We start from the raw sequence: 230686 nt of genomic DNA, 5'->3' as shown, positions 1-230686 counted from the left end.
GCTGGAAAATGCTGTTTATACCATGGAACACATGCCAACCTTTGCTGAAGGCAGCTTGAAAGAAGAAGATTATATTGATATTCGCAAAAATGTGACTTAAAGGAGGAAAAATATGCAACTCTATACAAAAACAGGTGACAAGGGCTTGACCAAGCTAGTTGGCGGCCAAAGTGTCGCTAAGGATGCGGAACGAGTTAATGCTTACGGAACCATTGATGAGCTGAACTCTTGGATTGGTTATACGATTACCAAGTTGGACAAGGATGATAAGCTGAGAGATGAGCTGCTCCAGCTGCAGCATTATCTCTTTGACTGTGGTTCAGACCTCTCTACTCCTCAGGGAGTTTACCCTTATAAGGTCGATCAGCAGCTGATTGACTGGATTGAGGAGAGGATTGATACTTACGCAGAAATTCCACCAGCTTTGGAAAGGTTTATCCTGCCGGGCGGTGACGAGATTGCTTCCATGATTCATGTAGCTCGAACCATTGCAAGACGGGCAGAGCGTCACATCGTAGGAACGATGTGGACTACAGAAATTAACAATAATGTCCTGATTTTTGTCAACCGTTTGTCAGATTACTTCTTTGCCTTAGCTCGAGTAATCAACTTTACCAAACATCAAGAAGACGTGGCCTATGAAAGAGGTGCCAAGGTCTTCCACAATATCACCAAGGCGGATGTTGAGCGTTGGGCTAGCAAGCGCCAGTGATAAAAGAATAGAAAAAGTTCTGTCTTTCCAAATTGACTTTTACCAAGTCTTGGAAGGACAGAACTTATTTTGATCTTCTAAAAAAAGAAAGCCGCCTATACATCATTGTATCTTTATGCTAAGCGTCGTTGATTAGCACTAGCTTTCCAATTATTGACTCTGCTCCTTTGCAGAAAGACAAGTGAAACCTCATCTTTAGAAAATTAACGTACTTAAACGTAGAGTCAATAATGGAAACTAAGCTAAAACGTTTGTTCCAAACTGACATCACTACCTTACATCGAGGCATGAAATCTACTAAAATTTAAGAATAAAGACCTGACTTAAAGCTGAAAAGCTTATCACAGTGGCGGGACCGCGCTGGATTTACACCAGACTTCCATATCCTTAAAAGTACTAAAATCAATTTCCTAGTAACTAGATTGTAACACCTTTCACAGGTAATTACAAGGAAAACGAATCAAATTTTAATAAAAATTTAATCCTTCAAACAAGCTTGTTTTTGAAAAGAGAAGCGGCACTAAAAATTTCTTATATTAATGACTTTTTCATTGCCATGAAAGCGCTTTTGTGTTATAATTCAATATAGTACAAAGGGGTACTGATGATAAATAAGCAATGAAGCTATATGAAAATGCTGTGACGTGTGTAGGGGAGCAGTCTTATTTTCATATAGTTTCTTTTTGTTTAAAAATAGATACAACAGAAAGGAGAAAAGATGTATAAGATTTCCTATAAGACTGAATTGCATGTGGGCAAGGGCGCTCTGCAGCAATTAAGCCATTATAAAAACGAGCATATTTTAGTCGTTGCGGATCCTTTTTTGAAGACATCTGGCACGCTGGATACTATTTTAGCCAACTTTGATGACAGCAATGATATTGTTGTTTTCACAGATATTGTGCCTGATCCGCCAATCGAAACAGTTGTGGCTGGTATCAAGAGTGCAGGAGACAAGCCAATCAGCATTGTGCTTTCTATTGGCGGAGGCTCTGCCATTGATGCTTCCAAGGCTATGTATTATTTTGCCAAGAAGCAGGGTGCCTTCTCAGAGGCTATTCTCATCGCCATTCCTACAACAAGCGGAACTGGATCTGAAGTGACTGACTTTTCTGTTATCACAGATGCAGACAAAGGCACCAAGTATCCGTTGGTGACCAGTGAAATTCTGCCAGATGTTGCTATCTTGGATGCGGATTTGGTTATGTCTCTTCCTAGCAACATCACAGCAGATACAGGAATGGATGTGCTGACTCATGCTATTGAAGCCTATGTATCCACTGAGGCGACCGACTTCTCCGATGCCTTGGCTGAAAAGGCAATTAAGCTAGTCTTTGAATATCTGCCTAAAGCCTACAAAAATGGTCAGGATGTAGAAGCGCGTGAAAAGATGCACGCAGCATCCACTCTGGCAGGTATGGCCTTCAATACTGCTTACTTGGGTATTAACCACAGTCTGGCTCATGCGGCAGGTGCTAAGTTCCATGTTCCCCATGGTCGTTTAAACAGTATTTTAATGCCCCATGTCATTCAGTATAATGCTGGTATCGATCTCAATAATAGAAGCCGGCAGGCAGTAGACAAGACTGTAGCCAGCCGCTATCAGGATATTGCTAAACTACTGGGATGCAGTGCTTCAAGCCCTGTGTCAGGAGTAAGACAGCTAGTTGAAGCTATCAAGAAGCTCCAGAGAAAGCTGGAGATGCCAACTTCTCTGAGAGAATACGGTGTGAAAGCAGATGTCTTTGCTCAGTACAAGGTAGAAATTTCAGAAGCTGCCCTGCATGATGGCTGTACTCCGACTAATCCTCGTGTCCCTACGGCAGAAGAACTGCTTAAAGTATTAGAGAAAGCGTTTTAATCCTCTGAATTGCTGTTATGCCAAAATTATTGTATAATGATTAAGAGCATGCAGTACACTTCTGAACGTTTAAAATCATGAAGAAGGTTTACTAAATTGGAAGAAAAACAAAGAATGATACAGGAATACGTTCCTGGGAAACAAGTGACCTTGGCGCACCTTATCGCTAATCCTGATGAAGTCATTTTTGAAAAATTAGGATTGCAGGCAGAAATCAAGGATGCGATTGGAATCTTGACGATCACTCCGAGTGAAGCGGCTATCATTGCAGTTGATATTGCGACCAAGGCTGCAGATGTTCAAGTTGGTTTTGTGGATCGTTTCAGCGGCTCTGTCGTGATGACAGGTGACGTTTCTTCTGTTGAGGCAGCTCTCATTGCCGTTTTACAAGGTCTGGAAGAGATTTTGGGCTTCTCCAGTACTGTCGTAACACGGACATAAAAAATCAAACTGTCGAGGGGAAGTATGAAGGGCAGAATACTAATTGTTGATGATGATCCAATTGTAAGATTAGATATCCGAAATATATTAGAAGCAGCTGATTATGAAGTGGTGGCTGAGGCATCCGATGGCTTTGAGGCTATTGATTTGTGTCAGAAATATCGTTGTGACTTGGTCATGATGGACATCAAACTTCCGCTTCTGGATGGCCTGACAGCGGGTAAGAAGATACTCGAAGATGCTTTAGCTTACAGTGTGATTCTACTGTCAGCCTACAGTGATGAACACTATGTTCAAAAAGCTAAAACCAATGGGATTAGTGCTTACTTGGTTAAACCTTTGGATGCCAAGTCCTTGATTCCAATGGTAGAGGTCTGCATTGAGAAGGGCCGCCAGCTTCAGCAGATGTCCAATGAAATGGTCAAGCTGTCGAAAAAGATAGACGATCGGATTGTGATTGAAAAGGCCAAAGGCTTGTTGATGGCTCGTGATCATTTGTCAGAGCCAGAAGCTTTCAAACGCATTCGGACAATTAGTATGCAAAAGAGAGTGCCGATGATTGAGATTGCTAAATTGCTGGTGCTCCAAGATGATGTGTAATGATGTATAAAGATAAGATAAAGCAGCTTTGTCAGGAACAGACAAATTTGGATGAGGCTGATATCGAGCATCTTGTCCAACAGGCTGACGAATTATTGAAAAACTCAGCTTATGCCAATGAAGATGTCTTCATTGACGTAAAGAACATCTTTTCGGAACATGCCATTGTCATCTTTCACAAAAAACCGGAAAGCAAGCTCAGCTTGTACGAAAACTCGGTCGTAGGTGCTATGGCCTATCTGGAAAATGAGCCAGGTGTTATCCGGACCTTGGAGACGGGCGCTCCCTCGATTGGGCTTTCGGCCAGATCGCAGGAGGGCTTAGCCATCCATCAGACGGTCTTTCCGATAGTGAGAGAAGAGCGCGTCATTGGAACGCTGATTATCGAAAGAAATGCTCCACAGACTTTGCCGGACCACTTGTCTTTAGATAAAGAGGACGACGATTTTGAGTTACGGAGCAATCCTGAGATTACAGCTCAAGAGCAGTTTGTTTTATTTGATCATATTGACGAAGCTTGTCTGGTTTTTAATCGGCAAGGCTATCTCAAGTATTTCAATCAAGCAGCTGCCGACTCTTATCGCCATAAGCTAGGCTATATGGACCCGATTGAGGGAATGCACTATAGCAATCTGGTCTTAGACAGTCTGCCTTTTGAAGAAATACAGCAGCTGGGACCGCAAGCCCCTCAAGAAAAACCTCACCAAGTTGAGGTACATTATGGCACTTATTGCTTTTTGGTCAAGCGCTACCTGCTGGCTGAGAGTGAAAATATGGTCATGATCTGTAAGGATATTACAGACATCAAGGAAAAGGAAGCGCAGCTCTTAACCCATACAACTACCATTCGTGAAATGAACCATCGGGTAAAGAATCACTTGCAAACCGTTGTTTCCTTATTGCGACTACAAGCTCAGCAAAGTCCAGGAGCAGACACCAAAAAAGCTCTTAATGACAGTATGAATCGTGTGCTCTCCATAGCGGCAACTCACGAGCTCCTGTCTTCTCAGCAGGATGACAGCATTCAGATTGAGCATCTGCTGAAGAAAGTTATCGAAAATGTTCAGCGCTGTTTTTCCGGGCATAGGGAAATAGCCCTGACCTACAGCTTGGAACCGGAACTCTGTCTTGACAGCAGCCGGGCTACTTCACTGGCGCTAATCGTCAATGAATTATTGCAAAACAGCTATGAACATGCTTTTAAGGACAAAAAATATCCAGAAAAGCCGCAAATCCATTTGCAGGTTGGACTTAAAAATGATATAATAACTTTAAAAGCACTGGATAATGGTAGCGGTTACAATCAAGAGCATGCCTTTGAGAATCATCTGGGTTTACTCTTGGTGGAGCGCTTTGTCCAAGGAAAATTGTTTGGAACCTTGTCTATCCACTCAGACCATGAGGGGACGACAACGACTATTCGTTTTAAAAAATAAATACTACCAGACTAACAATGATGTCAGTCGAAAAAAGCAATGACGCTTGAAGAATGTAAATGAACTCTGTTTGTTTGCATTGCTTTGAGCGTCTTTTTTTGGAGGTTTTTAGTATGTCAGATAAAATTTTGAGTGTGGGGCTTGATATCGGGACAGCCACTACACAGCTGATCCTTTCAGAGCTTACCATCGAGAATATTGCTTCTGTGTTTACTATTCCTCGTGTCTATATTACAGATAAAAAAGTTCTTTATAAAAGTGAAATTATCTTCACACCAATTTCGGATCAACTTTTGATCGAGGTGGATAAGATCAAAAACTTTGTTCTGAATGAGTATGCGAAGGCAGGCATTCAGAAAAAAGATATTCAGATGGGAGCAGTCATCATTACTGGTGAGACGGCTCGCAAGGAAAATGCCAGTCAGGTGCTCCAAGCACTGAGTGGCTACGCTGGTGACTTTGTCGTTGCGACGGCTGGGCCAGACCTTGAGAGTATCATCGCTGGTAAAGGGGCCTGCAGCCATCAGTATTCTCAAGAGCATCATACATCAGTCGTCAATATTGATATTGGTGGGGGGACTTCCAATCTGGCGGTCTTCCGAGAAGGAGATGTGATTGATACAGGGTGTTTTGATATCGGAGGTCGGCTGATAAAGATGGATCCGCAGACCCAGCGGATTAGCTATATTGCTCCAAAACTGCAGACTATCATTGCAGAGCAGGGGCTTCAGCTGGCAGTTGGTGAAACGGTCCATCGGGCTGATTTGGATCGGCTGATTCAAGAAATGGTCTCCGTATTAGAACAGTCTGTAGGAATTGACAATCACAGTCCTTACTATGAGCTCCTACAGACCAACCACGGTCTCAAGTTGAACTATGATCTCCACTGCGTATCCTTTTCTGGTGGTGTAGCTGATGGAATATATTTGGAAACGACCTCGGCGGATGATTTCCGCTATGGGGATATCGGTATCCTGCTTGGCAGGGCGCTGAGAAAATCCAAGATTTTTGATCAAAAGAAAGTCATCCAGTCAGCTGAGACTATTCGGGCAACCGTTGTTGGAGCCGGCAGCCATACGACCGATGTCAGTGGCAGTACCATTACCTACATCTCTGATATCCTCCCTATTAAGAACATTCCAGTTCTCAAACTGGCAGCTTCTGATGAGCATGAGGATAAGGAGGGACTGCAGCAGATTATCAGGGACAAGGTAGCCTGGTTCACACTGGAAAATGAAGTCCAGCAGGTGGCTTTGGCAATCAATGGAGAAAAAAGCCCAAGCTTCGCCCGAGTTTTGGAATACGCAGAGGCTATTGTCAGCGGAATGAGCGAAAGTATTGAAAAGAAAATTCCGCTGCTAGTGGTAGTCAGAGAAGATATGGCCAAGGTTTTAGGTCAATGTCTCTTTGCTCAGTTGCCAAAGGATTATCCATTTGTCTGCATTGACTCAGTGGATGTTCAAAATGGCGACTATATCGATATTGGTAATCCAGTCATTGAAGGCTCGGTCTTACCGATTGTTGTGAAAACATTGGTGTTTAATTAAACTTTTATTTACACAAAGGAGGAAGTAATCCATGATTTTGAAAACAAAATTGTTTGGTCGGCTTTACGAATTTAAATCCGTAAAAGAAGTGCTGGCCAAAGCCAATGAGTACAAATCCGGAGATCAGCTAGCCGGAGTAGCAGCAGAATCTGCTGAAGAGCGTGTCGCTGCTAAGGTTGTACTAGCTCAGCTGAAACTGTCTGATTTGTTCAATAATCCAGTAGTGCCTTATGAAGAAGATGAGGTAACACGGATTATCATTGACGACGTCAATCTTCGTACTTACGAAAAGATTAAGAATTGGACAGTAGAAGAGCTGCGTGAATGGATCTTGGATAACAAGACTAAGAACGTGGACATTCAATGGCTGTCTCGTGGGTTGACTTCGGAAATGGTAGCGGCTGTTGCTAAGTTGATGACCAACTTGGACTTGATTGTGGCTGCTAATAAGATTGTCATTACCAAACATGCGAATACAACGATTGGTATGCCGGGAACATTCTCTTCTCGTCTTCAACCAAACCATACCACAGACGATCCAGACGGTATCATGGCTTCTACTATGGAAGGTTTTGCTTATGGATGTGGGGATGCTCTCTTAGGACTGAACCCAGTTGACGACTCAGTAGAAAGTGTTAAACGGGTCTTGCATAAGTTTAACGACTTCATCGAAGAGTACAAGATTCCAACTCAGCACTGTGTACTGGCTCACGTTACTACTCAGATTGAAGCCATGAATCAAGGTGCTCCGACAGGATTGGTCTTCCAGTCTATCGCTGGTTCTGAAAAAGGAAATGAAGCCTTTGGTTTTGATGCTAAAATCATTCAAGAAGCTTGGGATACAGCCCTGAAAGTAGGAACAGCTGCTGGACCGAATGTCATGTACTTTGAAACAGGTCAAGGTTCTGAACTTTCATCTGACGCTCACCATGGAGCAGACCAAGTGACTATGGAAGCTCGTTGTTATGGTTTCGCTAAACGCTTTGATCCATTCTTGGTAAATACCGTTGTTGGATTCATTGGACCTGAGTATCTCTACGATTCTAAGCAGGTTATCCGTGCTGGTTTGGAAGACCACTTCATGGGCAAACTGACTGGTATCTCAATGGGTTGTGATATCTGCTACACTAACCACATGAAGGCTGACCAAAACGATGCTGAAAATCTCTTGGTTCTTCTCGGAGCAGCTAATGTTAACTACATCATGGCGATTCCTCATGGTGACGATATCATGCTTAACTATCAAACAACTGGTTACCATGAAACAGCAACCATGCGTTCACTTCTCAACAAACGTCCAATCAAGGAATTTGAAGAGTGGATGGAAAAGATGGGCTTGATGGAAGATGGCCACCTGACAGAAATCGGCGGAGACGGCTCCATCTTTATGAGACAAAATTAGCAAGGAGGAAATCATTGTGGATGAATTGCAATTAAAAGAAATGATTCGCTCATTGTTAAATGAGATGGGCGGCGACTCAGCTGCTAAAGAAACAGCAGCGACTGACCAGAATAAAGTTGAAAAATCTGCAGTTTCTCTGCAGGAAGAAGTCAAACAAGACACTTCAGTGATAGAAGATGGCGTCATTCCAGATATAACGGAAGTAGATATCCAGGAACAGTTCTTGATTCCGAATGCCATCAATGAAGAAGCCTACCGGAAGATTAAGAAATTTACTCCGGCACGTCTGGGCTTGTGGCGGGCAGGTGATCGCTACAAGACACAAACTGTTCTGCGTTTCCGAGCAGACCATGCGGCAGCTCAGGATGCGGTCTTCTCCTATGTTTCAGATGACTTTATCAAGGAAATGGGCTTCATTCCTGTACAGACCAAGGCAGCAACTAAGGATGAGTACTTGACACGTCCAGATTTTGGCCGCATCTTCCCTGAAGATCAGCAGGCGATTATCAAAGAAAAATGCAAACCTAATGCCAAGGTTCAGATTGTCGTTGGCGATGGTCTTAGCTCATCAGCTATTGAGGCTAACGTCAAAGACTTTCTGCCAGCTCTGAAGCAAGGTCTGAAAATGTTCGGACTGGACTTTGGTGAAGTACTCTTTATCAAGCATGCTCGGGTTGCAGCTATGGACCAAATCGCAGAATTGACTGGAGCAGAAGTTATCTGTATGCTGGTCGGTGAGCGTCCAGGTCTAGTAACAGCTGAGTCCATGAGTGCTTACTTGGCCTACAAGCCAACAGTTGGTATGCCAGAAGCGAAACGGACCGTTGTTTCCAATATTCATAAAGGCGGAACACCAGCCGTTGAAGCTGGGGCCTATGTAGCAGAAATCATTAAGAAGATTCTTGATAATAAGAAATCAGGAATTGATTTGAAATAATAGGAGGTAGTGGCTTTGAAAAATGATCGATTAGGTGCAAGTGTATTAAGTGCCCTTCTGATTTCGAACGTGGATGCAGGTTTGGCAGCTTCTTTGGAGCTTAAACCACATCACAGAAGCCTGGGAATTATCACTTCTGACTGTGATGATGTCACTTATGTAGCCTTGGATGAAGCAACCAAGGCAGCAGATGTCGAAGTAGTCTATGCTCGCAGTATGTACGCTGGTGCAGGCAACGCTTCAACTAAGCTGGCTGGTGAAGTCATCGGTATCTTGGCTGGTCCAAACCCAGAAGAAGTTCGCAGCGGTCTGGATGTAGCAGTCTATGAAATCGAAAATGGGGCTAGCTTCTACAGTGCCAATGATGATGACAGCATTCCTTATTTTGCTCATTGTATCTCTCGTGCAGGTTCTTACCTGTCAGAGGGAGCTAATGCAGAAGAAGGAACAGCGATTGCTTACTTGATTGCTCCACCGGGTGAAGCTATGGTGGCACTGGATGCGGCTTTGAAAGCGGCAGATGTGCAAGTTGGAGCCTTCTATGGACCACCGAGCGAAACCAACTTTGCCGGCGGCCTTCTGGTCGGATCACAGTCAGCATGCCGAGCTGCCTGCGACGCATTTGCGAATGCAGTCATCGCAGTAGCAAATGATCCTAAAAGTTATTGATTAGGAGTTGATTAAATGGCAGATAGAGCACTAGGTTTAATTGAAGTAAAAGGTTATCTAGGTGCTGTAGTTGCGGCAGATGCGGCTTTGAAGGCTGCCAATGTATCATTGCTTAATATTGAAACGGTCAAAGCTGGTTTGAACACAGTTCAATTAATAGGCGATGTCAGTGCAGTCCGCTCAGCGGTTGATGCGGCAGTTGAGTTGGTACAGGATAAACCTTACTATCTGGCCAGCCATGTAATTTCTAGGTTGGATAACCAGACAGACATTCTCTTTGTACCAAAGAGAAATAGTAAAACAGCTAAAAAAGAGATTGCTTCTACGGCGGAAACAATCCCTTCAGAAAAAATCGAAGAAAAGCCTCAGCCTGTAAAGGAAACTAAGGCTGAACCAGCAAAGAAGCTTGAAGGAGAGACAAGGAGCTACACCAGAGAAGAACTGGAAAAACTAAAAGTCGTCGAACTACGCAGCCTTGCCTATCATCAAGAAGGTATCCGTCTCAGCAAGAAAGAAATAAAATTTGCCAACAAGAAACTTCTCGTTGAGACTTTGATGGAAACAATAGGAGAGGAGTAATTGCGGATGTTTTTAGAAGATAAAGATTTGGTATCGATTCAGGAAGTAAGGAATTTGATTCGGGATGCAAAGAAAGCCCAACAAGAACTTGCTAAAATGAGCCAAGAGCAAATTGATACCATTGTAAAAGTAGTAGCGAAAGCTTGTTATGATGAGCGTGAACGCCTAGCAAAAATGGCGGCTCAGGAAACTGGCTTTGGCCGCTGGGAAGACAAGGTATTGAAAAATGCTCTTGCTTCCAAAGGTATTCTTGAAGAAATTAAGGATATGAAAACTGTTGGGGTTCTCCGCGAAGACAAGGAAAAGAAAGTCTTGGAAGTTGGGGTTCCAGTCGGCGTCATCGCTGGCTTGATTCCATCAACCAACCCGACATCAACAGTTATGTATAAGGCTTTGATCGCTTTGAAGGCAGGAAACAGTATCGTCTTCTCTCCTCACCCAAATGCTCTTAAGAGTATTGAGGAAACAGTGGAAATCATCAAGAAAGCTGCTAAATCAGCTGGCTGTCCGGATGGAGCCATCAGTGCGATTCATCGGGTATCCATCGCAGCTACCAATGAGTTGATGCGACACAAGGATACAAATCTCATTTTGGCGACTGGCGGAAATGCCATGGTCAAAGCAGCATACTCATCTGGTACACCAGCAATCGGTGTAGGTCCTGGTAATGGTCCAGCCTTCATCGAAAGAACAGCAGATGTGCCAAAAGCAGTTCGTCAGATTTTGGATTCTAAAACCTTTGACAATGGTGTGATTTGTGCATCTGAGCAATCTATCATCGTCGAAGAAGATATGAAGGAAAAGGTTGTAGCAGAGTTCAAGAAACAAGGTGCTTACTTTGTTCCAGCAGAAGACGCTAAGAAACTGGGTGCCTTCATTATCCAGCCGAGTGGTGCGATGAATCCGAAGATGGTTGGTAAAACACCGCAAGTGATTGCGGAGTTAGCTGGTATTTCAGTTCCAGCAGATGCTCGGGTCTTGATTGCAGAAGAAACAGGCGTCGGCAAGCAGTATCCATATTCTATGGAAAAACTGGCTCCAGTCTTAGGCTTCTACACTGTCAAGGACTGGTTGGAAGCTTGTGAGCTGAGCATTAAGATTTTGCATCACGAAGGTGCAGGCCACACTCTTGCTATTCACAGTCAAAACGAAGAAATTATTCGTGAATTTGCACTGAAAAAACCAGTATCTCGTCTGCTGATCAATACGCCAGCAGCTCTGGGTGGTGTCGGTGCAACGACTGGTCTCTTCCCAGCCTTTACTTTGGGTTGTGGAGCTGTGGGTGGCAGCGCGACATCTGATAATGTCAGCCCGCTCAATCTCTTCAATATCCGTCGTGTAGCTTACGGAACAGCTGAACTGTCAGACCTGCGACAAGCAGAAAATATGGCAGTGGAAGAACCAAAAGCAGTAGCAGTTGACGGATCAAACGAAGAAGAACTGGTAACCTTGTTGGTTCAACGCGTATTGGAAAAACTAAAATAGTCAATATTAAACATTAAAATTGGAGGATACAATCATGGCAATCACAAATGCATTAGGAATGGTAGAAACAAAAGGACTCGTCGGCGCAATCGAAGCAGCTGATGCAATGGTTAAAGCTGCTAACGTAACTTTGATTGGTAAAGAACAAGTCGGTGCTGGATTGGTAACTGTAATGGTTCGTGGTGATGTCGGCGCAGTCAAAGCAGCGACAGATGCTGGAGCAGCTGCAGCTGAAAACGTTGGTGAATTGATTTCAGTTCACGTAATCCCACGTCCACACGCAGAAGTAGAAGTAATCTTGCCTCATCAAGAATAAGATTACAGACTTTCATATAAATCTAAAAACAAGAAAATAATCGGAGGAAATAAACATGGCAAACGCAAATGCATTAGGAATGGTAGAAACAAAAGGACTCGTCGGCGCAATCGAAGCAGCTGATGCAATGGTCAAAGCCGCTAACGTAACTTTGATTGGTAAAGAACAAGTCGGCGCTGGATTGGTAACAGTTTTAGTTCGTGGTGATGTAGGCGCAGTCAAAGCAGCGACAGATGCTGGAGCAGCTGCAGCTGAAAACGTTGGTGAATTGATTTCAGTTCACGTAATTCCACGTCCACATGCTGAAGTGGAAGTTATTCTGCCCAAATAATCTGGGACAGATAAATATTTGCTGAAAGAGCCTGTATTGTAGCGTTTAGGCCTGATACAGGCCCCTGAGGCAAATAGAATACTCAGTGAAAATGAAGCTTATGGGCAGTAGCTCTATACTTAAAAGGAAATATTGGTTTTCGAAGAGTATCAGATTGATTTTCACAGAGTATCAACGGAGTAGAAGGATGTGAATACATGTCAGTTTTTACAGAAGCTAAGATTAGAAAGCTTTATAGAGAATCCGTTCTCGCTGATAACGGTGTCTTTGAATTAAACAAAGATGAAAAACTGACGCCAGCAGCCAGAGGTTTTCTCAATGATCACCATATTCGAATCATTTCTTCAGGTCAGACCAAAGGGAAAACAGACTCAGCTGCTGATGCTATCAGGGTGCCGATTACAAACCTTGAGGACTCTGCTGTGTATCCACGACTATTTAGACTGACTAAACTTTATACTTGCTTTTTGAAGAACCAGAGAGATTTGCATCAGGCTTTTCAGGATGAAAAGTGTGAGCAAGTTGGCCAACTATTGAATATAGTAGAACAAATCGTTGGCCAGCATATTCTGGATGATATTTCTGATTACCAGACAGACATGCCTAGCAATGCAGAATTGCAGGCCATTCGGGTCAGTCGACAGCTCGATCAAGAAACGGTTATGATGAGTTATCAGGAGCCGACTTGGCAGCTGAATTGCTATGAAACATATATCGAAACGACCCTCCTGCGCAAAGAATTGGAGCAGGCTGCTGATGGTGACAGAGATCAATTTGCTTGTAAGGTTTCTCAATTATTAAAATCAATTGAAGTCTTGCTCTGGTTGATAGCAAGCTAATAACAAGAGAAAGAAGAACAGCAATGACTTTAGAAAATTTGGTAAATAAAGTAATTGATAAAGTTCAGGAAGAATTGCAGGGGTCATTTGAGGTAGAGGCGAGCGGACGTCATGTCCATTTGAGTCAGGAAGATTTGGAAGCCTTGTTTGGTCCCAACTATCAATTAACAAAAGCAAAAGACCTATCACAGCCAGGCCAGTTCGCTAGTCAAGAAAGGCTGACAGTTGTCGGTCCAAAAGGCGCTTTTCACAATGTGGTTATTCTGGGACCTGTTCGCAAACATTCTCAGGTAGAAGTTTCCCTGACCGATTGTTTGCAGCTGGGCACCAAGGCTCCCATTCGCGAAAGTGGTGATATCGAAGGAACACCGGGTGTCATCTTGGCTCATGGGGACAAGGCAGTTTGTCTGGATAAGGGCCTGATTGTAGCTAAGCGTCATGTTCATATGACACCGGAAGATGCCGAACGTCTGAATGTAAAAAATCACGAGATTGTACAAGTCAGAGTAGAAGGTGCTCGTCCGCTGATTTTTGATGATGTGGTCATCCGTGTTAGTCCCAAGTTTGCGACCTATATGCATATTGACTACGATGAAGCCAATGCTTGTGGTTTCAAAAAAGGAACACGCGGACGGATTATTAAAAAATAAGTCCTATGAGCAAATAAAAGGTAGGTAAAGAATGGAAAATCTAGATCATTTAGTAGATTTGATTACAGACCGCCTGATGGAAAAGTTGAAGAAAAAGCCTCAGGAACCCTCAGTATATGTCATTGGAGGCGATAAGATTCCTGACTTATTAGAAGGGGAAGGCTTTCAAGTCGTAAAAGATTCTTGCACAGCAGAGATTGTTGTTGTTGAGACACTTGGCTTTGATGCTTTTCTGAGACTCTCATCCCTTTGCCCTTTAGCGGTAGAGGAAGCAGTCATTTTAAAGAGTCTTTTGAAAGGCAAAAAAGTCCTAGTGTCAGACAGCGCCTTTGCTATTCAGCAGTACAAGCAATCTTCTAAAGTGCACTTGTATCAGGAACTGCAGGGACAGCGCGAAAAGCTGATCCGCTACGGTCTGCAATTTTATAAAGAAGGCCAACTCTTAGCACTCCTAGAAAGCAATCATGCTGAAGAGCCTCGTCCGGCTGAAAAGCGGGCGGTGACAGAAGAAGTCAGCCAGAAGGCTAAGGCTCCGATTAAGACGGTTTTGCTGACAGAGAAAAAGCTGAGAGAAATGGGCTTACCTGAAAATGGAAGCTTTAAAATAGAAAAAGGAATGATTGTGACAGCCTTGGCGAGAGATTATCTAAAACGTCAAAAAATAGAAATCATAGAATAAAGGAGTGGGTAGAGATGTTTGTTGGTAAAGTAAAAGGAAGCCTTTGGGCGACTAGAAAAGACGAAAATTTAAATGGTTTGAAATTTTTAGTGGTCGAACGGCAGCTAAATGAACATCAAAGTGACCCAGCTCTGCTTATTGTGGCCGACTGCATCGGTGCAGGCGAAGGAGACCAAGTAATGGTAACCACTGGCAGTTCTGCCCGTATGAGCCTGAATAAGGTAAATATACCTGTGGATATGGTTGTTGTGGCTATCATTGACAAGGTTGACTATCACAGTGATGAAGAATATTAGAAACTAAGGTAATGTTATGAGTATCAATGAAATTATCATTTATATCATGGTTCTATTCATGCTGATCGGTGCAGTGGATAAATGTATCGGTGGCAAACTAGGACTAAGTGAAAAATTTGAAGAAGGTATCATGGCTATGGGAGCTTTGGCTCTGTCTATGGCTGGGATTATGGTAATCGCTCCCCTCTTGGCGGATGTCTTGAAACCGATTGTCGTGCCTTTGTATGGCTTGGTGGGTGCTGACCCGTCTATCTTTGCGACAACCTTCATTGCCAATGATATGGGAGGAGCTCCTCTGGCTCTCAGTCTGGCTCAGGATCCAGCGGTAGGAAATTTTGCTGCCTTTGTACTGGGCTCTATGATGGGGCCAACCATCGTCTTTACAATTCCAGTTGCCTTGGGTATTATCGAAAAAGATGACCGTCCGCTTTTGGCTCGCGGAATCTTATACGGTTTGGTAACTGTTCCGATTGGCTGTCTCCTCGGAGGACTTTTCGTACCAGGTCTGCCTTTTGGAACCTTGATTGTCAATCTTATTCCGATTATCATTGTATCTGCTCTGATTTTCGTAGGATTGCTTTTGGCACCTAATGCCATGATCAAAGGTTTTGAAGTGTTTGGTCAGATTATTGTTATCTTGGCAACGCTTGGTTTGGCCTTTGGTGCAGCTCAGCTCCTGACTGGTAATGAGTGGCTCATCAGCATCTATCCAAAAGGTGCTGATACACTGAAGGAAGCCTTTGAAGTTGTCGGAACGATTGCCGTAACCCTGGCTGGAGCCTTTGGTCTGGTAGCTGTCTTTACCAAGGTAGCCAACAAACCGCTTTCTGCTATCGGAAAATCCCTAGGAATGAACGAAGTTGGTGCAGCTGGTTTGGTAGCTTCTCTGGCTAATAACATTGCCATGTTCCAGATGATGAAGGATATGGACAAACGCGGTAAGATTATCAACGTAGCCTTTGCTGTATCTGCTTCCTTTGTTATCGGAGATCACCTAGGCTTCACAGCCGGTCAAAAACCGGAAATGATTGTGCCGATGATGATTGGTAAATTTGTCGGCGGTATCACAGCGGTATTACTGGCTTTCTTCTTAACGAAGAAGGAAGCTTAGACTTGGAGGTATGAAGTATGGCAGATATTAATCGTTCTGACCTAGAAACATTGGTTCGTAAGATTTTATTGGAAGAATTAGCCACTAAAGATGGTGGGAAAAAAGTCAGCAAGGCAGGCGTAGCTTCTATCGCCCTGCCTGGTCTGGATGTTCGTCCAGAAGATCGCTTGGATACAGGTGATGCGAGCCATCAAGTTTATACACGAGACTTGCTGACCTTAGACGAAAGCCCAAGATTGGGCTTGGGTCTGATGACCATGGAAAAGACAACTTTCCCATGGCATCTGGACTATGATGAAGTGGACTATGTTATTGAAGGGCGTCTTGATATTATCGTTGGTGACGAAGTCATGACAGCTGGCCCGGGCGAAGTACTCTTTATCCCTAAAGGCAGCGACATTCAGTTCTCTGTCAGAGATAAGGCCCGCTTTATCTATGTGACCTATCCGGCTGACTGGCAAGGCTAGTTTGTCGGAGATTTGAATTATCGGATTTACTAGAATGGCAGGACAGCGGCCTGCTGTCCTGCCATTTTGTAATGATGGAAAATAAAAAAACAGATAAAAGATGAGCAACCCTGCGAAAAGTTTATCATCTGCTATCTGTCTCTGCGATTGTTATTTCTGAAGGGAAAGGCCTGTCAAGTATATTTCTTGTAGGCTTAGCTTGGCATTCCTAAAAAAGTTGGTTAGGCTCTTTTTGAGAATGCGGAAAAATCTTCCTTTTTAAAAAACAACCATATTCATTCTAACAGAAAACCTTAGAATAATCTATTCTTTTGACCCAAAAAAAGTAAAAAAAAGAATCAGAAAGAGACATATAGCTATGGTGCTCCTCTTATCTGATTTCCTTATTCCCTAAAATTGTAAGCGCTTCAAAATATATGTCAGCGAAAGGAGCTGTCTTATGGAAAACAAATGCAATATTACAGAATTTGTCGGTGTTAATCCGATAGGCGATACAATTGGACTTGTCATTGCCAATGTGGACCAGCAGGTGCTGGATGCTATGAAGCTAGAAAAGAGCTATCGCTCAATTGGTGTAGTCGGTGCTCGTACCGGTGCAGGTCCTCATATCATGGCCGCAGATGAAGCGGTCAAAGCAACCAATACAGAAATAGTTAAAATCGAACTGCCTCGTGATACTAAGGGTGGTGCTGGGCACGGAAGTTTGATTATCTTCGGTGGTGAAGATGTATCAGATGTCAGACGAGCTGTGGAAGTAACCTTGAAGGAAGTGGATCGAACCTTCGGTGATGTTTATGCTAATGATGCAGGGCATATTGAACTCCAGTATACTGCGCGTGCTAGCTATGCTTGTCAGACTGCCTTTGGTGCTGAATACGGTCGTGCCTTTGGCTTGATTGTCGGAGCACCTGCAGCCATTGGTGTTGTTATGGCGGATACAGCTGTTAAGGCTGCAAACGTTACTGTTGTCGGCTATGCTTCTCCAGGAAATGGTGGCACCAGCCACTCAAACGAAGCTATCCTCTTTATCAGTGGGGATTCTGGAGCAGTTAGACAATCAGTTATCTCAGCGCGTGAAGTTGGACTGGCACTTTTAGGCAGTATGGGTGACGAGCCAACCAACTCACAGCCATCTTACATTTAAGAGTGAGAGGGAGGAAACGGTATGAGATCCAAACGTTTTGAAGTATTGAGCGAACGCCCTATCAACCAAGATGGATTTGTAAAAGAATGGGTTGAAGAAGGTTTGATAGCTATGGAAAGCCCCAATGACCCTAAACCCAGTATCAAAATTCAAAATGGGAAAGTGGTTGAGTTAGACGGCAAACCAAAAGAAGAATTTGACCTGATTGACCAGTTCATTGCCAACTACGGTATTGACTTGAGCCGGGCTGAAGAAGTTATTCAGATGGACTCACGAGAGATTGCCAATAAAATATTGACACCGAATGTGCCTCGGACAGAAATCATCAAGCTGACCAAGGCCATGACTCCGGCTAAAATCATTGAAGTGGTCAATCAGATGAATGTCGTGGAAATCATGATGTGTCTGCAAAAGATGCGGACCCGTAAGCAAACAGCTACTCAAGCCCACGTTACCAATGTCAATGATAATCCAGTTCAGATTGCAGCAGATGCAGCTGAAGGGGCTCTGCGTGGTTTTGCAGAGCAGGAAACAACGGTTGCCGTAGTGCGTTATGCTCCTTTTAATGCCCTATCTCTGATGATTGGCTCACAAGTGGGCCGTCCTGGGGTACTGACTCAGTGCTCCTTGGAAGAAGCGACAGAACTAGAATTTGGTATGCGTGGTTTTACAGCCTATGCTGAGACCATCTCTGTTTATGGTACAGAAGATGTCTTTACCGATGGAGATGATACACCTTGGTCCAAGGCCTTTCTGGCTTCCGCCTATGCCTCTCGTGGACTCAAGATGCGCTTCACTTCCGGTACAGGGTCTGAAGTGCAGATGGGACAAGCCGAAGGCAAGTCCATGCTTTATCTGGAAGCTCGCTGTCTCTATGTCACGAAAGCGGCTGGAGTTCAAGGAACTCAGAATGGATCAGTTAGCTGTATTGGTATTCCTGCAGCTGTTCCAAGTGGTATTCGGGCAGTCGTTGCTGAAAACTTGATTGCCAGCATGCTGGACTTGGAATGTGCTTCATCAAACGACCAAACCTTTACTCACTCAGACTTACGTCGCTCTGTTCGGACTTTGATGCAGTTTGCGCCAGGTACAGACTTTATCAACTCTGGCTACTCTGCTACGCCAAACTATGACAATATGTTTGCTGGATCTAATTGGGATGCGGAAGACTTTGACGACTACAATGTCCTGCAACGTGACCTGCGGGTAGACGGCGGTCTTCGTCCTGTTCGTGAAGAGGAAGTTGTCAAGGTTCGGAACAAGGCAGCACGCGTTATGCAAGCTCTTTTCAAAGGCTTGGGCCTGCCGCCGATTACCGACGAAGAAGTCGAAGCAGCGACATATGCTCATGGCTCTAAAGATATGCCAGAGCGGGATAAGGTTGAAGATATCAAGGCCGCTCAGGGTATTCTGGAACGCGGAGTTCAAGGGGCTGATTTGATTAAAGCCTTGGCTAATAATGGTTTCCCAGAAGTTGCCAATGAGCTGCTCAATTTGTTCAAGCAACGTGTAGCAGGGGATTTCCTGCAAACATCTGCTATCTTTGATCGGGATTGGAATGTTATTTCAGCGGTGAATTCACCGAATGACTATGTTGGTGTCGGTACAGGCCATCGTCTGGTCGGCGAAGAATGGGAAAAAGTCAAAGACATTCCTAAAGCCATTGACCCGCGTGATGTATAGGAGGAGCTAAGATGACAGAGATAAATGAAACTTTACTGCGCTCCATTATTGCAGAAGTGATGAAAGAGATGAGCGCCAATACCAACGAAACAGCTGCTGAAACAAGCGAAAAACCTGTCACAAAGCCTGTGTCCAATGAAAAAGCTGTCATCCGTACAGTTGGTGTGGCTAAGCCTAGCCAGTCAACGGATGAAGTCGTTATTGCAGTTGGGCCTGCCTTTGGGGAACAGCAGGTGAAGACGATGGTGGACATTCCTCATACGGAAGTACTGCGTCAGCTGGTGGCTGGTATCGAAGAAGAAGGGCTCAAGGCTCGCATTGTCAAGGTCTATCGTTCTTCTGACGTTGCCTTTGTAGCAGTAGAAGGAGACCACTTGTCTGGTTCTGGCATTTCTATCGGTGTTCAGTCTAAGGGAACAACGGTTATTCACCAACGTGATTTGCCACCGCTCAGTAATCTGGAACTCTTCCCGCAGGCACCTTTGTTAACTCCTGAAACCTATCGTTTGATTGGTAAAAATGCTGCTAAGTATGCCAAGGGTGAAACACCAAATCCAGTGCCAACCCTTAACGACCAAATGGCTCGTCCTAAGTATCAGGCTTACTCAGCCTTGCTGCATATCAAGGAAACGAAACTGGTTAAAAGAGGAAAACCAGCTGATGAATGTCAGGTGATTTAATGCATATGATGTCTACAAGGAGAAATCAGAATGAGTGAATCAGTAGAAACATTAGTAAAACAAATATTAGCCGAGCTAAGCGATAGCGGCTCAGCTAGTCAAGGAGCAGCCAGTCGTCCGGTCAGTTCTGATGAAGCGACAGCGGCTGATTATCCTATTTCTAAAAAACACCCAGACTGGATAAAGGTTGGTCAGGATAAGAAATTCGAAGATATTACTCTGGAAAATATCTTGTCTGGCTATGTAAAAGCAGAGGATTTGCGGATTAAGCCGGAGATTTTGATCAAGCAAGGTGAAATTGCTAAGAATGCCGGCCGCGAAGCAATCCAGTATAACTTTTCTCGGGCTGCGGAACTGACCAAGGTTCCGGATGCGCGTGTGCTGGAAATCTACAATGCCCTGCGCCCTTACCGGTCTTCCAAACAGGAATTATTGGACATTGCCAATGAATTGGAAAACCAATATGGAGCTGTTATCTGTGCGGGCTTTGTCAGAGAAGCCGCTGAAAATTATGAGCGCCGCAAGAAGTTGAAAGGCGACAACTAATCCGGTTTTATCAAGGCTATTTTGGGTTGAAAAAAGATTGTTATCACTGCTTTTATAAATGCTACTCAAAATAGCCTAATCTTGGTGGAGGTGAAAATGTGAAACGAATCATTGGAGTAGACATAGGAAATTCTTCGACCGAGTCTGCCTTAGCTGAAGTGCAAGATGATGGAAGCATTCACTTTCTTGCCTCAGCCATTGCGGATACAACAGGTATCAAGGGGACCAAGGAAAATGTCCACGGGATTTATCAATCTCTGAGAAAATTGATGGAGCAAACACCGCTTGAGTTGAGACAAGTTGATTTGATTCGGATCAATGAAGCGACGCCTGTTATCGGCGATGTTGCCATGGAAACCATCACAGAGACGGTCATTACTGAGTCTACCATGATTGGTCATAATCCCCGTACTCCAGGCGGTCTGGGTCTGGGGATTGGACTGACAGTGGATATTCTTGATTTGGTTCATCATCCGATTGATGGGAAATACATTGTAGTAGTGCCGAAGGTCATTGATTTTGACTTGGTTGCCCAGCTGATCAATGCCTATCTAGCCAAGGGCTATCAGATTACCGCTGCCATTCTGCAGGCGGATGATGGGGTCCTGATCAACAACCGCATTAGCCAAAAGATTCCAATCGTGGATGAGATTCTCTTTATTGACAAGGTTCCTTTGGGCATGCAAGCTGCTGTTGAAGTGGTAGAGCAGGGGAAGGTGATTTCCCAATTATCCAATCCCTATGGCATTGCGACGGTCTTCGGCTTGAGCGCAGAAGAGACGAAAAGCATCGTTCCCATTGCCCGTGCCCTCATTGGCAACCGCTCGGCTGTCGTAATTAAGACACCAGCAGGTGATGTTCAGGCTAGGACGATTCCAGCAGGCAGTATCCAAATTATCGGTAAGGAGCATACCTTAAAGGTGGATATTTCCAAGGGTGCCGATGAGATTATGGAGAAAATCGTCTATGCTGGTGAGATTAGCAATGTTGTCGGAGAAGCGGGAACCAATGTTGGAGGCATGCTGGAGAAGGTGCGCCAAACCATGGCTGACTTGACCGAGAAAGAGCCTTCCGACATTTATATCCGTGACTTACTGGCCGTCAATACTTTTGCTCCGATTTCTGTGCGCGGTGGTGTGGCTGGAGAATTTTCTATGGAGCAGGCTGTCGGCATTGCCTCTATGGTAAATTCTGACAAGCTGCAAATGTCCATCATTGCCCAAGAAGTCGAACGAGAGCTGGGTATTACCGTAGAAATCGGTGGAGCAGAAGCTGAATCAGCTATCCTCGGGGCTCTGACTACACCAGGGACGGATCGCCCCTTAGCTATTTTGGACTTGGGAGCAGGCTCGACAGATGCTTCCATTATTGATAGCAGGGGTCAAATCTTAGCTGTCCATCTAGCCGGTGCCGGTGATATGGTAACCATGCTGATCAATTCGGAGTTAGGACTGGAAAATCATCATCTGGCAGAGGACATCAAACGATATCCTCTGGCTAAGGTAGAAAGTCTTTTCCATATCCGGCATGAAGACGGCACTGTTCAATTTTTTGATAAGCCGCTGTCTGGAGAGTTATTTGCCAGAGTTGTCATCGTTAAGGAAAATGATGAATTTGTTCCTATTGATGACGGAGACTATTCTATCGAGAAAATCAAACTTGTTCGGCAGTCTGCCAAGGAAAGAGTCTTTGTTACCAATGCAGTTCGGGCTCTCAAGCGTGTCAGTCCTACTCAGAATATTCGAGACATTCCTTTCGTTGTCATCGTAGGCGGCTCAGCTTTGGACTTTGAAATACCTCAGCTAGTGACCGAAGCTCTCTCTCAGCATGCCATTGTGGCTGGTCGAGGCAATGTGCGTGGCTTGGTGGGACCTCGAAATGCAGTAGCAACCGGACTGATTTTGACCTATGTCAGAGAGAAATGGGGGGCCGGCTATGGAATTAGCTTATACTAGAAAGCCTACCATTAGGCTGATAGCTACGGACAATGCTCCCGCGGATAAGGTGGCACAAATCGGCTACGGTATCGAAGAGGAAGGTATTCCTTTTAGTCTGGTCAGCCCAGATGAACTTAGTGATTCTGTATCACTAGCACATGTGGCTGCAACTCAATCCCAGCTGTTAGTAGGGATTGCCTGTGACGGGCGAGATGCAGTCCTCCATTATCGTAACCTGCCGCTTGAAAAATTTATCTATCGCATCAAAGATTATTCCGCTATACCGGACCACGTCTTGCGCCTATTTGGCTCAAATGCAGCGCGTTTGGTCAAGGGAGTCCCGTTTAAAAAATCTGACCTGTTAGAAGCATCTTTTTGACTTGTTCCGATCGATTCAAAAAGATGGCTGAGCTAACTACTGAAAAGAGGTGAAATGGATGGCTAGAGATAGAGAGAAAGACGAGCTCAGCAGTCCAGAACTATCAAGCTGGGAAGGAAACTCAGAATTGCAGGACAGCATTATTCAAAGAGTCCTTGCCAGATGCCAAACCTTACTGGATAAAGAGCCTGTTCTTTTCACAAATATCTATCAGGATGCCTGGGAATTGGTAACAAGGGCCAGACGCAAGGCTGAAGAGCTGGGACTAGCCGTCGTGATAACGGTGGTTGATCCAGCAGCACAAGTCGTGATGACCTATCGTATGGAAAACGCCTTGTTAGTGAGTAACGATATGGCTTATAAGAAAGCTTATACAGCTGTTGGCATGAGAATGCAGTCCAAGGATTTAGCACCTTTAACTCAGCCTGGCCAGTGGCTCTACCAGCTGGAAACGATGACTGACAATAAGGTCGTTAGTTTAGCAGGTGGTATTCCTATTTATTGCCAGTCAGAGATGATTGGCGGTATCGGCGTCAGCGGAGGAAGTTCTGAAGAAGACCAGTCCATCGCTGAGTACGCTGTAGGGCTGTAGAGAAGCAAGCTAATTAAATAATATCAGAGGAGAGAATACCGCTTGCAATCCATGCTTTGGAGCTAGGGATTTTCTCCTATTTTACGAGCATATTTCTCTTATGCTTTCTGAGAATCTATGTTGCGCTGTAGAAGCAATATAGAGGAGAGAGTATAAAGTATTTCGAAATGAAGGAGTATGGAGTATGGAAAAATATCTAGGTGAATTTTTAGGCACCATGGTTCTGATGGTTTTTGGGAATGGAATCGGAGCGTCTATCAGTCTTAATAAGAGTCTCGCAAAAGGTTTCTCTCCCAATTGGTTTACCGTTGTATTTGGCTGGGGCTTGGCAGTGACCTTGGGTGTCTATACGGCAGGATTTTACAATACTGGCGGTCACCTTAACCCAGCTGTCACTATTGCCTTTGCGGTGGGTGGCATCTTCCCTTGGGAGCAAGTGGTGGGCTATATCATCGCTCAGATTCTAGGGGCCTTTGTCGGAGCCGCTATTGTAGTGTTCTTCTATTATCCCCATTTCAAAGAAACCAAGGCAGAAGAAGGCAACTCAGTTGGCGTATTTGCTACTGGACCAGCCATCCAGAATCCAGCATTTAATCTGCTCAGCGAAATCGTTGCGACTTTCTTCTTCATCTTTGCACTTTTGATGATAACGCACGGCGAAATCACGCCTGGACTCACTCCACTCTTAGTTGGCTTCCTCATTATGGCGGTCGGCTTGTCTTTGGGTTCGACGACAGGTTTTGCCCTCAACCCAGCCCGGGACTTCGGTCCGCGCCTTGCTTATGCTCTTTTGCCAGTTCCGAATAAAGGAGATGCAAACTGGGCTTATGCTTGGGTGCCAATTGTAGGACCGACTATCGGTGCTGTCTTGGCTGTCTTAGCAGTCAATGCTATGTAATATATAAAATAGTAAATAAGCTAGCCGACCATTTGAAGCTAGCTTATTTATCTAACAAGCAGCAATGGAAAGTTTCAGTTTTCAAAAAAACGTTATTTAAAAAAATCACTGTTTTCATTGCTCAGGAGAAAAATATGTCTAAAAAAATTTTTGCGATTAATGCGGGCAGTTCGTCATTAAAATTTCAACTGCTCAGTATGCCTGATGAAAGTCTTTTGGTGAAAGGGATTTTTGAAAAAATTGGCTTAAAGGAAGGTATTTTTAAGATTGAATTTGAAGGTCAAAAAGAAAAGGAACTGCTGGCTATTCCTTCGCATCAATTTGCTGTGGATTACCTGCTGAACTTTCTTTTGGAGCGGAAGCTGATTGCTTCTCTGGACGAGATAGATGGAGTCGGTCATCGCGTAGCCCATGGCGGAGAATCCTTTGATGATTCTGCTTTGATAGACGAGCAAGTGCTATCCATCATTGAGAAACTGTCCTTCCTAGCTCCTAGCCATAACCCTGTCAACTTGGTAGGGATTCGAGCTTTCCAAAAGGCGCTGCCGGAGACAGGACAAGTGGTTGTGTTTGATACAGCCTTCCATCAAAGCCTTTCAGAAGCCTATTATCTCTATCCTCTTTCTTGGGATTACTATCATAAATACGGTTTGAGAAAGTATGGTTTCCATGGAACGAGTCACAAGTATATTGCTCAAAAGGTAAAGGAGATTTGGGAGCGGCAAGGAGAAGCTGCGGAGCATTTGAAGATTATCAACTGCCATTTGGGCAATGGTGCTAGTATTTGCGCCATTAAAAATGGTCAGTCTGTCAATACTTCGATGGGATTCACCCCCTTGGCTGGCCTGATGATGGGCTCCCGCTCCGGTGACATAGATCCCATGATTCTTCCTTTTCTGCTAGAACAGGAAAAATTATCAGCTCAGCAATTAAGCGATGTCCTCAATAAAGAATCAGGTCTGCTGGCTATCTCTCAGCTCAGCAATGATTTAAGAGATGTTCTGGAAGCTTGTGACAGAGGCGATGAAAAAGCTAGTCTAGCAGTCAATATGTTTGTCAACCGCATCGCTCAGACCATTGCAAGCTACATCACAGATTTAGATGGTCTGGATGCCTTGGTTTTTACTGCTGGAATCGGCGAGAATTCAGCAGTGATCCGCAGCTTGGTCGTTCAAAAGCTCAATTGTTTAGGACTTTCTTTAAATCAGGCAGCTAACGAGCAAGGACAGCTCTTTATCCAAAATTCTCAGTCGCAAGCTAAAATTCTCATTCTTCCAACCAACGAAGAATTGATGATTGCCCAAGATACCATGCGTTTGCTGGAATTTAAGTAGCCAAAAGAGTAGTAGAATGTTCAAGGAGTGCAGGAATAACTTTCTATATTAATAAGAAAAAACCAGTTTATCCTTGTGTTGTTTAGACTCGAAAAGACAGAGCAAGACCTCTGCCTTTTCTTTTTTAGCTTAGATATCTTGCCATCTTACAGTTCTGTAAGCACAGTCTGATGGAGCTTTTTTGCTTTTTTCATTCTTGAAAGATATAGGAAAACATGCTATAATGAAAAGAACATTCTAAAAATCAGAAAGATTATTATATAGTAAGGAAAAAAATGGCGAATATTTTAAAGACTATCATTGAAAATGATAAAGGTGAATTAAGAAAATTAGAAAAAATGGCTGACAAAGTCTTGGCTTATGAAGACGAAATGGCAGCTTTGTCTGATGAAGAACTTCAGGCAAAAACAGAAGAATTCAAGAAACGCTATGCTGATGGCGAAACTTTAGATCAGCTCTTATTTGAAGCTTTTGCGGTTGTCCGTGAAGGAGCTAAGCGAGTGTTGGGCCTTTTCCCTTATAAGGTTCAGGTTATGGGAGGAATCGTTCTCCATCATGGTGACGTTCCAGAGATGCGTACCGGTGAAGGAAAAACCTTGACTGCGACGATGCCAGTTTACTTAAATGCCCTTGCAGGCAAAGGAGTACACGTTGTCACAGTCAACGAATACCTGACTGAGCGTGACGCGACCGAAATGGGAGAACTCTACTCTTGGCTGGGCCTTTCTGTCGGTATCAATCTGGCTGCTAAGTCTCCATCTGAAAAGAAAGAAGCATATGCTTGCGACATTACCTATTCAACCAATGCTGAGATCGGCTTTGACTACCTGCGTGATAACATGGTAGTCCGCGCTGAAAACATGGTACAGCGCCCACTCAACTATGCCTTGGTCGATGAGGTGGACTCAATCCTGATTGACGAAGCTCGGACACCATTGATTGTATCCGGACCGGTTTCTTCAGATACCAACCAGCTTTATCATATGGCTGACCACTATGTCAAATCTCTGGATAAGGACGACTACATCATCGATGTTCAGTCTAAGACGATTGGTCTGTCTGACTCAGGGATTGATAAGGCAGAAAGCTACTTCAAGCTGGACAATCTCTACGATATTGAAAATGTTGCCCTGACTCATTTTATCGACAATGCTCTGCGAGCTAACTACATCATGCTCCTTGACATTGACTATGTGGTCAGTGAAGATCAGGAAATTCTGATTGTCGATCAGTTTACTGGTCGGACAATGGAAGGACGTCGTTACTCTGACGGTCTCCACCAAGCGATTGAAGCCAAAGAAGGTGTGCCGATTCAGGAAGAAACAAAGACTTCTGCTTCTATTACTTATCAGAACCTCTTCCGTATGTATAAGAAGCTGTCCGGCATGACAGGTACAGCTAAGACGGAGGAAGAAGAGTTCCGCGAAACATACAACATTCGTGTTATTCCGATTCCAACTAACCGTCCGGTAGCACGTATTGACCATTCTGACCTGCTCTACCCAAGTATTGATTCTAAGTTTAAGGCAGTTGTTCAGGATGTTAAAGAGCGTCATGAAAAAGGCCAGCCAGTTCTGGTCGGTACCGTTGCGGTTGAAACCAGTGATTATATTTCTAAGAAATTGGTGGAAGCTGGGGTTCCTCATGAAGTTCTTAATGCGAAAAACCACTATAAAGAAGCACAAATTATCATGAACGCCGGCCAACGTGGTGCGGTTACTATTGCGACCAATATGGCCGGACGGGGAACCGACATCAAGTTGGGTGAAGGTGTTCGCGAACTGGGCGGTCTCTGTGTTATTGGTACAGAGCGCCATGAAAGCCGCCGGATTGATAATCAGCTGCGCGGACGTTCAGGTCGTCAGGGTGACCCAGGTGAGTCACAGTTCTACCTGTCACTGGAAGATGAGCTTATGCGCCGCTTTGGATCAGAGCGCATTAAAGCCCTCTTGGATCGAATGAACCTTAGTGACGAAGATTCTGTTATCAAGTCTGGCATGCTGACCCGTCAGGTAGAGGCAGCTCAGAAGCGTGTCGAAGGAAATAACTACGATACGCGGAAACAAGTCTTGCAGTATGATGACGTGATGCGTGAGCAACGGGAAATTATCTATGCCGAGCGCCACGATGTCATTACTGCTGACCGTGACCTCAGTCCTGAAATCCAGGCTATGATTAAGCGGACTATCAACCGTATCGTTGATGGCAGCAGCCACTCTGATCAGGATGAAAAGATTGAAGCGATTTTAAACTTTGCTAAGTATAACTTGGTTTCAGAAGATTCTATTTCAGATAGCGATTTGGAAGGCAAATCTGACCAAGAAATCAAAGATTATCTGTTTGAACGTGCACTTGAAGTCTATGATAGTCAGATTGCTAAGCTGCGAGACGAAGAAGCAGTGCGTGAATTCCAGAAGGTCTTGATCCTGCGCGTGGTGGACAGCAAGTGGACTGACCATATCGACGCCCTTGACCAGCTGCGCAATGCTGTTGGACTGCGCGGTTATGCACAAAATAACCCAGTTGTCGAATATCAAGCAGAAAGCTTCCGTATGTTCAACGACATGATTGGCTCCATCGAGTTTGACGTGACTCGTTTGATGATGAAAGCGCAGATTCATGAGCAAGAGCGCCCTCGGACAGAGCGTGCTATCAGTACGACAGCTACCCGCAATATCTCTGCTAAGGCGCCAAATATGCCTGAGAATACAGACCTGTCTAACGTAAAGAGAAACGACCCTTGTCCATGTGGCTCTGGCAAGAAGTTCAAGAACTGTCACGGCCGTAAAAAGTAAGCATAAAAGAAGGAGAATAGATGACCTTTAAAGCAACCAGTCAACCCATTGATGTGGCAGAAGTTCGCCAACTTGCTAAGCTAGAAGGCGACATGCTAGCTCGCAAGGAAAAACGTGACCGAGAGTTAGAAGCAATTCTGCGTGGTCAGGATGACCGCATTCTCTTGGTCATTGGTCCCTGCTCTTCAGATAATGAAGAAGCGGTGCTGGAGTATGCCAAGCGTTTATCTGCTCTCCAAGAAGAAGTGAAAGACCGTATTTTCATGGTCATGCGTGTTTATACTGCCAAGCCTCGGACGAACGGAGATGGCTACAAAGGGCTTATTCATCAGCCTAATGCGACCGCCGCTCCAAGTCTGATTAACGGCATCAAGGCAGTCCGCAATCTGCACTATCGGGTTATTTCCGAGACAGGCATGACCACGGCTGATGAGATGCTCTATCCAGAAAATCTGCCTCTGGTAGATGATTTAATTTCTTACATGGCTGTAGGAGCTCGCTCGGTCGAAGACCAGCAGCACCGCTTTGTAGCTAGTGGAGCGGATCTTCCGACTGGCTTGAAAAATCCGACTTCTGGCAATCTCAATGTCATGTTTAACGGCATCTATGCAGCCCAGAACAAGCAGAGTTTCCTATTCGCGGGTAAGGAAGTCGAAACGTCTGGCAATCCTTTGGCGCATGCCATCTTGCGCGGTGCCCTCAATGAATACGGTAAGAATATTCCAAACTACTATTATGATAACTTGCTGGATACCATCGCCCAGTATGAGAAAATGGGCTTAGAAAATCCCTTTATCATCATTGACACCAATCATGATAACTCTGGTAAGCAGTATCTGGAGCAGGTTCGTATCGTTCGCCAGACTCTGATTAACCGGGACTGGAATGAAAAGATTAAGGCTACAGTACGTGGCTTTATGATCGAGTCTTATCTGGAAGACGGTCGTCAGGACGAACCAGAAGTCTTTGGCAAGTCCATTACTGATCCTTGTCTGGGCTGGGCAAATACAGAACAGCTGGTTCGTGAAATTTATGATACATTAGGAAAATAGTATGGCATTTATCGAAAAAGGTCAGAAGATTGACATTGAGCAGATTAAGTCCAGAACCAGACTGACTGGTCAGGCCTTGACTCATAAAAACAAGCGAGACCAAGAACTAGCTGAGATTCTTAGAGGAGAAGACGAGCGTATTCTCTTGGTGATTGGCCCTTGCTCATCGGACAATGAAGAGGCTGTGCTGGAGTATGCCCGCCGCTTGTCAGAGCTGCAGAAGAAGGTCGCAGATAAGATTTTTATCGTCATGCGGGTCTATACTGCTAAGCCGCGGACCAATGGGGATGGCTATAAGGGCTTGGTTCATCAACCGGATACTTCTAAAGCACCTAGCCTTATCAATGGTTTGCAGGCTGTTCGTCAGCTGCACTACCGTGTCATTACAGAGACTGGTCTGACGACGGCTGATGAGATGCTCTATCCGTCCAATCTTGTGCTGGTAGATGACTTGGTTAGCTATCATGCTGTGGGTGCCCGTTCAGTTGAAGATCAGGAGCACCGTTTTGTGGCGTCAGGTATTGACGCTCCAGTCGGCATGAAAAATCCAACTTCTGGCAATCTGGGTGTTATGTTTAACGCTGTCTATGCGGCACAAAATAAGCAGACTTTCCTTTTTCATGGCCAGGAAGTAGAAACATTTGGGAATCCTTTGGCTCACGTTATTCTGCGTGGGGCTACCAATGAATATGGTAAAAATATCCCAAATTTCTACTATGAGAATATGCTGGATGCCATTTCCTACTATGAAAAGATGGGCTTGGAGAATCCTTTCATCGTCATTGATACCAATCATGATAACTCTGGCAAGCAATATCTGGATCAGATTAGGATTGTGCGTCAGACCTTGCTTAATCGGGACTGGAATGAAAAAATCAAGCGGACAGTTCGTGGCTTCATGATTGAGTCTTATCTGGAAGACGGACGGCAAAATGAACCGGAAGTCTTTGGTAAATCCATTACTGACCCTTGCCTAGGCTGGGACAACACTGTTCAGCTCATTGAAGAAATTTATGACACTTTAGATAAATAAGGAAAATTGAAAGGGACAGTCTTGACCTGTAAAGAGGACTAACTGTCGGGTGAAGACGAACTCAGCTGGCGGCCCAGCTGAGTTTTGTCGCCTTTCCAGAGAATGATATGATAAAAGGACACGGAATTGACATAGAAGAGTTGGCTGCCATTGAGCGAGCCTATCTGAAAAATGCCCGCTTTGCAAAGAAGGTGCTGACCAAGGCGGAGCTTACTCGTTTTGAGGAGTTATCTGGCAAACGGAAAATCGAATTTCTGGCTGGCCGTTGGGCTGCCAAGGAGGCTTTTTCTAAAGCTTGGGGAACCGGTATCGGTAAGCTCAAGTTTCAAGACTTGGAGATTTTAAACGACCGTCAGGGAGCGCCTTATTTCAGCCGGTCACCTTTTACTGGCAAGGTTTGGATTTCGCTCAGCCACGCTGCTGGCCTGGTTACAGCCAGCGTTATTTTGGAGGAAGATGATGAAAGCTAGTCTGCATAGACCTAGCAAGGCAGTGATTGATTTAGCTGCTATTGCTTTTAATATTAGACAACTGAGTGCCCATCTGCCTCAGACGACAGAGAAGTGGGCTGTCGTTAAAGCCAATGCTTATGGCCACGGATCTATTGAGGTTTCTAGACACATTGAGCCGCTCGTAGATGGTTTTTGTGTGTCTAATATTGATGAAGCCTTGGAGCTGCGCTCAGCTGGCATTGGCAAAAAAATTCTGGTGCTAGGAGTATCAGATTTGGCTGTGCTTCCGCTGGCTAGAAATGAAAAGGTGTCTCTGACCGTAGCCAGTCTGGAGTGGCTGGATCTAGCTTTAGCTGAGGAAAAAGACTTAACAGGATTGAATTTTCATATTAAGATTGACTCTGGTATGGGGCGGATTGGATTTCGAGATAGTCAGGAAGCTCAGGAGGCAATCCATCGCTTGCAGGCTGCTGGGGCTGTCGCGGAGGGAATTTTTACCCACTTTGCAACGGCAGATGAAGCGGAGCACCATAAGTTTGAAGCCCAGCTGGCTCGTTTTCATCAGATCTTATCTGAGCTGGACAGTGTTCCCCCTCTCGTTCACGCTAGTAATTCCGCTACCTCTCTCTGGCACAGCGAGACCGTTCTAAATGCAGTTCGGCTGGGGGATATCATCTATGGTCTCAACCCTAGCGGAAGAGTCTTGGAACTTCCTTATGAATTCAAGCCTGCCTTGACTCTGGTCTCAGAATTGGTGCATGTCAAGGAAGTTGAGGCTGGAGCAGATGTTGGCTATGGAGCCACCTACACGAGCAAGTCTCAAGAGTGGATTGGTACCATTCCTTTGGGTTATGCGGATGGCTGGACACGGGATATGCAGGGCTTTGATGTCTTGATTGATGGTCAGCGTTGCCCAATTGTTGGCCGCGTTTCCATGGACCAAATTACAGTGCGCCTGCCTCAAGCTTATCCTCTTGGCACTCCGGTTGTGTTGATTGGAAATAGCGGAGCAGAGACCATTACTGCGACAGATGTAGCCGAAAAGCGCGGTACCATTAACTATGAAGTGGTTTGCTTGATTAGCGACCGTGTACCGAGGGTCTATAAAAACTAAGAAGATTAATGCAGGGAACCGCTTGTAGTATTTGATAATGTTCTAGCTTTGCCCCCCTGTCTGTGATTTTAGAACTGCAGCAGTATCAGAACTGAAAGAGGAATTATGAATTTACACCAACCTTTGACGGTTCTGCCTGGTGTAGGACCGAAATCAGCAGAAAAATTTGCCAAGCTGGGTTTAGAGACCTTGCAGGATTTGCTGCTTTATTTTCCTTTTCGTTATGAGGATTTTAAGAGTAAGAATGTCCTAGACTTGGAGGATGGAGAAAAGGCGGTTATTTCTGGTCAGGTCGTGACCCCAGCCAATGTCCAGTATTATGGCTACAAACGCAATCGCCTGCGCTTCACTATCAAGCAGGGAGAAGTCGCTCTGGCAGTTAATTTCTTTAACCAGCCTTATCTGGCGGACAAGATTGAAGTGGGAGCTAATATAGCCGTCTTTGGAAAGTGGGACAAAGCCAAGGCTAGTCTGACTGGAATGAAACTACTGGCTCAGATAGAGGACGACTTGCAACCTGTCTATCGGCTGGCTCAGGGAATTAGTCAGGCCAGTCTGGTCAAGCTGATTAAGACTGCCTTTGACCAAGGATTAGACTTGCTCTTAGAGGAAAATGTGCCCCAGTCCCTGCTGGAACGCTACCAGCTAGTGAGCAGAGTTGAGGCTGTGCGGGCTATGCATTTTCCAAAGGATTTGGCGGACTACAAGCAGGCTATTCGGCGGGTTAAATTTGAAGAACTCTTTTATTTCCAGATGCAGCTGCAGGTCTTAAAGAGAGAAACCAAGGCTGTCAGCAATGGATTAAAAATTGATTGGCAGTCGGATGCTGTGGCCGAGAAAAAGCAGAGCTTACCTTTTGAGCTGACTTCGGCTCAGGAGCGCAGTCTGACAGAGATTTTGCATGATTTGCGGTCGCCTGGGCACATGAATCGTCTGCTGCAGGGCGATGTAGGAAGCGGAAAAACAGTAGTCGCTGGTCTGGCTATGTATGCTGTTTATACAGCAGGCTTTCAGTCAGCTCTGATGGTTCCAACAGAAATTTTAGCTGAGCAGCATTTTGACAGCCTAGCTCAGCTATTTCCAGAATTGAAGCTGGCCCTGCTTACTGGGGGAATGAAAGCAGCTGAACGCCGGGAGACCTTGGCAGCGATTGAAAAGGGGCAGGTGGACATGATTGTCGGAACCCATGCCCTGATTCAGGAAGGAGTCCGTTACCATGCATTGGGCTTGGTCATTATTGACGAGCAGCATCGCTTTGGTGTGGAACAACGCCGGATTTTACGGGAAAAGGGAGACAATCCTGATGTCCTCATGATGACGGCGACGCCTATTCCCAGAACCCTTGCTATTACAGCATTTGGTGATATGGATGTGTCCATCATTGACCAGATGCCGGCGGGACGAAAGCCAATCATCACCCGCTGGGTCAAGCATGAGCAGTTGGAAGTCGTCCTTGGCTGGCTGAAAAAAGAGCTCCATAAGGGAGCTCAGGTCTATTTTATTTCTCCTTTGATTGAGGAGTCAGAAGCTTTGGATCTTAAGAATGCCATTGCCTTAGAAGAAGAACTGACAGCCTATTTTGGTCAGCAGGCACAAGTGGCTCTGCTTCATGGCAAGATGAAGAGCGAGGAAAAAGAGGCGATTATGCAGGACTTTAAGGAAGGGCGGACTGATATTCTGGTCTCTACCACAGTCATTGAGGTCGGAGTCAATGTCCCAAATGCTACGGTGATGCTCATCATGGATGCGGATCGATTCGGACTCAGCCAGCTTCATCAGCTGCGAGGCCGTGTCGGCCGAGGCAGCAAGCAGTCTTATGCCGTCCTTGTTGCCAATCCTAAGACGGAGTCGGGCAAGCGCCGCATGAAAATCATGACTGAGACGACTGATGGTTTCCTGCTGGCTGAGGAGGATCTGAAAATGCGAGGCTCTGGAGAAATCTTTGGCACTCGACAGTCTGGTATTCCTGAGTTTCAAGTGGCAGACATCGTAGAAGATTATCCGATTTTAGAAGAAGCCAGAAAGGTTGCCAGCCAGATTACAGCTGATCCGAACTGGCGGACAGATCCTAGTTGGCACTTGATTGCTCTTCATTTGGACAAGCGAGATTACCTAGATTAAGAGTTCTTTGGATTAAGTTTCCTGCAAGTTATTTATAAGTAGGCTTTAAGTTTGAGGGATTATACTATTGTCAAATCAAAGAAAGAGGTAGGACCAATGACAATGTAAACTTCCCTTAACATCCTGTAACCAAAGCTTGAAGACTAGAAGACTTGCGAGGTATGAGGCACTCAAAGAAGCAGAATAAATTAGAATTTTTTCATCAACAATCTCCTAATAAATCACAAGCTTCACCCGATTGGTGAAGTTTTTTTGTATTTGATTGAAAAGACTTGTTCATTTCAAATAGTAGATAGAGATTGCTGGACTTCTTTGACTATAAGCTTTCCCTAAGAAATCTATAAGAGATTCTTAAGCTTAGAGCTGTATCCTTATATCCAAGTAAGAACAAAAAGATTAGGGACCAAACTTGAAGCTAAACACTCCAAGAGTTTCGTTTTTGTTCTTAAAGAATTAATGATAAGCGAGGTAAAAGCTATGAAAGTTGCAATCAAAGTCTGCTATCCGAATACATTTAAGCAAGCTCAGAAAATGGAGGTGACCTATGGTAAGTGATTATATTTTTGAAATTCTAGAGTCTCTGTTTGAGGTTATCTTCTAAGACCAGCGATTCAATGAAGTTTTCCCAGTGTTAGAATATGAAAGAGTCAAAAAAGAGGCTGGGACAAAAGTCCTAGCCTCTCAATTGTCTTAGGATTGTCGAGCAAGACGCAGTGGTTGAGTGGGCTCTACTACGCTGATTTCATCAGCTTTTACAGCCCTACTCAACTGTGCGGAGGTGGACGACGAAATCGAATTCTAACGAATTCCCGATTTCTGTCCCACTCTCTTTTTGATTTAAAGAAAATAAATAGGGACTTTTTCTCTCAACCTTCCATATAATCCCGGAGTTCTTGGCCTTTTAGTCCAGCATTCAGGGCGATGAGCAGTTTGATTCTGGCTTTTTGGGCATTGAGCTCTTTGACGAAGAAAATACCAGCCTGGTGCAGTTGGACACCGCCTCCTTCATAAGCATAGACTGGCTCAGCGATTCCGTTAAAGCAGCGAGAGACCAGAGCAATTGGCAGTCCGGCTGCTATCATATCAGCCAGCTTGTCAGCTACTTCCTTGGGGAGGTTGCCAGCACCGAATGCTTCTATGATGAGGCCATCTATCTTGTCTAAATCCAGCATATCCAGCAGTTCAGTCTTCATGCCAGCATAAGCTGGAATGATGGGCACCAGACCAGAAATGCTGTTCAAGTCAAAGCGGACCCGAGGTTCCGCTGTCTTAAAATAGAGAATTTCCTGCTTCATAATCAAGCCAAGCGGTCCGTGAGTCGGTGTCTGGAAGGTGCTGACATTGGTCGTGTGGGTCTTAGTTACATACTTGGCAGCATGTGCCTCGTCATTCATAACGACAAGCACGCCTTTATCACTGGCTTTTTCATCACTAGCCACCCGCAGGGCTGTCAGGTAGTTATAGACTCCATCGCTCCCTAGCTCATTGGAACTGCGCATAGCTCCGGTCAGAACGACTGGAATCTTCGGCAGCTGCATAGTATCCAGAAAGTAAGCCGTCTCTTCTAAAGTGTCCGTCCCATGAGTAATAACTACTCCGTCAAATTGGTCAGCACTGGCTTTGATTTTCTGGTAAAGCTTGAGCATGTGCTGGGGCGTGATATGAGGACTGGGAATATTAAAAAAGTCAATGACTTCCGTCTCAATCCCTTCAAGCGGAACTGTCACATGGTTCATAGGGTTATCAGCATTGGTAACGACAGCCCCAGAGCCGTCAGCCTGCATGGAAAGAGTTCCTCCTGTGTGCAGGACCAAGATTTTCTTTGTCATAAATCCTTTTTCTCCTTGTAGTCATAATGCAGAGATGAAAACTCACATTATATTTTCATAGAGTTTTCAATCCTGTTGCATAGATATTACTCCAGCTTTTCTTTTCTGCAATTCATGTGATTGTATGTCATTTTTGTGTTATAATTTATTGTATCATAAAAGGAAAGAATGAGAAAATCAATGGAAGTAAAGGCCGTCTTTTTTGATATTGATGGGACACTGGTCAATGACAGTCGAACGGTTTTGAAATCTACAGAAAAGGCTATTCAGAGTTTAAAGGAACAAGGAATATTGGTCGGTTTGGCAACCGGCCGCGGTCCTTTCTTTGTCAAACCTTTTATGGAGCAATTGGACTTAGACTTTGCTGTGACCTACAATGGCCAGTATATTTTTTCAAGAGACAGGGTAATTTCTGCCAGTCCCATTGACAAGCAGAGTCTGCGGGATTTAATCGCCTATGCTAAGAAGCATCGGAAAGAAATTTCCTTGGGAACGGCTGAAGCTATGCTGGGATCAAAGATTATGTCCTTTGGCATGAGCCCGTTCTCCCAGTGGACTAGCCGCTTCATCCCTAAGCGAATGGCGCGAACGGTCAGTCACGGTTTTAATAAAGTCATCAGCAAGGCCCTGCCCCAGCATGAAAAGGATCTCCTGCAGCTGATTCAGGAGCCGATTTATCAAGCTTTGATTTTGGCCAGTCCAGAAGAAAGCCGTAAGATTGAAGCAGACTTTCCTGATTTGAAATTTACCCGCAGCAGCCCCTATGCGGTCGATATTATCAATAAAGATACATCTAAGCTAGAGGGAATTCGCCGAGTCGGCAAGGAATATGGTTTTGACATTCATCAGGTCATGGCCTTCGGTGACTCTGACAATGACTTGGAAATGCTATCGGGCGTTGGCCTGTCCATTGCTATGGGAAATGGAACCAGCTCGGTCAAGGAAGTGGCCAAGCACACAACCACCAGCAATAGTCAGGATGGGATTCACAAGGCTCTGGAGCATTTTGGTATCCTAGCGAGGGAAAAGGTCTTTACTAGCAGCGACCATCACTTTAATAAGGTTAAAGAGTTCCATAGTGTCATTGATGAAAGTACTCAGGAAGAGCCGATTGCTTGGTCGTCTCAGGACGCTCGCTATCGAGCAGGCTTCAAACTGGAAGAGCTGGTCGAGTTTCTGCGAGCAGCTAGTAAGTCAGAGGAAGACTTTGACAGTTCTGTAGCCTATCTCCATCAGGCGCTTGACAAGGCTGCCGACAAGGTTCGCTCTAAGAGTCAAGCTGAGGTTTCTCTGGTCGGTCAGGTAGATGCCTTGATTGATACTCTTTATTTTACTTATGGCAGTTTTGTCCTGATGGGAGTAGATCCAGAGCAGCTGTTCGATATTGTCCATCGGGCTAATATGGGCAAAATTTTCCCAGATGGGAAGGCTCACTTTGACCCTGTCACCCATAAAATCCTCAAACCAGATGATTGGGAAGAAAAATACGCTCCCGAAGGAGCTATCAAAGAAGAACTGGAACGACAAATTCAGGCTTACCAGCGTAGCATAGAGCAGAAAGAAGAAAACTAGAGCAGTCAGTGAACTGCTCTAGTTTTTACAAAGTTTTTTCTGGGTCTCTGACCACCAGCAAGTCAACCTTGGCGTGGCGCAGGATATATTCGGAGGACGATCCGACTAGCAGGCGCTCAAAGGCATTGAGACCGGTAGCACCGACCATGATCAAATCCACTTTGTGCTCTTCAGGGATATCTGTCGCCAAGAGAGTCTTGGGATTGCCCATCTCAATGACAATGTCAACATACTTGATACCGGATTTCTGAGCCTTTTCTTTCAGCTCTGCTGTCAGCTTTTTGGCATCTTCCTGTAAGTCCTCGTAGACATCTGCATCAAAGGTTGAGACACTTTGCAAAGCCCGGGTATCAATGACATGGGCGATGGTGAGACGAGAGCCGTTTCGGAGAGCTACGTTAACGCCCTTTTCAAAGGCTAGTTCGGATTCGTGAGAACCATCCACAGCAACCATAATGTTTTCATATTTCTGAGTCATAGAGCTACCTCCTCTAAAATGGTCGGCAAAGGACGTCGCATCATTCACAGAATGATTGGGCTGACCAAAAATCAATCAGTCCATAACGTCCGAGTGATTTGCAACTATTTTCTTGTTTCTATTGTAACCCTTTTCAGAAAAAAAGTAAAGATAAAATGGAAATGCTGTCAGGAAATTGCAAGCTGAGAAAAAGTCCTTTACTTTGAGGAATTAGAAGAAGAATGGCGCTTTGTATCCTATGATTCTCTTTTTAATTACATGAAAAGCGAGCTTATTTTTTTGTTGTCAATCGCTTTTTCTGGTGGTATAATGATAACATTCTGATGAATAGAGGAAAAATAAGAATGAAAGAATTTGACAAGTCCAGCAAGCTGGAACATGTTGCCTATGATATTCGCGGCCCGGTTTTGGATGAAGCTATGCGCATGCGGGCCAATGGTGAAAAGATTCTCCGCCTCAATACTGGGAATCCGGCTGAATTTGGTTTTACCGCTCCGGATGAGGTCATTCATGATTTGATTATGAATGCGCGTGACAGTGAAGGTTACTCTGACTCCAAGGGAATTTTTTCAGCCCGCAAGGCTATCATGCAGTACTGCCAGCTTAAGAATTTTCCTAATGTAGATATTGATGATATTTATCTGGGAAATGGCGTCAGCGAGCTGATTGTTATGTCTATGCAGGGATTGCTGGATGACGGAGATGAGGTGCTGGTGCCAATGCCAGACTACCCACTCTGGACGGCAGCAGTCAGTCTGGCTGGTGGGAATGCTGTTCACTATGTCTGTGATGAGCAGGCAGAATGGTATCCAGATATTGACGATATCAAGTCAAAAATCACATCTAATACCAAGGCTATCATTATCATCAACCCTAACAATCCAACGGGAGCACTTTATCCTAAGGAACTTCTGCTGGAAATTGTGGAAATTGCTCGCCAAAATAATCTCATTATCTTTGCGGATGAAATCTACGACCGCATGGTGATGGACGGCAATGTCCACACCTCTGTGGCAAGTTTGGCTCCGGATCTCTTCTGTGTCAGCATGAACGGTCTTTCTAAGTCGCACCGTATTGCAGGCTTTCGGGTTGGCTGGATGGTGCTATCTGGGCCTAAGCATCATGTTAAGGGCTATATTGAAGGGTTGAACATGCTCTCCAACATGCGCTTGTGCTCTAATGTCTTAGCTCAACAAGTCGTCCAAACCTCACTTGGCGGTCACCAATCTGTGGATGAACTGCTTTTGCCAGGTGGCCGTATCTACGAGCAGCGTAATTTCATCTATCAGGCTATTCAGGATATCCCGGGGCTATCAGCTGTAAAACCTAAAGCCGGTCTCTATATTTTCCCGAAAATTGACCGGAACATGTATCGCATCGACGATGATGAGCAGTTTGTGCTCAATTTCCTCAAGCAGGAAAAAGTCCTTCTCGTCCATGGACGAGGCTTTAACTGGCAGGAACCAGATCATTTCCGAATTGTTTATCTGCCTAGAGTAGATGAGCTAGCTCAAATCCAAGAAAAAATGACGCGCTTCTTGCGTCAATATCGCCGTTAATAAGCGGGTGTTGCAAAAAGGCTGGAAAATATTCCGGTCTTTTTCTTATCTATCCTACATATTTTTTAGTTTAATGGCTGTCTTTGAATTGCAAAAATAAAAAATTAAGATGCTCTGGAAATCGAATTTGAGGTAGATTGGTAAAAATTATAGGCGGATTTACCGACATTTTTTAGGAGTTTGTCCAACATTTTTTATGTATCTGTCCAAAAATGCTTAAAAAAATGTGTTAGCGTCTTCCTTCTAGAAGACAAACATGGTAGAATGTGTTTGTCAATGTTTTTAACAATGATGAAAAAGTGGAGGAGATTATATTGACAATGAAAAAGACACTTAGTGCTTTTTCTGTCAGTGCAGCGGCATTGTCTTTGGTGCTCGCAGAAGGAGTTCAGGCTGATCAATTAGTTGATAATCAGTCTTATTCTGATGCGCCCGTTAGTCAAAGCCAACCACAGGCAGAAAACACACAGAAGGATGAATCTGTTTCGAAAGAACAGGTAGACGCTGCTCAGGCTCTTGTACAAGAAGCCGACAGCAATGTTGCACAAGGGAAAGCTGATTTGGCTCAAGCTCAGGCAAATACTGCTGCGGCTCAAAGTCAGGTCGAGCAAGCACAAGCTGAAGCTAACCGGGCACAGGAGGCAGCTGATAAAGCTGGTCCGGAAGCTATTGAAACAGCTAAGCAAGAAGAGAGCAATCAAAAAGCTCAAGTGGACAGCAACAAGTCAGAACTGGCTAAAGCTGACCAAGCAACCAAGACGGCTCAAGCTGAGCGTGATGCTCAGGCAGCCAAGACTAAAGAGGCTCAAGAGCAAGCGAAAACTCAAGAAGGACGCCTTGCTAAAGCTCAAAATGACGTGAAAGAAGCTCAGGCTAACCTAAGCGGTGAAGCTACAGCTAAGGCAGAAAAGAATGTGAAAGCAGCCCAAGATAAGGTGGCAGCTGATCAGTCTGCTGTTGAAACAGCTCAAGCAAAAGTAGCTACAGCTCGTCAGACTGACAGTCAGAAGCAGGCTGAGGTTGCAAAAGCTCAGACTAACCAGACTCAGGCTAAGACGGCTTCTGATGCTTCTCAGAAGAACTTGCAGGACAAAACTGCTGCAGCTGAGAAGACTCAGTCAGACTTGAATCAAGCTCAACAAGCTTTGCAAAAGGCTCAAGCTGGAACGATTACTACTGAAGCTTCTAGCAATAAAAACCGTGTGTCTATGACTCCGGAATACATTGCAGCCTTGAGAGAGCTAATTGCACCAAATTTATCAGAACAAAAAGCTAAAGAGATTCAAAATAGACTAGCTGCACTTAATGCTAGCGCTAAGGCTCTCAACCGTTATGTAGCTGATCCTACAGATAGCAAAGCTTTGATTGATACCAACAATATTCCACAGAATGTTCGTCAGGAACTTTCACAGTTTGCTTCAGAACTCGTCAACCAGTTGCGTGCTCAGATGGGAACAGGTGAAGTAGTTGTGACACCATCTTCAATTGATTTCGCTGATAAAGTGGCAACAGAATACCGCAAAGACAACTGGAACTGGGATTTGATGAATGAATACCATCACGATGCTCGAGGAATTAACCGAGTAGCGCGTGAATATGGTTTAATGACCACAAGTGCTGAGCAAGAGAGCAAAGGTCTCCAGTACTATGAAAACGCCTACATCTGGAGAGAAAATGCTAATCAGATGAGTGTGGCTGAAATGAAGCGACGGGTCTATGATTCTGTTGTTGAATTCATGTTCAATGGTTACGAATGGCTGCATGCTACATCTATCTCTGGTCTCAATACTGGTCGCCAGAAAAACTATCTGGGAGTTGATTTCTCAATGGAAGGCGACATCACTATGGCTCATTTCACCATGGTGTCCGAAGATCAAGTCAAATATGCTAGCAAAAAGAACTTCAATGCCAGCCCTATTACAGGCAAAGCTGCAACAGCAAAAGTCGATCCGCAAGAAGTAGCCAAGGCTCAAACAGCCTATGATGCTGCCTTCAAGGCCAACCAACTGGCTCTGGCATCTAAGGGAGTTGCCCAGTCTACTTATAATCGGAGAGCTGCAGCTTTAGAGCAAGCCAACCAGCAACTTGCTCAGGCGCAAGCTCAAGCAGGTGAGTCAGCAACTGCTCAGGCTCAAGCAGCTCTTGCCGCAGCTCAAGAGAAGTTGGCAGCTGATCAAGCAGCTTTGGCAGCAGCACAAGCGGCCCTGCAAAACTCAAACTTGGATGACAAGACTAAAGCGGACAAATTAAATCAGGCTCAAGCAGCTCTGACTGCTGTTCAAGCAACAGTTGCCGCAGCTCAAGAAGCTCTAAAGACTGAATCAGATAAGTTGGCTCAGCTAGAAGCAGCTTTGAATGCAGCAAAAGAAAGAAAGACTAACCTTGAAAATGCTCTTACAGCAGCTGAAGCAGCATTGCAAATGGCTAAAGAGTCATTGTCAAATCTTGAAAATGCAGAAGAAAACTTGGAACAAGCTAAAAGCAAGTTAGCCGTAGCTCAGGCAGCTTACCAAGTGGCTCTTACAGCTCAAACAGATCAAGAAGCAAAAGTAGCAGTTTTAACTGCAGTTCAAGCACAAGCTAAGGCGACATACGACTTGCTAGCTCAAACTTATGCAGAACAAAATAAGGAAGAAGATATTCGCTATTATCAGTCTGTTTTGGCTCATACAGAGGAGCGCTTCGCTCGCTCTCCACTTACTGGACAAGCAGGAGCTACTCAGCATACGACTGTTTCAACTACTGGAACTGTTGGAACTGGAACTGCTGGAAATACTAGTCCTATCAGCCATAAACAGGCGGCTAGCTCAGGTCATGTCTTACCTAAGACAGGAGAAAACTCTTCTTGGCTTCTTCTAGCAGGCCAAATGCTTCTGCTCATGGCTATGAAATTGTTCTACAAGAAACGTTCTCTTGATTAGAAAGAACAAAAACAATCAAAAACAGTCAAAAAATTGACTGTTTTTTGTTTAATATGGCTTGATATATCAAGTCATATACTTGAAAAATTCTTTATTTTATCGAATTGTATGTAATTGTTTTTCAATAAAAAATTTTCAGATAATTATTGAAATTTCACTGCTTTTATGTTACAATGAAGCTAATAAATATGAGGTAAAAACATGGCCAATTTACTAGAAAAAACACGAAAAATTACGTCAATTTTGAAGCGCTCAGAGGAGCAGATGCAGGAAGAGCTACCCTACAATGCTATTACGCGTCAGTTGGCTGATATTATCCACTGCAATGCCTGCATTATCAATAGCAAGGGCCGTCTTTTAGGCTATTTCATGCGCTATAAGACCAATAATGACCGTGTGGAAGCTTTTTTCCAGGATAAGAATTTCCCAGAGGAATACGTTCACGAAGCCAATCTGGTCTATGAAACAGAGGCTAATCTGCCAGTTTCACATGATTTGACGATTTTCCCAGTGGAGACCAAGGATGAGTTTCCAGACGGGCTGACAACCATTGCCCCTATCCATGTTTCAGGGATTCGTCTGGGTTCATTGATTATCTGGCGCAATGACAAGGAATTTGCGGACGATGATCTGATTTTGATTGAGATTGCCAGCACAGTGGTAGGTATCCAGCTGCTTAACTTCCAGCGGGAAGAGGATGAGAAAAATATCCGCCGCCGGACAGCTGTTACAATGGCAGTCAATACTCTGTCTTACTCAGAACTGAGAGCTGTTTCAGCTATTCTGGGTGAGCTCAATGGCAATGAAGGCCAGCTGACAGCGTCTGTCATTGCTGATCGTATTGGGATTACCCGCTCAGTGATTGTCAATGCCTTGCGTAAGCTGGAAAGTGCTGGGATTATTGAAAGCCGTTCGCTGGGGATGAAAGGAACTTATCTAAAAGTCCTGATTCCGGATGTCTTTGATGAAATTAAAAAGAGGGACTACTAATGCCAAAAGCACTGATTTCCATTGATTACACAGTTGATTTTGTCGCAGATGAGGGCAAGTTGACAGCTGGAGCGCCAGCTCAGGCGATTTCTGAAACCATTGCTCAAGTGACGGAGGCAGCTTTTGACCGAGGAGATTATATCTTCTTTGCTATTGATGCCCATGATGAGAATGATGCCTTTCACCCTGAAAGCAAGCTGTTCCCGCCTCATAATATCAAAGGGACTAGCGGTCGCAATCTTTATGGCCCTTTGGCTGATTTTTATGAGAATCATCAAGCAGACTCGCGGGTATTTTGGATGGATAAGCGTCATTATTCTGCTTTTTCCGGCACGGATTTAGATATCCGCCTGCGGGAAAGAAAGGTAGATACGGTCATTTTGACTGGAGTCTTGACGGATATTTGTGTCTTGCATACAGCGATTGATGCCTATAATCTTGGTTATCAGATTCAGGTGGTAGAGTCGGCAGTGGCTTCTCTGTCAGAGGAAAATCACAAATTTGCCTTAAATCACTTGCAAAATGTCCTGGGTTCGACTATAATAGATACAATTTAAGAGTAAAAGAGAAGCAGAGTAGGCTTGCTGACTTGCACAGAGAGTGCTGATAGCTGAGAGCAGCATCAAGAAAGCAAAAACCGAAGAACATGTTTCATAATCTTTTGTGTGATCAAGCACAAACGTCGCTCACGTTACGAGTTCAGAGGCTGCCTTTTAGGGCAGCGAATAACAGTGGTACCACGGCTTTCGTCTGTTTTAGAGACGAAAGCTTTTTATTTTGCAGTAGGTCAGGTGAAGACACTGGGGAAATGTTGCTAATATCCTGGACAACAGGGCGGAGCTACTAATTGATTTGAGAGGGAAAGAACATGAAAGAAATTTTTATCGGAAACTATGGTTTAGAGCAGGTCGGACAGACCATGACCGCAACTGGCTGGGTGGCCAATATCCGCAATCACGGCAAACTAGCCTTTATTGAATTGCGGGATCGCGAAGGCTTGCTTCAGGTCTTCGTCGGCGGTGAGATTGAAGATTTTGCTAAACTGGAAGACATTGGCAAAGAGGATGTCATTGCAGTGACAGGGCAAGTGGTTCAGCGTGAAGAGCGCTTTATCAACAAGGCTATTAAGTCCGGTCAAGTTGAGTTGAGGGCTGAAAAGATTGAGGTCATTGCTAGCAGCAAGGCCCTGCCTTTTGAGCTGGACCAGCATGCCCATACAGGGGAAGACCTGCGTCAGAAATACCGCTACCTGGACTTGCGCCGTGAGAAGATGACCCATAACCTCAAACTGCATCACCAGGTCGCCTCAACCATTCGGGAATATTTGAATGGTTTGGACTTTTTGGAAGTGGAGACGCCTTATCTGACCAAGTCAACACCCGAAGGGGCTAGAGATTTTCTGGTGCCTAGTCGGGTCTTTAAAAATCAGTTCTACGCCTTGCCGCAGAGCCCGCAGATGCTCAAGCAGTTACTGATGGGAGCTGGCATCGAGCGCTATTATCAGATTGTTCGTTGTTTCCGTGACGAAGACTTGCGAGGCGATCGTCAGCCAGAGTTTACCCAGGTGGACTTAGAGCTGAGTTTTGCCAGCGAGGAAGAAATCCGAGATCTGGTTGAAGCTATGCTCAAGGCTGTTGTCAAGAAAACTCATGGTTTAGAGCTGACGGAAGCTTTTCCGACTATCAGCTATGAAGAGGCTATAAGCCGCTTCGGCTCTGATAAACCAGATACGCGATTTGGTTTAGAGCTAAAGAGTTTGACAGATTTGTGTCAGTCCAATGATTCGCTTCTCATCAAGAAAGCCTTGGACAACCAAGAGGAAGTGATGGGAATCTGTGTGCCAGATGCGGCTAGTGCTTTTAGCAAGAAACAGCTGAGTCACTACTATCAGGAAATGAAGGAATTTGGCTGCAGTCGTTTCGCCAGTCTAAAGGTTGAAAATGGCCAGTTTGTTGGTGATTTGGCTAGCACCTTTGAAGATGAAAGTCAGGATTTGCAGGTACGTTTTGAAGCCAAGGATGGAGACCTCATCCTGCTAGTCATGGCCAAGAAGCGTCGGGCTCAGGAAGCTTTGGGACATTTGCGCATAGAAGTCGCAAAAGCTTTGGATTTGATTGACCCGAGTTTGCTTCATTTCCTTTGGGTTGTGGATTGGCCGCTGCTGGAGTGGAATGAAGACCAAAGCCGCTATCAAGCTATGCACCATCCTTTCACACAGGGAATCTTTGAAGATGGACAGGAGCCAGACCAATTCCGCAGCCACGCTTACGATATCGTCTTAAACGGCTATGAGATTGGCGGAGGGAGTCTGCGGATTCATAATCGGAAGGCTCAGGAAGCGATGTTTGAGCTGTTGGGCATGAGCCGAGAAGACTATGAGCGGGACTTTGGTTTCTTCCTAGAGGCCTTAGAGTACGGCTTCCCACCGCACGGCGGCTTGGCTCTGGGCTTAGATCGCTTGGTTATGATTTTGGCTGGGGAAGAAAATATCCGCCAAGTCATCGCTTTTCCGAAAAATGGTACTGGCTTTGATCCTATGCTGGAGAGTCCAAGTTTAGTGGACCAAAGACAGCTCAAAGAACTGCATTTGGAATTGAAGAATTAGCCTGAAATATGGTAAAATGAAATGATGCGAATTCCTGAAGAATAGCAGGAAGAAGCTGAAGAAAAGAGCTAGTGGATGGCAAATAAATCAGCGTCCCTAGCTTGTCAAAGTAAAGGTGAGCTGAAGCTTGGAAATAAAGATGTCATCTAGAAATTGTTATTTTCAGTCGCTAAAGCTCACCTATCTTATGAAAGGAATCAGAGATGAAGATTACTCAAGAAGAAGTAAGCCACGTAGCTAAGCTGTCAAAACTGGCTTTTTCACCAGAAGAAACTGCTGAGTTTGCGACGACCCTAACCAAGATTGTTGACATGGTCGAATTGCTCAATGAAGTGGATACGGAGGGTGTGCCTTTCACTTCTAATGTAGCTGCAAATATTAACTATATGCGAGAAGATGTGGCTCAGCCAGGCTGGAACCGGGAAGAGCTTTTCCAAAATGTACCTGAAAAAGAGCGGGGCTACATCAAAGTGCCTGCCATCCTAGATGACGGAGGAGATGCCTAATGACTTTTAATCACAAGACCATTGAAGAACTGCACGACTTGCTGGTCAAAAAAGAAATTTCTGCGGTAGAGTTAACTCAGGCAACTTTGGCAGACATCAAAGAACGTGAAGCAGCTGTGGACAGCTTTATTACTGTCAGCGAAGAGGAAGCTTTGGCCCAGGCTGCGGCTCTGGATGCTAAGGGCATTGATGCTGACAATCTTATGAGCGGAATTCCGCTGGCGGTTAAGGACAATATCTCAACCAAGGGAATCTTGACGACGGCAGCCTCCAAGATACTCTACAATTACAAGCCAATTTTCGATGCGACCAGCGTGGAGAAGCTTTACGGTAAGGACATGATTATCGTCGGGAAGACCAACATGGACGAGTTTGCCATGGGGGGCTCCAGCGAAAACTCTTACTTTAAGACAACCAAGAATGCTTGGGACAGCAGCAAGGTTCCTGGTGGCTCATCTGGTGGTTCAGCGACAGCTGTTGCCTCTGGTCAGGTTCGTCTGTCACTGGGGTCAGATACGGGTGGCTCCATTCGTCAGCCCGCTTCCTTTAACGGTGTAGTCGGCCTCAAGCCAACCTACGGACGGGTTTCTCGTTTTGGTCTCATTGCTTTTGGTTCTTCTTTGGACCAGATTGGGCCTTTCTCTCAGACGGTTAAGGAAAATGCTCAGCTTCTGAATGTTATTTCTGGTAATGATCCTAAGGACTCTACATCATCACAAGAGGCAGTGCCAGACTTTACCAGCAAGATTGGCCAAGACATTAAGGGCATGAAGATTGCCCTGCCTAAGGAATACATGGGTGAGGGAATTGACAGCAAGGTCAAGGAAACGATTCTGGCAGCGGCGAAGCACTTGGAAAGCCTAGGAGCTATCGTTGAGGAAGTTAGTCTGCCTCACAGCAAGTACGGCGTGGCTGTTTACTATATCATTGCTTCTTCTGAAGCTAGCTCTAACCTGCAGCGTTTTGATGGTATTCGCTATGGCTACCGTGCGGAAGGAATTGAAAATCTAGAAGATGTCTATGTCAAATCTCGCAGCGAAGGCTTTGGTGAAGAGGTGAAACGCCGCATCATGTTGGGAACTTTCAGCCTGTCATCTGGTTACTACGATGCCTACTTCAAGAAAGCTGGTCAGGTTCGGACCTTGATTATGCAGGATTTTGCTAAGGTTTTTGAAAAATATGATTTGATCTTAGGTCCAACTGCACCAACGGTTGCTTATGACTTGGGCAGTCAAAACCAGGATCCAGTGGCCATGTATCTGGCTGACCTTTTGACCATTCCAGTCAATCTGGCTGGTCTGCCGGGCATTTCAATCCCAGCTGGCTTTGCAGATGGTCTTCCTGTCGGCTTGCAACTGATTGGGAACCACTTTGATGAAGAGACCATCTATCAGGCAGCCACAGCATTTGAAGCAACGACTGACTACCACAAACAGCAGCCAGTTATCTTTGGAGGTGAAAAATAATGAACTTTGAAACAGTTATCGGACTGGAAGTCCATGTTGAATTGAAGACCAATTCAAAAATTTTCTCTCCGGCTCCAGCTCACTTCGGTGAAGATCCAAATGCCAACACCAATATCATTGACTGGTCCTTCCCAGGTGTTTTGCCTGTTATGAACAAGGGTGTTATTGACTATGGTATCAAGGCTGCTCTGGCTTTGAACATGGATATTCACCAGAAGATGCACTTTGACCGCAAGAATTACTTCTATCCGGACAATCCAAAAGCCTATCAAATTTCTCAGTTTGATGAGCCGATTGGCTACAATGGCTGGATTGAGATTGAGCTAGAAGATGGCACGACCAAGAAAATCCGTATCGAGCGGGCCCACTTGGAAGAAGATGCTGGAAAGAATACCCACGGCAGCGATGGCTACTCTTATGTGGACCTCAACCGTCAAGGGGTGCCTCTGATTGAGATTGTATCGGAAGCAGATATGCGCAGTCCAGAAGAAGCTTATGCCTATCTGACTGCCCTCAAGGAAATCATCCAGTACACGGGTATTTCGGATGTCAAGATGGAAGAGGGCTCCATGCGGGTCGACGCCAATATTTCTATCCGTCCTTACGGCCAGGAAGAGTTTGGTACTAAGACTGAGCTGAAAAACCTTAACTCCTTCAACTTTGTCCGCAAGGGTCTAGCATTTGAGGAAAAACGCCAAGCAGAAATCCTACGCAGCGGTGGTCAAATCCGTCAGGAAACCCGTCGTTATGACGAAGCGACTGGCGAAACTCTGCTTATGCGGGTTAAGGAAGGTTCAGCGGACTACCGTTACTTCCCAGAGCCTGATCTGCCTATCTTTGAGATTGAGGATGCTTGGATTGAGCAAGTACGTAGCAGTCTGCCAGCCTTTCCAAAAGAACGCCGAGCCAAGTACGTGGGCGACTACGGTCTGTCTGACTACGATGCCAAGCAGCTGACAGCGACGAAGGCTGTGTCAGACTTCTTTGAAGCAGCTCTTGCGGCAGGCGGTGACGCCAAGGCTGTCTCTAACTGGCTCCAAGGAGATGTAGCCCAATATCTCAATGCCGAAGGCAAGACCATCTCTGAGATTGAGCTGACACCTGAGAATCTGACTGAGATGATTGCTCTGATTGCAGACGGAACGATTTCCTCTAAGATTGCTAAGAAGGTCTTTGTCCATCTAGCCAAAAATGGCGGCTCTGCTAAAGAGTATGTGCAGAAAGCAGGCCTGATTCAAATCTCAGACCCTAGCCAGCTTCTTCCAATCATCCAAGAAGTATTTGCAAACAATGAAAAAGCTATCAATGACTATAAAGGCGGCAACAAGAATGCTGCTAAATCCCTGATCGGTCAATTGATGAAGGCCACCAAGGGCCAAGCCAACCCACAAGTAGCACAAAAACTACTCAATGAAGAATTGGAGAAATTATAGAAATAAGTGAAAACCAGTCGTGAGGCTGGTTTTCTTTTGTGGAGAATAAATATGATAAAATAGAAAAAAACATAGGAGCTATAGATATGAAACAAGTCTCAAAAATAATTATTCTCCTACTAGCTGGAATATTGATAATGATAGGATTAAGTGCATGTGGAGAGAAAATACCAGAAAATCGCACAAAAGAACAGTACGAATTAGAGAAGGAGTTTCAGCCACTTTTTGACTTTTTAGCGGAAGAAAAGAAGGATTTGTCAAATGTAAAAATTTATTATAGTTCAATTTACATAACTGATAGAAAAACAAAAGTGAAACGAGTAGATAGAGCAATCATTCTTGAACAGTTTAAGACAATTTATCGTGCTGAAAATTTAGAAATGGTAGTACAAGCTTTAGAGGACTTTGTCGCTGAATGGAAACCAAAGTATAGGAAAGTAATGGAGAGTCTAGAGAATACGGATAATCTTTTAACTTTTTATCAGTCTCCCTACCAGATTTGGCACGGCATTTATTCGACAAATCTTATTGAATCTCTCAACAAAGAAATAAAACGTCAAACGAAAAAGAAGGTTCTTTTCCCTAACGAGGAGGCTCTGGAACGTTATTTAGTTACTTTGCTTGAAGATTATAATTTCAGGCATAGTCAACGAACTCATAAAGGGTTTGGCCAATGTTCTGATACCCTTGAAAGCTTATTTGATTAACAATCCGTAACTCTGCTTGAGTGTTTACACAAAATTGTTGACAGTATCATAAAATAGAGAGATTTACTTAAAAAATATATTATTAATTAATGATATAATTATTAATTAAGAAGTTAATGGTTTAGAATGGAAATTGATATCTATGAAACAAAAAAATATTACAACTAGAGAGATATTAGAATTTTTTAAAAAAAAGAGCCTAGAATAGAATTTAAATATATTCCTGAGGGGAAGTATTATGAATTACTGAATAGAACTGATAAGAAAGTATACAAAGTTTCTAAATATAAAGATAGGAAGATCCCATTTTTTTCAGAAAATCCAATAGTTTGGAAATTTCATCTCACTAATAACCCATCTCAAGACTATTTTAAAAACGCGCTTGACAATTATGAATTACAGAATGATAAAAGAGTTGAAGGCAAAGATAGAGGACATTTTGTTCCGAATTGTTTTAAAGAATATCTGATACCATCAGTAAAAAAAATTAATAATCAAGAAAAACTGAAAATTAATAATTTTTTTAGTAAAGGAAACAAGAAAAATATAACACCTCAAGACCCAAAGGCCAATCGAAATTCAAAAGATTATGTTGGACAATTAAAATTCGAACAGAGAGTGCAGAATTTCTTAAATGATAAGAAAAATTCTAAAGGAGAAGTTTACTATGAAATTGAAGAATATAGAAAAGGGGCATTGATTTTAGGACGTAGAATTTATATTAGTTTAAAAAGTGATAGCAATTCAGATGAAGAGACAATTCATGTGTTTATTCCTGAGGATCGTCAAAATTTAAATTAAAGTAATAAATGAGACAGTACCGTATAGTTTTCAAAGCGCTGTAGTTCAATCTGGAATGATGTGAATAAAAACATTTACTAAAATAACAATATTTTTATTGTTAATTATTAATTAATCATTATAAAAAGGAGATAATATTTTGAGAAATACGACGAATAAACAGGATGATTTTAAGCTCACCACTTGGCCAGTTAGATTATTTACTGCTTTTATATTCTTTTTCCCGATTATAGTGAAGATGTTTAGATACTTCGCTTATTATGGTCTTATAATTCCTTCAGAGCCTTGGAAGTTAGCACTGAATGTTGTGGTTGAGAACTTTTCGTTTTATTCAACTGCACTAACTATTAGTTTCACAGTATTTGTGTTTGTCAGTAATGAAAGGAATAGATACCGTGATGATAGAAAAGAACGTGAAAAAGAACGTGAAAGAAATGTAAAAGAAAAGGAAAAAGAATTAGAGCAATATAAAGATCATTATAGACCTAGTTTTGTGGTTGATGCTACTAAAGGTATAATCTTGATAATGCGAGAAGATACTTTATATATAGAGAATGTAAAGTATTATGATTCTAGCGATAATACGAAAAATTGTATTAGTAAAGTATCTTTAAAGTCGGGAGATGTTGTTTCTAAGAAGATACCACGTTCATTTTATATTACTGCTACAACAATAATTGGTGAGGAAATTCTTTTTGGGTATCTAAATGGAGGCATAAAGATTTATAAATATTTAAAATCGAAGGGGAATGCATTATATCCTGGTATTGGAAATTATAGTGATATATCATCTTCTAAAGATTGGGGAGACTACAATAATATTAGTGTGCCGACTGATTCAACGTTATCTGAAATTTTCTTTTATAACACATACGAAATTAGAGAAAAGATTTTTCTGAACACAAATAAAATGAAAGGCATTATTGATTCAAGGAATTTTAATGAACTCTTAAACTCCTTATTTGAGTTGCTTTCTTATGAAATTGAAGCAAATACAGTGGAACTTTCCAGTGTGTATTCAGTATTGCAAGATGTGTTAGATATTGTAAAATACAACACAGATTGTTTTGATGAAATTAAAAAATTTGATTTTAGATTAGAGTACATATTGAATAAAGAATCTTATATTATCAATAATTCACCTACAGAAATTGGTTATTTTGATTCATTAGATGATATTAATAATTTTTTTATGATGGACTTTATTGACCATATACAACGTAATCTTTGTTTATTAAAAACTGAAGAGAAGATTGACAAGTCTACTGAAAAATTTGTTTTGAGGGATATTTTAGCGATATTACTGGAGGTTTTCGATAATACAGATATACCTAGTTTAGGTAATATTCTTTTAATTAATTTAAAGGCAGTAATCTTTAATAATATTCACTTGAAGAAATAGTGCAGCCGTTGAGTGCCTGCGGAGAGAAAATACCAGAAAATCGCACAAAAGAACAGTATGAGTTGGAGAAAGAGTTTCAGCCACTGTTTGACTTTTTAGCGGAAGATAAGAAAGATTTGTCAAATGTAAAATTATATAGCAGTAAAATTTTTATGATGGATGAAAATGCTGATAGTAAAATATCAAGGAGTGTTTATTTAAAACCTGATAATACAGGAGAGTATATGCTTCTCATGTTGCTGACGATGAATATCTTAGTATTTTTAAATATCACAGCCTTTTATTTCGTCTTTTCTTTAGCCATCAGTTGTGTTAAAATAATAGAAAAAACAAAGGAGTCTTTATGTCAGAAATTAAGATCAAACGCGAGACAGGTTTTGTAGGGATTATTGGGAAGTTTCCAATCTTTATCAATGGTCAGAAAGTTGGCGCAATCAAAAACGGAGAAGAGGCTGTTTTTCCAATCGCAGCTAATGAAGCAGAAGTTCGTGCTGGATTTGCTCCTATGAAAACTAAGCCAGTGACAGTTAAAGCAGGGCAAACCTTGCTGATTGAAACAAATTTTACTAATTTTTCTATTTGTTTGGGAACTTTAGTAGTTGCTTTTCTATTTGGTGGATTGCTTCGTGCGATTCTCTTGATTCTTTATATTGTTTTAATGTTCCTTCTTCCTTTCTACTCTGCTAGAATTGCAGAATAACCTTGATACCAGCAGATGCTGGTTTTTTGTATGTTATTTTTTGAAAATGTAGCTAATCTTTTGACAAGATTTCTGAAAGGGTTTACAATAAAACTAACAAATTATAAAGCGAGGTATGTTTATGGCAAAAATGAATGCTGCGCGTTGGTATGGCGCTAAAGATGTTCGTATTGAAGAAGTGGATGTACCGGAAGTCAAACCGCATCAGGTTAAAATTGCGGTCAAGTTCACAGGAATCTGTGGAACTGACTTGCATGAATACTTAGACGGACCGATTTTTATTCCGACAGAAACAGAGCATGTCTATTCTGGCCAGAAAGCGCCTGTAACTTTAGGACATGAGTTTGCTGGGGAAATTGTTGAGGTCGGCAGTGCCGTGACACGGGTCAAAGTTGGCGACCGGGTGACAGTTGAGCCCATTTTGGCTAAGCATAATCTTGTCGGTGATTATAATCTGGACCCTAATCTAAACTTTGTCGGTCTGGCGGCAGACGGTGGTTTTGCCAAATACTGTGTTTTGGACGGAGACATTGTTCACAAAGTTCCAGACAGCCTTAGCTATGAGCAGGCAGCTTTGACAGAACCTGCTGCTGTAGCTGTTTACGCAGTCCGTCAGTCAGCTCTTAAGACGGGCGATACAGCGGTTGTCTTCGGTTTGGGGCCAATCGGGCTCTTGATAGTTGAGGCTTTGCGAGCAGTCGGTGCCTCTAAGATTTATGGTGTCGAGTTATCTCCAGAACGCCAAGCCAAGGCTGAGGAGCTTGGGGCCATCATTGTGCATCCAGAAGAAGGCGAAGACGTGGTAGCTGCTATTCAGCGTTTAACTGGTGGCGGGGCAGATGTGTCTTATGAAGTGACCGGGGTGCCGGTTGTGCTGGGACAGGCTTTGGCTGCTGTTCACAAGGCTGGGGAATGTATGGTTGTTTCTATCTGGGAGCGAGAAGCCAGCGTCAATCCTAATGAATTTGCCATTCAAGAAAAAACGCTCAAGGGTATTATCGCTTATCGGCATATTTTCCCTAAGGTGCTGGAACTGATGGAGCAGGGCTATTTCTCTGCTGACAAGCTTGTGACCAAGAAGATTAAGCTGGAGGATATTGTGCAAGAAGGTTTTATCGAGCTGACTCAGGACAAGGCGCAGATCAAGATTTTGGTATCGCCAGAATAAATCTTTGCTTAATCATGAGATGAAAATCAGTCAAAACTGGCTGATTTTTCTTTATGGATTGTGCTATAATAAGCAAAGATATAGAAAGAGGTTTAGGATGTCAAAAGTTTTGAAAGGGACCATTTACACAATAGCTGCTGGAATTGCTTGGGGGCTGTCTGGCACGAGCGGCCAATATCTGCTAGGGCATGGTTTTTCTGCGCTAGCGCTGACCAATCTCCGCTTGCTGCTTTCAGGCCTTGCCTTGATGGGTGTGGCCTATTTGGCAAATCGGGACCATTTTCGGAAGCTTTTAAAAGATAAGTCTTCCTTGTTTTCTATTTTTATTTTTGCCCTCTTTGCTTTGTTTCTCAACCAATTTGCCTACTTGGAGGCCATTCGAGAAACCAATGCAGGGACAGCGACGGTCTTGCAATACCTCTGCCCAATAGGCATCTTAGCCTATGTCTGTATCAAGGATCGGGTTGCGCCTACAATATCGGAGCTTTGTTCTATGCTGTTAGCGATTGTCGGAACCTTTTTGATTTGCGACCCACTGTCAGCTGAATCAGTTAGCCATTACTCCTAAAGGTTTATTGGTTGGTCTTTTTTCAGCTTTTACACATGGGCTTTACATCTTGCTCTCTATTGACTTGATTAAGAAATGGGGCAGTATACTGGTGATTGGCATTGGAATGACCATGGCAGGGCTTTTCTTGCTTCCCATTAGCGGTCTAGCTCAGCACCAGTGGGATCTCAGTCCTAATATTCTATTAGCCTTGGTGGGAATCGTGGTAGTTGGGACCATCTTTTCCTACACGGTCTTTTTAAAGGGTACTTCCCTGATAGGACCTGTCAAATCCAGTCTTCTAGCTTCCACTGAGCCTATTTCAGCGGTCTTCTTTGCCTTTTTTCTGATGAATGAGCGTTTTTATGTCCTTGATCTGGTAGGGATTGCTATGATTTTAATAGTTGTTTCGCTCATTTCCCTTAAAGACTTATGGTTGCAAAAGAAGAAAAAGTCCTGCAGCCTCTCCTAGTTGAACCATTATATATGGTAGACAAAAAGGATAAATAAAAAAGGAGTTGACTTCATTCAACTTCTTTTTATTTGGAGACCATTTTCCAGAAAAAATCAATGACATAAGTCAGTCCGTAGGTATAGATGACGAGAGTGATGGGCTTGCAGACAAGGATAATCAGCATGTACTTTTTGAAAGTCATCTTGGTCAGGGCCGCCAGCATGCAGAGAAAGTCGGCTGGACTGATGGGCCAAATCATCATGAAAATGAAGAAGCGCTCAAAGCGATTCCCCTTATCCAGCCAGCCGATGTATTTATCATAAGTTCGCTTGCTGACGACAGACTGGACAAAAGCCGGACCATAGGTGCGCGCCAGATAAAATATCAGGGCGCAGCCAATGACAATACCGATATAGTTATAAATGGTGCCAACGATATGGCCGTAGATGAAAACACCAGCGACAGAGGTTAGGGCGCCAGGGATAATGGGCACGACCGTCTGTAGAATCTGCAGGAAGATAAAGAGAGGAGGCCCCCAGATGCCAGCCTGCTGGATAAAGGCTGAGAGAGTTTCCTTGGACTGGAGAATGCCTGCGAAATAGGCCCAAAGACAAAAGGCCACCGTTCCTAGAGCGCCAATGGCGGACGACCAGTTGATAATCTTTTGCAAAAAGGGAGAAACAGTTTTCATTTCTCGATCCTTGCTTGCCATAGGCACCTCCAAGAGAATTATTCTTATATCTACTATAGCATCTTTTGCCATTTTTGTAAGCTTTGAAGCTATAGGTGCTAAAAAGTATGAAAGATGATATAATGATATGACTGGTAAGCAATAATCTATAAGCATTCAAAAATTAGAGAGAGTGCTTGTGCTCGAACTAAAAATTCTAGGAGTTAGGAGAGTTATAGTGGAAGAATTTCTAAACTTATATCATCAAAAATTGTGGGAGATTGCATATGAGAATCTCATAAGAACATTTTTCCACCCTCATACAATTATTTTCTTTGTATTATTTTTAATTATTTCTTTCTTAATCTGTTACGTATATTTCGAAAAAAAATGTACTTTACTATTTATAGTTAGTTATTTCTCCTTGTTCCTTTTGGGAGGAGTCGCAGAGTTTGTGAATAGCTATGACAAAATTATGAGTCCAGATTCAAGTTATAACCAATCCTTTTGGTTATTTCCAGTAGTAGAAATGCGCTTACAGATTGAGTATGTAGATGAGCAACTCTTATCTAGTGTTGATGGAGAGCTTAAGAAAGCAGATGTTATACTGTTTGCAGAAGCTAATCCTCAATATCACGATGGTCTTTTTAGTGATACAGCGGATTTCTTTACACGTAGCCATATAGAGGGGAAACAGTTTTTAGTTGCTTTAGTAGGCTACGAAGAGAAAGATGGTGAATGGCAATCTGTTGACATTCGCATTGCCCCTGGTGATGAAGAAAAGGATCTTCAGAAATTTTCTAAGGTTCTTCACATAAAAAAAGATGAAGCAGAGGGTGCTACCGGTATTATTTATAAACTTCAAAAATTTTATGAAAAAAGTTAGAGAGCGAAAAAAATAGATAGTGGTCTTATGGCATGATTTTTGTTCCATTTTAAATGAAGCTTCCCACTTAGGAAGCTGTTTTCATTTGCTTGAAAAATAGAAAAGTGAACATTACCTATTCGCTCTAGAAGAAATAGGAGCATGAGTGCCAAAAAGCCTATTTTATGCTATAATAATGAGAATACGAATTTTTGGAGAGAGATGTGGCGATTGAAGATTATATGCCGGACTTTGCGGTCGAGGCAGTTTACGATTTGACAGTAGAGAGTTTGAAAAGACAGGGTATCAAAGCGGTTTTGGTGGATTTGGATAACACCTTGATTGCTTGGAATAATCCTGATGGGACTCCAGAGATGAAGAAGTGGCTCCATGATTTGCGGGACGCGGGCATTCGGATAATCGTGGTGTCCAATAATAACCAAAAACGGGTCAAGCGGGCTGTTGAAAAGTTTGAAATTGACTATGTCTACTGGGCCATGAAACCCTTCACTTGGGGAATTGACCGAGCGCTCAAGCTTTTTCATTTTGAAAAAAAGGAAGTGGTCATGGTGGGCGATCAGCTTATGACGGATATTCGGGCAGCTCATCGGGCCGGGATTCGTTCGATTTTGGTTAAGCCACTGGTTGAGCACGACTCTATCAAGACTCAAATCAATCGGGCACGTGAACGCCGTGTGCTCAAGAAAATCACTGAAAAATACGGCCCAATTCAATACAAAAAAGGAATTTAAGCATGGAAGAACTTCTCTGTATCGGCTGCGGAGCCACTATTCAGACAGAAGATAAGAGCAAGCTAGGCTACACGCCCCAGTCGGCTCTAGAAAAAGGCTTGGAGACAGGCGAACTCTATTGCCAGCGCTGTTTCCGCTTGCGCCATTATAATGAAATCAGCGATGTCCAGCTGACGGATGATGACTTTCTGCGGCTTCTGCATGAGGTTGGAGATAGCGATGCCTTGGTCGTCAATGTTGTCGATATTTTTGACTTTAATGGATCGGTCATTCCTGGCCTGCCTCGCTTTGTCGCAGGAAATGATGTTCTCTTGGTCGGGAATAAAAAGGACATTTTGCCTAAGTCGGTCAAGGATAGCAAGGTGACCCAATGGCTGACGGAACGAGCTCACGAAGAAGGTCTGCGTCCGGTCGATGTGGTTCTGACCTCTGCTCAGAACAAGCAGGCGATCAAGGACTTGATTGACAAAATTGAGCATTGCCGCAAGGGACGTGACGTTTATGTGGTTGGCGTGACCAATGTGGGCAAGTCTACTTTGATTAACGCGATTATTCAGGAAATCACGGGCAATAAGGATATTATTACGACTTCGCGCTTCCCGGGAACAACTTTGGACAAAATCGAGATACCTTTAGCAGACGGCAGTCATATCTACGATACACCGGGTATTATCCATCGTCACCAGATGGCTCACTATCTTTCTGCTAAGAATCTCAAATACATCAGTCCCAAAAAGGAAATCAAACCCAAAACCTACCAGCTTAATCCTGAGCAAACCCTCTTTTTGGGTGGCCTAGGCCGCTTTGACTTTGTGGCAGGTGACAAGCAGGGCTTCACGGCTTATTTTGACAATGAGCTCAAGCTCCACCGGACCAAGTTGGAAGGTGCCAGTGGCTTTTATGACAAGCATGTTGGCAGTCTCTTAGTACCGCCGGTTGGCAAGGAAAAGGAAGAGTTTCCAGCCTTGGTCAAGCATGAATTTACCATCAAGGACAAGACGGATATCGTCTTCTCTGGTCTGGGTTGGATTCGCGTCAGTGGTCCTGCCAGAGTAGCCGGATGGGCACCAGAAGGCGTGGCAGTTGTCACTCGGAAAGCTATTATATAATACTCAAGACACCAAGGGGAAGAAATTCCCTTAAAATAAGGAAGGAAAAGGCTATGAACAGTGGGGAGTAAAGCGAATCCTAGCTGTATCAAGCCTTATAGAAGAACATGACACTAACATCAAAACAAAGAGCCTTTCTCAACAGTCAGGCGCATAGTCTCAAACCTATCATTCAGATAGGGAAAAATGGACTCAACGACCAAATCAAAACCAGTGTCCGTCAGGCGCTGGATGCGCGAGAGCTGATCAAGGTTACCCTCTTGCAAAATACGGATGAGAATATCCATGAAGTTGCGGAGATTCTGGAAGAGGAAATCGGAGTGGATACGGTGCAGAAGATTGGCCGGATCTTGATTCTCTACAAGCAGTCCAGCAAGAAGGAAAATCGCAAACTCTCGGTCAAAGTTAAACAAGTGTAAGGAAAAATTTCTGTGGAGATGTCAGCCTATGGCTATTGAATTACTGACCCCCTTTACCAAGGTGGATTTAGAACCAGAAGTTAAAGATAAAAAACGCAAGCAGATTGGCATTTTAGGTGGCAATTTCAACCCTGTCCACAATGCTCATTTGGTCGTGGCGGATCAGGTCCGGCAACAGTTGGGCTTGGATCAGGTCCTGCTCATGCCAGAGTACGAGCCGCCGCATGTGGACAAGAAAGAGACCATTGATGAAAAGCATCGGCTGAAAATGCTGGAACTGGCTATCGAGGGCATTGAAGGTCTAGGGATTGAGCCCATTGAGCTGGAACGGAAGGGAATTTCTTATAGCTACGATACCATGAAGCTCCTGACAGAGCAGCATCCAGATACGGACTATTACTTTATCATCGGTGCGGATATGGTGGATTATCTGCCTAAGTGGTACCGGATTGATGAGCTGGTTGAGCTAGTTCAGTTTGTCGGTGTTCAGCGGCCGCGCTACAAGGCGGGGACTTCTTACCCTGTCATCTGGGTGGATGTCCCTCTTATGGATATTTCCTCCAGCATGGTGCGGGATTTTCTGGCTCAGGGACGGACTCCTAATTTCCTGCTGCCTCAGCCAGTCTTAGACTATATCGAGAAAGAGGGGCTTTACCTATGACCTATGAAAGCTATATCAGCATGAGCCGTGATGACTTGCTGGCTAAGATGGAAACAGTCATGTCTGAGAAGCGCCTGCGGCATTGTCTAGGTGTGGAAAAGGCTGCCCGTGAATTAGCGGAGCGCTTCGGTTTTGACGTCGAAAAAGCGGGTCTGGCAGGACTCCTACATGACTATGCTAAAAAGGTCTCGGATGAGCAATTTCTGGCCTTGATTGACAAATACCAGCTGGATCCTGACCTGAAAAACTGGGGCAACAATGTCTGGCATGGCATGGTGGGAATTTACAAGATTCAGGAAGACTTAGGCATCGAAGATGCCGAGATTCTGCGAGCCATTGAGATTCATACAGTGGGCAGTGGCACCATGTCTGAGCTGGACAAGATCGTCTATGTCGCCGACTATATTGAGCACAACCGGGATTTTCCGGGAGTAGACAAGGCTAGAGACTTGGCTCAGCAGTCGCTCAATCTAGCTGTGGCATACGAAACAGCAAGGACTGTAGAGCATTTGGCTCACAAAGGAATGCCCATCTATCCGCAGACCTTGGAGACCTACAATGCCTTTGTAGGATATTTGAAGGAAATAGAAGAAAATTAAAGAGGAACTATGAAAGAACAAGAATTATTGGAACTGGTCGTGAAGGCGGCCGATGAAAAGCGTGCAGAAGATATTGTGGCTTTGGACTTGCAAGGTCTGACTACGGTGACAGATTACTTTGTTATCGTCAGCTCGATGAACAGCCGTCAGCTGGATGCAGTAGCTGAAAATATCCGTGAGAAAGCTGCTGCGGCTGGTATTTCTGCTGGTCATATCGAAGGAGATGCAGCTGGTGGCTGGGTTCTCTTAGACTTGGGTGGCGTGGTTGTCCATGTCTTTTCTGAGGAAATGCGGGCGCATTACAATCTGGAAAAGTTGTGGCACGAAGCAACTGGTGTGGATGTTGCAGCCTTATTGGAAGAAAAAAACAAGTAATTTTTTGCCCTTAGACAGAAAGTAGAATTCGGCTCAGTCAGCCTGCTGGCTGGGCTATTTTTGAAAGGAAAAGTATGGCAACTTATGAAACCTTCGCGTCGGTTTACGATGCGATTATGGATGATTCTTTGTATGAGAAGTGGACGGATTTCAGCCTGCGTTATTTTCCCAAGGATAAGAAAAAACTGCTGGAGCTAGCCTGCGGTACGGGCATCCAGTCCATTTATTTTAAGCAAGCGGGTCTTGAGGTGACAGGGCTGGACCTGAGTCAGGAAATGCTGGATTTGGCAGAGAAGCGTAGCATAGAGGCCGGTTTGGATATTCCCTTTATCCAGGGCAATATGCTGGATTTGAGTGGCGTCGGTCAGTTTGATTTGGTGACTTGCTATTCAGACTCGATTTGCTATATGGAGGACGAAGTCGATGTTGGTCAGGTCTTCACTCAAGTCTACCAGCATCTAAATGAGGGCGGCCGCTTTATCTTTGACGTACACTCGATTTACCAGATTGACGAGGTTTTTCCTGGCTATTCCTATCACGAAAATGCTGAAACCTTTGCTATGGTATGGGATTCCTATGCGGACGAACCGCCTCATTCTATCGTGCATGAGCTGACCTTCTTTGTCCAAGACGAGGATGGGCGCTTCACGCGCCATGATGAGGTGCATGAGGAGCGGACCTATGAGATTCTGACCTATGATATCTTGCTGGAGCAGGCAGGCTTTAAGAACGTCAAGGTTTATGCGGACTTTGAGGACAAGGAGCCAACTGACAAGAGCGCTCGTTGGTTCTTTGTGGCGGAGAAATGAGATGACAGTTACGGGTATTATCGCAGAGTTTAATCCTTTTCATAATGGGCACAAATATCTGCTGGAGCAGGCTTCTAGTCTGAAAATCATTGCTATGAGTGGCAATTTTGTTCAGCGCGGAGAGCCGGCTATCGTGGACAAGTGGACTCGGGCACAGATGGCTTTGGAAGCTGGAGCGGATTTGGTCCTTGAGTTGCCTTTCTTGGTCAGCGTTCAGGCGGCAGACTTTTTCGCTAAGGGGGCAGTAGACATCTTAGAGAGACTGGGCATTGAGCATCTGACTTTTGGAACTGAGGAAGTGTTGGACTATGGGAGTATTTCGAGGGTCTATGGCGAGAAGGCAGAGCAGATGGAGGCTTATCTGGCTGGCTTGCCTGATTCCCTATCATATCCCCAGAAGACTCAGGCCATGTGGCAGGAGTTTGCAGGGCTCAATTTCTCAGGCTCTACCCCCAATCATATCTTAGGCTTGGCCTATGCCAAGGCTGTGGCAGGAAAGGCTATCAAGCTGTGCCCGATTCAGCGCCAGGGGGCTGGCTATCATTCCTTGTCAGCTAATCAGGAATTTGCTTCCGCAACTGCCCTTCGTCAGAATCTGGATCAGCCTGATTTTCTGAAAAAATTCACTCCGGCCTATCACTTGATTGAAACGGCTCCCAAGGTGACCTGGTCGGACCTCTTTCCTTACCTTCGTTACCAGATAGTGACAAGTCCGGATTTGACAGATTTTTATCAGGTCAATCAGGAGTTGGCCGTCAGGATTAGAGAGGCCTTGAAAAGCAGTGAGACCATAGAAGAGCTAGTTAAGCAGGTGGCGACCAAGCGCTATACCAAGGCTCGGGTTCGACGTCTGCTGACCTATATCCTGACCGGAGCTAGACAAGAAGAGATTCCGTCAGGTGTTCACATTTTAGGCTTTTCCGAGCAGGGGCGCCAGCATTTGTCCAGCCTTAAAGGTAAGGTCGAATTGGTCAGCCGTATCGGCAAGGAGCCATGGGATAGTCTAACCCAGCAGGCTGATAAGGTCTATCAACTAGGCAATCCCGCACTTAGGGAGCAGAATTTTGGACGGGTTCCGATTATGAAAGACAAGCAAGGTTGAATCTTCAACCTTTTTACTTTATTTGTGATGGTACAGAAAAAATGGTATAATAAATGAATGAACTTGTTTTAACTAAAGAGCATGATTTGCTTTTTAGCGGTTTGACTGTAGGTATGAAAGGTAGTATTCGGTCAATAAAACATTGCTAGGCTTGATTGAATGATTATATTTCATATCCATGTCTCAAAGGAGGAAGACTCATGAAATTCAAAAAGATTACTTTTATGGCCCTTACAGCTTTACTGACGCTTAGTTTAGGGGCTTGTAGCTTGATTGGGCAGAAGCATTCTCAAAAGAATCAGGGTGTGACTGAGAATAGTTCCCGTGAGAGCCAAAAGAATACTTCTTCTGACGATATTGAAGAACTCTTGGAGAAAGCAGAAACTGCGAATGAAGATCTAACTTCAATGAAAATGAAGGTAAAACTATCTATCACTGTAGATGGTTCCAATAAAACTCAAACGATGAGCGGAGACCTTCTCTATGATAAAAGCACTGATGAATTGGCCAAGGGACATTTAGTAATAGATGGAAAAGAGAGCGGTCAGGAGAGTTATCAAGAAGCGATTATGCCAGGCGGACAGGATAAACTTTTGTATACTCGTTCTTCTAAAAATGGAACATGGTCTAAGCAAGAAATGGGAAGCGGGGCAGATTATTATGTTCAGCCCGATTATTTCAAACTCATGGATGGCTTTTATCAAATGGCTGATGATGTCACTGTAAAGGAAAGCGGTGATGAATATGTCTTTAAATTAAGCAGTAAAAATGCTGATTTGCTAGGGCTTTTTGGTGAAGAATTCAAACTAGAGCTGTCAGGTGTTACTCAGGCAGATATGGATAAGAAGTTAGAAGTACGCTTGGATAAAAAGACCTTATTCTTAAAAGACTTTAAGCTAGGTTTATCTTATAAAGGTGAAAAAGGTAGTATGGATGTTCAAACAGATACTCATTATTCTGACTGGAATACTATAGATGAAGATGAGATAAAAGCACCTCAGTAAAGCATTGACAGAATAGCTTCTAAACTATTAGCTGAGAAAGAAAGGAAAAGTCATGCCTTTATTGTTTGCTTTTCGCTACCGTAGAGGACTCTATTTGACCATAGTAATCTTAGCCTCTGTCTTTTTAGTCTCAGGCATCATTTTCGGTGCTTTAGCTTGCTTGCTCTTGTTTTCAATTGATAAAGCCATGCCTGGATCAGGAATTAGTTCATTCGGTTTGCCTTCTTTCCTTACCTTTCTGTTAGCCAGTCTACTTGAAATTTTTATAATAATCCATGCAGGACGTAAGTTGAGTAAAAAGTGCTTTGTTCTCGCGGGAACAGAATGGGGCTTGACCGTGCGAGGAGCTTTGTTGAAAGAGCATAGCTTTGCTTGGAATCAGCTGGAAAGTGTCTTTTACCGGCCGGCTTGGGGAAGAACTTCTGATGGGCAGGCTTCTTTTCGACTGGGAGTCAGGTACTATAGGAGAGACTACCTATATGTCAAGCCTTATCATGGCAAGTCCGTTCGAGTAGATGTCACTTTTTTAGATGGCAGAATAGAGGATGTTTTTGCATGTTTAAGCAGATGCAAACCGGATTTACCTATTGTGAAAAATTATCAGTGATATTTTTGATGGATTTCGGTAAAGGTCCGCTATGACAGACCTGCCGGTTTCGGAAAATAGAATTTATCGTCCAGTTGCTCTTTTAGCGGCTGGATTTTTTATGGAAGGAAAACAGAAATCAAATTTGTCTCGATTTCAGGCTAACAAGAGTTGAAGAATGCAAGCTGAATCTTCTAGAAGCTATCATTTTTTCTTAGTGATTTTTCTGATTCCCTGTGTTATAATAAGAAAGATTAAAAATGTAATTTATCAAAAGGAGAATCTCCAATGGGACGTAAATGGGCCAATATTGTGGCAAAGAAAACGGCCAAAGACGGCGCAAACTCAAAAGTATATGCTAAGTTTGGTGTGGAAATCTATGTAGCAGCTAAAAAAGGTGATCCAGATCCAGAGTCTAACACAGCTTTGAAATTCGTTATTGACCGAGCTAAGCAGGCTCAGGTGCCAAAGCATGTCATTGACAAGGCCATCGATAAGGCAAAAGGAAACACCGACGAAACCTTTACTGAAGGCCGCTATGAAGGATTTGGGCCAAACGGTTCTATGCTGATTGTCGATACACTGACTTCAAATGTCAATCGGACTGCAGCCAATGTCCGTGCTGCTTTTGGTAAAAATGGCGGCAATATGGGAGCTAGCGGCTCTGTATCTTATCTTTTTGATAATAAAGGTGTGATTGTCTTTGCGGGTGACGACGCTGACAGCGTCTTTGAACAGCTGCTGGAAGCGGATGTGGATGTTGATGATGTTGAAGCAGAAGAAGGAAGCATCACTGTTTATACAGCTCCAACTGACCTTCACAAGGCCATCGTGGCTCTGCGTGAATCTGGCATTCAAGAATTCCAAGTAACTGAGCTTGAAATGATTCCTCAGTCTGAAGTAGAGTTGACCGGTGAAGACCTCGAAACCTTTGAAAAGCTTTATAGCGTTTTAGAAGACGACGAAGATGTCCAAAAAATCTATACGAATGTAGATGGATTCTAAAGAAACTTGACCTGTAGTTGGAGCTACAGGTTTTCTGTTATGAGAAGTCTCAAACTGTATTTACCAGTCAAGATAAGTATAGCAAAATAGAAAAGTCATAGGATTAACTTATTAAAGAGAAGAACTTAGCTTCCTGTGCCTTGCTTCCAAACCAGAACGAGATTATCAGTTGAAATTTGTAAAAACTGATGGCAAGTGGGTCTTGGAGCGTGATTTTTCTTATGAATCCATTGTCATTTCTTTCGAAGGCGATATATCATAATAGCAAAATTAGAGGGCTGATTATTGATTATTTGCTCTCTATTTTTGTGTCCTCGTCCAGCTTTGTGCTATACTGGATGGTAGCTAGGTGTATTCGAATAAAGGAGTCTGCCATGAAAAAATTTTATGATAAACTGATGCAAACGCGGCATTATCTTCATCAGCATCCAGAGCTGTCTGGGCAGGAATTTGAAACGACGGCTTTTCTAAAAGGCTATCTGGAAGATTTGGAGATTAGGATTTTAGAATCCGGTCTGAAAACGGGCTTGGTTGCCGAGATTGGCTCTGGCAAGCCGGTTATTGCCCTGAGGGCTGATATCGATGCTCTGCCCATTTTGGAGCGGACAGGTCTACCTTATGCCAGTCAGAATGTAGGCGTCATGCACGCTTGCGGCCATGATTTTCACCAGACCAGCCTCTTGGGGGCAGCTGAGCTGCTCAAGGCTATGGAAGGAGATTTGAGAGGGACAGTTCGTTTGATTTTCCAGCCGGCTGAGGAAACTTCTCTGGGAGCCAGTCAGGTGCTTGCGACTGGTTTGCTGGACGATGTGTCTGCTATTATTGGCTTTCACAATATGCCCCAGCTTAAGGCGGGACAGCTGGCGCTTAAAGCTGGAGCCATGATGGCTGGGGTTGAGAAGTTCAAGGTTGAGGTAGAAGGAGTCAGCAGCCATGCGGCTAGGCCAGATCTGGGTGTTGATACAGTATTGACCTTAACCAGTATGATTCAAAATCTGCAGGCTCTAGTGGCCCGCATAGTGTCTCCTTTTGAAGCAGCTGTCTTATCTGTAACCCATATAGAAGCTGGAGCGACTTGGAATGTACTACCGCAGTCAGGCTTTTTTGAAGGAACCATTCGCAGCTTCAATCCATCCTTGCAGCAGCGTCTCAAGGAAGACTTTATCCGAATTGTAGAGAATACAGCGGAGAATTTTGGAGCTCAAGTCAGGATTTCTTGGGGCCATACACCGCCAGTGACCTATAATGATTCCGAATTGGCCGAGCTGCTCTATGAGCATTCACAGAATCTGGCTGAGGTCCTACCTGCCAGTCCTTCCTCGGCTGGTGAAGATTTTGCCTTTTATCAAGAGAAGATTCCAGGCGTCTTTGCCTTTATCGGCTCAAATGGGGCAGAAAATGCTCCTGACCTCCATCACGATAGCATGGTCATTGACGACGAAGCCTTCAAAGTTTCCGTTCCTTACTATGTCGAAAGTGCTCTCTTTCTCCTGCAGTACTATAAGCAGAAGGTCTAGAGATAGTTGCCTCAAAGCTGATAAAGAAAAGCTATCACCTCCATAAAAAATATATAATGGTCAAGCTTCTCCTTATTTGATATGATAAAGAAAGACTTTTTAGGAGGAATTCGAAATATGAACCTGAAGAAAACCTTGAAATACTTCTCTCTGGCGGCTGTCAGTGCCTTGGCCATTGGTGCCCTAGTGGCCTGCTCATCATCAAGTGAGAAGAAAACAGAGAAAATAAAGGTAGAAGTCGGAACAGTAGGAACGACCAAACCATTTTCATACGAGGATAAAGACGGTAAACTGACTGGCTACGATATCGAAGTCCTTCGTGCTATCTTTAAGGACTCAGACAAGTATGAAGTCAATTTCAATAAGACCAAGTGGGCTTCTATTTTCTCAGGTCTGGACAGCGACCGCTACCAGATCGGTGCCAATAATATCAGCTATTCCGAAGAACGGGCTAACAAATATCTCTATGCTAGTCCATATGCGAAAAATCCAACAGTTTTAGTTGTCCGGAAGGGTGAGGGCATCAAATCGCTGGATGACATTGGCGGCAAGTCTACTGAGGTTGTTCAGGGGACTTCAACAGCTCAGCAACTAGAGGACTATAACAAGGAACATAGCGATAATCCGACAAAAATCAATTATACGGACGGAACCATTCAGCAAATCTTGGCCAATCTGAATGACGGCCGTACGGACTATAAAGTTTTTGAGCGCATAACTGTAGAGTCTATTATCAAAGACCAAGGCTTGAAAAATCTGGAAGTGATTGAACTTCCAAGCGACCAGCAGCCTTATGTCTATCCGATTATTGCAAGCGGTCAGGAAGACCTGCAAAAATTTGTCAACAAGCGAATCAAGGAACTCTATGAGGACGGTACGCTTGAAAAACTATCACAAGAATTCTTTGGCGGCTCTTACCTGCCAGATGCAAAAGACATCAAGTAAGAAATCCCATCAAGTCCAGTCTGCAATTTGGCTGACTAGACTTTGATACAAGAAATACGATAAGGGCGGGGAAGCTTATTTCCCCAGCCCTTTATCTGCTGTTAATAGGAGTAACGCATGCCTTTCTCAACTGAGACTGAACAAATCAAGAAATTTGAAAACGACGAGGTAGCCCAGCACTATTTTGAAGTGCTGCGGACCTTGATCTCTAAAAAATCAATCTTTGCCCAGCAGGTTGGCTTGCAGGAAGTAGCCAACTATTTGGGAGAGATTTTTACAGCTGCAGGTGCCAAGGTCATGATTGACGATAGCTATACTGCTCCATTTGTTTTGGCGGAGTTTCTTTCTTCAAATCCTGCTGCTAAGACCATTATTTTCTACAACCACTACGATACAGTGCCGGCAGATGATGACCAGCCTTGGACCAATGATCCCTTTACACTGTCAGTTCATTACGGGATTATGTATGGGCGAGGAGTGGATGATGACAAGGGGCACATTACCGCTCGTTTGACGGCCGTTCGTAAGTATATTCGAGAGCACGGTGATTTGCCGGTCAATATTATTTTTATGATGGAAGGGGCAGAAGAGTCTGCTTCGACAGACTTGGATAAATATTTGGCCAAGCATCGCAAACGCCTGCGAGGAGCAGATTTGCTGGTCTGGGAGCAAGGCAGCCGCAATAATCTGGGACAGCTGGAAATCTCGGGTGGTAACAAGGGAATTGTTACCTTTGATATGACGGTCAAAAGTGCAGATGTAGACATTCATTCTAGCTTCGGCGGGGTTATCAATTCAGCTTCTTGGTATTTGGTCAATGCTCTATCCAGCTTGCGCAGTCCAGACGGCCGCATCTTAGTTGAAGGCATCTATGAGCAGGTTCAAGAGCCAAATGAACGGGAGCTGGCTCTGATTGAGGAATATGCCCTGCGGACTCCTGAAGAGTTGAGTCAGGTCTATGGCTTGAAATTGCCGGTTTTGTTGGACGAACGGAAGGAATTCCTTCGTCGCTTTTACTTTGAGCCTTCTCTGAATATTGAAGGCTTCGGATCAGGCTATCAAGGCCAAGGGGTTAAAACTATTTTGCCTTCAGAGGCCCAGGCTAAGATGGAGGTTCGTCTGGTGCCTGGTCTGGAGCCAGAGAATGTATTGGACAAGATTCGTCAGCAACTGGATAAAAATGGCTATTCGGCAGTTGAGCTGACTTATACCTTGGGAGAAATGAGCTATCGCAGCGACATGAGCGCACCTTCCATTCTCAATCTTATCGAACTAGCAAAAGATTTCTACTGCGAAGGCGTCTCTGTACTGCCGACCTCAGCCGGAACTGGCCCGATGCACACGGTTTATGAAGCCTTGGAGGTTCCTATGGCGGCTTTTGGACTTGGCAATGCCAACAGCCGGGACCACGGTGGAGATGAGAATGTGAAAATTGCTGATTATTATACACATATAGAGCTCATTCAAGACTTGATTGGCAGTTACCATCAAACTGACTAGACTAGTGGGAAAGGAAGGCTTATGCTATACTCTATAAGAAAAGACAAACTGAAGCAGGCTGGCTTCTTTTACCTCTTTTATTTTTTAGCCATGCTCTTAGGCGTCTTGGTTGGGCTTCTATTTGACCGCTCGGGCAATATGTTTTACGCTCCGGCTTTTACAGCTTTCTTTGGCGGAGTTCTGTTCATCTTCTACACTGAGAAAATAAAGACCTTCGGTCTAATCAGCGGCCTAGGTTGTCTGCTAGGTCTCTTCTTTCTGCTCAGTCGACATGGCTTTGGAGCCTTTCTACCAGGTTTGATTTGCGGTATTTTAGCGGATCTTATAGCTCGGTCAGGCAGCTATCAAAAGACTGTTAGAAGCTTGCTGGCTTTTATGGTTTTCAGCTTTAGCACAGCGGGTCCTATTTTCCTAATGTGGCTGGCACCCAAGCAGTACGAAGCTAGTCTTCTTGCCAGAGGAAAGACTCAGGCTTATATTGAGCAGGTCATGCTTAAGCCGGAACCCAGCTTAGTCCTCTGGTTTGTAGCTAGCATTTTACTGGGCGCTTTACTTGGAGCCCTGTTAGGTAGGAAAATCCTTAAAGCGAGACATTCCAAGTCAGCTTCAGTCTAACTATCATTGTAAATATAACTAAGGAGAAAACATGAACAATTTACTCGTACTCCAGTCGGACTTTGGTCTGGTAGATGGAGCTGTGTCAGCCATGATCGGAGTGGCGCTAGAAGAGTCGCCCACTCTGAAAATTCATCATCTGACTCACGATATCACCCCTTACAATATCTTTGAGGGAAGTTATCGTCTCTTCCAGACGGTTAATTACTGGCCAGCAGGAACGACCTTTGTGTCAGTAGTGGATCCGGGCGTTGGCTCCAAGCGTAAGAGTGTGGTAGCTAAGACTAAAAAGGGCCAGTACATCGTCACGCCTGACAATGGCACCCTGTCTTTCATCAAGAAGCATGTCGGCATTGAGGCTATTCGGGAAATTTCTGAAGTGGAAAATCGTCGCAAGGATACGGAGCATTCCTACACTTTCCACGGCCGTGATGTCTATGCCTATACAGGTGCCAAGCTAGCCAGCGGCCATATCAGCTTTGAAGAAGTTGGACCAGAGCTAAAAGTTGAAGACATTGTCGAAATTCAGGTAGTAGAGACCACGCTTGCTGAGAATTATGTCAGCGGAGCTATTGATATCCTGGATGTCCGCTTTGGTTCTCTCTGGACCTCTATCACCCGCGAGGAATTCTACACCTTAAAACCAGAATTTGGTGACCGGTTTGAGGTTACCATCTACAACAATGACATGCTGGTTTATCAAAACCAAGTAACCTATGGCAAGTCCTTTGCGGATGTCCGCATCGGCCAGCCTATCCTCTATATCAACTCCCTCTATCGGGTTGGCTTAGCGATTAACCAAGGTTCCTTTGCTAAGGCCTACAATGTTGGCGTCGGTGCCCAGTGGCATATTGAAATCAAGAGAATTGAAAATTAAGGAAGAAGAAAATGAAAAATAATACAATCAGAAACGTAGTCGCAACAGGAATTGGAGCTGCCCTATTCGTGGTCATCGGAATGATCAATATCCCAACGCCTGTACCCAATACCAGCATTCAGCTCCAATACCCTCTGCAAGCTCTTTTTAGCGTCATCTTTGGACCAATCGTCGGTTTCCTGATGGGCTTCATTGGCCACGCCATTAAAGACGCTATGAGCGGTGGCGGACTTTGGTGGTTTTGGATTGCCGGCAGCGGAGTCTTCGGTCTATTGGTTGGCTTCTTTAGAAAATTCTTCCAAGTGGAAGAAGGAAAATTTGAAGTCAAGGATATTATCCGCTTTAACTTGATTCAGTTTGGAGCCAATGCAATCGCTTGGCTTATCGGCCCAATTGGTGACGTGATTGTGTCTGGTGAGCCGGTCAATAAGGTCATTGCTCAAAGTATTGTAGCAATTCTGGTGAATTCTGCGACAGTAGCAGTCATCGGTACAGTCTTGCTGACTGCTTACGCTCGCACCCGCACCCGCGCAGGAAGTCTCAAAAAAGATTAATCATAGTAGTTTCTATCAAAGAATAGCTGCCTATACGACTGGGCGGCTTTTTTTGCTAGTGGTGAATCATACAGTTGTCCACTAGGAACTGGAAAATTTAAGAAATTTATGACTTCCTAAAAGTACTTACAATATAAGACGATATATTTAGATGAGATAAAAGACAAGAGTAAATTTTAGAACAGCTCTTGCGAATCAGAAATTTGTAGATTTTCCTAGTCTTTTTTTGAAAACGCTTTAAATTTGTACTATAATGGGGAATAGGAGTCGGTAAGTTCGTTGCCAACGAATCAAGAACAACCAAAGATTTGAATAGTTTAAAGTCTCTTTGGTTCTTATGTGACTCAGCTAGTTCCAACGTGTTATTGATGTTTGTGCCTACATAGTTTTAGCAGCAGAATCAGGTGCTCTGACGGCTGGATGTCTGGACCTCTGGACCTCTAAGATATAGATATGGTGTGGGTAGAAAATGTTTCAGCTGAGTTGGTTGTAACTTGCAATTTCCCGCTTCTTGATTCGTAAAAGAGAGCCCTTTTAATTTTTAGGCTCAGGGATTATCGATTCCAATGTGTATTTTAGGTAAAATTGGTCAGTTTGGCTGGATGGCCTTCATGATGACCATTGTTGTTTTTGTTCTACTTGTTGTGATGATAAGTGCTATTTTTAATAAAGGCTTAAATTAAGAAGCCTAGGAGGACATGTGGTATGAAATTTTTCTTAGATACAGCTGATGTGGCGGCTATCAAAGCGATTAATGAATTAGGTGTTGTGGATGGCGTAACAACTAACCCAACAATTATTTCACGTGAAGGCCGCGATTTTAAAACGGTTATTCAAGAAATCTGTGAGATTGTAAGTGGTCCTGTTAGTGCAGAGGTTACTGGCTTGACAGCGCCTGAAATGATTGCAGAAGCACGGGATATTGCTAAATGGGCTGATAACGTTGTTGTCAAAATTCCAATGACAACGGAAGGTTTAAAAGCTGTCTCTGTCCTTTCAAAAGAGGGAATTAAAACGAATGTTACCTTGATTTTTACAGTTTCTCAAGGACTCATGGCTATGAAAGCTGGAGCTACCTTCATCAGTCCTTTTGTTGGACGTTTGGAAGATATCGGAACAGATGCCTATCAACTGATTACAGATTTGCGCACGATTATTGATATTTATGATTTTGAAGCTGAAATCATCGCAGCTAGTATTCGTAATTCAGCGCATGTTGAAGCTGTTGCAAAACTTGGTGCTCACATTGCGACCATTCCGGATAATTTATTTGAAAAAATGACGCAGCACCCACTGACTACCAACGGAATAGCCCAATTTATGAAGGATTGGGAAGCATTTAAAAAATAAGTTTTGGGGTAGGTATGGGAAATATAAGTCTCTGCCTCTGACTAAATGTTAAGCAGACTATAGCGACTGAGAAGACTTTGGCTCTTTGTCACCAGAGCTAGGTTGCTGATAAGCTAAGATTTGGAGAAGACCAAACTGGTCTTCTCTTTTTGATGTTTAGATTTGTGGAAATTGCTTCTGAAATAATGTAAAAAATAAAAGATAAAATGCAAATTATATATTGCATTATTTAAAATATATTGTATAATAGACTTATAATTATGAAAGGAGCGATAGCATGAATAAGAAAATAACTCATCTGCTTATTCCCCTTACTTGGTTTCTAATAGCTGTTGTATTTCTAAGTCTTGGGATAGTTCAGAGAAATCAAATGTGGCTTATTTTTGGTTTTGCTGATATCACTTTTGCTTGTTCTTTCTATGTTATATTCGGGCAAAGGAAAGACGATAAGGACGATGGACATGGCAAAAAATCTTAGACTAAAAATGGCACGAGCTGAGCATGATATGACCCAGGGGGACTTGGCAGATGCTATCGGAGTGACCCGCCAGACCATTGGCCTGATTGAGGCAGGTAAGTACAATCCTAGTCTCAGTTTATGCTTAGCGATTTGCAAATGTCTTAACAAGACACTAGATCAGTTGTTTTGGGAAGGCTAAAATAAGAAAGTGAGTAAGAAGATGAAGAAGCAACCTATTATAAAAGACGAACGGATAGAGAAATTGGACGGTAAAGTTGCAGGAGAACTAGTACTAGGAATATTCCTTTTCTTAGCTACCTCTGTATGTTTCAAAGCCTATATTCTCCGTCTAACCTTACTGGCCTATCTGCCAGAGACTATTCTGATTATTCTAGTTGGTCTATATGCCTTGATGCGTCGCTTGAGTTTGGGAATTGATGTCCGTGACATGGTGATGGAGGAAAACTGGCCAGAGCGTTTTATGGGTGGAGTTGTTTTTGCTCTAATCGTTGCAGGTATTGATTTCTTTGGTCAGCGAGAAAGCTTGGCTAGTATCTTAAGCATTTGGTACCTGCTCAAGTTGGCTCTTTCAATGCTGCTCTTTATATTGGGAAGCTTGACCTTGGATAAGGTCAGCCTAACTCTCAACCGCAAACGTCAGAAAAAGCTAGATCAGGAATTGGAGGTTGAAGAATGACTTGGTGGAAACGATTGCTGTGGGTTGGGTGCGTTTGCTTAGCATTGCTGCTGTATGTATTACCCATGCTGGTTCAGCACGTCGTAAGAATTTATGAATTTCCAAGACTATGGACCATTCTTCTTGGTATTTTCCTAATTTTTATCACTTCGATGGTCTTTATCGTATTGGCAAAGAAGTCAGGTATTTTATCTCAGTCTGGCAAAGCTTTTCAAAAAGCAGACGGGAAGCGAATTATTTTAGGTTTTCTAGGTATGATTCTCGTATCTTTTCTTGGAACGTTTCTTTTGAATCTATTTCACGGTGAGGAAACAACGGTGAATCAAGCATCTATAATAGAAGAGTTCCAAAGAGGGGATATGATTTTGTTGCCCATCACACTTGGGGTTTTAGCACCTATTGCAGAGGAAATAATTTTCCGCGGAATCATTCCTCTAAAAATCTTTAAAGGCTATGAGGCTTGGGGTTATATCATAGGCGGGTTGATCTTTACTCTTTTTCATGGTCCAACCAATATCATGTCTTTTGTTCTTTATGCTGGTTCCTCAGTGATTTTGACCTGGCTGGCTTATCGAACTCGGCGCTTGGAAGTCAGTATTGCAGTTCACATGCTGAATAATGGACTTCCTGCCATTATCATGTTTTTGATAGGTATTTTGGGAATACCTAGATAGGAGATTGAAATGAAAATCAAGTTTATCAAACGTCAGATCTTGGACGAGCGGGAAGAGCAACTTGTCAATATTTTCTTGAAGGCTGGCTAAACAAGCGCTTTGAGAAGTATTTGGATCAATTGGAAGAAGAGCGATAACTTGTCATTCTCATTTAAACTTTCCAGCTCAGCTATTTTTCAAACAAATATTTTGCCCAGCTTTTCTTCTCGCGTTATAATAAATAGATGAATTAAAAAATTCAGAAAATTTTATAGAGAAAAGAGAGTTGAAATCTTATGGCAAAAGATATTCGCGTCCTACTTTACTACAAATATGTTCCGATTGAGAATGCTGAGAAATTTGCAGCTGATCATCTGGCCTTCTGTAAATCTATCGGTCTGAAAGGCCGTATCCTGGTAGCAGATGAGGGAATCAACGGAACGGTTTCTGGTGATTATGAAACCACTCAAAAATACATGGATTATGTCCACAGCCTTCCGGGCATGGAAGACCTTTGGTTCAAGATTGACGAAGAAAACGAGCAAGCTTTCAAGAAAATGTTTGTTCGCTACAAGAAAGAAATTGTGCACTTGGGCTTGGAAGACAATGATTTTGACAATGACATCAACCCACTAGAGACGACAGGAGCTTACCTATCGCCTAAGGAATTTAAGGAAGCCCTCTTGGATGAAGATACTGTTGTCCTAGATACCCGTAACGACTACGAGTACGATCTGGGTCACTTCCGTGGAGCCATCCGTCCAGACATCCGCAACTTCCGTGAGTTGCCACAATGGGTTCGTGATAACAAAGAGAAGTTCATGGACAAGCGCGTGGTTGTTTACTGTACCGGTGGTGTTCGCTGTGAGAAATTCTCAGGCTGGATGGTCCGTGAAGGATACAAGGATGTCGGTCAGCTTCATGGCGGTATCGCGACTTACGGCAAGGATCCAGAAGTTCAAGGTGAGCTTTGGGATGGTAAGATGTATGTCTTTGATGAGCGTATCTCGGTTGATATCAACCATGTCAATCCAGTCGTGATTGGGAAAGACTGGTTTGACGGGACTCCTTGCGAGCGCTATGTCAACTGTGGTAATCCAGAGTGTAACCGCCGCATCCTGACTTCAGAAGAAAACGAAGACAAGTACCTCCGTGGCTGTTCTCACGAATGCCGTGTTCACCCTCGCAATCGCTATGTGGCTGAAAACGGCTTGAGCAAAGCAGAAGTGATGGAGCGTTTGGCTGCGATTGGAGAAAGCTTGGAAACATTGGTAGCTCAGTAATAAGGAGAGATCCTAATGGAAAAATTTTGTGTTTATGGGAAATTAATGGCCCAAGAAGGAAAGGTGCAGGAACTTACTGCTTACATGCAAGAAGTTGTCAAAGAAATGCAAAATCTTGACACTTGTTTCTGCTATATCTTAGGTGAGAAGGCAGATGAACCCAACAGCATCTATATTTACGAAGTTTGGGAGAGCGAGCAAGCTCACAATGACAGTCTGACCTTGGAAGTTTTTCAAAATCTCATTGCAAAAGCTAGACCCATTATTGCAGGCATGGAAAATTTGCATAAGCTGACTATTTTGGATGGTAAGGCAAGTTTCTAAATTCCTAAGAAAAACTAAAAACTTTAGACGATTCAAACGTCTAAAGTTTTTTTATCATTTATCTACAGGTAAAAGTCTTGTTGGACAGAGATTTGGGAAAGCAGACTATTTCCGCCGATTCTTGGGGCATCTCGCGGATTATCACTTGATTTCTGGTTTTCTTTCCACAGTTCTGATTTTTTGTCCTTTCTTTTTGATGTGATATAATGAGCTTAAATAAATGGGAAAGGAGCAAGTCTATGTCTAAAGCCATCATGGAAGAAGTGGCTGCCTATCTGCGTCAGCATGCAGATGAAGAGCTGAGTCTGACAGATTTGGCTCAGCATTTCCATTATAGTCCTTCCCATCTATCCAGAACTTTCAAGAAAAAGATGGGCTTTTCTATCAAGCAATATATGGAAGCTCTTAAGATGGAAAAAGGGATCCAGGAGATTGTAGAAAGCCGGCAAAATGTGACCGAGACCTCTATGGAAGCTGGTTATGATAGTCTAGGCAGTTTTTCCAATACTTTTAAGCGGCATACTGGACTTTCGCCTAAAAAATACTACCAAGAATCAACCAAGGCTTATGATTTTATGGTAAAACAGCTGGATGAGAAGGGAGCTTTGTTACATCAGGATCCCGACTGTAAAAGTGGCAATAGGCTGACTGTGGCGCTATCTTATCCTGAGGGGTATGAACCACGCCTTAGCTGTGTCGGGCTGTTTAAAACCCGAATACCCAAAGAAGAGCCGGTTATCGGAGTAGCACTGAGTCAGGAGAGACAGTTTACTTTTGAAAATGTACCGGATGGCCACTACTATCTTTTGGCCTGTGAATTGCTGGAGGATTTACGCCTAACTAAAAACTATGTCTTGAAGCATAACTTTCGCTGGGGCAGCGATGAGCCTCTCACTTTTTCAGGCGATAGCATCTATCAGGAGGAAATCAGCATGCGCAGGCCCTTGCCCAGTGATCCACCTATTACAGTTAATCTTCCAGTTTTAATCATGCGTTCCCTAGCCAAACAAGCGCAATTGAGAATAAGAAAATTTTTATCCTAATTGATAAACTGATGATAGAGATTTATTCTCAGCTATAAAAAATTGGAGGAACAATAATGAAATTAGACGTGTTTTTAAGTTTTAATGGTCAGGCCGAAGAAGCTTTTCGTTTTTATGCTGACCTTTTTCAGACAGAGATTAAGGGACTTGTCCGAGCCAGTGAGATGATGGATCCAGCTGACCTTCCTGCAGAAAAACGGGATAAGCTTGCCTGGATTGCTTTAGATACGGAAAACTTAACCCTGCATGGTGAAGATGTAGGCATTTTTAACGACCTATCTATTCCTAGCAATCATCAGCCCAATCAATGGTTAGTTCTGAGCCCAGACAGTAGAGAAGAAGCCGATGAGCTCTTTGCCAAGCTTGCTGAAGGTGGGCAAATTCTCTATCCTTTAGAGGAACAAGCTTTCGCAGAGTTTTATGGCCGCTTGATTGACCGTTTTGGTATCGGCTGGGATGTGATGAAATGAGGTAGAAGGATGGCTTATAGTGAATCCTTAGCCCAGCAAGTCCGTGCCATTTTAGCTACTGATCTTCCTCCTCATGTTTTTGAAGAAGAGCTAGAAGAGAAGAAGATGTTTGGTGGCTTGGCTTTTATGGTTCGAGGTAAGATGACCGTTACTGTGAGTTCGAGAAGTCAAGAGCTTGTCATGGTACGCATCGGTAAGGAACTGGAAAAGCAGGTCCTGCCTAAAAATGGTGCCAGTGTCACAGTGATGAAGGGTAGGCTTTATCATGGCTATATTGATTTAGATGGCGAAGGACAAAAGGAACTGCCTTACTGGATCAAGCTAGCCTTGTCCTACAATCAGGAGCTGACGCAGCAGGATAAAAAGTAAGAAGTGCTCAGAATGAGTTTTGCTTTCTTAGAAGTTTATTCATTGCCTTTTTACGAAGTTCAAATATATTCTTAGAATCTGTATTGATGAAGCTTTCAGTCAGAAAGTCTCTTCATGAATACAGGTTTTTCGTCTTTTTATTCCAAAAATGTTATACTAATACCAGAGTCCGTTTTAAGAATGGAGTTTATCCTTAAAAGTCTTTGAGAAAAGCTAGTTTGTACCAGTATTGAGTTTTGTTTTTGCATTTTCTCGCTTTCTGAAAGGCTTTTGTAGTTAGAAAGGAGCATGGTATGAGTATTTCTTTTTACATTCAGAATCGAAAGGGTTTGTTTAGCTATAAGGCCGTGGAAACACCCTTGTCCCTGGTTTCCTTAGTAGAAGGTCTTGAGGTCGTAGGTCTCGAGGGAGATAAGGCTTATCAATCCTTGGATCAGGTCGGAACTTTTCTGGCTGTCTACTGGGAAGGGGCAGGCCGCGGGTTTGAAGTTTATTATCTGCCAGACCGGGAAACCTACCAGGTTCGTGTCTTGACACCATCAACGGTGGGCGATTGGAAAGGGGCTATTCTCTTCATGAGTCGTTTGGCTCAGAAGATGAAGCAGGATATTGTCGATGAATACGGCACCACTTATACCGCTGACGGGATTTTTAATATTGATTTTGAAGCGGATATTCTCTACGGCCTGAACGATGCCAGAGTTGCAGCTGCGCCTATGCATGTTTTCGAAGGCTATGCTCATGATTTGTACATGTCGCAGGAAAAACTTCTGGAACTTTTCAAGGCTGAAGATCCTGTGGAGGAGTTTGGCAGGCAGATGGCTGAGATGCAGCAGGTCCAGAGTCAATTTTCTACTCCGAAGTACTATAAGGATCGGGGTGGGAAATACCTGGGCTCTTATGTCTTGGCAGAAGGAGTGGACACAGTTCTTCCAACTCAGCCCATGCCCAAGGGCTACCTGATTAAAGAGATGATTGAGAGCGGTGCTAGTCAAGACATGGAATGGCATCTTCATATCCTGATAGAGGATGCCAGCAGTCCGCAGGGCTATAAATACTTGACAACAAAGGATTTAAAAGCTTTTTTGGAGAAGATTCCAGACACTCACCGCACCTATCTGGATTCCAGTCAGATTCGGATTCAGCCACTTAGTCGACTGGAACTGGAAGCCATTTTGAATCAGCTTCCCGATGGAGAACCGAAGTTTTAGCGTTAGGAAAATCTACTTTGTGAATCTTAACAGAGCTGCCAAAAGGCGGCTTTTTTAGGTCTGTCAGCAGTTCTCACAATTTTGTGACTCTTTTCTTTTTGATAACATTATTGAAAATATCTTGAAAATTTCAAAAAGAAGCTATAGAATAGAGGTCAGTTTTATAAAAAGGAGAACGAAATGAAAGAAAAACACATGCTAATCTTGGGCTGGGTGGCTACTTTTATGTCTGTTATGATGTATGTTTCCTATATCCCACAGATTATGAATAATCTAGCTGGCAACAAGGGCGATTTTATCCAGCCTTCAGTAGCTGCTCTAAACTGTACTCTCTGGGTCATTTATGGCCTATTTAAAGAGAAAAGAGACATTCCTTTGGCAGCAGCTAATATGCCGGGCATCGTATTTGGCTTGATTACTGCTGCTACAGCCCTTATGTAAGATGAGATTGGGAGTTGTTCCCAGTCTTTTTTGTTGGAAAAACATTGGACAAAGCATTCACTTCACGTGTAGCTATAGAGCTTGCCTATGGCTTTTGCTATGTAGAAAATATGCAGGCAGCGTTCAGCAGACCGCCTTTTTATGATACAATGGTAAGATGAAGTCAGTAGACATCTGCTGGCTGTTTCATCAGGAAGAGAGGGATAAGAGAGCAAGCCTATGATACTTGAAGAATTTGACCAAAGTCGCAAGGCCATCATCAACCCAGAAGACTTGAATGAATCCATAGAAGGCTTTCCGGAGACGGCTGTTTCCTGCTTTGCCAGAGAGACTTTTGCGCGGATGTTGGCGGATTTTGAACATGAGCTGATTACGACGACTAGCATGGCAAATATTGAAATTCCTATCTATCGTGTTTTCGTGGATGGACGGGAACTGGCTCTCTTCAATGCACCTGTTGGAGCTTCGGCTTGTGTAGCCATTCTGGAAGACTTGATTGCGTTTGGCATGAAGAAGCTGGTTCTTTTCGGTACTTGCGGCATCTTGGATGAGGAGATTAAGGAAACGTCCATCATTATCCCGACGGAGGCCCTGCGTGATGAGGGGACTAGCTATCACTACCAGCCAGCTAGCCGTGAGCAGGAAGTCAATCTTGACTTGAAAGACTTTTTGACGGCTTTTCTGGATGAGCGCGGTATTTCCCATAGCAAGGGCAAGGTCTGGACGACAGACGGCATTTACCGTGAGACGCCAGCTAAGCTTCGCCAGAGAAAGGCTGAGGGAGCTATCTGTGTGGATATGGAATGCTCAGCTGTAGCAGCTTTAGCAGCTTTTCGAGAGATAACCGTCTGCCAGTTCTTTTATGCAGCAGACCACTTGTCTGAGGAAGCTTGGGATATGCGCAACCTTGCCAATCATGCAGACTTAGACGAAAAAGATAAGATTGCCAATCTAGCGATTCAAATCGCTCTGGCACTATAGAGAAATAAGATGAAAAAACCAATTATCCAATTTGAAGACTTTAGCTTTCAATATCAAGCCCAGTCTGAGCCGACCCTGAAGCAGATCAATCTGACTATTTACGAGGAGGAAAAGGTTCTGATTGTTGGTCCGTCTGGCTCTGGTAAATCAACGCTGGGCCAGTGTCTCAATGGAATTATACCTAACATTTATAAAGGAGAGGCCAGCGGTCAGCTCTTGATTAAGGGGCAGTCAGCCTTTGAATCCAGTATTTATGATAAGTCCAATCTAGTCAGCACGGTCTTGCAGGATACGGATGGCCAGTTTATCGGGCTTAGCGTAGCAGAAGATTTGGCCTTTGCGCTGGAAAATGACGTGATGGAGCTGTCGCTTATGCGAGAAAAAGTCCAAACCTGGTCAGAGAAGCTGGATTTATCAGAGCTTTTGCAGCATCGGCCCCAGGATTTATCAGGCGGTCAAAAGCAGCGCGTCAGTTTGGCTGGGGTTTTGATTGACGAGAGTCCTATTCTGCTTTTTGACGAGCCCTTGGCCAATCTGGATCCCAAGTCAGGGCAGGATACCATTGATTTGATTGACCAGCTTCATCGGGAGACAGCAACGACGACTCTGATTATCGAGCACCGCTTGGAAGATGTTCTTTACAGACCGGTAGACAGAATTGTGCTTATCAATGACGGACGCATTCTCTTTAATGGACAGCCAGATGACCTGCTCAGAACACAACTGCTAGCTGAAAATGGCATTCGCGAGCCGCTCTACATTACGACTCTACGCCAGCTGGGTGTTGATGTGGAAAAGACTGAGGGATTGTCCCGTTTGGATCAGTTGCAGCTGGCAGATGTGACCTTTGAGGGAAGAAACTGGTCTGACTCTGACAAAGAGCCTCAGGAGCCTTTACTGGAATTGGAGCACGTTTCCTTTGCTTACCAGAGCGTCGGCAAGCCTATATTGCAGGATATCAGCCTGAAGATTTTCAAGGGTGAGCGGATAGCTATCGTTGGTAAAAATGGAGCTGGTAAGTCAACCCTGGCCAAGGCCCTCTGTCAGTTTATCGAGACTGATGGGAGCTATAGGTGGAAAGGTCAGGACATCAAAGGAGACTCCATCAAGGAGCGAGCTGAGCGGATTGGCTATGTCCTGCAGAATCCCAATCAGATGATTTCGGCAGCCATGATTTTTGATGAAGTGGCCCTAGGCTTGCGCTTGCGCGGACTGGCAGAAGCGGAAATCGAAGAGCGAGTCCATGCAGCTCTCAAGACCTGCGGACTCTATGAATTTCGTAGTTGGCCGATTTCAGCCCTGTCTTTCGGCCAGAAGAAGCGGGTGACCATTGCGTCTATCTTGGTGCTGAATCCAGAGATTATCCTCTTGGATGAGCCGACAGCTGGTCAAGACCAGTGCCATTATACAGAGATGATGGACTTTCTAGACGAGCTCAACCAGCAGGGACATACGATTATCATGATTACGCACGATATGCAGCTGATGCTGGATTACTCAGATCGGGCAGTGGTTGTGGTGGATGGTCAGATGTTAGCCGATAAGGCGCCTGCTCAGGTGCTGACAGATCAAGAGTTGATTGCAGCGGCTCATCTAAAAGAAACGTCAATCTTTGCTCTGGCTGAGAAGATTGATTCCGACCCTCTGGCTTTGACCGAGTTTTATATGCAAAAAAAGGAGGGCAAGCATGCTTAATCAGCGAAAATTAATCGGCTACCATGCAGGCGAGACGTTTCTTCATAGTCTGTCCGGTGCCAGCAAGATGCTGTTCTTCGTTCTGGTATCAGTGGCGGCCATGATTAGTTACGATACTCGCTTTTTGCTGGGGCTAGCCCTGCTGTCCCTCTGTCTCTTTCGGCTGTCCCGTATCCGCATCCGAGACATTTCATTTGTTTTAGTCTTTGCGGCATCCTTTGCTGCTCTTAACTTAGTGATGGTCTATCTTTTTGCGCCTCAGTATGGTGTTGATATCTATGGAGCCAAAGATGTCCTCTGGACCGGATGGGGAGCTTATAATCTAACAGCTCAGGAGCTGTTCTACCTCTTTAATCTCCTGCTCAAGTATGTTTCTACTATACCTCTGGCAGTGATTTTCCTCATGACAACCCATCCCAGTCAGTTTGCTTCCAGCCTTCATCAGCTTGGTATTTCCTATAAAATTGCTTACGCAGTCAGTCTGACGCTCCGCTATATTCCAGATTTGCAGGAAGAATTTTTCCTGATTCGGATGTCTCAGGAAGCGCGTGGTCAGGAATTATCCAAGAAAGCCAAACTGTCTCAGCGCGTGAAGGGAAATTTGCAGATTATCATTCCGCTGATTTTCAGCTCACTAGAGCGCATCAATACCATTGCCACGGCCATGGAGCTGCGCCGTTTCGGAAAAAATAAAAAACGCACCTGGTATACCTATCAGGCTCTAAGCAGACGAGATATGCTGGTGCTGACACTGGCAGTCACCTTTCTATTGCTCTGCTTTGCCCTCTTCGCAGTCAATCACGGTCGCTTTTACAATCCGTGGAGATAGGATAAAGTGTGTGAACTTCGTTTAATATATATTAGGAGGATAACTACTAGGTGGAAGAAAGAATAAAGAGTAGATTCCGTAAGGACTTATTATTTCCTATTTTATATGGTTTAGGAGGTATAATTTTTCTCTTCTATATGCCACATGCAGACGAATTTGGCTTTTGGGCATCCTTGATTTTTGCTGCTTTGCTACTACTGATGAGTGCACTCTTTACCTGGCTTGCTTGGATTACTAAGCAAAAGAGCTTGCAGAGCTATCAGAAGCTTTATTCTCATTATCCGGAGCTGGAGAAGAAGTTTTACAAGATTTATAGCCAGTCTCGCTATTCACGTGAAAAACTATCTCTTTATCTTTATAAGGATGCAATCATACGAGATGATACCTATTTTCAGTTTCTTATGCTTTCTGATTTAACTGATTTGACTATTAAGATTGAGAAAGTTCAAGAGAACAAGTACGTCAAGTATCCTCATCTATATTTGTATTATAGTCCCATGAGTGCCAATAAAGATATTCGTCTGCATCTGGGACGATATACTAATCAAAATTATGTTGAACTATTACAGTTTTTAGATGTGGTGAATCAAGTCGCCTCTCAGATTAGAATCTATAATGAAGCAAAAAAATAATATTCTTTAATAGCGAAGAAAAATCAGACAATCCTTGACTGATTTTTCTTTTTATAATGGTCTTTTATTTGGCATACCGGCCTTGCGGGGGTATTTGTTGGGCGTTTCTTTCTTCTTTTCAACCACTGTGATAAAGCGGGGGTCACCGTTTGGCAGGGCATAGCTGAGGTTGTCTTGAACCTTGCTAAAGAGTAAGTTGAGGGCATTTTTTGCTTCTTCCAGTTCCTCTGGAGCATTAGAAGCTTTGAGAGCCAAGAGCTTCCCGTCAACTTTTAGATAGGGAATGGTCAGTTCAGACAGAACCTGCATCCGAGCGACTGCACGGGCGGTGACGAGGTCAAATTGGGCCCGAAAAGCCTTGTCCTGAGCAAAGTCTTCTGCGCGGCCGTGGTAGAAATGAACCTTGTCCAGCTCCAGCTCCTCTGCCAGCAGTTTGAGGAAGTTGATGCGTTTGTTGAGCGAGTCAATGATAGTCACATCCAGCTGGGGGCAGATGATTTTCATAGGAAGGCTGGGAAAGCCAGCACCGGCTCCGATGTCCAGCAGCTTAAGCTCTTGATTACCAATCAGGCCTTGCAAAACGGGCGCTATTGAATCATAGAAATGCTTGAGATAGACTTCATTCTTCTCGGTGATAGCTGTCAGATTGATTTTTTCATTCCATTCGACCAAGAGTTCAAAATAACGCTCAAACTGGTCTTTCTGGCGGTCGGTCAGCTCGATTCCCTGCTGGCTCAATAGCTGGTAAAATTCTTGCGGTGTCATAGTTTCATCCTTATCTGTCAGTATTCAACCTATTATATCATAAAAAGGAGACCCCGGCATTCTGCCAAAGGGCCTCTTTTCTTATATGCCAATCTGATTGAGCTCCGCCAAGAGCAGCTGACGTCGCTCATCCTGATTAGCAGCTGGGTCAAATAGAACTTCTTTTTTTATCTTGCCATCTAAAATGAGCAGGACCTTGTCTGCATAGGTAGCCACGCTGGCATCATGCGTCACCAGGAGAATACTTGCGCCCTGCTGGTGGAAGTGCTGCATGAGCTCCATAGCTTGACGGCCAGCCTGAGAGTTGAGCGCTCCTGTCGGCTCGTCAGCAAAAATGATTCGAGGCTGGTTCATGAGAGCCCGGCAGATGCCGGCTCGCTGGAGCTGGCCGCCCGATACCTGATGGATAGAGCGGTGAGCAATGTCCTTAATGCCAGTCAGAGCCATTAACTCCTTGGCTCGCTCATAGGCTGCCTTTCGCTCACTGCCTTTCTTACCAATGATACTTGGTAGGCAGATATTGTCTAGGATATTGAGATTTTTCAGGAAGGTTGCCTGCTGGAAGACAAAGCCGAAAGCCTCTCTGCGAAGGCGGTCTAAGTCCTTGTCTTTCATAGCTAGCAAGTCCTGTCCCTGGTAAAGAATCTGGCCTTGGTCAGGTTTGTCAATGGTGGACAGAAGATTGAGAAGAGTGGATTTCCCGCAGCCGGACGGCCCCATGATGGCGATGAATTGGCCGCTTTCAATCTCTAGCGACAAATCACGGAGAATGGGCTCCTGATTTTCCTGATAGCTTTTGCTGAGGTTATGTGCTTCTAATAACATAGGCTTCTCCTCGGATGTAGAATTAATGCTAAGCGCTCGGAAACTATCTGCTTAAGGTCAATGTTCCTTGAGATAGCGTCCAATTTCCAGCTTGTTCAGCGCTCGGAGGCTGATGTGTGCTGCTGTGAGTCCACTAAGAAGCAGAGCCAGCGGTGTCCATAGAAAAGTAAAGGACTTATTGGTGATGAGCTGGAGCTTGCTGATACCGAAGCTGCTGAGCAGCAGACTGCAGACTTCTTGCCCCAGACTAAGGAGCAGCAGGTCGGCTATTGCCAAAGCCAGCATCAAGATGAAGCAGACGGCGAGCAGGTAGTGGCTCCTGAGTCGTTCACTGCCAAATCCCAGCATCCGATAAAGTGCCAAGTCAGCTTGGTCCTTGGTGAAAATCATATAGACAAAGAGAGTCATAAGGATGAAGACAATGCTGAGTCCTGTCCAGAAAACGCTGGTCTGAATCAGGCGGAGCATGGCCAGAGTGTCATCAAAAGTTTGATGGAAAAAGTCTTCTACGTCGGTTAATTTATAGTTGGAATAGCGTTTTTTCCATTCGTTGATTTTTTGAGCTTTGTTGCTAGTATCTTTAAGACGGATGGTCGTCAGACTATTGAGTGTTTGAGCTTGCTTTGCCACAAAGACAGCCTTGGCGGTCTTGCCGCCGTAAGTCAGGTCCGAGTATATACCGACTACTTTTAGTTTTCGTGCTTGACCATCCACCGTCAAGGTCAAGCTGTCTCCTACTTTTAGCTTGAGCTCTTCTGCCTTAAGCTTGGAGAGGGCAATTTCATGCTCGTTTTTAGGATAGCGGCCTTGGCTGTATTTGACTGGAAATCCTGCATGGTTTCCCAGAGTTACCCGCAACTGCTGTGTTTGACCTTGCTGGTCTTGATAGGAGAAATTCTGGCTCTGGTACTGATTAATCTCTGCGATATCCTTGTCTGCCTGCAGTTCTTTCAGAAGCTGGGCAGCCTTGGTATCGATATCATCAGTCTGAGAAATATCAACCAGCACATCTGACTGACCAGCTCCCATATACTGAATGAAATTTTTGTCCATCACAGTACTGTAGAGACTGGCTGGCAGCAGGATAAGCAGGCTAATCAGACTGACAATGAGCAAGATAGTCAAATAGAGTTTTTTATGATTCAGAATCGTTTTTAGGGCGAAATAGGATCTGTCTAAGAGGGGGATAGTTGGTAATCCCATTTTCGGAGTAGAACGCGTCTCGGTCAGACTGTTGGAAGAAGCTAATCTTAGAGCTTGGCCGGGTGTCATTTTCTTAAAGGAGCTGAGAGGACGGGCAGTCAGCCAGAAGACCAAGAGACAGAGCAACAGAGCTACTAGCATTTCCAAAAGATAGCTATAGAAGGGCGTCGGACTTTGCCCCATAGACAGTGCCATCTGCTTTTTAAAAGGAGAACTCAGGAGAAAGGACAGTCCCCAGCCTGCGATGGTTGCTAGAGCTAGGCAGAAATAATACTTGGTCAGATAGACCCTGCCGATAAAGCTTTGGGGTAACCCCATCACCTTCATAACGGCAATCTGCTGCAGTTCTTCTTGAATCTTGGTCAAGAGGGCAAAGCGCATGCAGAGAAAGGTGATGCCAATGATGGCCATAACCAGCAGCCCCATGACTAGGATGACTAGAGCATCATTGAAGCCGTTAATCATCTTGATGGTCGGATAGGTAATCATAGGCGGTCCATTGGACTCAAGCTCGGCATTTTTATAGGCTTGCTCGATAGCTGAGATTTGGCTAAGCTTATGCACTCGAAAGGCAATCAGGTTCTCATTAGATGCAAATGCTTCTTTTTTCAGAGTCTGCAAATCAGTTTGCGAGATGAGGAAGCGCTTGGAGGAGACTAGACCAGCATTCATCTGGGCATCTCGGATAAAGCCCTGGACAGTTAGCTCTAGCTTGCCGACTCTTATTTTGTCGCCAATTTTGATTTTTCCGCTATTGTAATAATAAAGGGGGATATAAACTTGCCCCGGCCGAGGCTGGGCTGGCTGGTTATTCTGATCCAGCAGAAAGTCAAAGTTTTGGTTCTGACTGGAAAAGCCATTATCCTGAGAGCTGTCCTGAAGCGAGTCTTGCCCATTGATGCGGATGGCTGACCCTTCCACGTTGACAAAGTCTGTCAGCTGCCAGGAGGCAATTTCCGGATGCTGCTGGACGAAGTTTTGCAGGCGTTCTCGGTTGACGTTTCCGCTGTGCATCTGTAGTAGGTGAGGACTTTTAGCTGTTTCCACAAAGCGCTCAATCGAGCTAGTGAGACTAACGGTCAGGCGAGTGGCTGCAAAGCTCAGAGTCAGAGTCAGAAGCAGGAAAAGTCCAATGACTAGCATGCTGACTTTGTTTTCTTTTAAATCATTTTTTATCAAGCGTTGAAACATATTCCAGCTCCTTTACTGAACGTGCTCGGGAGAGCAGATAAGCACCGATGCTGATAGAGATACCGGATAGGATAAAGAGCAGACCGTAGCCTCTGCCTCCTCCAACACCGATGATTTTTCCGACAGAATTTGCCAGCCAGCCAAAGTAAGTCAGCGAGGGCTTGAAAAGAGTATCCGCGACCCAACCCATGCCAGCATAAGCTAGCACATAGCCCAGCTGAGAAATAATCCCAATGGTTCCCCAGACCTTGCCTTGATCTGCTTTGTTAATATTGATGCGGACCAGATAGTCAATGGCTGTATTTGCGAAAGGTAGGGCAGCAAAGAGGAGAAAGCCAAAGCTGCAAATCCAGATGAAGTTTTCCTTCATTCCCAGCCCAACCATGAAGAGTCCCAGTAGAAATAGAGAGAGACAGAGCATACGGTGGAAGTGTTTTTTGATAGCAAATATCCCCAGAACCAAGCCTCCTATCAGCATTCCGCTGCTGGAGATGGTCATGACCCAGCCGGCTGTTTCGGCGTCTGCGAAAGCCAGCACCAAGGGAGAAAGCAGGATTTGGACAGTTCCCAGAAAGAAGGAAAAGCCTGTTCCGGCTAGGACTAAAATCCAGATGCCTTTTTTTCCATAGACGATTTGAAAACCTTTAAGGAAATCAGCCCAGAAACGACTATCACTGCTATAAACTTGTGTGTGAATGGCCCTACGAGCCAGCAAGGTGCAGGCTACTGTCACGAAAATGGTTGAAAAGTCCAGCAACAGAATCGTACTGATATGTCCACTTGCCAAAATCATTCCAGCCAAGGCTGGTGAAATCAGATAGCGAGCAATGCCATTAATCTGGGACAAACCAGTTGCTTTTGATAACTGATCCTCCGGTAGCAAGTCGGAAATTGTAGCTCGAAAGGCTGGATTGACCAAGGCTGAAAAGAGCGAGCTAATAGCAGCTCCGATACAGATAAAAATCAAAGCAGGATTCTTAAGACTAAAGTAAATCCAGAGAACTCCTAAGCCTGACAGGCCATCTCCCAGGGCCATCAGCGATCTTCGGTCATAGCGATCTGCCAGAATTCCAGCCAGAGGAGTAACCAAAAGACCGGGTAGGAAAGCACAAAGGGTAACAAAAGAAGAAACAGAAACCAAACCGGTCAGCTGGAAGATATAAACACCTAAAGCGAAAGAAGTCATACCAGAGCCGATTTCTGAAATGAGGCTTCCAATCCAAATCAATAAAAAGAGTCTAAAACCTGATTGTTTCATAGTTGCCTCCTTATGCTTGTAATGGCAAGTAAGTGTAAATAGTAAATCTAGTGCTTAGCTTTCTAGCTGCTTTGTGTCTGAATCAAAGATAGAAAGGGATTGAAGTAGCCTTGCCGGCTGTGAAAAATAGTTTCTAAAAGATAGAGAAAAGCTTGTAGTTTTTGCTGCTGTTTTTCTGGAGGTAGAGCCTGAAAGCTGCTGCCAAAAACTTGAAGCGAATAAGTAAGAATCATTTCCAAGCTTTCGTAGGGATAGTCGGTCTTCATGTCTCCAGCGGCGATGCCGTCTTGGATGATGGGAAGTAAAATCTGGGGTGCTCGTTCAAGAAGAATTTGATTGGTCTTTTCGTGCAGGAGCGCATTTTGTGGCTGATTGAGATGCAGTAGCACTTCCTCTCCCTCTTGGTGATTGAGATTCAGTGCAGATATGCTGCCAAACAAGCGCTCTAGGACAGTTAGTTCACGATTATTGGCAAAGGCTTGAGAAGCCGTAAATGCTCTTTCAATAGTTCGCTCAATGATGGCATCCATTATCTCTTCCTTAGAAGAAAAGTAATAGTAGAGAGTACCACGGGCAATTTGAGTTGCTTCTAAAATCTGGGAGATAGAGGTCTGGTCAAAGCCTTGCTCCATAAAAAGCTTTTGTGCGGTATCTAAGATAAAGTCTTTTTTATTAGCCATGCTTGCATCCTTTTTATTAGTAAAATTTTATTAGACCGACAGTCGGTTTATTCTTTCCTTTATCGTACATCTTTTCTAAATCAATGTCAAGAATAAAGACAGTTCCTCTATTTTTTGATATAATAAGTCTAATCAAAATTGAAGGAGTATATCATGACTTTTATTATTATTCTTATTATTGTCGCGGTTTTAGCATTCTTCGTTGTTGGTGCTTACAATACCTTGGTTAAAAGCCGCATGCAGACTCAGGAAGCTTGGAGTCAGATCGATGTGCAGCTCAAACGCCGTAATGACTTGATTCCTAACCTCTTGGAAACGGTCAAAGGCTATGGCAAGTACGAGCAGGCAACCTTGGAAAAGGTAACCCAACTGCGCAACCAGGTAGCTTCAGCTGCTTCACCAGCCGAAGCCATGCAAGCCAGCGACGCCCTTTCTCGTCAGATTTCTGGAATCTTTGCAGTAGCTGAAAGCTATCCAGATCTGAAAGCTAACACCAACTATTTGAAGTTGCAGGAAGAACTGACCAATACTGAAAATAAAATCGCTTATTCTCGTCAGCTTTATAATTCAGTAACTAGCAACTACAATGTCAAGTTAGAAACTTTCCCAAGCAATATTGTTGCAGGTTTGTTTGGCTTTAAAGCTGCGGACTTCCTCAAGACACCAGAAGAAGAAAAGGCTGTGCCAAAAGTTGACTTTGGCAGCACTGGACTAGGTGACTAAGATGCTATTTGATCAAATTGCCAGCAATAAAAGGAGGACTTGGCTCCTCCTTATCGCTTTTTTCGGACTCTTGGCTCTCCTTGGAGCAGCTATTGGCTATCTCTGGCTGCGGTCTACTGTTGGTGGTGTCTTGCTAGCCTTGATCATAGGAGCGATTTATGCCGGAGTGATGATTTTTCAGTCTACAGAAGTGGTTATGGCTATGAACGGGGCTCGCGAGGTCTCTGAGCAGGAAGCACCCGAACTTTATCATATTGTTCAGGATATGGCCATGGTCGCTCAGATTCCTATGCCACGTGTCTATATCGTAGAGGATCCCTCTCCCAATGCTTTTGCGACCGGATCTAAGCCTGAAAATGCAGCTGTCGCAGCAACGACAGGTATCTTGCAAATCATGAATCGTGAGGAGCTTGAGGGAGTGATTGGCCATGAAGTCAGTCATATTCGCAATTATGATATCAGAATTTCAACGATTGCTGTAGCTTTGGCCAGTGCTATTACTATGTTGTCTAGCCTAGCCGGCCGGATGATGTGGTTTGGTGGCGGACGGCGCAGCAGTAATGATCGAGATAACGATAGTGGTTTGGGAATTATTCTCCTTATCGTATCACTGATTGCCATCATTCTGGCACCTTTGGCAGCTACCTTGGTGCAGTTGGCCATTTCTCGTCAGCGGGAGTTTCTGGCTGATGCTTCCAGTGTAGAGCTGACCCGCAATCCGCAAGGGATGATCAATGCCCTACTCAAGCTGGAACGTAGCGAGCCTATGGAGCATCATGTTGATGATGCCAGTGCAGCTCTCTATATCAGCGATCCCAAAAAAGAAGGCGGACTGAAGAAACTTTTCTATACGCACCCTCCTATTTCAGAGCGGGTGGAGCGCTTGAGACATATGTAAAAGCTGGGAGAAATCTCAGTTTTTTTATTGTTTATGCTATAATGATAGACGAATAATATAGTAAGTAGGAAATGTAATGAAAAAACTAAAAACCTCTAAAGATTTATTTGCAATTTTTTATATTGTTAATTGGATTCTGTCTATAATAATAGCTCCTTTGGGTGGCTATGCAGTTATAGTTCTAATGCTATCTACTATAGAATTTCTGAGTTCAGGCAAGACAAGCATATTAATGCATTTTATGATATTTAGTATGATTTTTAAGTGTGTTGTTCTAATCTATCTGTTTATTTATCTGATTTTGAGCCTTCGTTCGCTGATTCAGAGTATAAAGACAAGCAAGGACTCGCTTCATCTGACTCCAATCAGTTTAATTCTGACTCTGTTGCTTCAGCTATTTCCATTCATCTCTGCTTTGAAAGATACGCGAACCATAGAACCTTATCGCTGGTTGATAGGGGTTGTGCCACTATGCTCGATTTTGTCTTTCCTCAGCTATCTTTACGCTCGGTATGGACTCAAAGGACAAAGAAAGAAGGCACTGCTCTGGGCAGGGCATGTGGTTAATGGCATGCTAACTTTGCTCATGATTGTAGCTTTTTTTCAGCCTATCATTCCTCAACTAACACGAACCAGCCGAGTTCTCAGCAGCTTGGAGCAGGAGTACAAAAAGCGGGGTATGGATGCTAAGGTAGAGACTGTACCAAGTGGATACGGGGAAGAAGATTCGAATAATCCAGACTTTAATGATATATACCCAATTGGGAAATTTAAAGTAACTATTGGTAAGCATTCTTTTTATGAAGAAGTTCGAGTCAATAAGGCAGGAGGCATTGAAGAAGCTGCGTTTATTGATCCGAAAACAACACCTTCTCCCATCCTGCGAGTTATTCTCCAAAAGGAAAACAGTCAAGAAAATCTAATCAAAACGAAAGAAAATGTAGAAAAAAGTCTAGATAATATAGATGAGAGTGTTAATATCATTCCTCATTATGGGAATACAGAGGTTTCTGTAGAGTACATAACTAATCCTAAGCGCTCAAAACCCAAGAGCTTTGAGGAAAAAGATTTCAAGTTAAATTCTATCTTTGATCTTACTGATGAGAAATTGCTAGAAAAAGAAGATGTTTGGATCAGTATTAGAATTGAGCTGAATCTGAAGCAAAGACTCTTTGCTTCAGATTCAGGAGAAAAATTCTTACATGATATGGACTATTCCCTCTTTCAGACAGGAAACTATGTCTTTGAGATAGAGGAGACAGACAAGGATAATGTTACTAGCAAAAAGCAGTTTTTTGCTAAAATTAAGGACGGAAAGTTAGTCCAGTTAAACAAGAACGACAGTGACCAAGACTTGACTGAAGGGTCAGTATCATTGCTAGAATACTCTTATCGTGGTAGTATAGGCTATTCCATAGACGAAGGGTATGACCACATGGTTGATTGGCCTGATTGATACAGAAAGGAATAGAAGAGGGGGATTTTATGATTCTATTCCCTCTTTTTTTAGTCAAATCTATTTTAGTTCATTAGGCAGATTTATTTTTCTTCCTTTCATTCATGTCTAAAAAATATTCGTTTAGATTTTGTTACAGTTTTATTTCAGTCATCTATAAACCTTAGATTATCCAAGTTTATTTTTGTATAAGTAAGGAAGCTACCTTTAGAAAATTCAGTGTTTTCAAGTTGTCAGGTTGAACCCTTCTGAGAATCTTATAAAATCAATATTTTCTTGAAAACTATAAAACTTTCAGAAAAAATCACTATATTGAGTATTCCTGTCTTTCAAATTAATCTATTTGTATTATTTGGAAATATAAAGTAATTTTTTTGTAACATATTCGAAATATATTACTAGTATATTAAATTTAGTAAAAAATTTTATTGCATATATGAAACCGAGGGCTCAATATGTTGAAAACATTTGGAAAAATTTTCAAAGTCATTAGAGAATCAAAAAATATGTCTCTTAAAGAGGCGGCAGCCGGAGATATTTCAGTGGCTCAGCTGTCTCGTTTTGAGCGGGGAGTCAGTGGTATTACGCTTGATTCTTTCTATTGCTGCTTAAAGAATATGGCTGTTTCTCTAGACGAATTTCAGTATGTTTACCATAACTACATTGAGGCAGATGATGCGCTTTTCTCAAAAAAAGTAGCTGATGCTTATCAGGAAAACAATGTCGTCAAGCTCCAAAGTATATTAGCTAGCTCAGAAGCTTTGGCTAAAAAGTTCCCTGAGAAGAAGAATTATAGGCTTAATACAATTGTTGTTAGAGCAGTATTGTCTTCCTGCAGTCCAGATTTTCAGATTAGCAAGAAAGATGTAGAATTTCTGACCGATTATCTCTTTTCCGTTGAGGAGTGGGGGCGTTATGAGCTCTGGCTCTTTACTAATAGTGTGGATCTATTGACCTTGGAAACACTGGAGACCTTTGCTAGTGAGATGATTAACCGCACCCAGTTTTATAATAATCTACCGGAGAATCGCCGGCGTATTATCAAGATGCTGCTTAATGTTATCAGCGTCTGCATAGAGAGTAATCATTTGCTGGTTGCTATGAGATTCCTCAATTATCTTGACCATTCTAAAATCCCTGAGACAGATCTTTATGATCGGATGCTGATTAAGTATCATAGGGCTCTTTATTCCTACAAGGTTGGGAATAGCTATGCTCTGAGCGATATTGAGGAGTGCTTATCTTTCTTGGAATTTTTAGATTCTTTCGGTGTTGCCCAGAAGCTCAAAGCTCAGTTTGAAAGGATTTGCCTTTCCCAGTTGCAGATGTGCAAATAAAATAGACTCATTTCTAAAAATATACTAGAATAAGAGTATAACTTTATACCAAATTCAGAAGGAGGCTTTATGATGGAGAAAAAAATTCATTATAAGATGCATAAAGTTAAGAAGAACTGGGTAGCCATCGGTGTGACTACCTTAGCACTTATCGTAGCACCAAAAGTACTTGGTCTCGAAGCAGGTCTTGTCCACGCTGATGATGTTAAGCAGGTGGCAGTTCAAGAACCAACTGCAGCTCAGGATAGTGGCTCAGGGCAGCCAGTTCAAGTACAAGCTAACTCAGCTTCTCAGTTGGAAGCAGAAAAAGCAACTTCTGCAGACAAGGTGACTGATGCTGCTGTAGCCAGTGAAAAAACTGTTGAAACTGCAGCAAATACGGAAGCAGCTGCTACTCAAGAGCCAGCTAAGCCGGCAGTAGCAGAAGCAGCAACTACAGAAAAAGCGGCCGTTGCTGAAGAAGCAAAAGCAGCTAATGCAACATCAGAAACTGCTAAAACTGCAGCAATTGCTCAAGATAGACAAGCAAGTCCAGCAACTGCTGACAAACAAGCAAAGAAGACTGTTACAGACAAGATTGTTGCAAATCCAAAGGTTGCAAAGAAAGACCGTTTGCCAGAACCGGCTCAAAGACAGGGAGCGATAGCTGAAAGAATGCTTGCTGCTCAAGCCCAAGCGGCACCTGTTAATACTGAGCATGATGATGATGTCTTATCTCACATTAAGACGATTGATGGCAAGAAATATTATGTTCAGGACGACGGTACAGTTAAAAAGAATTTCGCTGTTGAGCTCAATGGAAAAGTTCTTTATTTCGATGCAGAGACCGGAGCTTTGGTTGATTCAGCTGAGTATCAATTCCAGCAAGGTACTAGCAGCCTCAACAATGAATTTACCAGAATGAATGCCTTCCATGGTACAACGGATAAGGACATCGAAACAGTAGATGGCTATTTGACAGCAGATAGCTGGTACCGTCCAAAAGCTATCCTCAAGGATGGAAAAACATGGACAGCATCAACAGAAACAGACCTACGTCCCCTTTTAATGGCTTGGTGGCCTGATAAGCAAACGCAGATTAGCTATCTCAACTATATGAACCAGCAAGGTTTGGGAGCAGGAGCTTTTGAAAACAAAGTGGAACAAGCTATCCTGACAGGTGCTTCTCAGCAGGTTCAGCGCAAAATTGAAGAAAGAATCGGTAAAGAAGGCGATACTAAATGGCTGAGAACACTGATGGGCGCATTTGTCAAAACTCAGCCAAACTGGAACATTAAGACAGAGTCTGAAACAACCGGTACTAATAAGGACCACTTGCAAGGTGGAGCTCTGCTTTATACCAATAATGAGAAGACCTCTCATGCTAATTCTAAGTACCGCATCCTGAACCGCACACCAACCAACCAAACTGGTACACCTAAGTACTTCATTGACAAGTCAACCGGTGGTTATGAGTTCCTGCTAGCTAACGACTTTGACAACTCTAATCCAGCTGTTCAGGCTGAGCAACTCAACTGGCTGCACTTTATGATGAACTTTGGTAGCATAGTAGCCAATGATTCGACTGCTAACTTTGACGGAGTCCGTGTCGATGCGGTAGATAATGTTAATGCAGACTTGCTTCAGATTGCCTCTGACTACTTCAAGTCTCGCTACAAGGTTGGAGAAAGTGAAGAGCAGGCTATCAAGCACCTGTCTATCTTGGAAGCTTGGTCTGACAATGACCCTGACTACAACAAGGACACCAAGGGTGCTCAATTGCCGATTGATAACAAACTTCGTCTGTCCTTGCTTTATTCGTTCATGCGGAAGCTTTCTGTCCGTAGCGGAGTAGAGCCAACGATTACGAATAGTCTGAATGACCGCTCTGCTGAAAAGAAAAATGGCGAACGGATGGCCAACTATATCTTTGTTCGGGCACATGACAGTGAAGTACAAACCGTTATTGCAGACATCATACGGGAAAATATCAATCCAAATACTGATGGTTTGACCTTTACCATGGATGAGCTCAAGCAAGCCTTCAAGATTTACAACGAAGATATGCGTAAGGCGGACAAGAAGTATACGCAGTTCAATATCCCAACTGCTCATGCTCTCATGCTCTCCAACAAAGACTCTATCACTCGGGTCTACTATGGCGATCTCTACACAGATGACGGCCAATACATGGAGAAAAAATCTCCTTACCACGACGCTATCGATGCACTTTTGCGTGCTCGGATTAAGTATGTAGCTGGTGGACAGGACATGAAAGTCACCTATATGGGTGTACCTCGTGAGGCTGATAAATGGTCTTACAATGGAATTTTGACTTCTGTTCGTTATGGTACTGGTGCCAACGAAGCAACGGATGAAGGAACAGAAGAGACCCGCACCCAAGGGATGGCAGTTATTGCTTCTAACAACCCGAATCTCAAGCTGAACGAGTGGGATAAACTGCAAGTCAATATGGGAGCAGCCCATAAGAATCAATACTACCGTCCTGTGCTCTTGACGACCAAAGATGGTATTTCCCGCTATCTAACTGATGAAGAAGTGCCGCAATCCCTCTGGAAGAAGACAGATGCCAATGGTGTTTTGACCTTTGATATGAATGATATCGCAGGCTACAGCAATGTCCAAGTTTCTGGTTATCTGGCTGTTTGGGTACCAGTTGGTGCTAAGGCAGATCAGGATGCTCGTGTAGCAGCCAGCAAGAAGAAAAATGGCAGCGGTCAGGTTTACGAGTCTAGCGCAGCTCTTGATTCTCAGCTGATTTATGAAGGTTTCTCTAACTTCCAAGACTTTGCAACTCGAGATGACCAATATACCAATAAAGTCATTGCTAAAAATGTCAACCTCTTCAAGGAATGGGGAGTGACTTCATTTGAGCTGCCGCCGCAGTATGTATCTAGCCAGGACGGGACTTTCCTAGATTCTATCATCCAGAATGGTTATGCCTTTGAAGACCGCTATGATATGGCAATGAGTAAAAATAATAAATATGGTTCTTTAAATGACCTGCTCAATGCTCTCCGTGCTCTTCATAGTGTCAATATCCAAGCCATTGCGGACTGGGTGCCAGACCAAATCTACAATCTGCCAGGCAAAGAAGTAGTAACAGCAACTCGTGTAAACAACTACGGAACCTACCGTGAAGGTGCAGAAATCAAGGAAAAACTTTACGTTGCCAATACTAGAACGAATGGTACAGACTATCAAGGCAAGTATGGTGGAGCCTTCTTGGATGAACTCAAAGCTAAATACCCAGAAATCTTTGAACGAGTACAGATTTCCAACGGTCAAAAGATGACGACTGATGAGAAGATTACCAAGTGGTCAGCTAAATACTTCAACGGTACCAATATCTTAGGTCGTGGTGCTTACTATGTTCTTAAAGATTGGGCTAGCAACGAATATCTCAACAACAAGAATGGTGAGATGGTACTGCCTAAGCAACTGGTCAATAAGAAAGCTTCCACTGGATTTGTTAGTGATGCTAATGGTACTAAGTACTATTCAACTAGTGGATATGAGGCTAAGAATGCCTTTATCCAAGATGAAAATGGAAATTGGTATTACTTCAACAACCGCGGCTATCTGGTAACAGGCGCACAAGAAATTGACGGCAAGCAAGTTTATTTCCTCAAGAATGGTATTCAGCTGCGAGACTCTCTCCGTGAAGATGAAAACGGCAACCAGTATTACTACGATAAGACTGGTGCCCAAGTTCTCAACCGTTACTACACTACTGATGGCCAAAACTGGCGTTACTTTGATGCCAAGGGTGTCATGGCTAGAGGTTTGGTAACTCTGGGTGGCAATCAGCAATTCTTCGACCAAAACGGCTACCAAGTCAAGGGCAAGATTGCGCGTGCCAAGGATGGTAAACTTCGTTACTTTGACAAGGATTCAGGTAACGCTGCTACTAATCGCTTTGCCCAAGGAGATAATCCAAGTGACTGGTACTATTTCGGAGCAGATGGAGTTGCTGTAACAGGTCTTCAAAAACTTGGCCAGCAAACACTTTACTTCGACCAAGATGGCAAGCAAGTCAAAGGTAAAATCGTGACACTTGCAGACAAGAGTATCCGTTACTTCGATGCTAATTCCGGAGAAATGGCAGTCGGCAAGTTTGCAGAAGGTGCCAAGAACGAATGGTATTACTTTGATCAGGCTGGTAAAGCAGTGACAGGTCTTCAGAAGATTGGTCAACAAACCCTTTACTTCGACCAAGATGGTAAGCAAGTCAAAGGTAAAGTAGTAACTCTGGCTGATAAATCTATTAGTTACTTCGATGCCAACTCAGGAGAAATGGCAGCTAATAAGTTTGTTGAAGGTGCCAAGAACGAATGGTATTACTTCGATCAGGCTGGTAAAGCAGTGACAGGTCTTCAGAAGATTGGTCAACAAACCCTTTACTTCGACCAAAATGGTAAGCAAGTCAAAGGACAGCTAGTAACTCTGGCTGATAAATCTATCCGTTACTTCGATGCCAACTCAGGAGAAATGGCATCCAACAAGTTTGTTGAAGGTGCTAAGAACGAATGGTACTACTTCGATCAGGCTGGTAAAGCAGTGACCGGTTTGCAGCAGATTGGTCAACAAACCCTTTACTTCGACCAAAATGGCAAGCAAGTCAAAGGTAAGATTGTCTATGTCAATGATGCTAATCGTTACTTTGATGCCAATTCAGGAGAAATGGCGCGCAATAAATGGATTCAGCTAGAAGATGGAAGTTGGATGTACTTTGACCGCAATGGTAGAGGCAGACGCTTCGGCTGGAACTAATAGCAATAAAAATAGCTGAAACTTAATCTTTAGCTTTCTAATAGACAAAAACGATAACTTCTTATTTTGAAGTTATCGTTTTTTGCTGTCTTCTGGGAGAACAAACATAAAAACAAAATTAAATCTATCAAATTTCTTTAATATCTTTCTTTTTTTCAATAGATAGGAGCAGAGCAATCACACCGATAATGCTGAAGATTAGCCAGCTAGCGTTCATATTCCAGAGGGCCAGGCTGCTGAAGACCATAGTACCAAAGGGAACAGAGAAAGAAAAGAGCAGACTCAGAAAGCTGGAAGTCTGAGCGAGAACATCAGAAGGCAATTTGCTCAGTAAGAGGGTGTTGATTTTGGGATTGATCTTGCCAGAGATATAAGCTAGTAAAAAACCAAAAGCAATGCCGACGAAAACAGGCAGATGCAAGAAATTGCTGACGGCAAGCAGAATCATGGTAAGAGCAGCCCAGAGGGTTAGTTGATTTAGAGAGAGACGGCTAAAGTAATCGTTGGGAGTCAGGCTGGCGATGACCATGGCTAGGACAAGAGCCGTCTGAAGAACCAAGAGCGACTGGCTAAAGGATAGCTGGAAGATGGGATTGTCCAGCAAGTAGAGGTTATAAAGAGCTATAAGAGAACCTGCCATAGCGTTGACGACTAGGATTTGAGCCAGCAGTTTGAGAAAATTGTTAGAACCTTCCTGTTCGAAGATGAGTTTGGACGATGTGTACATTTTCTTCAATTCTTCTTTCAGAGGAGCTTTTTTCTCAGAAATTACGACGGGGTCATGGGTCAATCGGCGGCGGACTAGGTAGAGGATGGTGGAGGATAGGAGAAAGGTCAGGGCGTTAACCAACGCCACTAGGAAAAAGTCTTGCTGGCTGACGGTTAAGAGCCAAACTCCCAAAGCTTGTCCGGCCAGGCTACAAAGAAAGCTGATAAGCTGGGTAAAAGAGAAGGCTTCCATAAGGTCTTTCTCTGGAACATTCTTTTTTAAAATCGGCATTTGCAGGCCGCTACGGTAATCGCTGATAATATCTGAAAGAATATTCATCAAGCAGACGGCTGAAAAGGCTAGATAAGAGCTGGAGCGAGTCATGGAGGCAACAAGGACAAAGAGCAGGGCTTGAAGATAACCAAAATGAATCAGCCAACGAGTTTTATGGATAGTCTTGTCAGCTTTGATGCCGGCAAAGATAGTAAAGAATGTCGGAACCAGGACGATAAAATTAGCCACAGCAATAGCAAACTTGGGATTGGGCATGCTGGAAGCAAATACCACAAAAACAATATTGAAAATAGAAGCTCCCAAGGTGTTGAAGATTCTGGAAAGGCTGAGTGAGGCATAGACCCCATTTTTAAAGAATAATTTCATCGTAGACTCCTTTTCTAAACTGCAAGATTGTATAAAAGCTGATTGGGTGCATCTGTAATCTAGCTTTTTTCTCTTTCTGATGACCATTATAGACCGTTTAAAGCCAAAAACAAGGGCTTTTCGGCAACTGGTCAGGTCTCATAAGCAAGTGGTAAAATTCTGAAAGTGACTTGCGCTAGCTCTTTCTGTTTTTAGTATAAAATAGAAAATCTAAGCCACAGGAAATGTTGCATATGTTCAACGTTTTTTGAGTATAATTGTTAAAATGAGTAAGTTGGAGTGTATTTTGCATCAAAAAAACCACTTCCCAACTCAACATCGCTGAGTTTAAAAGTGGAGATTTGCATTATTTGCTATATTTTTGAAAAGCAGTATCAAGAGCTTCTTGATAATAGTCAGCGCTATGCTGACAGTTCAAGATTCGGAAAATGTCGACAGATTGCTTCATTTGAGTGAGTCCCTCTTCTTTTTGCCCTTTCAAACAAGCTAACTCTCCCTGAGCAAAGAGATAGACAATTCGGAAGTAAGTCTCATTTTCTTCGTAAAAGTGTCGCTCAATGACTTGTTGGAAATAGTCTGCCTGGGTGATATTTTCCTGACTGATGGCCAGAAGATAGCCATTAAGAAAAGTAGTGTGCAGGGTGTTGCGATTGTTGGCAAACAAGGCTGCGAAATCCTTTCTTGAGAGGATTTCCTTGGTGTATTGAGAAAACAAATCTAGAGATAAAACCGGAGTGCAGACAGAGAAGAGATTGAGCTCGTAGCGCCCCCAAATATCAACTGAAAAGAGGTAATCATGCAGGAAATCAAGCTCGCCTGGTCGGGCCTTTTCAGACTCTTTGAGGGCACAGAGATAGGCCTTTACAATTAGGCGCTCAACCCAATCGCTAGCGCGCTTGCTTTTTTGAGTAATTTTTTCTTTTTCCAGATAAAGTTCTTCTAAGAGCTTAAGCTGATTGGCTTGCAGCAGGTCGTGGATTTGGCTTAAGAGTTCCTTGTGAGAATGATGGCTCTGGATGCCGGCTGCAAGGGTAAATTCTTCCGTTTCCGTGTGGATAGCGCTGAGCGCGCTAAAAAGTTTCTGTGCCGAAAGTTCGCTCTGCCCATTTTCAAAGCGAGAGAGCATAGATTTTGAAAATTCTCCACCAGTGGCCTCGGATAAAGAGATGTGCCTAGCCTCTCGAAAAAATCTAAAAACCTGTCCTAGATGTTCCATTGTCTTCCCTCCTTGCAATTTATTATAACAAAATAATTTTCAATAACAGCGGAGCGCCCAAACATGATATAATAAAAGAAAAAAACAAAGAGGAACTTATGTTGCATATTCAAGAAATTCGGAAGAATCCAGATGGACTAGCCTTTGAGAAAAAGCTGGACTTGGCAGAGGAGTTAAAAGAGCGCAATCCTGAGATTTTAGATGTTCAGGATATTGTAGCCAGTGGAAAGGTTCAATATGAAGACGGCCTTTATTTTCTAGATTATGACCTGTCTTATACCATTACCTTGACGTCCAGTCGCAGCATGGAGCCGGTGGAGCTCAAGGAGTCTTATCTAGTCAACGAAATTTTCATGGAAGAAGGACAGGCCGCATCGCAGGATATGATTGATCAGGACTTGGTGCTGCCGATTGAAAATGGCGAGATTAATGTAGCCGAGAGTGTAGCTGATAATATCTTGCTGAATATTCCACTGAAAATCCTAACAGCTGAGGAAGAAGCTGGTCAAGGTTTTCTGTCTGGTCAGGACTGGCAGGTTATGACGGAAGAGGAATTCGCCGCTGCTCAAGAAGCTCAAAAAGAGAAGAACAATCCTTTCGCCGGTTTGCAAGGGCTTTTTGATGAATAATTCTTGTAAAAATCTTGAAAATAATTTGAGAATTTGAAATAATTTGTTATACTAAGTATAAAAAGAAAATAGACAATGAAAATTGTCTTATAGAAGGAGATTTAATGGATACATTTTTCTTTCCAACCTGGTTGATTCCAGTAATTATTGGTTTGGTTGTCCTTGTCGTACTTTTAGTGAAAGGCTATGTTAACGCACGCCCTAACGAAGTAGTTGTAATTACAGGACTTCGTAAACAGCGTCACCTTCGTGGTAAAGCTGGATTTATGATTCCTTTTGTAGAGCAGCGCTCTTATTTGGATATTGAACAGTTCTCAACAGATGTTCGCACATCTGAAGCGGTACCGACTCTGGACTTTATCAATGTACGTGCTGATGCAGCTGTTAAGCTAAAAATCGGAACGACCGATGAAATGATTGCTCGTGCAGCGGAAAACTTTCTTAATTGGAATACAATTGATATTTCCAACTCTGTTCAAGATGTCTTGGAAGGAAATCTCCGGGAAGTAATTGGTCAGATGGAATTGCGTAAGATGGTCAATGACCGTCAGGAATTTGCCTCAAAAGTTCAGGACAACGTAGCTCCTGATCTGGCTAAGATGGGATTAGAAGTCATTGCCTTCACCGTTCAGTCTTTCTCTGATGAAGGTGGTGTGATTGATAATCTCGGTATTGAAAATGTCGAAACCATCAAAAAAGATGCCCTAATTGCAAAGGCTAAAGCTGAACGTGAGCGCAAGGAAGTAGAAGCGGAGCAGGACAAGTTGGCAAACGACAAGCGAGTAGCTGCTGACTTAGAAATTGCTCAAAAGCAAAATGAACTGAAACTGAAACAAGCTGCCCTCAAGCAGGAAGCAGATATAGCGCAAGCTAAGGCTGATGCGGCTAAAGGGATTGAGGCTGAAGTACAGCGTCGCGAACAAGAACGTGTGGCTGCCGAAGCTAATATCATGAAGCAAGAGAAAGAAGCCGAAGTCAAGGAACGCGAAGTTAAGGTTCGGGAGCAAGAACTGGATGCTAACATCCGCAAACAGGCTGAAGCGGAGAAATACTCTCGTCAACAAGCAGCGGAAGCACAATTGATTGAGCGTCAACGTCAAGCCGAGGCGGAACTCTTTGAAACACAAAAAGAAGCCGAAGCTCGCAAGGCCCAAGCCGAGGCTGAGAAATTTGCGCAACTACAAGAAGCTGAAGCCATTGAAGCAAAGGGACGTGCTGAAGCCGAAGCTATTCGTCTTAAGCTAGAAGCTGAAGCAGAAGGTTTGGATAAAAAAGCAGAAGCCATGAAGAAGATGCAGGAAGCTGCGATTACTGAGATGATTGTAGATAAACTGCCAGAAATTGCCCGTGCTGTAGCAGAGCCGCTTACTAAAGTGGACAAAATCACTATGTATGGTGAAGGCAATGCTTCTAAGATGGTTGGTGATATCATGCAGAGTATTGACCAAGTATCGCAAGGTGCAGGCTTCGATATCCGTCAACTCCTAGCAGGAGCTCTTGGTGTTAATATGACGGTTAACAAGCTAAAACAAGATGAGCAACCTGTCATTGAAGCTGCAAATCTTGACACCGACAAAAAATAAAAGAAAAGGTAAATTGCTATGACCCGCACCCCAAAAGTTAGACAGAAAATCTAACTTTTGGGGTGTTTTTAATCTGAAATTAAGTCATACAAATAAACTAGGTGTATAACCTAAAAAGAATGGTGCTTCTCGGGTTCAGATTGACCTCAAATATAATATAGCTGTCTCAAATCTTTAGTGTTATTTGCCTGACTTAAAGCAATAAATAATTGAGAAAATTCTAGTAGATGACCAACTCCATATAATAAGCTCCCAGACTGAGTTTGGGAGCTTATTGATTTATATCTTCTGTTTGCCCTTGATAGTGGTAAATGCAGAGTCGGTTTGCTTGGTCTGGGCGGCTGACAGTAAAGTGGAAGTAATGGTCTTTCTTATCCAAGCTTTTGGTCTTGGAGAGTTTGAAATAAGTGGCTTGGCGGCTGGCCATGTGGAGTAGGATGTCATCTTCCATGACCATCAGAGGCTGGAGAAGATTGGAAAATTGATAAAAATCCTCTTGAAATTGATAGTAATTCTGAGAAAAATAGTCAAATTGAAGTTCCTCATGTTCATTCTGAATGGTCATATGCGCCTCCTGAAGCTTGTATGGAAAGAATCTGATGGATAGCAAGACCTTTGTAATGGTCACCTTCCTGCAGGAGGACCTGCTTGCAGTTCAGCTGGAAGACGGTAGCAGTAACGTCGGTCAGCTTTCCCTGATTAAGAAATGTTATTCGGATGGGAACTTGCTGGCTGTAGGCCTGACTGAGTAAGTGGAATTTTTCCTGTCTGTCAAGCTGGGTCAGGCGACTGATATCTAGTTCTTTTTTGGCCAGAGCAGTGCTGTGTTCAGAGAGGAAAAAGCCTGCCCATTTAGACATGCCCCGATCCTGAAAGTCACGAGCCGACTGATAGGGGAGATAAGAGCGGTCGGTCATGATAAGCCCTCCAACCCTCCAGCAGAATGGCCACCGGTTAGCTTGCTTCGAGCGATGGAACGAGAGGAGTCCAGTAAGGCCGAGCCCTTAAGCAAAGAGGTAAAGCCGAAGCAATCTCTAATGCGGTCAATCGTCAGCTGGAGTTCCTCTTCTTTTTGAACTTGCAGGGGATCGTCAAAGAGAGAAATCAGACCATAGCCTTGATCGACGAAGTCACTGTAAAAAACGCCAATCTGTCGGATAGCCCCGCCCTGATATTTAGAACGAAAAAGCTGAACCACGATTTGAGCCAGTCGCTCGCTGTTATTAGTGGGCTCAATTTTTCTCTGTGTATGAATGGAAGGAAGGCGCTCCTGCTTTGAATAGCGGGCATGGATAGAAACACGCTGGCATTTCTTGTCGGTCCGTCTGAGTCGGATGGCGACCTGCTCCGCCATTTCTCGGAAAACAAGCTCAATCTCTGCCTGCTGTCTATAATCTCGGGGGAGAATTTGCGAATTTCCCAGGCCGTGTGACTTAACCTGATAAGGCTTATGAACATTGCTTTCATCAATGCCATGAGCGTGAAACCAAAGCTGGAGGCCCATGACCCCCATTTCTTTTTTGAGAATATCGGGGTTAAAGTGAGCCAAATCATAAATGGAGTAGATTCCCAGCTTTTTCAGACGGGTGGCTGTTCGGTGGCCGATGCCCCAAAAATCTGTCATTGTCGGAATGGTCCAAACCTTGCTGGGAACATCCTCATAGGACCAGTTGACCCGCATCTTTTTTGTGTGTTTTGCTTCAATATCCAAGGCTAGCTTAGCTAGAAGAGGATTGGCGTTGCTCAGGCCGATAGAGGCATAAATCCCAGTCTTCTTCCATATAGCCTGTTGAATGCGGGCAGCCAGCAGATCTAGTTTGGTCCTGCGGTCTAGCGTCTGATCGGGAATGAAGTAGTTGATAGAGCTTGTCAAATCTAAGAAGCCCTCATCGATTGAGTAGGGGAAAATATCATCGGGAGCCGCAAAATCCTGGAAAATCTTTTGGATTTCCATGTTTTTCTGGATATAGTAGTTCATCCGAGGTGGGACCAATAGGGTCTTTTGAGCAGCGTCTTCAATAAAGCGTACATAATCTGCTGTAATGGGTAGTCCCTGCTTGTGGGCAGCAGCAAAGTTGAACTTACGGGTGTGGACATCAAAAGGAAGATTATAGCTTCGGCTGACATTTTGGCTGCCGAAATTCTTTTTAAAGAGTGGGGTGGCAGCTAGGATTAGTCCGGCAGAATTTTCAATTCGGCTCATGACACAGAGCGAGGTTTTTAAAGGGTCAAGACCAAGAGCGATGCATTCACAAGAGGCGTAAAAACTTTTCATATCCACAAAAGCAATGTCTGAATGGGGCTCGCGTGAATAATCAAATAGGACCATAACTTACACCTCAATCGGCAGAAAATGTCCGACTACGATACCAACAATGCTAGGCTGATCTTCATAGGGAGCAAAGAGATCCTCGTAGTCAGGATTGATAGACTCTAGGCGTAGACCTTCAGCTTCACGGTAGATTTTTTTGATATAGGTCTTGCCATTCCACATAAGAGCATAGACTGCCCCATCGTAGTCAAATCCTGTCTGTTTCATAAGTGCAACAGAACCATTGGGATACTTGGGCTCCATAGAATCCCCAGAGACCCAGGATGCAAAGTCGTGCTGGATATCTTGATCAAAGTAGACAGTTTCGTAGTCTGTTTCATTGTCATAGTAACTGTGACCGCGACCTGCAGCCAGCTCAACGGATAGAACTTTATAGGCTGTAAGGGAGCTAACCTTGCGCTGTCTCTCTAAGAGCCGACTAGCGAGCTTGTCTACTTCTTTTTTATGTGGTGGAGTTAGTAAAGGGTAGGTGTAGAGCGCGCTGGTCTCATCCACAAAGTAGTTCTCTTGGACCTTGAGACAGGTGGCCAACCTCCTGAGATTTTTTGCGTGGGGTTCTGCTAGACCATTTTCCCAAGCAGAGTAAGTCTTTCGAGAGACGCCCAGCTCTTGGTAAATGGAAGCCTGAGTCAAATTAAGCTCCAGCCGGCGTTTTTTTAATTTTTCATGAGAAAACATACTACACCTCCTATGTAACGTTTTGAAAGTTACATATAGTATACCAGATGAAATTGAGAAAAGCAAGTTCTTTATTGAGTATTGTTATTTCCAGCAAGAATGTGGTAAACTGTAGAAAGAATCTAGCTTGGAGGTAGAGAGATGTTTCCTATGACAGCAAAGACGATCATGACAGAAGAAGCTTACCGCCGTTTCGCTTGGGCCAACTTTTGGTATAAAAAGAATGGCATCTTCTCACTGATTCTCCCTGAGATAGTGGTGCTGATATGCGGTGCAATCTGTTTTTTTATCGGAGAACCTTTGGCAGGCGTAGCTTTTCTTGTTATTGTGGCTGTCCTTCCTTTTCTTTACTACCTGTCTATGAATCGACATATTAAAAAGTTTTATAGAGGCAACCCCCTCTGGCATGATATAGAGCAGGAATTTAACTTTTATGAGACGGATTTTCAGGTCTTTAATCGTAATCATACCTCTCGATATGACTATCAAGATATTGTGGCGATTATAGACAAGCCAGAAACTTTTGATATCATGGTTGGCCGGTCAATGGGACTGATCTTGGATAAGGCAGACTGTCAGCCTGAATTAATTGATTTTTTACTAAAACTAAAAGAAAGCAGAAGTCTCTAATCTTGAGCCACTTCTGTTTTTTGTCTGTCCAGTTTTCAAAAAATTGGCCTCTTGTGCGATGTGTGTTATAATGTTTTTTATGAGAGTTGTGGCAGGTAAATACGGGGGCAGGCCCCTCAAGACTTTGGACGGCAAGACGACTAGGCCTACGACCGATAAGGTCAAGGGGGCAATTTTTAATATGATTGGTCCCTATTTTGACGGCGGTCGGGTGCTGGATCTTTATGCTGGGAGCGGGAGTTTGGCTATTGAAGCTATTTCGCGAGGTATGGAAACAGCTGTCTTAGTCGAAAAGGATCGCAGAGCTCAGGCTATTATTTCAGAAAATATTCAGATGACAAAGGAGCCGGAACGTTTTGACTTGCTCAAGATGGAGTCTGGCCGAGCCTTGGAAATGTTGACGGGGGCTTTTGACTTAGTTCTCTTGGATCCGCCTTATGCCAAGGAGCAGATTGTGGAGGACCTTGAGAAGCTGGAGGAGCGTCGGCTCTTGAGTCAAGATGTTCTGGTAGTCTGTGAGACAGACAAGGAAGTAGAGCTGCCGGAGGAAATTGCAGGGCTGGGCATTTGGAAGCAGAAGATATATGGAATTTCAAAGGTGACGGTGTATGTCAGATAAGATAGGATTATTCACAGGGTCTTTTGATCCGATGACCACAGGGCATGTCGACCTGATTGAGCGGGCCAGTAGGCTCTTTGACAAGCTCTATGTAGGAATTTTCTATAACCGAGAAAAGGCTGGTTTTTTCACAATAGAAGCCAGAGAGCGCATGGTCAAAGAAGCTCTACAGCATTTGGATAATGTCGAGGTCATCACTTCTCAGAATGAGCTAGCAGTGACAGTGGCCAGAAGACTGGGAGCCAAGGCTTTTGTACGCGGTCTCCGAAATAGTCAAGATCTAGACTATGAAGCCAATATGAACTTTTTCAATCAGGAATTGGCAGGAGAGCTGGAGACGATTTTCTTGCTCAGCAAGCCAGTCTATCAGCATATCAGTTCATCACGTATGCGTGAGCTGATTGCTTTTCAGCAGGATATCGCAGCCTATGTGCCCCAAAGTGTAATCAAAGAATTAGAAAGAATCAACAATGAAAAGAATTAAGAAGTTTATATTGCCGACGGTCATTGGCGTCACTATTGCCTTTTTTATAGCAGCTCTTTGGGTTCGTCTGCCTTATTATATAGAAGTTCCTGGTGGTGCCGAGGATGTTCGTCAGGTCTTGCTGGTTGATAATCAGGCTGACAAGGAAGCGGGTTCCTACAACTTTGTGACGGTCGGAGTAGAGCAGGCAACCTTTGCTCATCTGGTCTATGCTTGGCTGACCCCTTTTACAGATATTTATTCTGCCAAGGATATGACGGGTGGCTCCACGGACGATGAGTTTAATCGGATCAACCAGTTTTACATGGAAACATCGCAAAATATGGCCAAATATCAAGGGTTGACGACGGCTGGTAAAGAGATCAAAATGGACTATTTGGGGGTTTATGTCCTGCAGGTAGCTGATAACTCAACCTTCAAAGGAGTTCTCAATATTGCTGATACAGTAACTGGTGTCAATGACAAGACATTTGAAAGCTCTGAAGAGCTGGTCAAGTATGTCAACTCGCAGAAGCTTGGGGATAAGGTCAAGGTGACTTTCCAAGAGGATGGTCAGGAGAAATCAGCAACCGGAAAGATTATCAAGCTAGAGAACGGTAAGAACGGGATTGGGATTAGTCTGATAGACCGGACGGAAGTCAGCAGTAATATTCCAATTACATTTTCAACTGAGGGTATCGGCGGTCCTAGTGCTGGTCTCATGTTTAGCTTAGCCATTTATACTCAGTTGGCTGATCCGACTCTTCGTGATGGCCGCGATATTGCAGGGACTGGCAGCATCAGCCGTGAAGGTGAAGTTGGCGAAATCGGCGGAATCGATAAGAAAGTCGTTTCAGCAGCCCAAAGCGGAGCAGATGTTTTCTTTGCACCCAACAATGAACTTACAGAGGAAGAGAAGAAGCTTTCTCTCAATGGGAAAAACAACTACCAAACGGCTCTGGAGACAGCCAAGAAGATTAAAACGGATATGAAAATTGTTCCGGTTAAAACGCTGCAGGATGCCATTGACTATCTGAAAAAGAACAAGTAAGATCTTAGCTTTTGCTAAGATTTTTCTTGTGAAATAGACAAAATCAGCTGGTCTTCTCTGCTTTAAATCGTCTGACTTTTTTCAGAAAGATATTTTTGATGAAAAGTCCGCGAAATACTGGCTGATTTATGATAAAATAAAGTGTTGTAGATAAACTATCCAAGATTGTTAAAGGAAGAGTATGCGTAAAGATATTTCACCTGAATTGTATAATTATAATAAATTCCCAGGACCAGAGTTTAAACAGATTGACAGCAAGATTGTTGCAGAAAAATTCGAGTTTGAATTGATTGAGAACTATAAGGAAGGCTTTGACTTGACGGCCTTTCATCAGCGCTTTTCAGAAATTCTCACCAAGTTTGACTATATTGTCGGTGACTGGGGCAATGAGCAGCTGCGCCTGCGTGGTTTTTACAAGGACGAGCGGGCTAATGAAAGCGATGAGAAGATTAGCCGCTTAGAAGACTATTTGCTGGAGTACTGCAGCTACGGCTGTGCTTATTTTGTCTTGGAAAATCCAAATCCCCAGCGCGCTTCCTTTGATAAGAAATCGCATGGCAAGAAAGAGACAGAAAGTCGTTCGAAACGTTCTCGCAACAGCCGTTCTGGGAGCAACCGTAATCGCAGAAGCGAGCGAGACCGAGACAGTCGTTCTAAAAGGGACAATAAGCGCTCTCGCAACAATTCCCAGCAAGATAGGCAGAAAAAGCAAAAAGACAGCAATCGTCACTTTGTCATCCGTCAAAAATAAAGGAGAAACATGAAACCATCTATTTATAGTTTAACACGTCAGGAAATGATTGAATGGGCGGAAGCTCAGGGAGAAAAGAAATTCCGTGCTGCCCAGATTTGGGAGTGGCTTTATCGCAAGCGGGTCCAGTCTTTTGAAGAGATGACCAATCTGTCCAAGGACTTGATTGCCAAGCTAAATGATCAGTTTGTCGTCAATCCGCTTAAACAGCGTATCGTCCAAGAGTCTGCTGACGGTACGGTCAAGTACCTTTTTGAGCTGCCGGACGGTATGCTGATTGAGACGGTACTCATGCGTCAGCACTATGGACTTTCTGTCTGTGTGACCACCCAAGTTGGCTGTAATATCGGTTGTACCTTCTGCGCTTCCGGCTTAATTAAAAAGCAACGTGACCTCAATAACGGTGAAATTGTTGCTCAGATTATGCTGGTTCAGAAGTATTTTGATGAGCGTGGTCAGGATGAGCGGGTCAGCCACATCGTGGTTATGGGAATCGGCGAGCCTTTTGATAACTATGACAATGTGCTCAAGTTTGTCCGGACGGTCAATGATGATAAAGGTTTGGCTATCGGTGCCCGCCATATCACGGTTTCGACCTCAGGGCTGGCGCATAAGATTCGCGACTTTGCCAATGAAGGTGTGCAGGTTAATCTAGCTGTATCCCTCCATGCCCCGAATAATGATTTGCGGACCAGCATCATGCGGATTAACCGGTCCTTCCCTATCGAAAAGCTTTTTGCGGCTATCGAATACTATATTGAGACGACCAACCGCAGGGTGACCTTTGAGTACATCATGCTCAATGAAGTCAATGACGGTGTAGAGCAAGCCAAGGAACTGGCTGAGCTGCTCAAGAACATTAAGAAGCTATCTTATGTCAATCTCATTCCTTATAACCCCGTTAGCGAGCACGACCAATACAGCCGCAGTCCCAAAGAGCGCGTGATGGCTTTCTATGATACCCTCAAGAAAAACGGAGTTAACTGCGTGGTTCGTCAGGAACATGGAACGGATATTGATGCAGCCTGTGGCCAGCTACGTTCTAATACCATGAAGCGTGATCGCGAGAAAGCATTGGTAGAAAATGTTCAGCCTTAAGAACTATCTGACTTCAGACGGTGAGCTGACAGCTAAGGGGCGGAAATTGCTGGTAGGGGGAAGCTGGCTCTATTTCTTGATGCTTTGCATTCTGTGTTTTATTCCTCAGGTTCCAGAGCCGGGAATGGAGACGCCGGGAGTCCAGTATTTTGGCCGAATAGTGGTTTTGTTAATCCCTTTTAATTCCTTTGTTAATATTGGCGAGATTACTTCTTGGATCCAGCTGGTCAAGGTCTTTATCCAAAATCTAGCCAATATCTTCTTACTGTCGCCATTAATCTTTCAATTGCTTTGGCTCTTTCCAAAATTGCGGAAGACCAAGAAGGTTGTATGGTTGAGCTTTGGGATGAGTCTGTCTATTGAAGTGACTCAGATTCTGCTGGACCTTCTAATCAACGCCAATCGAGTCTTTGAGATTGATGATCTCTGGACCAATACTTTGGGTGGTTATCTGGCTTGGCGGGCATTTCAGCTTGGTCAGAAAATCTGGAAAAATCGTCAAGATGACGCTTTCAAAAGAGATTAGCGAGAGAAAGGTTCGGATTTAGGTTGAAAAATTAAATTTTTTCTTGACAAGAAAAAGGGAAAGGCCTATAATAAAATAAATCATCAGAAAAGTAATAATTTTTTCTACTTTCAGGGAGCCTGTGGTTGGTGGAAACAGGTAGTGGAGGATTATGAAGTGGGCTGATGTAAAAAATGAATTTGAAGCAATAAAAATTCGGTGAGCACACCTTACAGTGCAACTTGTTGTTAGACAAGACAGAGATATGGTGGCAATCTATACTTTGCTCCATAATTGAGGTGGCACCGCGATTTTACGCCCTCACACAGAGTTTTTTTCTGTGTGTGGGCTTTTGTTTTGTTTGAAAATAAAGAAAAGAGGCAATTAAGATGACAGAAACTAAAGGATATTTTGGACAATTCGGTGGCTCCTTTGTACCGGAGCCTATCCAGGCCTTGCTGGATGAATTGGAAGCGACTTTTGAGAAGTATAAGGATGACCCAGAATTTTTAAATGAATACCGACATTATTTGTCAGATTATTCAGGCCGGGAAACTCCGCTCTACTATGCAGAAAGTCTGACCCAGCATCTGGGCGGAGCTAAGATTTATATGAAGCGGGAAGATCTCAATCATCTGGGCTCGCATAAGCTCAATAATGTTTTGGGGCAGATTCTTCTAGCTAAGCGCATGGGCAAGACCCGAGTTATTGCTGAAACTGGAGCTGGTCAGCATGGTGTGGCAACTGCGGCAGCCGCAGCTAAGTTTGGTATGAAGTGCGATGTCTACATGGGTGCAGAGGATGTAGAGCGCCAGCGCCTTAATGTCTTCCGCATGGAAATGATGGGTGCGACTGTTCACGCTGTGGAAACAGGCACCAAAACCCTCAAGGATGCTGTGGATGCAGCTTTTGGAGCTTGGATGAGCGATTTGGAAGCCTTCTATGTTTTGGGTTCTGCTGTCGGACCTCACCCTTATCCGACCATTGTCCATGAGTTCCAAAAGGTGATCAGTGAAGAATCTCGCCGTCAGATTTTGGACAAGGAAGGCCGCTTGCCGGACTATGTCATTGCCTGCGTAGGCGGTGGCTCCAATGCTATCGGTGCCTTCTCCCAGTATGTTGCGGATGAAGAAGTCAAGTTAGTGGGGGTTGAAGCGGCTGGACGGGGTCTTGATACAGACCAGCATGCGGCGACCATGACCAAGGGAAGTGTCGGAGTAGTGGACGGTATGAAGACTTACGCTGTCTTTGCTGAAGATGGTCAGGTCGCACCAGTTTACTCCATTTCAGCAGGCTTGGACTATCCTGGAGTTGGTCCCGAACATGCTTTCTTTAAAGATTCTGGCCGAGTAGAATACGTAGCCGCGACAGATGATGAAGCTGTGGATGCCTTGCTCCTCTTGACACAAAAGGAAGGAATTTTGCCGGCAATCGAAAGCTCCCATGCCATTGCTGAAGCTATCAACCGAGCTCCGCAACTGTCATCTGATCAAATCATCATTATCAATGTATCTGGTCGCGGAGACAAGGATGTGGCAGCCATTGCCGACTATCTAGAAAAACGAAAATAATATACCCAGCAGAAGAGTAGTAATGTCCCTCCTTTCAGAGAGTCTGTGGTTGCTGTAAACAGGCAGGAGAAGTTATGAAATGGGCTGCTGGAGTCAAAATCTTGTCCTTTAGTTGAACTTTTATTACTTTGTTAGCTTACTTTGCTGTAAACCAGTATGCTGCCTTCTACTAAAAGGGATCTAAATGACTGTAAATAGGTAAATGAGATGTGGAGCCTGAAAACTCCATAACTGAGGTGGCACCGCGATGACACGCCCTCACAGAATGAACTGTGCGGGCGTTTTTCTGTAGTTCTGGAGCAAGTTATGACAGTGAACAGGTGCTATCTGTTCTTGTGAAATGCGGTCATGGCTAGCAGATTGCTCCTCCTTAAACGCGTCCGATTTAAATAGAAAGAAAAAATATGCAAAAGATTTTACCAGCTGATATTTTATCGCCGATTCTAGCTTACATGCGGATTCAGGGCGACCACAAGGTGATTTTGGAAAGTATTCCGAGAGATAGCGAAACAGCTCGCTTTTCTATCCTAGCTTATAACCCAGTCTTTGAAGTTCGCTATGAAAATGGCCGGTTAACAAAGAACGGGCAAGCAATCGAGGCGGATCCATTGGACTATCTGCATGAGTTGGCAGTGAAAAAAGATCATCATTCAGACCTGCCTTTTGGTGGTGGAGCCATCGGCTTTGTAGGTTACGATATGATTTCCCTCTATGAGGAGATTGGCCAGATTCCAGCTGATGTGATTGGAACGCCGGATATGCACTTTTTCGTCTATGAGAGTTACATGGTTTTTGACCATAAAAAAGACAAGGTCTATATCGTTGAGGAGGCGCTCTACAGTGATAGAAGCGAAGCTGATTTGGCTACTAGTCTGGAGCGTATCATGACTGAGCTGGCGCAGCCTGCGGCAGATGAATTTTCATCGCTGGAACTGTCCAGTTTGAACTTCCAGAGCCATATCGAGCAGACAGCTTTTGAAAAAATGGTGGAAGAAGCGCGGAGCTTGATTCGGCAGGGCGACATGTTCCAATGTGTGCTCAGTCAGCGGTTTTCAGCAGAGTATTCTGGTAAACCACTGGATTACTATCGCAATCTGCGCGTGACCAACCCTTCCAACTATCTCTACTTTTATGACTTCGGGGATTATCAGATTATCGGAGCCAGTCCAGAAAGTCTGGTCTCTGTCAAGCAGGGTCAGGTTACGACCAATCCTATCGCTGGAACCAGACCGCGTGGGAAGGATGAAAGAGAAGATAAGGCCTTGGCAGAGGAGTTGCTGGCTGACGAGAAGGAAGTGGCTGAACACCGTATGTTAGTTGATTTGGGGCGTAATGATATCGGTAAAATTGTCCAGAATAAGAGCGTGGAGATCACGAAGTACATGGAAGTAGAGTATTTCCGCTATGTCATGCATCTGACTAGTGTGGTCCGTGGTCAGCTTCTGCCTCAACTGACAGCCATGGATGCGCTCAAGTCAACCCTGCCAGCTGGTACCGTCTCGGGCGCGCCTAAGATTCGAGCTATGAAGCGAATTTATGAGCTGGAGCAGGAAAAGCGTGGTATTTATGCGGGTGCTATTGGCTATCTGTCTGCGACAGGCGATATGGATGTTGCTATTGCTATCCGAACCATGATTTTGAAAAATGGCAGAGCTTACGTTCAAGCTGGAGCGGGTATTGTTTATGACTCAATCCCTACTAATGAATACCAAGAAACCATCAACAAGGCCAAATCAATGACCAAGATAGGAGAGATGCAATGATTTTATTGATTGATAATTATGATTCTTTTACTTACAATCTAGCCCAGTATATCGGCAATTTTGCAGAAGTTAAGGTCTTGCGAAATGATGATGTAGGTCTTTATCAAGCAGCAGAAGAAGCTGATGCTTTGGTTCTGTCTCCGGGTCCAGGCTGGCCAGCGGATGCAGGACGGATGGAAGAACTTATCCGCGATTTTGCTGGCAAAAAGCCGATTTTAGGGATTTGCTTGGGGCATCAAGCCATTGCAGAAGTATTTGGCGGAAAGCTAGGTTTGGCTCCCAAAGTCATGCATGGCAAGCAAAGTATTCTGCGCTTTGAGGGGGAATCTCCTATCTATCAGGGAATAGAGGATGGGCAGCCGGTCATGCGCTATCATTCGATTTTGATTGAGGAGATGCCGGAGGATTTTGAAGTGACAGCTCGAGCGGCTGATGATAACTCAATCATGGCTATCCAGCACAAGAGTCTGCCCATTTATGGTTTTCAGTATCATCCTGAAAGTATTGGCACGCCGGACGGCTTGTCGTCTATCAAGAACTTCATCGACTTAGTAAAGTAAAGGAGCGTGTATGAAAGAGATTATTGCAAAACTAGCTGATTTTAAGGATTTAAGCAGCGCTGAGATGACAGATGTGATTGAGCGTATTGTCACCGGACGGGTGACAGAGTCTCAAATTGTAGCCTTCTTACTGGGGCTCAAGATGAAGGGGGAGACGATTGAGGAACGAACGGCTTTGGCTCAGGTAATGCGAGGCCATGCTAAGCAGATTCCGACCACTATCCGCACTGCCATGGACAATTGCGGTACGGGCGGGGACAAGTCTTTCAGCTTCAATGTTTCAACTACAGCAGCTTTTGTACTGGCAGGTGGCGGGATTAAGATGGCCAAGCACGGCAATCGCTCCATTTCTTCTAAGTCAGGATCAGCTGATGTGTTAGAAGCTCTGGGTATCAATCTAGACTTGGACGCTGCTAGCTTGGGCAAGGTTTTTGAGCAGACAGGTATCGTCTTTCTCTTCGCAAAGAATATGCACCCAGCCATGAAATACATCATGCCAGCCCGTCTTAGCCTAGGTATTCCCACTATCATGAACCTAACTGGTCCGCTTATCCATCCCATGAGTCTAGAAACTCAGCTTTTGGGGAGCAGCCGGCCGGATATGCTAGAGAGTACGGCAGAGGTCTTGAAAAATATGGGTCGCAAACGTGCAGTAGTCGTGTCAGGTCCAGATGGTCTGGATGAGGCGGGTCTTCATGGCCGAACCCAGTATGCTCTGCTGGAAAATGGACAAATCAGCCTGCACAGCTTTCTGCCGTCAGATGTTTACATGGAAGAAATACCTCTTGAAGCGATTCGTGGGGGTAATGCCAAGGAAAATGCAGAAATTCTGCTATCTGTCCTGCAAAATCAAGCCAGTCCCTATCTAGAAACGGCAGTTCTGAATGCGGGATTGGGATTTTATGCTAATGGGAAATCAGACAGCACAGAAGAAGGAATAGTTCTAGCCCGCCAAGTGATTGCTAGCGGCGCAGCCTATGAAAAACTCAAGCAACTACAGGAGTATCAGAAATGAGCAAAGAATTTCTCCCGACCATTCTAAAGCAAAAAGAGCAGGAAGTGGCGGCCATGTCCTACGAAGAGCTGCAACCTATGCGTTCGACCTATTCCCTCTATGAGTATCTTAAAAGCCATCCTCAAGAGCTGCAGCTGATTGCTGAGGTCAAAAAAGCCAGCCCCAGTCTGGGAGATATTAATCTCGGTGTGGATATTGTGGAGCAGGCTTGCACCTATGAACGATGCGGTGCAGCTATGATTTCGGTCCTGACAGATGAGATTTTCTTCAAAGGACATCTGGATTACCTGAGAGAGATTTCCAGTCAAGTGACCATTCCAACCCTCAATAAGGACTTTATCATTGATGAAAAGCAGATTATTCGTGCCCGAAATGCAGGAGCGACGGTTATTCTTCTGATCGTGGCTGCCTTGTCTGAAAAGCGGCTGCAAGAACTCTACGATTTTGCGACAGGTCTAGGCTTGGAAGTTCTGGTCGAAACCCATAATCTGGCGGAGCTGGAAATTGCCCATAGAATAGGTGCACAGATAATCGGTGTTAATAACCGCAATCTAGTTACTTTTGAGACAGATATAAATACCAGTATCCAGCTGTCTGCCCATTTCAAAGATGGCAGGGTTTACGTATCAGAATCCGCTATTTTCAGCAAGGAAGATGCTGAGCTAGTAGCTCCTTATTTCCATGCGGTTTTAGTTGGAACAGCCCTGATGCAGGCTGAGGATGTGGCAGAAAAAATCAAGGAGCTAAAAATTGACAAAGATTAAGATTTGCGGCTTATCAACGGCCAGTGCTGTGGAAACTGCATGTCAGGCTGGTGCAGATTACATTGGATTTGTCTTTGCTGAGAGCCGTCGAAGAGTTAGTTTGGAGCAAGCTCAGAAGTTAGCTACCTTGGTGCCGCCTGCTGTCCGAAAGGTAGGAGTTTTCGTCTCTCCGAGCTTGGCAGAGCTGCTTGAAGCTATTTCAGTGGCAAATCTAGATTTGGTGCAGATTCATGGCGATTTTGATGAAGAGCTCCTGACTCAGGTTGGCCGGCCGGTTATTCGAGCTTATCAGGTCAGTGGAGCGTTAAAAGATGTCAGCCAACAGTCGGACTATCTGCTATTTGATGCACCAGTTGCTGGTAGTGGTCAGACCTTTGACTGGCAAGCTTTTGACAAGAATCAAATCCAACAGCCCTTCTTTATCGCCGGTGGTTTGAATTCAGGAAATGTCCGAGAAGCGATTCAGCACTTCGCCCCTTATGCAGTTGATGTCTCAAGCGGGGTTGAGACTGACGGCCAGAAGGACTTAGAAAAGATAACAGAATTTATAGAAAGAGTGAAAGATGGCATATAATCAACCCAATCAAGAAGGATTTTATGGTGAGTTTGGCGGACGCTTTGTTCCCGAAACGCTGATGACAGCAGTTTTGGAGCTGGATAAAGCCTACCGTGAGAGTAAAAAAGACCCAGCCTTTCAGGCTGAGCTGGAAGAGTTGCTGAAGCAGTATGTAGGGCGAGAAAATCCTCTCTATTTTGCAAAAAATCTGACAGCTTATGCTGGCGGTGCTAAGATTTATCTGAAGCGGGAAGACCTCAACCATACCGGGGCACATAAAATCAATAATGCCCTAGGGCAGGTCCTATTGGCCAAGCGGATGGGCAAGAAGAAAATCATTGCAGAGACTGGTGCGGGTCAGCACGGAGTGGCCACCGCCACAGCTGCAGCACTTTTCAACATGGACTGTACTATCTATATGGGTGAAGAAGATGTCAAGCGCCAAGCCCTCAATGTCTTTCGGATGGAACTTTTAGGAGCCAAGGTGGAGTCTGTGACTGATGGTTCTCGAGTCCTCAAGGATGCAGTCAATGCTGCCTTGCGAGCTTGGGTAGCTCAGGTCGATGATACTCACTATATTATGGGCTCAGCTTTAGGACCTCATCCTTTCCCAGAGATTGTCCGCGACTATCAGAGCGTGATTGGGCGTGAGGCCAAGCGCCAGTTTGCTGAGCAAAATGCAGGTGCCCTGCCAGATGCTTTAGTAGCCTGCGTTGGCGGTGGTTCCAATGCTATTGGACTCTTTTATCCCTTTGTAGACGATAGTACAGTGGCTATGTATGGAACAGAAGCAGCTGGGCGAGGCGTGGATACTGATGAACATGCTGCGACCTTAACCAAGGGCCGCCCAGGGGTTTTGCACGGTGCCTTGATGGATGTCTTGCAGGATGAGCAAGGACAGATTCTGGAAGCTTTCTCTATCTCTGCCGGGCTGGACTATCCGGGCATCGGTCCCGAACATTCTCATTTTAATGCTATTCAGCGCGCCACTTATGTCCCAGTCACAGATGAAGAAGCCTTGGAAGCCTTCCAGCTCCTGTCTCGTATCGAAGGGATTATCCCTGCTCTAGAGTCTAGCCACGCTATTGCTTACGCAGTTAAGCTGGCTAAGGAGTTGGGACCAGATAAGTCAATGATTGTCTGCCTATCCGGCCGTGGTGATAAGGATGTCGTTCAGGTAAAGGAACGCTTGGAAAGTGAAACGGCTCAAAAAGGAGGTGCCCATGACTAAAACACTCACTCAGCATTTAGAAACCATCCAAAAAGCAGGCAAGGGAATTTTCCTTCCTTATATCATGGCTGGTGATCACGAGAAAGGTTTAGCAGGATTAGCAGAAACTATCTCATTTTTGGAAAACTTGGGTGTGTCAGCCATTGAAATCGGTCTGCCATTTTCAGATCCTGTTGCAGATGGGCCAGTTATTGAAGAAGCCGGTCTGAGAAGTCTGGGGCACCATACTTCGGCCAAGTCTTTAGTTGCAAGCTTGCAGAATTTGGACACTCAGCTGCCTCTCATTATCATGACCTACTTCAATCCTATTTTCCAATACGGTCTCAAAGATTTTGTCAAGGATTTGGCTATGACACCGGTTAAAGGATTGATTATTCCAGATCTGCCTTATGAGCACAGGAATTTTATCTTGCCTTTACTGGAAGATTCAGATATTGCTCTAATTCCTTTAGTGAGCCTGACGACTGGCCTAGAACGTCAGCAGGAGCTGATCAAGGAAGCTGAAGGTTTTATCTACGCTGTAGCCATCAATGGTGTGACAGGTAAGAGCGGAAGCTACCGCAATGATTTGGACCAGCACTTGAGCAAGCTTCGTGATATTGCAGAGATTCCAGTACTGACGGGCTTTGGCGTTTCGACTTTAGAGGATGTTGACCGCTTCAATCAAGTCTCAGATGGAGTCATTGTTGGATCCAAGATTGTCAAAGCTCTTCATGAAAAGGATGCCGGTATAGCAACCTTTATCCAAGAAGCAGCAGCTTATAAGAAATAATCACCACCACACCAAACAAAAGACAAGGTACAAATGCTAGCCTGTCTTTTTTCTTTTTAAAGCAAAAACAGGCGAGACCGGAGAAGCTAGCGATTTGGATAAGAATGAGAATCTCTGTCAGGCTGAAAATAGCTGAGCAGGAAGCGAGAAATAGAAAGTCGCCAGCTCCAATACGAAGATTATAAAAGAAGGCTAGAAGTCCTAGGGCTAAAAAGAAGAGCATGAGAGGATTGACACTTGCTGTCATCATCAGTGAAAGCTGAAAAAACAGCCAGACCATCAGGGGATATTGCTGCTCTCTTTGATCGTAGATGGCTAGGGTCAAGCCCATGGTGAGTAGTAGGAGTTGACTGATGGAAATCGTGCCAAGTGAGGTTGCCAGAAAAAGACCGCCCAAGATGCATTCAAAAAATAAATAGCGTAAGGGAATCTTGTCTCCACAGAAGCGGCAACGAAGAAGATTTAAGATTTGAGAAAAAATAGGAATCAAATCACGCGGTGCCAATCTTTTCCCGCAGGCATTGCAATGGCTAGCAGGAGTGATGATAGAATGCTCTGGAAAACGGTCGATGACCAAGCCTAGGAAGGAGGCGAAAATAGTGCCAAGGAGAAAAAAGTATAGATGAATCATACTTATTTATTCGTAATGTCAAACAGAAAAATTCTGAAATTTTGCAACTTTTCTAATAAAGTCTTTTTTTGAATCTTTTGTCTTGACTTTCTTATTTAGAAGCATTATAATTAAATCATAATCTAAAAAGATTAGAATCATTATAAATAAAAACGAGGTAAATAAAATGACACAAGTAAAAAATGGTGCAGCAACTGACGTAGCAACTTTCAGCAATCAAAAGGCTTTGCCAAAGACTAAGGCTATTCTTAATCAAGTAGTGGCAGACCTTTATACGGCTCATATCGCTCTTCACCAAGTTCACTGGTATATGCGTGGCGCAGGCTTCATGGTTTGGCATCCAAAAATGGATGAATACATGGAAACTTTGGATACGACTTTGGATGAAGTCAGCGAGCGCTTGATTACATTGGGAGGCAAGCCTTATTCTACCTTGACTGAGTTTATCCAACACAGCAAGATTGAAGAAAAAGCTGGTGAATTCAGCAAGGATGTAGAAGAAAGTCTGGCGCGTGTGATTGAGATTTTCCGTTATCTGACAGGTCTTTACCAAGAAGCTTTGGATGTAACAGACGAAGAAGGGGACGATGTAACCAATGATATCTTTGTCGGTGCCAAGGCAGACCTTGAAAAGACTATCTGGATGCTGACAGCTGAAATTGGTCAAGCACCAGGTTTATAAAAAATGCTCCATGCCAAGCAGAAAGGAAATAGGCTTTCCTTTCTGCTTTTTTCATCTTGAAAAGCGTTGGAAAATCTGATAAAATATAGCTCATGAAAACCCTGTATGATGTTCAGCAATTTCTTAAAAGTTTCGGAATCATTATCTATATGGGCAAACGTCTTTATGATATTGAAATGATGAAAATCGAGCTGAAGAGAATTTACGATGCCGGTCTAATGGATAAGCTAGCTTATTTTGAGGCAGAGGCTGTCTTGCGCCGAGAACATCGCTTAGAGTTAGAATATTTAGAAAAGAAAAAGGAGACTTGAGATGACAATTTGGATTTTGTGGGCGGTGCTTTTGGGAATACTTGGCTGGATGGGCTTTAATTATCTGCGCCTTCGTCAGGCAGCAAAAATCTTGGATAACGGGGAATTTGAAGACTTGATTCGCCAAGGGCAGTTGGTTGATCTGCGGGATCCATCTGATTTTCACCGGAAGCATATCTTAGGTGCTCGCAATATTCCATCTCAGCAGCTCAAGGATAGTGTTGGTGCACTTCGCAAGGACAAGGCTGTTCTCCTCTATGAAAATAGTCGTGGGCAGCGCGTAACCAATGCGGCTCTGTATCTGAAAAAACAAGGATTTAAAGAAATCTATATTCTTTCTTATGGGTTGGATTCTTGGAATGGCAAGGTGAAGACTAGTTAACATAAATCAAAAATTTATCGCATTATATATACAAAGTCAGTTTCTTATGTTACAATAAATTAATATTAATTTTAAGGAGTTTTTAGAACATGCAAGAAAAGAAAAAATCCTCACTCGTTTTAGGTATCCTATCTATCATCTTTGGTTTTTTCATTCCATTGGCAGGTCTTATTTTAGGTATCATTGGTTTGGTGTTAGCTAATTCACATCAAAAAGAGTCTAAATTAGACTATAAAACAGAAAAAATTCTGGGTATCGTAGGGATTGTAATTTCCGTAATTGTTTGGATTCTAAATGTCATGGTACTTATGAATGGAGTAGGATAGTAACAAAAAAAGCTTTATTTTTTAAAGCTTTTTTTGTTTTACCAACTTTTCTCTAAATATTTTTTAATAATACCTAATTCTTCTTGGTTTAAAGGACGGTAATCTCCTGTTGCTAGGTCTGGGTCTAATGTAAAATCCCCAAACTGAATCCGCTTGAGATAAACGACCTTGACACCAACTGCCAGAAACATCTTTTTGATCTGGTGGAATTTTCCCTCGGAAATCTTGACGGTAGCACAGCTCAGATTAGAGCTGCTAGAGAGGATAGAGAGTTGGGCAGGTTGGCAGGTGGTGCCGTCTAAAAAGCGAATGCCTTCTTGAAAGGCAATTTTTTCCTGCGAGGTTAAAGGTTCATTGACTTCTACATAGTAAGTTTTTTCGACATGATATTGAGGGTGCAGCAGCTGAAATCCCAAAGGACCATTGTCGGTAATTAGAAGAAGCCCTTCGGTATCTCTATCCAGCCGTCCGATAGAGTAAAGATTTCCTTTCTCTACTACCTTATCCAGCAAATCCAGAACAGTCAATTTTTCAGCATCGCGATTAGCTGTGACTACGCCGGCTGGTTTATTCAGCATGTAGTAACGGTGGGCAGGGCCGCTGACCTGCTTTCCTTGAAAAGTAATCTGCTGCAGGCCGGTATCAACGTTTTGGCTGAGTTTGCAGGCGGGCTTACCATCCACAAAAATCTGTTTTTGTAAAAGGCTTTGTTTCATCTTTTTTCGGCTGATATGATTGGCAGCCAGCATTTGGTCGAGGCGCATCTGTTTTCCTTCTTTTTTCTAAATCATATCATAAATTTTCAGGATGAGAAATGCAAATCCTCATGGCGCTCCCATATTTTTTAATGAAAACATTTACACTTATCAAAGCTGTGTTTTTTGCCTGCGTCTGTGGTATAATTGTTCAGTTAGAAATAAAATTTAAAAATTCAGAGGAAATCATGACAAAATTAAGAGAAGATATTCGCAATATCGCCATTATCGCTCACGTTGACCACGGGAAAACAACCTTAGTTGATGAGTTGCTGAAACAATCTCATACACTAGATGAGCGTAAAGAGCTGCAAGAGCGGGCAATGGACTCAAACGATATTGAAAAGGAGCGCGGTATTACCATCTTGGCTAAAAATACAGCCGTGGCTTACGAAGGTACTCGTATCAATATCATGGATACACCAGGGCACGCGGACTTCGGTGGTGAAGTAGAGCGGATTATGAAGATGGTAGACGGGGTTGTTCTGGTTGTGGACGCCTACGAAGGAACTATGCCTCAGACCCGCTTTGTATTGAAAAAAGCCTTGGAGCAAGACCTTGTTCCTATCGTAGTTGTGAACAAAATCGATAAGCCGTCTGCTCGTCCATCAGAAGTAGTGGATGAAGTATTGGAACTCTTTATTGAGCTTGGAGCGGATGATGACCAGCTGGACTTCCCAGTGGTTTATGCTTCCGCTATCAATGGAACCTCATCTATGTCTGACGATCCAGCTGATCAAGAGCACACCATGGCACCGATTTTTGATACCATCATTGACCATATCCCAGCACCAGTGGATAATTCTGACGAACCTTTCCAATTCCAAGTGTCACTCTTGGACTACAATGACTTCGTCGGCCGTATTGGTATCGGCCGTGTCTTCCGTGGTACTGTTAAGGTTGGTGACCAAGTAACCCTTTCTAAACTAGACGGCACTACCAAGAACTTCCGTGTGACCAAGCTCTTTGGTTTCTTTGGTTTGGAGCGTCGTGAAATCAACGAAGCCAAAGCGGGTGACTTGATTGCTGTTTCAGGTATGGAAGATATCTTTGTCGGAGAAACTATTACTCCGACCGATGCGGTAGAAGCTCTACCAATTCTGCATATTGATGAGCCGACTCTGCAGATGACCTTCTTGGTCAATAACTCACCTTTCGCCGGTCGCGAAGGAAAATGGGTAACTTCTCGTAAGGTTGAAGAACGGCTGCAGGCTGAACTGCAAACAGATGTATCTCTGCGTGTTGAACCAACTGATTCACCAGACAAGTGGATTGTTTCAGGTCGTGGTGAATTGCACTTGTCAATTCTGATTGAAACCATGCGTCGTGAAGGGTATGAGCTGCAAGTATCTCGTCCAGAAGTTATCGTGAAAGAAATCGACGGTGTTAAATGTGAGCCATTTGAGCGCGTCCAAATCGACACACCTGAAGAATATCAAGGCTCGGTCATCCAAAGCCTTTCTGAGCGCAAGGGTGAAATGCTGGATATGGTGGCTACAGGAAATGGTCAGACTCGCTTGGTCTTCTTGGTTCCTGCCCGTGGTTTGATTGGTTACTCAACTGAGTTCTTATCCATGACTCGTGGTTACGGTATCATGAACCATACCTTTGATCAATACCTACCACTTATTCCAGGTGAAATTGGTGGCCGCCACCGCGGTGCCTTGGTATCTATCGATGCTGGTAAGGCAACGACCTACTCTATCATGTCTATTGAAGAGCGCGGAACCATCTTTGTCAACCCAGGTACTGAGGTTTACGAAGGAATGATTATTGGTGAAAACTCTCGTGAAAATGACTTGACTGTTAATATCACCAAAGCTAAGCAAATGACCAACGTTCGTTCTGCTACGAAGGACCAGACAGCAGTCATCAAGACACCGCGCATTTTGACCTTAGAAGAATCCTTGGAATTCTTGAATGACGACGAATACATGGAAGTAACGCCAGAATCTATTCGTCTGCGCAAGCAAATTTTAAATAAACAAGAACGCGAAAAAGCCAATAAAAAGAAAAAATCAGCTGCAGCTGAATAATTAAAAAGGAAAGGAGCAGCAATATGGTTTATCTTATCATTGGGATTTTAATCCTCTTTTTCTACATTTTTGCTGTTCCATCTAGTATTAAAGGCACTGTTAATGCTGTGACCATGGTTTTACTGATTGTGGCCTTGATTATCTTATTCGGCTTAGGCATTTTTCAGATTTTCCAATTGCCAGCTGAATATTTTGTAGGATTTGGCCTATCCGTAGTGACCGTCTTGGCTTTGCGGGATATTAATCGTCTCAAGCCGCCTAAGAAATCAAAAAAGAATTTTGATGAAGAATAATAAATGAGCAAGAACTTAGGAAGTCGGATAGACGTTTTGAGTTTTTGCTCTTTTTTTTTACAAAAACAATAGGTTTATGTTTTATTTGATTGTGGGAATTCTCATTCTCTTATTTTACATTTTTGCTGCTCCGCCTAGCATTCGCGGAACACTCAATGTAGTGACGCTGGTGCTTATCTTGGTTGTCTTGCTCATCCTCTTAACTCTAGCAGCTTTCCGAATTTTCCAGCTGCCTAGCGAAATCTTCGTCAGCATTGGCGTGACCTTTCTTGCTTATTTTGCCTTGCGGGATTTAGCGAGAATGCCCGTCAAGAAAAAAGAAAAGAAAAACCTATAAAAGCGGTCTTGCTTTTATAGGTTCTTTTTATGCTCCAAAATGCTGGTGCAAGATAGCAAAGTAGTCTTCTGGATTGTGGAGAAATGGGAAGTGGCCGCTGTTTTTAATGGTGAACACCTGAGCGCTGGGATAGCGGCTGATGACAAAGTGCATGCTAGCACCAAAAATATCATTGTCACCGAAAGTCACGGTAATAGGAAAAGCAGGATGTTCTAGGCGGGGCAAGAGAGGATAGGCCATAATTTCCTTTCTTGTCTGATTGCCTGCCCGGACTGAAACATTGCTCAAGTTAAACGTCACATCGCGAAAGGCTGGATAGTCGGCATTGTAATTGCGAGCAACCTGACGATAGAGAGCCTGCGAAGCCTTGGAACTGCCAAGACCTCCCAGCAGAGAATAGATTCCCATTTTCAGCCATTCGATAGTCGTGCAGTGATTTTTATTGTAATTCATCATTTCCTTTTCCATTTGTTTCCACTGCTTGCCCGTGCCTGTTCCCGGCGAGGAAAGAAAGAGACTAAGGAGCCGCTCAGGGATTTTGCTGGCGTAGATTTGCGCGTACAATCCACCCCAGGAATGCCCCAAAAGGTGAAATTTATCTACATTGAAGTGGTCGGCGATTGTGTTGATGTCTGCAATGTAGGCCTCCATGCTGTAGTCGCCACTCGGACAGGGCGATTTCCTCGTTCCCCGCTGGTGAAAGACAATCAGTTGATAATCTTTTTCGAGCTTAGGGATAAAGAGCTTGAAGTCATCAGGCGTTCCCGGTCCACCGTGCAGCAGGATAATCGTTTCCTTGTCAGGATTGGGATAGCAAACGGTGTAGAGTTGGTCGGAGCCGTTTTGAATCATTGTTTCGATTTTTTGAGAATGGGTCATAACTTTCCTTTCTTTTAGTAGAGCGTCCACCACTGATATAGGCTCCAGTAGAGGAGATTGAGAACGACGATAAGTGAAGCACTGCTGGTCAAGTAGGTCAAGATTTTTCGACCCTTGCTCACTTGGAATTTTGAGCGCAGGAAGATGGGCAGCGCAGCATTGACCAGAAAAATCAGTGCTAAGAAGGCAAAGAGAATGGTTTGCCAGCGATAATCGGGCATGTACTTGCCCGAAACGGCAACGATGACGAGACCTACTAGATTGACTAGGCTAACCAAAATCAGTCCGCAAGTGCCATAATGCCAAATTTTCCAACTTCTTGGAGTCGCTCTTTTACTTTCTTTCCCAAAAAGCAAGCGATACACCTTACCCAAAGCAGCTAACAAAAGAACAAGCACAGCATAAACAACTGCGAGACCCAGCAGAGCGACAGAACCATAATCCTTTACCACCTCCCAAAGCGAGAGCTTTTCTAAATGATTATAGGTTGTTTCAACTTCTGTTCGTCCTTGGCGATGTTGCCAAAGCCAGTAGTTGCTGAGTAGCAGATGACCGTCTTTGATCACATCTTTCACATAAAAAGTATAAACAGGAGTAAGGCGCGAAATAGAGGTCGGGCCTTGCTGAATGGAGCGGGAAGTCCGATACATGCCCTCCTGAAAGTCTTTTTGAGACTGGTTAGGGGCTTGCTTTTTCTTGCCAAAGACTAAATCGGGCAGACCGAAAGAAAAGGTGGCTTCTTCTCTCTGATTTACCATGGTAACCATGCCGATACCCGACTTGAAATCCAGCGAAATCATGGTTGAAAAACCGGCAAAAGAATGACCGCCGTGCCCTAAAATAGAGCCTATCTCATACTCTGTCACCCAAAAGCCGTGGGCATTCTTAGCGACTGCTTTATCTGAGAATGTAGAAGTTGTCTGATACAGTTCATTCCAGGTTTCTGGGCGCTTAAAGAGCTTTTCCTTTCTCAAAAGAGCTTGCGCGAACCGCTTGAAATCGTCAAAAGTCCCTGTCGCCTGCCCCGCTGGATAAATATCCGCGGGAAGCAATTTATCTAGATATAAACTTCCGTTTGTATCATAGGTTTTCTCACCCTGCCGCTTGTCTCGGACATAGGTATTGTCCGACAAATCAGGTAAGAGAGCGGTATGGTTCATGCCCAAAGGCTGGAAAATATGCTCGTGGACATAAGCCGCAAAGTCCTGTCCGCTGATGCGCTCCACGATGTAGCCTGCTAGAGCTGTACTGTAATTGGAATAGGATGTCACCGTCCCTGGCTCATAAGTTTGAGCGGGCTGGCTTTTTAGTAATTCTTCCAAGCTCTTGCCTGCTCCTGTGCTCAGCGGCGTTTCATCAAAACCCGCTTGGTGGTTCATGAGGTCAAGCATGGTAATGGGCTTGTCGTATTTGAGGTGTTTCAGGAAATCCTTGGGCAGATACTCTTTTATATCTGTTTTTAGGTCAATTTTTCCTTCTTCCCAGAGCTGCATGACGCTGAGCCAGACGGTCAGTTTGGTGGCAGAGCCCCACTCGAAAACTGAACTGTCGTCCACAGCCAGCTTCTTTTCCTTGTCCATATAGCCAAAGTTCTTTTGGTAAATGGTTTGGCCGTCCTTATCAAAGACTGCTGCCGCCAGTCCCGCGCTGGTTTTTTCGTGTTCCTTGTGGAAATTTTCAATTTTCTGACCGATTTGGTCATAAGGCGTGCCCGACGGCAATTTTTGCTGGTCAGCTCGAACTTGCGCTGCTCCAAAAGCCACCAAGCCACATGTTACCAGCGCCACAGCGCTTTTCAAAAATGATGTTTTCATGATTGCCTCCTTAGAATTTAAACTGCCTTCCCCTTTGCACCCTTATCCTAACAAAAGGGCAGCGCCAAATCTACCCTTTTTCGGTAAGTGGTAAGTTTCTGCAGGTAAGTGGTAGAAAAAGTGGGGGGGAAGTGCTAAACAAAACCAGCATTGCTATCATAGCAATGCTGGTTTATATCTGTTTGATGACTATTTAAACCAAATCCGCCATCTTGCCCAGAGCTGCATGACACTGACCCAGACGGTGATTTTGGTCGTTGACCCTCCCACTCGAAGACCGGGTTGTCATCCACCGCTTGCTTATTTTCCTTGTCCATATAGCCAAAGTTGTTTTGGTAAATGGTCTGTCCGTCCTTGTCAATGACGGTCGTCGCCATACCAGCACTGTTTTTTTCGTGCTCCTTGTAGTAGTCCTCAATCTTCTGACCGATTTGGTCGTAGGATGTGCCCGACGGCAATTTCTGCTGGTCAGCTTGAACATGACCCGCTCCTAGAGCGAGCAAGCCACAAGTTACTAGCGCTACAGCGCTTTTCAAAAATGATTTTTTTCATCATTGTCCTCCTTTTAATTTGGTTACACTTCCAGTTTAAAGGACAAACTTCAAATATTTATAAAGTATTTCTAAAATATTTCTAAAATTTTTTGAAAATGAAGATGAAAACGAGTAGGTAGAACGGTCATTTTTCAGTTAAGGGTTACTCCCTTCTTTTATTTATTCGTCAAATTTATCGGATTTACAGTCATTCTAACGTTTTTACAAGGCCTTGGCGTCTGCTTTTTTCTTGACCAGATAAGCGATGAAAAGGCAAATCAAGGTCATCGTGATTGGCTCCAGGATCCCTCCTACGACAGGAATGGCAGCCGTTCCAACTAAAAGTGGATTGCTGTCGCTACTTAAGGTCGTCCGCAGGAAAGTCGGACCGCTCTCAACAAGGCCAAAGATATTTGTAAGGGTCAGATTGTAAAGAGCATGGGTCGCCGCCACCAGCCAGAGATTATCGGTCAGGGCAAAAAGGAGGGAAAAGAGAACGCCCGACAAGGTCACGCTCAGGATGTAAGAGAAAGGAGCGCCGCCCTTGAATGTGTGCATGAGACCAAAGAAGAGATTGCCTAGGGCAATAGCTGGGACAAGCCCCATTTTGGTGCGGAGCTTGTTCAGGACAAAGCCGCGGTAAATGACTTCTTCGGCTAAGGCCTCCAAGAAAATCATAAGGAGCAAATAGGGCCAGAGTGCGAGATTAAATTGATTTCCTAGTCGAAAATGGAGCTGACCAGCTAGCGCATTAACGCCAATAATTGCCGTTGTCGTCAAGAATCCTATAACTGCTCCAAACAGGAGATTTTTGCCCAGCTTTTCCCACCAGAGACCAAAGCTCGCAAGACTGCGGTGCTCCCAAAACTTAGCCACAAGGAGAAGGGGAAGAGCACTGATACCATGAAATAGAAGGGTGCTCACTTCTTCTAATACGAGTTGATTAGAAACATTGATAAAGGGTTGTATCAGCCATTGAGACAAGAGCCCGCTGAGCAACATGCCCAGACCGAGCGCCAGAAAAGCTAGAGGCATGCTCAGCCACCAGTTTTTCGCCCCTGCTTCTTCTTGCAAAGTTTCTAGACTAGAGGAATGATGTGTCGCTTGATAAATATGTGCCATATGTTTTCCTTTCTAAATAAGAATTTTCGATACTGTCAATAATTTTGTGTAAACACTCTAGTAGAGTTATGTAGTTTTAATCAAATAAGCTTTCAAGTGTGTCAGAACATTGGCCAAACCCTTTATGGATTCGTTGACTTTGCTTGAAATTATAATCTTCAAACAAAGTAACTAAGTAACGTTTCAGAGCCTCCTCGTTAGGAAAAAGAACCTTCTTTTTCGTTTGACGTTTGATTTCTTTGTTAAGAGACTCAATGAGGTTTGTCGAATAAATGCTGTGCCAAATCTGGTAGGAAAACCTCCTATTGATAAAAAGCGAGTGTCGTTTGGATGAGTGATGTCAGCTCTTTCTTGTCTGCTGGATAAATTTTCTGCCGGACTAAAAGACTGATGCCGAAGACAAAACTCCCCAAGTGCATGAAAACCTGATTGAAGTCGTAGTCGCCGTCAAGTGACTGGATAAATTCCTCTATTTTCTCCTTATTATAGTCAAAAGAGGCGACTCTTTTTTCCAGCTCCATTTGCCCTGTATCATCATTTTGCGTAGCTAGGCTGTATTTGCTGAGAAATAGAAAATCGAAAAAATTTGCATGGACTTGAGAGTAGTTGATAAACTGTAGAGCCAGCTGTAGAATTTTCTCTCGGGGCGCTTGGTCTTCTTTTTCCGACTCTTTTAGAAAATCAGCAAAATGTTTGGAAATGATTGGAACCAAAGCGAACATCAAATCGTCCTTGTTTTTGAAATGGCGGTAGCTAGCCACATGGCTGACCTTGCAGCTACTTGCTAACTTCCGAAGCGACAGGTCTTGCCAGCCATGAGCAGCAATGCTATCAAAGCCAGCCTGCAATAATAGTTCTTTTAAAGGCGGCTTTTTTTCTGCCAATTTTCCTCCTCCTTTCGAGATGTTTTTGCTAGTTACCGCTGGTAACTTCTTTCTATGATTAGTATAACACTTTCAAAAACAAAAATGCAAAAAAAAGACAAAATTTTTCTTCTATTACTATATATTTCAAAAGATTGCAGGAAGATGAAAACTTATCATTTTTCTCAAATCTTCTGCCCTTGCCCCTTTTTTATTTCCACAAAAAAAGGTAAAATAGAATGAAGTATGAATGGAAGAGGTTGCTTATGAAAAATATAGCAAATTTTGCCAATAAGAAGGTCTTGGTCCTAGGATTGGCCAAGTCGGGTGAGTCAGCTGCTCGCCTTTTAGATAAATTAGGAGCTATCGTGACAGTTAACGATGGGAAGACTTTCGAGGAAAATCCTGCTGCTCAATCCTTGCTAGAAGAAGGTATAAAAGTGGTGACAGGAGGTCATCCTTTGGAGTTGCTGGACGAAGACTTTGAACTGATGGTGAAAAATCCGGGTATTCCTTATGACAATGACATGGTCGTTCGAGCTCTGGAGAAGAAGATTCCAGTCATTACTGAAGTCGAGTTGGCTTATCTGATTTCTGAAGCACCGATTATTGGTATTACGGGTTCAAATGGTAAGACGACGACCACAACCATGATTGCGCAAGTCTTGACAGCTGGCGGTCAAAATGGTCTCTTGTCTGGTAATATCGGCTTTCCTGCCAGTCAAGTAGCTCAAACAGCCAGCAGCAAGGATACACTGGTCATGGAACTGTCTTCCTTCCAGTTGATGGGAATTGAAACTTTTCATCCGCGAATCGCTGTTATCACCAACCTCATGCCGACTCATTTGGATTATCACGGCTCTGTTGAGGAATATGCAGCAGCCAAGTGGAATATCCAGAAAAACATGACAGCTGATGATTATCTGGTTTTGAATTTCAATCAAGACTGGGCCAAGGAAATGGCTAGCCAGACTCAGGTTACTGTTGTGCCTTTTTCAACGACTGAAAAGGTGGATGGTGCCTATTTAGAGGGTGATGTCTTGACCTTCCGTGGAGAGGCGATTATGCAGGCGGCTGAAATCGGCGTTCCTGGCAGTCATAATGTTGAAAATGCTCTGGCTACGATTGCAGTAGCCAAGCTGCGTGGTATTGACAATCAGACGATCAAAGAAGTCTTGTCAGCTTTTGGGGGAGTTAAGCATCGTCTCCAGTATGTGGGGCAAGTAAATGAGGTTGCCTTTTACAATGACAGCAAGTCTACCAATATATTAGCAACGCAGAAAGCCCTATCTGGTTTTGACAATAGCAAGGTGATTCTGATTGCTGGTGGCTTGGACCGTGGCAATGAATTTGACGAGTTGGTGCCTGATATTAAAGGGCTCAAGAAAATGGTGATCTTAGGACAATCAGCTCCGCGTGTAAAGAGAGCGGCTGATCAGGCTGGCGTTTCTTATCTGGATGCGACTGATGTCCGAGATGCAGCTCATAAGGCCTTTGATCAAGCGAAGCCAGGAGACATTGTCTTGCTTAGTCCTGCCAATGCCAGCTGGGATATGTATAGTAATTTTGAAGTCCGTGGCGATGAGTTTCTCGCTGCATTTGAAGAATTAAAAGGTTAAAATGAAAAAGATTGTATTTACAGGCGGAGGAACGGTTGGGCATGTAACTCTCAACCTTCTCCTGATTCCGAAATTTATCAAAGAAGGCTGGCAGGTCCACTATATTGGTGATAAGCATGGGATTGAGTATCAGGAAATCCAAAAGTCTGGACTGGACGTGACCTTCCATTCGGTAGCTACGGGTAAGCTTCGTCGCTATTTTTCATGGCAGAATCTGCTGGATGGCTTTAAGGTCGTCTGGGGCATTTTCCAATCGCTGGGCATTATGCTGAAAGTGCGTCCGCAGGCTCTCTTTTCAAAGGGTGGCTTTGTATCTGTTCCGCCCGTGATTGCAGCCCGACTATCCGGAGTGCCCGTCTATGTTCATGAGTCGGATCTATCTATTGGCTTGGCCAATAAAATCGCCTATAAGTGTGCGACCAAGATGTATGCGACCTTTGAGCAAAGTTCCAGTTTGACCAAGATTGAGCATGTCGGCGCTGTGACCAAGGTCGGCAACCAAGAGTCAGTCCTACCGCAGGAACTGGAAGAAATCCGTCAGTATTTTGATAAAGAGCTGCCCACCCTGCTTTTTGTCGGTGGTTCTGCTGGTGCTAAGGTCTTTAATGACTTTGTCAGCAAAAATCAAGCTGCGCTGACCGAGCGTTATAATATCATCAATCTGACTGGTGATGAGAGTTTGGATGTTCTGTCTGACCGTCTCTTTCGCAGAGCCTATGTAACCGACCTCTACCAGCCTTTGATGGACTTGGCAGATGTAGTGGTGACCCGCGGCGGGTCCAATACAATCTTTGAGCTCTTGGCCATGGCCAAGCTGCATATTATCGTTCCTCTGGGACGCGAAGCCAGCCGCGGCGATCAGATTGAAAATGCCGATTATTTTGTGAAAAAGGGATATGCCAAGCAATTGGCAGAGGAAGAGCTGGATATGAGCAATTTACAGACAGCCCTTGATGACCTTTTGGCTAATCAAGCTTCTTATCATCAAGCTATGCAAAACTCTCAGGAAATCAAGTCTGTAGATGAATTTTATGCTTTATTGAAAGCGGATATTGACAAAGGAAAGAAATGAGCAAGAAAAACCACGACGAGCCAAAGGAAGAGGTAAGTGAGCCCCTCTCTGAATGGCAGAAACGAAACAAAGAATATCTTGAAAAGAAGGCTCAGGAAGAGGCCAGCAAACAAAAGGAGCTGGAAGAAGAGGAAGCAAAAGAAGCTGAAGCTGAGGACTCAATTGAAGGCGGAGAAATAGCTGAAGAGACGGAAGAAGATGACTCATCTTATGAAGAGGAAGAAACAGAATATTTGGAAGATGACTCATCTGAAGCTGAGCTAGAGACCGAATTGAGCGAGAAAGAGCGCAAAAAACTGGAGAAACTTCAGAAAAAGGCAGAAAAAGGAGCTGCTAAGATTCGTATCTTGAGGATTCATATTTATCGAGCACTGCCGGTTTTGCTGGGCAGTGGCTTGATTTTTCTCCTGTCAGTTTATTTTTTGACGCCACTGGCGACCATGAAGACAATCGAATTTTCAGGGAACCAAATGGTCAGTCAGGAAGACCTGCTCAAAAGTAGTAAGATTGATGAGAAGGACTATACTTTAACAACCTTTATCAATGGCGGCAATCATATCCGCAATATGAAAGCTTCTAGTCCTTGGATTAACAACCTGGAGATGGCTTATAAGTTTCCCATTACCTTTCAGGTAAAGGTCAAGGAGTACGGAGTTCTGGCCTATCTGCATGAGGGTGGCCAATACTATCCTATTCTGACAAATGGAGAGGTTATTTCGGACCCAACTGCTGCAGATTCTTTGCCAGAAACCCATATTTCGATAGAGTTTTCAGACAAAAAATTGATTAAGGAATTTGCCCTTCAAATTGAAAAGGTACCGGCTTCGGTCAAGAAAAATATTAAGACAGTTCAGCTGACTCCAAGTAAGGTGACACCGGACTTGGTTACGCTGACCATGCATGATGGCAATAAAATCTTGGTACCAATTTCACATATCGCCAAAAAATTGCCATATTACAAGGGAATCCAATCGCAGTTGGAAGAGGATGTACCTAGTGTTGTAGATATGGAGGCTGGGATTTTCAGTTACGTGGAAGGGGCTCAAAACGAGTCGTCTTCTTCTGACGAAGAAAAGCAGAGAACAGAAGAGGAGCCGACGGGACAGCAAACAGAGCAAGCGGCTGAGCAGGTGACAGAAAGTCAGGAAGAAGAACCTGCAGAGTCGCAAAATTCGACAGAAAACCCGGTAAATAACGAAAATCGCTAAATTATATGTAGAAAAACTGCACATTTTCATTTTCTTTATGTTATAATAAAGCTTGGGTAACTCTAATTTTTAGCGTTATTAGTATAGACCGGAAACATGGAAGATAGAGAGGACTGGTGTAATGGCTAGAGACGGCTTTTTTACTGGATTAGATATAGGAACTAGCTCAATTAAAGTGTTGGTGGCAGAGCACATCAACAATGAAATGAATGTGATTGGAGTCAGCAACGCGAAAAGTGCTGGCGTTAAAGATGGAATTATTGTTGATATTGAGGCTGCTGCTGCTGCCATTAAGACAGCTATTTCTCAAGCAGAAGAAAAAGCAGGCATTTCAATTGGTTTAGTTAATGTCGGACTTCCGGCTAATCTCTTACAGATTGAGCCTACTCAGGGTATGATTCCTGTGACTAGTGATTCTAAGGAAATCACAGATACAGATGTAGAGAATGTTGTTAGATCTGCTCTGACGAAGAGTATGACTCCTGACCGCGAAGTGATTACTTTCATCCCAGAAGAGTTTGTAGTGGATGGTTTCCAAGGTATTCGTGACCCACGCGGTATGATGGGGATTCGCTTAGAGATGCGTGGTCTCCTCTACACTGGACCACGGACTATCCTCCATAACCTTCGTAAGACAGTGGAGCGCGCGGGAGTTCAGCTTGAGAACGTTATTATCTCCCCATTGGCTATGACTAAGTCAATCTTGAACGAAGGGGAACGTGAGTTTGGGGCAACTGTCATTGATATGGGAGGCGGCCAAACTACAGTGGCTTCTGTTAGAGGTCAAGAACTTCAATATACGAATATATACCAAGAAGGCGGCGACTACGTAACCAAGGATATCTCAAAGGTTTTGAAGACTTCGCAAAAGTTAGCTGAAAGTCTCAAGTTTAACTATGGATCTGCTTATGTTCCTGAAGCTGGTACAGAGTCTTTCCAAGTAGAAGTGATTGGCGAGATTGAGCCGGTTGAAGTAACTGAAAAGTATCTGGCTGAGATTATTTCTGCTCGTATCCAACACATTTTTGAGCAAATCAAACGCGATTTGGATAGAAGGCATCTTCTTGAGTTGCCAGGTGGTATTGTGATTATTGGTGGAGCAGCAATTCTTCCAGGAGTTGTTGAACTGGCTCAGGAAGTGTTTGGCGTGAATGTCAAGCTTTATGTGCCAAATCAAATCGGAATTCGCAATCCAGCCTTTGCACATGTTATCAGCCTATCAGAGTATGCCGGAAATTTAACAGATGTGGATATGCTGGCTCAGGTTGCTGTTCATGGTGATGAGCAACTGCGCCATCGACCTGTATCCTTTGAGCGTCCTGCTCAGTCAGTACCACGCTTTGAACCTCAACCAGCTGATGAGATTCCCGAGGATCCGGTCCAAGAAGTTCCAGTTGCCAGTGCTGATGTGCCAAACCAAGAACCAAAAACCGGTATTACAGATCGGATGCGCAACCTAATTGGCAAAATGTTTGATTAAGGAGAATACAGAGAATATGACATTTTCATTTGACGCTGCTGCTGCACAAGGCGCAGTAATTAAAGTTATTGGTGTCGGTGGAGGTGGCGGTAATGCCATCAACCGAATGATTGATGAAGGTGTTGCTGGTGTTGAATTCATCGCAGCAAATACAGATGTTCAAGCTCTTAGCAGTGCCAAAGCTGAAACAGTTATTCAGCTCGGTCCTAAGCTGACTCGCGGACTCGGTGCCGGAGGTCAGCCTGAAGTTGGCCGCAAGGCTGCTGAAGAAAGCGAAGAAGTCCTGACTGAAGCTCTGCAAGGAGCAGATATGGTCTTCATCACTGCTGGTATGGGTGGTGGATCTGGGACAGGTGCTGCTCCAGTAATCGCTCGTATCGCAAAGAATGTTGGTGCTCTGACTGTTGCTGTAGTTACACGTCCTTTTGGTTTTGAAGGAAGTAAGCGTGGAACTTTTGCAGTAGAAGGAATCAACGAACTTCGCGAGCATGTAGACACACTCTTGATTATCTCAAATAACAACTTGCTTGAAATTGTAGATAAGAAGACTCCGCTCCTTGAAGCACTCAGTGAAGCAGATAATGTTCTTCGCCAAGGTGTCCAAGGGATTACTGACTTGATTACCAGCCCAGGACTGATTAACCTTGACTTTGCTGACGTGAAAACAGTTATGGCAGACAAGGGTAATGCTTTGATGGGAATTGGTGTTGGTAGCGGTGAAGAACGCGTTATCGAAGCTGCTCGCAAAGCTATTTACTCACCTCTTTTGGAAACAACCATTGATGGTGCAGAGGACGTAATTGTCAACGTTACTGGTGGCCTAGATATGACCTTGATTGAAGCTGAAGAAGCTTCAGAAATTGTCAACCAAGCAGCAGGTCATGGTGTGAACATCTGGCTCGGTACTGCTATTGACGAGTCCATGAAGGATGAAATCCGCGTGACTGTTGTGGCTACCGGTGTACGTCAGGACAAGGTTGAAAAGGTCAGCGGTATTCGTCAGACACAGCAGCCTACTGGCCCAAGCCGTCCGCAGCAAGTTGAGCCAAATCGCGAAGTTCGCTCAGGACAGTTTGAACGAAACTTTGATATGACCGAAACAGTTGATATTCCTGCTCCAAGCCGTCAAAGAACGGATACACCTAAAGGTTCAGCCTTTGGTGATTGGGATCTTCGCCGTGAAGCAATTGTTCGTCAGGCAGAACCAAGTTCCTCAACCCGCGTAGAGCGCTATGCAGAAACTAATGAAGATGATGATGAGTTGGAAACACCTCCATTCTTCAGAAATCGTTAATCTAAATCATGAATTTGCAGAATAATAAAGAGTTGGTCTTTCAGTCCGTCGCTCAGGCGGCGGAAAAAGCCCAGCGTTTGAAAGATTCAGTAAATATCATTGCAGTTACCAAATATGTTGACTGCGAAACAACTCAGGAGCTTGCCCGTACAGGTATTCAGCATATCGGAGAAAATCGGGTAGATAAATTTCTAGAAAAATACCGTGCTCTGAAAGATGAGAATCTGACCTGGCACCTGATCGGCAGTTTGCAGAGGAGAAAAGTCAAGGATGTGATTAACTATGTTGATTATTTTCATGCTTTAGATTCTGTAAAATTGGCCAAGGAGATTGACAAACGAGCCCAACATGTGATTAAATGTTTCCTGCAGGTGAATATTTCTAAAGAAGAGAGCAAGCATGGCTTTTTGGTTGAAGATCTAGGGCTTGTCCTGCCTGAGCTTGAAAAATTAGAAAACATTCAAATTGTGGGATTGATGACAATGGCTCCGTTTGAAGCTAGTCATGAGGAGCTGAATCAAATTTTTGAAAAGGCTCAGCAACTACAAAAAGAACTAAAAAAGAAACAGTTAAATAATATGCCCTTTTCTGAGTTAAGCATGGGAATGAGCCGTGATTATCCAGAAGCAATTGCCCATGGCTCAACCTATGTCAGAATTGGTACAGCATTTTTTAAATAGGAAAGAAATATGTCATTAAAAGATAGATTTGATAAATTTATAGATTATTTTACAGAAGATGGAGATGAGACTGAGCTTCAGGAGCAGATGGTTAGTAGACCAGCAGCACCTGCGCCTGTTAAGCAGAAGCCTGAGTTGGTTCAGCCTAAGCCAGTCAGAGAGAGCAAGCCAGCTCCTCGTCCGGCTGCTGCGGCCAAGCCACAGCCTAAACCTCAGCCCCAACAGAAATCTTCGACAGAGAATATTACCAGACTGCATGCACGTCAGCAGGAATTGGCTCAGCACCGTGCAAATGCGGATGAGAAGATTACGATTGATGTTCGTTATCCGAGGAGATATGAGGAAGCGACTGAAATTGTTGACCTGCTTTTGGCCAATGAAAGCATCCTGATTGACTTCCAGTATATGACTGAGGTACAGGCTCGTCGCTGTTTAGACTACCTAGACGGGGCCCGTTATGTCTTGGCTGGAAATTTGAAAAAAGTTGCAAGCACTATGTATTTGCTGACTCCGATTAATGTAGTGGTAAATGTGGAAGACATCCGCCTACCAAACGATGTTGAAATCAGCGAATTTGACTTTGATATGAAGCGCAGTAGATAAGAGATATGTTATATTTTGTAATTCGTGCCATCTCTAATCTTTTCGATCTTTATAGCATTGCCTTGATTGTCTATGCACTTCTATCTTGGTTTCCAGGAGCCTATCAAACCAAATTCGGAGAGTTTCTAACACTCATTGTAGAACCGTATTTAAAACTTTTCCGCCGTCTTCCCTTGCAGTTTGCAGGGCTGGATTTTACCGTTTGGGTTGCAATTCTGGCTTTAAACCTTTTAAATCGTGTGGTCTTTTATTTAATAGGCGTCTTACTAATGTTATTATGATGAAAGATTTATATCAACACTTTTCGCATGAGGATCGAGAGTTTATTGATAGGAGTCTGGAGCTGCTTCAGCGGGTTCAAGATACCTATGCGTTTGAAACAACGCCTTTTCTGAATCCCCATCAGGTCTCAATCCTGAAGAATATTGGCAAGCAATATGATGTGCAAGTCTTTGCTAGTTCGGATTATTTTCCAAGTGAACTGGCAAGAGTTCTTGTGGCGCCTTCTTATTACCAACTGAATATGGATGATTTTGAATTGAGCTTGCTGGAAATTTCCTATGCAAGCAAATTTTATAAAATCAGTCATTCGCAGATTATGGGAACCTTGCTCAATCATTTAGGGATTGAAAGACGGACCTTTGGCGATATTCTTGTAGTTGGAGACCGTGCTCAGCTCTTTGTAGATAAAAGACTGGCCCAGTATTTTATAGATCATGTCACCAAAGTTGCAAAGATGCCTGTCAAATTAAAGGAAGTATCCTTTGCAGAGCAGTTGAAAGAGCAGAAGCAGTCTGTCACCAGAGAAATTTTAGCATCTAGCCTTCGCTTGGACAAGTTGGTAGCTAGTACCTTTAAGTTATCAAGGAGTCAGGCTGCACAGCTAATTTCTGGCAAGCATGTGAAAATGAACTACGCTGTTAATGACAATCCCAGCCAGCAAGTTGGGCTTGAAGACTTGATTAGCGTTAGACGATTTGGAAGATTTAAGGTTTTAAGAGAAAATGGCCTTTCCAAGAATGGAAAACATAAGTTAACCGTTGAATTATTAGCTAGTAAATGAGGAGGAACTATGACACTTACAGCATTAGAAATTAAAGATAAATCCTTTGGAACCAAGTTTAGAGGCTATGATGTTGAAGAGGTAGATGAATTCCTTGACATCGTTGTCCGCGATTATGAGGACTTGGTTCGCGAAAACCACGAAAAAGAAGCAAAAATTCGCAATCTGGAAGAACGTCTGACATATTTTGATGAGATGAAAGACTCTCTCAGCCAGTCTGTTTTGATTGCTCAGGATACGGCTGAGCGTGTTAAGGTTGCTGCCAACGAACGTTCTACGAATATTGTCCGTCAGGCAGAGCAGGATGCGCAGCACTTGTTGGATGGAGCTAAGTACAAGGCTGATGAGATTTTACGTCAGGCAGCTGATAATGCTAAGAAAGTAGCCATTGAAACAGAAGAACTGAAAAACAAAACACGTGTCTTCCATCAACGTTTGAAATCAACCATTGAGAGCCAGCTCAGCATTGTGGATTCTTCTGAGTGGGAAGAAATCCTGCGTCCGACAGCTACTTATCTGCAGACCAGCGATGAAGCTTTCAAGGAAGTTGTATCTGAGGTTCTTGGCGAAGAAGCAGTTGTTCGTGAGGAAGAAGTGGATGTGACTCGTCAATTTTCTCCAGAAGAAATGGCTGAGTTGCAAGAGCGCATTGAAGCTGCTAACCGTGAATTAGCTGCGACCCAAGCTTTTTCTCCGCTTAGCGATGAAGATATAGAAGCTCATGCAGCTGAGGAAAACTCAGAAGCTGACCATCACGATGATGATACAAATGGGGAACAAAAAGTTCCAGTAAATATTTTATAATTTTTAAAGAAACTAAGATTGTAAAAACACAGACCAAGCAAAATACTTTCAGCGAGCAGATGATGGTGAGAGATCTGCAGTCCATCTTGCTTGGGCTATCATTTTACAGAACTTTCGTCTGAAATCAGTAGGATGAGACGGCAGTCCACGTTACGGACAAAGAGGGGCAAGAGGAGCATTATGCTATTGTCTTGCCTAAACAAAGGTGGTACCGCGAATTTTCGTCCTTTTTGGAGAAGTTTGCGGTTTTTAATTTGTAATTTTTAAAAATAAAGAGGAATAGAATGAAACTGAAAGAAACACTTAACCTTGGAAAAACTGCTTTTCCTATGCGGGCCGGTCTTCCAAATAAGGAGCCAATCTGGCAGAAGGAATGGGATGAAGCTAAGCTTTATCAGCGTCGTCAGGAACTGAACGAAGGCAAGCCGCACTTTATCTTGCATGATGGGCCTCCCTATGCTAACGGTAATATTCACGTCGGCCATGCCATGAATAAAATTTCCAAAGATATCATTGTTCGCTCAAAGTCTATGGCTGGCTACTATGCACCTTACATTCCAGGATGGGATACGCATGGTCTTCCGATTGAGCAGGTGTTGGCAAAGCAAGGCATTAAGCGCAAAGAGCTAGACTTGGTAGACTACCTCAATATGTGTAGGGACTATGCGCTTAGCCAAGTCGAAAAGCAAAAAGAAGATTTCAAGCGTTTGGGAGTTTCTGGTGATTGGGAAAATCCTTATGTAACCTTGACATCTGACTATGAAGCCGCTCAGATCCGTGTCTTTGGTGAAATGGCTAAGAAAGGCTATATCTACCGTGGTGCTAAGCCCGTTTACTGGTCTTGGTCTTCTGAGTCAGCTTTGGCTGAAGCGGAAATTGAATACCATGATTTGGTTTCCACCTCTCTTTACTATGCTAACCGCGTCAAAGATGGTAAAGGAGTATTGGACACAGATACTTACATCGTCGTATGGACAACAACTCCATTTACCATTACAGCTTCCCGTGGTTTGACAGTTGGAGCAGATATTGACTATGTTTTGGTCCAGCCTGCGGGTGAAAGTCGCAAGTTTATTGTAGCGTCTGAATTGTTGAATAGCCTATCTGAGAAATTTAGCTGGGCCGATGTTCAAGTTTTGGATACTTACCGTGGTCAAGAATTAAACCACATCGTGACAGTTCACCCATGGGATACTGCTGTAGATGAACTTGTTATCCTGGGTGACCACGTTACAACTGACTCTGGTACCGGTATCGTTCATACAGCGCCTGGTTTTGGTGAGGACGACTACCATGTCGGTGTAGCCAATGGACTGGAAGTTGCTGTGACAGTCAATGAGCGCGGTATCATGATGGAAAATGCTGGTCCTGACTTTGAAGGCCAGTTCTATGATAAGGTTGTGCCAACGGTTATTGAAAAGCTTGGTGATTTGCTCCTTGCTCAGGAAGAAATTTCTCACTCTTATCCATTTGACTGGCGTACTAAGAAGCCAATCATCTGGCGGGCAGTACCACAGTGGTTTGCATCTGTTTCTAAATTCCGTCAAGAAATTTTAGATGAAATTGACAAGGTTAAATTCCATTCTGAATGGGGGAAAGTACGTCTCTACAATATGATTCGTGACCGCGGTGACTGGGTTATCTCTCGTCAGCGGGCTTGGGGAGTTCCGCTTCCAATCTTCTATGCCGAAGACGGAACACCAATCATGACAGCAGAAACCATCGAACACGTGGCTCAGCTTTTTGAGGAGCACGGCTCTATCGTCTGGTGGAAGCGTGAAGCAAAAGACCTCTTACCAGAAGGATTTACTCATCCAGGTTCTCCAAACGGCGGATTTACCAAGGAAACGGACATCATGGACGTTTGGTTTGACTCAGGTTCATCATGGAATGGGGTAGTGGTCAACCGTCCCGAATTGACTTACCCGGCTGATCTTTATCTAGAAGGTTCAGACCAATACCGTGGTTGGTTCAACTCATCCCTCATCACATCAGTTGCCAACCATGGTGTGGCTCCTTACAAACAAATCTTGTCACAAGGTTTTGCCTTAGATGGCAAGGGTGAAAAGATGTCTAAATCCCTTGGAAATACGATTGCTCCAAGTGACGTGGAAAAACAATTTGGTGCGGAAATCTTGCGTCTCTGGGTAACCAGTGTAGACTCTAGCAACGACGTTCGTATCTCTATGGATATCTTGAGCCAAGTTTCTGAAACCTACCGTAAGATTCGGAATACCTTGCGTTTCTTGATTGCCAATACCTCTGACTTTAATCCAGTTGAGGATGCTGTAGCTTACGAAGAACTTCGTTCTATTGATAAATACATGACTATCCGCTTCAATCAATTAGTAGAGACTATTCGCAAGGCTTACGCAGACTTTGAGTTTCTAACTATTTATAAAGCCATTGTCAACTTTGTGACCGTTGACTTGTCCGCTTTCTATCTGGACTTTGCCAAAGATGTCGTCTATATCGAAGCAGCTAAATCATTGGAACGTCGTCAAATGCAGACTGTTTTCTATGACATTTTAGTCAAGATTACCAAGCTGTTGACACCGATTCTGCCACACACAGCAGAAGAAATCTGGTCTTATTTGGAGCATGAAAGTGAAGAATTTGTTCAGTTATCTGAATTGCCTGAAGCTCAGACTTTCCCAAGTCAAGAAGAAATTTTGGACACTTGGTCTGCCTTTATGGACTTCCGCAGTCAAGCTCAGAAAGCCTTAGAAGAAGCCCGCAATGAGAAGGTTATCGGAAAATCGCTGGAAGCGCACCTGACTGTCTATCCAAATGAAGTCATCAAAACATTGCTTGAGGCAGTCAACAGTGATGTGGCTCAGCTTCTTATCGTTTCTCAGTTGACTATTGCTGATGATCCTGCTCCAGAAGGCGCTCTAGTCTTTGAAGATGTAGCTTTTGTCGTAGAGCATGCGCAGGGGCAAGTCTGTGATCGCTGCCGCCGCATTGATACAACAGTTAAAGAGCGCAGTTATCAAGCTCTTGTCTGTGACCACTGTGCAGAAATTTTAGAAGAAAACTTTTCGGAAGCAGTTGCAGAAGGCTTTGAGAGCAAGTAAGTTTCCAAAATAAAAAATGGCTTTGCCCTTTAGTGGTAAGCCATTTTTTAGATAGATTTGAGGATGTTTTGGTTTGGAGCTAGCTTAGAAAAACAGTTGCATTTACAACTGTTTTTTGTTATACTAGTTATACCTTAGTAGTGTCTATTTTAGCTAGAATGTTTTGGAGCTGAAAGAGCTCAGAGGAAGTCAGTTGCTGGAGGGCTTGACTGGCATAGGTATTTTCAAAGCCAATTAGCTGGTCGTAGAGTTTGAGAGCCTGACTGCTAGGATAGAGCTCTTTGAACTTCTTATTTTGAGCTTTGGTCTTTTTGATAATCAAGCCCCTATCTTCCAACTTTCGTAAAGAGCGGCTGAGCGTAGTCTTGTCAATCTGCACCATCTCTGCCAGTTGTGATTGGCTGAGACCTTCATTTTCGACGATGCGAATGAGCAGTAGAAACAAATTATTGTCTAGGCCATAGTTACTGGCTTTCTGATTCATTTTCATCATGGCCTGTCTGGAAATAAATCCCATTTGCCGGAAAAGTTGACGGTAATCCATAGGAACTCCTTGATAGTTGCATTTGCATTTATTATACATTAAAAAGATAGAGGAAACAAGTATGTGGTCTAGGAAAAAATTAACTGAGTTGAACCCGATAGAATTTTATCAAATTTTAAAATTGCGCATTGACACCTTTGTGGTGGAGCAGGAGCGCATTTATCATGAACTGGATGAGAAGGACCTAGAAGCAGTGCACGTTTACCATGCTAATGAAAAAGGGGAAATTGATGCTTATGCTCGGGTCTTTGAAGAGGGAGAGCATTTAGTCTTTGGTCGAGTAGTCACAGCTCGGTCTGTACAAGGACAGGGCTTAGGAGGACAGCTTATCAGAGAAATCTTGCAATTATGTGCTGAAAAATGGCCAGGAAAGGAAATTGAAATAGAGGCTCAGAAGCAGGTGGCTGCTCTCTATGAAAAGTATGGCTTCAAGTCAGTTGGTCAACCTTTTATTTTTGAATCGACACCTCACATTACCATGATCTATAAACAATAAAAAACTAAGGCCAGGCCTTAGTTTTTACTGTTTAACAGGAATGGAAATTTCGATTAGATTATTAGCGTAAATCGTTCGGATAGCAGCTTTATCAATAGCATTTGCATCAATTTTTCTCTTCAAGAAAAATTCTCTAATTTTTTCGATTTCCTGTTCGCGTACAGCACGGTGCATGTTTGAAATCAAAATTTCATAGTGAAGAGGAGCTTGTGTAAAAACAACATCGCTGTTCCCAGCAGAATAAACTTCGACTAATATCGCATCGGTGCTTTCCAATTGGCTTTTGACAAGGTCAGCATGACTGTTTGTTGTATTAATAAGCTTCATACGATTTCCTCCTGCTTTATACCTGCTATTATTATAACATATTTGCTATAAATTGTGAATGATTTCTTTAAGCTTTAAGCGCATTTTTCCAAGCTTGGATACCCCATTTATGGCTGCCGCGTTTGAGTGTTTCGATAGCTTCATCGACTGGGAACCAGGCAAGCTGATTGAAATCTTCCAACGGTTTTTGGACTTCTTGGAAAGAGGTGACCTCATACAGGTAGGCTGGATTGTAAAAATAGGTGTCGCGATGGCGAGAGTAAAAATATTCATCAGCTTGTCCAAGATAGCGGCCAAGCTGGGCTGTGAATCCAAGTTCTTCCATCAGCTCGCGTTCAAGAGCAGTCTGATGGTTTTCCCCCTCTTCAATCTCTCCACCGGGCAGAAACCAAGCCCCATTAGGCGCCTGGACCAAAATAATCTTTTCTTTCTTTTCATCTGGGATGACGGCATAGACTCCGTAGCGGCTCACATATTCTACATTTGCTTCCTTTTCACCAAAGGTTGGATTTGTCATTCTAATATCCTCAATCTCTAGTCAGTTTACTATCTATCATAATGGACTAAGGACCAGCTGTCAAGAATTTACTCGGTTTATTGGACAGAAAAAGAATGATAGTCCTTGAAAGAAATCCCCTTCAAATAATAAATTCCTTCCTCCGACCGTTTAAAAAAATCTTCTTTATGGGAATAGTAAAACATTTATAGGAGAAATTGTTATAATAGTAGCGAGGTGGTTTTATGACAGAAAGCAGACTTTTTAAAATCTTATATCTTCTTTTAGAGCAGGGCCACAAAACAGCTCCCGAATTAGCCTCACTATTTGAAGTATCTATTCGGACTATCTATCGAGATGTGGATAAGCTAAGTTTGGCAGGAATCCCCATCTATTGCAGCCCTGGCAAGGGCGGGGGCATTTTTCTGATGAAGGATTTTGTATTAGACAAGGCCTTGTTTTCAGAGTCGGAGAGGGATGAGCTATTAGCTGCTCTTCAAGGCTTCCAGATTTTAACAGATGGCGAGCAGGTAGAGACCTTGGCTAAGCTGCAGTCCTTGTTTCAAGTTCAGGCAACATCCTGGCTAGAGGTGGATTTCACTGATTGGCGCAAGAAAGCAGATCAGAAAGAACTGTTTGATACCATTAATCAGGCGATCTTGCAAAGAAGAGTCTTGTCATTTTCTTATTTGAATGGGCGAGGAGAAAGAGAGCAGCGCAAGATAGAGGCGCTGAAGTTAGTATTTAAAAGTCAAGATTGGTATGTTGCTGGCTTTTGTCGTTTAAGACAAGCTCCGCGTTTTTTTAAACTCAGCAGAATGAGAGACTGTCAAATGTTAGAGGAAAGATTTAAGCAGAGAGTCTTGGATGAGACATTTAGTCCTGAGGAGCGGCTAGGAGGCACTGTAAAAGTCCTCTTGAAATTTGACCGGAAGCATGCCTTTAGAGTGTACGAGGAGTTTTCAGAAGTAGAGATAGAGGAGACTGATGGGAGACTTTATGTCCAAACCCATTTGCCGAGTCACGATAGTCTTTATACCTACTTGCTATCCTTTTTGGATGGAGTTGAAATCTTGGAGCCGCCTCGGTTACGGGAAGAATTCAAAGAAAAGTTAAAAGCTATTACCGATATTTATAAAAGCTGACAGAGGTTGTCAGCTTTTCTTTGCTATACTGTTTCTAGTAAAGAAAGGAGGGCTCTCTCATGAAATATGAATGGAGAAAAGCTAATCGAGAAATATATCAAATCAAGTCTGAACCCTGTCTCATAGATGTTCCTGCCCAGTCTTTTATCATGATTGACGGCAAGGGCAATCCTAATGCTGCTGACTTTTCGGAACGAGTTGGTGCTCTGTACAGCTTAGCCTATGCTATCAAGATGAACTACAAAAAGACAGCGGCCGAGCAAGAATTTACTGATTTTACAGTCTATCCCTTGGAAGGACTTTGGCAGCAAGAGCGAGCAGGAGAACTGATTAAAGAAGAATTGATCTATACTATTATGATTGGGCAGCCAGACTTTATCACTGGAGAGATGGTGAAAAAGGCTCTGGAACAAGTCCGTGTCAAAAAGCCTAATCCTCTCTATGACGAGATTCGTTTTAAGGAAATGACGGAAGGAGCGTGTGTCTCCATGCTGCACCTAGGACCTTTTGATGAAGAACCTCAATCCTTTGCTAAAATGGATACCTTTTGCCAGAATCACCAGCTGACACGGATTTCAGACACTCATAGAGAAATCTATCTCAATAATCTGAATCGGACAGATCCTAGCAAGCTGAAAACAATTCTGCGCTACAAGGTTCAGAAAGATCAATAAAGAAATAGAGCAGAAAACTAACTGTTTTCTGCTCTATTTTATCGACATTTATTTTTCTTCTTGTGATGAATTAACGGACTCTGTGCTTTCAGTTTTCTTGGCTGACTTGATGAGAATCTTGCCATTGCTGGTCATGATAGCTTTGAGCTCTTTTTCGCTTGGATTTTCCAGATAAAAGTCAGTAATAGCATCTTCGATATGGTCCTGAATGGTACGGCGTAGTGGGCGAGCCCCCATTTTTGGATCGTAGCCCAGGTCAACCAATTTTTCTTTGACCTTCTCTGTAACATCCAGATGAATGTCGTTGGTTGCCAAACGTTGATTAACATCGTCCAGCATAAGGTTGACGATTTGCAGCAGATCGTCCTTGCTGAGCGCCTGGAATTCGATAATGCCGTCAAAGCGGTTCATAAACTCAGGACTGAAGAAGTTCCCCAATTCACCCAAAACGGAGTTAGTGCGGCCTTCACGCGCTGCTCCAAAGCCAACGCTGGCTTCAGCTTTGCCAGTTCCGGCATTGGATGTCATGATGATAATGGTGTCCTTGAAGCTGACAGTCCGGCCTTGGCCATCGGTCAGGCGGCCATCATCTAGAACCTGCAGGAACATGTGCATAACATCGGGATGGGCCTTTTCCACCTCATCCAGCAGAATGAGTGAGTAAGGATTGCGGCGAACGCGCTCAGTCAATTGACCAGCTTCATCATAGCCGACATAGCCCGGAGGCGCACCGACCAGCTTGGCCACGCTGTGTTTTTCCATATATTCACTCATATCAAAGCGAATCATGCTGTCAGCCGAGCCAAAGAGCTCAATGGCTAATTGCTTAGACAGCTCTGTCTTACCGACACCAGTTGGTCCGACAAAGAGGAAGCTGCCGATTGGGCGATTAGGACTTCCTAGTCCGACTCGGTTGCGGCGGATGGCCTTGGCAATCTTATCTACAGCATCGTCTTGACCGATGACATGAGCCTTTAAGTCACTAGAGAGATTAACTAGTTGAGACTGTTCTTTTTCTTTGAGGTCGCCGACTGGAATATTGGTCTTTTGCTCTACGATGTGCTCAATCGTTTTCTCGCTGATAATCGGAGTATCCTTGTCTAGCACACTTGTCTGCTGGAGTTCCTTGTACTTGGCAATCTGGTCCCGGAAGTAAGCCGCCTTCTCGAAGTCTTCGTCGCGGGTTGCTTGAGCCTTGAGGTTTTCTGCTTCGATCAGACGTTGGTCAATGACCTTGGGATCAACGAAGTTGAGGGTTAGATTCATCTTGGAACCAGCCTCATCCAAGAGGTCAATAGCCTTGTCTGGCAGGAAGCGGTCTTGGATGTAGCGGTTGGAGAGAAGCGCAGCAGCTTCAATGGCCGCATCTGTGTACTTGACGTGATGGTAGTCTTCGTATTTTTTCTGAATTCCTTTGAGGATGGTAATCGTTTCCTCTACCGTTGGTTCGTCCACCTTAACTGGCTGCATACGACGCTCAAGTGCAGCATCCTTCTCGATGATACGATATTCGTTGAGGGTGGTTGCTCCGACCATCTGGAGTTCTCCGCGAGCCAGAGCTGGTTTGAGGATGTTCCCAGCGTCCATATTGCCATCGCCAGCAGAGCCTGCTCCAACAATTTCATGGATTTCATCAATGAAGAGAATGACATCTTGACGAGAACGAATCTCATCAATGAGCTTCTGCATTCTCTCCTCAAATTGGCCACGGATACCAGTTCCCTGTACTAAGCTGACAACGTCTAGGCGGATAACTTCTTTGCCTTGGAGTTTATGAGGCACATCACCATCGACAATTTTCTGGGCCAGACCTTCCACCACGGCTGTTTTTCCGACTCCTGGCTCTCCTATGAGAACAGGATTGTTTTTGGTGCGGCGGTTGAGGATTTCAATGACACGGACGATTTCTTCATCACGACCAATAACAGGATCAATCTCGCCTCGGCGAGCCAACTCGGTCACATTGATACCAAACTCTTCCAGCATGCCTTTTGGCTTTTGCGGACTTGGCTGAGGCTGACCACCTTTGCTAGGATTGGAACCGTATCCGCCACCGCCTCCATAGGCCCCGCCAGATTGGGTAGGAGGAGTAGTTGGTTCCTGAGGCTGTTGAAAATTGCTGAGGCTGTTGAAGAAGTCATCAATAGGATCTGTTCCGTGATTGTTGGCATTAGCAATTCCGCCGAACAAGGAATGTTCAGGGTCTGTTTTCATGATTTGGTAGCAGTTTTGGCACAAATCCACCTGCTGTTTATGGCCATTTACATTGGTATAAAGGTGAATCGTAGATTCATTGATTTTACAATTTTGACAAAGCATGCAGATACCTCTTTTCTTTTAGTGTGCAAGCTATTTATAGAAATAATTAAAGGTCAAAAATAGTCAAAGTTTTATAGTTTCATTATATCAGTATTCTCGAACTTTGCAAGAATTTACTACAAAAACCTCCCTTAGACCGAGCAGAATGAAAACAAATTCTTGAAAAATTACAAAAAATGGGCTTTTAGTGGTATTTCAGTCGCTATTTATGGTAAAATAAGAGGGAACTAAGTAAATAGGAGAAACAAAATGGAATCACATTTAGTTAGAATTATTAACCGCTTAGAAGCTATGGCTAAGGATGGCGGAAATTTAAAACGTAATTTTGAGCGTGAAGGAGTGGTTGTAGCAGAAGTAGCTTACAGTTACGACGAAGAAAACGGCTCTGTCTTCACCTTGCGTGACGTTGCAGCGCGTGAGACCTATACTTTCGACAGCATCGATTTGATTGCAATGGAAATTTATGAATTACTCTACTAAAAAGCACTTTGCTGCTTTTTATTTTTACCCTTTTTATCTTATTTTGAAAAAAATTTAGTAGGTCTGAAAATTTTACCGCTAGGTGCCAATGAAACCTCGCTTTATAACCTTGTATAAGAAAAAGTTATAGGCTGGGCACAGATTTTTTTGGTATAATGAAAAAGATAATGAAAAAGAAATGAGAATGACATGGCGCAGATTATTGATGGTAGAGGTTTGGCAGAGAAGCTTCAGAAAAAATTAGCCGAAAAAACGGCTCGCCTCAAAGAAAAGACAGGTCAGGTACCGGGCTTGGTAGTGATTGTGGTGGGAAATAATCCAGCCAGTCAAATCTACGTGCGTAATAAAGAGCGCTCAGCCTTGGCTGCTGGCTTTCGTAGTAAGGTAGAACGTCTGCCAGAAGAAACCAGCCAAGAAGAGCTCTTGAGCTTGATTGAAACTTATAATCAAAATCCTGACTGGCATGGAATTTTGGTCCAGCTGCCCTTGCCCGAACATATTGATGATGAAGCTGTGCTGCTGGCCATTGATCCAGACAAGGATGTTGATGGCTTTCATCCGCTTAATATGGGCAAGCTATGGAGCGGTCATCCTGTTATGATTCCGGCTACTCCTGCAGGCATTATGGCCATGTTCCATGAATATGGTGTTGAACTAGAAGGCAAGCGAGCGGTCGTCATCGGGCGGAGTAATATTGTTGGTAAGCCCATGGCTCAACTGCTTTTGGCTAAGAATGCGACAGTGACTCTGACGCATTCGCGAACCCACAATCTAGCTAAGACTGCTAAGCGGGCAGATATTTTGGTGGTGGCCATCGGTCGTGGACATTTTGTAACCAAGGACTTTGTCAAGGAAGGAGCTGTTGTCATTGATGTCGGTATGAACCGAGATGAAAATGGCAAGCTGATTGGCGACGTTAAATTTGATGAAGTGGCTGAAATTGCTAGTCTGATTACCCCTGTACCTGGAGGTGTTGGTCCTATGACCATTACCATGCTGATGGAGCAGACCTACCAAGCCTTTAAACGGAGTCTTGAATCATGAAATTTGTTTTTGATTTGGATGGGACCTTGTCCTTTGATTATATGACGATTGATGAGGAGATTAAGCAGGTTCTGCTAACGGCTCCTCAGTTTGGGCATGAAGTTTTGTTTGCTTCGGCGCGCTCCTATCGGGATTGTCTGGGACTATTAGGTCCGGAATTGAGCCAGCAGATAGTGATTGGCCTGAATGGCGGAGTAGCTTATCAGAAGGGACAGCTGATGTTTGAGCGTCAGCTGCATCAGTCAAGTTACCAAGCCATTCTAGATACTTGTTTGACATATAATTTGCCTTTTTTCGTTGATAATACTTTTGATTACAGCGGCCAGATTTTAGAAAAAATTCCTTTTATTGCCAGTGTAGATCCTCTCAAGCGGGCAAGACAGCTGGAACTAACTGAACTCCAGCATCCTATTAAGCTTGTTATTTACATGGGGAATCATGAGCAACTCTTAGAGGATTTACAGGCTCGTTTTGCAAACTTGCCTAATCTAAGTCTAGACTATCATGAACATGAGAAATGTTTTTATATCAATCCGGCTGAAACCAATAAAGCTTCAACTGTAAAGGAACTCTGCGGTTCGGACTATGTGGCTTTTGGTAATGATCAAAATGATATCCAGCTCTTCAAGAATTCTCTCTACGCTGTGCAAGTTGGGGATTTCTCAGGATTGAGCGATTATGCGGATGAGCAGGTCGCTTTTCAGGAAAATTTACCCAAGGCAGTCGCAGCAAGAATCTTACAAAAATTTGCAGATTTCCGAAGAAAATAGCTTTCTTGCGATACGAGGCACCTGTTTAGGTGCCTTTTAGTGTATAATGAAGATAGGTTTAGTCATGTTGAGACAAGTGCAGGATGAAGTTGGTCTAGGAGAATATCATGGTAAAAAATGCTGAAAATATTTTAAAAAGAGTCATCAGGGAACGTCCCTTGGATAGTCACAAGGGCGATTACGGTCGTCTCTTACTGATTGGGGGGACCTATCCTTATGGGGGCGCCATCATTATGGCTGCTTTGGCTGCGGTCAATAGCGGAGCGGGCCTGGTGACTGTTGCTACAGATAGAGAAAATATCGCCCCTCTGCACAGTCATTTGCCGGAGGCCATGGCCTTTGACTTAGAGGAACAAGACCGATTGACAGAGCAACTGACCAAATCAGATCTAGTCTTGATTGGTCCTGGCTTGGCGGAGAATCAACTAGGTCTAGATATCCTACGAATGGTAGTCCAGACTGTGGCAGAACAGCAGATACTTATCATGGATGGCGGAGCCATTTCACTCTTTAGTAAAGCAGCTTTGCCATTTCCAAAAGCCCGAACAGTTTTTACCCCTCACCAGAAGGAGTGGGAAGGCTTATCGGGTTTAAGCTTGTCAGATCAGACAGCGGCAGCCAATCAGGCAGCGGCAGCCAATCAGGCAGCGGTCAATCAGCTGCCTCTGGGCAGTATTGTTGTGCAGAAAAAGCATGGGACGACCATCTATCAAAGTGGTCAAGAGCAGGTCTTTGAGCTGACAGTAGGCGGACCTTATCAGGCAACTGGCGGCATGGGAGATACGTTGGCTGGTATGATTGCCGCTTTTGCGGGTCAGTTTAAGTCAAGCAGTCTCTTTGAGCGAGTGGCGGCTGCAACCCTTCTTCACTCTCTTATCGCAGATGATTTGAGTCAGGAAGCTTATGTCGTCCTGCCAACGGCAATCAGTAGAGCCATTCCAAGGTGGATGAAGGAGATGAGTCAGTAGCTTTTTCTTGGGTTTTAAGTCAGCTGGGGTTCTTTTGTGGAAGCCCAGTTTTTTTCTTGCTTTTCAGGGGATTTTTAGACTTTGTAATCGGTTTTTTATGCAGTTTTTTGTTATAATAAAAGTTACGGAAAAACAAGAAAAGAAAGGAAAAGGGCATGCCAGAATATTTGTCGGTTTCGACCTTGACCAAGTATCTGAAGATGAAGTTTGAGCGGGATCCTTATTTGGAACGGGTCTATCTGACTGGCCAGGTGTCCAATTTCCGACGGCGCCCCAATCATCAGTATTTTTCATTGAAGGATGAGAAGGCCGTCATTCAGGTTACAATTTGGTCTGGTGTCTACCAGAAGCTAGGCTTTGAGCTGGAAGAAGGCATGAAAATCAATGTGATTGGCCGGGTGCAGCTCTATGAGCCGAGCGGTTCCTATTCTATTATCATTGAAAAGGCAGAGCCGGATGGTATCGGTGCCTTGGCTATCCAGTTTGAACAGCTCAAGAAAAAACTGGGAGAAGAAGGGCTGTTTCAAGATAAATTCAAGCAGGCCTTACCTCAATTTCCTAAGAAAATCGGCGTCGTAACCAGTCCCAGCGGAGCGGTTATCCGGGACATTATCACGACGGTCAGCCGTCGATTTCCGGGAGTGGAGATTGTCCTTTATCCGACAAAAGTGCAGGGAGATGGGGCTGCAGCTCAGATTGCTGACCACATCAGACTGGCCAATGAGCGGTCGGATTTGGATGTACTGATTATTGGTCGAGGTGGTGGTTCCATCGAAGATCTCTGGGCTTTCAACGAAGAGGAAACAGTTCGGGCTATTTTTGAGTCTCGGATTCCTGTTATCTCTAGTGTCGGCCATGAGACAGATACGACTTTGGCGGACTTTGTAGCAGATCGCAGAGCTGCGACTCCAACGGCTGCGGCTGAGTTAGCAACACCAGTCACCAAGCTGGATCTGCTGAGGCATTTGCAGCAGCAGGAAAACCGCATGTCTCGAGCTATGTCCAATCGCCTAAGCTATTATCGGGAGCGGCTAAATAAACTGACCCAGTCGGTTATCTTCCGACAGCCAGAGCGGCTTTACGATGGTCATCTGCAGAAATTAGATCAGCTCAACCTGCGACTCAAGCAAAAAATTCGCGAATATTATAGTGAAGAGCAACAGCAGGTCAAAATCTTGCAGCATCGTTTGGAGGCATTGAATCCGCTCAGTCGCCTTCAACGCTTTCAAGAGCAGACTGCTCAGCTGGAGCGCTTGCTGCGCAGCAATATGGCGGTCATTTATGATAACAAGGTAGCTCAAGTCAGGAGATTGTCCGAGGCCTTGCTTATGCTGGATACAAGTCGAATTGTGGCGCGTGGTTATGCTATTGTCCAAAAGAATCAAAAGGTTGTCGAGTCAAGTGCTGGCATTGAAGAAAAAGATGAACTGACCCTTCTTATGCGGGATGGGCAGCTGGAAGTAGAGGTAAAACATGTCCAAAGAAAAGAAATTTGAAGAAAACTTAGCAGACTTGGAAGTCATTGTCCAAAAGCTGGAAAATGGTGATGTAGCACTGGAAGAGGCGATTGCGGAATTCCAAAAGGGGATGAAACTTTCAAAGGAACTCCAGGCTAGTCTGGACAAGGCTGAAAAGACCTTAGTTAAGGTCATGCAGGCAGACGGCACAGAAACGGAAATGGAATGATAAGAAACGAGAAACTGGAAAAGATTGGTCTGACGATTGAAGATTTTTATAAGTCTCAGCAAGTTTCGTCAGATTTGTCTGAAGTTATTTTGTACTCGGTGCAGGCCGGAGGCAAGCGAATTCGTCCCTTACTGCTACTAGAACTAGTTGAGGCATTTGGGGTGTCTCTTCAGCCTGCACATTTTGAAGTGGCAGCTGCTTTGGAAATGATTCACACTGGTAGCCTTATCCATGATGATTTACCGGCTATGGATGATGATGACTATCGTCGAGGCCGCTTGACTAGCCATAAGAAGTTTGGAGAGGATATGGCTATTTTGGCGGGTGATTCTCTCTTTTTAGACCCCTATGGATTATTGGCAAGAACCGAGCTGCCTAGTCAGGTCAAGGTGGACTTGATTGCTGAGCTGTCTCTAGCAGCAGGGAGTTTTGGTATGGTTGCAGGACAGGTTCTGGACATGCAAGGCGAAGGTCAAGCAATTAGTTTAGAAGATTTAAAAAACATCCATGCCAATAAAACTGGAAAACTTCTGGCGTATCCCTTTGTCGCAGCTGGTTTGATTGCTGAGGTCAAGCAGTCTGTTCAGGACAAGCTTCGTAGGATTGGAGAGCTCTTGGGCTTGGCCTTTCAAGTGCGGGATGATATTTTGGATGTGACAGCTAGTTTTGAAGAGCTGGGTAAAACCCCGCAGAAAGATTTAGCTGCGGCCAAGTCGACTTATCCAGCCTTTCTGGGTCTAGATGGAGCTAAGAGCTTTTTCAATCAGACTCTTGATGAAGCTGTGGACATTCTGACAGACTTGGAAGAGAAGACAGAGTTTTCAGGCGGAGAAATTCAAAAGATAATAGAAAGTTTGAGATTGAATGGCTAAGGAAAGAGTAGATGTGCTGGCCTACAGACAAGGGCTCTTTGAGACCAGAGAGCAGGCTAAGCGTGGTGTAATGGCTGGGCTGGTTATTGCTGCAGCTAATGGCCAGCGCTTTGACAAGCCTGGTGAAAAGATTGACACAGGAACAGAGCTACGCTTAAAAGGTGAGAAACTCAGATATGTCAGCCGAGGAGGCCTCAAGCTAGAAAAGGCTTTGCAAGTCTTTGATATTTCAGTCGCTGACCGAGTGACCTTAGATATCGGAGCTTCGACCGGCGGTTTTACAGATGTCATGCTGCAGCACGGAGCTAAGCTGGTCTATGCAGTAGATGTCGGCACCAATCAGCTGGCTTGGAAGCTCAGACAGGATGAGCGGGTTGTCAGCATGGAGCAGTTTAATTTTCGCTATGCCCAAAGGACTGACTTTGAGCAGGAGCCGAGCTTTGCCAGTATTGATGTCAGCTTTATATCGCTGAGTATGATTTTACCAGCTCTGCATGAGATTTTGGCTCGGGATGGCCAAGTGGTTGCATTGATCAAGCCCCAGTTCGAAGCGGGCCGCGAGCAGATTGGGAAAAAAGGGATTGTCAAGGATAAAAAGGTCCATCTGGCAGTTCTGGAAAAGGTCACAGCATTTATGATGGAAGCTGGATTTTCTGTTAGGGGACTAGATTTTTCGCCTATTCAGGGCGGTCAGGGCAATGTAGAATTTCTGGCCTATTTAGAAAAGAGTATAGAGCCGCAGTCTCTTGATTCAGCTATGATGACAGCTGTCGTAGAGGCAGCACACAAGGAATTTAAGGATGAATAAGAAGGATAGATTAGAAAAGATTAGACGGTTTGTCAGTGACTATGACATTGGCACACAGGAGGAAATTGTAGAACATCTCAGGGAGTCTGGGATTACAGCGACGCAGGCTACGGTCTCTAGGGATATCAAGGAGCTGGGCATTGTCAAGATACCGCTCAAGGACAACACTTATATCTACGAGCTACCTAAGACCATGACCAGCAGTCTGGGCTTGGCTGAAAACAACATCCTATCCTGTCAGGTCTTGGGAAATATGATCAATCTCAGTCTGGTTCCGGGGAGCACAGCACTGGTCAAGCGCCATCTTAGGAATGAATTTGCTGAGGATATTTTCAGTATCTTGGCAGACAACGACAGTATTTTGATGGTTATGATGACAGACGAAGCAGCCGCAAGGATTGCAAGCATCATTCACCATTGGTAGGAAAGCCTATGTTATTAGAAATTTCGATTAAAAATTTTGCCATTATTGAGGAGATTTCCCTTAATTTTGAGCAAGGTATGACGGTTTTGACCGGGGAAACCGGAGCCGGCAAGTCTATTATTATTGATGCGATGAACATGATGCTGGGCAGCCGTGCTACGACGGATGTTATTCGTCATGGGGCACCCAAAGCTGAGATAGAGGGCCTTTTTTCGCTGGAAAATAGCAGAGCTCTGCGAGAGATTTTTGAGGAGCAAGGCTGGGAGCTGACCGATGAGCTGATTATCCGTCGGGAAATTCTGCAAAACGGCCGCAGTGTTAGCCGTATCAATGGCCAGATGGTTAATTTGTCTGTTCTAAAGGCTGTTGGCCAGCATTTGGTGGATATACATGGTCAGCATGATCAGGAAGAACTGATGAGGCCCCAGCTTCATATTGCCATGCTGGACGAGTTTGGCTCAGCAGACTTTTTGCATCTCAAAGGCCGCTATCAGGAAACCTTTGACCGCTATCGAAGCCTGCGTAAGCAAGTCCTGACTCTGCAGAAAAATCAGCAGGAGCATAAGGCCAGGATTGAGATGCTGGAGTTTCAGATGGCGGAGATTGAGAGCGCAGCTCTCAAAAGTGGTGAAGATACTGCTCTGCATCAGGAGCGAGATCGTTTGCTCAACCACAAGCTCATTGCCGATACGCTGACGAACGCCTATGCCATGCTGGATAATGAAGATTTTTCCACTCTGGCCAATGTCCGCTCAGCTATGAATGACCTTGAATCTATCGAGGATTACGATCCAGCTTACAAGGAGCTTTCAGGCAGCTTGTCAGAGACTTATTATGTCTTGGAAGATGTCAGCAAGCGCTTAGAGGATATTTTAGATGGACTGGATTTTGACGGAGATCGGCTGCTGCAGGTGGAGAGTCGCTTAGACTTGATTAACAGCATCACGCGTAAATACGGCGGCCAAGTAGATGATGTGCTGGATTACTTTACTCAGATTTCCAAAGAATACAGCCTTTTAACTGGAAGTAACTTGTCCTCAGAGGATATGGACCGAGAGCTAAAGGCCTTGGAGAGAGAGCTGGTAGAGCTGGCCCAGGAGCTGAGTCAGGCTCGTCACGGCCTAGCAGCCCAGCTGGAAGCGGAAATCAAGCAAGAGCTGCAAGACCTCTACATGGAAAAGGCGCGCTTTAAAGTGCAGTTCAGTAAGGGCAAGTTCAACCGTGAAGGCAATGAACAAGTAGAGTTTTACATCTCAGCAAATCCGGGCGAGGATTTCAAACCTTTGGTGAAGGTTGCGTCTGGCGGGGAACTCTCCCGTCTCATGTTGGCTATCAAGTCTGCTTTTTCTCGCAAAGAGGGTAAGACCAGCATTGTCTTTGACGAAGTGGATACGGGCGTTTCTGGCCGAGTGGCCCAGGCTATTGCCCAGAAGATCCACAAGATTGGCTCCAATGGCCAAGTCTTGGCCATTTCCCATCTGCCGCAGGTCATTGCGATTGCCGACTATCAGTTCTTTATTGAGAAGATTTCGGATGAGAATTCGACCGTCTCAACGGTTCGCCTGTTGACAGCTGACGAGCGGGTTCAGGAAGTCGCTAAGATGCTGGCTGGCGAAGATGTGACAGAGGCTGCTTTGACTCAAGCCAGAGAATTATTAAAAAAATAAACAAGCGAGGCTGAGACACGGGTGTTTCGGTCTCCTTTAGAAGGTGGCGCGTATGACAGAATATTTTGCAATTGGTGATGTCCATGGTAAGGCTGGTATGCTTGATGAATTGCTCCAACGCTGGGATGGTCGCAGCCAACTAGTCTTTCTAGGGGACTTGATAGATCGTGGCGAGGACAGCCGAGCAGTTTTGGAGCGGGTCAAGGATTTAGTGGATCAGAAAGGAGCTATCTGTCTTTCTGGCAATCATGAGTATATGTTTCTAACCTGGCTGGACAATCCTGAAAAGTCTTATGACCACTACCGACGTAATGGCGGAGATACGACGATTAATTCGCTTTTAGGCCGACCTCTCAATGCTCCTGTAGATGGAGTAGCGGACGCGGAACGTGTCAAGACGGAGGCGGCAGATTTAGTAGATTTTATTCGTCAGATGCCTTTCCTATTGGAGACAGAGCAGTACATTTTTGTCCATGCTGGCCTAGATTTGGAGCGGAAAGACTGGCGAGAGACCAGTGATTATCAAAAAGTTTGGATTCGCGCGCCTTTTCACGAAGGCAGCAATCAGACTGGCAAAACGATTGTCTTTGGCCATACACCAACATTTTACCTCTTGCATAAGGCACCGGGAACTAATCAGCTATGGATGACTGAGGATGGCAAGATTGGTATGGATGGCGGAGCTGTTTATGGCGGAGTCCTCCACGGAGTTGTCTTTGGTCATAATGGCATCATAGAGCGGTATGCCATAAAAAATGATGGTTTGGTAGCTGAAGACTGAAAAAAGAGGCTGGGACAAAAGTCCTAGCCTCTCAATTGTCTTTGGATTGTCGAGCAAGACGCAGTGGCTGAGTGGGCTCTACTACGCTGATTTCATCAGCTTTTACAGCCCTACTCAACTGTGCGGAGGTGGGACGACGAAATCGAATTCTAACGAATTACCGATTTCTGTCCCACTCTCTTTTTTTGCTGAGATTCTCTTTGAAAACCAGCTTTTTCCTAAAATTTTCCCCAATAAAGCTAAAAAAGTTGTGTGTAAACACTTTTTCATCTAATTTTAAAGAAGCGCAAAAAGATTAAAAAACTAAAACAAGCAGATTAAATTTAGGAAACGCTTGGACCGGGCTATGATTTTAGCGAATATTCCCCCACAAAACCATAAAAATTTGGTATAATGTAGTGTAATAACAAGTTAAAATTTAGATATAGAGTAGGAAATCTATGACAAAAATAAAAATCGTAACAGACTCATCTGTAACCATTGAACCAGAGGTTGCTAAGGAATTAGACATTACAATTGTGCCTCTCTCTGTTATGGTGGACGGGGTGGTCTATTCGGATGCAGACCTAGAGGAAGGTGAGTTTCTTCGTCTCATGCAGTCTAGTCGCAATCTTCCTAAAACCAGCCAGCCGCCTGTCGGAGTCTTTGCTGATGTTTTTGAGCATTTGGCAGAGGATGGAGCGCAGATTATCTCCATTCACATGTCTCATGCCTTGTCAGGAACTGTCGAAGCTGCCCGTCAGGGAGCGACTTTGGCTAATGCGGATGTGACGGTTGTTGATAGTTCTTTCACTGATCAGGCTATGAAGTTCCAAGTCACCGAAGCAGCTAAACTGGCCAAAGAAGGAGCTAGTCTAGAGGAGATTCTGACTAAAATCGAGGAAGTGAAGGAAAAGACGGAACTCTACATCGGCCTCTCTACCTTAGAAAATCTGGTTAAAGGAGGCCGTATAGGTCGAGTTTCCGGTCTGATTAGCTCCTTGCTTAATATTCGGGTTATTATGCAAATGAAGGATCATCAGCTGGATCCCATTGTCAAGGGGAGGGGCGCTAAGACCTTTAAAAAATGGTTGGATGATTTGACAGCAAGTCTGCAAAACAAGCAAGTGGCTGAAATTGGAATTTCCTATGCTGGCGGTCCTGAACTGGCCCAGGAAATGAAGGAAAGTTTACAGCCGTATGTCAAGAAACCTATTTCAGTGCTGGAAACGGGGTCTATTATTCAGACACATACAGGGGAAAATGCTTGGGCTGTGCTGATTCGTTACGAATAAAACCATAATAATTTAGAAAATAGCGGCTTAGTACTTGACCTGAAAGCTATTTTTAGATATGATAATATTTGTTAGGGTTATCAACCCAGAAAAAATTTGGAGGATTTGTTAAATGGCTAACAAACAAGATTTGATCGCAAAAGTAGCAGAAGCTACAGAATTGACTAAAAAAGATTCAGCAGCAGCAGTTGATGCTGTATTTGCAGCTGTAACTGAGTACCTTTCAAAAGGTGAAAAAGTTCAACTTATCGGTTTTGGTAACTTTGAAGTTCGTGAGCGTGCAGCACGTAAAGGTCGCAACCCACAAACTGGTAAAGAAATCAAAATCGCAGCTTCTAAAGTACCAGCTTTCAAAGCAGGTAAAGCTCTTAAAGACGCTGTAAAATAATTTTGGTTAATAAAGCCTGATACACTTGCCTCTGGCGAGTATGTCAGGTTTTTCTTTTTGCTCTCATTTCTTGAGCTTAATAAGAGATTTAGGTGCTTCGAGAAAGTTGATTGATGAACTTTCTTGGAGTTTTTATTTTGCAGTAAAGTGAAGAAATTTGTCTCTAAACAAAAGAGAATGATAAAGGACAAACATATTTAAAGACGTGAAATAAAAAGTTTAGGAGGTAAGAAATGAAATTGAAATCACTTCAGGGCTCACTGCGTCCTGTTAATCCTTATGGCAGCAAAATTCGCTTGCTGATGGGATTGTTTTTCGTGCTTTTTCAATCTTTCTATTCCCCATGCAGACATTGTCTGCCTTGGAGGAGCAGTTGGCTTGACCAAACGTCAGCGTGATTAAGACTAAGCTTCAGTAAAAAGCTTTGAAAATCTAGAATATATGAGAAGTCTGTTATGTCAACTTTTGTTGGAATAGCAGGCTTTTTATTTTTCAAGGAAAGATAAGCATTATAAGCAGTCAAATGCTTGAACTTTTCATAAAATTAAAAATGGGCTTGTATTTTTCTAGCAAATACGGTAAACTATTTTAGTAAAAAATTATACAAAGGAGACTGTTGATGAAGACAAAAACATTGGCACTCGTAAATGGACTTGTTGGACTTATTGGTGGTATTATTCTACTTTTGTGGCCTTTCTTCATTTGGGTTATTTATTTTATGCTAGGTGTATTTGACATCCTGAAAATTGCAATCCTAGCTTTGGTAATTGCTGGTATTGTCTACTATAAGGATGACAATCGTGTGGGATCAGCAGGCTCTATCTTGATGATTGTAGGTGGAATTTTTACCTTTAATGACTTCTTGGGCTGGATTGGTGCTATTCTTTCTATCATAGGTGGTTCCCTTTATTTAGCAAGCTTGAAGAGATTCCAAGCATAGAGCGAGGATTGAAAAAAATACTAGTTTAAAGCTTGCATTGCCTTAAATGGATAAGCAATCATGCAGAAGCAGGATGGTGAACTTTGGTTAGTTCTGTCCTGCTTTTTTCTTTTTAGCTTATTTACAATCATTCTTAATAGCCAAGTAAGCCTAGTCATGGTATAATGGTAATGACTTAGATAAGAGGCTATAACGGAGTAAATAATGAAACAAGAACATCAGCATGACTTTGACCAAGTAATTGGCCATTTGCGCGCCAAGGGTGTGCGCATTACAGAAACGCGGAAGGCGGTAATTGACTATATTATCCAAAGTCATGACCATCCTAGCGCTGAAATGATATATCAGGACTTGAAGTCCAATTTTCCTAATATGAGTCTGGCAACAGTCTATAATAATCTCAAGGTTCTGATTGATGAGGGTTTTGTCGCTGAGCTCAAGGTTCGCAATGATACGACGACCTACTTTGACTTTATGGGCCCTCAGCATCTCAATGTCATCTGTGAAAAATGCGGCCGTATCGCTGATATGGAGCTGGAACTTCCGGATGTGAAGCATGAGGCTGAAGTGCAGACTGGCTACCACATCACCCAAAGCCAGACGACTGTCTATGGCCTATGTCCCCAATGCCAGCAAGAGGCGGTGTGACTGCGAGGATGATTAGGAGCTTTTTGGAGCCTAAAGACGAACAAAGTTGTGACTCGCTTTGCAATTTCTATCTGCAATTTCAAAGCAGTACTTTGAGCCATCGGCTACTGCGTCAAGATTCTATTTCTAATTAAAAAGAAAGGCTAGAACTTATGTCTCTTAGCTTTTTTCTATGTGTTTTAGCAAGGCATGTTCGCAGGACAAGGATATCATCTGAGCTTAGAGACGTTGATACCTAGTCAAGTACAGCACTTAGCAAGATCAGATATTTCAAGTACAACCCCTTATATACTTATGCTATTATTTTACAGGTGAATTCTCTTTTGATATAATGAAACCAGAATAAAACCTTGTACAAAGAGATTCAAAGAGTTCTGAAGGATTTACAATATAGGTAAATTCGTCATAAGTCTGTAGTATTGAAATCTTTAAGGGTTATTACTTTGTGGGTAGGTTAGATTTTTAGGAGGTCTTATGTTTTGGAGAAAGAAATGGCTCGATGAATTGCCAGACGGCGAAGAATCTCCTTTTTTTGAATGCCGACATCTTCTCTTTGAAGAGGAAGCGGGCTATCCCATTTGTCCTTCTTGCGGCGGACTCATAAAAGAGAATTTTCCTAAGAAAGGCGCGGACAAAGCACGTCTGCACCTGATACGGGAGAAGATGCAGCGAGTATGGAGTGTAAGATTCGGAAGGGAATTTTCAGCAGCTCTGTTTGTGATACCAGCTATTTTTCTTCCAGAATTTTTAAGCCATTGGATTTTAACCACTGGAGATTACGGCTTTTCTAGCTTTTTCATTGCTAGCCGTCATACGCCTACAATGATTAGCTTCACTTATGAAGGTTATATTCCTTTATTCATCTTTTTTATGGGCAAAGAACGCTTTAAACGTTTCTCTACTTTTTCTTTAGGATTTGAGCGTTTTCATAAAATCCTTTATTCTTGGCCTGTTCGTCTTGTTACTTTTATCGCTGTTATTTGCTTCATTAATATTATTATGCCAAAGATTTATGGGGTTGAAGGAGATGTCTTTATAGGTAAACATAGCCAGCTAACTCCCGCCCAGCATGCTAAAGGTGTAGAACTTTTCATCTTTGTCAATATGATCTCTATCTGGATTGTGTCTGGCTTACTGCTTATTTATCAGTTGATAGATAGGCGGCGGACTTGGTGGCTCAAGGAAGCCAACGAGGTTTATCTATCTGGCGGGTGTTAAAGCAAAGGTTTCTGCTCGGAAATACAAAAGCGCTTTCTTGCTGAAAAAGGTCTGATTTGACGAAATAGGCTAGCTTTTTAGGCGAAAATTTTGTAAAATAGAATAGATAAACGGGGACTGCCTCGGAAAATAAAAGGAGAATCCATCTAATGGTAAAATTAGTTTTTGCTCGCCACGGTGAGTCTGAATGGAACAAAGCGAACCTTTTCACTGGTTGGGCTGATGTTGACTTGTCTGAAAAAGGTACTCAGCAAGCAATCGACGCTGGTAAACTAATTAAAGAAGCTGGTATCGAGTTTGACCAAGCTTACACTTCAGTCTTGAAGCGTGCGATTAAGACAACTAACCTTGCTTTGGAAGCGGCTGATCAGCTTTGGATACCAGTTGAAAAATCATGGCGTTTGAACGAGCGTCACTATGGTGGCCTGACTGGTAAAAATAAGGCAGAAGCAGCTGAGCAATTTGGTGATGAGCAAGTGCATATCTGGCGTCGTTCATACGATGTATTGCCTCCAAATATGGATCGCGATGATGAGCACTCAGCACACACTGACCGTCGTTATGCTTCTCTTGACGACTCTGTCATTCCGGATGCTGAAAACTTGAAAGTTACGCTTGAGCGTGCCCTTCCATTCTGGGAAGACAAGATTGCTCCAGCTTTGAAAGATGGCAAAAATGTCTTTGTAGGTGCACACGGTAACTCAATTCGTGCCCTTGTGAAGCACATCAAACAATTGTCTGACGATGAAATCATGGATGTGGAAATTCCAAACTTCCCACCATTGGTATTCGAATTTGACGAAAAATTGAATGTAGTAAAAGAATACTACCTTGGAAAATAAGCTTAAAGGAATCTGGGATTATTCTCAGGTTCTTTGCTTTTCCAGAGAGGAAGGACAAGGATTGTTAGAAGCCTAGCCGGAAGTCTTTTAGGTTCAGTAGTTTGGCAGACTTCCTCTTAACTCGTCCATATTTTCAGATTTTCTATCAGTTTTGAAACATTCATCGAGCTGGATTTGTGGTAAAATAAAGGTCAGAACTTTTACTAGAATGAGAGAGAAGATGGCAAGGAAGAAGAGAAAATTTGACAGTCATTCCATCACCAGAAGGCTTTATCTGCTGTTTGGAATCGTGATGTTTTTGTTTTTAGCCTTGATTGCTCGTCTGGGTTATATGCAGGTGGTCAATCAGGACTTTTATACGGATAAGTTGGCCAAGGCCAGCAAGACTAAGATTACCACTAGCTCAGTGCGTGGGCAGATTTATGATGCTACCGGCAAGCCCTTGGTGGAAAATACGACCAAGCAGGTGGTGACCTATACACGGGATAACCGGCTGACGGCTGGAGAGATTCGAGCGACAGCTCAAAAGCTCCTGACCTATGTCAGTGTCAGCGATACAGAGGTGACAGACCGTCAAGAGGTGGATTATTATTTGGCGGACAGCGCAGTCTATCAGGAAGTAGTGGAAAAGCTGCCCAAGGACAAGAAATTTGATACAGACGGCAACCGCCTGCCTGAGTCCAAAATCTATAAGGCGGCAGCTGAGAGCATTGACCCTAAACAGCTGGGTTATACGGATGAGGAAAAGAAGGCCATCGTTCTCTTTAGTCAGATGAATGCAATTTCCAACTTTGCGACGGGGACCATCCAGACAGATCCGCTGACAACAGAGCAGGTGGCTGTACTGGCTTCTAGCAGCAAAGAGTTGCCAGGTATCAGTGTCTCAACGGGTTGGGACCGCAAGGTCTTGGATACCTCGCTAGCTTCTATCGTGGGTAATATCTCGACAGAAAAGACTGGACTTCCGGCTGAAGAAGTGGAAGATTACCTGAAAAAAGGTTACTCCCTCAATGACCGGGTGGGGACCTCCTATCTGGAAAAGCAGTATGAGTCAGTCCTGCAAGGCAAGCGAGCTGAGAAGGAGATTCATCTTGACAAAAATGGTAATATGGAGAGCGTGGAAAATATCTCTGACGGCAGTAAGGGCGACAATCTCAAGCTGACGGTGGATTTAAGCTTCCAGCAGGGAGTGGAGGACATTCTCAAAAATGCCTTTAATGCAGAGTTGGCTAGTGGCAATGCAACTTACTCTGAGGGCGTTTATGCCGTAGCTATGGATCCCAATACCGGCGCCGTTTTAGCCATGGCAGGCATCCGGCATGATCTGGAAACAGGAGAAAGCTCAGTCGATGCTTTAGGGACCATGACCAATGTCTTTGTTCCAGGATCTGTAGTCAAGGCTGCCACTTTGACCTCAGGCTGGGAGAATAATGCCATTAGCGGCAACCAAGTCCTGACAGACCAGCCGATTAGCTTTGGCGGTACGGACAGTATCACTTCTTGGTTTACCCAGTATGGTTCGCGTGCTATCACAGCCCAAGAGGCTTTGGAATACTCTTCCAATACCTACATGGTGCAGGTAGCGCTGAAGATGATGGGGACGCCGTACTCAGCGGATATGAAGCTGGATTTTGATGAGCTGGATCCGTCCATGAAAAAGCTGCGGTCGACTTTTGCAGAGTATGGTCTGGGTACTTCAACAGGGATTGACCTGCCAAATGAGTCCACAGGCTATCTTCCAGACAAGTTTACTTTTGCCAACTATTTGACCAATTCTTTCGGACAGTTTGACAACTATACGACGCTTCAGTTGGCCCAGTATGCCTCAACAGTAGCTAATAATGGCAAGCGTGTGGCTCCGCATATCGTTGAAGGCATTTACGGCAACAGTGACCAAGGAGGACTGGGTGATTTGGTGCAGAAAATTGATACCAAGGAGCTGAACCAGGTCAATATCTCTGACGAGGATATGAGCATTATCAAGCAAGGCTTCTATCAAGTGGTTCATGGCAGCAGTGGCTTTACGACTGGCCGGACTATTTCTCAGGGAGAGAGCGTGCCAATCAGTGCCAAGACTGGTACGGCTGAGACCTTTGTGGACAAGGGCAAGAAAGAAGCCATCAATACCAATGTCGTGTCCTATGCACCGAGTGAGAAGCCGCAGATTGCGGTGGCGGTGGTGTTCCCTCACAATACGAACCTATCTTCTACTGTCAGCCACAGTATCACTCGCGATATTATCAATCTTTACAATCAACAACACCCTATGAATTAGTGCTCAATGAAAATCCTCAGCAAACGGAGAAAGCTAATGCAGTCAGTGCTCAAGTAGAGCAATCTGGTTTGAGGAGATTTTTTGAGAATAGAGAAAGGATTTTATGCTTTACCCAACACCTATCGCCAAGCTGATTGACAGTTTTTCAAAGCTGCCCGGCATTGGCATCAAAACAGCCACTCGACTGGCTTTTTACACTATTAGCATGAGCGATGATGATGTCAATGAATTTGCTAAAAATCTGCTGGCTGCTAAGCGCGAGCTGAGCTACTGCTCTGTCTGCGGCAACTTGACGGACGAAGACCCTTGTGCTATCTGTCAAGACCAGTCGCGCGATCAATCGACTATTTTGATTGTTGAGGACAGCCGGGATGTGTCTGCCATGGAAAATATCCAGGAATACCACGGACTTTATCATGTCCTGCATGGCTTGATTTCGCCTATGAACGGTATTGGACCAGACGATATCAATCTCAAAAGTCTAATCACTCGTCTGATGGATAGTGAGGTGACGGAGGTTATCGTCGCGACGAATGCGACAGCAGATGGCGAAGCGACTTCCATGTATATCTCACGGGTCTTGAAACCGGCTGGGATTAAGGTGACTCGCCTAGCGCGTGGTTTGGCAGTTGGCTCCGATATTGAGTATGCGGACGAGGTTACGCTGATTCGCGCTATCGAAAATCGGACGGAATTATAAACATCAAGGATTTTTCTGGCTCTAGCTGGCTGGAAGAGTCCTTTTTTCTGTTCAAAAATGCTGGGAATTGTGATATACTAAAACGGACTGATACAGAAACTCTTGCTTAGAAGAATCGACTAGCTAGGTAGGTGTAAAACCAAGCTTTTTAGGTTGTTTTATTTCGAGCTGGCAGCTTTTGTAAATTGTACTATTTTTAGAAAATGATAGGAAAAATCATGGCAAAACAAAGATTGATTTTATTGTATGGCGGGCGCAGTGCAGAGCGGGAAGTTTCGGTTTTATCAGCTGAGAGCGTCATGCGGGCTGTCAATTATGATAGATTCTCGGTGAAAACTTACTTCATCACCAAGGAGGGAGATTTTATCCAAACTCAGGAATTTGAAGCAAAGCCAGCGGCTGATGAGAAGCTGATGACTAATGCCACAGTGGATATGTCTCGGAAGATCAAGCCCAGCGATATTTACGAAGATGGAGCAGTAGTCTTTCCAGTCCTGCATGGTCCCATGGGCGAAGATGGTTCTATTCAAGGTTTCCTTGAAGTACTCAAAATGCCTTATGTCGGCTGTAATATTTTATCTTCTAGCCTAGCTATGGATAAAATCACGACCAAGCGAGTGCTGGAATCAGCAGGCATCGCCCAAGTGCCTTATGTGGCGCTGGTCGATGGTGAGGATCTAGAGCAAAAAATCCAGGAAATCGAGGAGAAATTGACCTATCCCGTCTTCACCAAACCTTCCAATATGGGCTCCAGTGTCGGCATTTCTAAATCGGAGAACCAAGCAGAACTGCGTGCTTCTCTGGACCTGGCTTTCAAATACGACAGCCGGGTACTGGTTGAGCAGGGAGTGACAGCTCGGGAGATTGAGGTTGGGCTTCTAGGCAATGTTGACGTCAAGAGTACCCTGCCTGGAGAGGTGGTCAAGGACGTGGCTTTCTATGACTACGAAGCCAAATACATTGATAATAAAATTACTATGGATATTCCGGCCAAGATTCCAGAAGAAGTGGTGAGCCTGATGCGTCAAAATGCAGAGACCGCTTTCCGAGCTCTGGGAGGTCTAGGACTGTCCCGCTGTGATTTCTTCTATACAGAAGATGGTCAGGTCTTCCTTAATGAGCTGAATACCATGCCAGGTTTTACCCAGTGGTCCATGTATCCACTGCTTTGGGAAAATATGGGGCTGGCCTATCCTGACTTGATTGAGAAGCTAGTTGGCCTAGCTGAAGAGGCATTTGCTAAGAGAGAGGCGCATCTTCTCTAAAATATGATATAATAGAGGGGCTGAAAATTTTCGGTCCTTTCTTTTTGCGAGCAAACCGAAAAACGAGGAAGAAGTATGAAATTAGATTTATATGAAATCGCAGAAGTCCTATCTGCGAAAAATGATGTGACTCAGTTTGAAAATGTTGCGCTTAGAAATGCGGAGTTTGACAGCCGCTTGATTGAGTCGGGTGATCTTTTTGTGCCACTCAAGGGGGCGCGTGACGGCCATGACTTTATCCCAACAGCCTTTGCTCAGGGAGCTGCCGCTACCCTATCTGAGCGTCCAGTGGCAGAGGGGGCTTATCTCTTGGTCGATGATGTCCTGACAGCCTTTCAGCGCTTGGCCCAGTATTATCTGGAAAAGATGCAGGTGGATGTGCTGGCGGTGACAGGTTCCAATGGTAAAACGACAACTAAGGATATGTTGGCCCAGCTACTAGCAACCAGCTACAAGACCTATAAGACCCAGGGCAATTACAACAATGAAATCGGTCTGCCTTATACGGTTCTTCACATGCCTGAGGACACAGAGAAACTTGTCTTAGAAATGGGGCAGGATCACTTGGGTGATATCCATCTCCTGTCTGAACTTGCCAAACCTAAGACAGGCATTGTAACTCTGGTCGGAGAAGCCCATCTGGAATTTTTCGGCAGTCGAGCTGAGATTGCCCAAGGCAAGATGCAGATTGCGGATGGCCTCAGAAAAGATGGTCTCTTGATCGTGCCGGCGGATAAGATTGTCAATGAATTTCTGCCAGCAGACTGCAAACTGGTTCGCTTTGGTCCTGATGCGGATATCTTCCTGACGCGTCTGGAAGAGCGCAAGGACAGCTTGAGCTTTGAATGTAACTTTTTAGAGCAAAGGATCGACCTGCCTGTGACCGGCAAGTATAATGCAACCAACGCCATGATTGCAGCTTATGCGGCTCTGCAGGAGGGTGTATCTGAGGCGGCTATTGCTCAAGCCTTTTCTGAGCTGGAGCTGACCCGCAATCGAACGGAGTGGAAGAAAGCTGCTAATGGCGCGGATATCCTATCGGATGTCTACAATGCCAATCCAACAGCCATGCGCTTGATTCTTGAGACTTTCTCGACCATTCCGGCCAATCCAGGCGGACGAAAATTGGCGGTGCTGGCGGATATGAAAGAGCTGGGAGCGGACTCTAAGTCCATGCACGGCTCGATGATTACCAGCCTCAATCCAGAAATTGTGACCGACCTTTTCCTCTATGGACAGGATATGGAATCCCTCTATGACTATGCCAAGGAAATCTACCCGCCAGGCAAGGTGCATTACTTTATCAAAAATGACGAGAAAGACCAGTTTGAACAGCTGACTAAAGCTGTCAGAGAGAAGCTGACTCCTACTGACCAAATTCTTCTCAAAGGCAGCAATTCCATGAATCTGGCTAAGCTGGTAGAGGACTTAGAAGATGGAAACTAAAGAAACTGCAAAAATCATTCAACGTCTCCTTTCTATTACAGAGACAGGACTGGCATTTACTCGTGATGAATTTGATCGAGAGCGTTACTTAGAACTACGTCAGCTTTTGGGACACCTCCTGGCTGATTGGTCAGATTTGGATGGGAAAGAATTGGCAGAGCTGTTGCGCCCAACGGATTTTTATTCCACTCCTTTGATTGATGTCCGAGCTGTACTGGTTCGAGACGGAAAAGTCTGTTTAGTCAAGGGTAAAAATGAGAAAACTTGGGCTTTACCTGGCGGCTTTTGTGAAGTCGGCCTATCTCCTAAGGAAAATATCGTCAAGGAAGTCCAAGAAGAAACGGGATTTAATGTTTCAGTTTCTCGTCTGCTTGCAATTTTTGATACTAATAAATTTCAATTTCAGAGTAAGCAATATGCTAAACTGGTCTTCGAGTGTCAGATAGAGGATGGAAACTTTCAGCCTAATACAGAAATAGAAGAGTTAGCCTTCTTTGATATCCAATCTTTACCAGAATTATCTTCTAAGCGGACGACAAAAGAACAGTTGGAAATCCTTTGGGAGATTTATCAAGGAGATAGAGAACAGTATTTGGATTAGTGAAGTAAGTTTCTGGGGGATGCTTTTTGTCTGGAAAAGCTAGAAATTATTGCAACAACAGGCAAACTCAGCCTTGTTCAAAACTTATATTAGAATAGGAGCCTAGGAGATGGGAATAAGAGATATGTTTACAACCTATAAAACCGAACCGCCTCAACTGGGACTTTGGTATTTTGTTCTTTTGGGGCTGGTCTTTGCGATTATCTGGCTTTCCTATCGCTACTACAATCGGAAGCCTTACCAGCGGTTATTTGTTGGGATGCAAGCTTTTCAGCTGATAGGCCTCTACTCTTGGTATATGCTGACTGCTGCCCCTTTGTCTGAGAGTCTGCCTTTTTATCATTGCAGAATGGCTATGTTTGCCTTGATGTTTCTGCCTAATCGCTCAGTGTATAAATTTTATTTTGCACTTTTGGGGACTTTTGGCTCGATTGTAGCTTTCATTTATCCGATTTTCGATCCCTACCCTTTTCCCCATATCACTATTTTGTCCTTTATCATTGGCCATTTAGCGCTCTTGGGAAATTGTTTGATTTATCTTTTCAGATATTATCATACTTTCTCTATGAGCTGGCAGCGAGTGGTGTGGACGACCTTTATGATGAATGCTTTTTTGCTTGTTATCAATATGTTGACAAAGGGTTCTTATGGATTTCTTACAGATCCGCCGCTTGTTGGCAATCACGGGCTCTTGCTCAATTATCTGCTTGTCTCAATCGTCTTAAGTGCAGCAGTTTGCTTGGTTTCTGAAATTTTTAAGCGCGTGGAGCAGACCAAGACAGTTTCGCTAACTTAATTATCTCATGGAGGATTTATGAAAGACTTTTTAACAACGACAAAAACGGTGGCACCGCCTATCTCGATTTTATGGTATGCTGCGATGATTGCTCTGGTCTTGCTGTCTATTTGGAGCTCGCTCAAATACCATGATAATCCGCGTTTTGTCAAGGCTTTTAAGTGGATTCAGATTGTCCAGCTGCTGATGCTTTATAGCTGGTATTTTGGTTTTCGGATTCCCTTTACCAATAGCTTACCTTTTTATCATTGCCGCCTGGCTATGTTTGCGGTGGTCTTTCTGCCAGACAAATGGCGCAGTAAGCAGTATTTTGCTCTTTTAGGAGCCAGCGGAGCGGTCTTTGCCTTGGGCTACCCAGTTTTTGATCCCTATGATTTCCCGCATATTACCAGCTTTTCTTTCTTGATTGGCCACTATGCCCTTTTGGTTAATTCCTTGATTTATCTGATGAATCACTACGACAAGAGCCTGCTCAAGAAATACATGATTGTAGCTTACACCTTTGGCCTCAATCTTTTCCTAGTCGGCGTTAACCAAGTGACAGGAGGTAATTACGGTTTGCTAAAAAGTCCGCCTTTTATCCCTGATGCCCCTCTATGGATAAAGTACCTTCTTGTGTCGGTCATCCTTTCTCTGGCACTGGTTCTTTTTGATATCTTGTTTAAGAAACGGTGGAAAAAGCAGTTAAGTCTGGTCCGAAGTTAATTCATCTCAAGTTTACAAGTCCTGTCAAGTTAATGTGGCAGGTTTTTTTAATTAGAAAGCTTAATTATGACTTGCTTTGCTTCTAGTAACAAATGGACGGTTTGTCTATCAAATCTTTAAGCTAGTTCAACTAGACGCTTCTGTTGACGGAATAAAACACCCCAAATTTTGGGCTTTCTTAAGGCGGGCGGACAAAGGGGAGAAGGCTTGAACCTCTATCTCTTGAAACGGAATAAAGCCATTTTTTCCATGACAGCTGAAGAGAAAGAAGAACTGGAAACCAGAAAAAACGCCTGCTCTATTTACTGATTTCAATTTTCATCTTTGCAATTTTCCTCCTTAACAGTGTCATTGTCAGATTTTAAAGGAAATTTTATTGACATAGGAGAATAGAATCGCTCGGAAGGGCGATTTTTTATCTTTCTAAGATAATTGAAAAAAAGCTCTAAATCCGCTATAATAGGTAGGTTGAAAGGATTGAAATACTCCGATGTAAAATAAAAAAAGTTCTACTAACATTCACCATTATCCTAAATGAAAGAAAGAGAAGAAGATGACTTTACAAGAAGAAATTAAGAAACGCCGGACCTTTGCCATTATCTCCCACCCGGACGCGGGGAAAACGACCATCACAGAGCAGTTGCTCTACTTCGGGGGCGAGATTCGTGAGGCTGGGACAGTCAAGGGGAAAAAAACTGGTAACTTTGCCAAGTCGGACTGGATGGATATTGAGAAGCAGCGGGGGATTTCAGTGACTTCCTCTGTCATGCAGTTTGACTACGATGGCAAGCGGGTCAATATCCTGGATACGCCAGGGCACGAGGACTTCTCCGAAGATACTTACCGGACCTTGATGGCAGTGGATGCTGCGGTCATGGTTATTGACTCGGCCAAGGGTATTGAGGCTCAGACCAAGAAGCTCTTTGAGGTTGTCAAGCACCGGAATATTCCAGTCTTTACCTTTATGAATAAGCTGGACCGTGATGGTCGCGAGCCTTTAGATTTGTTGGAAGAACTGGAAGAGATTTTGGGCATTGCTAGCTACCCGATGAATTGGCCGATTGGCATGGGGAAGAGCTTTGAAGGTCTTTATGACCTCTACAATGAGCGTCTGGAACTTTATAAGGGTGAGGAGCGCTTTGCAACTCTGGCAGAAGGCGACCAGCTTTTTGCTTCCAATCCTTTCTATGAGCAGGTCAAGGAAGATATTGAACTCTTGAGTGAAGCTGGGAATGAATTTTCAGAAGAAGCCATTTTGGACGGTAAGCTGACTCCTATTTTCTTTGGTTCAGCCCTGACCAACTTTGGCGTCCAGACTTTTCTGGAAACCTTCCTCAAGTTTGCCCCAGAACCGCATGGCCATAAGAAGACAGATGGCGAGGTAGTTGAGCCACTCAGCCCAGATTTTTCAGGCTTTGTCTTTAAAATTCAGGCCAATATGGACCCGCGCCACCGAGACCGTATCGCCTTTGTCCGTATTGTGTCCGGTGAGTTTGAGCGTGGCATGAGTGTTAACCTGCCTCGCACAGGTAAGTCTGCCAAACTGTCTAATGTCACTCAGTTTATGGCTGAAAGTCGGGAAAATGTGACCAATGCCGTGGCTGGAGATATTATCGGGGTTTACGATACTGGGACTTATCAGGTCGGTGATACCCTGACCGTTGGAAAAAATAAATTTGAATTTGAGCCTCTGCCAACCTTTACTCCAGAGATTTTCATGAAGGTTTCGGCCAAGAATGTTATGAAGCAAAAGTCCTTCCATAAGGGCATTGAGCAGCTGGTGCAAGAGGGAGCTATTCAGCTGTATACTAATTACCAGACTGGTGAGTACATGCTGGGGGCTGTTGGTCAGCTCCAGTTTGAGGTCTTCAAGCACCGTATGGAAAATGAATACAATGCTGAAGTGGTTATGAATCCTATGGGCAAAAAGACCGTCCGTTGGATTTCGCCAGATGACCTGGACGAGCGTATGTCTTCTAGCCGTAATATCCTAGCCAAAGACCGCTTTGACCAGCCTGTCTTCCTCTTTGAGAATGACTTCGCCCTACGCTGGTTCGCGGACAAGTATCCGGATGTTAAATTGGAAGAGAAGATGTAACTCAGTACCAACAATTGGAACTAAAGTTCCTAATCGTTGGACGCTAGCCGCTATTGTACGGACTAGCTAACTGCCTTACTAACTCATCGGCGAAAAAATAATCGTTTTCGCCTCTTCGTGTCGTAGTGAATGGGATTGTTATGATTGTATAACAAACTAAAGTTATTAACGCTGAGCTCTGTTGGACCCTTGCTAGCTACTTGACTAATTTCATCAGGCGAAGTAGTTAATTTGATTGGTTTTGTGCTTCGACATCGCATATTTACTTGCAGGAAGAGTTTATGAAGTTTGGTGCTAGTTTATTAGAGAATCATTCTACCTCATAGAAAGGAGCTCCATGTTTCTGGAAAGAAAATTAAAAGATCAATCTGTCTGGATCAACATTGACTCAGATAGTTTCAAAAAGAATGCCCGGATTTATCAGGATTATGAAATTGATAAAGAGACCATCGAGTATGCACTCGATAAGAACGAGCGGGCTCACATGGACTACAATCGTGAGAATGGAACAGTTGTCTTTATCTACAATGTCCTTAATCTAGCGACAGATAAGGAACATTATGAGACGATTCCCATGACCTTTGTGGTGCAGCAGAGGCGGCTCATCACTATTAGTAACCAAGACAATGCCTATGTTGTGGACATGATGAAAGCCTATACCGAGCATCATGAGCCAGTATCGGTCTATAAGTTTCTCTTCGCTAGTCTGGAGTTGGTCTCCAATTCTTACTATCCAGTCGTTGAGCGGATGGACAAGCGCAAGGATGAGATTAATGCTCTCCTGCGTCAGACAACTACCAAAAAGCATCTTTTTGCTCTGTCCGACTTGGAAACATCTATGGTCTACCTGCTTGCAGCTGCAAAGCAGAATCATATGCTCCTAGAACATATCAAAAGCCACGGCATTTACCGCCGTTTTGATGAGTTAGAAACCGAGCAGTTTGAGGATGCCATGATTGAAGCTCGTCAGCTCGTTTCGATGACTGATCTGATTGCTCAAGTTCTCAGCCAGCTTTCTGGCTCCTACAATAACATCCTGAACAACAATCTGAATGATAATTTGACGGTTTTGACCATTATTTCGGTCCTTCTGGCAGTGCTTGCAGTTATCACTGGTTTCTTTGGTATGAATGTTCCTCTGCCTTTGTCTAATGATAAAAATGCCTGGATTTATATTGTTGTTATTAGTCTAATCATCTGGGGACTCCTGACTAAGCTTCTTAAATGGCTGGCCAATAAGAAGTAAGAATTTGAAATTATTTTTACTATAACAAGTACCGAGAATGGTGCTTGTTTTTTCGTGCTTGGGAAAAATAATCATTAGTACAGTTTGCCTATATTTAAAAAACTGTTATTTTATGTTATAAAATATAACATAAAAATTATAATTTTTATTGCATAAAATTTCATAATAAAGTATAATATAAAACAATTTAAAATAAGTGAGGGGTAGAAATATGGCAGAATACCTAAGCGATTTAAATTATAAAGGCAAAATATACCAATACACAGAACTTGGGAAAGCTTCAGCTCTACTAGGAGGAGATATAGAAGGACTTCCTTATTCTATTCGCATATTATTAGAAAGTGTTCTTCGTAAGGAAGATGGTATTGACGTAACAAAAGATAACATTAGGTCTTTGATGCATTATCAAGCTAAATCACCAAGTGGAGAAGTTCCTTTTAAACCAAGCCGAGTTATTCTCCAGGATTTTACGGGTGTTCCTGTCGTAGTAGATTTGGCTAGTATGCGCGATGCCATTGTCGGTCAGGGTGGTCGGGCGGATCTGATTAATCCAGAAATTCCGGTTGATTTAGTTATTGATCACAGTGTTCAGGTGGACTTTTATGGCTGTGACACAGCTCTAGAGGCCAATATGACCCAGGAATTTGTCCGCAATAATGAGCGCTACGAATTTCTCAAGTGGGCAGAAAAATCATTTGATAATTATCGGGCAGTTCCTCCGGCTACAGGAATTATCCATCAGGTCAATATCGAGTTTCTCAGTGATGTCATCATTGAAAAGGATGGCCAACTCTATCCGGACAGCATGTTTGGAACGGACAGTCATACGACCATGATTAATGGGATCGGTGTTCTGGGCTGGGGAGTCGGTGGGATTGAGGCTGAGGCTGCCATGCTAGGTGAGGCTTCTTATTTCCCAGTTCCTGAGGTGATTGGTGTTCGTCTCTTGGGCAAGCTGCCTAAGATTGCGACAGCGACGGATTTGGCTTTAAAGGTCACGCAAATCTTGCGGCAGGAAAATGTTGTTGGTAAATTTGTCGAGTTCTTTGGGCCTGGTTTGTCTAATCTAAGTCTGGCTGACCGAGCAACGGTGGCTAATATGGCTCCAGAATACGGAGCTACCTGTGGTTATTTTCCGATAGATGAGGAAACGCTCAATTATATGCGCCTGACTAATCGATCAGAAGATCATATCGAGCTGACCCGTCTCTATGCTCAAAAAAATCACCTCTTCTATAATGAAAAGGTTGAGCCGAACTATACCAAGGTAGTCGAAATTGATTTGTCCAGCATTGTGCCGAGCATCTCAGGACCCAAGCGGCCCCAAGATTTGATTGAACTAACAGCTGCTAAAGAAGAATTTCAAGCTAGTCTAGTCAGGGAAGCGGGGGTCCGAGGCTTTGGATTAGATGAGAGCGAGCTGGAAAAGTCTGCAGTGGTCCAATTTTCTGACCACGAGGAGACGATTAAGACCGGTCATGTGGCTATCGCGGCCATTACTAGCTGTACCAATACATCTAATCCCTATGTCCTGATGGCGGCGGGGCTTTTGGCCAAGAAAGCAGTAGAAAAAGGCTTACGGGTTTCAAAGACTGTCAAGACTTCTTTGGCTCCTGGCAGCAAGGTGGTCACAGGCTATCTCAAGAAGAGCGGTCTTCAGACCTATCTGGATCAGCTTGGTTTCAATCTTGTTGGCTATGGCTGCACTACTTGTATTGGAAATTCAGGCGATCTCCGACCGGAAGTGGCTCAGGCGATTACGGATACTGACTTGGTAGCTAGTGCTGTTCTTTCAGGAAATCGGAATTTTGAAGGACGGATTAATCCATTAGTCAAGGCTAATTTCCTAGCTAGTCCGCCCTTGGTGGTCGCCTATGCTCTGGCTGGAAATACCAATATTGATCTGACCAGTGAGCCCTTGGGTTATGATCAAAAGGGGCAGCCAGTTTATTTGATGGATTTGATGCCGGAGCACGACTTGGTTGCAGACTATGTTCAAAAATATGTGACGCACCAGCTTTTTGAAAAAGAATATGCCCATGTGTTTGACGATAATGAAAAATGGAATCAGATTCCGACAGCCTCTTCTCAAAATTATCAGTGGAACCAGGCTTCGACCTATATTCAAAATCCACCTTACTTTGATGGCTTGGCTGATGATTTAGCCATTCAGCCACTGAAAAATCTTGCTGTGCTGGCAAAATTTGGGGATACGGTCACGACAGACCATATCTCCCCAGCAGGAAATATTGCCAGAAACAGCCCAGCAGCTTCCTATTTAATGGAGCACGGAGTGGATTACCAAGAGTTTAATTCCTATGGCAGCCGTCGGGGGAATCATGAGGTCATGATGCGGGGGACTTTTGCCAATATTCGGATTAAAAATGAATTGGCGGATGGGAAAATTGGTGGTTACACAGATTATAAAGGAGAGTTGCTGTCTATTTATGAGGCGGCCATGCGCTACAAGGAAGAGCAAATTGATACCATTGTCCTAGCTGGCAAAGACTATGGTATGGGGTCCAGCCGTGATTGGGCAGCTAAGGGAGCAAATCTTTTGGGTGTCAAGGTGGTGCTGGCAGAGAGTTTTGAGCGTATCCACCGGTCTAATCTGGTCATGATGGGTATTCTTCCTCTGCAGTATCTAGAGGGTGAAAATGCGGCTAGTCTGGGTTTAACAGGCAAAGAGACTTTCGACATCAATCTGCCACAGGACCCGCAAGTTGGTCAGCTAGTTGATGTAGTAGCTCGAAAAGGTGCTGAAGAAATAGCTTTTAAAGCTCGGCTGCGTTTTGATGCAGAGGCGGATATCCGTTACTACGAAAATGGAGGAATTTTACCCATGGTCGTTAGAAAGAAATTAGAGGAGGTGTGAGCATGAGTCGGACGGACGGTTTGAAAGATACCATTGCCTGTGATACCAGAATTAGCCAGATTGTGGATGATTCTTTGTCTTATGCGGGCTACAATATTTCTGAATTAGTAGAGCACCATGCAAGTTTTGAAGAGGTAATTTATCTGCTGTGGCATTTGCATTTGCCGACTCAGATTGAGCTCAAGCATTTTGAAGAAGATTTGCGAGCTAATTATGCCATTAGCGATGCGGTGGAGCAGTGTATTCTCATCCAGTCCCGCAAGCACCTTCATCCCATGAGTGTCTTGCGCTCAACGGTCAGTCTTTTGGGTGTTTATAATGTCCATGCTGAGGAAGCGTCTCTAGAAGCGACCTATGAGCAGAGCATCCAGCTTATGGCAAAGATGCCGACCATTATTGCGGCTTTTGCCAGACTGAGGTCGGGTCAGACTCCAATAGAGCCTAGAGATGATTTGGGATTCGCGGCTAATTTCCTCTATATGCTCAAAGGGAAAGAGGCGAGTGAGCTTGAAGTCAAAGCTTTCAACTGTGCCTTGGTGCTCCATGCCGACCATGAACTCAATGCTTCAACCTTTGCGGCTCGAGTCTGCGCCTCAACCTTGACTGATATTTATTCCTGCGTGACAGCAGCAGTTGGAGCACTCAAGGGCTCCCTTCATGGCGGTGCTAATGAATGTGTCTTTGATATGCTGAAAGAGATCAGAGAGGAAGGGGATTGCCAGGCCAACCTAGACCGCAAGTTGGCCTCTCATGAGAAGATTATGGGCTTTGGTCATCGAGTTTACAAGACTCAAGATCCGCGTGAAAAATACCTGCGTCAAATGGCTAAGGACTTGACACAGGGAACCAAGGACGAGGTCTGGTATCAGCTTTCAGAGGAAATTGAAGCCTATATGAAGCATACCAAGCACCTGATACCGAATGTCGATTTCTATTCGGCTACGGTTTACCATGTATTGGGCATTGACAGCAGTATTTACACCCTGATTTTTGCTATGAGTCGGGTGGCTGGCTGGATTGCCCATATTCAGGAACAGCGCAAGAACAATAAGCTGATTCGGCCGCGTTCTAACTATATTGGTGCTCAAGGTTTGGAGTATCTTCCCATAGGAAGGAGATAAAATGGCAGATAAGATTTTGTTTGAGAAAGGGCGGTTGCAAGTGCCGGATGCTCCTATTATTCCTTACATCCAAGGTGACGGGATTGGGGTTGATATCTGGAAAAATGCCCAGCTAGTCTTTGATAAGGCAGTAGAAAAGGCTTATGGTGGCCAGAAAAAGGTTGTTTGGAAGGAAGTTTTGGCTGGGAAAAAAGCAGCAGACCTGACGGGTGACTGGCTGCCGGATGAAACGCTGACAACGATTAAGAGCCATCTAGTGGCCATTAAGGGCCCGCTAGAAACCCCAGTCGGAGAAGGGATTCGTTCCTTGAATGTGGCCCTGAGACAGGAATTGGATCTCTATGCTTGTCTGCGGCCGGTTCGTTATTTCAAGGGAGTTCCCAGTCCGCTCAAGCACCCAGAGAAGACTGACATCACGATTTTTCGGGAAAATACAGAAGACATCTATGCAGGGATTGAGTGGGAGAGTGGAACGGATGCAGTCAAAAAAGTTATCGATTTCCTGCAGGAGGATATGCAGGTTGACAAGATTCGCTTTCCAGAAAGCTCTGCTATTGGGATTAAGCCTATCTCTAAGCAAGGAAGCGAGCGGCTGATACGAGCGGCTATTGACTATGCACTAGCCAAAGGTCTGAGCCGGGTAACTCTGGTCCACAAGGGCAATATCCAGAAATTTACAGAGGGCGGTTTTCGGAAATGGGGCTATGAACTAGCTCAAAGAGAGTATGCGGACGATCTAGCTTCTGAAAAACTAATCATCCAGGATGTCATTGCTGATAACTTTTTGCAGCAGATTTTGCTCTATCCAGAGAAATTTGATGTTGTCGCCTTGACCAATCTAAATGGTGACTATGCCAGCGATGCCTTAGCTGCTCAGGTGGGAGGAATCGGTATTGCACCAGGGGCCAATATCAATTACGAGACTGGTCATGCTATTTTTGAAGCAACTCATGGAACGGCGCCAGATATAGCGGGTCAAAATAGGGCTAATCCTTGTTCTCTTCTCTTATCAGGGGCCATGCTCTTTGATTACATTGGTTGGTCGGATGTCTCTCATCTCCTGACTAAGGCCATTGAGAAGGCTCTCTTTGAGCAAAAAGTGACAGGTGATTTTGCCAGTCAGCTGGAAGGAGTAGCAGCTTTGACTACTAGTCAATTTGCTGAGGAGCTGCTGGCTAATATAGAGAAGTATCCATAATGAAGAAAAAAGCGGTGAAGAATCTGCCTATCTAGACAATCTCTTCATCACTTTTTTGTCTTTTTCGATATTCCAGTCCTCAGCCGATGATCCAGCAGAAGACTAGCAGATAATTTTCAATCCAGCCCAGAAAGTTTGCTTGATTGGCCTTTTCCAGATAGCCTAGCAGATGGTTGGTGCCAAAGCCCAGCCCACCCAGAATCAGTGCTAGCAAGGTCATACGCAGATAGAACCAATCATACTTTATGTTGGCTGCAATGACTAAAGGTAGAATAGCCAGATTCCAGAAACCAATTTCCCGTTGCCAGTAGGGAGCTAGACCATAGATGGACTCATTGCCCAAGAGCTGGGGCTGGAAAATCTGGATCATAGCCGCGCCCAGCATAGCTAAGATCAGTAAAATGAAAGCCACTCGTAAAAATTTATTCATACCTGTCTCCTTTCTTCTTTGTAGATTATAATGTTTTTGAAAGTGATTTTCAAGTTTTCATTTTTTACAAAAGAAAGCTCTAATAAAATATTTTACAGGCAAGTCCTATCTTTTTAGGCTCTTTTGTGGTATACTAGATTAGTTGCAGAAATACAGTTTTTCTATTCAGTGGGAGCTAGCGACCGAGTCGGCGCTTTTTTAGTGCCTGGACTTGAGAGCCCATATTTATGAAGAGAAGAGCGAATACTCTCAGAAAATCGAGATTTAGCAAGGGAAAAGAACTTGGCATGTTTCGATAGGTGAGTATCAAAAGCCTTATAAGGTGGCTTCGCACCGCCTTTAGAAAGAAGAAGAACATTGAAATTTAATGAATTACATTTATCTGCTGAATTACTAGCAGAGATTGAAAAAGCTGGCTTTGTAGAAGCAAGCCCTATTCAAGAGCAGACGATTCCACTTGCTATGGCAGGTAAGGATGTCATTGGTCAGGCTCAGACAGGGACAGGAAAGACAGCAGCCTTTGGCTTCCCAACTTTGGAGAAGATTGATACAGATAATCCTGCTGTGCAGGCATTGATTATCGCTCCGACCCGTGAATTGGCTGTGCAGAGTCAGGAAGAGCTTTTCCGTTTTGGCCGCAGCAAGGGTGTCAAGGTGCGTTCTGTCTACGGTGGCTCCAGCATCGAAAAGCAAATAAAGGCCCTCAAATCAGGTGCCCATATCGTCGTAGGAACACCTGGCCGTCTCTTGGATTTGATCAAACGCAAGGCGCTTAAGCTGAATCAGATTGAAACCTTAATCTTGGACGAAGCGGATGAAATGCTTAACATGGGCTTTTTGGAAGATATTGAGTCTATCATTTCCCGTGTACCAGAAGAACGTCAGACCTTGCTCTTTTCAGCGACCATGCCGGATGCTATCAAGCGTATCGGTGTCAAGTTCATGAAGGAGCCTGAGCATGTCAAGATTGCTGCTAAAGAGCTGACGACGGAGCTGGTAGATCAGTATTATATCCGTGTCAAAGAAAATGAAAAATTTGATACCATGACCCGCCTGATGGACGTGGAGCAGCCAGAGCTGTCTATCGTCTTTGGTCGGACCAAGCGCCGAGTGGATGAGCTGACTCGTGGCCTGAAAATACGCGGTTTCCGAGCAGAGGGTATCCATGGTGATTTGGACCAAGGCAAGCGTCTCCGCGTTCTGCGCGACTTTAAAAACGGCAATTTGGATGTCTTGGTGGCGACAGATGTAGCCGCGCGTGGCTTGGACATTTCTGGTGTGACCCACGTCTACAACTATGATATTCCGCAGGATCCAGAAAGCTATGTTCACCGGATTGGCCGGACAGGTCGTGCCGGTAAGTCAGGTCAGTCTATCACTTTCGTAGCGCCAAATGAAATGGGCTATCTGCAGGTTATCGAAAATCTGACCAAGAAGCGTATGAAAGGCCTTAAGCCAGCGACTGCAGAGGAAGCTTTCCAAGCTAAGAAAAAAGTTGCCCTTAAGAAGATTGAACGCGATTTTGCTGACGAAAGCATCCGTTCTAACTTTGAGAAATTTGGCAAGGATGCCCGCAAGCTAGCAGCAGAATTCAGCCCAGAAGAGCTGGCTATGTATATCCTCAGCCTGACGGTGCAGGATCCAGATGCCCTTCCTGAAGTAGAAATTGCCCGTGAAAAACCATTGCCATTCAAACCGTCTGGCGGAGGCTTTGGCGGAAAAGGCAAGGGCAGTCGTGGCGGAAATAATAACCGTCGCAGCAATGACAACCGACGTGACCGAGGCGGCCGTCGCAATCAATTTAAGAAAGGTCGCAAAGACGAGCGTTTTGACAAAGAAAATCGCTACCGCAAGGACCACAAGAAGCCACGCAATACTTCTAGCGAAAAGAAAACCGGCTTTGTCATCCGTAACAAGGGTGATAAATAAGGCAGATAGCTAACTGGAGTTGGCGGCAATTTTAGCGTCGAGAGAGAATGCAAGTTCTCTCTTTTTTATTTGTTTGATGGCTCCCCTTATCGTCTGTCCTACAGAACTATAAGTCTGAGTCAATGTAGTTTTCTTAAGCGTGCTGATTGAAGCAGTCCTGTTTTTCAAAGTAAATTATAGCCCCCTTATTTCTGCTGTGAACAGTTCTTAATCTTCTTGCTATAGAATAGGATTCGAAGTATTTCAACTAATTTCGACATCAAAATTCAACATATCAGCCATTTAAAATAAAAAAATTCACAAATCTTTGTTTATATGCTGGAACTGTTGTATAATAAGGTGAAGGTGAGTCTGTAAGAAATTCAGGAGCAAAAGGAGAATGTAAAATGAAAGAAAGTAGACATAGAATCATTCTGCAAGAACTGGATCAAACAGGTGTGGTTGCTGTTAAAAACCTCAAAGAAATGCTGGGCGTCACGGATATGACCATCCGTCGGGATTTGATTGATTTGGAGAAGCAGGGCATGCTGACCCGCGTTCATGGCGGAGCCCATAAGAAGGTCAAGAATGCTCTCAACGAGATTTCCCACTCAGAAAAGCAAATGCTGAATGTTGAGGAGAAGAAGCAGATTGCCCGTAAATGTGCGGATTTGATTGCTGACGGGGATGCGGTCTTTATTGGGTCAGGCACCACAACCGATTTTATAGGAGACTATTTGGATGGCAAGAATATCAGCATTGTCACCAATTCGCTGCCAATTTTTGAAAAGTTAAAAGAAAGAGCCAATTTAGATTTAATTCTGATTGGCGGCCGTTATCGGGCTAAGACTCAAACCTTTGTCGGTCAGTTTGCCAATAATCTTTTGAAAGAAATCAAGGTTTCTAAGGCCTTTATCGGGGCGAATGGCATTGACGGTCATAATGTTACCACCAGCAATGAAGAGGAAGGCAATGGAGATGCGATTATCCTTAACAATGCCATCAGCAAATACATTGTAGCCGATAACAGCAAGTTTGACAGCTATTCTTTCTACTCTTTTTACCGGCTGGACAATCTCAGTGCAGTTGTGACGGATGATAATATCGCTCCGAAAGTCAAGGAAAAATACAGCACCTATGTTGAAATTTTGTGATGTCTGACCGGTGAGAAAAGCTTGTTTCAAATGAATAATTTATAGAGGCTGTGACTGGGATTTTGTCTAGGAATTCTAGTCGCAGCTTTTTTATATCTTGGTCGATTTTGTAAACAACAGTCTTGACTTTGCCGCGGAATTCCTTATATAATAAAATGTATTATTAAATTTTAGGAGGTCTTATGACAATCAATATAGTGATTTTTGTGGCTGTGTCGCTTTTTCGTTTGGTGTTTTTGAGGAAATCCTCTCAGAATGAGCAGGATATTCTGGCCAAGGGTGGCATGGAGTACGGGGTGAAAAACTCAACTATCATGAAGTATCTGCACATGCTTTTTTATGCGGTTTGCTTTCTGGAATTGCTGCTGAAGAAGCCAGCTTTTGACTTTGTGAGCCTACTGGGAGCTGTGTTGTTGCTCTTTTCTATGTTTATGCTCTACCTTGTTGCCAAGCTTTTAGGACCAGTTTGGACTATCAAGCTTATGCTGGTTAAGGATCATAAGTTTGTTGACCACTGGCTCTTTCGCAATGTCAAACATCCTAATTATTTCCTGAATGTTGTACCAGAATTGGTGGGCTTGGCACTGCTCAGTCATGCTTACTTTGCTCTTTTCATTCTCTTCCCGCTCTACTGTATCACCCTCTATGTCCGTATCAAGGAAGAAGAGCAGCTGCTCAAGGAAGTCATCATTCCAAATGGAATTGCTGGTGAATAAAGTTAATAAAATGCATATCGACTGCAAAATAAAGGCTAGGACGTTTATGTCCTAGCCTTTTCTTGCATGAATTTTCGTATTTCATCAGCCATTTGCTGGGGTAGGTTCGCTTCAAAAAGTAAAGTATTTTCTTCAGGCTGGTGGGCAGTTTGGCTGAAAGCCAAAACTGGCTTCCCCTTGCTGATAGCCCTTTGGACAATCTGGTCGACTTCTCCCCAGTGATTGATATCCAAGTAAATATCCGCCCTATCAAGCAAATCCTCAATAAAGTCATCCTGGTGGATATTGGTGTAGAGGTTGATATTAGGATAGTCCTTAAAGCTGGCCAAGTAAGGAGAAATATTGGTCTTAGCAGCAATGTGAAATTCCAAGTCTGGCAGATTTTCTGCTAAATAGGCCAATTGTTCCAAGGTATCAGAAGCTGTCAAGGTGAAGGCATGGAAATTGCCCTGCGGCCGCTCCTTGATGATAAGCTCTTCCTTGCTCATAGCGATAGAGTTACTGGGAATATCCTGGAAAATCAAGCTGTTGGCTCCAATGATGACATTATCACCAATGGTCACACCTTTGAGAATCACAGTATTAGCCCCAATCCAGCAGTTTGCTCCAATCTTAACCGGCGCAACAGTAAAATCAATCTTCTCAATATGGTAATTAGAATACTGATGATTATGGTCAAAAATGCGGACCCCATCGCCAAACATAGTGTCTTTCCCGATTTCGATAGAGTGCTGACAGCGGACAGTGCAGTGATCGTTAAAGAAAACCCGGTTTCCTAGTTTGAGTTGTGCTCTGCTGGCTACACTGAGGCTGGTAAAAGATTGGAAGACGACATCTTGACCGATATCAAGCTGGCTATCTGGGGAAATTTCGATATGATGAAAGTCGCCTTTAAACTGGATTTCAGGCATGTTGAGTCCTTTCTTTGATGTAAGCCAGTTTGGCTTGTCTAGTTTTCTTTTTAAAGAGTGCTTCAGCTGACATGGCAGCCGGCTTGCTAGGGTGCTCTTCTTGGTAAAGTAAGGCAACTGGCAGTCGAGCACGGGTGTATTTGGCTCCTTTGCCAGCTTGATGCTTTTTGAGTCGGGCTTGAACATCCGTTGTGTAGCCCGTGTAGAGGGAGCCGTCCCCGCATTCAAGTACGTACATATAGGCTTTATTTTCCATAGTAAATCTCGTGAATCTCCGGAGTGTAGCTGCCGTCCTGATTGTGAATAAAGAGAGGGGGCAAAATTTTGAGTCCGTCGCGCGAACCATCTTTAATGGCTTCAATGAGCAACATATTGGCATCCTTGCCTAGCTTTGGATAGACAAACTGGATGCGCTTGGGAGCCAGGTTGTGGGTTTGCATGGTGTCTAAAATATCTAAAAAGCGTTCTGGTCGATGAACCATAGCCAACCGACCATTGGATTTGAGGACTCGCTGGGCAATCTTGCAAATCTCTTCCAGATTTGTTGAGATTTCATGGCGGGCTAATAGGTAGTGCTGGCTTTCATTGAGATTGGATTGCTTGTCCACTTTGAAATACGGGGGATTGCAGAGAATCATATCAACCTTGCTGCCAGTGATATAGCGTCCTAGGTTTTTCAGATCGTCCTGAATAACTTGCATTTGCTGGGTTAAATCATTGAGCTCAATGGAGCGCTCGGCCATATCTGCCAGACGTTCCTGAATCTCGACTGCCAGGATCTTGGCCTTGGTGCGAGTGCTTGCAAAAAGTCCAACAGCGCCATTCCCAGCACAGAGATCGACAATCAACCCCCGCTGAGGCAGCTTAGGAAAGCGGGAAAGCAGCACGCTGTCTACCGAATAGCTGAAGACCTCACTATTTTGAATAATCTTGACATCCGTTGAAAAGAGCTGGTTGACGCGCTCTCCGTCTTTTAGTTTTGCTTCGTTCATAAGTCAATTATAGCATGATTTAGCAAGGATTCCAAAGGGATATGGGAAGTTTTTGCACAATCAAAAAAACATGCGAGGGCTCTCGCATGTTTCCATGAGTTTAAATGACAATTCTTTTTTAGTTAGCCCTTAATCAAATCTGTATTTCTGCTTGATGGTGCAGACAACGAAGATAATTCCGAAAATGACCATGAGAATCAGATAGACAGGCAAAGTTGCAGCTGTCAGCGTTGCAATTTCTAAAAGGTGCTGCAGGACAAAGGCTGATAGATAAAAGCCAAAGACAGAGAAGATAATAAGCAGACTGCGCCAAAGGTTGAGTGGCAGACAGGCCCGAATGACTGACAGGAAGCTGATGCTGCCTAGCAAGTAATAGGTCAGGGTTGCCATTTCTATGTCGCTCCAGCCGTGGCTGCTGCCCCAGATACGAACAAATAGGACGCTAAAGACAATCATGAGGGAGCTTGGCAGAGCCAGCTGCAGGGAGCGTTTGAGGAAGTGCTTTTCAACCGGCTTAATATTGCGTTCAAAGGTGAGGACAAAGGGTGGGAAACCTTCGACAAACTGGTCAATCAGGGTGATTTGAATCGGAATAAATGGGAAAATCAAGAGGTATTCAGATTTTCCTAGCAGGATACTGGCGATACAGATGATAGCCAGGATGAAAGAATAAATGGTCTTGATGAAGAAAATCGGAGCAATCCGGCCGATGTTGTTAACGACTCGGCGGCCTTCAAAAAGAATCTCAGGTACATCGTTAAAGTCGGAGTTAAGAAGAACCAAGTTGGCAATTTGCCGAGTTGCGGGGTCGCCCTCGGCCATGACGATGGAACAGTCTGCTTCACGCAAGGCTAAAATATCATTAACACCATCTCCCGTCATGGCTGTTGTCCGACCGGCGGCCTTTAGAGTCTGGATCAGCAGCTTCTTCTGATGAGGAGAAACACGGCCGAAGATGGCTGTTTCTTCTGCTTGCTCAACCAGTTCTTGATCACTGATTTTAGAGCAGTCGATGTAGCTGTCGTAGTTGGCAAATCCAGCCTGGCTCGCGATATGCGAAACGGTCACTGGATTGTCACCAGAGATGATTTTCAGATCAACATCCTGAGAGCGTAGATAATCCAAGGTCTCGGCCGCTCCCTCACGAATAGGATCAGTGATTTCCAGAACAGCTAAAGCGGTCATATCTTCAGGCAGTTGGATACTGTGTTTATCTAGCACTTGGTCGCTGTGAGCCAGTACCAAAACCCGCGATCCGCGTTTTTGAGCCTCTCCAACCGCTGCAGGATTGCTGTCCAGCAGCATTTCGGGCGCTCCCAGAAAGATGGTTCCGACACTTGATAAATGCATAGCGCCCCATTTTCGGTCACTAGAAAATGGGATAACATTGTCGCTGGTATAGGTGTGCTTCAGGTGGCCGTATCCCTTGCGGATAGCCTGGGCAGTTGGGTTATTATCCTCGCTGGTTTGGATATAAGCTGCTAAAATTTGACCGACGGTCTCATCAGAAAACTTATCTGACAAACTATGCAAGGCTTCAACAGTCATCTTACCTTGGGTAATTGTCCCAGTCTTGTCCAGACAGAGAGTATCCACACGAGCCAAGGTCTCAACAGAATACATTTCCTGAACAAGAACCTTGCGCATACCTAGCTTGATGACAGCTGTCAGAAGTGACGTAACTGTCAGCAGGGCGATTCCCTTAGGCAGCATACCCAAAAGAGCTGTCGAGCTAGTAATGACAGAGTTCTTGACAGGCAGTCCCTTTATCATCAGTGCTTCAAAGAAGAGAGCCAATCCGAAAGGAATGATAATTTTTCCGGTAAAGCGGGAAATTTTCCCAAGATTGTAAAGAATGCGCGAGTTGATAGGCTTGAGGGTTTTAGCCTCAGTCATAAGCTTGTTGGCATAGTTGTCTGCACCGACATGATGCACCTCAGCATAGATCTGCCCACTGGCCAGAAAGCTACCAGACAGCAGCTCAGCGCCTTCTTCCTTGAGAACCAAGTCACTCTCCCCTGTCAGCATGGCTTCATTGGCCTCGGCAACACCCTCTACCACACGAGCATCACTGGGAATTTGCTCGCCGGCTGACAGCTTGATTAGGTCACCCAGTACAATTTCTTCTGGCTGAATCTTGACTTCCTGGCCGTCGCGGATGACTGTGACCAGCTCTCGGCTGACCAGATTGAGCTTGTCAATCATACGTTTGGCTCGCAGCTCTGTAATAATACCAGTAACGGCGTTAAAGCTGATGACTGCGAAAAAGACCAGATTGCTCCAAGCTTGGACAGAGACCAAGGCAACAGCAATAACAAAGTTAAGGGCATTAAAAAGGGTGAAAACATTCCGCTTAACGATTTGCCAGTTACTAGTACTGGTGTCACTTGTAAAATCGTTGGTCAAGCCCTGCGAAATCTTTTCATCTACTTGGGTTTGGTTTAAACCAATTAATTCTTTCTTGTTCATGAGAATAATGATACCATTTTTTTATGGAAATAGCTATCCGAATCAGCTGTTACAGGCAAAGTTTGGAAAAATATTGCAGACTATAATGGGATAGGGTATAATGGGAAAGGATGTAATAAATTTCAAGTATAATTTTGGTTTGAAATAAGGAGAGTTTATGTTTTATACTTATTTGCGAGGTTTAGTGATTTTTATCCTGTGGACCTTGAACGGCAATGCGCATTACCACAATAAAGAAAAGATTCCTTCAAAAGATGAAAATTATATCTTGGTTGCCCCTCACCGGACATGGTGGGATCCAGTTTACATGGCTTTTGCGACCAAGCCCAAGCAGTTCATTTTCATGGCCAAGAAACAGCTTTTTGAAAATCGCGTATTCGGCTGGTGGATTCGCATGTGTGGAGCCTTTCCTATTGACCGAGAAAATCCTGGTCCGTCAGCTATCAAGTACCCTGTCAATATGCTGAAAAAGAGCAATCGTTCCCTGATTATGTTCCCAAGCGGCAGCCGCCATTCTACGGATGTCAAGGGAGGAGTGGCAGTGATTGCTAAGATGGCTAAGGTCCGTATCATGCCAGTAGTCTACGCTGGTCCCATGAGCCTCAAAGGCTTGGCAGCTGGAGAGCGTGTGGACATGAATTTTGGTAATCCAATTGATATTTCAGACATTAAGAAGATGAATGATGAGGGAGTTGAAGAAGTGGCTCGCCGTGTTCATGCTGAGTTTGACCGTCTGGATGCTGAAGTAGCCCCTTACCAGACACAAAAGAAAGGCAATATTTTCTTGCGGATTTTACGTGCCTTTGTCTTTATTCCTGCTATTTTGATTGGGATTTTGACCATCATTTTCAGCTTTTTTGCTAGCTTTGTCTGGGATCCGGATAAGCATAGAAAATAAGATACTAATCAGCTTGCTGAGCAATCTTGCTTGGGAGCTGATTTTTGTGTGTAAGTGAGTTATAATGTTGGTATGTTTTATAAGGAGGATGCTATGTCTCTTGCATTTTTATCTTTTGTAACCTTATCACTGTTTATGCTGCACGAGTTTGATGAGATTATCCTGATTCGGCCTTGGATTTCTCAGAATCAAGACCATCAAGGCTATCAAAAGGAGATGTTCATTGCTAGGAGAGGAAGTTATCTTTCTGCTGAAAGTATTGCTCTGATGATTGCAGAGGAATTTCTGCTGGCATTTATTCTTTTGTTGCTTGCGATTCTATTTCGTATTCCCGAGCTAGTTTTAGCTATTGGCTTCTGTCATACCCTCCATCTGCTGGGCCATATTATGCAAGTATTTTGCTTTCGTCGCTGGGTACCGGGCGGCTTCACAGCTTTGACGACGTTTCCTATGCTCATCTTAGTCTTGGTCCTTTATCTGAGTCAGCATTCAGTTTCTTGGCCGCTGCTTCTGATTCTAAGTGTGCTAGTGATGGCTTTTCTTTTGGCAAATCTGGCTTTTTTACATAGCAGAGCTCATAAGTTAGAAGCTTGGATATACAGGATAAGCAAAGCAAATTGATATTACAGCTCCTATTTTCATCAATGCCCCTTCTATCTATACGACTTCTTGCAAAATAAGAATTTTAAAATATGACAAGCTGAAAATTCTCTCGGCTTGTCTTATTTTTTTGAAATGTTTTACGAATAAAAAGACAAAGGAGAAAAATATGCTTGAAGAAATCATTGAAAAGCTGAAAGAATACAAGCTCTTTGTCGGTCTGGCAGTGGTTGGCGCTGTTCTAGGTTGTTTTTTCCTTATCAAAGGAAATCATCAACCGCAAAATCAGGTCGCTGTCTTGAGTCAAGAAATAACTTCCTCATCCAGCTCAGCTGATGAAGAAAGCGAAAAGATTGTCTCTAAGGTCAAGGCGGACGAAGAAGAGAGTGAGCAAGTCACTGTGGATATAAAGGGAGCAGTCAAGAATCCTGGTGTCTATGAGCTAAGAGCAGGAGCGAGAGTCCATGAAGCCATCCAAAAAGCTGGCGGATTGACAGCAGACGCCGAGGCTAAGTCCATCAATCAGGCACAAAAATTAACGGATGAAGCAGTAATCTATGTGGCAAAGATTGGTGAAGAAGGAGCCGATGTCACACAGACTGGTCAGCATCAAGCAGGAGCTTCTGATTCTGCCGGTGCCAGTGGCGGAAAGTCAGACAAGGTCAATCTAAATACGGCGACAGAGGCTGAACTGCAGACTATTTCAGGCATCGGACAGAAGCGGGCTTCTGACATCATCGCCTACCGAGAAAGCAGTGGCCGCTTTAAGTCAGTAGATGATCTGAAAAAGGTGTCAGGTATTGGAGATAAGACCTTAGAAAAGCTGAAAGAATATGTCACAGTGGATTAAAAAGTTACCCCTCGCACCTATCTATCTGGCTTTCATCCTTGTCTGGGCCTATTTTGCCGTCTATGCTGGCAGTTCCTTGGCCTATTTTGGGCTGGGTGTCCTTTTGCTTCGTCTCTTTTTCAGCTATCCTCTCAAAAAAAGTCTAGCTGCCTTGGCATTTCTGTCCCTTTTTGTCCTCTTTTTCTTACTTCGTCGGGAAATAGCAGAGCAGGCATTTAGGCAGGAACCTCCTTCAGCTAGCTCGGTTCAGGTCTTGCCAGATACAATCAAAGTCAATGGAGACTCCCTATCCTTTCGAGGGCGAACGGACGGTCGACTTTATCAGGTCTTCTACAAAATCAAATCAGCCAGTGAAAAGAAAGCTTTTCAGCAACTGACAGATTTGGTCGTCCTTGATATGGAAGCAGAGTTTGAACAGGCCCAGCAGCAACGAAATTTTTCGGGCTTTGACTATCAGGCTTATTTAAAGAGTCAGGGGATTTACCGTACCTTAAAAATCAATAAGATTCAGTCACTAAGACCAATTTCCAGCTTAAATCCACTGGATTGGCTGTCTGTTTGGCGGAGAAAAGCGCTGGTCTATATTCGAAGTAATTTTCCCAGCCCGATGAGTCATTATATGACTGGACTCTTGTTTGGTGACTTGGATACGGAGTTTGCGGAAATGAGCAATCTGTATTCTAGCTTGGGTATCATCCACTTGTTTGCCTTGTCTGGTATGCAGGTAGGTTTCTTTTTGGATGGTTTTCGCAGGATTCTTCTACGTTTGGGGATGAAGAGGGAGACAGTAAACGCCTTGCAGCTACCTTTTTCATTTATCTACGCTGGACTGACAGGCTTTTCTGTTTCTGTCGTCAGAAGCTTAGTTCAGAAGTTGTTGGCCCAGCAAGGACTGACCAGATTAGATAACTTTGCTCTGACACTGATGGTTCTCTTTATCATCATGCCCAATTTTCTTCTGACAGCAGGCGGTGTCTTGTCCTGCGCCTATGCCTTTTTGATTTCTATGATGGATTTTGAAAAGTTACCGCCGATTCGTAAGCTTTTAGCGGAAAGTCTGACTATTTCATTGGGGATTTTGCCTATACTAATCTACTATTTTTCTGAATTTCAGCCTTGGTCTGTGATTTTAACTTTTCTATTTTCACTATTCTTTGACCTGCTGATGCTACCGGGGTTAACCCTCATTTTTATTTTGTCACCACTTGTAAAAATTTCTCAGGCCAATTTTTTCTTTGAGTTACTCGAAGATGTGATTCGTTGGGTAGCTGATTTTACTCCGCGTCCTTTGATTTTTGGGAAGCCCAACCTCTGGTTACTGTTTGCTCTGCTTTTGGTTTTGGCTTTAATCTATGACTTTCGGAGAAAGAAAAGCTGGCTTTTATCTTTTAGTTTGCTTACTCTTCTCTTATTTTTTCTAACAAGGCATCCGCTGCAAAACGAGATCACAGTAGTGGATATTGGTCAGGGAGATAGCATTTTTCTCAGGGACTGGCGAGGCAGGACGGTTTTGATTGATGTAGGAGGACGAGTCGAGATAGGAAAGAAAGAGGCTTGGCAGGAGCGACAGACTTCATCCAATGCAGAAAAGACCTTAATTCCCTATCTCAAAAGTCGTGGCGTTGCTAGTCTGGATGTATTGGTCCTGACTCATACCGATACCGATCACATGGGAGATATGCTGGAGGTAGCTAAGCATTTTTCCATCAAGGAAATCTATGTTTCTAAAGGAAGTCTGACTCAGCTTGATTTTGTTCAAAAACTGGAGCAGATAGAAACTTCTGTCCATGTCGTAGAAGTAGGAGATGAGATTCCGGTGTTTGACTCAGTTTTGCAGGTTCTCTATCCCAGCGGGACAGGCGATGGTGGAAATGATGATTCGATTGTACTCTACGGGGAGTTCTTTCAGACAAAATTTTTGTTTACAGGTGATTTGGAAAGGCGAGGAGAAACTGAACTGCTGCAGCGATTTCCTCAGCTGAAAGCAGATGTCTTAAAAGCAGGTCACCATGGATCCAAAGGCTCTTCCAGTCCAGAGTTTTTAGAGCAAATTCAGCCGAAACTGGCCTTGATATCAGCTGGACAGAATAATCGTTATCGTCATCCCCATCAGGAAACCTTGGAAAGATTTGAGAAGTTTAATACAGCCATCTATCGAACTGACCAGCAGGGGGCCATTCGGTTTACTGGTTGGAATTCCTGGAGGATTGAAACGGTTCGTTGATAGCAGCGCTAAAGATGCCAACTCATACTTTGTAGACTGCTTAGCTTCAGTCAGGAAGTCATATTGATTTATTTATGCATTTGTGATAAGATAATGGGTATAAAAAATTATAGAGGAGAATTCTATGTTTGCTGCATATAAAAAATTCTGGACACACTATGCCGATTTTTCAGGCCGTTCCAGTCGTTCAGACTACTGGTGGGTAGTATTGTGTCATGTTATTGTTACTGCACCGCTAATTATCATTTTTTGGGTATCTGCTGTGGGAAGTATTCTTTCAGCAGCTCAAGACACAACTTATGGGTATGAACCAGATCCATCAGCAATCTTTGCTGGAGCAGGATTCGCTGTAATCTTTATTTTCATCTTAATTCTCTATGCTCTGGCGACTTTTGTGCCTAATTTGGCTATCATTGTCCGTCGTTTACGTGATGCTGGTTATCATTGGGCTTTTCTTTTCCTGTATGTTGGTCCTTTTTTACTATCATTTATTCCGGTTCTGAATATTATTGCAGGATTAGTATCTCTTCCATGTAGTATTGCTTTGATTGTTTTACTTTGTCAAGGATCTAAGCCTGAAATGGTTGGGAATTCATACGGTCAGCAATTTGGTCAGCAAAACTTCCAAGGTCAGCAGTTTGGTCAACAGTCTTACAATCAAGGCTTGAACTATGAAAAGCAACCGCAACAAGGCGGTTTCCAAGGACAACAGTTTGGCCAACAACCACAGCAAGGTGGTTTCCAAGGACAACAGTTTGGTCAATCACAACAACCAGTTCAAAATCAACCATTTGGCCAACAGCCGCAACAAGGTGGTTTCCAAGGTCAGCAATTTGGTCAACAACCACAGCAACCTGTCCAAAACCAACCATTTGGCCAACAGCCGCAGCAAGGTGGCTTCCAAGAACAGCAGTTTGGTCAACAGCCGCAACAAGGTGGTTTCCAAGGTCAGCAATTTGGTCAGCAACCACAGCAACCTGTCCAAAACCAACCATTTGACCAACAGCCACAGCAAGGTGGCTTCCAAGAACAGCAGTTTGGTCAACAGCCACAACAACCTGTTTCTGATCAAAGTCAAGCGGTGGAGCAAACAGAACCAGTCCAAAATCCATTTACTGCTGAAACACCTGAGCAGTCAACACCTCAGGATTTTGGAACTCAAGCACCTGTTCAAGATAATCCTTTTGTTTCATCGGTTCAAGAGGAGCGGGCTTCTACTCCAGCTGAAAACAGTGTAGAGGATACAACTGAAAATCAAGAATAAACAAAGAAGAGTTGGAATTTTTCCAGCTCTTTTTGTTCTATCGCTCGCAGAAAATCTTGAACAGAACTGGACATTGATAGTTTTTTAGAACAAATAAAAATGAAGCTAGTAACAGTTTCTATTTATATAGCAGATCTATTCAAAAATTAGATTTTGTTTACAAAGAAAATAACAGACTTTCTGACTCTTTTTTGTTACAATCAATACATGAAAAAAATTGACAAGAAATATAAAGCAGGGGAGACTTTCTGTGTTAGCTATTGAGGAAATTAAAAAAATCACGCCAAGCAATCTTCCTGCTTTGACCATTTTGGCTGGGGATGACTTGGGGCAGTTTGAGTTGTTGAAAGAGCAGTTTCTCCGCCAGATTCAGTTTCAACCGGGCGATTTGAACACTGCTATTTTCGATATGAAAGAAGCAAACTATCAGGACGTGGAGTTGGACTTGGTCAGTCTGCCTTTTTTTGCGGATGAAAAAATCGTAATTTTGGACCATTTTGCTGATTTGACAACAGCCAAGAAGCGCTATCTGACTGATGAAGAACTCAAATCTTTCGAAAATTATCTGGAAAATCCAGCGGATACGACTCGTCTGGTTATCTTTGCAGAAGGCAAACTGGATAGCAAGCGCCGTCTGGTCAAACTGCTGAAACGGGATGGGAGAATTTTTGAGGCTGAAGAACTCAAGGAAGCAGATCTAAGGGCTTATTTCAGCAAGGAAGTGCAGGCAGAAGGATTACAATTTGCTCCGGCAGCTTTCGATCAGTTGCTGCTGAAATCAGGTTTTCAGTTCAGTGAAATCAGTAAAAATTTAGCCTTTCTGAAAGGATATAAAGAGTCTGGTCAGATTGGTTTAGAAGACATTGCCGAGGCCATTCCCAAGACTCTTCAGGACAATATTTTTGACCTGACCCAGCTTATTTTGCAGCAGAAGATTGATGAGGCCAGAAGCTTGGTCCGAGATTTGACTCTTCAAGGTGAGGATGAAATCAAGCTTATTGCCATTATGCTGGGGCAGTTTCGTATCTTTACGCAGGTTAAGGTTTTAGCGGAAAATGGCAGAGCTGAGAGTCAGATTGTGTCTGATTTGTCCGACTATCTAGGCCGCAAGGTCAATCCTTATCAAGTCAAGTTTGCCTTAAAGGATGCTCGCTCACTGAGTTTAGCCTTTCTTAAAAAGACTATGGCCTGTTTGATTGAAACGGATTTTCAGATTAAGTCGGGGCTGTATGATAAAGATTACCTGTTTGATTTGGCTCTGCTCAAGATTGCGACGGGTGAGCTACAAGCAAAATAGTTGAAAAATTCTAATGATTGCGTTATCATTTTTATAATCATATAGAAAAAGAGGTCTATCAAATGGCAATTATCTTACCTGATCTTCCTTACGCTTACGATGCTTTGGAGCCTTACATTGATGAAGAAACAATGCACTTGCATCATGACAAGCACCACAATACCTATGTAACGAATGTTAATGCTGCGCTTGAAAAACATCCTGAAATCGGTGAAGACTTGGAAAAATTATTGGCCGATGTGGAGTCTATCCCAGCTGATATCCGCCAAGCAGTCATCAACAACGGTGGTGGTCATCTTAACCACGCTCTTTTCTGGGAATTGATGACACCAGCAGAAACATCACCATCTGCAGAATTGGCAGCAGATATTGAAGCTACTTTTGGATCATTTGAAGACTTTAAAGCGGCTTTCACTGCAGCGGCTACAACTCGTTTTGGTTCTGGCTGGGCTTGGTTGGTTGTCAATAAAGAAGGCAAGTTGGAAGTGACCTCAACAGCAAATCAGGATACTCCTATTTCAGAAGGTAAAACTCCAATCTTAGGACTGGATGTTTGGGAACATGCTTACTATGTGAAATACCGCAATCTTCGTCCGAATTACATTCAAGCTTTCTTCTCAGTTATTAACTGGAAAAAGGTGGACCAACTTTACGCTGCTGCGAAATAAACAGGCAGTTTCAATATATAAAAAGGCGAATCGATTAAAGATTTGCCTTTTTTAATGCTTAAAATACCTATTTTCTGGATTTCACTTGTTATTTTCCTCATAATTTTTTATAATACAAATGCTAGGAGAAATGTTTTGAGTAAAAAAATTGTAACGATTATCGTAGCTATCCTTTCTTGTCTTTGTCTGCTGGGCTTCATCTTCCTTTTTATAACCGAACGAAATAAGGCCATTGAAAAGAAAGCACAAGAGGCTGCCCAACTTGCAAAGTCTGGCGAGCAAGAACAGGGAACAGAGAAAGTCAAGCCTGATTCCAAACCAGTTGAAGAAACGCCCAAGCCTGTTGAGAAAAGTCCAGAGGAGAAGCAGAAGGTCATGGAAGCGGACGGCCCGACTATGGATGCTTTAGGGCTGCGATTTGACTATGCAAATTTGGATTTGACTCAGGTCATTCAGGCTTATATGACCGAAATGGGAATTGAACCCTCCCAGGTTGCATTTTCCTATAAGGATTTGACGACCGGTAAGACCTTTGCCATGAATGATACCCAGCCTATGACTGCGGGATCGACCTACAAGCTCCCTCTCAATATGCTGGTAGTAGATGAGGTTGCTGCTGGCAAACTTTCTATGGACGAGCGGTTTGATATTACCAATACTAACTATGAATATAGGGGCGAGCATGATAACTATGTCGGTGCTTTCAACGGTGCTATGAGAATATCAGACATGCAGGAATATTCCTTGGTTTATTCTGAAAATACTCCAGCCTACGCTTTAGCAGAGCGTCTAGGCGGCATGGAAAAGGCCTATGATATGTTTAGTCGCTACGGTCAGTCCAAGGCTGATATTAAGACGATCAGCCGTGAGAATAATAAGACCACGACGGACTACTATATTCAGGTCCTTGAGTATTTGTCTAAAAATCAGGAAAAGTACAAGGACATCCTTTATTATATAGGCGAATCCTTCCCAGGTGAATACTATAAGCGCTATCTGCGTGACATTACCATCTATCAAAAGCCTGGATATGTTCGTGAGGCGCTCAATGTGGATGCATTAGTTATGGAAGAGAAGCCCTATATTATAGCTCTCTATACGGCTTATTTAGGTGGTAGCACCGAGGCCAGTGATGAGATCAGTGGTGTCGGAATTGAGCAAGTTGGTCAGTTAGCATACGTCATCAATGAATGGCATCGGGTTAATATGAACTAAGAGCAATCTAGTCTAGACAGGCTAGATTTTTTGATAGCTATTTAGAAAAAAACCAAAATACCTCTTGCTTTTTTGAAAGAGAAGTGTTACAATCTATTTAGAAGATGTTCTAATTACTTCATTCTGCTCTGTTTAATTAGTCACTGAGCAATTTTTTATAAAAGCTATTTAGAAAAAATTCTAAATTTCTCTACTCAAAAAGGAGGAAAAATGAAGAAAGCAAGAAACTCAATCCTACTAACCGTAGTAGGTCTAGTGACGGGTCTATCCATTTGGCTGGCTGTTTTTTCCTGGGTGCTCTATAAAAATAAGGACGACCTGCAAAAAATATCCAATCAAAAACATTTTTAAATACAAAATAGGCAATCTAGTTTTTCTAGACTAGATTTTTTAATCCAGAGTATTTAGAAACAAATCGAAATACCTAAGAAGGATTAGATTGCTTCGTTTCGTACTCTTTATTTAGAAAATTTTCTAAATAGATAGATAAAGGAGAAAAGATGAAAAGAGGATTACTTTTATTGCTTATAGGCTTGCTCACGGTTTTATCCGTCTGCTGGGCAATCCCGTCTTGGATCGTTTTCAAAAATAGACGAAAATTGGAAGGAAAAATTAAATGTTGAAAGAAATTTTACGGAAATACCGCGCTTCTTATCTGGGTGCGACTATCTTTAGCATTGGAGCAACGATTTTTATCACTTTGTTTTCTTTGCAGCTGGGAGTTGTTGTGGACAGTGCGCAGAAGGCTCATTCTAACTTGCTTGGACAATTCTTTATCTGCCTTTTTTGCACTTGTGCTTGGTCTCTTTGCAGCTTGCTGGCTATTTGGTTCAAGAACAATCATAATAAGCAAGTCTTGGAAGAAGTCAAAACGAGGCTTTTCCATTCTTTTTATGACAAGAATTTGCATGACAAGGCTTCCGAGCAGGAAAATAGCTATCTCAACACAACGACCAAGAATATGGATATTTACCAAGAGAATTACTTGACCCCGCGCTGTGATATTGTGGCTGCCTTTTCTTCAGTTTTTATCAGTACACTGGCTATTTTTTGGATTGAATGGCGCATGGCTCTGGGCTTTATTCTCATTTCTTTTTTGACCATGGCTGCGTCACAAATTCCAGGGATATTGATGCGCAAGGCGACAGCGAATTTCACTCAGAAAAGCAATTACTTTTTGAAGCAAGTCACCAATTTTTTGGAAGGCTTTGAGCAAATCAAACTTTTGCAAATCCAAAAAAGGGTGGTTGAGCACCTGTCTAGCAGCAACAGCGACTTTGAGCAAGCCAGAAAAAGCTATAATGCGGCTAAGGAGGGCGCTGTGACTCTGATGATGTTCTTTAGCTTTCTGTCTCAGATATTTTGTATGTCTCTGGGGATTTGGTTTGTCAGCCAAGGGTCTCTGACCATTGGGGCTTTGATTGCCAGTGTTCAGCTTTTGAACTTTGTCTTCACTCCTTTGCAGCTTTTTATCAATAACAAAAATCTCATGAGCACGGTCAAGGATATTGAGAATGATTTTGATTCTAAGTTGGCTAAGAAAGAAGCGGAGCCCGCTCAAAATCTGACCGAAACGATTGATCGGATTGATTTTGAACATCTCGGTCTGGAGTTGGGCGACAAGGCTCTCTTTCAGGATTTTTCTTATCAGTTTGCCAAGGACAAGCACTATGCTATTATCGGCGAGTCTGGTCGGGGCAAGTCGACCTTGATGAAGCTCTTGCTCAATTATTTTGATAGCAAGGACTACGCTGGTCAAATCATGGTCAATGGTCAAGCGGTCAGCCAGCTAGCAAGCGACAGTCTCTATCAGAAAATCGCCTTTATCCAAAAGAATGACTTTTTTATCGAGGGAAGTGTGGCGGACAATATCGCGCTATACAGAGATATAAATGCACCTGACCAAACTTTCTTGTACCAAAGTCTGCATTTTAATGAGGCTTTCTTGAGCAAGAAGCTGGATTTGGAGCGGCAGGAAGTTTCCTATGGTGAAAAGCAGCGGATTGATTTGGCGCGTTTCTTGGTTAAGGATTATGATGTGCTGATTTTTGATGAGCCGACCAGTAATCTTGACCCGAGCTTGGCGGCTGAAGTCATGGACTATATCTTGTCCATCAAGGACCGCATTGTTATCGTTATTACTCATAATCAAGGCAGGGCACTCTTAGACCGCTTTGATGACTGTCTGGAATTATAAAAGGAGGAAAGAAAATGAAATTAAAATGGAAAGAATTAGTGGCAAGCCTAATCGTTATTTGGCTACCGCTTATCTACGCTTTGTCAATCTATGCAGACCTATCTCAGCTAATCAGAGGGCATTTGCCCTATAGCGGTCTAGGCATGCCCAAGCAAGTCTTTATCTGGTTTCTGCCAGTTCTATTGAGTGTAATTCAACTGATTGTTTGCTACACGACGACTATTAAAGAGATTATCGACAAGCAATTTGTCCATTTCCTTTACTGGCTGGTTCCCTTTATCAATGCCGTAGTTTATATCAGCGTTCTTCTTTATGGGCTCAATCCGGCTTTTCCGGTATTTAAGGTCAATGGGATTATGTCTGCAATCATCCTTAATGCTGTCAGCTACTTCCTCACGAGAAAAATAGTGGCAGACCAAGAGCCGGCTCCACGCGTTTTAGCTTATATCTTCGGAGGAGTTGGCTCAATCCTGTTTCTGGTCAGCCTCTTCCTCTTTTAAAATAGCAATCTGATAGGAAAGGAGAAAATCATGTTTCATATTTTTACTTTTGTTAAAATGCTTTTATTCTTTATCTTTGGCTGGATCTGGCTCCTTCTCGGTCTACTCAGTTTGCTCTTTCTTTTTCCTTTTTAAGTGAAGGAAATATAGAAAATAATGATTGGAGATCATCATGAAATCATCATTTTTGAAAAGCACTGTGGCGCTGGTAACGTGTGGCTTGCTAGCTTTTGGAGCAGCCCACGCTTACGCCGACCAGCAAAAATTGCCGTCAGGCACGTCTTACGACCAAATCGGTCAGAAGATTGAAAATTACTACCAAGAACACGAAAAAACCAGCGCAGGACTGGCAACAACGGTCTTTGACAAAGACGGCAATACTCTCTATCAAAAGAACTTCGGCTATACGGACAAGGAAAAGAAGCTAGCGGTGGATGACAAGTCGGTCTTCGAGTGGGGTTCAACCACCAAAATCACCGTCTGGGTCAGCGTCATGCAGCTTTGGGAGGAGGGCAAGATTGACCTGAAAACGGACATCAGGGAGTATCTGCCCCAAAATCTCCTAAAAAATCTCAAATACGACAAGCCCATTACCATGCTGGACCTCATGAACCACCAAGCGGGCTTTGAAGATTACCCTTTGTATATAGGCTCCGACAAGGATTTAGGAGCATTGATGAAAAAAACTCCGTCTCAGATTTATGAGCCGGGGACGGTGACATCCTATTCAAACTATGGAACAGCGCTGGCGGGCTATATCGTGGAGCGCATTAGCGGGCAATCCTTTGCCGACTATGTCCACGAGCATATTTTCCAGCCCTTGGGTATGAAACACACCGCACTCAAACCTGATTTATCAGATAATGTATTTGTACAAAAACAGCGGGAGAAGGAGAAAACTTATGATACAAATGGAGACTTACTAAAAGGCGACCAACCCTTTGTTCTTGGAGAATATCCAGCGGGGCGGGCAACAGGAACATTTGCCGACATCAAGAAATTTGCCCAAGCCCTCCTGCAAAAGGAGAAGCTCTTTAAAAGGGCAGAGACTTGGGAGAATTTTTACAGCGCTAGCCATACTTATCCGGGTACAGATATTCCCGTCAATGCTCACGGACTTTGGGTGACGGAGTTTGAAAACACCAGAACTTTTGGGCACGGGGGAAACTCACCAGGCTTTACGACCAGCCTCTTGCTTGATTTGAAGTCAGGGATTGGCTCAGTCGTTACAGTCAATCAAAGAAATGAGTTTCATTTCGCTCTTAGCATGCCTGACCTCATTTACGGTAAGAAAAAAGAAGCCTCAAAGGCAGCTCAAAAGGACTTTCAAGCTGGTTTTTACCGCGAAGCGCGTATTTATAGTGGAGGTCCCCTATCTATATTTAGGGTTTTCAAGTCGACTAGCTATCTAACTAACCCTTCTGAAAATGCGGCTATCAAAGACTATTTTGGTTTTTGGACGGCAGGAGAAAGAGGAGGGCACTATATTCTGAACCTGCCTATTTCAGATAGGACAAAGCTGCCCTTGTTGGATGTTATCAAAGATTATGGTAGTTTATTACTCGCTGGGCTTGCCGCACTGTATGTCGCCCTTTGCTATCTCAGCGGTATTTTGGCAAAATTGTATCGTTTGCTCACTAGGAAAAACAAGGGAACAGGTTCGGTTGTCTGGTCTAGTTGGCATTATCTGACTGGCTTCCTTATTCTTTGGGCTTTTCGTAATTTGTTCTCATTTTTCTCAATTATTCTCGCGAAAAATTCTTTCGATCTCGCTGGTTTGACGGGGCATTTCCAACTGTTTGCCTTGCTTGCTGTGGTCTTGCTGATTAGTGCTTTTCTTCCCTATCTGCCCTTCTTCAAAGCGAGGTTGAAGCAAGGGAATAAGTACCTCACGCTAGCAACTAGCTCCGTCGCTTTTATCATCGCTTTTAATATTTTCTATTGGTCGCTATACCAATGGTGGACTTTATAATTTTACAAATGACAGAAAGGAGCATTTTATATGCAAAACACAATTTCAACTTCAACCATTAAAAGGTTTCTAGCTTGGGCGTTTGGGATCGCTTGGCCAGGTATGCTAGCCATAGCTTACTTTTATGCTAACAATCAGAAACTTGTCGGTAACATTTTATCCGCAAGTGTGGTAATGTTCGCCCCTATGGTGGCTGCTTTTTTGGCTAAAGCTCCTGTAAAGTCTATCGGCTGGAAATTGAAGCTCGCCAGTAAATGGCGCGATTACCTAGCCTGCTGGTTAGCCATTTGTAGCATTATACTTGGCGGCGCACTTGTCTATTTTGCTGCCTTTCCGCAGCATTTGGCTTTTGCCCTGAACCCACAAGTCGCCCTTCAAATTTTAATGATTTTTACGGTCTTAACTCTAGTCATCAGTCTTTCTGGCTTGGGCGAGGAAGTCGGCTGGCGGGGTATTCTCTATCCTTATTTGAAAGAGCGCTACGGACGGACTAAGGGACGAATCATTGGTGGTCTCATCTGGGCTATTTGGCATTTTCCTGTCAATATGATTGGAGCGGGGACGCTGGGTGAGCGTTTCTTAAATTTAATTCCCTATTATATCATGGCTATTTCTTTTGGGATTATCCTTGATATTTACTATGTACGTAGCAAAACCATTTGGCTGCCAGCCTTTGGACATGGGGTCATTGATGCCGTTGCCATGATAACTACCGTTTTCACTGTTAGTGGGGTAGAAACGTTTAAATTCCTTGGTCCTGGTCCAACTGGACTTTTTAGCGCTCTCATTGCTCTTGTCATTGCCGTTTGGCTGACCAAGCGCGAAGAGAGAGAAAGTCAGCAGGGGATTTCTTAATCTTTTTTAGGTGATTTTTCTACCACTTACTAGCGCAATCTAACCACTTACCAAAAAGAGCTAGATTTGGTGTACTTCTTTTGTTAGGATAAGGGTGTAGGGGAAAATACACCTTAAGGAGGTCACACATGACACATACTTATCAAAAGACAGCCCATCGCTCTAGTCTGGAAATCTTGCAAGAAGAAGCAGGGGCAAAAAATTGGTGGCTGAGCCTGCCGCTGGCTTTTCTTGCGATTGCTGCGGGAAGCCTCATCAGCGGAGCTTTGTCCCAATGGCTCTTGCTGCCGAGCATGACGGACGCCAATCGCTTACTGATAGGCATCGTTTCTTTATCCGTCTTTTTAGGTAGCAGTTTACTCATCATTCTCTTCGTCGCTAAATTTTGGGAGCGGCGCAGCCTTGCCAGTTTTGGACTTTGGAAGGAAAAATTAGGGTTCAATCTGCTGCTTGGTACAGCACTGGGTTTCTTCTTAGTCCTTCTGGCTGTGGGCTTCAATCTGCTCGGCGGACAGCTCCACATTCAAGTCGAAAAGCAGTTCAATCTAGGAATTTGGCTCTTTTTCCTGGTCAATTTCTTCTTTCAGGCGCTGGCTGAAGAGATGATTTACCGCGGCTTTGTCATGAACAAACTCCGCACCAAGCTGGACTTGCTACCGGCTGTCCTGCTCAACTCCCTGCTCTTTGCGGTTATCCACATTTTTAAAGGTGGAACGCCCGTCCTTTATATCCTCAATGTCTTTCTGACCGGGATTTTCCTTTCCCTCCTTTTTGCACTGACGGACAATCTCTGGCTGGTCATAGCGCTGCATGCGGCTAATAACATGATTTATCTAGGTGTCTTTGGAGTGATTGGGACGGGCAACAATCTCCAGCACGGTAGTTTCTTACAGACGACTTTGACCAGTCAAGCCAACAGTTTCTTAGCAGGAACGCCAAGCGAACCTCTATCAGGCGGGCTGATAGCAGTCATCGTTATGGCGCTGGCTGCTCTTCTCACCGCCTATCTAGCCAAGAAAAAGCAAGTGTTTAGCTAAGCCCTCCTTGTCTTTTATCCTCAAAAACAGTATAATGGAGAAAAGAATTTGAAAGTTCTCTAAATAGTTTTAGGAGGATTGCTGGCAGAAAATCTTGTCCGTTTGAGTAGCGCCTTGCTTACATTTGTAGGAGCCATGACTTATCTAGAGCTAGTTGCTTTGTTTGTCCTTAGCTAGAAATCAATTTTAAGAGGTATCAAAATTGGGAATTAGTGAAACCATGAAAGCCCTAGCTGATCCAGTTCGGCGGGAAATATTAGAAATATTAAAAAAAGGTCCTAAGTCGGCTGGTGAAATCGCTCAAGTCTTCGATTTGACGGGAGCGACGGTATCCTACCATTTGTCCCAGTTGAAAAAAGCGGGGCTCATCTATGAAGAACGGCAGAAAAATTACATTTACTACCATTTAGATGCCACGGTTTTTGAGGAAATTTTGGTCTGGATTGCCTCGCTAGGAGGGAAAAATAATGAAAACGAAACTGAGAAATAACCTTAGGGAATTGCTGCTGACTTTCTTGGTTATTTGGCTGCCACTTGCTTATGCCTTATGGATTTATCCTAGTTTGCCAGAGAATATTAGGATCAATTTCGTGTCGCTGATTAGCCCGACATTTGAGTATGCACCCAAATTTCTCTTTATCTGGGGTCTGCCAATCTTTATGACTTTGATACAGCTGATTGTTTATGGGGCAACGGCTTACCGAGAAATCACCAAGCCCGCTTTTGCCCGCTTCGTCCTTTGGATTGTTCCTTTGAACCATATTGCTGTCTATCTTTCCATTCTGTTCTATGCTCTTGATTCCCACTTCAACATTAATAAAATTGTAGCGATTTTTTCGGGGGTAATGTTTCTAATTTCTGGAAATTATATGCCTAAGAAAATGGTGGTGGAAGAAAAACCAGCGCCGCGTTGGCTAGCCTACCTCTTTATCCTGGTCGGATTGACAGCCGTACTAGTGGGACTCTTTCTTTTGTAAATTAAGTGAAAACAAAGTGCACAGATTGTGCGCTTTTGTTTAGTCTCATTCTGACTCTTTGTCAACTGTAGTGGGTTGATGAGAAGTTATAATCTGGAGAGGACTAAATCAGTCCTCTCCTTTTTGATGTTCAAAGCGATGATTTCTTTATGAGTTCCAGCATCTAGAACATCCAAGATTATGATGTTAGGGTCTTTTATTCCCAGTAAGTTTGTGATAAAATTGAACTGTTCCATAAGAGTCTTTCTAATGATGGTTTTGTCGCTTTTCATTATAGGTCTTATGGGACTTTTTTTCTACAACAAATAGGCTCCATCATTCCTACAGTGGTTTTACCCACTACAGAAATTATAGAGCCGTTTTTTATTGCAGTAGAGCTTGATGATTTTTAGATTGAAGTTATTTAGAAAAAACTCGAAATAGATTTGACAGAAAGAAAGGAAAGATGTATAATCTATTTAGAAAAAAACCAAAACAGTTTAGGAGAAAAAACGATGATTTCCATTCATATCTTGATTGCTATGCTGCTGATTTTAGGGACAGTCCTTGTTCCTTTGGTTTATTTTAAAAAGACCAAGCACATTTCTCTATTAGTCTTTCTTTTAGGGGGAGTCGGTTTTTATTTATCGAGTCAAGTTCTGGAAAATATTTTGCATCGTATCGTTTTACAGCCTCAGGCTGATGGAACTATCGCTTTGCAGACGGAAAAACCTTGGCTATATGTTCTTTATGGTATTGCTGCGGCAGCTATCTTTGAAGAAACAGCCCGCTGGGTCATCTTTTACTGGTTGCAAAAGAAGCGTCCACTGACCTTTAGGGATGGTGTGGCCTATGGCTTGGGTCATGGTGGTATTGAGGCTTTGTTTGTTGGTATTGTCAGTCTCTTAAACTTTTGGGTTATAGCTCAAGTAGTGACTCAGGGGAATGCTCAGACGCTGGCTCAAATTCCTCAAGCAGTTATTGACAATGTCCGTTCCATGAGCGCTGGCAGCATCTATCTTTTGGCTCTTGAGCGGATCTTGGCTATTCTCATTCAAATCCTTCTGACCTTCTGGGTTTGGAAGGCGGTCAAGGAGAAGGCTCCAGTGTATTTTTTAGCTGCTCTGGGACTTCACGCCCTGATTGACCTAGCGCCTGCTCTGGCTCAGGTAGGCTTTCTTCCGCCACTGGCTGTTGAGGCTCTGCTCTTAGTAGAAGTAGTGGCACTAGTCTTTCTGACCAAGAAAATTTTGAAAGTTTACCTGAAGGAAAGGTTCAATCATGGGCATCAGTCAAACGCTTAAAGCCCTAGCTGACCCAGTTCGAAGGGGGATTCTGGAAATGCTCAAGCATGGTCCGAAGTCTGCTGGGGAGATTGCTCAAGCTTTTGAGCTGACTCCTGCGACGGTATCCTACCACCTCTCTCAGCTAAAGAAAGCCGGTCTGCTCATAGAAGAAAAGCAGAAGAACTTTATTTATTACAGCTTAGATGTCACTGTTTTTGAAGAAATTCTTGCCTGGTTTCAATCTCTTGGAGGAGGAAACGAAAATGAAAAAAAATAGTTTACAAGAATTAGGTTGGGCGCTTGGCGTCATGCTCTTGCCAGTTTTATATGCCGTATGGGTCTATCAAACATTACCAGAAAACTTGTCTATTCACTTTGACTTATCTGGAAAAGGAAATGCTTTTTTACCTAAGTTTCTAATAATATCTGCTTTTCCAATTGTCATGATGCTGCTAGAAGTTATGATTTATTGGTCTACTGTTGCTAAAGATATCTTAAATCCCACTTTTAAACACCTTATTCGCTGGGTCTTCCCCTTTAGCTTTGTCTTACTCTATATGGCGACTATCTATGGGGGCTTAGACGAGGACTTTGATATCCGTAAAATAGCAACTGTGATCGTTGGTGTGGTTTTTATAATTATGGGAAATTATCTGCCGAAAAAAGTCCAGGCGGATAGAAAACCCATGAATAGAAAGTGGGCACATCTTTTAGTTTTGCTAGGCTTTCTTATTTTTATAATGGCTGTTTTCTGCCTGTAAGCGGATTTATGGTATAATGGTATCAAGTATCAAATCAAAGGACTATCATGATTACCAAGGAGCATTATCAGTATATCCGGCAGCATCCTGCCTTTGTCAATCTGCCAGTGGAGCTTTTCGATAAATTGGCTGTAGAGATTCAGTATCGTAAGATTCCTAAAGGACAAATTATCTTTTTTGCGGGGGATCGTCGTGAGCGTCTTTTCCTCTTGTCTCAAGGCTATGTGCGGATTGAGCAGTATGATTCGACAGACACATTTTCTTATATGGATTATGTCAAGAAAAACAGTGTTTTCCCATATGGAGGAATGTTTTTTGATGAACGCTATCATTACACTGCCAGCGCTGTCACCAATGTCGAATATTTCTCTATTCCTATCGATTTGTTTGAAGAATATTCTAAGAAGAGTGTGGACCAGCTGTTGTTCATTACCAAGCGGCTATCGCAAATCTTGGAATTTCAGGAATTGAGATTGCGAAATGTCGTAGCGGCCAGTGCCAGTGAGCGTGTTATCCAGTCTCTATCACTGCTCTGCATGGATTTGTGCAAGGAGGGAGACGGTCTGCCATTTCCTATTAGTATGAAAGAGTTGGCAAAGCTAGGAGCTACGACCCGGGAAACGGTCAATCAAGTTCTGAAAAAGCTCTTGGATGAAGGTCGGATTGAATATGATCATAAAAAATTAACTTTTAAGGATAAAGAATATTTCATGAAATACCTTGCTGGAAGCTGATCTATTTTGATTAGCTTCTTTTTTGTTAAATAAATTCAAAATATTCTAATATTAACCATGTACTGATTTTGTTTTAAAAAATAAATATTCACAAAAATAATATAATGGATAAAATATTCAAAGAAAACGCTTTAAAGAAGAATATTATAAAAATAGAAATAGAAAAAAGCAAAGGATTTGGCAGTTGCAATGTAGGCTTTTTCTTGAAAGCGGTAGCATTAAATGCTAGAATAGTACATGTAAACGGGCTTAGGAAAACCTAAACCGCAAAGAAAAAGGAGGATAGTAGATGTCTACACATCCAATTCATGTTTTCTCAGAAATTGGAAAACTGAAAAAAGTTATGTTGCACCGTCCTGGCAAGGAGTTGGAAAACTTGCAGCCGGACTATTTGGAACGTCTTCTTTTTGACGATATTCCTTTCTTGGAAGATGCACAAAAAGAACATGACAACTTTGCTCAAGCGCTTCGCAATGAAGGAGTTGAGGTGCTCTATCTTGAGCAGCTGGCTGCTGAGTCACTGACTTCTCCAGAAATCCGCGAGCAATTCATCGAAGAATATCTGGAAGAGGCCAATATTCGTGGCCGTGAAACCAAGAAGGCTATTCGCGAACTGCTCCGTGGTATCAAAGATAACCGAGAGTTGGTTGAAAAAACAATGGCAGGGGTTCAAAAAGTTGAATTACCAGAAATTCCTGAAGAAGCAAAAGGCTTGACGGACTTGGTAGAATCTGATTATCCATTCGCTATTGATCCAATGCCAAACCTTTACTTCACACGTGACCCATTTGCTACGATTGGTAATGCAGTATCGCTTAACCACATGTATGCGGATACTCGTAATCGTGAAACTCTCTACGGTAAATACATCTTCAAATACCACCCAGTATATGGTGGAAAAGTAGATTTGGTATACAATCGTGAAGAAGATACACGTATCGAAGGTGGGGACGAACTGGTTCTTTCAAAAGATGTGCTGGCGGTTGGTATTTCACAACGTACAGACGCAGCTTCTATCGAAAAACTCTTGGTCAATATCTTCAAGAAAAATGTTGGCTTCAAGAAAGTTTTGGCCTTTGAATTTGCCAACAATCGTAAGTTCATGCACTTAGACACTGTCTTCACTATGGTTGACTACGACAAGTTTACGATTCACCCAGAAATCGAAGGCGATCTTCACGTTTACTCTGTGACTTATGTTGATGACAAACTTAAGATTGTTGAAGAAAAAGGTGATTTGGCAGAAATCTTGGCAGAAAACCTTGGTGTGGAAAAAGTTCACCTGATTCGCTGTGGCGGTGGCAATATCGTAGCTGCTGCGCGTGAGCAGTGGAATGACGGTTCTAACACCTTGACTATCGCACCTGGTGTGGTAGTAGTGTATGATCGCAATACAGTTACTAACAAGATTTTGGAAGAATACGGCTTGCGTTTGATTAAGATCCGCGGAAGTGAATTGGTTCGCGGTCGTGGTGGACCACGCTGTATGTCTATGCCATTTGAACGTGAAGAAATTTAGGAATCCAGTATTTTACTGATACTCAAAGAATAGAAAGAGGAAATAATAGAATGACACATTCAGTATTCCAAGGACGTAGCTTCTTAGCAGAAAAAGACTTTAGCCGTGCTGAGTTAGAATACCTTATTGGTCTTTCAGCTCACTTGAAAGATTTGAAAAAACGCAATATTCAACACCACTATCTTGCTGGTAAGAATATCGCTCTCTTGTTTGAAAAAACATCTACTCGTACTCGTGCAGCTTTTACAACAGCGGCTATTGATTTGGGAGCACATCCAGAATACCTTGGTGCTAACGATATCCAACTTGGCAAGAAAGAATCTACAGAAGACACTGCTAAAGTTTTGGGTCGTATGTTTGACGGGATTGAATTCCGCGGCTTCAGCCAACGCATGGTGGAAGAACTGGCAGAATTCTCAGGTGTTCCAGTATGGAATGGTTTGACTGACGAATGGCACCCAACTCAAATGTTGGCTGACTACTTGACAGTTCAAGAAAACTTTGGCCGTCTGGAAGGCTTGACATTGGTATACTGTGGTGATGGACGTAACAACGTTGCCAACAGCTTGCTGGTAACAGGAGCTATCCTTGGCGTCAACGTTCACATCTTCTCGCCAAAAGAACTCTTCCCAGAAAAAGAAATCGTTGAATTGGCAGAAGGATTTGCTAAAGAAAGCGGCGCTCGTGTGCTAATCACTGAAGATGCTGACGAAGCAGTTAAAGGCGCTGATGTTCTTTACACAGACGTTTGGGTATCAATGGGTGAAGAAGACAAGTTTGCAGAACGCGTTGCCCTCCTCAAACCTTACCAAGTTAACATGGATTTGGTGAAGAAAGCTGATAATGAAAACTTGATTTTCTTGCACTGCTTACCAGCATTCCATGATACAAATACTGTTTACGGTAAAGATGTCGCTGAAAAATTCGGCGTAGAGGAAATGGAAGTAACAGACGAAGTCTTCCGCAGCAAATATGCTCGTCATTTCGACCAAGCAGAAAACCGTATGCACACAATTAAAGCGGTTATGGCTGCAACTCTTGGAAACCTCTACATTCCAAAAGTATAATTTTACATAAGAAACCGTCTACCAACAGCTATGAGGGCTGCGACTAATAGCTTTAGTCCGGCCCTCTTTTATATGATAAGGAATGCTTATTTACTTATTGAAAATTTGAAAATCTACCAAAATAAATTGGAAGCGCATTCTTTGGAGTGCAATAAAGGAGAATTAAATGGCAAATCGTAAAATCGTTGTAGCTTTGGGAGGAAACGCCATCCTTTCATCTGACCCATCAGCGAAAGCACAGCAGGAAGCCTTGGTGGAAACTGCTAAACACTTGGTGAAATTGATTAAAAACGGGGATGACCTTATCATCACCCATGGGAATGGTCCGCAAGTAGGAAACTTGCTGCTGCAACACTTGGCAGCTGATTCTGAAAAGAATCCTGCCTTCCCGCTAGACTCTCTTGTGGCTATGACAGAAGGCAGCATTGGCTTCTGGCTGCAAAATGCCTTGCAAAATGCTCTCTTGGATGAAGGCATCGAAAAGAATGTCGCTTCTGTTGTGACTCAAGTAGTAGTTGATAAGAACGATCCAGCTTTTGTCAACCTCAGCAAGCCAATCGGTCCTTTCTACTCAGAAGAAGAAGCAAAAGCGGAAGCTGAAAAGAGCGGAGCGACTTTCAAAGAAGATGCTGGCCGCGGTTGGCGTAAGGTTGTTGCTTCACCAAAGCCAGTGGATATCAAGGAAATTGAAACCATTCGTACCCTTTTGAATCAAGGTCAAGTAGTAGTAGCTGCGGGTGGCGGCGGAATTCCTGTCGTCAAGGAAGACAATGGCCATCTTACTGGTGTTGAAGCCGTTATTGATAAGGACTTTGCTTCTCAGCGCTTGGCAGAGTTGGTTGATGCGGACCTCTTTATCGTTCTGACTGGTGTGGACTATGTCTTTGTCAACTACAACAAACCAGATCAAGCAAAACTGGAACATGTGAATGTTGCTCAGTTGGAAGAATACATCAAGCAAGAACAATTTGCACCAGGCAGCATGCTTCCAAAAGTAGAAGCGGCTATCGCCTTTGTTAACGGCCGTCCAGAAGGAAAAGCAGTTATCACATCTCTGGAAAATCTAGGCGCTCTGATTGAGTCTGAAAGCGGAACAATTATCGAAAAAGGCTAAAAAAATACTGATTGAAGGCTGATAGCAGATATCATTTCTTTGCTGGAAATCTTTTCTTGAAAATCATTTATAATTTTCAAAAATACTGGCTTTTTCAATGTTAATATGGTAAAATATAAACAAAGTAAGCGTTTTCTTGTTTACTCATGCAGGAAAATGCAGGTTCGTAACCTCGTAAAAAACGTTTAGGAGGAAAAACAAATGAGTGAAAAAACAAAAAAAGGGTTTAAGATGCCTTCATCTTATACCGTATTGCTTCTCATCATTGCCCTTATGGCAATCTTGACTTGGATTATCCCAGCCGGGGCTTTTGTAAAAGGTGTTTACCAGCCTCAGCCCCAAAATCCACAAGGAATTTGGGATGTCCTGATGGCACCGATTCGTGCAATGCTGGGCACGCATCCTGAGGAAGGATCCTTGATTAAGGAAACTACAGCTGCGATTGATGTTGCCTTCTTCATCCTAATGGTCGGTGGTTTCCTTGGCGTCGTCAATGAAACTGGCGCTTTGGATGTGGGAATTGCCTCTATTGTTAAGAAATACAAGGGGCGCGAAAAGATGTTGATTGTTGTCTTGATGCCTCTCTTTGCTCTTGGTGGTACAACCTATGGTATGGGTGAGGAAACCATGGCCTTCTATCCGCTTTTGGTACCAGTGATGATGGCGGTTGGTTTTGACAGTCTGACTGGGGTGGCTATTATTTTGCTTGGTTCGCAAATCGGATGTTTGGCTTCTACACTAAATCCATTTGCAACGGGTATCGCTTCAGCGACTGCTGGTGTCGGAACTGGTGAAGGGATTGTCCTTCGTCTCATCTTCTTGGTTGTTCTGACTGCTCTCAGTACTTGGTTTGTGTACCGCTATGCGGATAAGATTCAAAAAGATCCGACCAAGTCATTGGTTTACAGCACTCGAGAAGAAGATTTGAAACACTTTAACGTTGAAACTTCTTCATCTGTTGAGTCAACTCTGAGCAAGAAACAAAGAATTGTTCTATTCCTGTTCATCATGACATTTGTCCTTATGGTATTGAGTTTCATTCCTTGGACAGATCTCGGTATTACTATCTTTAAGGACTTCAATACTTGGCTGACTGGACTTCCAGTTCTTGGTCAGATTATTGGTTCATCTACTTCCGCACTGGGTACTTGGTATTTCCCAGAAGGAGCGATGCTCTTTGCCTTCATGGGAATCCTGATTGGTGTTGTGTATGGTCTGAAAGAAGACAAGATTATCTCAGCCTTCATGAACGGTGCAGCTGACTTGCTTAGCGTAGCCCTGATCGTAGCAATCGCCCGTGGTATCCAAGTTATCATGAACGATGGTATGATTACAGACACTATCCTCAACTGGGGCAAACAAGGACTCAGCGGTTTGTCATCACAAGTATTTATCGTCTTGACTTACATTTTCTACCTGCCAATGTCCTTCCTTATCCCATCATCATCTGGTCTAGCTAGTGCAACTATGGGAATCATGGCTCCGATGGGAGAATTTGTCAATGTCAAGGCTAGCTTGATCATCACAGCTTATCAGTCTGCTTCAGGTGTGCTGAATCTGGTTGCACCAACTTCTGGTATCGTTATGGGAGCTTTGGCACTCGGACGTATCAATATCGGTACTTGGTGGAAATTTATCGGCAAGCTGATTGTAGCTATCATTGCTATCAGTATTGGTCTCTTACTCCTAGGAACTTTCTTACCGTTCCTATAAGCTAGAAGCTGAGGTGATTCCATGAAAAATTTTATAACGGAAGAGATTAAAGAAGATTTTCTTGAATCTTTGAAAACAATCGTTTCTTATCCTTCAGTGCTAAATGAAGGTCAAAATGGAACACCTTTTGGACAAGCTATCCAAGATGTCCTAGAAAAAACTTTAGAAATCTGTCGAGAGTTAGGTTTTACCACCTACCTCGACCCTAAAGGTTATTACGGATATGCAGAAATCGGTCATGGAGCTCAGCTCCTGGCCGTTCTCTGTCATTTGGATGTTGTTCCATCAGGTGATGAGTCGGACTGGCAGACGCCTCCCTTTGAAGCTACTGTCAAGGATGGCTGGATTTTCGGCCGTGGGGTTCAGGACGATAAGGGACCTTCTATGGCCGCTCTTTATGCGGTAAAAGCATTGCTGGATAGCAGAGTGGAATTTAAAAAGCGGGTTCGCTTTATCTTTGGTACAGATGAGGAGACGCTTTGGCGCTGCATGGCTAGGTATAATCAGCTTGAAGAGCAGGCTGCACTTGGATTTGCACCAGATTCTTCCTTCCCTTTGACCTATGCTGAGAAAGGGCTTCTGCAGCTCAAGCTGGAAGGGCCGGGCTCTGACACTTTAGAGCTCGAAGCTGGTCAAGCTTTTAATGTCGTTCCTGCCAAGGCTTCCTATTCGGGCAGCCTACTAGAGTCAGTCGTTGCAGGATTGGAAGATTTAGGTTATGAATATGAGCGAACGGCAGAAGAAGTAACGGTTATCGGCTTGCCCAAGCACGCCAAGGATGCCGCCCAAGGAATCAATGCCATTATTCGCCTAGCTAAGGTCTTGCAGCCCTTGGATTCGCATCCGGCTCTTGCATTTCTGGCTCAGGCGGTCGGTGAAGATGCAACAGGCAGCCATCTCTTTGGTCCTGTGTCTGATGAACCGTCGGGTTTTCTTTCCTTTAATGTTGCCGGTCTGACTTTAAGCTCTGACCGCTCTGAGATTCGGATTGACATGCGAATTCCGGTCTTGGCAGACAAGGATAAGTTGGTTGAAAAGCTGGCAGAGATAGCCAGTCAATATGAGCTGACATATCAGGAGTTTGACTACTTGGCTCCGCTCTACGTACCTTTGGACAGCGAGTTGGTCAGCACCCTGATGGAAATTTATCAGGAGAAAACAGGAGACAACAGTCCAGCTATGTCTTCTGGCGGAGCGACCTTTGCTCGTACTATGCCTAACTGTGTTGCCTTTGGCGCCCTCTTTCCGGGAGCTGATCAGACAGAGCATCAGGTCAATGAACGATTCCGCCTAGATGATCTGTATCGGGCCATGGATATTTACGCAGAGGCCATTTATCGTTTGGCTACAACACCTTAAATGAACCATCTTCAAATCTTATTTGTACTGCATTGCTCTGGTCAAGTATGGCTTGCTGATTTACTAATAGCTTTCATTGAGACAAAAATCGTAAATAGAAAAAGCTGAGGCAATTTTGTCTCAGCTTTTATTTACTAAAGAAAAATGGTGGGGTGAATTCTTTGAGCTTCTCAAAGCAGTCAAGGGCACCTTGGTTATCCTCGCAGATAATCAGACAGACGTCATCACCGCAGACAGTAGCAACAATCTGTGGCAGCTCTAGAGCGTCTAAGATTGCACCGAAAGACTGGGCCAGACCAGGCAGGGTTTTCATGACGACTTGGTTTTGAACTGGCCGCAGCATGACCAAAGCATCCTCCATATAGAAACGAAGGCGTTTTTCCCAACGGGATGGTGCAATACTGTTGATAATATAGTAGGAAGTATCGTTCTCACTGACCTTGACCAGATTGAGTGCTTTCATATCTCGTGAAAGAGTGGACTGGGTTACAATGACGCCGTTTGCTTCCAAATGCTCCTGAAGTTCTTGCTGGGTATGGATTTTTTTCTCCATGATTAAGGAGCGGATGAGACGGTGTCTGCTTTCAATTTTATTCATAAATTTTCACCTATAGTTATTTGATAAACATAGCATCACCAAAGCTGAAGAAGCGATAGCGCTCAGCAATAGCATGCTCATAAGCTTCAAGCGTTAAGGAACGTCCGGCAAAAGCAGAGACTAGCATGACCAGAGTTGACTTGGGCAGGTGAAAGTTGGTTGAAAAAGCATCAACGACCTTCCAATCGTATCCCGGCTTGATAAAAATATTGGTCCAGCCAGAGTCGGCTTGAATCTGCCCCTGGAATTTACTTCCGATTGTCTCCAGAGTCCGGATAGATGTCGTGCCGACTGCAATGACACGGCCTCCCTTAGCTTTGACCTGACGGAGTGTCTGGGCAGCTTCCTCGGACAGGCTGTAAAATTCGGAGTGCATCTCGTGATCATCTAAGCTGTCCACAGAAACCGGTCGGAAAGTTCCCAGTCCGACATGAAGGGTGAGATAGACCAGCTCGACTCCCTTGGCTGCAATCTGCTCCAGCAATTCTTCTGTGAAATGAAGTCCAGCAGTTGGCGCAGCGGCAGAGCCGTTTTCTTTAGCGTAGACAGTCTGGTAGCGTTCGCGGTCTGCCAGTTTTTCGTGGATATAAGGCGGAAGCGGCATTTCTCCCAAACTTTCCAAGACCTCTAGGAAAATCCCTTCGTAGCCAAAGCGCACGATTCGGCCACCGTGATCAAGCTCATCTACCACAGTGGCAGTTAAGCGCCCATCGCCAAAGGAAATCTGAGCACCTACTCTGAGGCGTTTGGCCGGCTTGGCTAGCACTTCCCAGTCATCACCCTGGACATTTTTCAGCAGCAGTAGCTCGACATGGCCCCCTGTCTCAGGTTTGATACCATAAAGGCGGGCAGGCAGGACACGCGTATTATTCATAACTAAGGCATCGCCGGGCTGGAGCTGATCAATAATCTGGTCAAAGTGCTGGTCCGAGAAGGTCCCCGTTTCTTTATCGACCACTAGCAAGCGTGAAGCATCTCTTTTCTCTAAAGGCGTCTGAGCAATCAGCTCTTCGGGCAAGTCAAAATCAAAATCAGCGGTATTCATCGTATCTCCTTATATTGTTTTCATCAGCCAGAGTAGGTAGGCTGCCAGTAGGAAGGGACTAGCTGTAAGTAAGCCGCCCAAAATCAAGCTTAGCATCTGCCAGCCTCGCTGTTTTTTCATGAGGAAGCTCAGGCTGCAGAGCAAGACTCCGACTAAAAATAAAATCAATAAAACACTCAGTAAAAACATGGTTCTATTATAACACGATTTGTAGCAAAAGGAAGCGAGCATGACTTAAAAATCTCTTCATTTCACCGACTTTTTCTTGACAAAAATTGGTCTATACCATATAATATAATTAAGAAAAGATGTGGAGGTGGAAAATGAAAATTATTCAAGTGGAAAACCAAGTAGAAGGTGGCAAAGTGGCTCTCGAACTGCTCAAAGAAAAGCTGACTCAGGGGGCAAAAACTTTGGGCTTGGCTACAGGCAGCAGCCCAGAAGAATTTTACAAGCAGATCGTTGAGAGCGACCTTGATTTCTCAGAGATGATTAGTGTCAATCTGGATGAATATGTTGGTTTGCAGGAGGACGATCCTCAGTCTTATCGCTATTTCATGAACCAGCACCTCTTTAACCAAAAGCCTTTTAAAGCAAGCTTCCTGCCTAATGGTGCAGCGACAGACTTAGAAGCAGAAGTGGCGCGGTACAATCAGCTTCTAGCGGAGCATCCGGCTGATTTGCAGATTTTGGGAATTGGTACGAATGGTCATATCGGTTTTAATGAGCCGGGGACTAGTTTTGAAAGTCAGACTCATTTAGTAGATCTGACACCGTCCACCATTCAGTCCAATGCTCGATTCTTCGACAAGATGGAAGATGTTCCGACTCAGGCTATTTCCATGGGAATTGGCAATATTCTCAATGCTAAGTCCATCATCCTCTTTGCTTATGGTTCAGCTAAGGCCAAGGCTATAGCAGGGACTGTTGAGGGTGAGGTGACGGAGGAACTGCCAGGCAGTGCTCTCCAGAAGCATCCGGATGTTGTAATTATTGCTGATAAGGAAGCTCTTAGTTTGTTAAAACACTAAGATTTTGACATTGTTGCTATAAAACTGGCTTTGACAGATAAAAGTCTCTTAATTTCCTATCTATTTTTTAGGTAGGATTTTTTCGATTTATGGTTGACTTTGCGTAAAATATGATATACTAGATAGGTATAATTGTTCTTTGGAGGATCCTGTGAAGAAAAAGCTTTTGTTATTGGGAATTGCGTTCCTGACCTCGTTAGTACCACTAGCTGCTAGGTCTGATGAATTGGTGGATATGGCTAAAAAGATGTATCCGCATGATAATGTTCAGGCGATTAATCGTCCCAAGTCTTCTCTCGTTATTGACGGCAGTACAGGTGATGTTGTATGGGAGGATAATGTCGATGAGGTACGTGACCCAGCCAGTATGAGTAAGCTCATGACGCTTTACTTGGTCTTTGAAGCGATTAAGGAAGGAAAAATCAGCGAAAAGACGGTCATTACAGCTACACCTCAGGATCAGGCCATCGCTAATATTTATGAAATTTCTAATAATAAGATTGTCGCAGGTGTGGACTATACCGTATCTGAGCTCATTACCATGACAATCGTTCCTTCATCCAATGCGACAACCGTCATGCTGGCCAATTATCTATCGGATAATGATCCAGATGCTTTCTTGGATCGAATGAATGCCAAGGCTCAAGAGCTGGGCATGACCAATACCAAGTGGTTCAATGCCAGCGGTGCAGCGGCGATTTCTTTCAAGGGATATTACAATCCTCAGAATTACGATAATACTCTCAGCAATCAGACAACAGCCCGTGATTTGGCGATTCTGGCCTACAACTTTGTCAACCACCATCCTGAGATTCTAAACTATACTAATAAAGCCAAGGTTACGGTTAAAGCCGGAACTCCTTACGAGGAAACCTTTGAAACCTATAATTACTCCCTGCCGGGTGCTAAATACGCACTCAAGGGCGTAGATGGTATGAAGACGGGCTCTAGTCCTAACGGTGCTTTCAACTATATCGCGACCATTAAGCGTGGAGATCAGCGCATGATTGCTGTGATTATGGGAGTCGGTGACTGGTCTGACCAAGACGGTGAGTATTACCGCCATCCTTTTGGTAATGCTTTGATTGAGAAGGCTTATGCGGACTATGAGTACAAAAAACTCTTATCCAAGGGTGAGCAGGAGATTGATGGACAGAAATATAAGCTGCCTGAGGATTTCTACGCTACTGTTAAAAAGGGAACCGAGCCTAAAGTCAAGGTTGAAAACAATGTTCTCAAGGCTGAAAATGGCTTGAAGACCTTGTCTAGTAAGATCTCTGATGAAATGAAAGTCGAGAAAGTTGAGAATCCAGTTGCTCAGGCCATTGAAAATGTGACTGGCAGCAAATCAGAAAGCAAGCCTTGGTATGGCGTGTTCTTCAGCGATAAGATGTTAATTCTGTTGCCTGTTGGCATCCTGTTGATCATTCTGTACTTTGAATATCGCAGTCGTCAAAAACGCAAGGCTGCAAAACAGGAACGTCGTAGAAATACAGATGTTGAATAAAGGGAATGTCCTCTGTCACAGACGAACGGAATGACTTTCCAAGCTAAAACTCAGTTCTTTCGCTGAGTTTTCTTTCTGTCTTAAGGAGATTTCGATGCAAAAAAAGTTTCACAACAGCTATCTAGCTCATTTTTTACTTTTTAATTTTTTCTTTCTAGCCTACTCTCTTTTTTCGACCCTGATATCAGTCTATATGCAGGACTTAGGCTATTCTAATGCCCAAGTATCTCTAGTAGTGTCGTCTTCCTTCTTTGCCTCCATGTTGGCTCAGCCAATCTTTGGAATAATCAGCGATGCTTTGGGAATTAAAAAGATTTTCCTCTTTAGTTTTTTAGCCATGATGGTTGGGGCTGTCTTTTTTATGAAGGCAACTCAGCTCTGGCAGTTACTGGTCTGGTATAGCCTGGTCCTCATGTTGATCAACGGGGTCAATCCAGTCATGGATGTTCTGGCGGCTCAAAGTCCTTATACTTATGGCAAGATTCGGATTTGGGGAACCATTGGCTATGCCTTAGGCTCTCAGCTAGCAAGACTAATCTATCAAAGAGTCGCACCGCAGGCTATTTTCCCGGTCTTTATTGGCATGATGCTTATCAGCAGCCTAGGACTTTTGGGAATCCAGCCCAAGCATGACCGAGCAGCCCTAGATAAAAAGGACATCCACAAGCAGACAGGTCTGGGGAAGCTCTTGACCAACAAAACCTATCTCTTTTACCTGCTTTTGGTCGCCCTCTACTCAGGGGTGGGGAATACTGGTCATACCTATATCCCAGCCATGCTTCAAAATAGTGGCTTAGAGGTGGATATGGCCTCGACTGTCGTTGCCTTATCAGTTCTGGTTGAAGCGCCTTTTATCTTTTATTCCTATCTCTTTATGGACAAGATTTCGATGAAAAAGCTTCTTTATATCTGTCTGGGAATCATCTTTCTCCAGTATAGCGTTTATGCCTTGGACCTAGGTTTGATTTCGAAAATCGGGATGACTCTCCTTTCCAAGCATGTGACAGGCATGGTTTTGATTATGGTGACCCTGAAAATCGTAGCCAGTCTGGTTGATGAAAAATACCTGGTTACTGCCATTGCTTTGGTCCAGACAGCCCGCAGTCTGGGTACCATTCTCATTCAAAATCTGGCCGGCCATTTTCTGGACAGTTGGGGTTATGAAGGAATGAACCTATTTCTAGCAGCTATTATCTGTCTAGTCTGTCTGCTGGCCCTCTTTCTGAAATTACCAGAACGAAAAGGAAATCAATTATTTGGATAATGAAAAACGAGTCGGAGAGATGTTCTCTCGACTCGTTTTTTTATCTAGATAGTTTCTCTTTTCTTTTGCGAATATTCTAGTAAATGAGAGAAATTTTAGAGGGGGCTAGGATATGTTTGTGGCGCGAAATCATAAGGGGCTTTTGTGTAATGCTCTGAAGGAGAAGATTGAGAAGGGGGCTGATTTCGTCTGCCCCGCTTGTTCAGGGGCAGTCCGTTTTAAAAAAGGGAAGGTGCTGCAGCCGCATTTTGCGCATATTTCGCTAGAAGAGTGTCGTTTTTATAGGGAAAATGAGAGTGCTGAACATCTAAGTCTCAAGGCAGAGCTTTTTCGCTGGGCTGCCCAGACAGAAGAAGTTGAGGTGGAGGCTTTTTTGCCTGCACTGCAGCAGATTGCTGATTTGCTAGTTGATAAAAAACTGGCTCTTGAAGTCCAGTGCAGCCCCCTAAGTATAGAACGGCTGCAGGAACGGACGCTTTCTTACCGCCAGCATGGCTATCAGGTTCTCTGGCTCTTGGGGCGAAAACTTTGGCTCAAGGATTCCCTAACCCGTCTGCAGAAGGATTTTCTCTATTTTAGTAAAAATATGGGCTTTCATCTTTGGGAGCTGGATCAAGAAAAGCGAGTTCTGCGTCTCAAATACCTGATTCACGAAGATCTGCATGGAAAAGTCCAGCACAAGACCAAGAACTTTCCCTTTGGTCACGGCCGGCTTTTGGATATTTTGCGCTTGCCCTTTCAAAAGCAGGAGATGAACAGCTTTCTGGGCCAGCAAGATCCGCAGATCTGCAATTATATCCGTCGTCAGCTTTATTACCAGCAGCCTAGATGGATGCGGCTGCAGGCCCAGCTCTACCAGAATGGCGATAATCTCTTGACTAAGACTGCAGAGGATTTCTATCCACAGATTCGACCAATACAAGCTGCTTCCTTCTGTCAGATAACTACTGATTTGACTGGCTATTACCAGCAGTTTGAGAACTATTACGCCAATCTCCAGCAAAAAAATCTGCAAATTGTTTATTCACCGGCTTTTTATACAAGGATTTTGCATTGATTTGTGATAGAATAGGGGAGTCGGAGGATTTTTTTATGGCAAAACAAAGAAATGAAATTGAAGAAAAATATACTTGGGATTTGAGCACCATTTTCCCAACAGATGAAGCCTTTGAAGCTGAATTGGCGCAGGTTTCAGAAGAAGTGAAGAAAGCAGCTAGTCTGGCTGGACATTTGCTGGATTCAGCGGACAGTCTCTTAACAACGACTGAAGTGCAGCTGGACTTGATGTGTCGTATTGAAAAGCTTTATTCTTATGCTCACATGAAGAATGACCAGGATACACGTGTGGCTAAGTACCAAGAGTATCAGGCTAAAGGCATGACTCTTTACAGCGATTTTGGTCAAAGCTTTGCCTTCTACGAGCCCGAATTTATGGCGATTACAGAAGAGCAGTACCAAGCTTTCCTGGCTGAGCAGCCAGGTTTACAGCTGTATCAGCATTATTTTGACAAGCTTTTGAAAAAGAAAGCTCACATCCTGACACAGCGTGAAGAGGAGCTACTGGCTGGTGCTGGTGAAATCTTTGGGGCAGCTGGCGAAACCTTTGCTATTTTGGATAATGCAGATATTGTCTTTCCGATGGTGCATGATGAAGATGGAAATGAAGTTCAGCTTACCCACGGTAACTATATCACCCTGGTCGAGTCTAAGAACCGAGAAGTCCGTAAGGAAGCCTACGAGGCTCTTTACAGCGTCTACGAGCAGTACCAGCATACCTACGCTAAGACTCTGCAGACCAATGTCAAGGTCCACAACTACAATGCGAAAGTCCGCAAGTTCTCATCTGCCCGTGAAGCGGCCTTGTCAGCGGACTTTATTCCAGAAAGTGTCTATGACAGCTTAGTTTCAGCTGTCAATAAGCATTTGCCTCTTTTGCAGCGTTATATTGCTTTGCGAGCGAAGATTTTAGGCATTTCTGACTTGAAGATGTATGATATGTACACACCTTTGTCAGAGACAGACTACAAGTTCACTTATGAGGAAGCCTTGGCTAAGTCTGAGGAAGTTCTGGCTATTCTGGGTGAGGATTATTTGAGCCGAGTCAAGACAGCTTTTTCAGAGCGCTGGATTGATGTTTATGAAAATCAAGGCAAGCGCTCAGGAGCATACTCAGGCGGGTCTTATGATACCAATGCCTTTATGTTGCTCAACTGGCAGGACACGCTGGATAATCTCTTTACCTTGGTGCACGAGACAGGCCACAGTATGCACTCCAGTTATACTCGTGAGACCCAGCCTTATGTCTATGGAGACTATTCTATCTTCCTAGCTGAGATTGCTTCAACGACTAATGAAAATATCCTGACAGAGAAGCTCTTGGAAGAAGTAGAGGACGATGCTACTCGCTTTGCTATCCTCAATCACTTCTTGGATGGCTTCCGGGGCACAGTCTTCCGTCAAACCCAGTTTGCGGAGTTTGAGCATGCTATCCACAAGGCTGACCAAGAAGGTCAAGTTTTGACCAGCGAGTTTCTCAATGAGCTCTACGCTGATTTGAACGAGAAATACTATGGTTTGAATAAAGAAGACAATCCGCAGATTCAGTACGAATGGGCACGGATTCCGCATTTCTACTATGACTACTATGTTTTCCAATATTCGACAGGCTTTTCAGCAGCTTCTGCCTTAGCTGAAAAGATTGTCCATGGCAGTCAGGAAGACAAGGATAAATATCTGGACTATCTCAAAGCTGGGAACTCTGACTATCCCCTCAATGTCATCAAAAAAGCAGGTGTGGATATGGAAAAAGAAGACTACCTAAATGCTGCTTTTTCTGTCTTTGAGCGTCGTCTAGACGAATTCGAGGCCTTGGTAGAAAAGTTGGGACTGGTATAAGATGGTCGAGACTTATAATCAAAACTCTAATCCCAATATGCGCCGTCCTGTGGTCAAAGAGGAAATCGTAGACTTTATGAGGCAGCGTCTCCGGCCAGTCACTGGTGGACTCAAGGAGCTGGAAGACTTTGCCAGAGCTGAAAATGTACCTGTGATTCCCCATGAGACAGTGGCTTACTTCCGCCTACTACTCGAAAGTCTGCAGCCAGAGAAGATTTTAGAAATTGGTACTGCTATTGGTTTTTCGGCTCTTTTGATGGCGGAACATGCGCCTCAGGCTCAGATTACGACTATTGACCGCAATCCAGAGATGATTGAGCTTGCTAAGGCTAATTTTGCTAAGTATGACAGCCGTCAGCAGGTCACCCTGCTGGAAGGTGACGCAATGGATCTGCTTGAGACACTAGAGGATTCTTACGACCTTGTCTTTATGGACTCTGCCAAGTCCAAGTATGTGGTCTTTTTGCCTCAGGTCCTCAAGCGCCTCAATCCTGGTGGTCTGGTTCTCATTGATGATGTCTTTCAAGGTGGCGATGTTGCCAAGCCTTTTGAGGAAATTAAGCGTGGTCAACGGGCCATTTACCGCGGTTTGCATAGCCTGTTTGACGCAACTTTGGACAGTTCAGATTTGACTGCGAGTCTGCTTCCTTTGGGAGATGGACTGCTTATGATTAGAAAAAAATGACATCTCTGATTTTTTCCTAATTTCCAAAAATTTTTAGTAAAATTTAAGATATCAATTCAAATTTGTGCTACAATAGAAAACGTGAACTTTTAAGAATAAGGAGTCAATATAAAATGAAGAAAAAAATATTTGCAGGAGCTGTGACACTCTTGTCAGTCGCTGTATTAGCAGCATGTTCTAACTCAGAAGGCAAGGACATCGTGACCATGAAAGGAAACACGATTACTGTCAATGAATTTTACGATCAAGTGAAGACCAATGGTGCAGCTCAGCAGGTCTTGCTGCAGATGACCATCAAAGATATTTTTGAAGAAAAATACGGCAAAGACGTCAAAGACAAGGACGTCAAGGAAGCTTTTGAAAAGTCTAAAACTGCTTACGGTACAGCTTTTGCTCAAGTCTTGGCTCAAAACGGATTGACCGAAGATGCCTACAAGGAGCAAATCCGCACCAATATGCTGGTAGAGTATGCCGTTAAGAAGGCTGCTGAAAAAGAGCTGACTGACGAAAACTACAAGGCTGCCTTTGAAAACTACACGCCAGAAGTAACAGCTCAAATCATCAAAGTTGCCAGCGAAGACAAAGGTAAGGAAGTTCTTGAAAAAGCTAAAGCAGAAGGAGCAGACTTCAGTCAAATCGCTAAGGAAAACTCTACCGATGCTGCCACTAAGGAAAAAGGCGGAGAAATCAAGTTTGACTCTGGCTCTACTGATGTTCCAGATGCTGTCAAAAAAGCTGCCTTTGCTTTGGAAGAAAATGGCGTTTCAGACCTTGTGACTGTGCCAGATTCACAGTACTCAGCAAGCTACTATATTGTTAAGCTGGTCAAAAAGTCAGAGAAATCTTCTAACTGGAAAGACTACAAAGATAAGCTGAAAAAGATTATCATTGCGCAAAAAGAAAAAGATACTAGCTTTATCCAAAGCGTTGTCGCTAAAGAGCTGAAAGATGCCAACATCAAGGTTAAGGACAGTGCTTTCCAATCTGTCTTTGCTCAGTATATTGAAACGACAGGCTCTTCAACTTCTTCATCAAGTGCTGCCAGCAGCTCAAAGACTTCTGAGTCCAGCTCAGCAGCTGAAAACAGTTCGGCAGAAGCTTCATCATCAGCCGCAGAATAAGGTTGACGAAAAGACAATAAGCAAGTATAATAAGACTGGTGAGAATTGATTTTTCAAGTTCTTAGTTCAGAGAATTGGCGGTGCTGCGAGCCATCTGAGACGGGGAATCATGCTACTCATCTTGAAAAATAGAATACGAAATGAGAATGACAAGTTCATTGAATGAAGGTGGTACCGCGGTTTTTCGCCCTTCGGACAAGGAACTTGTCTTTTATGTTGACTGTGGAGGTAACATAATGAAAACCTATCTTGTCAAACAGAAATTTCGCTTAGGCGGCGAACGCTTTGATATCAAGGACAATCGAGGAAATGTGGATTATCAAGTGGAAGGCTCTTTCTTCCAGATTCCTAAGACCTTTACGATCTATGATAGTCAGGGCCAAATCGTCAGTCAGATTACCAAGACCGTTCTAACCTTCCTGCCCCAGTTTGAAATCAAACTCAGCAGCGGACATAGCTTTTATATCCGTCAGAAATTCACTATTTTGCGTGATAAGTATAAATTTGATAATTTGGGGCTACGAGTTGAAGGGAATATCTGGGATTTAAACTTTCGTCTGCTGGATGACAGCAATCAAGTCGTTGCAGAGATTACCAAGGAGCTTTTCCATCTGACCTCTACTTATCAGGTTCATATCTATGAGGAGACTTATTCAGATTTGGTGATTTCCCTCTGTGTCGCTATTGATTATGTCGAAATGCTGGAAAGTTCGTCATCATAATGCAATTTTTTAGAAAAAATTTAAGGAGAAAAAACAAATGAAACAAATGTCAAGTGCTCAGGTTCGTCAAATGTGGCTGGATTTTTGGGCAACTAAAGGTCATGCAGTAGAACCATCTGTCAGCTTGGTGCCAGTCAATGATCCAACCTTGCTCTGGATTAACTCTGGTGTAGCGACCCTCAAGAAATACTTTGACGGAACCATTATCCCGGAAAATCCTCGGATTACCAATGCTCAAAAAGCCATTCGTACCAACGATATTGAAAATGTTGGAAAGACTGCCCGCCACCATACTATGTTTGAAATGCTGGGTAATTTCTCTATCGGCGATTATTTCCGTGATGAAGCGATTGAGTGGGCTTACGAGCTTTTGACTAGCCCTGAGTGGTTTGATTTTCCCAAAGACAAGCTCTACATGACCTACTACCCAGATGACAAGGACTCTTACAACCGCTGGATTGCTATGGGCGTTGAGCCTAGTCATTTGATTCCGATTGAGGACAACTTCTGGGAAATCGGTGCGGGACCTTCTGGACCAGATACAGAGATTTTCTTTGACCGGGGTGAGGCTTTTGATCCAGAAAATATTGGGGTCCGTCTCTTAGAAGAAGATATTGAAAATGACCGTTATATCGAAATCTGGAATATCGTCTTGTCACAATTCAATGCTGACCCTGCTGTACCGCGTAGCGAGTACAAGGAATTGCCACATAAGAACATTGATACGGGCGCAGGTTTGGAGCGTTTGGTCGCTGTTATCCAAGGGGCTAAGACCAACTTCGAGACCGACCTCTTTATGCCAATCATTCGTGAAGTAGAGAAACTGTCCGGCAAGGTCTATGACCAAGATGGCGACAATATGAGTTTCAAGGTTATCGCAGACCATATCCGCTCGCTCTCCTTTGCCATTGGTGATGGGGCTCTTCCTGGAAATGAAGGTCGTGGCTATGTCCTTCGCCGTCTTCTTCGTCGTGCTTCAATGCATGGTCAAAAATTGGGGATCAACGAGCCATTCCTTTACAAACTGGTTCCAACTGTGGGCAAGATTATGGAAAGCTACTATCCAGAAGTCCTTGAGAAGAAAGACTTTATCGAAAAGATTATCAAGAGTGAGGAAGAATCTTTTGCTCGTACTCTGCACTCTGGTCAACACTTTGCCCAAGGCATCGTAGCAGTCCTGAAAGAAAAAGGTCAGACAATCATCTCTGGTCAAGATGCCTTCAAACTCTACGATACTTACGGCTTCCCGCTGGAGTTGACTGAGGAAATTGCTGAAGAAGCAGGCATGACTGTAGACCGTGCTGGCTTTGAAGCGGCTATGAAAGAGCAGCAGGATCGGGCGCGTGCGTCTGTCGTCAAGGGCGGATCAATGGGTATGCAAAATGAAACCTTGCAGGCTATCACAATAGAGAGTGTCTTTAACTACGAAAAAGAAGAGATGACTGCTGAGCTCCTTGCTATCGTGGCGGATGATGCAGCAGTCGAATCTGTTGAGTCAGGAACAGCTGCCCTTATCTTTGCAGAAACACCATTCTACGCAGAAATGGGTGGTCAGGTGGCAGACCACGGTCAAATCTTTGATGGAGCAGGCAATCTGGTAGCGCAAGTGACGGATGTGCAAAAAGCACCAAATGGTCAACCACTGCATACTGTAGAAGTTTTGGCTCCTCTGGCTCTGGGTCAAAGCTATAAACTGGAAATTGACCACAGCCGCCGCCACCGTGTGATGAAAAACCACACGGCGACTCACCTCTTGCATGCAGCTTTGCATAATGTTCTTGGTAACCATGCAACCCAAGCAGGCTCTCTGAACGAAGTAGAATTCCTGCGCTTTGACTTTACGCATTTCCAAGCGGTGACAGCTGAAGAGCTGCGCGCTATCGAGCAAGAAGTCAATGAGAAAATCTGGGAAGCCCTTGCCATTGAGATAGTAGAGACAGATATTGACACTGCTAAAGAAATGGGAGCAATGGCGCTCTTTGGCGAAAAATATGGTAAAGAAGTTCGTGTCGTAACCATCGGCGACTACTCTGTCGAGCTTTGCGGAGGAACTCACGTAGGCAACACTTCTGAAATCGGTATTTTCAAGATTGTCAAAGAAGAAGGTATCGGATCTGGCACTCGCCGTATCTTGGCAGTCACCAGCAAGGAAGCTTTTGAAGGCTACCGTGAGGAAGAAGAGGCGCTTAAGGCTATTGCAGCGACCCTCAAGGCACCGCAAATCAAGGAAGTGCCTCACAAGGTTGAAGCACTGCAGGAGCAGCTGCGTCAACTCCAAAAAGAGAATGCAGAGCTAAAGGAAAAGGCAGCAGCAGCGGCCTCTGGTGAAGTCTTCAAGAATGTTCAAGAGGCAAATGGACATAGCTTTATCGCTAGTCAGGTCTCTGTGTCTGATGCAGGTGCCCTGCGTACCTTTGCGGACACATGGAAGCAGAAGGACTATTCAGATGTTCTCATACTGGTCGCAGCAATTGGAGACAAAGTCAACGTCCTTGCAGCCAGCAAGACCAAGGAGGTCCATGCTGGTAATCTGATTAAGGAATTGGCGCCGATTGTAGATGGTCGAGGCGGCGGTAAGCCAGACATGGCTATGGCCGGCGGCAGCAAGCAATCCGCTATTCCAGACTTGCTAGCAGCAGTTGCTGAGAAGTTGTAATGTTAGATAAACGATAGATAAAAAGGTCTGCTCTTTGGGCAGACCTTTTTCTGTGCCCTTAGCTCTCTTACTTCTCTGTATGAAAAGTTAATAGGCCGCTTTTCGGCAAGAAATTATGAATTGTTTTAGAATAAATAATGATATTTTCAAAAATATTGCATAAAAATACAGAAAATACTTGACAAAGGGAAAATATACGAGTAAAATAAAACGCATATTTATACGGAGGTGTTTTAAAAATATGCGTATTTCGATTGTAGGAATTACTGGTTACTCAGGAATGGAACTCCTCCGTATTTTACTGCAACATCCGCAGGCGGAAGTCGTTTCCCTTCATGCCAGCCAAGATATGGAGTCTCCTGTGTCAGAGCTTTATCCTCATTTGAAGGGGATTTGCGACCTGAAAATAGAAGCTTTTGACAGTCAGGAAATTATGCGACGAGCAGAACTTGTTTTCTTTGCAACGTCAAGCGGAGTGGCTAAAGATTTGTCAAAAGATTTTGTGGAAGCAGGATTTCCGGTTATTGACCTTTCTGGTGATCATCGTTTACCAGGGAATATTTATAAAAAATGGTATCAGAAAGAGCCAGCAGAAGACTATGTTCAAAAAGCGTTTATTTATGGGCTGTCTGAGTTTACAGATGTCAAAGGGAAGCGATTTATTGCTAATCCCGGCTGTTATGCGACAGCTACAGAGTTGGCCTTGATTCCCTTGCTGAAGGCTCAGGCTATTGAGCTGGACTCCATTATTGTTGATGCCAAGAGTGGCTTGACAGGGGCGGGGAAAAATCCAGCTGCATCTAGCCATTTTGTTCATGTGCACGATAACTATGTGACTTACAAGTTAAATCAGCATCAGCATATTCCTGAGATTGTGCAGCAGTTGCAGCGTTTTGATGAGGGATTGCAGCAGATTCAGTTTTCAACTTCCCTCATTCCGCTCAATCGTGGCATCGTGGCGACGGTTTACAGCAAGTTGAAAGAACCTTTGACTCGGGAAGAACTGGCTGCTATTTACCAAGAATGCTATCAGGGCAAGCCATTTGTCCGTATCCAAGCTGCTCTGCCGAATCTGCACCAGGTTGTCGGTACTAATTATACAGATATTGGTTTTGACTATAATCCTGTGACAAATATTTTAACTGTCGTGGCTGTGCTGGATAACTTGATTAAAGGGGCTGCTGGTCAGGCGGTTCAAAATATGAATCTGATGCTGAGCTTCCCTGAAACAGATGGCCTGCTTAGTCAACCTTCCTATGTCTAGATGAGAAAGGGTTAGATATGAAGATTATTGATGGAACGATTGCCAGTCCGCTAGGCTTTTCGGCTGACGGTTTACATGCTGGCTTTAAGAAAAAGAAGTTGGATTTTGGCTGGATTGTCTCAGAAGTACCAGCCAGTGTGGCAGGAGTCTATACGACTAATAAAGTCATTGCTGCTCCGCTTCTAGTGACCAAAGCATCAATCCAAAAGAGCCAGAAATTGCAGGCAATAGTTGTAAATTCTGGTGTTGCAAATTCCTGTACAGGCCAGCAGGGACTGGACGCCGCCTGTGAGATGCAGCGATTGACT

The 230686-nt window shown here is 43.8% G+C and carries 225 protein-coding genes, 4 pseudogenes, 1 riboswitch and 1 other annotated feature (2 of these 231 only partly in view); of the genes and pseudogenes, 195 read left to right on the top strand and 34 right to left on the bottom strand.

All coding sequences use genetic code 11. The annotated features are described in order from the left end of the window. From cobT to recG, 35 genes are all read left to right on the top strand, one after another. Positions 1–100: the final stretch of a nicotinate-nucleotide--dimethylbenzimidazole phosphoribosyltransferase gene (gene cobT / locus ELZ47_RS09215; RefSeq protein ID WP_125331212.1), read on the top strand. 968 nt of this gene lie to the left of the window's left edge; 100 of the gene's 1068 nt are visible here — the last part of the coding sequence; the start codon falls outside the window, past its left edge; it ends in the stop codon at positions 98–100. A gap of 12 nt (positions 101–112) precedes the next feature. Next, positions 113–712, top strand: coding sequence for a cob(I)yrinic acid a,c-diamide adenosyltransferase (locus ELZ47_RS09210; RefSeq protein WP_002915832.1), 600 nt, complete (start codon positions 113–115; stop codon positions 710–712). Positions 713–971: 259 nt separating this feature from the next. Beyond that, positions 972–1120: riboswitch (adenosylcobalamin (AdoCbl) riboswitch) on the bottom strand. 310 nt (positions 1121–1430) lie between these two features. Then, positions 1431–2573 (top strand): 1-propanol dehydrogenase PduQ, encoded by a 1143-nt coding sequence (locus tag ELZ47_RS09205; protein ID WP_125331211.1) that lies wholly within the window; start codon positions 1431–1433, stop codon positions 2571–2573. A gap of 96 nt (positions 2574–2669) precedes the next feature. After that, positions 2670–3014: a BMC domain-containing protein gene (locus ELZ47_RS09200; RefSeq protein ID WP_002898216.1), complete on the top strand. Its 345-nt coding sequence runs from the start codon at positions 2670–2672 to the stop codon at positions 3012–3014. 24 nt (positions 3015–3038) lie between these two features. Continuing rightward, on the top strand, positions 3039–3614 hold the full coding sequence (locus ELZ47_RS09195) for an ANTAR domain-containing response regulator (protein WP_002902510.1): 576 nt from the start codon (positions 3039–3041) through the stop codon (positions 3612–3614). Further along, positions 3614–5050, top strand: a complete 1437-nt coding sequence (locus tag ELZ47_RS09190) for a sensor histidine kinase (RefSeq protein ID WP_125331210.1) — start codon at positions 3614–3616, stop codon at positions 5048–5050. Before ELZ47_RS09195 ends, ELZ47_RS09190 begins: the two co-directional genes overlap by 1 nt. Before the next feature lie 113 nt (positions 5051–5163). Further along, complete coding sequence (eutA, locus tag ELZ47_RS09185) at positions 5164–6597, top strand: ethanolamine ammonia-lyase reactivating factor EutA (protein WP_061592164.1); 1434 nt, start codon at positions 5164–5166, stop codon at positions 6595–6597. Between the two features lie 31 nt (positions 6598–6628). Then, the gene (locus ELZ47_RS09180; RefSeq protein WP_002915829.1) at positions 6629–7999 is read left to right on the top strand and encodes an ethanolamine ammonia-lyase subunit EutB; all 1371 of its coding nucleotides are present in this window, start codon (positions 6629–6631) and stop codon (positions 7997–7999) included. A 16-nt stretch (positions 8000–8015) separates the two neighbouring features. Next, the gene (gene eutC, locus ELZ47_RS09175) at positions 8016–8936 is read left to right on the top strand and encodes an ethanolamine ammonia-lyase subunit EutC (RefSeq protein WP_126435866.1); all 921 of its coding nucleotides are present in this window, start codon (positions 8016–8018) and stop codon (positions 8934–8936) included. 15 nt (positions 8937–8951) lie between these two features. Beyond that, entirely contained in the window at positions 8952–9605 is a 654-nt protein-coding gene (gene eutL / locus ELZ47_RS09170; protein ID WP_032913438.1) for an ethanolamine utilization microcompartment protein EutL, read from the top strand. A 15-nt stretch (positions 9606–9620) separates the two neighbouring features. Further along, positions 9621–10184: a BMC domain-containing protein gene (locus tag ELZ47_RS09165; RefSeq protein ID WP_125331207.1), complete on the top strand. Its 564-nt coding sequence runs from the start codon at positions 9621–9623 to the stop codon at positions 10182–10184. 6 nt (positions 10185–10190) lie between these two features. Continuing rightward, positions 10191–11669: an acetaldehyde dehydrogenase (acetylating) gene (locus tag ELZ47_RS09160; RefSeq protein ID WP_125331206.1), complete on the top strand. Its 1479-nt coding sequence runs from the start codon at positions 10191–10193 to the stop codon at positions 11667–11669. Positions 11670–11703: 34 nt separating this feature from the next. Further along, positions 11704–11985 carry a propanediol utilization microcompartment protein PduA gene (gene pduA, locus ELZ47_RS09155; protein ID WP_002915825.1) on the top strand — a complete coding sequence of 94 codons (282 nt, stop codon included), beginning with the start codon at positions 11704–11706 and terminating at the stop codon, positions 11983–11985. Positions 11986–12040: 55 nt separating this feature from the next. Further along, positions 12041–12316, top strand: coding sequence for a propanediol utilization microcompartment protein PduA (gene pduA / locus ELZ47_RS09150; RefSeq protein WP_002929465.1), 276 nt, complete (start codon positions 12041–12043; stop codon positions 12314–12316). A gap of 197 nt (positions 12317–12513) precedes the next feature. Further along, positions 12514–13155, top strand: coding sequence for a hypothetical protein (locus ELZ47_RS09145; protein WP_126435865.1), 642 nt, complete (start codon positions 12514–12516; stop codon positions 13153–13155). Between the two features lie 23 nt (positions 13156–13178). Further along, positions 13179–13805 (top strand): ethanolamine utilization phosphate acetyltransferase EutD, encoded by a 627-nt coding sequence (gene eutD / locus ELZ47_RS09140; RefSeq protein WP_002896361.1) that lies wholly within the window; start codon positions 13179–13181, stop codon positions 13803–13805. A gap of 31 nt (positions 13806–13836) precedes the next feature. Then, the gene (locus ELZ47_RS09135) at positions 13837–14484 is read left to right on the top strand and encodes an ethanolamine utilization protein (RefSeq protein WP_011836569.1); all 648 of its coding nucleotides are present in this window, start codon (positions 13837–13839) and stop codon (positions 14482–14484) included. Positions 14485–14498: 14 nt separating this feature from the next. Further along, positions 14499–14780 carry a EutN/CcmL family microcompartment protein gene (locus tag ELZ47_RS09130; protein ID WP_011836570.1) on the top strand — a complete coding sequence of 94 codons (282 nt, stop codon included), beginning with the start codon at positions 14499–14501 and terminating at the stop codon, positions 14778–14780. A gap of 16 nt (positions 14781–14796) precedes the next feature. Beyond that, complete coding sequence (locus tag ELZ47_RS09125) at positions 14797–15891, top strand: ethanolamine utilization protein EutH (protein WP_126435864.1); 1095 nt, start codon at positions 14797–14799, stop codon at positions 15889–15891. A 17-nt stretch (positions 15892–15908) separates the two neighbouring features. Next, positions 15909–16358 carry a cupin domain-containing protein gene (locus ELZ47_RS09120; RefSeq protein ID WP_002896350.1) on the top strand — a complete coding sequence of 150 codons (450 nt, stop codon included), beginning with the start codon at positions 15909–15911 and terminating at the stop codon, positions 16356–16358. A 412-nt stretch (positions 16359–16770) separates the two neighbouring features. After that, positions 16771–17502 carry a propanediol utilization microcompartment protein PduB gene (pduB, locus tag ELZ47_RS09115; protein ID WP_260425614.1) on the top strand — a complete coding sequence of 244 codons (732 nt, stop codon included), beginning with the start codon at positions 16771–16773 and terminating at the stop codon, positions 17500–17502. Between the two features lie 21 nt (positions 17503–17523). Next, positions 17524–19185 carry a propanediol/glycerol family dehydratase large subunit gene (locus tag ELZ47_RS09110; protein WP_002907135.1) on the top strand — a complete coding sequence of 554 codons (1662 nt, stop codon included), beginning with the start codon at positions 17524–17526 and terminating at the stop codon, positions 19183–19185. Positions 19186–19196: 11 nt separating this feature from the next. Beyond that, positions 19197–19865, top strand: a complete 669-nt coding sequence (locus ELZ47_RS09105; RefSeq protein WP_002896346.1) for a propanediol/glycerol family dehydratase medium subunit — start codon at positions 19197–19199, stop codon at positions 19863–19865. A 30-nt stretch (positions 19866–19895) separates the two neighbouring features. Then, complete coding sequence (locus tag ELZ47_RS09100; protein WP_126435863.1) at positions 19896–20411, top strand: diol dehydratase small subunit; 516 nt, start codon at positions 19896–19898, stop codon at positions 20409–20411. A gap of 98 nt (positions 20412–20509) precedes the next feature. Further along, complete coding sequence (locus ELZ47_RS09095; RefSeq protein WP_126435862.1) at positions 20510–22366, top strand: diol dehydratase reactivase subunit alpha; 1857 nt, start codon at positions 20510–20512, stop codon at positions 22364–22366. After that, on the top strand, positions 22347–22727 hold the full coding sequence (locus ELZ47_RS09090) for a glycerol dehydratase reactivase beta/small subunit family protein (RefSeq protein ID WP_126435861.1): 381 nt from the start codon (positions 22347–22349) through the stop codon (positions 22725–22727). Before ELZ47_RS09095 ends, ELZ47_RS09090 begins: the two co-directional genes overlap by 20 nt. A 58-nt stretch (positions 22728–22785) precedes the next feature. Further along, positions 22786–23319, top strand: coding sequence for a GlcG/HbpS family heme-binding protein (locus tag ELZ47_RS09085; RefSeq protein ID WP_126435860.1), 534 nt, complete (start codon positions 22786–22788; stop codon positions 23317–23319). A gap of 184 nt (positions 23320–23503) precedes the next feature. Next, entirely contained in the window at positions 23504–24217 is a 714-nt protein-coding gene (locus tag ELZ47_RS09080) for an MIP/aquaporin family protein (protein WP_126435859.1), read from the top strand. 134 nt (positions 24218–24351) lie between these two features. Continuing rightward, positions 24352–25551, top strand: coding sequence for an acetate/propionate family kinase (locus ELZ47_RS09075; protein ID WP_126435858.1), 1200 nt, complete (start codon positions 24352–24354; stop codon positions 25549–25551). Between the two features lie 275 nt (positions 25552–25826). Beyond that, positions 25827–28346 (top strand): preprotein translocase subunit SecA, encoded by a 2520-nt coding sequence (gene secA / locus ELZ47_RS09065; RefSeq protein WP_126435857.1) that lies wholly within the window; start codon positions 25827–25829, stop codon positions 28344–28346. A 20-nt stretch (positions 28347–28366) separates the two neighbouring features. Further along, the gene (locus ELZ47_RS09060; RefSeq protein WP_002901054.1) at positions 28367–29398 is read left to right on the top strand and encodes a 3-deoxy-7-phosphoheptulonate synthase; all 1032 of its coding nucleotides are present in this window, start codon (positions 28367–28369) and stop codon (positions 29396–29398) included. 1 nt (position 29399) lies between these two features. Continuing rightward, on the top strand, positions 29400–30431 hold the full coding sequence (locus ELZ47_RS09055) for a 3-deoxy-7-phosphoheptulonate synthase (protein WP_126435856.1): 1032 nt from the start codon (positions 29400–29402) through the stop codon (positions 30429–30431). 107 nt (positions 30432–30538) lie between these two features. Next, positions 30539–30901, top strand: coding sequence for a holo-ACP synthase (acpS, locus tag ELZ47_RS09050; protein ID WP_126435855.1), 363 nt, complete (start codon positions 30539–30541; stop codon positions 30899–30901). After that, positions 30891–31997, top strand: a complete 1107-nt coding sequence (gene alr / locus ELZ47_RS09045) for an alanine racemase (protein ID WP_164549640.1) — start codon at positions 30891–30893, stop codon at positions 31995–31997. Before acpS ends, alr begins: the two co-directional genes overlap by 11 nt. Before the next feature lie 105 nt (positions 31998–32102). Then, positions 32103–34118, top strand: coding sequence for an ATP-dependent DNA helicase RecG (gene recG, locus ELZ47_RS09040; protein ID WP_126435853.1), 2016 nt, complete (start codon positions 32103–32105; stop codon positions 34116–34118). A gap of 866 nt (positions 34119–34984) precedes the next feature. Here recG and ELZ47_RS09035 read toward each other — a convergent pair. Continuing rightward, positions 34985–35947 carry an asparaginase gene (locus ELZ47_RS09035; protein ID WP_126435852.1) on the bottom strand — a complete coding sequence of 321 codons (963 nt, stop codon included), beginning with the start codon at positions 35945–35947 and terminating at the stop codon, positions 34985–34987. Positions 35948–36127: 180 nt separating this feature from the next. Between ELZ47_RS09035 and ELZ47_RS09030 the strand changes: the two genes are divergently transcribed. Continuing rightward, entirely contained in the window at positions 36128–37519 is a 1392-nt protein-coding gene (locus ELZ47_RS09030; RefSeq protein ID WP_126436116.1) for a Cof-type HAD-IIB family hydrolase, read from the top strand. Between the two features lie 25 nt (positions 37520–37544). Here the strand turns inward: ELZ47_RS09030 and ELZ47_RS09025 are convergent, their stop codons facing one another. After that, a complete protein-coding gene (locus ELZ47_RS09025; RefSeq protein ID WP_002896311.1) occupies positions 37545–37997 on the bottom strand; it encodes a universal stress protein in 453 nt (150 codons plus the stop codon). A gap of 344 nt (positions 37998–38341) precedes the next feature. Between ELZ47_RS09025 and ELZ47_RS09015 the strand changes: the two genes are divergently transcribed. The 14 genes and pseudogenes from ELZ47_RS09015 to ELZ47_RS08940 all read left to right on the top strand — a co-directional run bounded on the left by ELZ47_RS09015 (position 38342) and on the right by ELZ47_RS08940 (position 55274). Then, positions 38342–39556 carry a pyridoxal phosphate-dependent aminotransferase gene (locus ELZ47_RS09015; RefSeq protein WP_032906403.1) on the top strand — a complete coding sequence of 405 codons (1215 nt, stop codon included), beginning with the start codon at positions 38342–38344 and terminating at the stop codon, positions 39554–39556. A 320-nt stretch (positions 39557–39876) separates the two neighbouring features. After that, positions 39877–42477, top strand: coding sequence for an SEC10/PgrA surface exclusion domain-containing protein (locus ELZ47_RS09010; protein WP_125331192.1), 2601 nt, complete (start codon positions 39877–39879; stop codon positions 42475–42477). A 201-nt stretch (positions 42478–42678) separates the two neighbouring features. Next, positions 42679–43467 (top strand): GTP-sensing pleiotropic transcriptional regulator CodY, encoded by a 789-nt coding sequence (gene codY, locus ELZ47_RS09005; protein ID WP_126435851.1) that lies wholly within the window; start codon positions 42679–42681, stop codon positions 43465–43467. After that, the gene (locus ELZ47_RS09000) at positions 43467–44024 is read left to right on the top strand and encodes a cysteine hydrolase family protein (RefSeq protein WP_126435850.1); all 558 of its coding nucleotides are present in this window, start codon (positions 43467–43469) and stop codon (positions 44022–44024) included. The genes codY and ELZ47_RS09000 overlap by 1 nt, the downstream gene beginning before the upstream one ends. A 311-nt stretch (positions 44025–44335) precedes the next feature. Next, on the top strand, positions 44336–46072 hold the full coding sequence (gene aspS / locus ELZ47_RS08995) for an aspartate--tRNA ligase (RefSeq protein WP_126435849.1): 1737 nt from the start codon (positions 44336–44338) through the stop codon (positions 46070–46072). A gap of 203 nt (positions 46073–46275) precedes the next feature. After that, entirely contained in the window at positions 46276–46578 is a 303-nt protein-coding gene (gene gatC / locus ELZ47_RS08990; RefSeq protein WP_002896305.1) for an Asp-tRNA(Asn)/Glu-tRNA(Gln) amidotransferase subunit GatC, read from the top strand. After that, positions 46578–48044, top strand: coding sequence for an Asp-tRNA(Asn)/Glu-tRNA(Gln) amidotransferase subunit GatA (gatA, locus tag ELZ47_RS08985; protein WP_126435848.1), 1467 nt, complete (start codon positions 46578–46580; stop codon positions 48042–48044). The genes gatC and gatA overlap by 1 nt, the downstream gene beginning before the upstream one ends. Further along, entirely contained in the window at positions 48044–49477 is a 1434-nt protein-coding gene (gatB, locus tag ELZ47_RS08980; RefSeq protein WP_125331190.1) for an Asp-tRNA(Asn)/Glu-tRNA(Gln) amidotransferase subunit GatB, read from the top strand. The genes gatA and gatB overlap by 1 nt, the downstream gene beginning before the upstream one ends. Before the next feature lie 305 nt (positions 49478–49782). Continuing rightward, positions 49783–50184, top strand: a pseudogene (locus ELZ47_RS08970) (transposase); the annotation flags it as partial. Between the two features lie 940 nt (positions 50185–51124). After that, on the top strand, positions 51125–52387 hold the full coding sequence (locus ELZ47_RS08965; protein WP_126435847.1) for a hypothetical protein: 1263 nt from the start codon (positions 51125–51127) through the stop codon (positions 52385–52387). After that, positions 52387–52770, top strand: coding sequence for a hypothetical protein (locus tag ELZ47_RS12005; protein WP_232011356.1), 384 nt, complete (start codon positions 52387–52389; stop codon positions 52768–52770). The genes ELZ47_RS08965 and ELZ47_RS12005 overlap by 1 nt, the downstream gene beginning before the upstream one ends. Next, positions 52731–53087, top strand: coding sequence for a hypothetical protein (locus ELZ47_RS08955; RefSeq protein WP_002903949.1), 357 nt, complete (start codon positions 52731–52733; stop codon positions 53085–53087). Before ELZ47_RS12005 ends, ELZ47_RS08955 begins: the two co-directional genes overlap by 40 nt. Positions 53088–53208: 121 nt before the next feature. Next, positions 53209–54255 (top strand): 2,3-butanediol dehydrogenase, encoded by a 1047-nt coding sequence (locus ELZ47_RS08950; protein ID WP_125330666.1) that lies wholly within the window; start codon positions 53209–53211, stop codon positions 54253–54255. A 97-nt stretch (positions 54256–54352) separates the two neighbouring features. Beyond that, a pseudogene (locus ELZ47_RS08940) lies at positions 54353–55274 on the top strand (DMT family transporter). A gap of 67 nt (positions 55275–55341) precedes the next feature. On the opposite strand, the gene ELZ47_RS08935 reads toward ELZ47_RS08940, so the two are convergent. Further along, on the bottom strand, positions 55342–55968 hold the full coding sequence (locus ELZ47_RS08935) for a TVP38/TMEM64 family protein (RefSeq protein ID WP_126435846.1): 627 nt from the start codon (positions 55966–55968) through the stop codon (positions 55342–55344). Between the two features lie 196 nt (positions 55969–56164). On the opposite strand from ELZ47_RS08935, the gene ELZ47_RS11925 reads away from it, so the two are divergent. From ELZ47_RS11925 to ELZ47_RS08755, 34 genes are all read left to right on the top strand, one after another. Beyond that, entirely contained in the window at positions 56165–56812 is a 648-nt protein-coding gene (locus ELZ47_RS11925) for a hypothetical protein (RefSeq protein ID WP_126435845.1), read from the top strand. 203 nt (positions 56813–57015) lie between these two features. Continuing rightward, positions 57016–57543 (top strand): YqeG family HAD IIIA-type phosphatase, encoded by a 528-nt coding sequence (locus ELZ47_RS08925; RefSeq protein WP_164549600.1) that lies wholly within the window; start codon positions 57016–57018, stop codon positions 57541–57543. A 2-nt stretch (positions 57544–57545) separates the two neighbouring features. Next, positions 57546–58652, top strand: a complete 1107-nt coding sequence (gene yqeH / locus ELZ47_RS08920; protein WP_125330664.1) for a ribosome biogenesis GTPase YqeH — start codon at positions 57546–57548, stop codon at positions 58650–58652. A gap of 107 nt (positions 58653–58759) precedes the next feature. Next, positions 58760–59071, top strand: coding sequence for a ribosome assembly RNA-binding protein YhbY (gene yhbY / locus ELZ47_RS08915; protein WP_125330663.1), 312 nt, complete (start codon positions 58760–58762; stop codon positions 59069–59071). Positions 59072–59099: 28 nt separating this feature from the next. Further along, entirely contained in the window at positions 59100–59732 is a 633-nt protein-coding gene (locus tag ELZ47_RS08910) for a nicotinate-nucleotide adenylyltransferase (RefSeq protein WP_125330662.1), read from the top strand. Next, positions 59729–60331, top strand: coding sequence for a bis(5'-nucleosyl)-tetraphosphatase (symmetrical) YqeK (yqeK, locus tag ELZ47_RS08905; RefSeq protein ID WP_126435844.1), 603 nt, complete (start codon positions 59729–59731; stop codon positions 60329–60331). Before ELZ47_RS08910 ends, yqeK begins: the two co-directional genes overlap by 4 nt. 9 nt (positions 60332–60340) lie before the next feature. Next, on the top strand, positions 60341–60706 hold the full coding sequence (gene rsfS / locus ELZ47_RS08900; RefSeq protein WP_125330660.1) for a ribosome silencing factor: 366 nt from the start codon (positions 60341–60343) through the stop codon (positions 60704–60706). 74 nt (positions 60707–60780) lie between these two features. Continuing rightward, on the top strand, positions 60781–61515 hold the full coding sequence (locus tag ELZ47_RS08895) for a class I SAM-dependent DNA methyltransferase (protein ID WP_125330659.1): 735 nt from the start codon (positions 60781–60783) through the stop codon (positions 61513–61515). 1 nt (position 61516) lies between these two features. Continuing rightward, positions 61517–62617: a nucleotidyltransferase gene (locus tag ELZ47_RS08890; RefSeq protein WP_125330658.1), complete on the top strand. Its 1101-nt coding sequence runs from the start codon at positions 61517–61519 to the stop codon at positions 62615–62617. Between the two features lie 200 nt (positions 62618–62817). Next, positions 62818–63621 (top strand): DUF6612 family protein, encoded by an 804-nt coding sequence (locus ELZ47_RS08885; RefSeq protein ID WP_125330657.1) that lies wholly within the window; start codon positions 62818–62820, stop codon positions 63619–63621. A 187-nt stretch (positions 63622–63808) separates the two neighbouring features. Further along, positions 63809–64228, top strand: a complete 420-nt coding sequence (locus ELZ47_RS11870) for a hypothetical protein (RefSeq protein ID WP_331852797.1) — start codon at positions 63809–63811, stop codon at positions 64226–64228. Between the two features lie 267 nt (positions 64229–64495). Continuing rightward, the gene (locus ELZ47_RS08875) at positions 64496–65212 is read left to right on the top strand and encodes a YebC/PmpR family DNA-binding transcriptional regulator (protein WP_002901009.1); all 717 of its coding nucleotides are present in this window, start codon (positions 64496–64498) and stop codon (positions 65210–65212) included. Positions 65213–65586: 374 nt separating this feature from the next. Next, positions 65587–66729, top strand: coding sequence for a M20 peptidase aminoacylase family protein (locus ELZ47_RS08870; protein ID WP_126435843.1), 1143 nt, complete (start codon positions 65587–65589; stop codon positions 66727–66729). 117 nt (positions 66730–66846) lie between these two features. After that, positions 66847–67674, top strand: coding sequence for an amino acid ABC transporter substrate-binding protein (locus ELZ47_RS08865; protein ID WP_126435842.1), 828 nt, complete (start codon positions 66847–66849; stop codon positions 67672–67674). 117 nt (positions 67675–67791) lie between these two features. Continuing rightward, a complete protein-coding gene (locus ELZ47_RS08860; RefSeq protein ID WP_126435841.1) occupies positions 67792–69174 on the top strand; it encodes a M20/M25/M40 family metallo-hydrolase in 1383 nt (460 codons plus the stop codon). A 21-nt stretch (positions 69175–69195) separates the two neighbouring features. After that, positions 69196–69789 (top strand): MptD family putative ECF transporter S component, encoded by a 594-nt coding sequence (locus tag ELZ47_RS08855; protein WP_126435840.1) that lies wholly within the window; start codon positions 69196–69198, stop codon positions 69787–69789. Between the two features lie 31 nt (positions 69790–69820). Then, on the top strand, positions 69821–70666 hold the full coding sequence (locus tag ELZ47_RS08850; RefSeq protein ID WP_002898098.1) for an SAM hydrolase/SAM-dependent halogenase family protein: 846 nt from the start codon (positions 69821–69823) through the stop codon (positions 70664–70666). 11 nt (positions 70667–70677) lie between these two features. Then, on the top strand, positions 70678–71220 hold the full coding sequence (locus tag ELZ47_RS08845; protein ID WP_002900998.1) for an ECF-type riboflavin transporter substrate-binding protein: 543 nt from the start codon (positions 70678–70680) through the stop codon (positions 71218–71220). Between the two features lie 705 nt (positions 71221–71925). Then, positions 71926–72570, top strand: a complete 645-nt coding sequence (gene fsa, locus ELZ47_RS08840; protein WP_125330651.1) for a fructose-6-phosphate aldolase — start codon at positions 71926–71928, stop codon at positions 72568–72570. A gap of 277 nt (positions 72571–72847) precedes the next feature. Continuing rightward, positions 72848–73048 carry a hypothetical protein gene (locus ELZ47_RS08835; RefSeq protein WP_126435839.1) on the top strand — a complete coding sequence of 67 codons (201 nt, stop codon included), beginning with the start codon at positions 72848–72850 and terminating at the stop codon, positions 73046–73048. Further along, a complete protein-coding gene (locus ELZ47_RS08830) occupies positions 73032–73229 on the top strand; it encodes a helix-turn-helix transcriptional regulator (protein ID WP_126435838.1) in 198 nt (65 codons plus the stop codon). Before ELZ47_RS08835 ends, ELZ47_RS08830 begins: the two co-directional genes overlap by 17 nt. A 21-nt stretch (positions 73230–73250) precedes the next feature. Continuing rightward, a complete protein-coding gene (locus ELZ47_RS08825; RefSeq protein WP_126435837.1) occupies positions 73251–73727 on the top strand; it encodes a DUF6773 family protein in 477 nt (158 codons plus the stop codon). Further along, on the top strand, positions 73724–74401 hold the full coding sequence (locus ELZ47_RS08820; protein ID WP_126435836.1) for a CPBP family intramembrane glutamic endopeptidase: 678 nt from the start codon (positions 73724–73726) through the stop codon (positions 74399–74401). Before ELZ47_RS08825 ends, ELZ47_RS08820 begins: the two co-directional genes overlap by 4 nt. 275 nt (positions 74402–74676) lie before the next feature. Continuing rightward, positions 74677–75663 carry a rhodanese-related sulfurtransferase gene (locus tag ELZ47_RS08815; RefSeq protein ID WP_125445277.1) on the top strand — a complete coding sequence of 329 codons (987 nt, stop codon included), beginning with the start codon at positions 74677–74679 and terminating at the stop codon, positions 75661–75663. A gap of 15 nt (positions 75664–75678) precedes the next feature. Beyond that, positions 75679–75987: a putative quinol monooxygenase gene (locus ELZ47_RS08810; protein WP_125401346.1), complete on the top strand. Its 309-nt coding sequence runs from the start codon at positions 75679–75681 to the stop codon at positions 75985–75987. A 239-nt stretch (positions 75988–76226) separates the two neighbouring features. Continuing rightward, positions 76227–77030, top strand: a complete 804-nt coding sequence (locus ELZ47_RS08800) for a helix-turn-helix transcriptional regulator (RefSeq protein WP_126435835.1) — start codon at positions 76227–76229, stop codon at positions 77028–77030. A gap of 56 nt (positions 77031–77086) precedes the next feature. After that, entirely contained in the window at positions 77087–77500 is a 414-nt protein-coding gene (locus tag ELZ47_RS08795; RefSeq protein ID WP_049553430.1) for a VOC family protein, read from the top strand. Positions 77501–77509: 9 nt separating this feature from the next. Further along, the gene (locus tag ELZ47_RS08790; protein WP_023915839.1) at positions 77510–77869 is read left to right on the top strand and encodes a TfoX/Sxy family protein; all 360 of its coding nucleotides are present in this window, start codon (positions 77510–77512) and stop codon (positions 77867–77869) included. A gap of 293 nt (positions 77870–78162) precedes the next feature. Next, complete coding sequence (locus ELZ47_RS08780; protein WP_126435834.1) at positions 78163–79080, top strand: DUF4299 family protein; 918 nt, start codon at positions 78163–78165, stop codon at positions 79078–79080. Between the two features lie 180 nt (positions 79081–79260). Continuing rightward, entirely contained in the window at positions 79261–79521 is a 261-nt protein-coding gene (locus ELZ47_RS08775) for a SemiSWEET family transporter (RefSeq protein ID WP_002898091.1), read from the top strand. Between the two features lie 219 nt (positions 79522–79740). Beyond that, complete coding sequence (locus tag ELZ47_RS08770) at positions 79741–80502, top strand: nucleoside phosphorylase (RefSeq protein ID WP_126435833.1); 762 nt, start codon at positions 79741–79743, stop codon at positions 80500–80502. 9 nt (positions 80503–80511) lie between these two features. Further along, on the top strand, positions 80512–82197 hold the full coding sequence (locus ELZ47_RS08765; protein ID WP_126435832.1) for an ABC transporter ATP-binding protein: 1686 nt from the start codon (positions 80512–80514) through the stop codon (positions 82195–82197). Further along, entirely contained in the window at positions 82190–83026 is an 837-nt protein-coding gene (locus ELZ47_RS08760) for an energy-coupling factor transporter transmembrane component T family protein (RefSeq protein WP_126435831.1), read from the top strand. Before ELZ47_RS08765 ends, ELZ47_RS08760 begins: the two co-directional genes overlap by 8 nt. Before the next feature lie 50 nt (positions 83027–83076). After that, positions 83077–83658, top strand: coding sequence for a hypothetical protein (locus tag ELZ47_RS08755; RefSeq protein WP_126435830.1), 582 nt, complete (start codon positions 83077–83079; stop codon positions 83656–83658). 51 nt (positions 83659–83709) lie between these two features. Here the strand turns inward: ELZ47_RS08755 and rsmG are convergent, their stop codons facing one another. The 5 genes from rsmG to ELZ47_RS08730 all read right to left on the bottom strand — a co-directional run bounded on the left by rsmG (position 83710) and on the right by ELZ47_RS08730 (position 89580). Then, positions 83710–84423, bottom strand: coding sequence for a 16S rRNA (guanine(527)-N(7))-methyltransferase RsmG (rsmG, locus tag ELZ47_RS08750; protein ID WP_126435829.1), 714 nt, complete (start codon positions 84421–84423; stop codon positions 83710–83712). Positions 84424–84504: 81 nt separating this feature from the next. Continuing rightward, positions 84505–85248 carry an ABC transporter ATP-binding protein gene (locus tag ELZ47_RS08745; RefSeq protein ID WP_126435828.1) on the bottom strand — a complete coding sequence of 248 codons (744 nt, stop codon included), beginning with the start codon at positions 85246–85248 and terminating at the stop codon, positions 84505–84507. Between the two features lie 57 nt (positions 85249–85305). After that, on the bottom strand, positions 85306–87642 hold the full coding sequence (locus ELZ47_RS08740; RefSeq protein ID WP_126435827.1) for an ABC transporter permease: 2337 nt from the start codon (positions 87640–87642) through the stop codon (positions 85306–85308). Beyond that, the gene (locus tag ELZ47_RS08735; RefSeq protein ID WP_126435826.1) at positions 87617–88900 is read right to left on the bottom strand and encodes an MFS transporter; all 1284 of its coding nucleotides are present in this window, start codon (positions 88898–88900) and stop codon (positions 87617–87619) included. Before ELZ47_RS08735 ends, ELZ47_RS08740 begins: the two co-directional genes overlap by 26 nt. Before the next feature lie 62 nt (positions 88901–88962). After that, positions 88963–89580 (bottom strand): TetR/AcrR family transcriptional regulator, encoded by a 618-nt coding sequence (locus ELZ47_RS08730; RefSeq protein WP_126435825.1) that lies wholly within the window; start codon positions 89578–89580, stop codon positions 88963–88965. A gap of 153 nt (positions 89581–89733) precedes the next feature. Between ELZ47_RS08730 and ELZ47_RS08725 the strand changes: the two genes are divergently transcribed. The 5 genes from ELZ47_RS08725 (at position 89734) to ELZ47_RS08705 (ending at position 98767) form a co-directional block, all read left to right on the top strand. Further along, positions 89734–90303, top strand: a complete 570-nt coding sequence (locus ELZ47_RS08725) for a LemA family protein (RefSeq protein ID WP_125405523.1) — start codon at positions 89734–89736, stop codon at positions 90301–90303. 1 nt (position 90304) lies between these two features. Further along, entirely contained in the window at positions 90305–91201 is an 897-nt protein-coding gene (gene htpX / locus ELZ47_RS08720; protein WP_126435824.1) for a zinc metalloprotease HtpX, read from the top strand. A 76-nt stretch (positions 91202–91277) separates the two neighbouring features. Further along, entirely contained in the window at positions 91278–92657 is a 1380-nt protein-coding gene (locus tag ELZ47_RS08715; RefSeq protein ID WP_126435823.1) for an ABC transporter permease, read from the top strand. A 455-nt stretch (positions 92658–93112) separates the two neighbouring features. Then, on the top strand, positions 93113–93994 hold the full coding sequence (locus ELZ47_RS08710; protein WP_002898077.1) for a helix-turn-helix domain-containing protein: 882 nt from the start codon (positions 93113–93115) through the stop codon (positions 93992–93994). 69 nt (positions 93995–94063) lie between these two features. After that, the gene (locus tag ELZ47_RS08705; protein WP_126435822.1) at positions 94064–98767 is read left to right on the top strand and encodes a glycoside hydrolase family 70 protein; all 4704 of its coding nucleotides are present in this window, start codon (positions 94064–94066) and stop codon (positions 98765–98767) included. 127 nt (positions 98768–98894) lie between these two features. Here the strand turns inward: ELZ47_RS08705 and ELZ47_RS08700 are convergent, their stop codons facing one another. Together ELZ47_RS08700 and ELZ47_RS08695 are read right to left on the bottom strand one after the other, a co-directional pair. Further along, entirely contained in the window at positions 98895–100136 is a 1242-nt protein-coding gene (locus tag ELZ47_RS08700; protein ID WP_126435821.1) for a transporter, read from the bottom strand. A 346-nt stretch (positions 100137–100482) separates the two neighbouring features. Next, positions 100483–101352 carry an Rgg/GadR/MutR family transcriptional regulator gene (locus ELZ47_RS08695; protein WP_126435820.1) on the bottom strand — a complete coding sequence of 290 codons (870 nt, stop codon included), beginning with the start codon at positions 101350–101352 and terminating at the stop codon, positions 100483–100485. Positions 101353–101450: 98 nt separating this feature from the next. On the opposite strand from ELZ47_RS08695, the gene ELZ47_RS08690 reads away from it, so the two are divergent. Together ELZ47_RS08690 and ELZ47_RS08685 are read left to right on the top strand one after the other, a co-directional pair. After that, positions 101451–101981: a YceD family protein gene (locus ELZ47_RS08690; protein WP_009659842.1), complete on the top strand. Its 531-nt coding sequence runs from the start codon at positions 101451–101453 to the stop codon at positions 101979–101981. A gap of 104 nt (positions 101982–102085) precedes the next feature. Further along, the gene (locus ELZ47_RS08685) at positions 102086–103564 is read left to right on the top strand and encodes a flotillin family protein (RefSeq protein WP_126435819.1); all 1479 of its coding nucleotides are present in this window, start codon (positions 102086–102088) and stop codon (positions 103562–103564) included. 271 nt (positions 103565–103835) lie between these two features. On the opposite strand, the gene ELZ47_RS08680 is transcribed toward ELZ47_RS08685, so the two are convergent. The 4 genes from ELZ47_RS08680 to ELZ47_RS08665 are packed head-to-tail and all read right to left on the bottom strand — an operon-like array spanning position 103836 to position 106574. Further along, the gene (locus tag ELZ47_RS08680; protein ID WP_126435818.1) at positions 103836–104129 is read right to left on the bottom strand and encodes a DUF5960 family protein; all 294 of its coding nucleotides are present in this window, start codon (positions 104127–104129) and stop codon (positions 103836–103838) included. Beyond that, positions 104113–104481, bottom strand: a complete 369-nt coding sequence (locus ELZ47_RS08675; protein ID WP_126435817.1) for a hypothetical protein — start codon at positions 104479–104481, stop codon at positions 104113–104115. The genes ELZ47_RS08680 and ELZ47_RS08675 overlap by 17 nt, the downstream gene beginning before the upstream one ends. After that, the gene (locus ELZ47_RS08670) at positions 104478–105893 is read right to left on the bottom strand and encodes a Y-family DNA polymerase (RefSeq protein WP_126435816.1); all 1416 of its coding nucleotides are present in this window, start codon (positions 105891–105893) and stop codon (positions 104478–104480) included. The genes ELZ47_RS08675 and ELZ47_RS08670 overlap by 4 nt, the downstream gene beginning before the upstream one ends. Positions 105894–105896: 3 nt before the next feature. Then, entirely contained in the window at positions 105897–106574 is a 678-nt protein-coding gene (locus ELZ47_RS08665; RefSeq protein WP_126435815.1) for a helix-turn-helix domain-containing protein, read from the bottom strand. A gap of 141 nt (positions 106575–106715) precedes the next feature. Here ELZ47_RS08665 and ELZ47_RS08660 point away from each other — a divergent pair, with 141 nt between their 5' ends. The 15 genes from ELZ47_RS08660 (at position 106716) to trpA (ending at position 119923) form a co-directional block, all read left to right on the top strand. After that, positions 106716–107204, top strand: a complete 489-nt coding sequence (locus tag ELZ47_RS08660) for a YcxB family protein (protein WP_126435814.1) — start codon at positions 106716–106718, stop codon at positions 107202–107204. 70 nt (positions 107205–107274) lie between these two features. Next, entirely contained in the window at positions 107275–107823 is a 549-nt protein-coding gene (gene rsmD, locus ELZ47_RS08655; protein ID WP_164549598.1) for a 16S rRNA (guanine(966)-N(2))-methyltransferase RsmD, read from the top strand. After that, the gene (coaD, locus tag ELZ47_RS08650) at positions 107813–108307 is read left to right on the top strand and encodes a pantetheine-phosphate adenylyltransferase (protein ID WP_126435813.1); all 495 of its coding nucleotides are present in this window, start codon (positions 107813–107815) and stop codon (positions 108305–108307) included. Before rsmD ends, coaD begins: the two co-directional genes overlap by 11 nt. Further along, entirely contained in the window at positions 108294–109337 is a 1044-nt protein-coding gene (locus ELZ47_RS08645) for a SepM family pheromone-processing serine protease (protein ID WP_126435812.1), read from the top strand. The genes coaD and ELZ47_RS08645 overlap by 14 nt, the downstream gene beginning before the upstream one ends. A 181-nt stretch (positions 109338–109518) precedes the next feature. Beyond that, complete coding sequence (locus ELZ47_RS08640; RefSeq protein WP_126435811.1) at positions 109519–110088, top strand: YutD family protein; 570 nt, start codon at positions 109519–109521, stop codon at positions 110086–110088. Positions 110089–110097: 9 nt separating this feature from the next. Continuing rightward, complete coding sequence (gene rlmN, locus ELZ47_RS08635; protein ID WP_002911938.1) at positions 110098–111186, top strand: 23S rRNA (adenine(2503)-C(2))-methyltransferase RlmN; 1089 nt, start codon at positions 110098–110100, stop codon at positions 111184–111186. Next, positions 111173–111712 carry a VanZ family protein gene (locus ELZ47_RS08630; protein WP_118105324.1) on the top strand — a complete coding sequence of 180 codons (540 nt, stop codon included), beginning with the start codon at positions 111173–111175 and terminating at the stop codon, positions 111710–111712. The genes rlmN and ELZ47_RS08630 overlap by 14 nt, the downstream gene beginning before the upstream one ends. Before the next feature lie 70 nt (positions 111713–111782). Then, positions 111783–112017, top strand: a binding site (T-box leader). A 63-nt stretch (positions 112018–112080) separates the two neighbouring features. Further along, positions 112081–113262 carry a tryptophan synthase subunit beta gene (gene trpB / locus ELZ47_RS08625; protein ID WP_125330625.1) on the top strand — a complete coding sequence of 394 codons (1182 nt, stop codon included), beginning with the start codon at positions 112081–112083 and terminating at the stop codon, positions 113260–113262. Positions 113263–113666: 404 nt separating this feature from the next. Continuing rightward, a complete protein-coding gene (gene trpE, locus ELZ47_RS08620) occupies positions 113667–115025 on the top strand; it encodes an anthranilate synthase component I (RefSeq protein ID WP_125330624.1) in 1359 nt (452 codons plus the stop codon). Next, positions 115022–115585: an aminodeoxychorismate/anthranilate synthase component II gene (locus tag ELZ47_RS08615; protein ID WP_125330623.1), complete on the top strand. Its 564-nt coding sequence runs from the start codon at positions 115022–115024 to the stop codon at positions 115583–115585. The genes trpE and ELZ47_RS08615 overlap by 4 nt, the downstream gene beginning before the upstream one ends. Positions 115586–115595: 10 nt before the next feature. Beyond that, positions 115596–116600: an anthranilate phosphoribosyltransferase gene (trpD, locus tag ELZ47_RS08610; protein ID WP_125330622.1), complete on the top strand. Its 1005-nt coding sequence runs from the start codon at positions 115596–115598 to the stop codon at positions 116598–116600. Continuing rightward, positions 116597–117364, top strand: a complete 768-nt coding sequence (trpC, locus tag ELZ47_RS08605) for an indole-3-glycerol phosphate synthase TrpC (protein ID WP_125330621.1) — start codon at positions 116597–116599, stop codon at positions 117362–117364. The genes trpD and trpC overlap by 4 nt, the downstream gene beginning before the upstream one ends. Then, complete coding sequence (locus ELZ47_RS08600; RefSeq protein WP_125330620.1) at positions 117351–117938, top strand: phosphoribosylanthranilate isomerase; 588 nt, start codon at positions 117351–117353, stop codon at positions 117936–117938. The genes trpC and ELZ47_RS08600 overlap by 14 nt, the downstream gene beginning before the upstream one ends. Further along, a complete protein-coding gene (gene trpB, locus ELZ47_RS08595; protein ID WP_125330619.1) occupies positions 117928–119151 on the top strand; it encodes a tryptophan synthase subunit beta in 1224 nt (407 codons plus the stop codon). The genes ELZ47_RS08600 and trpB (ELZ47_RS08595) overlap by 11 nt, the downstream gene beginning before the upstream one ends. After that, positions 119144–119923, top strand: coding sequence for a tryptophan synthase subunit alpha (gene trpA / locus ELZ47_RS08590; RefSeq protein WP_125330618.1), 780 nt, complete (start codon positions 119144–119146; stop codon positions 119921–119923). Before trpB (ELZ47_RS08595) ends, trpA begins: the two co-directional genes overlap by 8 nt. Here trpA and ELZ47_RS08585 read toward each other — a convergent pair. Further along, the gene (locus ELZ47_RS08585; protein WP_125330617.1) at positions 119892–120554 is read right to left on the bottom strand and encodes a prepilin peptidase; all 663 of its coding nucleotides are present in this window, start codon (positions 120552–120554) and stop codon (positions 119892–119894) included. The genes trpA and ELZ47_RS08585 overlap by 32 nt on opposite strands. A 166-nt stretch (positions 120555–120720) precedes the next feature. Between ELZ47_RS08585 and ELZ47_RS08575 the strand changes: the two genes are divergently transcribed. The 4 genes from ELZ47_RS08575 (at position 120721) to ELZ47_RS08560 (ending at position 122255) form a co-directional block, all read left to right on the top strand. After that, positions 120721–121236, top strand: coding sequence for a Dps family protein (locus ELZ47_RS08575; protein ID WP_125330616.1), 516 nt, complete (start codon positions 120721–120723; stop codon positions 121234–121236). A gap of 92 nt (positions 121237–121328) precedes the next feature. Next, positions 121329–121547, top strand: a complete 219-nt coding sequence (locus ELZ47_RS08570) for a YqgQ family protein (RefSeq protein ID WP_002898045.1) — start codon at positions 121329–121331, stop codon at positions 121545–121547. A gap of 1 nt (position 121548) precedes the next feature. Next, positions 121549–121929, top strand: coding sequence for a rhodanese-like domain-containing protein (locus ELZ47_RS08565; RefSeq protein ID WP_002917553.1), 381 nt, complete (start codon positions 121549–121551; stop codon positions 121927–121929). A gap of 89 nt (positions 121930–122018) precedes the next feature. Then, entirely contained in the window at positions 122019–122255 is a 237-nt protein-coding gene (locus ELZ47_RS08560) for a DUF4190 domain-containing protein (protein WP_002898043.1), read from the top strand. 38 nt (positions 122256–122293) lie between these two features. Here ELZ47_RS08560 and ELZ47_RS08555 read toward each other — a convergent pair whose 3' ends face one another. Further along, complete coding sequence (locus ELZ47_RS08555; RefSeq protein WP_125330615.1) at positions 122294–123019, bottom strand: 16S rRNA pseudouridine(516) synthase; 726 nt, start codon at positions 123017–123019, stop codon at positions 122294–122296. Positions 123020–123198: 179 nt separating this feature from the next. Here ELZ47_RS08555 and typA point away from each other — a divergent pair, with 179 nt between their 5' ends. The 3 genes from typA to ELZ47_RS08540 all read left to right on the top strand — a co-directional run bounded on the left by typA (position 123199) and on the right by ELZ47_RS08540 (position 125676). Beyond that, positions 123199–125046 carry a translational GTPase TypA gene (gene typA / locus ELZ47_RS08550; protein WP_125330614.1) on the top strand — a complete coding sequence of 616 codons (1848 nt, stop codon included), beginning with the start codon at positions 123199–123201 and terminating at the stop codon, positions 125044–125046. A 23-nt stretch (positions 125047–125069) separates the two neighbouring features. Beyond that, a complete protein-coding gene (locus ELZ47_RS08545) occupies positions 125070–125339 on the top strand; it encodes a DUF3165 family protein (RefSeq protein ID WP_002929675.1) in 270 nt (89 codons plus the stop codon). Positions 125340–125415: 76 nt separating this feature from the next. Next, a complete protein-coding gene (locus ELZ47_RS08540) occupies positions 125416–125676 on the top strand; it encodes a DUF3165 family protein (protein WP_002929676.1) in 261 nt (86 codons plus the stop codon). A 27-nt stretch (positions 125677–125703) separates the two neighbouring features. Here the strand turns inward: ELZ47_RS08540 and ELZ47_RS08535 are convergent, their stop codons facing one another. From ELZ47_RS08535 to ELZ47_RS12000, 6 genes and pseudogenes are all read right to left on the bottom strand, one after another. Next, positions 125704–126555: an alpha/beta fold hydrolase gene (locus ELZ47_RS08535; RefSeq protein WP_126435810.1), complete on the bottom strand. Its 852-nt coding sequence runs from the start codon at positions 126553–126555 to the stop codon at positions 125704–125706. Positions 126556–126569: 14 nt separating this feature from the next. Next, entirely contained in the window at positions 126570–128369 is a 1800-nt protein-coding gene (locus ELZ47_RS08530; protein ID WP_126435809.1) for a serine hydrolase domain-containing protein, read from the bottom strand. Between the two features lie 201 nt (positions 128370–128570). Continuing rightward, positions 128571–128872: pseudogene (locus ELZ47_RS08525) on the bottom strand (serine hydrolase); the annotation flags it as partial. 252 nt (positions 128873–129124) lie between these two features. Then, positions 129125–130024 carry a CPBP family intramembrane glutamic endopeptidase gene (locus ELZ47_RS08520; RefSeq protein WP_002929682.1) on the bottom strand — a complete coding sequence of 300 codons (900 nt, stop codon included), beginning with the start codon at positions 130022–130024 and terminating at the stop codon, positions 129125–129127. 76 nt (positions 130025–130100) lie between these two features. Next, a pseudogene (locus ELZ47_RS08515) lies at positions 130101–130322 on the bottom strand (transposase); the annotation flags it as partial. A gap of 4 nt (positions 130323–130326) precedes the next feature. Further along, complete coding sequence (locus ELZ47_RS12000) at positions 130327–130908, bottom strand: TetR/AcrR family transcriptional regulator (RefSeq protein WP_232011355.1); 582 nt, start codon at positions 130906–130908, stop codon at positions 130327–130329. Between the two features lie 245 nt (positions 130909–131153). Between ELZ47_RS12000 and murD the strand changes: the two genes are divergently transcribed. The 11 genes from murD (at position 131154) to ileS (ending at position 143787) form a co-directional block, all read left to right on the top strand. After that, entirely contained in the window at positions 131154–132506 is a 1353-nt protein-coding gene (gene murD / locus ELZ47_RS08505) for a UDP-N-acetylmuramoyl-L-alanine--D-glutamate ligase (protein WP_126435808.1), read from the top strand. A gap of 1 nt (position 132507) precedes the next feature. After that, positions 132508–133578, top strand: a complete 1071-nt coding sequence (locus ELZ47_RS08500) for a UDP-N-acetylglucosamine--N-acetylmuramyl-(pentapeptide) pyrophosphoryl-undecaprenol N-acetylglucosamine transferase (protein WP_126435807.1) — start codon at positions 132508–132510, stop codon at positions 133576–133578. Beyond that, positions 133575–134786 carry a cell division protein FtsQ/DivIB gene (locus ELZ47_RS08495; RefSeq protein WP_126435806.1) on the top strand — a complete coding sequence of 404 codons (1212 nt, stop codon included), beginning with the start codon at positions 133575–133577 and terminating at the stop codon, positions 134784–134786. The genes ELZ47_RS08500 and ELZ47_RS08495 overlap by 4 nt, the downstream gene beginning before the upstream one ends. Positions 134787–134907: 121 nt before the next feature. Further along, positions 134908–136266 carry a cell division protein FtsA gene (gene ftsA / locus ELZ47_RS08490; protein WP_126435805.1) on the top strand — a complete coding sequence of 453 codons (1359 nt, stop codon included), beginning with the start codon at positions 134908–134910 and terminating at the stop codon, positions 136264–136266. Positions 136267–136282: 16 nt separating this feature from the next. Beyond that, a complete protein-coding gene (gene ftsZ, locus ELZ47_RS08485; protein ID WP_126435804.1) occupies positions 136283–137560 on the top strand; it encodes a cell division protein FtsZ in 1278 nt (425 codons plus the stop codon). Between the two features lie 8 nt (positions 137561–137568). Continuing rightward, positions 137569–138240 (top strand): YggS family pyridoxal phosphate-dependent enzyme, encoded by a 672-nt coding sequence (locus ELZ47_RS08480; RefSeq protein WP_126435803.1) that lies wholly within the window; start codon positions 137569–137571, stop codon positions 138238–138240. Between the two features lie 9 nt (positions 138241–138249). Beyond that, the gene (locus tag ELZ47_RS08475; protein ID WP_125330606.1) at positions 138250–138843 is read left to right on the top strand and encodes a cell division protein SepF; all 594 of its coding nucleotides are present in this window, start codon (positions 138250–138252) and stop codon (positions 138841–138843) included. 5 nt (positions 138844–138848) lie between these two features. Continuing rightward, on the top strand, positions 138849–139124 hold the full coding sequence (locus tag ELZ47_RS08470) for a YggT family protein (RefSeq protein ID WP_125330605.1): 276 nt from the start codon (positions 138849–138851) through the stop codon (positions 139122–139124). Further along, positions 139121–139906: an RNA-binding protein gene (locus ELZ47_RS08465; protein ID WP_125330604.1), complete on the top strand. Its 786-nt coding sequence runs from the start codon at positions 139121–139123 to the stop codon at positions 139904–139906. Before ELZ47_RS08470 ends, ELZ47_RS08465 begins: the two co-directional genes overlap by 4 nt. Positions 139907–139915: 9 nt before the next feature. Continuing rightward, complete coding sequence (locus tag ELZ47_RS08460; protein WP_002907042.1) at positions 139916–140710, top strand: DivIVA domain-containing protein; 795 nt, start codon at positions 139916–139918, stop codon at positions 140708–140710. Between the two features lie 284 nt (positions 140711–140994). Beyond that, positions 140995–143787 (top strand): isoleucine--tRNA ligase, encoded by a 2793-nt coding sequence (gene ileS / locus ELZ47_RS08455; RefSeq protein WP_125330603.1) that lies wholly within the window; start codon positions 140995–140997, stop codon positions 143785–143787. 127 nt (positions 143788–143914) lie between these two features. On the opposite strand, the gene ELZ47_RS08450 is transcribed toward ileS, so the two are convergent. Continuing rightward, on the bottom strand, positions 143915–144370 hold the full coding sequence (locus tag ELZ47_RS08450; protein ID WP_125330602.1) for a MarR family winged helix-turn-helix transcriptional regulator: 456 nt from the start codon (positions 144368–144370) through the stop codon (positions 143915–143917). A gap of 22 nt (positions 144371–144392) precedes the next feature. Between ELZ47_RS08450 and ELZ47_RS08445 the strand changes: the two genes are divergently transcribed. Next, on the top strand, positions 144393–144827 hold the full coding sequence (locus ELZ47_RS08445) for a GNAT family N-acetyltransferase (RefSeq protein ID WP_125330601.1): 435 nt from the start codon (positions 144393–144395) through the stop codon (positions 144825–144827). Positions 144828–144851: 24 nt separating this feature from the next. Here ELZ47_RS08445 and ELZ47_RS08440 read toward each other — a convergent pair whose 3' ends face one another. Both ELZ47_RS08440 and ELZ47_RS08435 read right to left on the bottom strand, forming a co-directional pair. Then, complete coding sequence (locus ELZ47_RS08440) at positions 144852–145154, bottom strand: DUF1827 family protein (RefSeq protein ID WP_002919443.1); 303 nt, start codon at positions 145152–145154, stop codon at positions 144852–144854. 67 nt (positions 145155–145221) lie between these two features. After that, positions 145222–145671: an NUDIX hydrolase gene (locus ELZ47_RS08435; protein WP_125330600.1), complete on the bottom strand. Its 450-nt coding sequence runs from the start codon at positions 145669–145671 to the stop codon at positions 145222–145224. Positions 145672–145895: 224 nt separating this feature from the next. Here ELZ47_RS08435 and ELZ47_RS08425 point away from each other — a divergent pair, with 224 nt between their 5' ends. Both ELZ47_RS08425 and ELZ47_RS08420 read left to right on the top strand, forming a co-directional pair. Then, positions 145896–146795, top strand: coding sequence for a helix-turn-helix transcriptional regulator (locus ELZ47_RS08425; RefSeq protein ID WP_125330598.1), 900 nt, complete (start codon positions 145896–145898; stop codon positions 146793–146795). Positions 146796–146854: 59 nt separating this feature from the next. Continuing rightward, positions 146855–147469 (top strand): GyrI-like domain-containing protein, encoded by a 615-nt coding sequence (locus tag ELZ47_RS08420; RefSeq protein WP_125330597.1) that lies wholly within the window; start codon positions 146855–146857, stop codon positions 147467–147469. 48 nt (positions 147470–147517) lie between these two features. Here ELZ47_RS08420 and ELZ47_RS08415 read toward each other — a convergent pair whose 3' ends face one another. Beyond that, positions 147518–149788, bottom strand: coding sequence for an ATP-dependent Clp protease ATP-binding subunit (locus tag ELZ47_RS08415; protein ID WP_125330596.1), 2271 nt, complete (start codon positions 149786–149788; stop codon positions 147518–147520). A gap of 249 nt (positions 149789–150037) precedes the next feature. Here ELZ47_RS08415 and ELZ47_RS08410 point away from each other — a divergent pair, with 249 nt between their 5' ends. The 29 genes from ELZ47_RS08410 to icd all read left to right on the top strand — a co-directional run bounded on the left by ELZ47_RS08410 (position 150038) and on the right by icd (position 180924). Continuing rightward, positions 150038–150268 carry a DUF1797 family protein gene (locus tag ELZ47_RS08410; RefSeq protein WP_002896146.1) on the top strand — a complete coding sequence of 77 codons (231 nt, stop codon included), beginning with the start codon at positions 150038–150040 and terminating at the stop codon, positions 150266–150268. 189 nt (positions 150269–150457) lie between these two features. Further along, the gene (locus tag ELZ47_RS08405; protein ID WP_125330595.1) at positions 150458–151312 is read left to right on the top strand and encodes a bifunctional methylenetetrahydrofolate dehydrogenase/methenyltetrahydrofolate cyclohydrolase; all 855 of its coding nucleotides are present in this window, start codon (positions 150458–150460) and stop codon (positions 151310–151312) included. Then, the gene (locus ELZ47_RS08400; protein ID WP_125330594.1) at positions 151309–152082 is read left to right on the top strand and encodes an HAD hydrolase family protein; all 774 of its coding nucleotides are present in this window, start codon (positions 151309–151311) and stop codon (positions 152080–152082) included. Before ELZ47_RS08405 ends, ELZ47_RS08400 begins: the two co-directional genes overlap by 4 nt. Before the next feature lie 107 nt (positions 152083–152189). Continuing rightward, positions 152190–153050 carry an NAD(P)H-hydrate dehydratase gene (locus tag ELZ47_RS08395; RefSeq protein ID WP_125330593.1) on the top strand — a complete coding sequence of 287 codons (861 nt, stop codon included), beginning with the start codon at positions 152190–152192 and terminating at the stop codon, positions 153048–153050. Positions 153051–153205: 155 nt separating this feature from the next. Next, on the top strand, positions 153206–154546 hold the full coding sequence (xseA, locus tag ELZ47_RS08385) for an exodeoxyribonuclease VII large subunit (RefSeq protein ID WP_126435802.1): 1341 nt from the start codon (positions 153206–153208) through the stop codon (positions 154544–154546). Beyond that, complete coding sequence (locus tag ELZ47_RS08380) at positions 154524–154736, top strand: exodeoxyribonuclease VII small subunit (RefSeq protein ID WP_002896137.1); 213 nt, start codon at positions 154524–154526, stop codon at positions 154734–154736. Before xseA ends, ELZ47_RS08380 begins: the two co-directional genes overlap by 23 nt. After that, positions 154733–155608, top strand: coding sequence for a polyprenyl synthetase family protein (locus ELZ47_RS08375; RefSeq protein WP_126435801.1), 876 nt, complete (start codon positions 154733–154735; stop codon positions 155606–155608). Before ELZ47_RS08380 ends, ELZ47_RS08375 begins: the two co-directional genes overlap by 4 nt. Beyond that, positions 155601–156416 (top strand): TlyA family RNA methyltransferase, encoded by an 816-nt coding sequence (locus ELZ47_RS08370; RefSeq protein ID WP_126435800.1) that lies wholly within the window; start codon positions 155601–155603, stop codon positions 156414–156416. Before ELZ47_RS08375 ends, ELZ47_RS08370 begins: the two co-directional genes overlap by 8 nt. After that, positions 156409–156840, top strand: a complete 432-nt coding sequence (locus ELZ47_RS08365) for an arginine repressor (protein ID WP_126435799.1) — start codon at positions 156409–156411, stop codon at positions 156838–156840. The genes ELZ47_RS08370 and ELZ47_RS08365 overlap by 8 nt, the downstream gene beginning before the upstream one ends. 8 nt (positions 156841–156848) lie before the next feature. Next, positions 156849–158507: a DNA repair protein RecN gene (gene recN / locus ELZ47_RS08360; protein WP_126435798.1), complete on the top strand. Its 1659-nt coding sequence runs from the start codon at positions 156849–156851 to the stop codon at positions 158505–158507. Positions 158508–158559: 52 nt separating this feature from the next. Then, positions 158560–159288: a metallophosphoesterase gene (locus tag ELZ47_RS08355; protein WP_126435797.1), complete on the top strand. Its 729-nt coding sequence runs from the start codon at positions 158560–158562 to the stop codon at positions 159286–159288. A 440-nt stretch (positions 159289–159728) separates the two neighbouring features. Beyond that, positions 159729–160562 carry a DegV family protein gene (locus ELZ47_RS08345; RefSeq protein ID WP_126435796.1) on the top strand — a complete coding sequence of 278 codons (834 nt, stop codon included), beginning with the start codon at positions 159729–159731 and terminating at the stop codon, positions 160560–160562. 112 nt (positions 160563–160674) lie between these two features. Beyond that, positions 160675–160950, top strand: coding sequence for an HU family DNA-binding protein (locus tag ELZ47_RS08340; protein ID WP_002896125.1), 276 nt, complete (start codon positions 160675–160677; stop codon positions 160948–160950). 619 nt (positions 160951–161569) lie between these two features. Then, on the top strand, positions 161570–161890 hold the full coding sequence (locus tag ELZ47_RS08335) for a hypothetical protein (RefSeq protein ID WP_125330585.1): 321 nt from the start codon (positions 161570–161572) through the stop codon (positions 161888–161890). Between the two features lie 204 nt (positions 161891–162094). Next, a complete protein-coding gene (locus ELZ47_RS08330; RefSeq protein WP_126435795.1) occupies positions 162095–162538 on the top strand; it encodes a Fur family transcriptional regulator in 444 nt (147 codons plus the stop codon). A gap of 474 nt (positions 162539–163012) precedes the next feature. Beyond that, on the top strand, positions 163013–163756 hold the full coding sequence (locus tag ELZ47_RS08325) for a hypothetical protein (protein WP_126435794.1): 744 nt from the start codon (positions 163013–163015) through the stop codon (positions 163754–163756). A gap of 149 nt (positions 163757–163905) precedes the next feature. Next, positions 163906–164598 carry a phosphoglycerate mutase gene (locus tag ELZ47_RS08320; RefSeq protein ID WP_126435793.1) on the top strand — a complete coding sequence of 231 codons (693 nt, stop codon included), beginning with the start codon at positions 163906–163908 and terminating at the stop codon, positions 164596–164598. Positions 164599–164806: 208 nt separating this feature from the next. Beyond that, positions 164807–166873 carry a penicillin-binding protein PBP2B gene (pbp2b, locus tag ELZ47_RS08315; protein ID WP_126435792.1) on the top strand — a complete coding sequence of 689 codons (2067 nt, stop codon included), beginning with the start codon at positions 164807–164809 and terminating at the stop codon, positions 166871–166873. Positions 166874–166976: 103 nt separating this feature from the next. Further along, positions 166977–167573, top strand: a complete 597-nt coding sequence (gene recR, locus ELZ47_RS08310; RefSeq protein WP_126435791.1) for a recombination mediator RecR — start codon at positions 166977–166979, stop codon at positions 167571–167573. A gap of 218 nt (positions 167574–167791) precedes the next feature. Beyond that, positions 167792–168838, top strand: a complete 1047-nt coding sequence (locus ELZ47_RS08305; protein ID WP_164549597.1) for a D-alanine--D-alanine ligase — start codon at positions 167792–167794, stop codon at positions 168836–168838. Between the two features lie 75 nt (positions 168839–168913). Beyond that, positions 168914–170284 carry a UDP-N-acetylmuramoyl-tripeptide--D-alanyl-D-alanine ligase gene (locus tag ELZ47_RS08300; protein ID WP_126435789.1) on the top strand — a complete coding sequence of 457 codons (1371 nt, stop codon included), beginning with the start codon at positions 168914–168916 and terminating at the stop codon, positions 170282–170284. Next, positions 170274–170885, top strand: a complete 612-nt coding sequence (locus ELZ47_RS08295) for an NUDIX hydrolase (protein ID WP_126435788.1) — start codon at positions 170274–170276, stop codon at positions 170883–170885. The genes ELZ47_RS08300 and ELZ47_RS08295 overlap by 11 nt, the downstream gene beginning before the upstream one ends. Before the next feature lie 109 nt (positions 170886–170994). Then, positions 170995–171681: a TIGR02206 family membrane protein gene (locus tag ELZ47_RS08290; protein ID WP_126435787.1), complete on the top strand. Its 687-nt coding sequence runs from the start codon at positions 170995–170997 to the stop codon at positions 171679–171681. 18 nt (positions 171682–171699) lie between these two features. Then, positions 171700–172386, top strand: coding sequence for a TIGR02206 family membrane protein (locus ELZ47_RS08285; protein ID WP_126435786.1), 687 nt, complete (start codon positions 171700–171702; stop codon positions 172384–172386). A 553-nt stretch (positions 172387–172939) separates the two neighbouring features. After that, positions 172940–174484 carry a peptide chain release factor 3 gene (locus tag ELZ47_RS08280; RefSeq protein WP_126435785.1) on the top strand — a complete coding sequence of 515 codons (1545 nt, stop codon included), beginning with the start codon at positions 172940–172942 and terminating at the stop codon, positions 174482–174484. A gap of 337 nt (positions 174485–174821) precedes the next feature. Beyond that, positions 174822–175730 (top strand): magnesium transporter CorA family protein, encoded by a 909-nt coding sequence (locus ELZ47_RS08270; RefSeq protein ID WP_126435783.1) that lies wholly within the window; start codon positions 174822–174824, stop codon positions 175728–175730. A 211-nt stretch (positions 175731–175941) separates the two neighbouring features. Next, positions 175942–178605, top strand: a complete 2664-nt coding sequence (gene acnA / locus ELZ47_RS08265) for an aconitate hydratase AcnA (protein ID WP_126435782.1) — start codon at positions 175942–175944, stop codon at positions 178603–178605. A gap of 2 nt (positions 178606–178607) precedes the next feature. Next, positions 178608–179726, top strand: coding sequence for a citrate synthase (locus ELZ47_RS08260; protein WP_126435781.1), 1119 nt, complete (start codon positions 178608–178610; stop codon positions 179724–179726). A 1-nt stretch (position 179727) separates the two neighbouring features. Further along, positions 179728–180924, top strand: a complete 1197-nt coding sequence (gene icd, locus ELZ47_RS08255; protein WP_126435780.1) for an NADP-dependent isocitrate dehydrogenase — start codon at positions 179728–179730, stop codon at positions 180922–180924. 79 nt (positions 180925–181003) lie between these two features. On the opposite strand, the gene ELZ47_RS08250 is transcribed toward icd, so the two are convergent. Then, positions 181004–181354 (bottom strand): hypothetical protein, encoded by a 351-nt coding sequence (locus tag ELZ47_RS08250; protein ID WP_126435779.1) that lies wholly within the window; start codon positions 181352–181354, stop codon positions 181004–181006. Positions 181355–181711: 357 nt separating this feature from the next. On the opposite strand from ELZ47_RS08250, the gene ELZ47_RS08235 reads away from it, so the two are divergent. The 3 genes from ELZ47_RS08235 (at position 181712) to ELZ47_RS08225 (ending at position 185132) form a co-directional block, all read left to right on the top strand. Then, positions 181712–183283: a DEAD/DEAH box helicase gene (locus ELZ47_RS08235; RefSeq protein WP_126435777.1), complete on the top strand. Its 1572-nt coding sequence runs from the start codon at positions 181712–181714 to the stop codon at positions 183281–183283. 386 nt (positions 183284–183669) lie between these two features. Beyond that, positions 183670–184416, top strand: coding sequence for a DeoR/GlpR family DNA-binding transcription regulator (locus ELZ47_RS08230; protein ID WP_126435776.1), 747 nt, complete (start codon positions 183670–183672; stop codon positions 184414–184416). 182 nt (positions 184417–184598) lie between these two features. Next, positions 184599–185132 (top strand): isoprenylcysteine carboxyl methyltransferase family protein, encoded by a 534-nt coding sequence (locus tag ELZ47_RS08225; protein ID WP_023915926.1) that lies wholly within the window; start codon positions 184599–184601, stop codon positions 185130–185132. A 44-nt stretch (positions 185133–185176) separates the two neighbouring features. On the opposite strand, the gene ELZ47_RS08220 is transcribed toward ELZ47_RS08225, so the two are convergent. The 4 genes from ELZ47_RS08220 to ELZ47_RS08205 all read right to left on the bottom strand — a co-directional run bounded on the left by ELZ47_RS08220 (position 185177) and on the right by ELZ47_RS08205 (position 189504). Then, complete coding sequence (locus ELZ47_RS08220; RefSeq protein ID WP_126435775.1) at positions 185177–186043, bottom strand: DapH/DapD/GlmU-related protein; 867 nt, start codon at positions 186041–186043, stop codon at positions 185177–185179. Beyond that, a complete protein-coding gene (locus tag ELZ47_RS08215; RefSeq protein WP_126435774.1) occupies positions 186036–186299 on the bottom strand; it encodes a GIY-YIG nuclease family protein in 264 nt (87 codons plus the stop codon). The genes ELZ47_RS08220 and ELZ47_RS08215 overlap by 8 nt, the downstream gene beginning before the upstream one ends. Next, entirely contained in the window at positions 186289–187035 is a 747-nt protein-coding gene (locus ELZ47_RS08210; RefSeq protein WP_126435773.1) for a tRNA1(Val) (adenine(37)-N6)-methyltransferase, read from the bottom strand. Before ELZ47_RS08210 ends, ELZ47_RS08215 begins: the two co-directional genes overlap by 11 nt. Before the next feature lie 129 nt (positions 187036–187164). After that, entirely contained in the window at positions 187165–189504 is a 2340-nt protein-coding gene (locus ELZ47_RS08205) for a cation-translocating P-type ATPase (protein ID WP_126435772.1), read from the bottom strand. 157 nt (positions 189505–189661) lie between these two features. On the opposite strand from ELZ47_RS08205, the gene ELZ47_RS08200 reads away from it, so the two are divergent. The 25 genes from ELZ47_RS08200 to ELZ47_RS08075 all read left to right on the top strand — a co-directional run bounded on the left by ELZ47_RS08200 (position 189662) and on the right by ELZ47_RS08075 (position 215590). Beyond that, positions 189662–190402 carry a lysophospholipid acyltransferase family protein gene (locus ELZ47_RS08200; RefSeq protein ID WP_002900842.1) on the top strand — a complete coding sequence of 247 codons (741 nt, stop codon included), beginning with the start codon at positions 189662–189664 and terminating at the stop codon, positions 190400–190402. Between the two features lie 72 nt (positions 190403–190474). Further along, positions 190475–191023, top strand: a complete 549-nt coding sequence (locus ELZ47_RS08195) for an HXXEE domain-containing protein (protein ID WP_164549596.1) — start codon at positions 190475–190477, stop codon at positions 191021–191023. A 148-nt stretch (positions 191024–191171) separates the two neighbouring features. Beyond that, complete coding sequence (locus ELZ47_RS08190) at positions 191172–191852, top strand: helix-hairpin-helix domain-containing protein (RefSeq protein WP_126435770.1); 681 nt, start codon at positions 191172–191174, stop codon at positions 191850–191852. Beyond that, a complete protein-coding gene (locus ELZ47_RS08185) occupies positions 191836–194076 on the top strand; it encodes a DNA internalization-related competence protein ComEC/Rec2 (protein WP_126435769.1) in 2241 nt (746 codons plus the stop codon). The genes ELZ47_RS08190 and ELZ47_RS08185 overlap by 17 nt, the downstream gene beginning before the upstream one ends. Positions 194077–194200: 124 nt before the next feature. Next, entirely contained in the window at positions 194201–195340 is a 1140-nt protein-coding gene (locus ELZ47_RS08180; protein WP_126435768.1) for a DUF805 domain-containing protein, read from the top strand. Between the two features lie 250 nt (positions 195341–195590). Further along, positions 195591–196637, top strand: coding sequence for a DNA polymerase III subunit delta (holA, locus tag ELZ47_RS08175; protein WP_126435767.1), 1047 nt, complete (start codon positions 195591–195593; stop codon positions 196635–196637). 62 nt (positions 196638–196699) lie between these two features. Then, a complete protein-coding gene (gene sodA, locus ELZ47_RS08170) occupies positions 196700–197305 on the top strand; it encodes a superoxide dismutase SodA (protein WP_002906995.1) in 606 nt (201 codons plus the stop codon). Positions 197306–197440: 135 nt separating this feature from the next. Further along, complete coding sequence (locus ELZ47_RS08165) at positions 197441–198520, top strand: serine hydrolase (RefSeq protein ID WP_331852790.1); 1080 nt, start codon at positions 197441–197443, stop codon at positions 198518–198520. A 210-nt stretch (positions 198521–198730) separates the two neighbouring features. Continuing rightward, positions 198731–198871: a hypothetical protein gene (locus ELZ47_RS08160; protein WP_002897970.1), complete on the top strand. Its 141-nt coding sequence runs from the start codon at positions 198731–198733 to the stop codon at positions 198869–198871. A 265-nt stretch (positions 198872–199136) separates the two neighbouring features. After that, complete coding sequence (locus tag ELZ47_RS08155) at positions 199137–200717, top strand: ATP-binding cassette domain-containing protein (RefSeq protein ID WP_126435765.1); 1581 nt, start codon at positions 199137–199139, stop codon at positions 200715–200717. Between the two features lie 14 nt (positions 200718–200731). Further along, complete coding sequence (locus tag ELZ47_RS08150; RefSeq protein ID WP_002904097.1) at positions 200732–201217, top strand: hypothetical protein; 486 nt, start codon at positions 200732–200734, stop codon at positions 201215–201217. Between the two features lie 172 nt (positions 201218–201389). Beyond that, a complete protein-coding gene (locus tag ELZ47_RS08145) occupies positions 201390–203189 on the top strand; it encodes a serine hydrolase domain-containing protein (RefSeq protein ID WP_002915643.1) in 1800 nt (599 codons plus the stop codon). A gap of 30 nt (positions 203190–203219) precedes the next feature. After that, the gene (locus ELZ47_RS08140; protein ID WP_126435764.1) at positions 203220–204044 is read left to right on the top strand and encodes a CPBP family intramembrane glutamic endopeptidase; all 825 of its coding nucleotides are present in this window, start codon (positions 203220–203222) and stop codon (positions 204042–204044) included. Positions 204045–204172: 128 nt separating this feature from the next. Beyond that, complete coding sequence (locus ELZ47_RS08135; RefSeq protein WP_002897963.1) at positions 204173–205081, top strand: CPBP family intramembrane glutamic endopeptidase; 909 nt, start codon at positions 204173–204175, stop codon at positions 205079–205081. A 202-nt stretch (positions 205082–205283) separates the two neighbouring features. Continuing rightward, positions 205284–205571, top strand: a complete 288-nt coding sequence (locus tag ELZ47_RS08130; protein ID WP_164549595.1) for an autorepressor SdpR family transcription factor — start codon at positions 205284–205286, stop codon at positions 205569–205571. Continuing rightward, the gene (locus tag ELZ47_RS08125) at positions 205549–206058 is read left to right on the top strand and encodes a hypothetical protein (protein ID WP_125330560.1); all 510 of its coding nucleotides are present in this window, start codon (positions 205549–205551) and stop codon (positions 206056–206058) included. The genes ELZ47_RS08130 and ELZ47_RS08125 overlap by 23 nt, the downstream gene beginning before the upstream one ends. A gap of 494 nt (positions 206059–206552) precedes the next feature. Then, on the top strand, positions 206553–207341 hold the full coding sequence (locus ELZ47_RS08115) for a YhfC family intramembrane metalloprotease (protein WP_126435763.1): 789 nt from the start codon (positions 206553–206555) through the stop codon (positions 207339–207341). Further along, positions 207319–207600, top strand: coding sequence for an autorepressor SdpR family transcription factor (locus tag ELZ47_RS08110; RefSeq protein ID WP_002900829.1), 282 nt, complete (start codon positions 207319–207321; stop codon positions 207598–207600). Before ELZ47_RS08115 ends, ELZ47_RS08110 begins: the two co-directional genes overlap by 23 nt. Beyond that, entirely contained in the window at positions 207587–208084 is a 498-nt protein-coding gene (locus ELZ47_RS08105; protein ID WP_126435762.1) for a DUF1648 domain-containing protein, read from the top strand. The genes ELZ47_RS08110 and ELZ47_RS08105 overlap by 14 nt, the downstream gene beginning before the upstream one ends. A 47-nt stretch (positions 208085–208131) precedes the next feature. Then, a complete protein-coding gene (locus ELZ47_RS08100) occupies positions 208132–208818 on the top strand; it encodes a Crp/Fnr family transcriptional regulator (RefSeq protein ID WP_126435761.1) in 687 nt (228 codons plus the stop codon). Between the two features lie 289 nt (positions 208819–209107). Beyond that, complete coding sequence (arcA, locus tag ELZ47_RS08095) at positions 209108–210337, top strand: arginine deiminase (protein ID WP_126435760.1); 1230 nt, start codon at positions 209108–209110, stop codon at positions 210335–210337. 50 nt (positions 210338–210387) lie between these two features. Continuing rightward, positions 210388–211404, top strand: a complete 1017-nt coding sequence (gene argF, locus ELZ47_RS08090; RefSeq protein WP_002896073.1) for an ornithine carbamoyltransferase — start codon at positions 210388–210390, stop codon at positions 211402–211404. A gap of 166 nt (positions 211405–211570) precedes the next feature. After that, a complete protein-coding gene (gene arcC, locus ELZ47_RS08085) occupies positions 211571–212518 on the top strand; it encodes a carbamate kinase (RefSeq protein ID WP_125338225.1) in 948 nt (315 codons plus the stop codon). A gap of 201 nt (positions 212519–212719) precedes the next feature. Next, entirely contained in the window at positions 212720–214231 is a 1512-nt protein-coding gene (locus tag ELZ47_RS08080) for a YfcC family protein (protein WP_126435759.1), read from the top strand. A gap of 21 nt (positions 214232–214252) precedes the next feature. Beyond that, a complete protein-coding gene (locus ELZ47_RS08075) occupies positions 214253–215590 on the top strand; it encodes a dipeptidase (RefSeq protein ID WP_126435758.1) in 1338 nt (445 codons plus the stop codon). A 127-nt stretch (positions 215591–215717) separates the two neighbouring features. Here ELZ47_RS08075 and ELZ47_RS08070 read toward each other — a convergent pair whose 3' ends face one another. The 3 genes from ELZ47_RS08070 to ELZ47_RS08060 are packed head-to-tail and all read right to left on the bottom strand — an operon-like array spanning position 215718 to position 217422. Further along, positions 215718–216188, bottom strand: a complete 471-nt coding sequence (locus ELZ47_RS08070; RefSeq protein WP_002929798.1) for an arginine repressor — start codon at positions 216186–216188, stop codon at positions 215718–215720. A 16-nt stretch (positions 216189–216204) separates the two neighbouring features. Then, positions 216205–217233: a tRNA preQ1(34) S-adenosylmethionine ribosyltransferase-isomerase QueA gene (queA, locus tag ELZ47_RS08065; protein ID WP_126435757.1), complete on the bottom strand. Its 1029-nt coding sequence runs from the start codon at positions 217231–217233 to the stop codon at positions 216205–216207. A gap of 9 nt (positions 217234–217242) precedes the next feature. Continuing rightward, positions 217243–217422 carry a hypothetical protein gene (locus ELZ47_RS08060; RefSeq protein WP_164549594.1) on the bottom strand — a complete coding sequence of 60 codons (180 nt, stop codon included), beginning with the start codon at positions 217420–217422 and terminating at the stop codon, positions 217243–217245. 134 nt (positions 217423–217556) lie between these two features. Between ELZ47_RS08060 and nagB the strand changes: the two genes are divergently transcribed. The 11 genes from nagB to argJ form a co-directional block, all read left to right on the top strand. Next, positions 217557–218264, top strand: coding sequence for a glucosamine-6-phosphate deaminase (gene nagB, locus ELZ47_RS08055; RefSeq protein ID WP_126435755.1), 708 nt, complete (start codon positions 217557–217559; stop codon positions 218262–218264). A 151-nt stretch (positions 218265–218415) separates the two neighbouring features. Next, complete coding sequence (locus tag ELZ47_RS08050; RefSeq protein WP_126435754.1) at positions 218416–219771, top strand: DUF1958 domain-containing protein; 1356 nt, start codon at positions 218416–218418, stop codon at positions 219769–219771. A 94-nt stretch (positions 219772–219865) separates the two neighbouring features. After that, a complete protein-coding gene (locus tag ELZ47_RS08045; RefSeq protein WP_126435753.1) occupies positions 219866–221035 on the top strand; it encodes an MFS transporter in 1170 nt (389 codons plus the stop codon). 112 nt (positions 221036–221147) lie between these two features. Next, positions 221148–222092, top strand: a complete 945-nt coding sequence (locus tag ELZ47_RS08040) for a competence protein CoiA (protein WP_126435752.1) — start codon at positions 221148–221150, stop codon at positions 222090–222092. 35 nt (positions 222093–222127) lie between these two features. Continuing rightward, positions 222128–223930 (top strand): oligoendopeptidase F, encoded by a 1803-nt coding sequence (pepF, locus tag ELZ47_RS08035; protein ID WP_126435751.1) that lies wholly within the window; start codon positions 222128–222130, stop codon positions 223928–223930. Between the two features lies 1 nt (position 223931). Next, on the top strand, positions 223932–224615 hold the full coding sequence (locus ELZ47_RS08030; RefSeq protein WP_002900808.1) for an O-methyltransferase: 684 nt from the start codon (positions 223932–223934) through the stop codon (positions 224613–224615). 113 nt (positions 224616–224728) lie between these two features. Continuing rightward, positions 224729–225736: a peptidylprolyl isomerase PrsA gene (gene prsA / locus ELZ47_RS08025; protein ID WP_126435750.1), complete on the top strand. Its 1008-nt coding sequence runs from the start codon at positions 224729–224731 to the stop codon at positions 225734–225736. Positions 225737–225876: 140 nt separating this feature from the next. Further along, the gene (locus ELZ47_RS08020) at positions 225877–226458 is read left to right on the top strand and encodes an LURP-one-related/scramblase family protein (RefSeq protein WP_197715318.1); all 582 of its coding nucleotides are present in this window, start codon (positions 225877–225879) and stop codon (positions 226456–226458) included. Between the two features lie 37 nt (positions 226459–226495). Beyond that, positions 226496–229114, top strand: coding sequence for an alanine--tRNA ligase (gene alaS, locus ELZ47_RS08015; protein WP_126435748.1), 2619 nt, complete (start codon positions 226496–226498; stop codon positions 229112–229114). Positions 229115–229355: 241 nt separating this feature from the next. Further along, entirely contained in the window at positions 229356–230378 is a 1023-nt protein-coding gene (gene argC, locus ELZ47_RS08010; protein WP_126435747.1) for an N-acetyl-gamma-glutamyl-phosphate reductase, read from the top strand. Positions 230379–230395: 17 nt separating this feature from the next. Then, positions 230396–230686, top strand: the start of a protein-coding gene (argJ, locus tag ELZ47_RS08005; RefSeq protein WP_126435746.1) for a bifunctional glutamate N-acetyltransferase/amino-acid acetyltransferase ArgJ. Its footprint extends 903 nt past the window's final position; the window shows 291 of its 1194 coding nt (coding positions 1–291); the start codon lies at positions 230396–230398; its stop codon lies off the right edge, out of view.

This window comes from Streptococcus sanguinis, assembly GCF_900635155.1.
In the GTDB taxonomy this organism is placed as follows: Bacteria; Bacillota; Bacilli; order Lactobacillales; family Streptococcaceae; genus Streptococcus; species Streptococcus sanguinis_G.
The sequence above is the reverse complement of the archived record's forward strand: the minus strand, read 5'-3'. Positions and strand labels throughout refer to the sequence as shown.

Bases quoted from the DNA above. Each gene is read 5' to 3' on its own strand.
- ELZ47_RS09210 (WP_002915832.1), top strand. From the start codon at position 113: ATGCAACTCTATACAAAAACAGGTGACAAGGGCTTGACCAAGCTAGTT.
- ELZ47_RS09205 (WP_125331211.1), top strand. From the start codon at position 1,431: ATGTATAAGATTTCCTATAAGACTGAATTGCATGTGGGCAAGGGCGCT.
- ELZ47_RS09195 (WP_002902510.1), top strand. From the start codon at position 3,039: ATGAAGGGCAGAATACTAATTGTTGATGATGATCCAATTGTAAGATTA.
- ELZ47_RS09190 (WP_125331210.1), top strand. From the start codon at position 3,614: ATGATGTATAAAGATAAGATAAAGCAGCTTTGTCAGGAACAGACAAAT.
- eutA (WP_061592164.1), top strand. From the start codon at position 5,164: ATGTCAGATAAAATTTTGAGTGTGGGGCTTGATATCGGGACAGCCACT.
- ELZ47_RS09180 (WP_002915829.1), top strand. From the start codon at position 6,629: ATGATTTTGAAAACAAAATTGTTTGGTCGGCTTTACGAATTTAAATCC.
- ELZ47_RS09165 (WP_125331207.1), top strand. From the start codon at position 9,621: ATGGCAGATAGAGCACTAGGTTTAATTGAAGTAAAAGGTTATCTAGGT.
- ELZ47_RS09160 (WP_125331206.1), top strand. From the start codon at position 10,191: ATGTTTTTAGAAGATAAAGATTTGGTATCGATTCAGGAAGTAAGGAAT.
- pduA (WP_002915825.1), top strand. From the start codon at position 11,704: ATGGCAATCACAAATGCATTAGGAATGGTAGAAACAAAAGGACTCGTC.
- pduA (WP_002929465.1), top strand. From the start codon at position 12,041: ATGGCAAACGCAAATGCATTAGGAATGGTAGAAACAAAAGGACTCGTC.
- ELZ47_RS09145 (WP_126435865.1), top strand. From the start codon at position 12,514: ATGTCAGTTTTTACAGAAGCTAAGATTAGAAAGCTTTATAGAGAATCC.
- eutD (WP_002896361.1), top strand. From the start codon at position 13,179: ATGACTTTAGAAAATTTGGTAAATAAAGTAATTGATAAAGTTCAGGAA.
- ELZ47_RS09135 (WP_011836569.1), top strand. From the start codon at position 13,837: ATGGAAAATCTAGATCATTTAGTAGATTTGATTACAGACCGCCTGATG.
- ELZ47_RS09130 (WP_011836570.1), top strand. From the start codon at position 14,499: ATGTTTGTTGGTAAAGTAAAAGGAAGCCTTTGGGCGACTAGAAAAGAC.
- ELZ47_RS09125 (WP_126435864.1), top strand. From the start codon at position 14,797: ATGAGTATCAATGAAATTATCATTTATATCATGGTTCTATTCATGCTG.
- ELZ47_RS09120 (WP_002896350.1), top strand. From the start codon at position 15,909: ATGGCAGATATTAATCGTTCTGACCTAGAAACATTGGTTCGTAAGATT.
- ELZ47_RS09110 (WP_002907135.1), top strand. From the start codon at position 17,524: ATGAGATCCAAACGTTTTGAAGTATTGAGCGAACGCCCTATCAACCAA.
- ELZ47_RS09105 (WP_002896346.1), top strand. From the start codon at position 19,197: ATGACAGAGATAAATGAAACTTTACTGCGCTCCATTATTGCAGAAGTG.
- ELZ47_RS09100 (WP_126435863.1), top strand. From the start codon at position 19,896: ATGAGTGAATCAGTAGAAACATTAGTAAAACAAATATTAGCCGAGCTA.
- ELZ47_RS09090 (WP_126435861.1), top strand. From the start codon at position 22,347: ATGGAATTAGCTTATACTAGAAAGCCTACCATTAGGCTGATAGCTACG.
- ELZ47_RS09085 (WP_126435860.1), top strand. From the start codon at position 22,786: ATGGCTAGAGATAGAGAGAAAGACGAGCTCAGCAGTCCAGAACTATCA.
- ELZ47_RS09080 (WP_126435859.1), top strand. From the start codon at position 23,504: ATGGAAAAATATCTAGGTGAATTTTTAGGCACCATGGTTCTGATGGTT.
- ELZ47_RS09075 (WP_126435858.1), top strand. From the start codon at position 24,352: ATGTCTAAAAAAATTTTTGCGATTAATGCGGGCAGTTCGTCATTAAAA.
- secA (WP_126435857.1), top strand. From the start codon at position 25,827: ATGGCGAATATTTTAAAGACTATCATTGAAAATGATAAAGGTGAATTA.
- ELZ47_RS09060 (WP_002901054.1), top strand. From the start codon at position 28,367: ATGACCTTTAAAGCAACCAGTCAACCCATTGATGTGGCAGAAGTTCGC.
- ELZ47_RS09055 (WP_126435856.1), top strand. From the start codon at position 29,400: ATGGCATTTATCGAAAAAGGTCAGAAGATTGACATTGAGCAGATTAAG.
- acpS (WP_126435855.1), top strand. From the start codon at position 30,539: ATGATAAAAGGACACGGAATTGACATAGAAGAGTTGGCTGCCATTGAG.
- alr (WP_164549640.1), top strand. From the start codon at position 30,891: ATGAAAGCTAGTCTGCATAGACCTAGCAAGGCAGTGATTGATTTAGCT.
- recG (WP_126435853.1), top strand. From the start codon at position 32,103: ATGAATTTACACCAACCTTTGACGGTTCTGCCTGGTGTAGGACCGAAA.
- ELZ47_RS09035 (WP_126435852.1), bottom strand. From the start codon at position 35,947: ATGACAAAGAAAATCTTGGTCCTGCACACAGGAGGAACTCTTTCCATG.
- ELZ47_RS09030 (WP_126436116.1), top strand. From the start codon at position 36,128: ATGGAAGTAAAGGCCGTCTTTTTTGATATTGATGGGACACTGGTCAAT.
- ELZ47_RS09025 (WP_002896311.1), bottom strand. From the start codon at position 37,997: ATGACTCAGAAATATGAAAACATTATGGTTGCTGTGGATGGTTCTCAC.
- ELZ47_RS09015 (WP_032906403.1), top strand. From the start codon at position 38,342: ATGAAAGAATTTGACAAGTCCAGCAAGCTGGAACATGTTGCCTATGAT.
- ELZ47_RS09010 (WP_125331192.1), top strand. From the start codon at position 39,877: ATGAAAAAGACACTTAGTGCTTTTTCTGTCAGTGCAGCGGCATTGTCT.
- codY (WP_126435851.1), top strand. From the start codon at position 42,679: ATGGCCAATTTACTAGAAAAAACACGAAAAATTACGTCAATTTTGAAG.
- ELZ47_RS09000 (WP_126435850.1), top strand. From the start codon at position 43,467: ATGCCAAAAGCACTGATTTCCATTGATTACACAGTTGATTTTGTCGCA.
- aspS (WP_126435849.1), top strand. From the start codon at position 44,336: ATGAAAGAAATTTTTATCGGAAACTATGGTTTAGAGCAGGTCGGACAG.
- gatC (WP_002896305.1), top strand. From the start codon at position 46,276: ATGAAGATTACTCAAGAAGAAGTAAGCCACGTAGCTAAGCTGTCAAAA.
- gatA (WP_126435848.1), top strand. From the start codon at position 46,578: ATGACTTTTAATCACAAGACCATTGAAGAACTGCACGACTTGCTGGTC.
- gatB (WP_125331190.1), top strand. From the start codon at position 48,044: ATGAACTTTGAAACAGTTATCGGACTGGAAGTCCATGTTGAATTGAAG.
- ELZ47_RS08955 (WP_002903949.1), top strand. From the start codon at position 52,731: ATGTCAGAAATTAAGATCAAACGCGAGACAGGTTTTGTAGGGATTATT.
- ELZ47_RS08950 (WP_125330666.1), top strand. From the start codon at position 53,209: ATGGCAAAAATGAATGCTGCGCGTTGGTATGGCGCTAAAGATGTTCGT.
- ELZ47_RS08935 (WP_126435846.1), bottom strand. From the start codon at position 55,968: ATGGCAAGCAAGGATCGAGAAATGAAAACTGTTTCTCCCTTTTTGCAA.
- yqeH (WP_125330664.1), top strand. From the start codon at position 57,546: ATGGAAGAACTTCTCTGTATCGGCTGCGGAGCCACTATTCAGACAGAA.
- yhbY (WP_125330663.1), top strand. From the start codon at position 58,760: ATGACACTAACATCAAAACAAAGAGCCTTTCTCAACAGTCAGGCGCAT.
- ELZ47_RS08910 (WP_125330662.1), top strand. From the start codon at position 59,100: ATGGCTATTGAATTACTGACCCCCTTTACCAAGGTGGATTTAGAACCA.
- yqeK (WP_126435844.1), top strand. From the start codon at position 59,729: ATGACCTATGAAAGCTATATCAGCATGAGCCGTGATGACTTGCTGGCT.
- rsfS (WP_125330660.1), top strand. From the start codon at position 60,341: ATGAAAGAACAAGAATTATTGGAACTGGTCGTGAAGGCGGCCGATGAA.
- ELZ47_RS08895 (WP_125330659.1), top strand. From the start codon at position 60,781: ATGGCAACTTATGAAACCTTCGCGTCGGTTTACGATGCGATTATGGAT.
- ELZ47_RS08890 (WP_125330658.1), top strand. From the start codon at position 61,517: ATGACAGTTACGGGTATTATCGCAGAGTTTAATCCTTTTCATAATGGG.
- ELZ47_RS08885 (WP_125330657.1), top strand. From the start codon at position 62,818: ATGAAATTCAAAAAGATTACTTTTATGGCCCTTACAGCTTTACTGACG.
- ELZ47_RS11870 (WP_331852797.1), top strand. From the start codon at position 63,809: ATGCCTGGATCAGGAATTAGTTCATTCGGTTTGCCTTCTTTCCTTACC.
- ELZ47_RS08875 (WP_002901009.1), top strand. From the start codon at position 64,496: ATGGGACGTAAATGGGCCAATATTGTGGCAAAGAAAACGGCCAAAGAC.
- ELZ47_RS08870 (WP_126435843.1), top strand. From the start codon at position 65,587: ATGAAAAAATTTTATGATAAACTGATGCAAACGCGGCATTATCTTCAT.
- ELZ47_RS08865 (WP_126435842.1), top strand. From the start codon at position 66,847: ATGAACCTGAAGAAAACCTTGAAATACTTCTCTCTGGCGGCTGTCAGT.
- ELZ47_RS08860 (WP_126435841.1), top strand. From the start codon at position 67,792: ATGCCTTTCTCAACTGAGACTGAACAAATCAAGAAATTTGAAAACGAC.
- ELZ47_RS08855 (WP_126435840.1), top strand. From the start codon at position 69,196: ATGCTATACTCTATAAGAAAAGACAAACTGAAGCAGGCTGGCTTCTTT.
- ELZ47_RS08850 (WP_002898098.1), top strand. From the start codon at position 69,821: ATGAACAATTTACTCGTACTCCAGTCGGACTTTGGTCTGGTAGATGGA.
- ELZ47_RS08845 (WP_002900998.1), top strand. From the start codon at position 70,678: ATGAAAAATAATACAATCAGAAACGTAGTCGCAACAGGAATTGGAGCT.
- fsa (WP_125330651.1), top strand. From the start codon at position 71,926: ATGAAATTTTTCTTAGATACAGCTGATGTGGCGGCTATCAAAGCGATT.
- ELZ47_RS08835 (WP_126435839.1), top strand. From the start codon at position 72,848: ATGAATAAGAAAATAACTCATCTGCTTATTCCCCTTACTTGGTTTCTA.
- ELZ47_RS08830 (WP_126435838.1), top strand. From the start codon at position 73,032: ATGGCAAAAAATCTTAGACTAAAAATGGCACGAGCTGAGCATGATATG.
- ELZ47_RS08825 (WP_126435837.1), top strand. From the start codon at position 73,251: ATGAAGAAGCAACCTATTATAAAAGACGAACGGATAGAGAAATTGGAC.
- ELZ47_RS08820 (WP_126435836.1), top strand. From the start codon at position 73,724: ATGACTTGGTGGAAACGATTGCTGTGGGTTGGGTGCGTTTGCTTAGCA.
- ELZ47_RS08815 (WP_125445277.1), top strand. From the start codon at position 74,677: ATGGCAAAAGATATTCGCGTCCTACTTTACTACAAATATGTTCCGATT.
- ELZ47_RS08810 (WP_125401346.1), top strand. From the start codon at position 75,679: ATGGAAAAATTTTGTGTTTATGGGAAATTAATGGCCCAAGAAGGAAAG.
- ELZ47_RS08800 (WP_126435835.1), top strand. From the start codon at position 76,227: ATGTCTAAAGCCATCATGGAAGAAGTGGCTGCCTATCTGCGTCAGCAT.
- ELZ47_RS08795 (WP_049553430.1), top strand. From the start codon at position 77,087: ATGAAATTAGACGTGTTTTTAAGTTTTAATGGTCAGGCCGAAGAAGCT.
- ELZ47_RS08790 (WP_023915839.1), top strand. From the start codon at position 77,510: ATGGCTTATAGTGAATCCTTAGCCCAGCAAGTCCGTGCCATTTTAGCT.
- ELZ47_RS08780 (WP_126435834.1), top strand. From the start codon at position 78,163: ATGAGTATTTCTTTTTACATTCAGAATCGAAAGGGTTTGTTTAGCTAT.
- ELZ47_RS08775 (WP_002898091.1), top strand. From the start codon at position 79,261: ATGAAAGAAAAACACATGCTAATCTTGGGCTGGGTGGCTACTTTTATG.
- ELZ47_RS08770 (WP_126435833.1), top strand. From the start codon at position 79,741: ATGATACTTGAAGAATTTGACCAAAGTCGCAAGGCCATCATCAACCCA.
- ELZ47_RS08765 (WP_126435832.1), top strand. From the start codon at position 80,512: ATGAAAAAACCAATTATCCAATTTGAAGACTTTAGCTTTCAATATCAA.
- ELZ47_RS08760 (WP_126435831.1), top strand. From the start codon at position 82,190: ATGCTTAATCAGCGAAAATTAATCGGCTACCATGCAGGCGAGACGTTT.
- rsmG (WP_126435829.1), bottom strand. From the start codon at position 84,423: ATGACACCGCAAGAATTTTACCAGCTATTGAGCCAGCAGGGAATCGAG.
- ELZ47_RS08745 (WP_126435828.1), bottom strand. From the start codon at position 85,248: ATGTTATTAGAAGCACATAACCTCAGCAAAAGCTATCAGGAAAATCAG.
- ELZ47_RS08740 (WP_126435827.1), bottom strand. From the start codon at position 87,642: ATGTTTCAACGCTTGATAAAAAATGATTTAAAAGAAAACAAAGTCAGC.
- ELZ47_RS08735 (WP_126435826.1), bottom strand. From the start codon at position 88,900: ATGAAACAATCAGGTTTTAGACTCTTTTTATTGATTTGGATTGGAAGC.
- ELZ47_RS08730 (WP_126435825.1), bottom strand. From the start codon at position 89,580: ATGGCTAATAAAAAAGACTTTATCTTAGATACCGCACAAAAGCTTTTT.
- ELZ47_RS08725 (WP_125405523.1), top strand. From the start codon at position 89,734: ATGACTTTTATTATTATTCTTATTATTGTCGCGGTTTTAGCATTCTTC.
- htpX (WP_126435824.1), top strand. From the start codon at position 90,305: ATGCTATTTGATCAAATTGCCAGCAATAAAAGGAGGACTTGGCTCCTC.
- ELZ47_RS08715 (WP_126435823.1), top strand. From the start codon at position 91,278: ATGAAAAAACTAAAAACCTCTAAAGATTTATTTGCAATTTTTTATATT.
- ELZ47_RS08710 (WP_002898077.1), top strand. From the start codon at position 93,113: ATGTTGAAAACATTTGGAAAAATTTTCAAAGTCATTAGAGAATCAAAA.
- ELZ47_RS08705 (WP_126435822.1), top strand. From the start codon at position 94,064: ATGATGGAGAAAAAAATTCATTATAAGATGCATAAAGTTAAGAAGAAC.
- ELZ47_RS08700 (WP_126435821.1), bottom strand. From the start codon at position 100,136: ATGAAATTATTCTTTAAAAATGGGGTCTATGCCTCACTCAGCCTTTCC.
- ELZ47_RS08695 (WP_126435820.1), bottom strand. From the start codon at position 101,352: ATGGAACATCTAGGACAGGTTTTTAGATTTTTTCGAGAGGCTAGGCAC.
- ELZ47_RS08690 (WP_009659842.1), top strand. From the start codon at position 101,451: ATGTTGCATATTCAAGAAATTCGGAAGAATCCAGATGGACTAGCCTTT.
- ELZ47_RS08685 (WP_126435819.1), top strand. From the start codon at position 102,086: ATGGATACATTTTTCTTTCCAACCTGGTTGATTCCAGTAATTATTGGT.
- ELZ47_RS08680 (WP_126435818.1), bottom strand. From the start codon at position 104,129: ATGACCATTCAGAATGAACATGAGGAACTTCAATTTGACTATTTTTCT.
- ELZ47_RS08675 (WP_126435817.1), bottom strand. From the start codon at position 104,481: ATGACCGACCGCTCTTATCTCCCCTATCAGTCGGCTCGTGACTTTCAG.
- ELZ47_RS08670 (WP_126435816.1), bottom strand. From the start codon at position 105,893: ATGGTCCTATTTGATTATTCACGCGAGCCCCATTCAGACATTGCTTTT.
- ELZ47_RS08665 (WP_126435815.1), bottom strand. From the start codon at position 106,574: ATGTTTTCTCATGAAAAATTAAAAAAACGCCGGCTGGAGCTTAATTTG.
- ELZ47_RS08660 (WP_126435814.1), top strand. From the start codon at position 106,716: ATGTTTCCTATGACAGCAAAGACGATCATGACAGAAGAAGCTTACCGC.
- rsmD (WP_164549598.1), top strand. From the start codon at position 107,275: ATGTTTTTTATGAGAGTTGTGGCAGGTAAATACGGGGGCAGGCCCCTC.
- coaD (WP_126435813.1), top strand. From the start codon at position 107,813: ATGTCAGATAAGATAGGATTATTCACAGGGTCTTTTGATCCGATGACC.
- ELZ47_RS08645 (WP_126435812.1), top strand. From the start codon at position 108,294: ATGAAAAGAATTAAGAAGTTTATATTGCCGACGGTCATTGGCGTCACT.
- ELZ47_RS08640 (WP_126435811.1), top strand. From the start codon at position 109,519: ATGCGTAAAGATATTTCACCTGAATTGTATAATTATAATAAATTCCCA.
- rlmN (WP_002911938.1), top strand. From the start codon at position 110,098: ATGAAACCATCTATTTATAGTTTAACACGTCAGGAAATGATTGAATGG.
- ELZ47_RS08630 (WP_118105324.1), top strand. From the start codon at position 111,173: ATGTTCAGCCTTAAGAACTATCTGACTTCAGACGGTGAGCTGACAGCT.
- trpB (WP_125330625.1), top strand. From the start codon at position 112,081: ATGACAGAAACTAAAGGATATTTTGGACAATTCGGTGGCTCCTTTGTA.
- trpE (WP_125330624.1), top strand. From the start codon at position 113,667: ATGCAAAAGATTTTACCAGCTGATATTTTATCGCCGATTCTAGCTTAC.
- ELZ47_RS08615 (WP_125330623.1), top strand. From the start codon at position 115,022: ATGATTTTATTGATTGATAATTATGATTCTTTTACTTACAATCTAGCC.
- trpD (WP_125330622.1), top strand. From the start codon at position 115,596: ATGAAAGAGATTATTGCAAAACTAGCTGATTTTAAGGATTTAAGCAGC.
- trpC (WP_125330621.1), top strand. From the start codon at position 116,597: ATGAGCAAAGAATTTCTCCCGACCATTCTAAAGCAAAAAGAGCAGGAA.
- trpB (WP_125330619.1), top strand. From the start codon at position 117,928: ATGGCATATAATCAACCCAATCAAGAAGGATTTTATGGTGAGTTTGGC.
- trpA (WP_125330618.1), top strand. From the start codon at position 119,144: ATGACTAAAACACTCACTCAGCATTTAGAAACCATCCAAAAAGCAGGC.
- ELZ47_RS08585 (WP_125330617.1), bottom strand. From the start codon at position 120,554: ATGATTCATCTATACTTTTTTCTCCTTGGCACTATTTTCGCCTCCTTC.
- ELZ47_RS08575 (WP_125330616.1), top strand. From the start codon at position 120,721: ATGACACAAGTAAAAAATGGTGCAGCAACTGACGTAGCAACTTTCAGC.
- ELZ47_RS08570 (WP_002898045.1), top strand. From the start codon at position 121,329: ATGAAAACCCTGTATGATGTTCAGCAATTTCTTAAAAGTTTCGGAATC.
- ELZ47_RS08565 (WP_002917553.1), top strand. From the start codon at position 121,549: ATGACAATTTGGATTTTGTGGGCGGTGCTTTTGGGAATACTTGGCTGG.
- ELZ47_RS08560 (WP_002898043.1), top strand. From the start codon at position 122,019: ATGCAAGAAAAGAAAAAATCCTCACTCGTTTTAGGTATCCTATCTATC.
- ELZ47_RS08555 (WP_125330615.1), bottom strand. From the start codon at position 123,019: ATGCGCCTCGACCAAATGCTGGCTGCCAATCATATCAGCCGAAAAAAG.
- typA (WP_125330614.1), top strand. From the start codon at position 123,199: ATGACAAAATTAAGAGAAGATATTCGCAATATCGCCATTATCGCTCAC.
- ELZ47_RS08545 (WP_002929675.1), top strand. From the start codon at position 125,070: ATGGTTTATCTTATCATTGGGATTTTAATCCTCTTTTTCTACATTTTT.
- ELZ47_RS08540 (WP_002929676.1), top strand. From the start codon at position 125,416: ATGTTTTATTTGATTGTGGGAATTCTCATTCTCTTATTTTACATTTTT.
- ELZ47_RS08535 (WP_126435810.1), bottom strand. From the start codon at position 126,555: ATGACCCATTCTCAAAAAATCGAAACAATGATTCAAAACGGCTCCGAC.
- ELZ47_RS08530 (WP_126435809.1), bottom strand. From the start codon at position 128,369: ATGAAAACATCATTTTTGAAAAGCGCTGTGGCGCTGGTAACATGTGGC.
- ELZ47_RS08520 (WP_002929682.1), bottom strand. From the start codon at position 130,024: ATGGCACATATTTATCAAGCGACACATCATTCCTCTAGTCTAGAAACT.
- murD (WP_126435808.1), top strand. From the start codon at position 131,154: ATGAAAAATATAGCAAATTTTGCCAATAAGAAGGTCTTGGTCCTAGGA.
- ELZ47_RS08500 (WP_126435807.1), top strand. From the start codon at position 132,508: ATGAAAAAGATTGTATTTACAGGCGGAGGAACGGTTGGGCATGTAACT.
- ELZ47_RS08495 (WP_126435806.1), top strand. From the start codon at position 133,575: ATGAGCAAGAAAAACCACGACGAGCCAAAGGAAGAGGTAAGTGAGCCC.
- ftsA (WP_126435805.1), top strand. From the start codon at position 134,908: ATGGCTAGAGACGGCTTTTTTACTGGATTAGATATAGGAACTAGCTCA.
- ftsZ (WP_126435804.1), top strand. From the start codon at position 136,283: ATGACATTTTCATTTGACGCTGCTGCTGCACAAGGCGCAGTAATTAAA.
- ELZ47_RS08480 (WP_126435803.1), top strand. From the start codon at position 137,569: ATGAATTTGCAGAATAATAAAGAGTTGGTCTTTCAGTCCGTCGCTCAG.
- ELZ47_RS08475 (WP_125330606.1), top strand. From the start codon at position 138,250: ATGTCATTAAAAGATAGATTTGATAAATTTATAGATTATTTTACAGAA.
- ELZ47_RS08470 (WP_125330605.1), top strand. From the start codon at position 138,849: ATGTTATATTTTGTAATTCGTGCCATCTCTAATCTTTTCGATCTTTAT.
- ELZ47_RS08465 (WP_125330604.1), top strand. From the start codon at position 139,121: ATGATGAAAGATTTATATCAACACTTTTCGCATGAGGATCGAGAGTTT.
- ELZ47_RS08460 (WP_002907042.1), top strand. From the start codon at position 139,916: ATGACACTTACAGCATTAGAAATTAAAGATAAATCCTTTGGAACCAAG.
- ileS (WP_125330603.1), top strand. From the start codon at position 140,995: ATGAAACTGAAAGAAACACTTAACCTTGGAAAAACTGCTTTTCCTATG.
- ELZ47_RS08450 (WP_125330602.1), bottom strand. From the start codon at position 144,370: ATGTATAATAAATGCAAATGCAACTATCAAGGAGTTCCTATGGATTAC.
- ELZ47_RS08445 (WP_125330601.1), top strand. From the start codon at position 144,393: ATGTGGTCTAGGAAAAAATTAACTGAGTTGAACCCGATAGAATTTTAT.
- ELZ47_RS08440 (WP_002919443.1), bottom strand. From the start codon at position 145,154: ATGAAGCTTATTAATACAACAAACAGTCATGCTGACCTTGTCAAAAGC.
- ELZ47_RS08435 (WP_125330600.1), bottom strand. From the start codon at position 145,671: ATGACAAATCCAACCTTTGGTGAAAAGGAAGCAAATGTAGAATATGTG.
- ELZ47_RS08425 (WP_125330598.1), top strand. From the start codon at position 145,896: ATGACAGAAAGCAGACTTTTTAAAATCTTATATCTTCTTTTAGAGCAG.
- ELZ47_RS08420 (WP_125330597.1), top strand. From the start codon at position 146,855: ATGAAATATGAATGGAGAAAAGCTAATCGAGAAATATATCAAATCAAG.
- ELZ47_RS08415 (WP_125330596.1), bottom strand. From the start codon at position 149,788: ATGCTTTGTCAAAATTGTAAAATCAATGAATCTACGATTCACCTTTAT.
- ELZ47_RS08410 (WP_002896146.1), top strand. From the start codon at position 150,038: ATGGAATCACATTTAGTTAGAATTATTAACCGCTTAGAAGCTATGGCT.
- ELZ47_RS08405 (WP_125330595.1), top strand. From the start codon at position 150,458: ATGGCGCAGATTATTGATGGTAGAGGTTTGGCAGAGAAGCTTCAGAAA.
- ELZ47_RS08400 (WP_125330594.1), top strand. From the start codon at position 151,309: ATGAAATTTGTTTTTGATTTGGATGGGACCTTGTCCTTTGATTATATG.
- ELZ47_RS08395 (WP_125330593.1), top strand. From the start codon at position 152,190: ATGGTAAAAAATGCTGAAAATATTTTAAAAAGAGTCATCAGGGAACGT.
- xseA (WP_126435802.1), top strand. From the start codon at position 153,206: ATGCCAGAATATTTGTCGGTTTCGACCTTGACCAAGTATCTGAAGATG.
- ELZ47_RS08380 (WP_002896137.1), top strand. From the start codon at position 154,524: ATGTCCAAAGAAAAGAAATTTGAAGAAAACTTAGCAGACTTGGAAGTC.
- ELZ47_RS08375 (WP_126435801.1), top strand. From the start codon at position 154,733: ATGATAAGAAACGAGAAACTGGAAAAGATTGGTCTGACGATTGAAGAT.
- ELZ47_RS08370 (WP_126435800.1), top strand. From the start codon at position 155,601: ATGGCTAAGGAAAGAGTAGATGTGCTGGCCTACAGACAAGGGCTCTTT.
- ELZ47_RS08365 (WP_126435799.1), top strand. From the start codon at position 156,409: ATGAATAAGAAGGATAGATTAGAAAAGATTAGACGGTTTGTCAGTGAC.
- recN (WP_126435798.1), top strand. From the start codon at position 156,849: ATGTTATTAGAAATTTCGATTAAAAATTTTGCCATTATTGAGGAGATT.
- ELZ47_RS08355 (WP_126435797.1), top strand. From the start codon at position 158,560: ATGACAGAATATTTTGCAATTGGTGATGTCCATGGTAAGGCTGGTATG.
- ELZ47_RS08345 (WP_126435796.1), top strand. From the start codon at position 159,729: ATGACAAAAATAAAAATCGTAACAGACTCATCTGTAACCATTGAACCA.
- ELZ47_RS08340 (WP_002896125.1), top strand. From the start codon at position 160,675: ATGGCTAACAAACAAGATTTGATCGCAAAAGTAGCAGAAGCTACAGAA.
- ELZ47_RS08335 (WP_125330585.1), top strand. From the start codon at position 161,570: ATGAAGACAAAAACATTGGCACTCGTAAATGGACTTGTTGGACTTATT.
- ELZ47_RS08330 (WP_126435795.1), top strand. From the start codon at position 162,095: ATGAAACAAGAACATCAGCATGACTTTGACCAAGTAATTGGCCATTTG.
- ELZ47_RS08325 (WP_126435794.1), top strand. From the start codon at position 163,013: ATGTTTTGGAGAAAGAAATGGCTCGATGAATTGCCAGACGGCGAAGAA.
- ELZ47_RS08320 (WP_126435793.1), top strand. From the start codon at position 163,906: ATGGTAAAATTAGTTTTTGCTCGCCACGGTGAGTCTGAATGGAACAAA.
- pbp2b (WP_126435792.1), top strand. From the start codon at position 164,807: ATGAGAGAGAAGATGGCAAGGAAGAAGAGAAAATTTGACAGTCATTCC.
- recR (WP_126435791.1), top strand. From the start codon at position 166,977: ATGCTTTACCCAACACCTATCGCCAAGCTGATTGACAGTTTTTCAAAG.
- ELZ47_RS08305 (WP_164549597.1), top strand. From the start codon at position 167,792: ATGGCAAAACAAAGATTGATTTTATTGTATGGCGGGCGCAGTGCAGAG.
- ELZ47_RS08300 (WP_126435789.1), top strand. From the start codon at position 168,914: ATGAAATTAGATTTATATGAAATCGCAGAAGTCCTATCTGCGAAAAAT.
- ELZ47_RS08295 (WP_126435788.1), top strand. From the start codon at position 170,274: ATGGAAACTAAAGAAACTGCAAAAATCATTCAACGTCTCCTTTCTATT.
- ELZ47_RS08290 (WP_126435787.1), top strand. From the start codon at position 170,995: ATGGGAATAAGAGATATGTTTACAACCTATAAAACCGAACCGCCTCAA.
- ELZ47_RS08285 (WP_126435786.1), top strand. From the start codon at position 171,700: ATGAAAGACTTTTTAACAACGACAAAAACGGTGGCACCGCCTATCTCG.
- ELZ47_RS08280 (WP_126435785.1), top strand. From the start codon at position 172,940: ATGACTTTACAAGAAGAAATTAAGAAACGCCGGACCTTTGCCATTATC.
- ELZ47_RS08270 (WP_126435783.1), top strand. From the start codon at position 174,822: ATGTTTCTGGAAAGAAAATTAAAAGATCAATCTGTCTGGATCAACATT.
- acnA (WP_126435782.1), top strand. From the start codon at position 175,942: ATGGCAGAATACCTAAGCGATTTAAATTATAAAGGCAAAATATACCAA.
- ELZ47_RS08260 (WP_126435781.1), top strand. From the start codon at position 178,608: ATGAGTCGGACGGACGGTTTGAAAGATACCATTGCCTGTGATACCAGA.
- icd (WP_126435780.1), top strand. From the start codon at position 179,728: ATGGCAGATAAGATTTTGTTTGAGAAAGGGCGGTTGCAAGTGCCGGAT.
- ELZ47_RS08250 (WP_126435779.1), bottom strand. From the start codon at position 181,354: ATGAATAAATTTTTACGAGTGGCTTTCATTTTACTGATCTTAGCTATG.
- ELZ47_RS08230 (WP_126435776.1), top strand. From the start codon at position 183,670: ATGAAAGAAAGTAGACATAGAATCATTCTGCAAGAACTGGATCAAACA.
- ELZ47_RS08225 (WP_023915926.1), top strand. From the start codon at position 184,599: ATGACAATCAATATAGTGATTTTTGTGGCTGTGTCGCTTTTTCGTTTG.
- ELZ47_RS08220 (WP_126435775.1), bottom strand. From the start codon at position 186,043: ATGCCTGAAATCCAGTTTAAAGGCGACTTTCATCATATCGAAATTTCC.
- ELZ47_RS08215 (WP_126435774.1), bottom strand. From the start codon at position 186,299: ATGGAAAATAAAGCCTATATGTACGTACTTGAATGCGGGGACGGCTCC.
- ELZ47_RS08210 (WP_126435773.1), bottom strand. From the start codon at position 187,035: ATGAACGAAGCAAAACTAAAAGACGGAGAGCGCGTCAACCAGCTCTTT.
- ELZ47_RS08205 (WP_126435772.1), bottom strand. From the start codon at position 189,504: ATGAACAAGAAAGAATTAATTGGTTTAAACCAAACCCAAGTAGATGAA.
- ELZ47_RS08200 (WP_002900842.1), top strand. From the start codon at position 189,662: ATGTTTTATACTTATTTGCGAGGTTTAGTGATTTTTATCCTGTGGACC.
- ELZ47_RS08195 (WP_164549596.1), top strand. From the start codon at position 190,475: ATGTTTTATAAGGAGGATGCTATGTCTCTTGCATTTTTATCTTTTGTA.
- ELZ47_RS08190 (WP_126435770.1), top strand. From the start codon at position 191,172: ATGCTTGAAGAAATCATTGAAAAGCTGAAAGAATACAAGCTCTTTGTC.
- ELZ47_RS08185 (WP_126435769.1), top strand. From the start codon at position 191,836: ATGTCACAGTGGATTAAAAAGTTACCCCTCGCACCTATCTATCTGGCT.
- ELZ47_RS08180 (WP_126435768.1), top strand. From the start codon at position 194,201: ATGTTTGCTGCATATAAAAAATTCTGGACACACTATGCCGATTTTTCA.
- sodA (WP_002906995.1), top strand. From the start codon at position 196,700: ATGGCAATTATCTTACCTGATCTTCCTTACGCTTACGATGCTTTGGAG.
- ELZ47_RS08160 (WP_002897970.1), top strand. From the start codon at position 198,731: ATGAAGAAAGCAAGAAACTCAATCCTACTAACCGTAGTAGGTCTAGTG.
- ELZ47_RS08155 (WP_126435765.1), top strand. From the start codon at position 199,137: ATGTTGAAAGAAATTTTACGGAAATACCGCGCTTCTTATCTGGGTGCG.
- ELZ47_RS08150 (WP_002904097.1), top strand. From the start codon at position 200,732: ATGAAATTAAAATGGAAAGAATTAGTGGCAAGCCTAATCGTTATTTGG.
- ELZ47_RS08145 (WP_002915643.1), top strand. From the start codon at position 201,390: ATGAAATCATCATTTTTGAAAAGCACTGTGGCGCTGGTAACGTGTGGC.
- ELZ47_RS08140 (WP_126435764.1), top strand. From the start codon at position 203,220: ATGCAAAACACAATTTCAACTTCAACCATTAAAAGGTTTCTAGCTTGG.
- ELZ47_RS08135 (WP_002897963.1), top strand. From the start codon at position 204,173: ATGACACATACTTATCAAAAGACAGCCCATCGCTCTAGTCTGGAAATC.
- ELZ47_RS08125 (WP_125330560.1), top strand. From the start codon at position 205,549: ATGAAAACGAAACTGAGAAATAACCTTAGGGAATTGCTGCTGACTTTC.
- ELZ47_RS08115 (WP_126435763.1), top strand. From the start codon at position 206,553: ATGATTTCCATTCATATCTTGATTGCTATGCTGCTGATTTTAGGGACA.
- ELZ47_RS08110 (WP_002900829.1), top strand. From the start codon at position 207,319: ATGGGCATCAGTCAAACGCTTAAAGCCCTAGCTGACCCAGTTCGAAGG.
- ELZ47_RS08105 (WP_126435762.1), top strand. From the start codon at position 207,587: ATGAAAAAAAATAGTTTACAAGAATTAGGTTGGGCGCTTGGCGTCATG.
- ELZ47_RS08100 (WP_126435761.1), top strand. From the start codon at position 208,132: ATGATTACCAAGGAGCATTATCAGTATATCCGGCAGCATCCTGCCTTT.
- arcA (WP_126435760.1), top strand. From the start codon at position 209,108: ATGTCTACACATCCAATTCATGTTTTCTCAGAAATTGGAAAACTGAAA.
- argF (WP_002896073.1), top strand. From the start codon at position 210,388: ATGACACATTCAGTATTCCAAGGACGTAGCTTCTTAGCAGAAAAAGAC.
- arcC (WP_125338225.1), top strand. From the start codon at position 211,571: ATGGCAAATCGTAAAATCGTTGTAGCTTTGGGAGGAAACGCCATCCTT.
- ELZ47_RS08080 (WP_126435759.1), top strand. From the start codon at position 212,720: ATGAGTGAAAAAACAAAAAAAGGGTTTAAGATGCCTTCATCTTATACC.
- ELZ47_RS08075 (WP_126435758.1), top strand. From the start codon at position 214,253: ATGAAAAATTTTATAACGGAAGAGATTAAAGAAGATTTTCTTGAATCT.
- ELZ47_RS08070 (WP_002929798.1), bottom strand. From the start codon at position 216,188: ATGAATAAAATTGAAAGCAGACACCGTCTCATCCGCTCCTTAATCATG.
- queA (WP_126435757.1), bottom strand. From the start codon at position 217,233: ATGAATACCGCTGATTTTGATTTTGACTTGCCCGAAGAGCTGATTGCT.
- ELZ47_RS08060 (WP_164549594.1), bottom strand. From the start codon at position 217,422: ATGTTTTTACTGAGTGTTTTATTGATTTTATTTTTAGTCGGAGTCTTG.
- nagB (WP_126435755.1), top strand. From the start codon at position 217,557: ATGAAAATTATTCAAGTGGAAAACCAAGTAGAAGGTGGCAAAGTGGCT.
- ELZ47_RS08045 (WP_126435753.1), top strand. From the start codon at position 219,866: ATGCAAAAAAAGTTTCACAACAGCTATCTAGCTCATTTTTTACTTTTT.
- ELZ47_RS08040 (WP_126435752.1), top strand. From the start codon at position 221,148: ATGTTTGTGGCGCGAAATCATAAGGGGCTTTTGTGTAATGCTCTGAAG.
- pepF (WP_126435751.1), top strand. From the start codon at position 222,128: ATGGCAAAACAAAGAAATGAAATTGAAGAAAAATATACTTGGGATTTG.
- ELZ47_RS08030 (WP_002900808.1), top strand. From the start codon at position 223,932: ATGGTCGAGACTTATAATCAAAACTCTAATCCCAATATGCGCCGTCCT.
- prsA (WP_126435750.1), top strand. From the start codon at position 224,729: ATGAAGAAAAAAATATTTGCAGGAGCTGTGACACTCTTGTCAGTCGCT.
- ELZ47_RS08020 (WP_197715318.1), top strand. From the start codon at position 225,877: ATGAGAATGACAAGTTCATTGAATGAAGGTGGTACCGCGGTTTTTCGC.
- alaS (WP_126435748.1), top strand. From the start codon at position 226,496: ATGAAACAAATGTCAAGTGCTCAGGTTCGTCAAATGTGGCTGGATTTT.
- argC (WP_126435747.1), top strand. From the start codon at position 229,356: ATGCGTATTTCGATTGTAGGAATTACTGGTTACTCAGGAATGGAACTC.